Source organism: Faecalibacterium sp. Marseille-P9590, from assembly GCF_017377665.1.
Classification (GTDB): Bacteria; Bacillota; Clostridia; order Oscillospirales; family Ruminococcaceae; genus Faecalibacterium.
Window position 1 is genome coordinate 1 of sequence record NZ_JAFREF010000004.1, and the last position, 230686, is coordinate 230686.

Annotated in this window: 200 protein-coding genes, 5 tRNA genes and 3 pseudogenes (1 of these 208 cut by a window edge); 110 read left to right on the forward strand and 98 right to left on the reverse strand. The window is 57.4% G+C overall.

The genetic code is table 11. The annotated features are described in order from the left end of the window. Nucleotides 1-162: 162 nt before the first annotated feature. From J3349_RS06215 to J3349_RS06235, 5 genes are read left to right on the forward strand one after another with little or no spacing between them, the layout of a single operon-like run. On the forward strand, nucleotides 163-3492 hold the full coding sequence (locus J3349_RS06215; protein ID WP_207676805.1) for a DEAD/DEAH box helicase: 3330 nt from the start codon (nucleotides 163-165) through the stop codon (nucleotides 3490-3492). Beyond that, nucleotides 3489-4484, forward strand: a complete 996-nt coding sequence (locus J3349_RS06220; protein WP_207676806.1) for a C40 family peptidase — start codon at nucleotides 3489-3491, stop codon at nucleotides 4482-4484. The genes J3349_RS06215 and J3349_RS06220 overlap by 4 nt, the downstream gene beginning before the upstream one ends. Before the next feature lie 12 nt (nucleotides 4485-4496). Continuing rightward, nucleotides 4497-5498, forward strand: coding sequence for a dipeptidase (locus J3349_RS06225; protein WP_207676807.1), 1002 nt, complete (start codon nucleotides 4497-4499; stop codon nucleotides 5496-5498). A 31-nt stretch (nucleotides 5499-5529) separates the two neighbouring features. Beyond that, nucleotides 5530-6378: a serine hydrolase gene (locus tag J3349_RS06230; RefSeq protein WP_207676808.1), complete on the forward strand. Its 849-nt coding sequence runs from the start codon at nucleotides 5530-5532 to the stop codon at nucleotides 6376-6378. Nucleotides 6379-6418: 40 nt separating this feature from the next. After that, nucleotides 6419-7189, forward strand: a complete 771-nt coding sequence (locus J3349_RS06235; RefSeq protein WP_207676809.1) for a TSUP family transporter — start codon at nucleotides 6419-6421, stop codon at nucleotides 7187-7189. Nucleotides 7190-7245: 56 nt separating this feature from the next. Here J3349_RS06235 and J3349_RS06240 read toward each other — a convergent pair whose 3' ends face one another. Continuing rightward, entirely contained in the window at nucleotides 7246-8103 is an 858-nt protein-coding gene (locus tag J3349_RS06240; RefSeq protein WP_207676810.1) for a DegV family protein, read from the reverse strand. A gap of 196 nt (nucleotides 8104-8299) precedes the next feature. On the opposite strand from J3349_RS06240, the gene J3349_RS14185 reads away from it, so the two are divergent. From J3349_RS14185 to J3349_RS06265, 5 genes are all read left to right on the forward strand, one after another. After that, nucleotides 8300-8749 carry a CPBP family intramembrane glutamic endopeptidase gene (locus J3349_RS14185; protein ID WP_347564980.1) on the forward strand — a complete coding sequence of 150 codons (450 nt, stop codon included), beginning with the start codon at nucleotides 8300-8302 and terminating at the stop codon, nucleotides 8747-8749. After that, nucleotides 8746-9234 (forward strand): nucleoside deaminase, encoded by a 489-nt coding sequence (locus tag J3349_RS06250; RefSeq protein ID WP_149793515.1) that lies wholly within the window; start codon nucleotides 8746-8748, stop codon nucleotides 9232-9234. Before J3349_RS14185 ends, J3349_RS06250 begins: the two co-directional genes overlap by 4 nt. 260 nt (nucleotides 9235-9494) lie before the next feature. Then, nucleotides 9495-10445, forward strand: coding sequence for a 3-oxoacyl-ACP reductase FabG (gene fabG / locus J3349_RS06255; RefSeq protein ID WP_207676811.1), 951 nt, complete (start codon nucleotides 9495-9497; stop codon nucleotides 10443-10445). Between the two features lie 72 nt (nucleotides 10446-10517). Continuing rightward, nucleotides 10518-11903, forward strand: a complete 1386-nt coding sequence (locus tag J3349_RS06260; protein WP_158396036.1) for an RNA polymerase sigma factor — start codon at nucleotides 10518-10520, stop codon at nucleotides 11901-11903. A 146-nt stretch (nucleotides 11904-12049) separates the two neighbouring features. Beyond that, nucleotides 12050-12125: transfer RNA gene (locus J3349_RS06265), tRNA-Thr, on the forward strand. A 483-nt stretch (nucleotides 12126-12608) separates the two neighbouring features. Here J3349_RS06265 and J3349_RS06270 read toward each other — a convergent pair. The 3 genes from J3349_RS06270 to J3349_RS06280 all read right to left on the reverse strand — a co-directional run bounded on the left by J3349_RS06270 (nucleotide 12609) and on the right by J3349_RS06280 (nucleotide 13016). Beyond that, nucleotides 12609-12684: transfer RNA gene (locus tag J3349_RS06270), tRNA-Thr, on the reverse strand. A gap of 3 nt (nucleotides 12685-12687) precedes the next feature. Next, nucleotides 12688-12764 (reverse strand) — tRNA-Asp (locus J3349_RS06275). A gap of 176 nt (nucleotides 12765-12940) precedes the next feature. Beyond that, nucleotides 12941-13016 (reverse strand) — tRNA-Trp (locus J3349_RS06280). A 241-nt stretch (nucleotides 13017-13257) separates the two neighbouring features. Here J3349_RS06280 and J3349_RS06285 point away from each other — a divergent pair. Genes J3349_RS06285 through J3349_RS06305 form a run of 5 tightly spaced genes read left to right on the forward strand, consistent with a single transcriptional unit; the run spans nucleotide 13258 to nucleotide 19490 of the window. Next, nucleotides 13258-14916, forward strand: a complete 1659-nt coding sequence (locus tag J3349_RS06285) for a glutamine--tRNA ligase/YqeY domain fusion protein (protein WP_207676812.1) — start codon at nucleotides 13258-13260, stop codon at nucleotides 14914-14916. 42 nt (nucleotides 14917-14958) lie between these two features. Then, nucleotides 14959-15351: an FMN-binding protein gene (locus tag J3349_RS06290; protein ID WP_207676813.1), complete on the forward strand. Its 393-nt coding sequence runs from the start codon at nucleotides 14959-14961 to the stop codon at nucleotides 15349-15351. A 51-nt stretch (nucleotides 15352-15402) separates the two neighbouring features. Continuing rightward, complete coding sequence (locus J3349_RS06295; protein WP_347564981.1) at nucleotides 15403-16500, forward strand: leucine-rich repeat protein; 1098 nt, start codon at nucleotides 15403-15405, stop codon at nucleotides 16498-16500. Continuing rightward, a complete protein-coding gene (locus J3349_RS06300; protein ID WP_158400280.1) occupies nucleotides 16484-17926 on the forward strand; it encodes a VWA-like domain-containing protein in 1443 nt (480 codons plus the stop codon). The genes J3349_RS06295 and J3349_RS06300 overlap by 17 nt, the downstream gene beginning before the upstream one ends. Before the next feature lie 16 nt (nucleotides 17927-17942). Beyond that, nucleotides 17943-19490, forward strand: a complete 1548-nt coding sequence (locus tag J3349_RS06305; RefSeq protein WP_207676814.1) for an AAA family ATPase — start codon at nucleotides 17943-17945, stop codon at nucleotides 19488-19490. Nucleotides 19491-19585: 95 nt separating this feature from the next. Here the strand turns inward: J3349_RS06305 and J3349_RS06310 are convergent. From J3349_RS06310 to J3349_RS06335, 6 genes are all read right to left on the reverse strand, one after another. Further along, nucleotides 19586-19662: transfer RNA gene (locus J3349_RS06310), tRNA-Met, on the reverse strand. Between the two features lie 162 nt (nucleotides 19663-19824). Then, complete coding sequence (locus J3349_RS06315; protein WP_207676815.1) at nucleotides 19825-20898, reverse strand: DUF4349 domain-containing protein; 1074 nt, start codon at nucleotides 20896-20898, stop codon at nucleotides 19825-19827. After that, nucleotides 20885-21376: a sigma-70 family RNA polymerase sigma factor gene (locus J3349_RS06320; RefSeq protein WP_149793524.1), complete on the reverse strand. Its 492-nt coding sequence runs from the start codon at nucleotides 21374-21376 to the stop codon at nucleotides 20885-20887. The genes J3349_RS06315 and J3349_RS06320 overlap by 14 nt, the downstream gene beginning before the upstream one ends. 241 nt (nucleotides 21377-21617) lie before the next feature. After that, entirely contained in the window at nucleotides 21618-22154 is a 537-nt protein-coding gene (locus J3349_RS06325; RefSeq protein ID WP_242699551.1) for a hypothetical protein, read from the reverse strand. Nucleotides 22155-22189: 35 nt separating this feature from the next. After that, entirely contained in the window at nucleotides 22190-23185 is a 996-nt protein-coding gene (argF, locus tag J3349_RS06330) for an ornithine carbamoyltransferase (protein WP_207676817.1), read from the reverse strand. 160 nt (nucleotides 23186-23345) lie between these two features. Continuing rightward, entirely contained in the window at nucleotides 23346-23825 is a 480-nt protein-coding gene (locus tag J3349_RS06335; protein WP_207676818.1) for a dCMP deaminase family protein, read from the reverse strand. Between the two features lie 254 nt (nucleotides 23826-24079). On the opposite strand from J3349_RS06335, the gene J3349_RS06340 reads away from it, so the two are divergent. The 6 genes from J3349_RS06340 (at nucleotide 24080) to J3349_RS06365 (ending at nucleotide 34196) form a co-directional block, all read left to right on the forward strand. Next, nucleotides 24080-26161: an elongation factor G gene (locus tag J3349_RS06340; protein ID WP_207676819.1), complete on the forward strand. Its 2082-nt coding sequence runs from the start codon at nucleotides 24080-24082 to the stop codon at nucleotides 26159-26161. Between the two features lie 202 nt (nucleotides 26162-26363). Continuing rightward, nucleotides 26364-26849 (forward strand): transcription elongation factor GreA, encoded by a 486-nt coding sequence (gene greA / locus J3349_RS06345; RefSeq protein ID WP_149793528.1) that lies wholly within the window; start codon nucleotides 26364-26366, stop codon nucleotides 26847-26849. Nucleotides 26850-26867: 18 nt separating this feature from the next. Continuing rightward, entirely contained in the window at nucleotides 26868-28379 is a 1512-nt protein-coding gene (gene lysS, locus J3349_RS06350) for a lysine--tRNA ligase (protein ID WP_015565337.1), read from the forward strand. A 371-nt stretch (nucleotides 28380-28750) separates the two neighbouring features. Next, nucleotides 28751-31129 (forward strand): DEAD/DEAH box helicase family protein, encoded by a 2379-nt coding sequence (locus tag J3349_RS06355; RefSeq protein ID WP_207676820.1) that lies wholly within the window; start codon nucleotides 28751-28753, stop codon nucleotides 31127-31129. 2 nt (nucleotides 31130-31131) lie between these two features. Continuing rightward, nucleotides 31132-32622, forward strand: coding sequence for a class I SAM-dependent DNA methyltransferase (locus tag J3349_RS06360; protein WP_156060202.1), 1491 nt, complete (start codon nucleotides 31132-31134; stop codon nucleotides 32620-32622). Nucleotides 32623-32645: 23 nt separating this feature from the next. Then, nucleotides 32646-34196, forward strand: a complete 1551-nt coding sequence (locus J3349_RS06365) for a restriction endonuclease subunit S (protein ID WP_207676821.1) — start codon at nucleotides 32646-32648, stop codon at nucleotides 34194-34196. A 76-nt stretch (nucleotides 34197-34272) separates the two neighbouring features. Here J3349_RS06365 and J3349_RS06370 read toward each other — a convergent pair whose 3' ends face one another. From J3349_RS06370 to J3349_RS06400, 7 genes are all read right to left on the reverse strand, one after another. Then, the gene (locus J3349_RS06370; protein ID WP_046438251.1) at nucleotides 34273-35955 is read right to left on the reverse strand and encodes a recombinase family protein; all 1683 of its coding nucleotides are present in this window, start codon (nucleotides 35953-35955) and stop codon (nucleotides 34273-34275) included. Nucleotides 35956-36073: 118 nt separating this feature from the next. Beyond that, on the reverse strand, nucleotides 36074-36340 hold the full coding sequence (locus J3349_RS06375) for a DUF6870 family protein (protein WP_007884026.1): 267 nt from the start codon (nucleotides 36338-36340) through the stop codon (nucleotides 36074-36076). Between the two features lie 469 nt (nucleotides 36341-36809). Further along, a complete protein-coding gene (locus J3349_RS06380; RefSeq protein ID WP_014080198.1) occupies nucleotides 36810-37220 on the reverse strand; it encodes a sigma-70 family RNA polymerase sigma factor in 411 nt (136 codons plus the stop codon). 580 nt (nucleotides 37221-37800) lie between these two features. Further along, nucleotides 37801-40311: an ABC transporter permease gene (locus tag J3349_RS06385; RefSeq protein ID WP_117536013.1), complete on the reverse strand. Its 2511-nt coding sequence runs from the start codon at nucleotides 40309-40311 to the stop codon at nucleotides 37801-37803. 15 nt (nucleotides 40312-40326) lie between these two features. Beyond that, a complete protein-coding gene (locus J3349_RS06390; RefSeq protein ID WP_005335790.1) occupies nucleotides 40327-40992 on the reverse strand; it encodes an ABC transporter ATP-binding protein in 666 nt (221 codons plus the stop codon). A 141-nt stretch (nucleotides 40993-41133) separates the two neighbouring features. Next, nucleotides 41134-42165, reverse strand: coding sequence for a HAMP domain-containing sensor histidine kinase (locus tag J3349_RS06395; RefSeq protein ID WP_207676822.1), 1032 nt, complete (start codon nucleotides 42163-42165; stop codon nucleotides 41134-41136). Continuing rightward, complete coding sequence (locus J3349_RS06400) at nucleotides 42162-42845, reverse strand: response regulator transcription factor (protein ID WP_117461330.1); 684 nt, start codon at nucleotides 42843-42845, stop codon at nucleotides 42162-42164. Before J3349_RS06400 ends, J3349_RS06395 begins: the two co-directional genes overlap by 4 nt. A 246-nt stretch (nucleotides 42846-43091) precedes the next feature. On the opposite strand from J3349_RS06400, the gene J3349_RS06405 reads away from it, so the two are divergent. Then, nucleotides 43092-43451, forward strand: a complete 360-nt coding sequence (locus J3349_RS06405) for a helix-turn-helix domain-containing protein (protein WP_054754179.1) — start codon at nucleotides 43092-43094, stop codon at nucleotides 43449-43451. A 201-nt stretch (nucleotides 43452-43652) separates the two neighbouring features. Here J3349_RS06405 and J3349_RS06410 read toward each other — a convergent pair whose 3' ends face one another. The 24 genes from J3349_RS06410 to J3349_RS06525 form a co-directional block, all read right to left on the reverse strand. After that, nucleotides 43653-44999 carry a relaxase/mobilization nuclease domain-containing protein gene (locus tag J3349_RS06410; protein ID WP_207676823.1) on the reverse strand — a complete coding sequence of 449 codons (1347 nt, stop codon included), beginning with the start codon at nucleotides 44997-44999 and terminating at the stop codon, nucleotides 43653-43655. Between the two features lie 158 nt (nucleotides 45000-45157). Further along, the gene (locus tag J3349_RS06415; RefSeq protein WP_014080206.1) at nucleotides 45158-45505 is read right to left on the reverse strand and encodes a plasmid mobilization relaxosome protein MobC; all 348 of its coding nucleotides are present in this window, start codon (nucleotides 45503-45505) and stop codon (nucleotides 45158-45160) included. After that, nucleotides 45502-45666 carry a hypothetical protein gene (locus J3349_RS06420; protein ID WP_207676824.1) on the reverse strand — a complete coding sequence of 55 codons (165 nt, stop codon included), beginning with the start codon at nucleotides 45664-45666 and terminating at the stop codon, nucleotides 45502-45504. The genes J3349_RS06415 and J3349_RS06420 overlap by 4 nt, the downstream gene beginning before the upstream one ends. 12 nt (nucleotides 45667-45678) lie before the next feature. After that, complete coding sequence (locus J3349_RS06425; RefSeq protein WP_207676825.1) at nucleotides 45679-46263, reverse strand: hypothetical protein; 585 nt, start codon at nucleotides 46261-46263, stop codon at nucleotides 45679-45681. A 13-nt stretch (nucleotides 46264-46276) separates the two neighbouring features. Then, entirely contained in the window at nucleotides 46277-47236 is a 960-nt protein-coding gene (locus J3349_RS06430) for a hypothetical protein (protein WP_207676826.1), read from the reverse strand. A 179-nt stretch (nucleotides 47237-47415) separates the two neighbouring features. Continuing rightward, nucleotides 47416-47769: a cysteine-rich VLP domain-containing protein gene (locus tag J3349_RS06435; protein WP_207676827.1), complete on the reverse strand. Its 354-nt coding sequence runs from the start codon at nucleotides 47767-47769 to the stop codon at nucleotides 47416-47418. Nucleotides 47770-47773: 4 nt separating this feature from the next. Continuing rightward, on the reverse strand, nucleotides 47774-47950 hold the full coding sequence (locus tag J3349_RS06440; RefSeq protein ID WP_014080211.1) for a hypothetical protein: 177 nt from the start codon (nucleotides 47948-47950) through the stop codon (nucleotides 47774-47776). Beyond that, nucleotides 47947-48696 carry a DUF4366 domain-containing protein gene (locus J3349_RS06445; RefSeq protein WP_207676828.1) on the reverse strand — a complete coding sequence of 250 codons (750 nt, stop codon included), beginning with the start codon at nucleotides 48694-48696 and terminating at the stop codon, nucleotides 47947-47949. The genes J3349_RS06440 and J3349_RS06445 overlap by 4 nt, the downstream gene beginning before the upstream one ends. Before the next feature lie 2 nt (nucleotides 48697-48698). Then, nucleotides 48699-48953 (reverse strand): DUF4315 family protein, encoded by a 255-nt coding sequence (locus J3349_RS06450; protein ID WP_014080213.1) that lies wholly within the window; start codon nucleotides 48951-48953, stop codon nucleotides 48699-48701. A 14-nt stretch (nucleotides 48954-48967) separates the two neighbouring features. Beyond that, the gene (locus J3349_RS06455) at nucleotides 48968-50686 is read right to left on the reverse strand and encodes a C40 family peptidase (RefSeq protein WP_207676829.1); all 1719 of its coding nucleotides are present in this window, start codon (nucleotides 50684-50686) and stop codon (nucleotides 48968-48970) included. Beyond that, nucleotides 50667-52937 (reverse strand): VirB4-like conjugal transfer ATPase, CD1110 family, encoded by a 2271-nt coding sequence (locus tag J3349_RS06460; RefSeq protein ID WP_110104229.1) that lies wholly within the window; start codon nucleotides 52935-52937, stop codon nucleotides 50667-50669. Before J3349_RS06460 ends, J3349_RS06455 begins: the two co-directional genes overlap by 20 nt. Nucleotides 52938-52983: 46 nt before the next feature. Continuing rightward, complete coding sequence (locus tag J3349_RS06465) at nucleotides 52984-53373, reverse strand: PrgI family protein (protein ID WP_015563852.1); 390 nt, start codon at nucleotides 53371-53373, stop codon at nucleotides 52984-52986. 3 nt (nucleotides 53374-53376) lie between these two features. Then, nucleotides 53377-53931: an MT-A70 family methyltransferase gene (locus tag J3349_RS06470; protein WP_118685249.1), complete on the reverse strand. Its 555-nt coding sequence runs from the start codon at nucleotides 53929-53931 to the stop codon at nucleotides 53377-53379. 17 nt (nucleotides 53932-53948) lie between these two features. Beyond that, nucleotides 53949-54728, reverse strand: coding sequence for a site-specific DNA-methyltransferase (locus J3349_RS06475; protein WP_207676830.1), 780 nt, complete (start codon nucleotides 54726-54728; stop codon nucleotides 53949-53951). Continuing rightward, complete coding sequence (locus J3349_RS06480) at nucleotides 54718-55449, reverse strand: septation protein SpoVG family protein (RefSeq protein ID WP_207676831.1); 732 nt, start codon at nucleotides 55447-55449, stop codon at nucleotides 54718-54720. The genes J3349_RS06475 and J3349_RS06480 overlap by 11 nt, the downstream gene beginning before the upstream one ends. Before the next feature lie 15 nt (nucleotides 55450-55464). Then, complete coding sequence (locus tag J3349_RS06485; RefSeq protein ID WP_207676832.1) at nucleotides 55465-56331, reverse strand: VirB6/TrbL-like conjugal transfer protein, CD1112 family; 867 nt, start codon at nucleotides 56329-56331, stop codon at nucleotides 55465-55467. An 11-nt stretch (nucleotides 56332-56342) separates the two neighbouring features. Continuing rightward, nucleotides 56343-56555: a Maff2 family mobile element protein gene (locus tag J3349_RS06490; RefSeq protein ID WP_044963257.1), complete on the reverse strand. Its 213-nt coding sequence runs from the start codon at nucleotides 56553-56555 to the stop codon at nucleotides 56343-56345. A 95-nt stretch (nucleotides 56556-56650) separates the two neighbouring features. Beyond that, nucleotides 56651-58486, reverse strand: coding sequence for a VirD4-like conjugal transfer protein, CD1115 family (locus tag J3349_RS06495; protein ID WP_207676833.1), 1836 nt, complete (start codon nucleotides 58484-58486; stop codon nucleotides 56651-56653). Then, nucleotides 58473-58871 (reverse strand): PcfB family protein, encoded by a 399-nt coding sequence (locus tag J3349_RS06500; protein WP_081445593.1) that lies wholly within the window; start codon nucleotides 58869-58871, stop codon nucleotides 58473-58475. Before J3349_RS06500 ends, J3349_RS06495 begins: the two co-directional genes overlap by 14 nt. Before the next feature lie 124 nt (nucleotides 58872-58995). After that, nucleotides 58996-59709: an antirestriction protein ArdA gene (locus J3349_RS06505; RefSeq protein ID WP_014080243.1), complete on the reverse strand. Its 714-nt coding sequence runs from the start codon at nucleotides 59707-59709 to the stop codon at nucleotides 58996-58998. Then, entirely contained in the window at nucleotides 59709-60050 is a 342-nt protein-coding gene (locus J3349_RS06510; RefSeq protein WP_097786385.1) for a hypothetical protein, read from the reverse strand. Before J3349_RS06510 ends, J3349_RS06505 begins: the two co-directional genes overlap by 1 nt. Nucleotides 60051-60332: 282 nt before the next feature. After that, nucleotides 60333-61781 carry a ParB/RepB/Spo0J family partition protein gene (locus J3349_RS06515; protein WP_118627572.1) on the reverse strand — a complete coding sequence of 483 codons (1449 nt, stop codon included), beginning with the start codon at nucleotides 61779-61781 and terminating at the stop codon, nucleotides 60333-60335. A gap of 239 nt (nucleotides 61782-62020) precedes the next feature. Further along, the gene (locus J3349_RS06520) at nucleotides 62021-62824 is read right to left on the reverse strand and encodes a tyrosine-type recombinase/integrase (RefSeq protein ID WP_242699552.1); all 804 of its coding nucleotides are present in this window, start codon (nucleotides 62822-62824) and stop codon (nucleotides 62021-62023) included. A gap of 41 nt (nucleotides 62825-62865) precedes the next feature. After that, complete coding sequence (locus J3349_RS06525; RefSeq protein ID WP_207676834.1) at nucleotides 62866-64257, reverse strand: restriction endonuclease subunit S; 1392 nt, start codon at nucleotides 64255-64257, stop codon at nucleotides 62866-62868. A 775-nt stretch (nucleotides 64258-65032) separates the two neighbouring features. On the opposite strand from J3349_RS06525, the gene J3349_RS06530 reads away from it, so the two are divergent. The 24 genes from J3349_RS06530 to J3349_RS06645 all read left to right on the forward strand — a co-directional run bounded on the left by J3349_RS06530 (nucleotide 65033) and on the right by J3349_RS06645 (nucleotide 88314). Beyond that, nucleotides 65033-65428: a plasmid mobilization relaxosome protein MobC gene (locus J3349_RS06530; RefSeq protein ID WP_207676835.1), complete on the forward strand. Its 396-nt coding sequence runs from the start codon at nucleotides 65033-65035 to the stop codon at nucleotides 65426-65428. Further along, nucleotides 65316-67061 (forward strand): relaxase/mobilization nuclease domain-containing protein, encoded by a 1746-nt coding sequence (locus J3349_RS06535; protein WP_207676836.1) that lies wholly within the window; start codon nucleotides 65316-65318, stop codon nucleotides 67059-67061. Before J3349_RS06530 ends, J3349_RS06535 begins: the two co-directional genes overlap by 113 nt. A 40-nt stretch (nucleotides 67062-67101) precedes the next feature. After that, nucleotides 67102-67734 carry a CHC2 zinc finger domain-containing protein gene (locus J3349_RS06540; protein WP_207676837.1) on the forward strand — a complete coding sequence of 211 codons (633 nt, stop codon included), beginning with the start codon at nucleotides 67102-67104 and terminating at the stop codon, nucleotides 67732-67734. Continuing rightward, a complete protein-coding gene (locus tag J3349_RS06545) occupies nucleotides 67718-69010 on the forward strand; it encodes a virulence-associated E family protein (protein WP_207676955.1) in 1293 nt (430 codons plus the stop codon). The genes J3349_RS06540 and J3349_RS06545 overlap by 17 nt, the downstream gene beginning before the upstream one ends. Nucleotides 69011-69289: 279 nt before the next feature. Continuing rightward, nucleotides 69290-69511 (forward strand): excisionase, encoded by a 222-nt coding sequence (locus J3349_RS06550; RefSeq protein WP_242699565.1) that lies wholly within the window; start codon nucleotides 69290-69292, stop codon nucleotides 69509-69511. A 92-nt stretch (nucleotides 69512-69603) separates the two neighbouring features. Then, entirely contained in the window at nucleotides 69604-70872 is a 1269-nt protein-coding gene (locus J3349_RS06555) for a site-specific integrase (RefSeq protein ID WP_207676838.1), read from the forward strand. Beyond that, nucleotides 70872-71918 (forward strand): PDDEXK nuclease domain-containing protein, encoded by a 1047-nt coding sequence (locus J3349_RS06560; protein ID WP_207676839.1) that lies wholly within the window; start codon nucleotides 70872-70874, stop codon nucleotides 71916-71918. The genes J3349_RS06555 and J3349_RS06560 overlap by 1 nt, the downstream gene beginning before the upstream one ends. Nucleotides 71919-72398: 480 nt before the next feature. Then, nucleotides 72399-72707: a metalloregulator ArsR/SmtB family transcription factor gene (locus J3349_RS06565; protein ID WP_207676840.1), complete on the forward strand. Its 309-nt coding sequence runs from the start codon at nucleotides 72399-72401 to the stop codon at nucleotides 72705-72707. Next, on the forward strand, nucleotides 72707-73702 hold the full coding sequence (locus J3349_RS06570) for a permease (protein WP_207676841.1): 996 nt from the start codon (nucleotides 72707-72709) through the stop codon (nucleotides 73700-73702). Before J3349_RS06565 ends, J3349_RS06570 begins: the two co-directional genes overlap by 1 nt. 15 nt (nucleotides 73703-73717) lie before the next feature. Next, nucleotides 73718-74071 (forward strand): thioredoxin family protein, encoded by a 354-nt coding sequence (locus tag J3349_RS06575; protein ID WP_113621413.1) that lies wholly within the window; start codon nucleotides 73718-73720, stop codon nucleotides 74069-74071. Further along, nucleotides 74068-75114, forward strand: a complete 1047-nt coding sequence (arsB, locus tag J3349_RS06580; RefSeq protein WP_207676842.1) for an ACR3 family arsenite efflux transporter — start codon at nucleotides 74068-74070, stop codon at nucleotides 75112-75114. The genes J3349_RS06575 and arsB overlap by 4 nt, the downstream gene beginning before the upstream one ends. Beyond that, complete coding sequence (locus J3349_RS06585; RefSeq protein WP_113621411.1) at nucleotides 75111-75512, forward strand: arsenate reductase ArsC; 402 nt, start codon at nucleotides 75111-75113, stop codon at nucleotides 75510-75512. The genes arsB and J3349_RS06585 overlap by 4 nt, the downstream gene beginning before the upstream one ends. A gap of 508 nt (nucleotides 75513-76020) precedes the next feature. Then, nucleotides 76021-77340, forward strand: coding sequence for a phage/plasmid primase, P4 family (locus J3349_RS06590; RefSeq protein ID WP_207676843.1), 1320 nt, complete (start codon nucleotides 76021-76023; stop codon nucleotides 77338-77340). A gap of 374 nt (nucleotides 77341-77714) precedes the next feature. Then, complete coding sequence (locus J3349_RS06595; protein WP_207676844.1) at nucleotides 77715-79055, forward strand: hypothetical protein; 1341 nt, start codon at nucleotides 77715-77717, stop codon at nucleotides 79053-79055. Nucleotides 79056-79126: 71 nt separating this feature from the next. Then, nucleotides 79127-79327, forward strand: a complete 201-nt coding sequence (locus tag J3349_RS06600) for an excisionase (protein ID WP_097773837.1) — start codon at nucleotides 79127-79129, stop codon at nucleotides 79325-79327. Nucleotides 79328-79434: 107 nt separating this feature from the next. Continuing rightward, nucleotides 79435-80667: a tyrosine-type recombinase/integrase gene (locus J3349_RS06605; RefSeq protein WP_242699553.1), complete on the forward strand. Its 1233-nt coding sequence runs from the start codon at nucleotides 79435-79437 to the stop codon at nucleotides 80665-80667. A 484-nt stretch (nucleotides 80668-81151) separates the two neighbouring features. Continuing rightward, nucleotides 81152-81367 carry a DUF6061 family protein gene (locus J3349_RS06610; protein WP_207676846.1) on the forward strand — a complete coding sequence of 72 codons (216 nt, stop codon included), beginning with the start codon at nucleotides 81152-81154 and terminating at the stop codon, nucleotides 81365-81367. Nucleotides 81368-81602: 235 nt separating this feature from the next. After that, a complete protein-coding gene (locus J3349_RS06615; RefSeq protein WP_177801592.1) occupies nucleotides 81603-82181 on the forward strand; it encodes a GntR family transcriptional regulator in 579 nt (192 codons plus the stop codon). Then, nucleotides 82159-82803, forward strand: coding sequence for a GntR family transcriptional regulator (locus J3349_RS06620; RefSeq protein ID WP_177801593.1), 645 nt, complete (start codon nucleotides 82159-82161; stop codon nucleotides 82801-82803). Before J3349_RS06615 ends, J3349_RS06620 begins: the two co-directional genes overlap by 23 nt. Nucleotides 82804-82822: 19 nt before the next feature. Continuing rightward, entirely contained in the window at nucleotides 82823-83443 is a 621-nt protein-coding gene (locus J3349_RS06625; protein WP_112144378.1) for a DUF1847 domain-containing protein, read from the forward strand. A gap of 428 nt (nucleotides 83444-83871) precedes the next feature. Continuing rightward, a complete protein-coding gene (locus J3349_RS06630; protein ID WP_207676847.1) occupies nucleotides 83872-85140 on the forward strand; it encodes an SLC13 family permease in 1269 nt (422 codons plus the stop codon). Nucleotides 85141-85208: 68 nt separating this feature from the next. Continuing rightward, the gene (gene ttdA, locus J3349_RS06635) at nucleotides 85209-86108 is read left to right on the forward strand and encodes a L(+)-tartrate dehydratase subunit alpha (RefSeq protein ID WP_149794483.1); all 900 of its coding nucleotides are present in this window, start codon (nucleotides 85209-85211) and stop codon (nucleotides 86106-86108) included. Then, nucleotides 86108-86734 carry a L(+)-tartrate dehydratase subunit beta gene (ttdB, locus tag J3349_RS06640; protein ID WP_207676848.1) on the forward strand — a complete coding sequence of 209 codons (627 nt, stop codon included), beginning with the start codon at nucleotides 86108-86110 and terminating at the stop codon, nucleotides 86732-86734. Before ttdA ends, ttdB begins: the two co-directional genes overlap by 1 nt. A gap of 305 nt (nucleotides 86735-87039) precedes the next feature. Further along, the gene (locus J3349_RS06645) at nucleotides 87040-88314 is read left to right on the forward strand and encodes an SLC13 family permease (protein WP_207676849.1); all 1275 of its coding nucleotides are present in this window, start codon (nucleotides 87040-87042) and stop codon (nucleotides 88312-88314) included. Between the two features lie 198 nt (nucleotides 88315-88512). Here the strand turns inward: J3349_RS06645 and yiaK are convergent, their stop codons facing one another. Both yiaK and J3349_RS06655 read right to left on the reverse strand, forming a co-directional pair. Then, a complete protein-coding gene (yiaK, locus tag J3349_RS06650; protein WP_207676850.1) occupies nucleotides 88513-89517 on the reverse strand; it encodes a 3-dehydro-L-gulonate 2-dehydrogenase in 1005 nt (334 codons plus the stop codon). Nucleotides 89518-89670: 153 nt separating this feature from the next. Continuing rightward, nucleotides 89671-90657 (reverse strand): LacI family DNA-binding transcriptional regulator, encoded by a 987-nt coding sequence (locus tag J3349_RS06655; RefSeq protein WP_207676851.1) that lies wholly within the window; start codon nucleotides 90655-90657, stop codon nucleotides 89671-89673. Between the two features lie 166 nt (nucleotides 90658-90823). Here J3349_RS06655 and J3349_RS06660 point away from each other — a divergent pair, with 166 nt between their 5' ends. The 9 genes from J3349_RS06660 to J3349_RS06700 all read left to right on the forward strand — a co-directional run bounded on the left by J3349_RS06660 (nucleotide 90824) and on the right by J3349_RS06700 (nucleotide 99820). After that, on the forward strand, nucleotides 90824-91789 hold the full coding sequence (locus J3349_RS06660; RefSeq protein ID WP_207676852.1) for a sugar ABC transporter substrate-binding protein: 966 nt from the start codon (nucleotides 90824-90826) through the stop codon (nucleotides 91787-91789). Next, nucleotides 91786-93120 (forward strand): sensor histidine kinase, encoded by a 1335-nt coding sequence (locus J3349_RS06665; RefSeq protein ID WP_207676853.1) that lies wholly within the window; start codon nucleotides 91786-91788, stop codon nucleotides 93118-93120. Before J3349_RS06660 ends, J3349_RS06665 begins: the two co-directional genes overlap by 4 nt. Beyond that, entirely contained in the window at nucleotides 93117-93788 is a 672-nt protein-coding gene (locus J3349_RS06670) for a response regulator transcription factor (RefSeq protein WP_207676854.1), read from the forward strand. Before J3349_RS06665 ends, J3349_RS06670 begins: the two co-directional genes overlap by 4 nt. Next, the gene (locus J3349_RS06675; RefSeq protein ID WP_207676855.1) at nucleotides 93785-95083 is read left to right on the forward strand and encodes an extracellular solute-binding protein; all 1299 of its coding nucleotides are present in this window, start codon (nucleotides 93785-93787) and stop codon (nucleotides 95081-95083) included. The genes J3349_RS06670 and J3349_RS06675 overlap by 4 nt, the downstream gene beginning before the upstream one ends. Before the next feature lie 253 nt (nucleotides 95084-95336). Continuing rightward, nucleotides 95337-96389 (forward strand): C4-dicarboxylate TRAP transporter substrate-binding protein, encoded by a 1053-nt coding sequence (locus J3349_RS06680; protein WP_207676856.1) that lies wholly within the window; start codon nucleotides 95337-95339, stop codon nucleotides 96387-96389. A gap of 91 nt (nucleotides 96390-96480) precedes the next feature. Continuing rightward, nucleotides 96481-96984: a TRAP transporter small permease gene (locus tag J3349_RS06685; RefSeq protein WP_015565356.1), complete on the forward strand. Its 504-nt coding sequence runs from the start codon at nucleotides 96481-96483 to the stop codon at nucleotides 96982-96984. After that, entirely contained in the window at nucleotides 96984-98264 is a 1281-nt protein-coding gene (locus J3349_RS06690) for a TRAP transporter large permease (protein ID WP_207676857.1), read from the forward strand. Before J3349_RS06685 ends, J3349_RS06690 begins: the two co-directional genes overlap by 1 nt. Nucleotides 98265-98461: 197 nt before the next feature. After that, nucleotides 98462-99547: a class I mannose-6-phosphate isomerase gene (locus tag J3349_RS06695; RefSeq protein WP_207676858.1), complete on the forward strand. Its 1086-nt coding sequence runs from the start codon at nucleotides 98462-98464 to the stop codon at nucleotides 99545-99547. 57 nt (nucleotides 99548-99604) lie between these two features. Next, nucleotides 99605-99820, forward strand: a complete 216-nt coding sequence (locus J3349_RS06700) for a DUF6061 family protein (protein ID WP_242699554.1) — start codon at nucleotides 99605-99607, stop codon at nucleotides 99818-99820. Between the two features lie 84 nt (nucleotides 99821-99904). Here J3349_RS06700 and J3349_RS06705 read toward each other — a convergent pair whose 3' ends face one another. The 4 genes from J3349_RS06705 to J3349_RS06720 all read right to left on the reverse strand — a co-directional run bounded on the left by J3349_RS06705 (nucleotide 99905) and on the right by J3349_RS06720 (nucleotide 105020). Continuing rightward, on the reverse strand, nucleotides 99905-101380 hold the full coding sequence (locus J3349_RS06705) for a glycoside hydrolase family 32 protein (protein WP_207676859.1): 1476 nt from the start codon (nucleotides 101378-101380) through the stop codon (nucleotides 99905-99907). 24 nt (nucleotides 101381-101404) lie between these two features. Next, nucleotides 101405-103078: an extracellular solute-binding protein gene (locus tag J3349_RS06710; protein ID WP_207676860.1), complete on the reverse strand. Its 1674-nt coding sequence runs from the start codon at nucleotides 103076-103078 to the stop codon at nucleotides 101405-101407. Nucleotides 103079-103153: 75 nt separating this feature from the next. Continuing rightward, complete coding sequence (locus tag J3349_RS06715; protein WP_174235885.1) at nucleotides 103154-104059, reverse strand: carbohydrate ABC transporter permease; 906 nt, start codon at nucleotides 104057-104059, stop codon at nucleotides 103154-103156. 13 nt (nucleotides 104060-104072) lie between these two features. Further along, nucleotides 104073-105020, reverse strand: a complete 948-nt coding sequence (locus J3349_RS06720; protein WP_112114530.1) for an ABC transporter permease subunit — start codon at nucleotides 105018-105020, stop codon at nucleotides 104073-104075. A gap of 357 nt (nucleotides 105021-105377) precedes the next feature. On the opposite strand from J3349_RS06720, the gene J3349_RS06725 reads away from it, so the two are divergent. Genes J3349_RS06725 through J3349_RS06745 form a run of 5 tightly spaced genes read left to right on the forward strand, consistent with a single transcriptional unit; the run spans nucleotide 105378 to nucleotide 110507 of the window. Then, entirely contained in the window at nucleotides 105378-106433 is a 1056-nt protein-coding gene (locus tag J3349_RS06725; protein ID WP_158396118.1) for a LacI family DNA-binding transcriptional regulator, read from the forward strand. Further along, on the forward strand, nucleotides 106430-107101 hold the full coding sequence (locus tag J3349_RS06730) for a DUF624 domain-containing protein (protein ID WP_242699555.1): 672 nt from the start codon (nucleotides 106430-106432) through the stop codon (nucleotides 107099-107101). Before J3349_RS06725 ends, J3349_RS06730 begins: the two co-directional genes overlap by 4 nt. Continuing rightward, nucleotides 107088-107705 carry a hypothetical protein gene (locus J3349_RS06735; protein WP_015564179.1) on the forward strand — a complete coding sequence of 206 codons (618 nt, stop codon included), beginning with the start codon at nucleotides 107088-107090 and terminating at the stop codon, nucleotides 107703-107705. Before J3349_RS06730 ends, J3349_RS06735 begins: the two co-directional genes overlap by 14 nt. A 36-nt stretch (nucleotides 107706-107741) precedes the next feature. After that, a complete protein-coding gene (locus J3349_RS06740; protein WP_207676861.1) occupies nucleotides 107742-108674 on the forward strand; it encodes a carbohydrate kinase in 933 nt (310 codons plus the stop codon). A gap of 3 nt (nucleotides 108675-108677) precedes the next feature. Next, nucleotides 108678-110507, forward strand: a complete 1830-nt coding sequence (locus J3349_RS06745) for an alpha-amylase family protein (protein ID WP_207676862.1) — start codon at nucleotides 108678-108680, stop codon at nucleotides 110505-110507. Nucleotides 110508-110636: 129 nt separating this feature from the next. Here the strand turns inward: J3349_RS06745 and J3349_RS06750 are convergent, their stop codons facing one another. Together J3349_RS06750 and J3349_RS06755 are read right to left on the reverse strand one after the other, a co-directional pair. Then, nucleotides 110637-111782, reverse strand: coding sequence for a glycoside hydrolase family 88 protein (locus J3349_RS06750; RefSeq protein ID WP_207676863.1), 1146 nt, complete (start codon nucleotides 111780-111782; stop codon nucleotides 110637-110639). 3 nt (nucleotides 111783-111785) lie between these two features. Then, nucleotides 111786-113342: a glycoside hydrolase family 28 protein gene (locus J3349_RS06755; RefSeq protein WP_158396128.1), complete on the reverse strand. Its 1557-nt coding sequence runs from the start codon at nucleotides 113340-113342 to the stop codon at nucleotides 111786-111788. Between the two features lie 130 nt (nucleotides 113343-113472). Between J3349_RS06755 and J3349_RS06760 the strand changes: the two genes are divergently transcribed. Further along, nucleotides 113473-114282, forward strand: a complete 810-nt coding sequence (locus tag J3349_RS06760; protein WP_207676864.1) for an AraC family transcriptional regulator — start codon at nucleotides 113473-113475, stop codon at nucleotides 114280-114282. A 102-nt stretch (nucleotides 114283-114384) separates the two neighbouring features. Here J3349_RS06760 and J3349_RS06765 read toward each other — a convergent pair whose 3' ends face one another. The 5 genes from J3349_RS06765 to J3349_RS06785 form a co-directional block, all read right to left on the reverse strand. Next, nucleotides 114385-115242, reverse strand: coding sequence for a carbohydrate ABC transporter permease (locus J3349_RS06765; protein WP_149793547.1), 858 nt, complete (start codon nucleotides 115240-115242; stop codon nucleotides 114385-114387). A gap of 11 nt (nucleotides 115243-115253) precedes the next feature. Beyond that, a complete protein-coding gene (locus J3349_RS06770) occupies nucleotides 115254-116180 on the reverse strand; it encodes a sugar ABC transporter permease (protein WP_207676865.1) in 927 nt (308 codons plus the stop codon). Between the two features lie 207 nt (nucleotides 116181-116387). Then, nucleotides 116388-117764: an ABC transporter substrate-binding protein gene (locus J3349_RS06775; protein ID WP_207676866.1), complete on the reverse strand. Its 1377-nt coding sequence runs from the start codon at nucleotides 117762-117764 to the stop codon at nucleotides 116388-116390. 478 nt (nucleotides 117765-118242) lie between these two features. Continuing rightward, nucleotides 118243-118845 (reverse strand): thymidine kinase, encoded by a 603-nt coding sequence (locus tag J3349_RS06780; protein ID WP_015565365.1) that lies wholly within the window; start codon nucleotides 118843-118845, stop codon nucleotides 118243-118245. 78 nt (nucleotides 118846-118923) lie between these two features. Then, the gene (locus tag J3349_RS06785; protein WP_149793550.1) at nucleotides 118924-119565 is read right to left on the reverse strand and encodes a redox-sensing transcriptional repressor Rex; all 642 of its coding nucleotides are present in this window, start codon (nucleotides 119563-119565) and stop codon (nucleotides 118924-118926) included. A 263-nt stretch (nucleotides 119566-119828) separates the two neighbouring features. Here J3349_RS06785 and J3349_RS06790 point away from each other — a divergent pair, with 263 nt between their 5' ends. From J3349_RS06790 to J3349_RS06805, 4 genes are all read left to right on the forward strand, one after another. Beyond that, nucleotides 119829-120515 carry an ATP-dependent Clp protease proteolytic subunit gene (locus J3349_RS06790; protein ID WP_149793551.1) on the forward strand — a complete coding sequence of 229 codons (687 nt, stop codon included), beginning with the start codon at nucleotides 119829-119831 and terminating at the stop codon, nucleotides 120513-120515. Between the two features lie 132 nt (nucleotides 120516-120647). Then, a complete protein-coding gene (locus tag J3349_RS06795) occupies nucleotides 120648-123545 on the forward strand; it encodes a DNA translocase FtsK (protein ID WP_207676867.1) in 2898 nt (965 codons plus the stop codon). A gap of 155 nt (nucleotides 123546-123700) precedes the next feature. Then, the gene (locus tag J3349_RS06800) at nucleotides 123701-125752 is read left to right on the forward strand and encodes a YgiQ family radical SAM protein (protein WP_207676868.1); all 2052 of its coding nucleotides are present in this window, start codon (nucleotides 123701-123703) and stop codon (nucleotides 125750-125752) included. Then, nucleotides 125725-126873 (forward strand): MBL fold metallo-hydrolase, encoded by a 1149-nt coding sequence (locus J3349_RS06805; protein WP_207676869.1) that lies wholly within the window; start codon nucleotides 125725-125727, stop codon nucleotides 126871-126873. The genes J3349_RS06800 and J3349_RS06805 overlap by 28 nt, the downstream gene beginning before the upstream one ends. A 56-nt stretch (nucleotides 126874-126929) precedes the next feature. Here J3349_RS06805 and J3349_RS06810 read toward each other — a convergent pair whose 3' ends face one another. The 7 genes from J3349_RS06810 to J3349_RS06840 all read right to left on the reverse strand — a co-directional run bounded on the left by J3349_RS06810 (nucleotide 126930) and on the right by J3349_RS06840 (nucleotide 132998). After that, complete coding sequence (locus tag J3349_RS06810) at nucleotides 126930-127961, reverse strand: TPM domain-containing protein (RefSeq protein WP_207676870.1); 1032 nt, start codon at nucleotides 127959-127961, stop codon at nucleotides 126930-126932. Then, the gene (locus tag J3349_RS06815; protein WP_207676871.1) at nucleotides 127958-128716 is read right to left on the reverse strand and encodes a LemA; all 759 of its coding nucleotides are present in this window, start codon (nucleotides 128714-128716) and stop codon (nucleotides 127958-127960) included. The genes J3349_RS06810 and J3349_RS06815 overlap by 4 nt, the downstream gene beginning before the upstream one ends. Nucleotide 128717: 1 nt before the next feature. After that, nucleotides 128718-129869: a toxic anion resistance protein gene (locus J3349_RS06820; RefSeq protein ID WP_207676872.1), complete on the reverse strand. Its 1152-nt coding sequence runs from the start codon at nucleotides 129867-129869 to the stop codon at nucleotides 128718-128720. 30 nt (nucleotides 129870-129899) lie between these two features. Continuing rightward, nucleotides 129900-130526, reverse strand: coding sequence for a 5-bromo-4-chloroindolyl phosphate hydrolysis family protein (locus J3349_RS06825; protein WP_207676873.1), 627 nt, complete (start codon nucleotides 130524-130526; stop codon nucleotides 129900-129902). 93 nt (nucleotides 130527-130619) lie between these two features. Then, entirely contained in the window at nucleotides 130620-131117 is a 498-nt protein-coding gene (locus J3349_RS06830) for a DNA-deoxyinosine glycosylase (RefSeq protein ID WP_158396150.1), read from the reverse strand. Continuing rightward, complete coding sequence (locus J3349_RS06835; RefSeq protein WP_207676874.1) at nucleotides 131114-131992, reverse strand: HAD family hydrolase; 879 nt, start codon at nucleotides 131990-131992, stop codon at nucleotides 131114-131116. The genes J3349_RS06830 and J3349_RS06835 overlap by 4 nt, the downstream gene beginning before the upstream one ends. Nucleotides 131993-132110: 118 nt before the next feature. Beyond that, a complete protein-coding gene (locus J3349_RS06840; protein WP_207676875.1) occupies nucleotides 132111-132998 on the reverse strand; it encodes a putative manganese transporter in 888 nt (295 codons plus the stop codon). 1153 nt (nucleotides 132999-134151) lie between these two features. Here J3349_RS06840 and J3349_RS06845 point away from each other — a divergent pair. Then, nucleotides 134152-135441: an O-acetylhomoserine aminocarboxypropyltransferase/cysteine synthase family protein gene (locus J3349_RS06845; RefSeq protein ID WP_207676876.1), complete on the forward strand. Its 1290-nt coding sequence runs from the start codon at nucleotides 134152-134154 to the stop codon at nucleotides 135439-135441. Between the two features lie 220 nt (nucleotides 135442-135661). Here J3349_RS06845 and J3349_RS06850 read toward each other — a convergent pair. Next, a pseudogene (locus J3349_RS06850) lies at nucleotides 135662-135835 on the reverse strand (TrpB-like pyridoxal-phosphate dependent enzyme); the annotation flags it as partial. Nucleotides 135836-136163: 328 nt separating this feature from the next. On the opposite strand from J3349_RS06850, the gene J3349_RS06855 reads away from it, so the two are divergent. The 4 genes from J3349_RS06855 to J3349_RS06870 all read left to right on the forward strand — a co-directional run bounded on the left by J3349_RS06855 (nucleotide 136164) and on the right by J3349_RS06870 (nucleotide 140303). Further along, nucleotides 136164-137099 carry a ribonuclease Z gene (locus J3349_RS06855; RefSeq protein WP_207676877.1) on the forward strand — a complete coding sequence of 312 codons (936 nt, stop codon included), beginning with the start codon at nucleotides 136164-136166 and terminating at the stop codon, nucleotides 137097-137099. After that, entirely contained in the window at nucleotides 137096-138307 is a 1212-nt protein-coding gene (locus J3349_RS06860) for a CCA tRNA nucleotidyltransferase (protein ID WP_207676878.1), read from the forward strand. The genes J3349_RS06855 and J3349_RS06860 overlap by 4 nt, the downstream gene beginning before the upstream one ends. Before the next feature lie 66 nt (nucleotides 138308-138373). Continuing rightward, entirely contained in the window at nucleotides 138374-139486 is a 1113-nt protein-coding gene (mnmA, locus tag J3349_RS06865; protein WP_158396161.1) for a tRNA 2-thiouridine(34) synthase MnmA, read from the forward strand. Between the two features lie 46 nt (nucleotides 139487-139532). Beyond that, on the forward strand, nucleotides 139533-140303 hold the full coding sequence (locus J3349_RS06870) for a tRNA threonylcarbamoyladenosine dehydratase (protein ID WP_207676879.1): 771 nt from the start codon (nucleotides 139533-139535) through the stop codon (nucleotides 140301-140303). Between the two features lie 65 nt (nucleotides 140304-140368). On the opposite strand, the gene J3349_RS06875 is transcribed toward J3349_RS06870, so the two are convergent. From J3349_RS06875 to J3349_RS06895, 5 genes are all read right to left on the reverse strand, one after another. Then, a complete protein-coding gene (locus tag J3349_RS06875) occupies nucleotides 140369-140563 on the reverse strand; it encodes a hypothetical protein (RefSeq protein ID WP_242699556.1) in 195 nt (64 codons plus the stop codon). 4 nt (nucleotides 140564-140567) lie between these two features. Continuing rightward, nucleotides 140568-141590, reverse strand: coding sequence for a lysylphosphatidylglycerol synthase transmembrane domain-containing protein (locus J3349_RS06880; RefSeq protein ID WP_158396163.1), 1023 nt, complete (start codon nucleotides 141588-141590; stop codon nucleotides 140568-140570). 140 nt (nucleotides 141591-141730) lie between these two features. Beyond that, nucleotides 141731-143329, reverse strand: coding sequence for a glycosyltransferase (locus J3349_RS06885; protein WP_207676880.1), 1599 nt, complete (start codon nucleotides 143327-143329; stop codon nucleotides 141731-141733). A 25-nt stretch (nucleotides 143330-143354) separates the two neighbouring features. Then, complete coding sequence (locus tag J3349_RS06890) at nucleotides 143355-144176, reverse strand: hypothetical protein (protein WP_207676881.1); 822 nt, start codon at nucleotides 144174-144176, stop codon at nucleotides 143355-143357. Nucleotides 144177-144289: 113 nt separating this feature from the next. Then, nucleotides 144290-145423, reverse strand: coding sequence for an acyltransferase (locus tag J3349_RS06895; protein ID WP_207676882.1), 1134 nt, complete (start codon nucleotides 145421-145423; stop codon nucleotides 144290-144292). Between the two features lie 439 nt (nucleotides 145424-145862). Here J3349_RS06895 and J3349_RS06900 point away from each other — a divergent pair, with 439 nt between their 5' ends. The 6 genes from J3349_RS06900 to J3349_RS06925 all read left to right on the forward strand — a co-directional run bounded on the left by J3349_RS06900 (nucleotide 145863) and on the right by J3349_RS06925 (nucleotide 153828). Next, on the forward strand, nucleotides 145863-147344 hold the full coding sequence (locus J3349_RS06900; protein ID WP_207676883.1) for a class I adenylate-forming enzyme family protein: 1482 nt from the start codon (nucleotides 145863-145865) through the stop codon (nucleotides 147342-147344). A gap of 138 nt (nucleotides 147345-147482) precedes the next feature. Further along, the gene (locus tag J3349_RS06905; RefSeq protein ID WP_207676884.1) at nucleotides 147483-148955 is read left to right on the forward strand and encodes a class I adenylate-forming enzyme family protein; all 1473 of its coding nucleotides are present in this window, start codon (nucleotides 147483-147485) and stop codon (nucleotides 148953-148955) included. Nucleotides 148956-149035: 80 nt separating this feature from the next. Next, nucleotides 149036-149281 carry an acyl carrier protein gene (locus J3349_RS06910; protein WP_158402670.1) on the forward strand — a complete coding sequence of 82 codons (246 nt, stop codon included), beginning with the start codon at nucleotides 149036-149038 and terminating at the stop codon, nucleotides 149279-149281. A gap of 3 nt (nucleotides 149282-149284) precedes the next feature. After that, a complete protein-coding gene (locus J3349_RS06915; RefSeq protein ID WP_207676885.1) occupies nucleotides 149285-150490 on the forward strand; it encodes a hypothetical protein in 1206 nt (401 codons plus the stop codon). Between the two features lie 211 nt (nucleotides 150491-150701). After that, a complete protein-coding gene (locus J3349_RS06920; protein WP_207676886.1) occupies nucleotides 150702-152048 on the forward strand; it encodes a dicarboxylate/amino acid:cation symporter in 1347 nt (448 codons plus the stop codon). A 229-nt stretch (nucleotides 152049-152277) separates the two neighbouring features. Further along, nucleotides 152278-153828: an alkaline phosphatase gene (locus tag J3349_RS06925; protein WP_242699557.1), complete on the forward strand. Its 1551-nt coding sequence runs from the start codon at nucleotides 152278-152280 to the stop codon at nucleotides 153826-153828. A gap of 71 nt (nucleotides 153829-153899) precedes the next feature. Here J3349_RS06925 and J3349_RS06930 read toward each other — a convergent pair whose 3' ends face one another. Genes J3349_RS06930 through J3349_RS06945 form a run of 4 tightly spaced genes read right to left on the reverse strand, consistent with a single transcriptional unit; the run spans nucleotide 153900 to nucleotide 155899 of the window. Beyond that, a complete protein-coding gene (locus tag J3349_RS06930) occupies nucleotides 153900-154229 on the reverse strand; it encodes a hypothetical protein (protein ID WP_207676888.1) in 330 nt (109 codons plus the stop codon). Beyond that, nucleotides 154201-154863 (reverse strand): hypothetical protein, encoded by a 663-nt coding sequence (locus J3349_RS06935; RefSeq protein ID WP_207676889.1) that lies wholly within the window; start codon nucleotides 154861-154863, stop codon nucleotides 154201-154203. Before J3349_RS06935 ends, J3349_RS06930 begins: the two co-directional genes overlap by 29 nt. A gap of 15 nt (nucleotides 154864-154878) precedes the next feature. Continuing rightward, nucleotides 154879-155379, reverse strand: coding sequence for a hypothetical protein (locus tag J3349_RS06940; RefSeq protein ID WP_207676890.1), 501 nt, complete (start codon nucleotides 155377-155379; stop codon nucleotides 154879-154881). Nucleotide 155380: 1 nt separating this feature from the next. After that, complete coding sequence (locus J3349_RS06945; protein WP_242699558.1) at nucleotides 155381-155899, reverse strand: RNA polymerase sigma factor; 519 nt, start codon at nucleotides 155897-155899, stop codon at nucleotides 155381-155383. 148 nt (nucleotides 155900-156047) lie between these two features. Between J3349_RS06945 and J3349_RS06950 the strand changes: the two genes are divergently transcribed. Beyond that, the gene (locus tag J3349_RS06950) at nucleotides 156048-157016 is read left to right on the forward strand and encodes a biotin--[acetyl-CoA-carboxylase] ligase (RefSeq protein ID WP_207676891.1); all 969 of its coding nucleotides are present in this window, start codon (nucleotides 156048-156050) and stop codon (nucleotides 157014-157016) included. A gap of 492 nt (nucleotides 157017-157508) precedes the next feature. On the opposite strand, the gene J3349_RS06955 is transcribed toward J3349_RS06950, so the two are convergent. From J3349_RS06955 to J3349_RS06970, 4 genes are all read right to left on the reverse strand, one after another. Beyond that, on the reverse strand, nucleotides 157509-158060 hold the full coding sequence (locus J3349_RS06955; protein ID WP_207676892.1) for a chromate transporter: 552 nt from the start codon (nucleotides 158058-158060) through the stop codon (nucleotides 157509-157511). Continuing rightward, the gene (locus J3349_RS06960) at nucleotides 158047-158637 is read right to left on the reverse strand and encodes a chromate transporter (RefSeq protein ID WP_158396190.1); all 591 of its coding nucleotides are present in this window, start codon (nucleotides 158635-158637) and stop codon (nucleotides 158047-158049) included. The genes J3349_RS06955 and J3349_RS06960 overlap by 14 nt, the downstream gene beginning before the upstream one ends. 100 nt (nucleotides 158638-158737) lie before the next feature. Next, complete coding sequence (locus tag J3349_RS06965) at nucleotides 158738-160102, reverse strand: MATE family efflux transporter (RefSeq protein ID WP_207676893.1); 1365 nt, start codon at nucleotides 160100-160102, stop codon at nucleotides 158738-158740. Between the two features lie 492 nt (nucleotides 160103-160594). Continuing rightward, complete coding sequence (locus J3349_RS06970; protein WP_158396194.1) at nucleotides 160595-161122, reverse strand: YcxB family protein; 528 nt, start codon at nucleotides 161120-161122, stop codon at nucleotides 160595-160597. Nucleotides 161123-161313: 191 nt separating this feature from the next. Between J3349_RS06970 and J3349_RS06975 the strand changes: the two genes are divergently transcribed. The 6 genes from J3349_RS06975 to J3349_RS07000 all read left to right on the forward strand — a co-directional run bounded on the left by J3349_RS06975 (nucleotide 161314) and on the right by J3349_RS07000 (nucleotide 167952). Further along, complete coding sequence (locus J3349_RS06975; RefSeq protein WP_347564984.1) at nucleotides 161314-162843, forward strand: histidine kinase; 1530 nt, start codon at nucleotides 161314-161316, stop codon at nucleotides 162841-162843. Continuing rightward, nucleotides 162818-163648: a response regulator gene (locus tag J3349_RS06980; RefSeq protein ID WP_207676894.1), complete on the forward strand. Its 831-nt coding sequence runs from the start codon at nucleotides 162818-162820 to the stop codon at nucleotides 163646-163648. The genes J3349_RS06975 and J3349_RS06980 overlap by 26 nt, the downstream gene beginning before the upstream one ends. Next, nucleotides 163645-164655, forward strand: coding sequence for a TRAP transporter substrate-binding protein (locus J3349_RS06985; RefSeq protein WP_347564985.1), 1011 nt, complete (start codon nucleotides 163645-163647; stop codon nucleotides 164653-164655). Before J3349_RS06980 ends, J3349_RS06985 begins: the two co-directional genes overlap by 4 nt. 243 nt (nucleotides 164656-164898) lie before the next feature. Next, entirely contained in the window at nucleotides 164899-165987 is a 1089-nt protein-coding gene (locus J3349_RS06990) for a TRAP transporter substrate-binding protein (protein WP_158396198.1), read from the forward strand. 101 nt (nucleotides 165988-166088) lie between these two features. Further along, entirely contained in the window at nucleotides 166089-166610 is a 522-nt protein-coding gene (locus tag J3349_RS06995) for a TRAP transporter small permease (RefSeq protein WP_158396199.1), read from the forward strand. A gap of 1 nt (nucleotide 166611) precedes the next feature. Next, nucleotides 166612-167952, forward strand: coding sequence for a TRAP transporter large permease (locus tag J3349_RS07000; RefSeq protein ID WP_158396201.1), 1341 nt, complete (start codon nucleotides 166612-166614; stop codon nucleotides 167950-167952). Between the two features lie 71 nt (nucleotides 167953-168023). On the opposite strand, the gene J3349_RS07005 is transcribed toward J3349_RS07000, so the two are convergent. Beyond that, entirely contained in the window at nucleotides 168024-168854 is an 831-nt protein-coding gene (locus J3349_RS07005; protein ID WP_207676895.1) for a PfkB family carbohydrate kinase, read from the reverse strand. A gap of 171 nt (nucleotides 168855-169025) precedes the next feature. Between J3349_RS07005 and J3349_RS07010 the strand changes: the two genes are divergently transcribed. Further along, nucleotides 169026-170315: an MATE family efflux transporter gene (locus J3349_RS07010; protein WP_207676896.1), complete on the forward strand. Its 1290-nt coding sequence runs from the start codon at nucleotides 169026-169028 to the stop codon at nucleotides 170313-170315. On the opposite strand, the gene J3349_RS07015 is transcribed toward J3349_RS07010, so the two are convergent. After that, nucleotides 170312-171157, reverse strand: coding sequence for an AraC family transcriptional regulator (locus J3349_RS07015; RefSeq protein WP_242699559.1), 846 nt, complete (start codon nucleotides 171155-171157; stop codon nucleotides 170312-170314). The two genes, J3349_RS07010 and J3349_RS07015, sit on opposite strands and share 4 nt — an antisense overlap. Before the next feature lie 130 nt (nucleotides 171158-171287). Between J3349_RS07015 and ugpC the strand changes: the two genes are divergently transcribed. Continuing rightward, nucleotides 171288-172403, forward strand: coding sequence for a sn-glycerol-3-phosphate ABC transporter ATP-binding protein UgpC (gene ugpC / locus J3349_RS07020; protein ID WP_207676897.1), 1116 nt, complete (start codon nucleotides 171288-171290; stop codon nucleotides 172401-172403). Between the two features lie 173 nt (nucleotides 172404-172576). Here ugpC and J3349_RS07025 read toward each other — a convergent pair whose 3' ends face one another. The 3 genes from J3349_RS07025 to eno all read right to left on the reverse strand — a co-directional run bounded on the left by J3349_RS07025 (nucleotide 172577) and on the right by eno (nucleotide 176789). Further along, nucleotides 172577-174163, reverse strand: a complete 1587-nt coding sequence (locus J3349_RS07025; RefSeq protein ID WP_207676898.1) for a mannitol dehydrogenase family protein — start codon at nucleotides 174161-174163, stop codon at nucleotides 172577-172579. 6 nt (nucleotides 174164-174169) lie between these two features. Further along, complete coding sequence (uxuA, locus tag J3349_RS07030; RefSeq protein WP_015565411.1) at nucleotides 174170-175270, reverse strand: mannonate dehydratase; 1101 nt, start codon at nucleotides 175268-175270, stop codon at nucleotides 174170-174172. Nucleotides 175271-175490: 220 nt separating this feature from the next. Beyond that, nucleotides 175491-176789 carry a phosphopyruvate hydratase gene (gene eno / locus J3349_RS07035; RefSeq protein WP_207676899.1) on the reverse strand — a complete coding sequence of 433 codons (1299 nt, stop codon included), beginning with the start codon at nucleotides 176787-176789 and terminating at the stop codon, nucleotides 175491-175493. A 468-nt stretch (nucleotides 176790-177257) separates the two neighbouring features. Here eno and J3349_RS07040 point away from each other — a divergent pair, with 468 nt between their 5' ends. The 5 genes from J3349_RS07040 (at nucleotide 177258) to J3349_RS07060 (ending at nucleotide 182132) form a co-directional block, all read left to right on the forward strand. Further along, nucleotides 177258-178478, forward strand: coding sequence for an ABC transporter substrate-binding protein (locus tag J3349_RS07040; protein WP_207676900.1), 1221 nt, complete (start codon nucleotides 177258-177260; stop codon nucleotides 178476-178478). Between the two features lie 181 nt (nucleotides 178479-178659). After that, nucleotides 178660-179538, forward strand: a complete 879-nt coding sequence (locus J3349_RS07045; RefSeq protein WP_207676901.1) for a branched-chain amino acid ABC transporter permease — start codon at nucleotides 178660-178662, stop codon at nucleotides 179536-179538. A 13-nt stretch (nucleotides 179539-179551) separates the two neighbouring features. Then, nucleotides 179552-180583 (forward strand): branched-chain amino acid ABC transporter permease, encoded by a 1032-nt coding sequence (locus J3349_RS07050; RefSeq protein ID WP_149793610.1) that lies wholly within the window; start codon nucleotides 179552-179554, stop codon nucleotides 180581-180583. Next, nucleotides 180576-181415 carry an ABC transporter ATP-binding protein gene (locus tag J3349_RS07055; protein ID WP_158396217.1) on the forward strand — a complete coding sequence of 280 codons (840 nt, stop codon included), beginning with the start codon at nucleotides 180576-180578 and terminating at the stop codon, nucleotides 181413-181415. The genes J3349_RS07050 and J3349_RS07055 overlap by 8 nt, the downstream gene beginning before the upstream one ends. Before the next feature lie 15 nt (nucleotides 181416-181430). Beyond that, complete coding sequence (locus J3349_RS07060; protein ID WP_320443547.1) at nucleotides 181431-182132, forward strand: ABC transporter ATP-binding protein; 702 nt, start codon at nucleotides 181431-181433, stop codon at nucleotides 182130-182132. Nucleotides 182133-182198: 66 nt separating this feature from the next. Here J3349_RS07060 and pflA read toward each other — a convergent pair whose 3' ends face one another. Together pflA and pflB are read right to left on the reverse strand one after the other, a co-directional pair. Next, on the reverse strand, nucleotides 182199-182951 hold the full coding sequence (pflA, locus tag J3349_RS07065; protein WP_207676902.1) for a pyruvate formate-lyase-activating protein: 753 nt from the start codon (nucleotides 182949-182951) through the stop codon (nucleotides 182199-182201). Next, entirely contained in the window at nucleotides 182938-185190 is a 2253-nt protein-coding gene (pflB, locus tag J3349_RS07070) for a formate C-acetyltransferase (protein ID WP_207676903.1), read from the reverse strand. Before pflB ends, pflA begins: the two co-directional genes overlap by 14 nt. 754 nt (nucleotides 185191-185944) lie before the next feature. On the opposite strand from pflB, the gene J3349_RS07075 reads away from it, so the two are divergent. Further along, nucleotides 185945-188029, forward strand: coding sequence for an MMPL family transporter (locus J3349_RS07075; RefSeq protein ID WP_207676904.1), 2085 nt, complete (start codon nucleotides 185945-185947; stop codon nucleotides 188027-188029). A 5-nt stretch (nucleotides 188030-188034) separates the two neighbouring features. Beyond that, complete coding sequence (locus J3349_RS07080) at nucleotides 188035-189924, forward strand: hypothetical protein (protein ID WP_207676905.1); 1890 nt, start codon at nucleotides 188035-188037, stop codon at nucleotides 189922-189924. Between the two features lie 91 nt (nucleotides 189925-190015). Here J3349_RS07080 and ilvD read toward each other — a convergent pair. From ilvD to J3349_RS07115, 7 genes and pseudogenes are all read right to left on the reverse strand, one after another. Further along, nucleotides 190016-191765, reverse strand: a pseudogene (ilvD, locus tag J3349_RS07085) (dihydroxy-acid dehydratase). 48 nt (nucleotides 191766-191813) lie between these two features. Then, nucleotides 191814-193223, reverse strand: coding sequence for an SLC13 family permease (locus J3349_RS07090; RefSeq protein WP_207676906.1), 1410 nt, complete (start codon nucleotides 193221-193223; stop codon nucleotides 191814-191816). Nucleotides 193224-193265: 42 nt separating this feature from the next. Next, complete coding sequence (locus J3349_RS07095; RefSeq protein ID WP_207676907.1) at nucleotides 193266-194126, reverse strand: sugar phosphate isomerase/epimerase family protein; 861 nt, start codon at nucleotides 194124-194126, stop codon at nucleotides 193266-193268. A gap of 27 nt (nucleotides 194127-194153) precedes the next feature. Next, on the reverse strand, nucleotides 194154-195233 hold the full coding sequence (locus J3349_RS07100; RefSeq protein WP_207676908.1) for a Gfo/Idh/MocA family oxidoreductase: 1080 nt from the start codon (nucleotides 195231-195233) through the stop codon (nucleotides 194154-194156). 291 nt (nucleotides 195234-195524) lie between these two features. Further along, on the reverse strand, nucleotides 195525-196250 hold the full coding sequence (locus J3349_RS07105) for a FadR/GntR family transcriptional regulator (RefSeq protein ID WP_158396241.1): 726 nt from the start codon (nucleotides 196248-196250) through the stop codon (nucleotides 195525-195527). Nucleotides 196251-196264: 14 nt separating this feature from the next. Beyond that, nucleotides 196265-197419 (reverse strand): 23S rRNA (uracil(1939)-C(5))-methyltransferase RlmD, encoded by a 1155-nt coding sequence (gene rlmD, locus J3349_RS07110; protein ID WP_207676909.1) that lies wholly within the window; start codon nucleotides 197417-197419, stop codon nucleotides 196265-196267. Nucleotides 197420-197556: 137 nt separating this feature from the next. Then, nucleotides 197557-197979, reverse strand: a complete 423-nt coding sequence (locus J3349_RS07115; RefSeq protein ID WP_207676910.1) for a BlaI/MecI/CopY family transcriptional regulator — start codon at nucleotides 197977-197979, stop codon at nucleotides 197557-197559. Nucleotides 197980-198303: 324 nt separating this feature from the next. Between J3349_RS07115 and serC the strand changes: the two genes are divergently transcribed. The 4 genes from serC (at nucleotide 198304) to J3349_RS07135 (ending at nucleotide 203211) form a co-directional block, all read left to right on the forward strand. After that, nucleotides 198304-199386: a 3-phosphoserine/phosphohydroxythreonine transaminase gene (gene serC / locus J3349_RS07120; RefSeq protein ID WP_158400180.1), complete on the forward strand. Its 1083-nt coding sequence runs from the start codon at nucleotides 198304-198306 to the stop codon at nucleotides 199384-199386. Nucleotides 199387-199413: 27 nt separating this feature from the next. Further along, on the forward strand, nucleotides 199414-200574 hold the full coding sequence (locus tag J3349_RS07125; protein WP_207676911.1) for a phosphoglycerate dehydrogenase: 1161 nt from the start codon (nucleotides 199414-199416) through the stop codon (nucleotides 200572-200574). Nucleotides 200575-200753: 179 nt separating this feature from the next. Then, nucleotides 200754-201692, forward strand: coding sequence for a hypothetical protein (locus J3349_RS07130; protein ID WP_207676912.1), 939 nt, complete (start codon nucleotides 200754-200756; stop codon nucleotides 201690-201692). A gap of 283 nt (nucleotides 201693-201975) precedes the next feature. Beyond that, entirely contained in the window at nucleotides 201976-203211 is a 1236-nt protein-coding gene (locus J3349_RS07135) for a hypothetical protein (protein ID WP_158396252.1), read from the forward strand. 44 nt (nucleotides 203212-203255) lie between these two features. On the opposite strand, the gene J3349_RS07140 is transcribed toward J3349_RS07135, so the two are convergent. The 5 genes from J3349_RS07140 to J3349_RS07160 all read right to left on the reverse strand — a co-directional run bounded on the left by J3349_RS07140 (nucleotide 203256) and on the right by J3349_RS07160 (nucleotide 208694). Next, nucleotides 203256-204011 carry a J domain-containing protein gene (locus tag J3349_RS07140; RefSeq protein ID WP_207676913.1) on the reverse strand — a complete coding sequence of 252 codons (756 nt, stop codon included), beginning with the start codon at nucleotides 204009-204011 and terminating at the stop codon, nucleotides 203256-203258. A 118-nt stretch (nucleotides 204012-204129) separates the two neighbouring features. Continuing rightward, entirely contained in the window at nucleotides 204130-204966 is an 837-nt protein-coding gene (locus J3349_RS07145; protein WP_207676914.1) for a DUF5685 family protein, read from the reverse strand. Between the two features lie 3 nt (nucleotides 204967-204969). Then, entirely contained in the window at nucleotides 204970-205365 is a 396-nt protein-coding gene (locus tag J3349_RS07150; protein WP_207676915.1) for a hypothetical protein, read from the reverse strand. Nucleotides 205366-205501: 136 nt separating this feature from the next. Further along, on the reverse strand, nucleotides 205502-207889 hold the full coding sequence (locus J3349_RS07155; RefSeq protein WP_207676916.1) for a glycoside hydrolase family 2 TIM barrel-domain containing protein: 2388 nt from the start codon (nucleotides 207887-207889) through the stop codon (nucleotides 205502-205504). 184 nt (nucleotides 207890-208073) lie between these two features. Further along, the gene (locus J3349_RS07160; protein WP_207676917.1) at nucleotides 208074-208694 is read right to left on the reverse strand and encodes a flavodoxin family protein; all 621 of its coding nucleotides are present in this window, start codon (nucleotides 208692-208694) and stop codon (nucleotides 208074-208076) included. A 155-nt stretch (nucleotides 208695-208849) separates the two neighbouring features. Between J3349_RS07160 and rsmD the strand changes: the two are divergent. From rsmD to J3349_RS07215, 11 genes and pseudogenes are all read left to right on the forward strand, one after another. Further along, a pseudogene (gene rsmD / locus J3349_RS07165) lies at nucleotides 208850-209434 on the forward strand (16S rRNA (guanine(966)-N(2))-methyltransferase RsmD); the annotation flags it as partial. Then, on the forward strand, nucleotides 209434-209895 hold the full coding sequence (locus J3349_RS07170; RefSeq protein ID WP_207676918.1) for an ATPase: 462 nt from the start codon (nucleotides 209434-209436) through the stop codon (nucleotides 209893-209895). The pseudogene rsmD and the gene J3349_RS07170, both read left to right, overlap by 1 nt. Before the next feature lie 240 nt (nucleotides 209896-210135). Next, entirely contained in the window at nucleotides 210136-211104 is a 969-nt protein-coding gene (rsmH, locus tag J3349_RS07175; protein WP_207676919.1) for a 16S rRNA (cytosine(1402)-N(4))-methyltransferase RsmH, read from the forward strand. Between the two features lie 42 nt (nucleotides 211105-211146). Then, nucleotides 211147-211638: a cell division protein FtsL gene (locus tag J3349_RS07180; RefSeq protein ID WP_149793630.1), complete on the forward strand. Its 492-nt coding sequence runs from the start codon at nucleotides 211147-211149 to the stop codon at nucleotides 211636-211638. A 60-nt stretch (nucleotides 211639-211698) separates the two neighbouring features. Beyond that, nucleotides 211699-214212 (forward strand): penicillin-binding transpeptidase domain-containing protein, encoded by a 2514-nt coding sequence (locus J3349_RS07185; RefSeq protein WP_207676920.1) that lies wholly within the window; start codon nucleotides 211699-211701, stop codon nucleotides 214210-214212. A gap of 11 nt (nucleotides 214213-214223) precedes the next feature. Further along, nucleotides 214224-215597: a UDP-N-acetylmuramoyl-tripeptide--D-alanyl-D-alanine ligase gene (gene murF, locus J3349_RS07190; RefSeq protein WP_207676921.1), complete on the forward strand. Its 1374-nt coding sequence runs from the start codon at nucleotides 214224-214226 to the stop codon at nucleotides 215595-215597. A 21-nt stretch (nucleotides 215598-215618) separates the two neighbouring features. Further along, entirely contained in the window at nucleotides 215619-216599 is a 981-nt protein-coding gene (locus tag J3349_RS07195; RefSeq protein WP_242699560.1) for a glycosyl transferase family 4, read from the forward strand. A 28-nt stretch (nucleotides 216600-216627) separates the two neighbouring features. After that, nucleotides 216628-217911: a putative peptidoglycan glycosyltransferase FtsW gene (locus tag J3349_RS07200; RefSeq protein WP_207676922.1), complete on the forward strand. Its 1284-nt coding sequence runs from the start codon at nucleotides 216628-216630 to the stop codon at nucleotides 217909-217911. Nucleotides 217912-217938: 27 nt separating this feature from the next. Next, nucleotides 217939-219066 (forward strand): undecaprenyldiphospho-muramoylpentapeptide beta-N-acetylglucosaminyltransferase, encoded by a 1128-nt coding sequence (murG, locus tag J3349_RS07205; protein WP_207676923.1) that lies wholly within the window; start codon nucleotides 217939-217941, stop codon nucleotides 219064-219066. 59 nt (nucleotides 219067-219125) lie between these two features. After that, a complete protein-coding gene (locus J3349_RS07210; RefSeq protein WP_207676924.1) occupies nucleotides 219126-220622 on the forward strand; it encodes an FtsQ-type POTRA domain-containing protein in 1497 nt (498 codons plus the stop codon). A 14-nt stretch (nucleotides 220623-220636) separates the two neighbouring features. Further along, the gene (locus tag J3349_RS07215) at nucleotides 220637-222115 is read left to right on the forward strand and encodes a UDP-N-acetylmuramoyl-L-alanyl-D-glutamate--2,6-diaminopimelate ligase (protein ID WP_158396276.1); all 1479 of its coding nucleotides are present in this window, start codon (nucleotides 220637-220639) and stop codon (nucleotides 222113-222115) included. A 65-nt stretch (nucleotides 222116-222180) separates the two neighbouring features. Here the strand turns inward: J3349_RS07215 and J3349_RS07220 are convergent, their stop codons facing one another. Further along, complete coding sequence (locus J3349_RS07220; RefSeq protein ID WP_207676925.1) at nucleotides 222181-224292, reverse strand: heavy metal translocating P-type ATPase; 2112 nt, start codon at nucleotides 224290-224292, stop codon at nucleotides 222181-222183. A gap of 75 nt (nucleotides 224293-224367) precedes the next feature. After that, nucleotides 224368-224652, reverse strand: a complete 285-nt coding sequence (locus J3349_RS07225) for a DUF6110 family protein (RefSeq protein WP_207676926.1) — start codon at nucleotides 224650-224652, stop codon at nucleotides 224368-224370. A 337-nt stretch (nucleotides 224653-224989) separates the two neighbouring features. Here J3349_RS07225 and J3349_RS07230 point away from each other — a divergent pair, with 337 nt between their 5' ends. From J3349_RS07230 to J3349_RS07240, 3 genes are all read left to right on the forward strand, one after another. Further along, entirely contained in the window at nucleotides 224990-225808 is an 819-nt protein-coding gene (locus J3349_RS07230) for a Cof-type HAD-IIB family hydrolase (protein WP_207676927.1), read from the forward strand. Nucleotides 225809-225852: 44 nt separating this feature from the next. Beyond that, nucleotides 225853-226839 (forward strand): 3'-5' exonuclease, encoded by a 987-nt coding sequence (locus tag J3349_RS07235; RefSeq protein WP_242699561.1) that lies wholly within the window; start codon nucleotides 225853-225855, stop codon nucleotides 226837-226839. 169 nt (nucleotides 226840-227008) lie between these two features. Further along, nucleotides 227009-227611, forward strand: a complete 603-nt coding sequence (locus tag J3349_RS07240; protein ID WP_207676929.1) for a VTT domain-containing protein — start codon at nucleotides 227009-227011, stop codon at nucleotides 227609-227611. 53 nt (nucleotides 227612-227664) lie between these two features. Here the strand turns inward: J3349_RS07240 and J3349_RS07245 are convergent, their stop codons facing one another. Both J3349_RS07245 and J3349_RS07250 read right to left on the reverse strand, forming a co-directional pair. Beyond that, nucleotides 227665-229593: an ABC transporter ATP-binding protein gene (locus J3349_RS07245; protein WP_158402617.1), complete on the reverse strand. Its 1929-nt coding sequence runs from the start codon at nucleotides 229591-229593 to the stop codon at nucleotides 227665-227667. Then, nucleotides 229593-230686, reverse strand: the 3' portion of a protein-coding gene (locus J3349_RS07250; RefSeq protein WP_207676930.1) for an ABC transporter ATP-binding protein. Its footprint extends 658 nt past the window's final position; the window shows 1094 of its 1752 coding nt (coding positions 659-1752); the start codon falls outside the window, past its right edge; the stop codon is at nucleotides 229593-229595. The genes J3349_RS07245 and J3349_RS07250 overlap by 1 nt, the downstream gene beginning before the upstream one ends.

Below are 230686 nucleotides of genomic sequence, written 5' to 3' on the forward strand. Positions count from 1 at the left end.
GAAACGGCTTGTGAAAATAGGTAGCCGCCGACTTGATCAAAACGCTCTAAGAGAAGTCTTGGAGCGTTTTCTTTTTGCTTTTTTCATCCAAAGCTCTTGCATCTGGTCGGCGGGTGCGGTATGCTTAACCAATAGGACGCTTGGGAGAGGGAGGGCAGAGACATGGACAGAGAAGAGATCCGCTATCTGCTGGGCAGCACGATTTATGCACGGGCCAAGGCATATGAGAACAGGGTGCAGGATCTGGAATGTGAGACGGCGGAGAACGGCGTGCGCCATCTGAGCGCCGATGTGCGGGGCAGCGGCCGGAACCTCTACCGGACCCAGGCGTGGCTGCGCCAGAACGGCAGTTTCGTCAGCGCCAGCTGTACCTGCCCTTTCAATGAAAACGGCGAAGGTCCCTGCTGCAAGCACATCGGTGCGCTGCTGCTGCATGAGGTGGATGAGCCGGAAGAAAAGATGGAACCAAAGCCAGAGAAAAAGGCACTGCTGGACATCCCGGGCGTGCAGCGTGGGACAGAATTTGCTAAAGAAGCCGCAGCCCGGAAGGATAGCTACGTCTCCGGTCTCGAGATGCTGTTCGGCAGGAAATGGCGAGGCGATGAACCTGTCTCGGATGTGCAGGCGCAGGAACTTCTTCGAGCTTATCAGGAGGACGCGCTGGCCGAGGTGGAGAGTCTGACGGCCTCGGACGGCCAGCAGCGAGGCTTCGCGGAACTGGAACCGGAGCTCATCCTGGACTACTCCGGACAGCCGCCGCTGCTGCGCCTCCGCATTTCGGACGGCGGGCGGCAGTATGTCGTCAAAAGCATCCCGGAACTGCTGACGGCCATCGAGAAAGAGCGGAGCGTCAGCTACGGCAAAACGCTGGCCTTTGTCCACCGCTGGGACGCCTTTACCACCGAGGCACAGAAAATTCTGACGCTGCTCCGCCGCCAGCAGGACACGGTAAAGAGCGTGGAAGCCGCCACAGGCCGCCCGACCCGCAGCATCGCAAATGGCCCCGCTGGAAGTGTGCCGCTGTCGGGTGAGCTGCTGGATGAACTGGTGGCTTTATATGAGCCGAGGGGCGAGGTGGGCGGTTACGCCTTGCGAAAGGGTCTGCCCGCGCTGACGCTGCGGGTCGAGAAGAAGAGGGGCGGCGTACACATCGTGGTGGAGCCCAGTCTGTACACATTGCAGGGCCTTGACTACAGCTACCTTTATAATGAAGACACCATCTGGAAGCTGGAACGAGCCGAAGCGGCCCGTCTGCTGCCTGCGTTGAACGCCCTCTGTGGCAGCGGACTCTTTTTCACCAGCAAGGATGCCGTGTCGTTTTGCAGCTTCGTGCTGCCGGAGCTGGGCCGGAAGATCACCATCGACGACCCTGACCGGCTGCTTTTGAATCAGATACCGCTGGAGCCGGTGGTGCAGTTTTATCTGGATGCGCCCCACATGGGGGCCGTCCGCGCCCACCCGGAATTTTTGTATGGGGAAGACCGGGTGACGCCTTTTGCGGCCCCGACCGATTTATTGAGGGACGCCCGCGCAGAGCGTCGGGCCGGGCGGCTGCTCCAAACTTATCTGACCCAGCAGACCGACACCAGCCCCGCCGAATATGGCACAGACGACGAGGATACCCTTGTTACTTTCCTTGAAGAGGGTGTGCCTGCCCTGCTGGCGGAGGGCGAAGTCTACCTCAGCGATGCATTCCGCGACTTGCAGGCTGCGCCGCCGAAGATCTCAGTGGGTGTGTCGGTACAGGGCAGTGTGCTTGATTTGGAGGTGGACACCGGCGAATTCCCGGTGAGCGAGCTGAAAGCTCTGCTCAAGTCGCTCCATCAGAAAAAGCGCTACCACCGCCTGCGGGATGGCCGATTGCTGCGGCTGGATGACTCGCTGGAAGTGCTGGACGAACTGAACGAAACGCTGGAACTCTCCGGCGCAAAGCTGGGCCAGAATCATGCGCAGCTTCCGCTTTACCGTGCGCCCAGCCTCGACTGGGCGCTGTCGGGCCAGACCGGTGTGCGCTTCAACCGGGATGACGCCTTCCGGCGCATCAGCCGGAGCTTCCACGCCGTCAAGGACAGCGAGTATGCCCCGCCTGTCTCCCTGCAAAAGACCCTGCGCAAATATCAACGGGACGGCTACCGCTGGCTGCGGACGCTGGACGGTTACGGCATGGGCGGCATCCTCGCCGACGATATGGGCCTGGGCAAGACGGTGCAGGTGCTGAGCTACCTGCTGGCCATGAAGCAGAACGGCCAGACTCTGCCCAGCCTTATCGTCTGCCCGGCCTCGCTGGTGCTGAACTGGGCCGAGGAGTGTCAGAAATTCACGCCCGAACTCTCCTGCGTGGTGGTGGATGGCGACGCCGCCCACCGCGCCGAGCTGGCTGAGAGCTGGCCCGCCGCCGACCTCGTGGTGACCAGCTACGATTTGCTGCGGCGTGACGAGGCGCTTTACGAGGGGCAGGAGTTTTACGCCTGCATCCTCGACGAGGCGCAGGCCATCAAGAACCACACCACCCAGAAATACAAGGCCGTCTGCAAAGTGCGCAGCCGGGTGCGGTTCGCCCTCACCGGTACGCCGGTGGAGAACCGGCTGGGTGAGCTGTGGAGCATCTTCTCCTTCCTGATGCCGGGCTATCTGCCGCCCTACAAGAGCTTTTGCAGCCGGTTCGAGAAGCCCATCGTGCAGGAGGAAGACCAGACCGCCGTGCGGCGTCTCAATCAGCTGACCGGCCCCTTCATCCTCCGCCGCATGAAGTCGGATGTGCTCAAGGAGCTGCCGCCCAAGACCGAGAATGTTTACCGCATCGAGCTGGAAGAGGAGCAGCGCAAGCTCTATCTGGCCGCTGTGGTGGACGCCCGGGAGAAGCTGCAGGCCGCAAAGCCCGAGGACAAGATGGCGGTGTTCGCCGTCCTCATGCGGCTGCGGGAGATCTGCTGCGACCCGCGCCTTATCGCAGACAACTGGGAGGGCGGTAGCGCCAAGCTGGACGCCTGCGTGGAGCTGGTCTCCAGCGCCGTGGAGGGCGGCCACCGCATCCTGCTGTTCAGCCAGTTCACCTCGATGCTCGAGCTGCTGGCAAAGCGTCTGGACGCCGAGGGCATCAGCCACTTTACGCTGCAGGGCTCGACGCCGAAGCCCGTCCGGGCGGAGCTGGTCCGGCGGTTCAACGGGGGAGAGGTGAGCGTTTTCCTCATCTCGTTGCGGGCCGGCGGCACCGGCCTTAACCTGACGGCGGCGGACATCGTCATCCACTACGACCCGTGGTGGAACGTCGCCGCCCAGAATCAGGCCACCGACCGCGCCTACCGCATCGGCCAACAGAACCCGGTGCAGGTGTATAAGCTCATTGCACAGGATACCATTGAAGAAAAAATCGTGGAATTGCAGCAGGCCAAGCAGTCGCTGGCCGACACCGTGACCGGCACCGCCGATGGTGCCATCCTCTCGATGCGGCCGGATGAGCTGCTGCAGCTGCTGGAAGGGAGCGAACCATGAAATACGCATTGTTTTCGGTGCCGGTAGGCACCATTTACGACCTGCCCCAGACCATCAAAGAGAGCGAGGCGGGTCTTGTCTCCACCATCGGAGATGAGGGCCTGTATGGGCAGGCCTGTCAGGTGCGGACTGCACCCGGCGGCGTGACCGCTGCGGGCGTCCAGCTTCCGCCCGATGTGGCCGAAGTGGTCAGCTTTTACGGTTACCATGGCTATGTGAATCAGCGGGAATTGCAGTTTGTCCGCGAGGAGGAGCTGTGGGAGTATCTGGGGGCAGACCTCGTTCTCGTGGGCCGCGCTACGGATGTCCTCAGCCTGCCCAAGGTGCAGGGCGTCCGGATGATGGAATTGGAGCGGGGAGGCGTTCTCCGCCGCCAGCCTGAGACCGCCGAAGAGGTCGAGGCCCACAAGGGCTGGGCGAAAGTTCTGCTGACGGATGGCCGGACGGGCTATGTCCGGGATGTGGCGCTGGAGCCGGTGAAATATGAGATGACGGCGGTCTTCTCCCAGAGAGAGGGCCTTGCCTTCAATGACGCGCTGGCCGAGACGCTGGACACGACGGCAGACAAGCTCGTGCCGGAAGCTGTAGCACGCTGGTACGGCGGCAGCGAAGAAGCCTTCCGCGCCGCTGTCTGTGAGCAGGCGAAGAGGTATATGGGTACCGAGTACCGCTGGGGCGGCAAGTCGGGCCGGGGCATCGACTGCTCGGGCCTCGTCAGCAGCGCCTATATGCAGTGCGGTGTGCTCATCTACCGCGACGCAAAGATCATCGAGGGCTGGCCGATGCATGAGGTGGCCTTCGAGAACAAAAAGCCCGGCGATGCGCTCTTCTTCCCCGGCCATGTGGCGCTTTATCTGGGCGAAGGACGGTATATCCACTCCACCGGTGCCGCCGCCAGCGGCGGTGTGGTCATCAACAGCCTTGAGCCGAGCGACCCGCTGTATCGGGAGGATCTGGTGAAGTGTTTGTATGCGGTGGGGAGTATTTTCTAAAAGGAGATAACCATGAAAGTCTTTGATCTACATTGTGACACCCTGAGTGAGCTGCGCTACGCCGAAAAGGCGGGTACGCCCAAGAGCTTTGCGCAGAATGATCTGCACATCGACTTGCAGAAACTGAAAAAGGGCGACTATATGCTGCAGTGCTTCGCCGCCTTTGTCAATCTGGGCGACAAGACCCCCGGGGCCGACCCGCTGGTGACGGCGCTGGAAGAAATCGACGTCTTCAAACGCATCATGGAAAAATACCCGGAGGATATTGCACCGGTATATCAACCCTCTGACATCCGCAAGAACGCCGCCGAGGGAAAGATCAGCGGAATGCTCACCATCGAAGAGGGCGGCTGCTGCAAGGGCAGCATCGGCGTGCTGCGCCGGATGTACGAGCTGGGCGTCCGCATGATGACTCTGACCTGGAACCACGAGAACGAGCTTGCCAGCCCCAACGTCGTCCCCGGCGGGGGCCACAATATCTGGCCCTGCGCCCCCAACACCGAGACGGGCTTGAAAGAAAAGGGCTTCGAGTTCCTGGCTGAGATGGAGCGTCTGCACATCATCGCAGACGTGAGCCACCTGTCCGACAAGGGCTTCTGGGACATTGTGGAGCACTCCACCCGCCCCTTTGCGGCCAGCCACTCCAACTGCCGCGCCCTCGCACCCCACTGCCGCAACCTCACCGACGAGATGATCCGCGCCCTCGCCAACAAGGGCGGCCTCGTGGGTCTGAACTACTGCAGCGGCTTCCTCGACAACCAGCCCGAAGAAAAGCTCTGCCGCAGCACCACGGCCCTGATGGCAAAGCACGCGGCCCACTTCAAGCAGGTGGGCGGCATTGAGATCATCGGTCTGGGCAGTGACTTCGACGGCATCGGCGGCAAGCTGGAAATGGACGACTGTTCCAAGCTCCCGCTGCTGGCCGACGCACTCCGCCGCGAGGGCTTCACCGAGGACGAGGTGGAGGCCATCTTCTACCGCAACGCCCGGCGGTTCTTCGAAGAAAACCTCTAAATAATGTATAAAACGACAGGGAGATTCCAAAATGGATAAAAACATGACGCTGGAAAAGCGTATTGCCGCCGAGCTGTATTCCTATCAGGGCAAGATGAGCGTCTTTGTGGACGACCTGCACGGCCACACGGTCGAAATCGGCGCTGACGAGGAATTTGAGACGGCTTCCACCATCAAGGCATATATCCTCGCAGCCCTGTATCTGCAGGCCAGCCGGGGCAAAGCCGGCCTCGAGGAAAAAATCACCTACAAGCCCGAGCACTTTGTGGACGGTTCCGGTATGCTCCGGGCGCTGGGCGTGGGCGCAAGTCTGAAAGTTAAAGACGCCGCCACCATGATGATCATCTGCTCCGACAACATCGCCACCAACATGGTCATCGACTATCTGGGGCTGGACACCATCAACGCCTGTATCCGGGAGATGGGCTTTGCCCACACCGTCCTGCACAACCCGCTCCACTTTGATATTTACAACGACCTCGGCACCACGACGCCCCGGGACTACGCCTCGCTGTTTGCGCAGGTGGCAAAGGGAACGCTCGTCAGCGCTGAGGCCAGCGCTGAGATGCTGGCCATCTTCCGTCAGCAGCACTACAATACCATGCTGACCCACGACTTCCCTCAGTTCTATCTCGACTGCGAGGAGACCGGCGAGCCGGAACTCATCTGGGTGGCCAGCAAGAGCGGCAGCATGAACGCCTGCCGCAATGACGGCGGCATCGTCCACACCCCCTACGGCGAGTATGTCATCGTCCTGATGAACAAGGACTTCCACGACATCATCGAGTACAATGACCATCCCTCCATGGTCTACGGCGCCCGGGTGTCCCGGATGATACTCGACCAGATTTTGGCCTGCGAGGGTGAGCTGTACAAGTAAAATCGTGGAAAAAATAGGAATATTAAGGGGAATCATAACAATGGGTATTCAAATCAGCCTGCCGATGATGGCATTTCTGGTGTTCATGACCGGCTTTGCGGGCTTTGTCGATTCGGCAGCGGGCGGCGGCGGACTCATCAGTCTGCCGGCCTATCTCTTCGCGGGCCTGCCGCCTCACTATACTTACGCCACCAACAAATTCAGCGCCGCCTGCGGCACGACGTTCGCCACGGCCAGTTTCTTCAAGAACGGTGCGATGAACCTCAAGGTCGGCATCCTCGCCGCCATCGGAAGCTTTGCGGGCAGTGCCTTGGGCGCACACATCGTCCTGATGCTCAGTGATGAGGTGCTGCAGATGATGATGTTCATCATCCTGCCCATCGCGGCAGTCGTCATCCTGTGGCGTCGCAATCTCCCGGACGAGAACCGGGACGACGGCACCCTGAATTTGAAAAAGGCCCTGCTGGCCCTGGGTATCGGCCTCGGCATCGGTCTGTACGACGGCATGATGGGGCCTGGCACCGGGACCTTTGCCATCATCGCTTTCACCAGCCTGATGGGCTTTGACCTGCGCACCGCCAACGGCAACGCCAAGGTGCTCAACCTCGCCAGCAACTACGCCAGCCTCTTCACCTATTTGAGCAGCGGGCTGGTGGTCTTTCCGGTGGGCATCCCCTGCGCCATCAGCAACATCGTCGGCAACATCATCGGCTCCCACTTCGCCCTGAGAAAGGGCGCAAAGTTCATCCGCCCCATGATGCTCGTGGTGCTGGTGCTTTTGCTGGGCAAGCTCATCACGGATATGCTGTAAGTAAAAACGAAAAGAGGCTGCCGTGCAGATGCACAGCAGCCTCTTCCTATATACTCTTAGTCGATGACCAGCCCGTTATCGAAGAAGGCCAGACCAAATGCACCGGGACCGGCGTGGGTGCCGATGACGCAGCCGATCTGGCGCACCAGCGGCTCGGGAAGGCCGAGATTGTCCACCAGATAGGTCTGGATAGGGTTCACCTCGCGGGTGCTGATGGTGTAACCGGCCAGAGAGGGGAAACGGGGATTGACGCCGCCCAGCTCCTCTATCTTCTTGAAGAGGGCGACGTATGCGCCGGGCAGACCCCGGGCCTTGCCGGCCATGGCGACTTTGCCCTCCTTGATGGTGATGAGGGGCTTGATGCCCAGCATCCCGCCGGCCACGGCGACGGCGGCGGGCAGACGGCCGCCCTTGCGCAGATACTTCAGGTCGTCGATGGCGGCGACGAGGTGCAGGTGCTCCTTGGCGTGCTCGAGAGTGGCGGCGATCTGGACGGCAGACTTGCCTTCATCCCGCAGGTGTGCGGCCAGACGCACCAGCAGACCCTCGCCGAGGCAGACATTGGTGCTGTCCACGAAGAGGACGTTGTCCACATTGGCCAGGTCTGCGGCCAGCTTCGCACACTGATAGGTGCCGGACAGCTCGTGGGACAGGAAGATGCCCACGACCTCGTCTCCGGCGGCAGCGGCCTCGGCGTAGAACTTTTCGAACAGCTCAGGGCTGGGCTGGCTGGTGGTGGGCAGCTTTTTGCAGCCGGCCATGTGCTCGTAGTACTCGCTGGGAGTCAGGTCCACACCGTCCCGGATGACGGTGCCGTCCTCGAGGGTGACGTTGAGGGGGATGACGTCCACACCCAGCTGCGCGGCCTCGGCGGGCAGGATGTCGGATGCGGAATCGGTAAGAATGCGTATCATATAGCTCGTACCTCCATGGGTGCGTTCATCGTGTGTCTTTGGTAAAACGACAAATCTATAAAAAAGTCGTACAAAGTATACCAGAACGCCGGGCGGAATGTCAATCTTTTGAGTGAAATTTCTTCGAATGAACGAAGAACTGCTTGCAAAACGGGGCGGCAGTATGGTACAATGTCCGCCGACAGGAGGGTGCGCCGTGAAAAGACTGATAAGGGAACCGGAAAAGCCGTCTTTTCCGGCTCAGTGCCGGGTCCTGGCCGAGGCGGCAGTGCTCTGGGCGCTGCTGGCGGCGGGAGCACAGCTGCTGCTCCCGGCGGAAAAGACGGCTCTGCCCGAGGGCGCGGCCCTCGCGTGGGCTGCGCTGCGCATCTGCCTTGTGACCCCTCTGGCAGAAGAGCTTGCCTTCCGGGGCGGGGCGCTCTATCTTTTGCAGCCGCTGGGCGGCGCGGGGGCTGTGGTAGTGCAGGCGGTGATTTTTGCGGCTCTGCACGGCAGCTGGACGGCCCGGGCCTATGCGCTGGGCATGGGGCTCATCTTCGGCTGGGCTGCCCAGAAAGCGAAGAGCGTGTGGCCCGGCAGCGCGTTACATATTATAAATAACTGCCTCGTGTTTGCCGCACGGCTGGCAGAAAGGGGAATGGGATGACCGATTTTGAGCTGATGGGTGCGGCGCTGGAAGAGGCCCGAAAGGCCGCTGCGCTGGGCGAAGTGCCGGTGGGCGCGGTAGTGGCGAAGGACGGAGAGATCATCTCTGCCGCCCACAACACCCGCGAGACGGAGAAAAACGCCCTCCACCACGCTGAGCTGCTGGCCATCGACGCGGCCTGCAAAAAGCTGGGCGGCTGGCGGCTGTGGCAGTGTGAGCTGTTCGTGACGCTGGAACCCTGCCCCATGTGCAGCGGCGCCATCATCAACAGCCGCATCAAGCGGGTGGTGTACGGTGCCGCCGACGTCAAGGCGGGCTGCTGCGGCTCGGTGACAGACCTCTTCGCCCAGCCCTTCAACCATCACCCCGTCATCGAGAAGGGACTGCGGGCCGATGAGGCACAGCAGCTTTTGCAGGAATTTTTCGTTTCACTGCGGGCCAGGCGGGCCGCAAAGCCCCGCTGGAAGCCGCCCGTGAACCCCTGAATCTGTGAAAAAAGTGGGAACTGCGTGAAAAAATCACCGGTGACCACTTTATTTTTTCGCCCGATTGTGCTATATTATTCAATGGAAACTTGTCGAAACCACACAAATGCCGCCGGGCGCGCCGCAGAGCCGGCCTAGACCGGAAAAAGTGAGCAGAGCGCAGCTCCGGCGGGGTGGGGAAGTTGTTTCCTTTCCCGCCGCAGAGGCTTTGACACGAAGAGGCGCTGCGGCCGAAAATAGTGGACAGGAGGGTTTGACTCTTGTACAACGACGAATTTGAGCTGACATTTGACCTTGCAGACGCCGGGCCGAAGAAAGAACAGCGCAGGCCGACCCTGCCCGAGCCGGAAGAAGCGGCTGTGGCCGCACCGCCGGTGCAGGAAACGAGGGAAACGCCGGTCAGCGCTGCGCCGGAGAACACGCCGGCATCGGAGCCGGAACGCGAGCCGGAACCTGCGGCAGAGCCCCAGAGCACTGCCCCGGCGGCGAAGGACCGCACCGTCCTCATCTCGGGCGGTGACCGGGGCATCGGCGCAGCAGCAGCCCGCGCATTCTATGCGGCGGGCTACCGGGTGGCAGTGTTCTACCACACCAACGCCGAGGCCGCCGCAGCCCTGCAAAAAGAGCTGCCGGGCGTACTGGCCGTCCAGTGTGACGTGGCCAGCCGGGCCAGCTGTGAGCTGGCCTTCCGCGCCGCCGAGCAGGCGCTGGGCCGGGTGGATGTGCTGGTGAGCAACGCGGGTATCGCCCAGCAGAAGCTGTTCACCGACATCACGCCGGAAGAGTGGCAGCGGATGCTGGACGTCAACCTGACCGGTGCGTTCAACCTCTGCCAGCTGGCCCTGCCCGGGATGATACGCCGCAAAGCGGGCCGTATCCTCACCGTGAGCAGCATGTGGGGCCAGACCGGCGGCAGCTGCGAGGTACACTATTCCGCCGCCAAAGCGGGCCTCATCGGCCTGACCAAGGCACTGGCAAAAGAAGAAGGTCCCAGCGGCATCACCGTGAACTGCGTGGCCCCCGGCGTCATCGACACCGATATGATGGCCTCGTTCACTGCTGAGGACAAAGCGGCATTGGCCGAAGAGACCCCTGTGGGCCGTCTCGGCACCGCCGAAGAGGTGGCAAAGCTTCTGCTGTACCTCGCCGGAGAAGACGCCGGCTACATCACCGGCCAGGTGTTCGGCGTCAACGGAGGTCTTGTGATTTAAGAAGCAAGGCCGAAACTATGAGACAAGTTCACTTGCGGGGCGCTTCCCCCGCAGTGAGAAGGAGAGAGCGAAATGGGCATGACTTTGAAGGAACTGTTGACGAAAGGCGAAGGCACCCTGTCGGCACAGGAGGCCAAAACTTTGGCTGCACAGTGCAGGATGGATGTGGAAACGCTCTATACGCTCCTTGAAGAGCGCGGCATCAAGATCATCGAGGATGAGGCCGACGCCGATGTGAATCTGGACGTGGACAGCATCATCGCCGAGGTGGAGAACGCCGAGAACAACAGCGACGAGCTGGGTCTGGGCGGCGACGACGAGGAAGAGGCCGCCGAGGAGAACCCTGCCGACCTGAAGGCTGCGATGGATGAGCTGCTGGACGACCCCGTCAAGAACTACCTCAAGCAGATCGGTCAGATCCCTCTGCTGAGCGCGGAACAGGAAGTTGATCTGAGCAAGCGCATCCACGCCGGTGCCGAGGCTGCCCACATCCTGCAGGCCGACCGCCAGAAGTACGGTGCGACCGAGTACATCAAGAAGAACAGCGCCCGCTTCTCGTTCGAGGAGGATGAGAACAGCCGCAGCTACACCGAGGACATCGACGAAGAGGGCAGTGAGAAGCCCAGCGAGGACGCCGAGGAAAAGGCTGCTGAGGAAGAGGCCATGGAGGCTGTGGAGAACGGCCCCCTGACCGAGGAGCGCCGTCAGGAGCTGCTGAAGATCCGCCGCGACGGCCTGAACGCCCGCCGCAGCCTGAGCGAAGCGAACCTCCGTCTGGTGGTCTCCATCGCCAAGAAGCATGTGGGCCACAATCTGGCCTTCCTCGACCTCATCCAGGAGGGCAACATCGGCCTCATCAAGGCGGCTGAGAAGTTCGACTGCGACCGCGGCTTCCGCTTCTCCACCTATGCGACCTGGTGGATCCGTCAGGCCATCACCCGCGCCATCGCCGACCAGGCCCGTACCATCCGTATCCCGGTGCATATGGTCGAGACCATCAACCGGATGCGTCAGGCCACCAACCAGCTGGTCTACCAGAACGGCCACGAGCCCACCCCGGAAGAGCTGGCAAAGGCCATGGACATGAGCGTCGAGCGTGTGCGTGAGATCCAGCGCATGGCACAGGAGCCCGCCAGCCTTGAGAGCCCCGTGGGCGAGGAAGAGGATTCCTCTCTGGGCGATTTCGTTGCCGACGAGAACGCCGAGGCTCCCGGCAAGGCTGCTGACCGTGCCATGGTGGCCCAGCAGATCAATCAGGCTCTCAAGAGCCTGACTCCCCGTGAAGAGAAGGTCATCCGTCTCCGCTTTGGTCTGGACGATGGCCGTCCCCGCACGCTGGAAGAGGTGGGCCGCGACTTCGGAGTCACCCGTGAGCGCGTCCGCCAGATCGAGGCAAAGGCCATCCGCAAGCTGCACAGCCGCAAGTGTCTGGCCCTGCTGAACGGCCTTATCGAGTGATATTTTCAACAATGCAGACGGCTGCCGTGGAAAACGGCAGCCGTTTTTCTGCATCCGGGCAGAAAAAATGCAAAATGCCAGATTTTTTTGCAAAAAACTCTTGCAATGCGGCAGAGTTTATGGTATTATAATTGAGCTGTGATTGTGCTGCTATAGCTCAGTTGGTAGAGCGCATCCTTGGTAAGGATGAGGTCTCCAGTTCGAATCTGGATAGCAGCTCCAGCTCAGAACACCTTGAGGTTGAAAAACTTCAGGGTGTTTTTTTGTTGTAATTTGTGATTTTGCCTACCTGGGTTGATTTTTTGCGCTGAATGAAGTATACTATCTCTATAATCCAGACGGGATTTAACCAATTATTATTTACGAGAACTATTTCCTCCAATAGATAAACCGCGCCGCAGGTTCGAACATTACCTGCGGCGCGGTTTTTGTTAGTATTTGTTGAATTACTTTTGCGTCTCTGTTATACGATAGCAGTTTGCGGTTTTAATGCACAGGCAACATCCGCAAACTGCATATCGCAAATATGCAGTTTTGATAGGCACTATTTTTGAAAATTGCGATAAATAACGAGAGCACTGTCCATATGGTCTGGCGGTCCGTCATCTTCTGCTATGTGCGGGGGAGGCGAGTTTTCTATTTGCAACTGTCGATGCAAACAAAAAAACCACCTGAATCTCAAGGATTCAAGTGGTTTTCTCTCGATGGAGCTGCTATCCAGATTCGAACTGGAGACCTCATCCTTACCAAGGATGCGCTCTACCAACTGAGCTATAGCAGCAAATGGCGACCCGGATCGGGCTCGAACCGACGACCCCCAGCGTGACAGGCTGGTGCTCTAACCAACTGAGCTACCGGGCCATGATCGCTCAAGTGCATCGTTTCTGGCGGTTGACCGCCGGAACGTGTGTTATTATACCTGAGAAACGCGCTGTTGTCAAGCATGAATTTCAGAAAATGTCAAAAAAGTTTGGGAAAGTCCGACATTCAGGGAAAAATACAAAAACAAAACGCACAGAGTACTCTCTGTGCGCTTGTGGCAGGGGTAGTAAGTCTCGAACTCACGGCACGCGGTTTTGGAGACCGCTGCTCTACCAACTGAGCTATACCCCTATCTATCTGTCGCATTCGCTGAATGCTTGATTATTATATAAGATTCTGTGCGGAATGTCAAGCATGAATTTCGCCTTTTTTGCAAAAAGCGGGAGACAGGGAAAGCTTTTTCGCAAAACGACGCCGAAAACAGGTGGAACTTCGGCTTTCCACCTTGAAGGAAAGAGGGAAATAGTGTATTATAAGGGGTATCAAAAGTGTAATTCCGGGCTTGCTATGCCCTGACAGGGGGAACGCCACTATGGCAGATAAAAACTTTTTGACTGAGATCATTGACGCCGACCTCGCCGAAGGCAAAATCAGCGAGATCCATACCCGCTTCCCGCCGGAGCCCAATGGCTACCTGCACATCGGCAGCGCCAAGGCAATCTATATCAACTGGTCCATCGCAAACCAGTACGGCGGCAAGTTCAACCTCCGCCTCGACGACACCAACCCCGCCCGTGAAGGTGAGGAGTATGTCAACAGCATCATCGAGGACCTGCACTGGCTGGGTGCCGACCCCAACGGCGGCATCTTCTACGGCAGCGACTACTTCGACAAGTGCTATGAGTACGCCGAAAAGCTCATCCTCGAGGGCAAGGCATATGTCGATGACCTGACCCGCGACGAGATGCGCGAGTACCGCGGCAGCGACGCAGGCAAGCCCTCCCGTCCCTCTCCGTGGCGCGACCGCACCCCGGAAGAGAACCTCGACCTCTTCCGCCGGATGCGTGCAGGCGAGTTCAAGGAGGGCGAAAAGACCCTCCGCGCTAAAATCGACCTCGCCAGCCCCAACATGAATATGCGTGACCCGGCCATCTACCGTATCAAGTACGCCGAGCATCACCGTCAGGGCAATAAGTGGTGCATCTACCCGATGTACGACTTTGCCCACCCCATCCAGGACGCCATCGAGGGCATCACCCACAGCATGTGCAGCCTCGAGTTCGAGAACCACCGCCCGCTGTACAACTGGGTCATCGAGAACATTTTTGGCACCGAGTTCCCCAAGCAGCGTGAGTTCGCCCGCCTGAACATGACCAACACCGTCATGAGCAAGCGCTATCTGCGTGAGCTGGTGGAGATGGGCATCGTGGACGGCTGGGATGACCCCCGTATGCCCACCCTGTGCGGCCTGCGCCGCCGCGGCTACACCGCTTCCTCCATCTTCACCTTCGTGCGTGAGGCCGGCATCTCCAAGTCCGACAACCTCATTGATATGCGCCAGCTGGAAGCCTGCATCCGCAGCGAGCTGGACCTGACCGCACAGCGCCGCATCGCCGTGCTGGACCCCGTCAAGCTGGTGGTGGACAACTACCCCGCCGACAAGACCGAGTATTTCGACATCGCCAACAACCCCAACCGTGAAGCCAACGACACCACTACCCGCAAGGTCGCCTTCACCAAGGAGCTGTGGATCGAGAATGAGGACTTCGCCGAGGTGCCGCCTCCGAAGTTCAAGCGCCTGACTGTCGGCGGCGAAGTCCGTCTGATGGGCGGCTATATCGTCAAGTGCGAGAGCGTCGAGAAGAACCCCGACGGCAGCATCGCTGTCATCCACTGCACCGCCGACCTCGAGACCGGCAACGGCAACCCTGCCGATGGCCGCAAGGTCAAGGGTACCATCCACTGGGTGAGCGCCGCCCACGCCGTGGATGCCGAGGTACGCCTGTACGACAAGCTCTTCACCGAGGCGAACATGAATGCCATCCCCGAGGGCAGCGACTACAAGGATTATCTGAATCCCGACAGCGTTGTCGTCCGCAAGGGCTGCAAGCTGGAAGAGGCTCTGGCCGACGCAAAGCCCGGCGATAAGTTCCAGTTCGTGCGCACCGGTTTCTTCACTCCCGACTCGAAGAACCCCGGCGTGTACAATCGTGTCGTGACCCTGCGCGACAGCTTCAAGCCCGCAAAGTAACGAGCGGACCCCAAACATCGCAAAAGGAGCACTTCACAGACCATGAAAAAACACATGACCCGCAACATTATCCTCATGCTGGTGCTGGACGTCATCCTCGGCATCGTGCTGGCCCTTTATATCTCGAGCACCGGCACCGTGCCTGCTGCCGATAACGCCGACACCTACACCGACGGCACCTACACCGCCAGTGCGCAGGGCTGTCTGAGCGAGGTGGGCGTTACCGTGACCATCACCGGCGGCAAGGTGACGAATGTTGTGATAGACGCTTCCGGCGAGACGCCGGAGCTGGGCGGCAAGGCGGCAGAGACGCTGTCGGCCTCCCTGCTGGCGGCTGGCTCGACCGTCGGAGTGGATGCTGTCTCCGGCAGCACCATGACCAGCGACGCGGTATTTGCGGCAATGAACGATTGCCTTGCACAGGCCGCACAGTGATGAAGTTTTGAACGGAGCTGCTGCACGGCGTGTCTGTGCGGCAGCTTTTTTGTGAGCGAGGTTCTTATGATACTGGATATTCTGCCGCTGGCGGGCGGCACGGCCCGCCTTGTGCGGGTGTACGGCGGCGAGCCCTGCGTAAAGCTGCCCGGGGCTGTTCCTGCGCCGGAAGGGGAGGGCCAGTGGCCCATCACCGAACTGGGAGATTACTGCTTTTCCGAAAAGCCCCGGGGTCTGCCCGGACCGGAAAAGATCTGCCGCTATGAGCTGGCCGAGGACGGCAAGCTCTGTCTGACCCGTGCTTTTGGCCGGGATGTGAGCGGCAAAGAGCGGTACAGCTTCGACTTCGACGCCCCCGCCGCCCCGGCGCAGGACGACGAGCTCCACCCCATCTGCGGGAACTTCCTCGAAGAAGTCACCCTGCCGGATAGTCTGCGGGTCATCGGCAGCTGCACATTCTACAACTGCCGCAGGCTGCGCCGCCTGACTGCCGGGACAGGAGAGCTGACCATGGGCAGCGATGTCTTCCTCAACTGCTTTGCGCTGGAAGACCTCATCATCCGCGCCACGCCCGAGCAGGCCACCGGCCTGTTCGCCCTCGTGGGCAGCATCACCGAGGCCGTGCGGGCGCTGTTCTGGCCGGTGGGGGAGGCCGCACCCCGGGCGGGGCTGTGGTATCCCGCCTACTGGGAGGACATCGAGGAGACGCCCGCCCACATCCTGCTCCACACCTTTTCGGGGCAGGGCTACCACTACCGGCAGTGCTTTCTCGAAAATAAGCTTCTCCCGGCGGAGTACGACGCCATCTTCCCGCAGGGCCACGACGCCGACGACGCTTCCGTGATGGCGATGCTCTGCTTCGACCGCCTGCGCTGGCCGTGGCAGCTGAGCGATGCCGCCCGGGATGCATACCGGGACTTCCTCAAGACCAACACCGGGCGGGTGCTGACCCGTCTGCTCAAGGCGCAGGACACCGAGGGCATCAAAGCCCTGCTGGCGCTGGATGTGATGGATACGGATGCCTTTGCCGAGGGTGCTGCCCTCGCGGCCAAGGCCGACAATGCCGAAGCTGCCGCCCTGCTGGCCGACGCAGAGCACAAAAAGCGTGCCGCTGCGCCCCAAAAGAAGAGGTATGATTTTGATTTCTGAGAAGGAAAAGTTTTTTGACCCCCGCAAGCCCTTCCAGTCGGCCCGGCCCGAGACTCACGAAGAGTGGCAGGCCCGGATGGGCGGCGAGGTGCTGGCCGTGGTGCGCAGCGGGCTGTATCTGGATTTCCGCTTTTTAGACCAGGCCCTCTCGGCCCTGACGCCCACCGCCGACGAGCGGTGCGGTGTGCTGGCGACGGATGGAACCATCCTTTGCTACCAGCCCAGCGCTCTGCTGCGGCTCTACCAGAAGAACCCCAAATATCTCAACCGGCTCTACCTCCACACGGTGTTCCACTGCATCTTCCGCCATCTCTGGCTGCGCGGCAAGCGGGACAAACGCCTGTGGGACCTTGCGTGTGACATTGCGGTGGAGAACGTCATCGACGGTCTTGGCCGCAAGAGCGTCCAGCGCCCCCTGACGTGGGTGCGCCAACACGCCTATGAGGAGATCATCGCGCAGGAAAAAGTGGCTGCTGCAGCTCCCATCTACCGCTGGCTGGTGCGGCAGACTCCCGGCGTTCTCCGCCAGCTGGAAAAAGAATTCTACACCGACGACCACCGCCTCTGGCCCAAAGATGCCCCCGAACAGCCCCAGCAGATGCCTGCGCCGCTGCCCCAGAAGACGTGGCAAAAAATCGGCGAGCGGATGCAGACAGAGCTGGAACTCCGGGACAAAGAGGCCGGTGAGGGCGCGGATGCCATGCGGGAGCAGATCAAAGCCGCAAACCGCAGCCGCCGCAGCTACGGCGACTTCCTGCGCCGGTTCTGTGTCACCCGGGAGGAAGTCCACCTCGACCCGGACGAGTTCGATTTGAACTTTTACACCTATGGCCTGTCGGTCTACGGCAACCTGCCCCTCATCGAGCCGCTGGAGACCCGGGAGAGCAAGAAGATAGAAGAGCTGGCCCTCGTCATCGACACCAGCTACTCCACCTCGGGTGAGCTGGTGCGGGCTTTTCTGGCCGAGACGTACACTCTGCTGAAGGGCAGGGAGAATTTCTTCCATCGGATGAATCTCCACCTCATCCAGGCCGACAACGCGGTGCGGCAGGATATTCCCGTCAAAAACGAAGACGACCTCATCCGTGCCATGAACCATTTCGAGCTGCGGGGCGGCGGCGGCACCGATTTCCGGCCCGCCTTCGAGTACGTCAGCCAGCTCTGCGCCGAGAAGAAGTTCTCGAACCTCCGGGGTCTGCTCTATTTTACCGACGGTATGGGTACTTACCCGGCCCGACGCCCGGCTTACGACACGGCATTTCTATTTCTGGGCGACCGCTTCGACGACGCCAATGTGCCGCCCTGGGCGATGAAAGTAGTGCTGGACGAAGAAGAATTTACCGGTGAGGCAGCCCGCAGCGCCTCGGCCCTGTCCGAAGCGCTGGCGGAGGAAGACGACCTCTACCGTGACCTCAACAATTCGTGATAACGAGGGAAAGAATATGAACATCAAACGAGCCAAAGAAGAGATCGAGCATACCGTCAAAGCGTACCTCGCCAAAGATGCTCTGGGCGAATACGCCATCCCGGCCATCCGCCAGCGCCCTATCCTGCTGATGGGGCCTCCGGGCATCGGCAAGACCCAGGTCATGGAGCAGGCGGCGCGGGAGTGCGGCGTGGCGCTGGTGGCCTATACCATCACCCATCACACCCGCCAGAGCGCCGTGGGCCTGCCCTTCATCCGTCAGCGCAACTACGGCGGCCGGGACGTCTCTGTGACGGAGTACACCATGAGCGAGATCATCGCCAGTGTCTACGCCAAGATGGAGGCCACCGGCCTGAAAGAGGGCATCCTCTTCATCGACGAGATCAACTGTGTCTCCGAGACGCTGGCCCCCACCATGCTGCAGTTTTTGCAGTGCAAGACCTTCGGCAATCAGGCCGTGCCTGCGGGCTGGGTCATCGTGGCGGCAGGCAACCCGCCGGAGTACAATAAATCTGTCCGCGATTTCGATATTGTCACCCTCGACCGCGTCCGCCGGATGGACATTGAGCCGGATCTGCCGGTCTGGAAGGACTACGCCCGTGCAGCCCACATCCACAGTGCTATCCTGAGCTATCTCGAACTGCACCCCCAGAACTTCTACCAGATAAACGCCGACGTGGACGGCACCCAGTTCGTCACCGCCCGCGGTTGGGAAGACCTCTCCAACCTGCTCAATACCTATGAGTCGCTGGGCCTGCAGGCCGATGAAGAGCTCATCCGCCAGTATATCCAGCACCAGAAGATCGCCGAGGACTTCTCGGCCTACCTCGACCTCTACTACAAGTACCGTGACGACTACGGCGTGGAGGACATTCTGGCCGGTCAGGCCAAGCCTGCCGCTTTTGCGCGGCTGCTGCAGGCCCCCTTCGACGAGAAGCTGAGCCTCGTGAACCTTATCCTGTCCGGCCTCGAGACGCGCTTCTCTGCCTCCCGGCGGGCAGACGCTGTGGCCGACAGCTGCTATGCCTTCCTGCGGGAGACGAAGAAAGCCTTTGCCGAGATGCCCGCAGAGCTGGCACAGGAGCCGAACTGCTGGGCGCAGCTCTTTGACCAGATGACCGCCGACTACGAGGCTGAGACCCAGAAAAAGCGCACCGCCGGTCTGCTGGATAAGCCCACGCTGGAAGCCCGCTTGCAGACTGCCAAGACCCTGCGCAGCTGGGAGAAAGAGCTTCTGCGCGCCGCCGCGCCGGACGCGGACGCCGCCTTCAAGGTGCTGCGCACCCAGTTCGGCACCCTGTCGGATGCCCGGGACACTGCCCAGCAGGCGGCCAGCGCCGCGCTGGAAGCGGCCTTCGACTTTATGGAGCAGGCATTCGCCGAAAGTCAGGAGATGGTGGTCTTCGTCACCGAACTGACCCTCTCGCCCGCCGCCCATGCGTTCATTGCCGAAAACGGCTGTGAGCGGTATTTCCAGTACAACAAAGACCTCCTGCTCGACCACCGCAAGGCGGCCCTGAATCAGGAGCTGGAAGCCGAACAGCGTCGGCACGGGATGCTGTAAAAGATATAAACGCAAACGAGAGGCCGCACAGCTGTGCGGTCTCTCGTTTTGTGTGCAAAAAAGAAAAAGCATCTTGATAAAATCAAGATGCTTGGTGGTTGCGGGGGCCGGATTTGAACCAACGACCTTCGGGTTATGAGCCCGACGAGCTACCAGACTGCTCCACCCCGCGATATTTACTTTTTGCTGTCGGCCTCTCGCTGACTGCTCAAGTATAATACCACAAGGCGGGGGACTTGTCAAGCGTTTTTTCAAAAAGAATATGACTTTTTCGAAAAGGCCGATGCCGGAAACAAAAAGCGCCCCATTCCGGGGCGCTTCGACAGAGCGAATATCACTTGCGGGTGCGGCGGCGCACGAAGCGGACGACGAGGGCGGCTGCGGCCAGAACGACCAGCACGGGCCAGACGCCCACGACCCAGACCGTCAGCTGCTGGATGCCGGAGACGAAGCCCGTCCAGCCATTGCGGAGGGCGCTGGACAACTGGGAGAGGTAGGATTCCTCGGTGGGGGTGTATTCCTTCACCTCGTCCAGCGAGAGGTAGACCGTGGAGCAGGACACCTGCTGGCTGTACCAGTCCAGCTGCGACTGCCAGCTCTCGATCTGGTACTGGACGTCGCTGAGGGAAGATTCGATCTCCAGCAGGTCGGCGAGGTTTTCGGCGCTGGCCTGAAGCTCCTGCAAACGTGTGCGCTGGGCCGTCAGGTTGGAGAGCCGGGCCTCGATGTCCATATACTGGGTGGTGACGTCCTGCACCTGCTCGCTCTTGTCCACGAGGTTGCCCGCCTGCGCGGCGGCTTCGAGGAAGCTCGCGTAGTTGTCCTGCGGGACGCGGATGGTGAGGGAGAGGGTGCGGCTCGAGCCGGTGTAAGAGGATTCGTTGCTGGATTCCAGATAGCCCCCGGCGGCGCTCACGGCGTCGGTGAGGGCGGTGCGGGCGGCGTCAAAGTCCTTGCTCTCGATGGTGAGGTTGGCCGTGTAGATGAGCTTTGTGCTCGTCTGCGCGGCCTCGGCGCTGAGGGTGCCGGTGCCGCCTGCATCGCGGTCACTCATGGCATCGGCGCTTCCACCGGCCGGGACGGCCATCTTGGGTGCGGCAAGGGCGCTGTTCACGTCGTCCATCGAGTAGGCGGCGGCGTAGGAGGCCGTCTCAGGGGCAGAGCTGAGGGCCGCGCCGCCCGCAGGCAGCAGGCTGAAGGGGGAGTGGACTGCCGCATACAGACCAACGCCGCAGAGCAGGCCGCAGGCGGCGATGCTCAGAGTCTTGCGGGGAAAGTGGATGGCTTTTTTCGGTTTCTTGGCGGGTTTCGGTGCCTCTTCTGCCGGCTGCATGGCGAGGAGCTTTGCTTTCAGGTCGTCCGAAGCGTGAAGGTCGTCTACCTCCATCTTGTACTCATACCACCTCATCTTCGATCTCCTCCTTCAGCATCGTATGTAACTGTGCGCGGGCGCGGCGAAGCCAGCTGAGCACCGTGTTGGTGGGTGCGCCCAGCATCCGGCCCACCTCGGCGGCGGTGTACCCCTCGTAGTAGTGGAGGTAGACCGCGTTGCGGTAGTTCTCGGGCAGGGCGCGCACGGCATCCAGTACACTGCCGTCTTCCATCTGGTCCGGAGCAGGAAGATTCTCGTCCAGCTCGGTGTCCTTCTGGCGGGCGGCGCGGGTCAGGTCGTGGCAGCGGTTGATGGTCACACGCAGCAGCCAGGCTTTCAGGTGTTCCTCGCTCTCGAAGCGGCCATTGTAGCACAGCAGCTTTTCGAAAACATCCTGCACCACATCTTCCGCATCGGCGGTGCAGCTGCAGTTGTGCATGGCAGCTCGGAACACCGTGTCACTGTATCGCTGCACGGCCAGCGCAAAAATCTCGTTTTTGGTCAGCTGTCCCATAGTTCTATGCTCCTTTGATGTCCTGTGTACAGCAGGACCCGGTGGAAAAATTATCTTTTATTGGGGACATTCACCCTGTATACGGATGAGCGGCCCCGATTATTGCAGTTTATGGTGCAGAGCGGAAAAATCTTCCGCCCGGCATCGCACAAGGTACCCAAAGTATAACATGAATACGCCAAAAACAAAAGGGCCATTTGCCGCCATGTTTTGGCAAATGACCCTGAGAGCTTCTGTTCAGTTATCGGTAGAGCCGCTGGAAGAGGGCTACCCGCTCGGAGAGATAGGTCTCGGCCCGGGGGTGGTGGAGCCAGCGCTTGCCCGCCTTGTCGCAGGCGAGACGGTGGCCCAGCGCGGCGGGGCAGGCGTCTATCTCTTCCACGTCCCGCATGGTGAGGGTGAGGCTCAGCGCCGCCGGAGCGTCCGGCAGGGGCGGGAGCGGGTCTTCCCAGACGAAGGGCGGCAGCAGCTGGACAGCGTATACCGTCCGGGTGCATTCTTCGGTGAGCAGCAGCGCGGCGGGCGCACCATCCGGCATGACATGCAGAGAGGAATAGAGCAGCTGCAGCTGCGCCGGAGCCAGCAGACGGGCAGAACCTGCCTCTTCGTCGGGGGAGAGGGTGAGAAAATCCGCCGCCTCGTCGGCGTAGATGCGCCGGGCCGGAGCGCGGAACTGCGCATACAGCGCGGGCAGGGCAAACACGCCCTCCCGGTCTAAGGCTCGCTGCAACAGGCAGTAAAACTCCGTCAGCGGGTGGGCCGGGTCAGGCTGCGGCATCCCGAAATCGGGGCGCGAAACGTGTCCTCCGCCCATCAGCCGTTATAGCCCAGCGTGGCCGCCATGACGGCCTTGATGGTGTGCATCCGATTCTCGGCCTCGTCGAAGACGATGCTCTGGGGGCCTTCGAAGACTTCGTCGGTGACCTCCATCGCGTCGCGGCCAAAGCGCTCGCCCATCTCCCTGCCCACGGTGGTCTTGTGGTCGTGGTAGGCGGGCAGGCAGTGCATGAACACGGCCTTGGGGCCGGCAATGTCCATCAGGTCCTGGTTGATTTGATATGCGGCCAGGTCGTTGATGCGCTCGGCCCAGACCTCGACCGGCTCGCCCATGGACACCCAGACGTCGGTGTAGAGGACGTCTGCGCCCTTTGCGGCTTTGGCGGGGTCTTCCTCGAAGGAGATGGCCGCACCCGTCTCGGCGGCGATGGCCTTGCACTGCTCCACCAGTGCAGCGTTCGGCTGGTACTTCTTGGGGGCGCAGGCGGTGAAGTTGAGGCCCATCTTGGCGCAGCCCACCATCAGGCTGTTGCCCATGTTGTAGCGGGCGTCGCCGAAGTAAACGAAGTTGATGCCCTTGAGGTGGCCGAAGTGCTCCCGGATGGTGAGGAAGTCGGCGAGGATCTGAGTGGGGTGAAACTCGTTGGTCAGGCCGTTCCACACCGGCACACCGGCGTAGTGGGCCAGATCTTCCACGATGCTCTGGCCGTAGCCGCGGTACTCGATGCCATCGAACATCCGGCCCAGCACCCGGGCGGTGTCGGCGATGGACTCCTTCTTGCCGATCTGGCTGCCCGACGGGTCGAGGTAGGTGACTTCCATGCCCAGGTCGTGGGCGGCGACCTCGAAGCTGCAACGGGTGCGGGTGGAGGTCTTTTCGAAGATAAGGGCAATATTCTTGCCGCGCAGAGCATCGTGGCGGATGCCGGCCTTTTTCTTTGCCTTCAGGTCGGCGGCGAGGTCAAGCAGACCTTCGATCTCTTCGGGAGTGTAATCGAGAAGCTTCAAAAAGCTGTGGTTCGTAAGATTCATTGTATATATTCCTCTCTATGCGCCAAAATTTGAATATTTATACTTTCACAGACCCTATTATAATACAGAGCAAAGATGGGGTCAAGAGGAAGCACTTGACGCACCTGTCAAAATTGCGATCCAATGCAAAAATCAAGGCGCTATGAAAAAATTTAACATCTTACAACTCCAGCTCCATCTTCCGCCCGGTGGGCTGATAGGGGGTGAGCCGGACGCCGGCCTTTTTGAACATGAACCGCGCAGCTACGCTGGAATCGGTGTCGTGGTACTTGTCGCTGTAGTAGACGACCTCGGCGATGCCGGACTGGATGATGGCCTTGGTACACTCGTTGCAGGGGAAGAGGGTGACGTACACCCGCGCGCCCTTGAGGTTGTTGTGGGCGCTGTTGAGGATGGCGTTCAGCTCGGCGTGGCAGACGTACATATATTTCGTATTCAGCGGCTCACCCTCCCGCTCCCACGGCATGGCGTCGTCGTCGCAGCCGATGGGCATACCGTTGTAGCCCAGAGAGAGGATCTTGTTTTCCGGGCTGACGATGCAGGCGCCCACCTGACTGCTGGGGTCCTTGGAGCGCATGGCCGTGAGCAGGGCAATGCCCATGAAGTATTCGTCCCAGTTGATGTAATCCGTGCGTTTCATCGTGTGGTGCTCCTTGTTCTGCATAAAAATTGGGTTCGGTGGCCCTATTATAGCGTGCTACGGCAGCTTTTACAATAAAATATTTGCCCTCAAGGCAAAATGCACAAAACAAAGCCGGGAAGTTTGGCAGGGTAAAAGCCGGAAATTTCAAATGAAATATTCAAAAAACGTTTGAAGTGTGGTATTATCTTTGTAAAATATGCCACAAAAACAGAGAGAATGCTCTGTGCGGCGGAAATGAGGGAAAAACCGATATGAAATACGCAAGCAACAACATCCGTAATATCTTGATCGCAGGCCATGCCGGCAGCGGCAAAACGACGCTGACCGAGGCATTGGTCTATTTTTCGGGCGCTGCCGAGCGTATGGGCCGGGTCGAGGACGGCACCACGATTTCGGACTTTGACCCCGAGGAAGCAAAGCGGAAGGCCAGTCTGTCGGCATCGGTCGTGCCGGTGGAGTATGAGGGCATCAAGTACAACCTCATCGACGCTCCGGGCCTGTTCGACTTTGAGGCAGGCGAGTACGAGGGCATCCGGGCGGCCGAGAGTGTGCTGGTGTGCGTGTCGGGCCGCAGCGGCGTGACCGTCGGTGCGGAAAAAGCGTTCCAGCTGGCCCGCAAGAACGGCAAGGCAACGATGGTCTTCGTCTCGAAGTGCGATTTGGAGAACGCGAACTACTTCAAGATCCTCGAGGACATGAAGATCAAGTTCGGCTCCACTGTCTGCCCCTGCGTCGTCCCGGCGAAGCTCGACGACGGCACCCCCGTGTACATCAATCTGTTCAGCCAGAAGGCCTTCAAGTATGAGGGCGGCAAGCAGGTGCAGGTCGATCTGCCCGACATCGGCCACCGCTTCCAGGGCCTGATCGAGGCTATGAGCGAGGCCATCGCCGAGACCGACGACGAGCTGATGGAGAAGTTCTTCGGCGGCGAGGCATTCACCACCGAAGAGATCGTCGATGGTATGCGCAAGGGCGTCAAGGATGGCCTCATCACCCCTGTGTTCTGCGGCAGCGCTGTCAACCAGCAGGCTCTGGATATGCTGCTGTACAATATGCATAAGCTGCTGCCCAGCCCGGAGCACAACAGCGTTCTGGCTGAGGATGCCAACGGCGAACCCGTCGAGCTGACCTGTGCAGAGAGCGAGCCTACCGCTGCCTACGTCTTCAAGACTGTGGCCGACCCCTTCGTGGGCAAGCTGAGCTATCTGCGCGTCGTCAGCGGCAAGATCACCGCAGGCGCTTCTCTCATCAACGCCCGCACCGGTGAGACCGAGAAGATGGGCAAGCCCCTCACTGTTATGGGCAAGAAGCAGACTGAGGCCGAGAGCATCGGTGCCGGTGACATCGGCGCTGTGGCAAAGCTGGTCAGCGCAAAGACCGGCGACACCCTCTGCGACGCTTCCCGCGTGGTCAAGCTGCCCGCACCCGTCTTCCCGAAGCCCAGCCTGTTCATGGCTGTCACCGTCGCCAAGAAGGGCGACGAGGGCAAGATCAGCAGCGCTTTGGCCCGTCTGATGGAAGAAGACCCCACCCTGAGCTACGTCAACAACGCCGAGACCCATCAGCAGATCATCGGCGGTCTGGGCGAGCAGCACCTCGACGTGGTCAAGGCCAAGCTGAAGAATAAGTTCGGCGTGGAAATTGGCCTCGAGGCTCCGCGTATCGCTTACCGCGAGTCCATCCGCAAGGCCTGCCAGAAGCAGGGCCGTCATAAGAAGCAGACCGGCGGCCACGGCCAGTTCGGCGATGTCGTCATCAACTTCGAGCCCTGCGACAGCGAGCAGGTCGTCTTCGAAGAGAAGGTGTTCGGCGGCAGCGTGCCGAAGAACTTCTTCCCGGCTGTTGAAAAGGGCGTCCGCCTTGCCGCTGAGAAGGGCGTGCTGGCCGGCTATCCTGTGGTCGGCCTGAAAGCCACCCTGCTGGACGGCAGCTACCACCCCGTGGACAGCTCCGAAATGGCCTTTATCATGGCTGCAAAGCTGGCTTATAAGGCCGCAATGCCCGAGGCCGGCCCTGTCATCCTCGAGCCTATCCACACCCTGAAAGCTCATGTTCCCAACGACAATACCGGCGACATCATGGGCGACGTCACCAAGCGCCGCGGCCGCGTGTTGGGCATGGAGCCCGACGAGGACGGCCTGCAGACCATCATCGCCGAAGTGCCTCTGGCTGAGCTGGCCAACTTCACCACCTTCATCCGTCAGACCACCCAGGGCCGCGGCTGGTTCACTACCGAGTTCGCCCGCTACGAGATCCTGCCTGAGATGCTGGTTCCCGCCGTGGTCGAACAGGCCAGGAAGCTGGGCAATCTGGATGAGTCCGCAGACGACTAAATAAGACATTTTCCAAGCCCTGTCGGCACTTCCCTCTGTCGGCGGGGCTTTTTTGCGGCCTTTTTGGCCCGCAGGGCGGCAGTTTTTATTGACAAGGCCGCGGCTTACTATTATAATGAATAAGTCAAAATGGCATTCGTGTGCGGTTTTATGTTTTATGACACTCTGCCGTACCCCAAAAAATAGATAAGGAGATTTCCAAATGGCACAAGAGATCAAGATGTCCGCTGCTGGCCTGAAGGCAATGCAGGAGGAACTGGAATACCTGAAGACTGTCCGCCGCAAGGAGCTGGCAGAAGAGATCAAGGAAGCCCGCAGCCACGGCGACCTGTCCGAGAACAGCGAGTACGATGAGGCCAAGAACACCCAGGGTCTGGTCGAGAACCGCATCACCGAGCTGGAGCAGATGGTCAAGAACGCTGTCGTCATCGACGAGAGCGAACTGAGCGTTGAGAACGTCTCTGTCGGTACCCACGTCACCATCCAGATGGAGGGTGAGGACGAGGTCGAGGAGTACGACATCGTGGGCCGCACCGAGGCTGACCCCCTGAACGGCAAGATCAGCGACGAGAGCCCCGTGGGCCACGCCCTGCTGGAGAAGGCTGTCGGCGACACCGCCGAAGTCCTGCTGCCCACCGGCCATACCGTCAACTACAAGGTGCTGGGCATCACCCACTCTGCAAACTGAGCCAAGCGGGAGGAAATTATGGAAGAACAGAAGAAGAACCCCGCACAGGGCCTGTCTGAGAGCGAGCAGGTGCAGGTGCGCCGCCAGAAGCTGGCAGACCTGCAGGCTGCAGGCCGCGACCCCTTTACCCTGACCAAGTTCCCTCAGGATGCGTACTCTGCTGACCTGAAGGAAGAGTTCAAGGATCTGCCCAACGAGACCGACAGCGGTAAGAAGGTCGCACTGGCCGGCCGTCTGATGTCCAAGCGCGTCATGGGCAAGGCAAGCTTTGCCCATCTGCGCGACGATAAGGGCGACATCCAGCTCTACGTCCGCCGTGACGAGCTGGGCGACGACGCTTACGCTGCTTTCAAGAAGCTGGACGTGGGCGACATCATCGGCGTCAAGGGTGAGGTGTTCCGCACCAAGACCGGTGAGCTGAGCGCCCGTGCCGAGGAGATCACTCTGCTGGCCAAGAGCCTGCGCCCCCTGCCCGAGAAGTTCCACGGCCTGACCGATACCGAGATGCGTTATCGTCAGCGCTATGTTGACCTCATCGCAAATCCCGAGGTCAAGGAGACCTTTGTTAAGCGCAGCAAGATCCTGAAGGAGATTCGTGCTTATCTGGACGAGAAGGGCTTCCTGGAGGTCGATACCCCCATCCTGACTCCGTTCGAGATCGGTGCATCCGCACGTCCCTTCTACACCCATCACAACACCCTGAACATGGACATGGTGCTCCGCATCGAGACGGAGCTGTACCTGAAGCGCCTCATCGTGGGCGGCATGGACCGCGTCTATGAGGTGGGCCGCATCTTCCGCAATGAGGGCATGGACCCCAAGCACAACCCCGAGTTCACCACCATCGAGCTGTATCAGGCATTCACTGATTTCCACGGTATGATGGACCTGGTGGAGGAGCTGTATAAGCGCCTCGCTCAGAAGATCTGCGGCAGCCTGGTCATCCCCTATCAGGGTAAGCAGATCGACATGGGCCACTGGGAGCGTCTGACCATGATCGAGGCCGTCAAGAAGTATTCCGGCGTTGACTTCAACGACTGGAAGACCGATGAGGACGCCATCGCCGCTGCCAAGGAGCACCATGTGGAGCTGCCCGAGGTTCCCACCAAGGGCGCCATCCTGGCCGAGTTCTTCGACGCCTTCGTCGAGGACAAGCTCATCCAGCCCACCTTCATCTATGATTACCCCGTCGAGATCAGCCCGCTGGCCAAGCGCAAGCCGGATGATCCCGCTTTCACCGAGCGTTTTGAGTACTTCATCGACTGCACCGAGTACGGCAACGCTTTCAGCGAGCTGAACGACCCCATCGACCAGAAGGGCCGCTTCGAGCGTCAGGTCGCCGAGCGCAAGGCCATCGAGCCCGACTGCAAGGCACAGGTCGATTACGACTACGTCAACGCTCTGGAGTACGGTCTGCCTCCCACGGGCGGCCTCGGCTTCGGTGTTGACCGTCTGGTCATGCTGCTGACGGACAGCGCTTCTATCCGTGACGTGCTGCTGTTCCCCACGATGAAGCCGATTGAACAGTAAAATGCAAAAATTGGCTTTGCTTCGTTTGAAATCGTGGCGTTCGATACTGGAGCAATGTGAATTTACCACCAACTTACCACCAAATTTGATAATTTGCATCAGTAAAACAGAAAGCAGCCTACAATAAACGCAAGCACCCCTGTCAATGAAATGTGTGATAACACATGGATTGGCAGGGGTGCTTTTCATGTTTGGAAGATATTAAGAGTATTTCGGAAAAATACTGGTATTGTCTTGTTGCCCACCGAATCAAGTCGTGGTATAGTAATAATTGGAGTAGTTTAACCTTAAAGGTCGTTGCGGCATACAACTTCCGATAATATTGATTATCTGGAAGTTTTCGGGATTCTACAATGCAGGAGGTTGTCTGTATGGCGGTGCTTTCAAAGAGTCAAATGTCCGAAGAAGATATTAAGTTTCACTACATCACACCCGCAATCACGGCAAAGTGGAACAACCAGCACATCACGCTGGAAACAAAAATCACAGATGGCCGTATCAATCTCAAAGGTAACATTGTGGCCCGTGAAAAGCCGAAACGTGCAGACTATGTGCTTTACCTGAGCGCGAATAATCCGATTGCCATTGTTGAAGCAAAAGACAACAATCATACGGTTTCCCACGGATTGCAACAGGCCATGACCTATGCGCAGATGTTGGATGTTCCGTTTGCCTTTAGCTCAAATGGGGATGGCTTTGCAGAACATGACTTCTTGACGGGCAAAGAACGCACCTTTGGCCTTGACGAATTCCCAACAGAAGAAGAACTGGTTGAACGGTACAAAGCCAGTGTAAACAATGGAGCTGGTTTGACGGATGTACAGGAGAAAATGATTGCACAGCCGTATTATAGCAGCCAGAAAACTTACCCACCGCGCTATTACCAGCGCATTGCCATCAATCGTACATTGGACGCGATTGCAAAAGGGCAAAATCGGCTTTTGCTGGTAATGGCAACTGGTACAGGTAAAACTTATACGGCATTTCAAATTGTGTATCGGCTGCTCAAAAGTGGCTTAAAGAAAAAGATTCTTTATCTTGCAGACCGCAACAATCTTGTTGACCAGTCTATCCAACAGGACTTTGCGCCGCTGGAAAAGGTCATTCATAAGGTGAATTTTTCTAAGGACGACCCTCGCACAATTACTTCTTATGAGGTCTATTTTTCTCTCTATCAGCAGCTTGCAGGAAAGAACGAAGAACAGGATGAGAACGCCGAAAATGCACTCGATAAGCTGTCACAGCTCTTTAGCCCGGATTTCTTTGACCTGATTATTGTCGATGAGTGTCACCGAGGCTCTGCGAAGAAAGAAAGTAATTGGCGCAAAATTCTGGAATATTTTGCCTCTGCTACGCAAATCGGCATGACTGCTACGCCTAAAGAAACCAAATATGTTTCAAACATCGACTATTTTGGCGAACCCATCTATACTTACAGCCTGAAAGAAGGAATTGAGGACGGTTTTCTTGCGCCTTTTAAAGTAATCAATGTTATGACGGACATTGGTGAGGGATGGCGTCCTCGCAAGGGCCAGCGCGATATTTACGGAAACGAAATCGAAGATCGCATTTATACAAATAGCGATTACGACTACAACATCATTATAGAAGATCGTATCAATCAAGTTGCTGCTGAAATCACGCGGTACTTGAAAAGTACCGACCGTATGGCCAAAACCATCGTGTTCTGCCCAACCGAAGAAGCGGCAGAGCGTATGCGGATGGCTTTGGCAAACCAGAACGCTGACATGGTGAAGCAGAATCCCGATTATGTTGTCCGCATTACAGGCAGCGATACTTATGGAAAGAGTAAGCTGGATTATTTTATCTCTGTTGGCTCGAAATATCCTGTTATTGCGACTACCTCCAAGCTGCTCTCCACGGGTTCGGATTGCAAGATGACAAAGCTGATTGTTTTGGATGAAATGATTGGCTCTATGACTGAATTCAAGCAGATCATTGGCCGCGGAACCCGTCTGCGCGAAAAAGAAGGCAAGACCCATTTTGTTGTGATGGATTTCCGAAATGTGAGCCGACTTTTTGCGGACCCGGATTGGGATGGTCCGATTGAAATGAACGAGGACTTCGATTCCGAAAAAGAGAACGATAAGCCCGTACCGAAAAAAGGCTCAGGAACATCTGACCCTCCCACGCCGCCAGACCCCAAGAAACCCAAACCAATCGTTGATAAAGACGGCTGTCGGGTGGAGATCATCTACAAAACGGCTTCTATTTATGATGCAGGCGGGAAACTGCTCCGGCAGGAAAGCATTATTGACTACACGAAAGAAAATATCCGTGGCTCGTACGCTTCACTGGACAATTTTATCCGTCAATGGTCTGCTGAAGAAAAGAAAGAAAAAATCCGGGAGCTTCTTTTGGAGCATGGTATTGACCTTGAAGCACTAAAGGCCGACCAGAACATGACGGATGTGGACGACTTTGACTTTATCTGCCATGTTGCGTTTGATAAAAAGCCTTTGACGCGCAGAGAACGAGCAGAAAATGTCAAAAAACGCGACTTTCTAAGCAAATACAGCGGTGCAGCAAGAGATGTTCTGGAGGCACTTCTGGACAAGTATATGAATACTGGCATTTATGAAATTGAGAAAACGGAAATTCTGCGGCTTGACCCGTTCTTGAAAATGGGCAAGCCCCAAAAGATTGCCTCCTACTTTGGTGGGAAAGACGGGTATCTGAAAGCTGTTAAGGAACTGGAACAGGCAATCTATGAAGGAGAAATTGCATAACAATGGGAAATTTATCGAATTTTGTGAAGCGTGTCCGCGATATTATGCGGAACGATGCAGGCATCAATGGTGATGCACAGCGCATTGAGCAGATTGCATGGATGCTCTTTCTGAAAGTATATGATTCTAAAGAAGATGAGTGGAATACGACTTTTGACAGCAAGGAATCATATCAATCCATAATTCCCGAGTCTTGCCGCTGGCGCAACTGGGCGCACGCTAAAAACGGGAAAGGTATGACGGGCGATACTCTCTTGGAATTTGTCAACAATACGCTGTTCCCCACCTTGAAAAAGCTGCCTGTGGACGCTTCCACGCCCATCAAAAAAGCAATCGTGCAGACTACCTTTGCAGATGCAAACAACTATATGAAAGATGGCGTTTTGCTTCGACAAATCATAAATGAAATTGATGATATCAAATTTGACGAATATGAAGAAAGTCGAGTATTTGCTGGAATCTATGAAACAATTTTAAGGGAGTTACAAAGTGCCGGTTCTGCTGGCGAATTCTATACGCCACGCGCTGTTACTGATTTTATGGCGCAGATGATCGACCCGCAAATCGGTGAAAAGATGGCCGATTTTGCCTGCGGCACAGGTGGCTTTCTTACCAGCTGGCTGAAAGTTTTGCGTCAAAAAATTCAAACAACAACTGACGAGAACCTGTGTAATAATTCCATTTACGGAGTTGAAAAGAAACAGTTTCCGTATATTCTTTGCATCACTAATATGCTGCTGCATGATGTGGATGTGCCGCAGGTGTTCCATGATAACACACTTCTCCGAGATGTTCTGGACTATACCGAGGACGATCAGGTAGACGTTATCTTGATGAATCCTCCCTATGGTGGGTCGGAAAAGCCGGAAATTAAGAACCATTTTCCGGCTGACCTTGCCAGCAGCGAAACGGCTGACCTGTTCATGTCCGTTATTATGTATCGACTGAAGGAAAATGGCCGCGCAGCTGTCATTCTGCCGGATGGCTTCCTGTTTGGCACAGACAATGCCAAAGTAGCAATCAAGACGAAGCTGTTCTCTGAGTTCAATGTCCATACCATCATCCGTATGCCGGGTAGTGTGTTCTCCCCATATACATCGATTACGACCAACATTTTGTTCTTTGACCATACTGGCCCGACAGAGGAAACCTGGTTCTATCGTCTGGATATGCCGAAAGGCTACAAGCATTTCAGCAAGACCAAGCCTATGAAGTTGGAACACTTTGCCCCTGCGGTAGAATGGTGGAGAGACCGCAAAGAAATTCAGTTGGACGGGTTTGACAAGGCCAAAAAGTATACCGTGCAGGAAATCAAAGACCGCAACTACAATATTGATTTGTGTGGCTATCCGCATGAGGAAGAGGAAATCTTACCGCCCAAGGAGCTGATTCAGCAGTATCAGGAGAAGCGCGCCAGCCTGAACGCAGACATTGACCGAATCCTTGCTCAGATCACGGAGATTCTGGGCATTGACCTTGATGCACAGGACTGAGCCACATAGATAAGGAAGAAAAAATGACAGGACAGCAACTGAAAAATTCCATTCTGCAAATGGCAGTGCAGGGCAAACTTGTTCCGCAAGACCCCAATGACGAGCCTGCTTCTGTGCTGCTGGAACGCATTCGTGCAGAGAAAGAACAGCTTATCAAAGAGGGCAAAATCAAAAAGGAAAAGAATCCATCTGTGATTTTCCGTGGAGCCGATAATTTGCCTTATGAGAAGGTCGGCAAAAATGAGCCTGTCTGCATTGCAGATGAAGTGCCGTTTGACATCCCGGAGAGCTGGGAGTGGGTACGATTAGGCGAGATTTTTCAGCATAATACAGGTAAAGCGTTAAACTCATCGAACAAATCGGGTGTATTGTTGGAATATATCACAACATCCAACTTATACTGGGATAGATTTGAACTTGAAAATCTTAGGTCGATGTACTTTACTGAAAATGAAATAGAAAAATGTCAGGTATCAAAAGGTGATCTTTTAGTTTGTGAAGGTGGCGATATTGGACGTGCTGCTATTTGGTTAAAAGACTATAAAATTTGCATTCAAAATCATATTCATAGGTTGCGTTCATATGTTCCGCTTTGCACAAGATTTTACTACTATGTGTTTTTTCTCTATAAATATGCTGGTTGGATTGGAGGAAAAGGAATTGGAATCCAAGGATTATCGTCTAATGCGCTCCATTCTCTGTTAGTTCCAGTTCCACCGATAGCTGAGCAAGAAAGAATTGTAAAACGGCTCGAAATAATAAAACCGCTTTCTGATAAGTATTCTGAAGCTTCTGAACAAATCCAAGAACTAAATAATCTGTTTCCTGAACATCTTAAAAAATCCATTCTTCAATATGCCGTTCAGGGCAAACTTGTTCCCCAAGACCCTGCCGATGAGCCTGCCTCTGTTCTGTTAGAACGTATTCGCACAGAAAAGGAGAAGCTCATTAAAGCCGGAAGAATTAAGCGTGATAAGCATGAATCGGTCATTTTCAGACGGGATAATTCTTATTATGAGAAGGTCGATGGAATTGAACGTTGCATCGATGATGAGTTGCCATTTGAGATTCCCGATTCGTGGGAATGGACAACCATTGGCACAACTTGCATAAACATTCAGTATGGCTCGTCACGAAAATCTGAGTCTACGGGAACAATGGCTGTTTTAAGAATGGGAAATATTCAGAATGGTCGAATCGACACTCAAAAACTTGTGTACACATCAGATAAAGAGGAAATTGCCCACTATCCTCTTGAATATAATGATTTGCTCTTTAACCGTACAAACAGTAAAGAACTTGTAGGAAAAACCGCCATCTACAAAAGTGAAGTTCCTGCAATCTATGCTGGCTATCTAATACGTATAACACCACTAATAGACAGCGACTATCTCAATTATGTTATGCAAACGCAGTTTTACTGGGTTTACTGTCAAAATGTTCGTAGCGATGCAATCGGCCAGTCAAATATTAACGCTGAAAAATTGAAGAATTTCATTTATCCGCTGCCACCGCTCCATGAACAGAAAAGAATTGCAAAAAAACTCAATAGTATTTTCACCAAAATTAAATAAAGAACGAGGGCATACCTTCTGCATATGATTAGCGCCTATTAGGAAAACACACTGTCAAAGGGGTTTGTAGCGGGGGTTAGCCCGCTACTGCGGTATCTTCCGTAGTGTTGATTTCAATGTACTCGGCAATCTTGCGGAGCTCGTCAGCAAATTTGAATTTCACGCTGATATTGCCGTTTTCATAGACCTTGATATAGTCCACAAGTTCAACCAAGATTTCACGGTTGAGGGCTTCAATGTTCTGATACTTCATAAAGGCTACCAGTGCAGGATGCTCATTGTCCACACCGTTTGCCAGTTCTGCGCGTTCAGCGTTCAGCCGGGTAAGCACCGCGGAAATATCAGAAGTCTGCCGTTCATAGTCAGCCTTCATATCCCGGTATTCCTGCTGGGTGATTTCACCGTCTTTCCAGTCCTGATAAAGAGATTGCTTGTAGCGTGTTATCTTTATCAGTTCCCGCTCTTTTGCAGCTATCAGATCGTCCAGTCGGTAAGACTGGCTTTTTTTGATTGGAGCGGAATTGATCTGCGTTACGATTTCTGAGTAGGAAACAGCTAAATGTACCTGATGCTGTACGGCGAACAGAACAGCAGCCTCCAGCCGTTCATGCTTGATTGAGTGCATGGTGCAGGCTGTCCGGGAACGGTTCTTGTAGGTTGAGCAAGAATAATATACATTGTTGTTCTTGCTAACGCATCGGGTAATGGCCCGCCCGCAATCGGCACATTTCAGAAAGCCGCTGAATAAATGTACCTCACGGCCTTTCGGGGAAGTACGGGTATCACGCTGTAAGAGAGCCTGTACCTTATCGAAAGTTTCATAGTCGATAATGGCCTCATGTGTTCCAGCCACTTCCACCCATTCCTCGCGGGGAACAGCTTCAATCTGGTGTACCTTGTAGCTTTTCACCCGGCTCCGGCCTTGGGCTAAGTCCCCGGTGTAGGTCGGATTGGTAAGAATGGAGTGGATCATGCGGGCTCCCCACATAGGATCGTCATACCCTCTTGTCGAAACAGGCAAGCCCTTTTGTACCTTGTAAGCCGAGGGGCTCGGTACGCCGTGTTCGTTCAGGTACAACGCGATAGCACGTTTTGATGACCCTTGAATAAGCATTGTGAAAATGAGTTTGACATTTTCAGCAGCATCGGGATCAACAATCAGCCTGTGCTTGTCCTTTGGGTGCTTTACATAGCCGTAAGGAGCAAATGCTCCGATATACTGGCCGTTGCGCCGTTTGTAATCAAATACCTGCCGGATCTTTTTGGAAGTCTGATAGCAGTAATTATCGTTCATCACGTTTGTAATGGGAACGATGATATTTGAAACGCTGTCGGGGTTCTTGTAGCTGTCCACATTCTCAGCAAGGCTGATAAAGCGAACACCCATTTGAACAAACAGGTTGTCGATCAAACTTCCGGCATCGCTATAATTTCGTGCGAAGCGGGACAGGTCTTTTACTATAACGCAGTTGATTTTACCACTCATGACATCCGCCAAGAGCCGTTGAAAATCTTCACGGTTAGCGTCCGTTCCAGTATGTCCGTCATCTACATATTCCGTGATACTTTCAAACTCGTCAATGTTGCGTCGGTAAAAATCGTTCAGTAGGTCACGCTGGTTCTTTACGCTGTTGCTATCGTCTTTTCCTTTTTTCAAATCTTCCTTTGAAAGCCGGATATAGATGCCCAGCCGCCAGCGGCGGATTGTGTAAGAGGGAGAGAAACTCTGCTGATACCCTCTGTTTTTTGCTCGTGCCATTGTTCCTCCTTCCCTATCACATTACACTTATATTATAACTCTGTCCGGGGAGGACAACAAGGATGCCTCCGCTTCGGGACACTTTGTCTCGAAGAAGCAAAACGAGCTGTAACCGAAGTTACAGCCCGCTTCTTTGCCGCAGCAGGAAATCCGTCAGCTTATCTTGGAGAGATGGCCCGCTTTCAGCAAATTCAATTTTCACGCCAACACCACCGATGCAAAAGCAGTATGGATTTTTGACAGTCTGCAAAAATCGAGAGATGCGCTCCTTTCGGGAAAGCGCATTGTCAAAGGTCATACCGCTCACATCAGGCAGGGACTCGGCAGCCACCGCGCCAATGTCAACGCTTCTCATTTGTTCAAGTTCCTGTGTAGTTAATTTCACGGTAAACCTCCTTCGCAGATTGATAGAACGCCTCCCGCTGTTTGGTGGGGAAACGCAACAGGCCAGCACCACCGGGATGCTGGCCTGTTGCCTTACTCCACCTTGGGACACTTTGTCTCGAGGTTTATTATAGTTTTTGAATATTAGAGAGCGCCGCACATATTTACTTGGCCTGTCCAAAGACAATCGTTATTTTCTGTGCGGCGCTCTCAACGCAAGTAAAGCGACAAGCCCGGAGGAACAGGCAGCCAACCTGTTCAGCGCCGGATCATGGCCTTGGGATGGCCGGGCCCATTTACAGTGTTGGTGTTGTTCGCTCAATCTCTTTTGGGAAATGTCACCGCGCACCCACCGTCTGGCTCCACGTACTTACTCAGGGTTGCCGTTATTCCCTCGCGTTAGGAAGAAAACCTCCTCTCATAAACCGAGACATTTTTTCATCAATTCCAAGTGGGTTAAGAAGAAAAAATCAAAAAGTTTTTTTCATGCGTTCAAGGCCACGCTTGATCGACTGGCGAATAGACTCCTCATGTACGCCCTCGGCCTCGGCAATTTCCTTAATCGACTTGCCAAGAATGATATGTGCGTCAATTCTGCGGCCCTGGATCTCCGGCAGAGAATTGAGAGCGTTCCACAGACGAAGAAAGGTTTCCATCCGTTCAAGGAGCTCCTGCGGGGTCGGCTCATGCAGGCAAGCGGAATATTCAATCCCGTCATCGCAGTCCAGAGAATACTGCGCCTTGTGCCGGGAGAGCCGCCGCTGGTAGGCCATTTCATAGCGGGCATCGGCCTTGAATACCTCGGCCACCTCGTCAGAAACTTCGATAAGCTGATCCTGCGTGTACCAATAATAAAAATCTTTCAAATTGATAGTAGTCATCGTAAAATCCTCCATTTCAGTTTGTTCGGGGTTGGTCGGAAACGAAATGGAGCAACGGCGGAGAACGGCACCGCACCTCGGGACACTTTGTCTCGAAGTCTGGAAAGCAAAATGCGCCTGTGCGACACAAGGCCGCACAAGCGCACGAAAAAGTATTATCGGTTATGTACTGTTTAATTTCATGTTCAAAACCGGACTGCTCCGACGGAGGGGCTACGCTTTTTTTAGCTGGTGCAGATCACGCGAACAATGAAATAATAAAATGAACACGGCAAAATAACCTCCCATCGGCTACCGTGTCCCTACAAGTCGTCATTGGTTTGTGTAGACGCAAAGAAACGGCGGCTCTGAAAATCAAAGCCGCCGTTTCAAATGGGCGTGTTGATAGGCTGCTGTACGACGGCTTTTTTTCTTTTGCCGTCGTGCGGCAGCTTGTTCCTTTTGCGCTTATCTTAACAAGCAATCCTCACAGAAATGTCACTGACACACGCTGTTTCGACAGAATAATGGGCTGAAATCTCACGAACCTGTGAGATTTGAAAAACCGGGAGAATAATCTCCCGGTTTTCATCGCAAATATTTAATTCTGCCGCAGTCTCTCTACAACGCTTTGCTTAACATTTTGCATGAAAGTTATGACGGGGGTTGCCAAGCAGACCAGCAAAACAATAGCTGCGACAACCAACAGAGAAATTACAGGATAGTGAAAAGCTGCATAAGGAACCATTCTTCTAAAGGCTGAGTATATTGGAATATATATCGCTGTTCCCAATGTGGCAAGCAGTAGGAAAGAAATACTCCAATAATACCCGCCTTCCCAAAGCAATACATTTCTAATTTGCTTTTTCGTCATTCCTATACTTTCAAGTGTTGCAAATTCATGTTTCCGAGTATTTACACTAACAACCATTGTGTTAATGAAATTCATAATTCCTATCAGCAAAAATACAGCGGACAACCCTGCGGCTATAATCCTTGAGGTCAGCAAATATCCGGCCATTTCTTGCTGCTTTTCATATCGTGACAGAATCGTAATGCCCGGTGACGAAGCAGTAATGGATTGAAGCTGCTCCATAATCCCTTTGTCATAACTGCTATCAATCGTATCAAAAGCAATCCGAAAGATTTTGGTTTCTCCAGACAACTTCTCTATTGCCTGCTCACTGATATACAAATCAGGGGCAGTACCTCTCTCATTTCCTCGACCACTCTGAAAATCAGCGTCCAGAAAGCCAGTTGCCACTGTAAAGACCTGTTCCCCGGACTCACCGACAACGGTGATTGCTTGCCCTGGCTGAATCAATAGGTTTCCCTCATCATCCGTCATAGCGGACAAAACCACCAACTCTCCCTTTTCAAAGGCGGTTAAGTCAATAGGCTTATCAAGCGTTTTATTAAGTTCTTCGATATATCTGGAATCTATTCCGTAAACGCCGCTCCAAAAATTATCTGTATAGTTTTTTCGTGTTTCCGCATTTGAAAAATCAAGACCTGATACGCCATCCAAGGAATCAATATATTTCCCGAATACATTTTCGTCGTAAATGACATCCATAGTGGGCCACGGTGAAGCAGAATAAGTGACGCGCAGATTTTCAATTCCCTGCATTGTTTCAATTTGCTGCAACATTTCATCAGAGAGCAGGTTTCCTTCTTCGGAAATGCTGTAAGTCAATGCGAAATCACTTTCTCCCCATTGATTTACAAAATTGTCGGGACTTAGGCTTGATAGTAGACCAGCAGAAACCAAAAACAATATTAAGCCTAAAAATAAGGACGCAAAAGTAAGGAAAGCGCTTTTAGGGTTTCTAAAAATATTATCTCGTGCCATCCGAGATAATTTTGTTCTATGGCTCTTATGATCTCGGTAACTCCTTGTATTTGCCTCTGTATAGCGTGAAGCCGCAACAGGAGAAATACTTGCAGCTATTTTCGCTGGTTTCATGCTGCCGATGATTGCAGTAAAAAATGTGAAGATTGCGGCACCCGCAAAAATAATGGGGGAAAAGGACACTATCTCCCCAAGGTCTGTATCGCTTGAGTACATCATATTCATGGCAAACGGAACAAGTCCAAGCGAAACAATACCACCGACAATCAGGCCGCTGGGAATACCGATCACCGCCGTTCTGAATATTTGAGAACGCACGATCCGCTTGATTTGTCTTTTTGTCGTGCCTATCGTTTTAAGCTGTCCATAGAATTGTGTATCTCTTGAAATTGAGATATACAGAATGTTATAAATCAGCAAATAGCCGCTGATAATGATAAAGACGATAATAGCAGCCAGTGGAAGAACAATGGTGGTGGAATTGCTCTGAGCAATAGGTACAATTTCAAAGGACTGACTTTCTGTAAACGAAATCTTCCGTTTTAGTTTTTCACAGGATCGCAGCGCATTACTGTCATCAGAAAAAGAAATCATTGCGGTAGACACACTATCAAAGGGAAGCCCTGTTTGTGTTGCAAAAAGCTCCGAAACATAAGCGGCACCACGGTTGCCTGCACGTGAAGCCGAATAATCTGTGTAATAGCCCGACAAAACAAATTCATCGGAGATATATTGATAATCTGTTCCGAGTTGATAGGAAAGGGAAATATTCATCCCTATCTGTGGATCATCAATCCCCATTGCACGCAAAGCCCATGTAGGGAGCATAATTTCATTTTTTGCTTGCGGATAATCTCCGTGTATATCCGAAATTGTTGGTACACGGTGTTCTTGCCATTCTGTTTCGTCTATCCAAGTAATACTCAGCAGGGCATCGTCCATTCCAGATGTATCAATGCTGCCCAATCTCTGACTGACACCAACTACGGATACCAAGCTGGATCGGCTCAATTCTTCATATTGTTCTTCTGAGAGGCTTGTAATTGCCACATCCGCAGTCGTGCCCATCGCACGAATTTGCTGCATTTGATAGGTTTCAAAATAACTGCACCCCAAACTAAATACAGATGTAATCATAAAGGCGGTCAAGAATAATGCGATGGTAACGAAAACATTTCTCTGCTTATTAGCGCGGTAGCTTCTTTTGGCAAGACGATTGATTGTTGCCTGATTATTGTTCCCAAATAAAATATCATCCATCAATGTCACCCCCTGTCACTGTGCGATTTTTCCGTCCTCAATACGGATAATTCGGTCGGCAAGCTGGGCAATTTCATTGTTATGGGTAATCATTACAAGCGTTTGATGGAACTTCTGACTTGTAACTTTCAGCAAACCAAGAACATCACTACTTGTCCGGCTATCCAAATTGCCTGTCGGTTCATCTGCAAGTATAATAGCTGGTTTGGAAACAAGGGCGCGGGCAATCGCTACACGCTGCTGCTGGCCGCCGGACAGATTGTTAGGCATACTGTTCAGCTTCCCATCGAGAGCCAACATTTTCACGACTTCATCCATAAACCGCTTGTCCACGGTATCACCATCCAGCTCCACCGGCAGGACAATATTTTCATAGACATTCAGCACAGGAACAAGATTGTAATTCTGAAAGATAAACCCGATGTTACGTCTGCGGAAGATGGTAAGCTGTTCATCCTTGAGTTTCGATAATTCTTTCCCTTTTACTTTAATACTGCCGGAAGTTGGCGTATCTAACCCGCCCATCATGTTCAGCAAAGTAGACTTACCGCTGCCGGAAGTACCAACAATGGCAACAAATTCACCTTCCTCAATGGATAGGGTCACGCCATCCAATGCTTTTGTAATGTTCGGTTCGGTGCCGTAATATTTCTTCAAATCTGTCGTTTGTAATATGTTCATATAGAACACCACCCTTTCTTTTTGATGGCTCTATCATAAAAGGTAAACCTCACAGAAATGTCACGGGAAACAAAATACCTCTGTTTAATTAAATCTCAAATGTCATAGGCCTGTGACATTTTGTTTTTTAGCGTACTTATTTTATTGTCGAGGCAGAAAGACGGAAAAAGTTGAACCCCTCCCAACCTCGGATGTTACCCGGATATAACCGCCTTGCAAGGTTACGATCTCACGAGCCAGATATAGACCAATACCAATTCCATCTACATCATGTACGATGTCCTCTCGATAGAAACGCTTGAAAATTGCTCCCTGATGCTGTTCTGAAATGCCAATGCCTGTATCTGCAATGTCGATTTTCACATACATTTCCCAACTTTCAACCGAAACACGGATTTGACCGCCCTCCGGCGTATATTTCACTGCATTGTCCAAAATATTGAACAGTGCTTCGCTTGTCCATTTTCTGTCATGGGAAACGACCAAGTTCTCCGGGCAGTCCACTTGAACATTGATCTGTTTTTTCTCGGCGTTCAGAAGAATACCTCCCAATGCGGCGGCAAGCGTGTCATAAAGCGGCTGGCTTTTCTTTTCCAGAGAAATAACACCTGTTTCCAAACGAGAGGTTTTAATCATAGCCTGCATGAGAAAATCCAGTTTATCAAGCTGGCTGGCCTGTGCCGTTAGAAACTCTTTTTGTTTTTGCACAGGGACTTCATTTTCAAGCAGAGTGCTGTTAATCATTTTCAAGTTCGCAATCGGGGTCTTGACCTGATGGGAGATGTCGGAAATCAGTTCTTGCAGGTCAGCCCGTTCTTGTGCAATGCCGTTCTTGTTTTCCTGCATGACTTCATATAAACGGTTCAGCCGATATTCAATTTTATAGAAAAGACTTTCTTCTTCCACAGTCTGTTTCGGCTGCATATTCCCGGATAACATATCATCCATTAAACTGCAAAAAGCATCGGAGAACATTGCCAGTTTGCGGCGAACCAGCACCATAAAACAAACAGCGCAAACCAGCACAAAAATGCCGAACAATAATACATACCAGACAGCGGTTATATTTTGGGTCAGCCCATACAAAGCTGCTGAAACCATCCCCATTGCCACCAGCAGGAGAACAGCAAAAAAGATACAGGCTTTGTTGACGGAAAGTTTTCGCACATTCATTTCAGCACTCCTCCGATCCACATATAGCCCATACCATATACCGTTTTGATATACTGACGGTCAGGTGTTTCGATTTTGTTTCGTACCCGGCTGATCGCCGCAGTCAGAGCGTGTTCATCCACAAAATTTCCGTCTGCGTCCCACAGCTTTTCCAACAAGACTTGCCGGGTCAAAACAATCTGCGGATTTTTCATCAGGATTTTCAAAAGTCGATATTCCAGTGGGGTGAATGTAAGTGGCTTTCCTGATAGAGTAGCACTCATTTCTGAAAAATTGATGGTCAGTGTGCCATCCTCATAAGTATCACCACCATATTGTTTTGTCAGCCTACCCAGCACTACCGCTAATTTCTTTTGAAAGACGCTCATAGGGAAAGGTTTTGTCACATAATCCTCTGCGCCCAGTTCATACCCTTTGAGCATATCGCTTTCCATATCATTTGCGGTCAGAAAAATAATAACGGTATCAGGGCGACGCTCTTTTATTTCCCGGCAGAAGTCAAAACCGTTCCCGTCCGGCAAATTTACATCCAGCACAATCAGGTCATAGTCCTGCTTTGTCAAGAAACTACTGGCCACTGATTTTGTCAGTGCAGAATCAACCGTATAGCCCGCAGTATTCAAGTTATAGCATAAAGTATTATTCAAAAGCCGATCATCCTCGACTACTAAAATTCGCATGGTATCACACTCCTTCATTTTCAGTATAGCACCCAAATGTCACAGAAACCTCACAATATTTCTGATTTTATTTTAGATACCAACCTCTGATCTTCGGGACAAATTGTCCCAAAGTTATAGGTATATTGTACCTCACATTTCCGCGATCATCAATTTTGCGTATGTGAAATTAAATAGTCAGTAGTATGAAATACAAAGTCGTTCAAATAATATCACATGAAATGTAAAATCATATCAGGTGATGTTATGAAGATAGAACGAGATGAAAGACGCTTTGATTTTCACGATATAGGGCTCGCCATCAAGCGTGCAAGAGAAGCCAGCGGCATGACACAGGAGCAACTGGCCTATATTGTTGACCGCGCTCCGCGTACCATTATGTATAATGAAAATGATGGTCAGCATCCAAGCTTCAACACCTTTTATCAGATGGTTACAATGTTTGATATATCGGTGGATCAATACTTTTACCCGTCCCAGAATAGCGGGAGCGAGTGCAGGAAGCGGATTGATGCCATGTTGAACGCCTTGGACGAAAGAGAATTGAAAATCGTTGAAGCTACAATCCAAGCGATGAAAGCATCGAAAGAAACGGAGGAAACGTAAAAGAAAGCGTAACCTCCGTTTTTTGCGCCATGTTGCGGGTTGCGCGTTTTGGCAAGCAATTCGGGTGTGGCCACACTCCGAAATTTTTGCAGGGCGCAGGACCCGCAAAAATGCTTGTTGGGGAGCTCCCCAAACCCGCTGTACTTCGGGACAAATTGTCCCAAAGTCCCGGTGCGTTGCACCGTAGTCTGCGGCCCGTCACTATCGTTCCTGGGCCTTATTTTCCCGCCCGTCCGTCACGCCGAGCAGATGATCAATGTTCGCCTTGATTGCCACAGCCTGCCGCATATCCGCCTGGGCCTTGCGATATTCCGCATAAAGCTCTTTCTTTTGTCCCGCCAGCTCACGGCGGGATTTTTTTAGTGCTTCTATTTTAGGGAGCTTTGCGCCGTTCAGTCTGGTGTTCATGGTATCCTTTGCCGCCCGGTAAGTGGCAAGCTCCGCTTCATGCTGGGCCAGATACTTTTTGCTGTACCGTGCAGCCTTGTACCCGTCGAACACCGGGCGGGTCTTGGCATAGTCCACCGTGGCAGCCATCAGCTCCGAGGTTTTGGAAAGAGCCTCCTCCGTTGTGCGGAGCTCGTCAGACAGCTTGTGAAAGTGCTCCACCGCAGCCTCGGTGCTGACCGTCAGCGCCGCATAGTCTGTCAGATGATGCTCCTGCAAATACTGGAGCGCAGCCGCCATCTGCTTTAAGTTGTAGACCTTGGCCCATCGTTCATAGGCCGGGCCTTTGCCCTGGGCCATACGCTCTTGAATGTCGATGATGAGATTAACTCGCCGTGGCGGAACCGTGGGCTCCTCTGGCAGCTCAGGGAGCGGACGTTCCCCGGCAATTACTGCCTTGATGTCCTCCGGGTCAAATCCGGCTCCCAGTGTAGAAGCCCGGAGCCGAGTCGTTTTTTCCTGCCCGGGCGCAAGGAATGAGATGACACCGCCTCGTCCCTGTTTCACCGAAAAGCCGGACTCCTCCATGAGCCGAAGAAAGTCGGCAAAGTCTGTGGGCTTTTTCTCCAAAGCGGCGAGAATAGCCAGCCGTACCCGCTGCTTGGCAGAGGGTGGCTTTTCTCCGATCCACTGGCCATAGTGGAGAAAACGGCCCTTGCTGTGCTGGCACGGATTTTGGATAACAGACAGTTCATGTTCGATGCACACGCGGTCAGAGAGCCGCCGCAGGGCAAAGGACGAACCAATGAAATTATGAAATTTCCGGGAGCGATCAAAGGCCGTCGCATTGAAATAAATATGATTGTGGATATGGGCCTTGTCGGTATGCGTACAGACGAAGAACTGATACTTTCCCTTTGTCCAGCGCATCGCCGTTTCATAACCAATACGGTTTGCTTCTTCCGCTGTAACCTCCCCGGGCAGGAACGCCTGCCGGATCTGAAAGAACAGGGCCCCGCGAGATACGGCCCGGCCTGTCTCTGCAAGGTATTGACTTTTTACCAGAAGAAACTCGGCGGGAGCCGTGTTCGGGTCGCAGAGATAGGAAGATACGGCTCCCAGCTTTTCCGGGTTCAGGCCATAGGTAAAACGATCCTCCATCGTTTGAATTGCACTTTTTCCCGCCGCTGTTTTATAAGGGCGGATGTAGGTGGTCGCCGTAGAAATCCCTCCTTCCGGCAAATAGTATTTTTACTTTGGGACACTTTGTCCCGAAGTAGAAAAAGCCGGGGAGCGGTATCAACCACTCCCCGGATTGGTCAGAGTTCTACCAGCGCGGAGAGCTGTTTCAAAAGATCAGACAGCGGCCCCCACAACGCGGCATAGTCCCGCTGTAAGGCTGCGAGTTCTTCGGGATAAATTGCGCCGTAGGTGTTGGCCTGAATTGCCACTTGGTTCAGATTGTTGGAGCATCGCCGCTGAAGCGAAACCAGCTCGCGAACCGGCGAAAGGTCAACATGAAGCACATACCCACTCAGGGCCATTTTCCGCATATAGGCTCCCATGTTACGGATGCCAGCCTCCGCCATACGTTCTTGAATCAGGGCCTGCTCCTCCTCCGACACCATCACATGAAGATGGATCGGACGGCGGCGTTTCTTTGTCATCGTTCCTCACGCTCCCGGCTGCGGCAGGCGCGGGGCGGCTCCTTTACCTTATCCAGCGGCTTTTCCTGTTCGTCTACCGGAATAGGGCGCGGCAAATGAAATTCACGGTGCAGGCGCAGCACCTCCAGTACAGACAATTCCTTTTCATGTTTCTTTTTCATATACGCACCTCCTTATCTATCGCCACGGTCAGGCTGCCTGCGCTGGGGAGCCGGAGCCTCCGAGCCGCGATCTGCCTCCGCCAACTTTGCCGCGTTTTTCATCTGCTCGGCAATCGGACGGGGCCTGTCGGGATTATCAGGCGCAGGACGCAGCTCATAGTCGGATGCCTGTTTTTCCGTTAGCGGGCGGGTATAGGTAAGATAGCCCCAAGCCAAGAACGAGCCATTTTCCACCGGGACGCGCTGATCGTAATTGAAAATTTCATCCGGCTTGTTATAGGGCGGCTTCGGGAATGTCCCGATGTCCACAGGCCGCTGGGTCGAATAATACTTGTAAAGACCGGGAGCCTCGGTCTGCCTGATCCCCACGTTATAAATACGCTGATAGTCCTGCACCCGGTCTGCAAAATCCTGTTCCATCGCGGCACGGTCATTTCCATAGTGACCCCATTCGTACTGCCGCTGGCCGTCCTTGCCATCATAGCAGGCCCATGTGACATAGCGGGATGGCGCGGTGGGATGTTCGCCCAATGCAAATCCACGTCCATTTTCCAGCATAACAGCCTTCAGAATCGAATAGCCTTGATTTTTGTCCATAGTACACCTCCCATCATCGAGACATTTCTTTGTTTTCTCTTTTCACAAACGGCTGGAGCTGATAGGGGCTTGTACCGTCCTCGGGCCGCAGAAAGTCTATCCGGGCCGCAGCACGGATGGCGTTCTGGTTAAGCTGCCGCTGCCATGCCCCTTGGCTGGGAGCCCACTTAAAGCCGTTGCTTTTCAGTTCCTGCCGCTGATCGGCATCGGGCTTTTCCTCAAAAATAAGCTGCAAACGGTTTTCAGCCTCGTTGATTTTGGCCTCACCTCCGGGGAATGTCCAGCCAGCAAACTCGGAGCGGCTGCTCAGTTCCTCAATGCGCTGGCGTACACGGCGGATGTTGGCGTTGTTGTTGGAAAGCAGATAGGCGGGGTACGGCTTGCTTTTATCCAAGTGCCATGACTGCGCCATATCTGCTTTGAGCTTTTCGGCCTGCTCCGGCGTAAGCTCCGGGCAGCCGTCCAGCGTTTTATGTTTCCGAAAATACGCATTGACCGCCTTCATGGTGGCCTGCTGGGACTCCAGCCCCTCCAGCTTTTTTGTCAGCTTTTCCACGGCCAGATCATCGTCTGCGCTGATCCCGTCCATACCAACAGAGCGGATTTTATCAAGCAGCTTTGAAATCTCCGCATACTCTCCATAGTTGCGATCCCGGGCGGCGTTCTGCTTGTGCTTTTTTGCCACAGGGAAATTACCGCCCCCGGAGATCAGAATAGAGGGCACCCGGGCATCAATCACATTGCGTTCATTCAGATTTTCCGCAAGTTTCCGGGCATAGCGATCCACCAGCGCGTCAATCTTATCATGGTACATTGGATCGACACGCGCTTTCTGGCGTTCCGCCGCTGCATACGCTTCATCGACCATTGCCCGGTAGCCCGCCGTAGCGGAGCCCGGCTGATAGTCGGAAAAGCTGTTCATATCTTTTGCCCGCTTTGCGGCTTCTTCGTTGATCGGATAATATTTCGGCATAGTACCTCCTTCCACAAAAGCCGGAACTTTGGGACAAATTGTCCCAAAGCCCCGGCAGCTAAAATGTTGACAGCATCTCACAGAAACAGGGGCGGACATAGAAACATACGCCTCCCGCAGAAAAGAGCCTTAAAAAGCCTTGTCACAGGCGGGTTTGGGGTGTCCTAATTGTCAACACATCAGCCCCGCTTTTTTCGCATATATTCCCGCTGCTGTCTGCGGTGTGCCGCCTTTGCACAGGCCGCCGAACAATAGGTTTGCCGTCCATCAGGAGCCACGGCTCTGCCGCATACCGGGCAAGCCTTGAAATTCGGCCTTGGCCCTTCTGCCAGCAGCGCAGCCTCCAGCGCCGGATCAAGGGGCAGAACTGCCTCGCGGAAGTAGCGGCAATAAGCCCCCGTCCAGCATTTCCCAAACATATAGCACTCGCAATCCAGCGGCAGGCAGCCGCAGTCCCGGTCATAGTTGGCACACCATTTTGATACCAGCCTGCGGATTGCCGTTTTTTCTGTCCGGGTCAGTTCTCGGCTCACAGCATCACCTCCCGTTGCCCGGTGGTTTGAGTTGCTCCCGGTAGCAGAACACGCAGCCGATCCCGCGCCAGTAAGGGCAGCCGTCACAACGGGAGCCCTTCGGCGGCAGGCTGGGCGGCACACCCTTAAAGTAGCTTTTTTCTTTCATAAATCCCTCATAGGGGTTGTTGGTAAATCTCATTCATTATCCTCGCTTTCGGTATCGTCCTCGTCCCAAGGCGGCCCATCGTCCTCGGGATCGTCATAATCAGCCAGTTCCTCGCTGTAATCCTCTTCGGGTACAGCAGCTTTTTCATGCTTCGGGCGGTAAATTTTGAAGTACCAGCCTGCACCGCTGCCCAGAACAGCCACAGCCAAAATCAGCAGAAGCGTCCCGGTATTGCTTTTCTGCTGGGGCTCGGGTTCCGGCTCCTCCGCAGGTTCTGTTACCGGGGCGGGTTCAGGAGCCGTGCCAGCACACTCGGTCATGTTGACCGCGCAGACCTCGCAATCCGTATGGATGGCTCCGGACGCACATTTTTCTGTGCAGGAGCAGGCCGGAAGCTCTCCTCCAGCGGCCTCCAGTGCCGCCAGCAGATCGGCTTCATCCACCATGTTCAGAAAGTAGGTGTGATACTGTTCGCCGTCCTCATCCACAGGCTTGTCATAGTCAATGACAATGTAAAAGGTGTTGCCGCCGCTGGTTTCCACCGTGATGAACTGTTTGTTGGTTGCAGCATCGTAGAGCAGATCGCGGGTCACAAGGTTTCCATCCTCCGAAAAGCCCTCGCCCGGGGTAATGGTAGATGCAGGCTCCGGGGGCGGAGTTTCTTCCACAACAGGCGGTTCCTCATTGCCACTGTCCGAATAGGCATAGGCCGGAATCGCAAAGCCGCATAAAAGAACGGCGGAGCAAAGCCCCGCCGCCAACATACGAAAGTGTTTCATATTCAGTTTTCCTCCTTCTTTTCTTCTTCGGACTTCGGGACACTTTGTCCCAAAGTGCCGCCGTCCTTCAGCTTTTCAAACAGCAACGGGAGCTCCGTAAGGGAGATGCTCATACCGCGCACAATGTCCACGATCTCACTGTTTTCTGCCTCCAGCTTTTTCTGCTCCAGCTCCTTGAGCCGGGCCTGCTGTTCACTGATTTTAGCCTTGACCTTATCAATCTCGGCCTGAATTTTCATGCTTTTGGTAGTTGCCATTTCAAAACCTCCTGTCACGGTAAACGCCCGTAGGCGTAAAAATGAGATTGCCAGTAGCTTGTATTCAAATTTGCGTAGCCGATGGGATCTCCGCAATGCAGCATTTTTCCGTCACCGACATAAATCCCGCAATGGCTTACGCCCGGCGTGTCATAGGTGCCTTTGAAGAACACCAGATCACCGGGTTTGGGAGAGCTTGTTGGCGTACAGATGTTATAGAGCCCCTGGGCTCCCAGCCTGCCCATATTCCAGCCGGAGTGATTGATGACCCACGAAACGTAGCCCGAGCAATCAAAGGAAGTGGCGGGAGAACTGCCGCCCCACACATAGGGATAGCCGATATATTTCTGCGCCTCGGCAAGCATCGCGGCAAAGGTTTCATCGTCCAGATATTCTCCGGGCACTTCGTAATCACCGGGTTTCCCGGTAATGTACTTGTTCACATAGGGAGAATCCGGGAACAGATCGGGGCGGTTTCCCAGCGTTGCCATATAGATGGCATACCGTGAAAGCTGCTCCTCGCCCATGACATATACGGGCACATGGGATAAATCAAAGTTCTCCAGTGTGACCGTACAGATGTAATAGTCGTAAGGCACCTGATAGGTGTCCGTATGGGAGTTGCCGTCCTCGTCCGTCCATGTGTCGGTTTCCGTGCGATACCGGGTTTCCACCACTACATCCTCCGTGAGAATGTACTGGCGGTCAAACAGCATTTGCAGCGTTACCTGTACCTCGTCTATTGTCCATTGCCCCTCATGGAGCGCACACAAAAGAGAAAGCAGCACATAGGGGTCATGTTCGATTTCGTCCAGATCGAAGTGGTATTCGTCATAGTCATGGGTGCTTTCATAGGTGTCCAGATAATGCTGCAAATCATCTTCCAGCGCACAGTAGGCAGCTTCGGCGGCCAGCATATCCCGATCCTCGCAAGGATAGGTGCTGGCCCCTAATGCACCGGCCCCGGCGTTCCCCAGCATAAGCATGGTAGAGGAACAGGACTGCATAGCAAACAGGAGTAACACACAGAGCACCGCAACCACGGCACCTGCGGGATGACTTTTGACAAATTCCACTGCCCGGGCGGTCAGGCGTTCTGTGGCTGTGGCAGTTTTCCCAGCCGCAGCCGCGCCCTGCTTTGCAGCCTCCTTTGCCTGCTTGCGGTATTGCCTGCGAAGCCGTTGCTTTTGCCAGTAGCGGGTAAGGGTATTTTTCGTCAGCTCCGGGTGCTCCTGTGCAGCGGTGTGAAAATGGTAGTCCGCCGTGTATTTGGTATAGCGGGCCTCGGCCTTGCGTACCACTTTTGCCGGATGTTCCCGGACTTTACGGCGCACAAAGCGGGAGCCGTGCCGCAGCGCGGTTTCTCCCACAAGCTCAGAACGGTGTGCGCCTTCTGTGCCGACATTTTCCTGTTCCACTTCAAAAATCTTGCCATGCACGAAGCTGTGAACGGAACCACTGGCAACACGGCCTATGCGTTTTACCGGGCCGGGCTTTTTCGGCGGCTTTTGTTTTGCCAGCTTCTCCCGGGCCTGTTCCAGCTTTTCGCCTTGGGACTCCATACGGAGCTTTGCCGCCGCAGCCTGTTCCTGCTGGCTCTTTTTGCGGAACTTGGACTTTGGGACACTTTGTCCCGAAGTGTCGGAAGCCTCCGGCTCGGGCTGCTCCCCATTAGGGGCGTGGGCGGTCTGCGACCAAGCCTCCTCCTTGGTCTTATTCGTTTTTCGTTTCATTCTTCATATCCTCCGGGCGGGTAGTCAGCAGGTCATAGATTTCTCCGCGAGGGAACCGATCCACAAACGGAATGGTTACATTTCCATAGAACAACAGCCCCTCGCCGGAATTGCTGTGTGTGATATAGGAAAGCTGATGCTCGGAAATACCGAGCTGTTTTGCCAGAATGGTACGGTCACTCTGCGCCTGCGAAAGCAGAATCATAAAATCCGTGTTGTCCAGAATGTTCTCGATTTCCCGGCTGGCCAAAAGGTCTTTGACGTTCTGCGTCAAAGCAGACGGCACACATCCTTTTTTACGCAGCATTTTCCAGACCGCTACAAAGTAGCTGGCCGTCAGCGGATCGCGGAGCAGAATATGAAACTCGTCAAAGTAGCACCAAGTCGCCGCGCCCTCGTGGAAGTTCTGATCCACCGCCTGCGAAACGAACTCATTTGTGATGTGCATTGCAATCTTTCTAAGGTTTTCGCCCATGTTTTTCAGAACGATGCACACCACACGGCTGTCCGTCTTGACGTTGGTAGGATGGTTAAAGAGATTGAGGGAGCCTGTGCAATAAAGCTCTAAGGCAGTTGCCACGCGCCGGGCTTCGGGCTCCGGCTGGCGTAAGAGCTCTTCGTACAAATCCTGCAACAGCGGTGTTTTTGCAGTTTCCAGTCCGAGCGCCTGTTCCCGGTACACCAAACGCACACAGCGGTCAATGACCGTCTTTTCAATGGGCTGCAAGCCTTCCTTGCCGCCGACCACCAGCTCGCACAGGGACAAAAGAAAATCCGCCTTCATGGAAAGCGGGCTTTCTCCGGCGGCCATATTGAGCTCCACATCCATCGGATTGAGGTGGTGCGGGCTGTCCGGGGCAATCTCGATCACCTGGCCGCCCAGCCTTCGCACCAGCGGAGCGTATTCGCCCATCGGGTCAACCACGATGATCCGATCCTGCGGGATGGTGAGAAACACATTCAAGAGCTCGCGCTTTGCAGCAAAGCTCTTGCCGGAGCCCGTAGAACCCAAATACATCCCGTTTGCCGACTTCAGCTTTTTGCGGTCAGCCATGATGACATTGTGAGAAAGTGCGTTCATGCCATAGTAGAGGGCCTGCCCCGCCATGCGGAGCTCCCTTGTCATAAAAGGGATAAAGATGGCTGTGGAGCTGGTTGTCATACCGCGCTGGATTTCTACCTCGTTGTAACCAAGGGCCAGCGAAGAAACAAATCCCTGTTCCTGTTGCCAGTCCAGACGGCGCAGAGCGCAGTTGTATTTCTGCGCGATGCCGCCCACGGTAAACACATCGTTTTCCAGCCGCTGGCGAGTAGGGGCAAGGTTTACCACCGTAAAGGTCAGCAGAAACATTCGCTCATTGCGGGATTGCAAATCAGCCAAAAGCTCCGCTGCGTCCTTGCTGAATGTGATCAGGTCAGGGGGAAGAATATCCGGGTCATAGCCGGAGCGCACAGCCTTTCTCTGTTCCTCTACTTTCATTTTTCCGATGTCCGAGATTTTCCCCTTGATGGTCTTGATTGCCTTGAGCTGATCCACGGTCTGAATGTGCATGGTCACGGTCATTTCCGCATCCAGCTCCAAGATTTCCGCCAACAACTTATCCGAAAGCTCCGATGCCATAATCTGCAAATAGGACACCGCGCCCCAATACTGGCCGATACGGAATGTTCGGGACTGGCGGAAGTCGAGACTGTCCGGGGCAATAAAGTCTTTTGTGCCGAGCCCGGTCTGCGGGATGTCTTTCCACGAAAAGCGGAACGCCTCGCGGCTCCCCGGGTGCATCTGGCTATGAAGCAGCGCAAGGCGGGCCCGCCCGTCCATAGGCTCCGAGGGAACGCCCAGCCGCTTAAAGTTTCCCATGACATCAGCCTCCACACGCTCCAGACGGGGCCGTGCCTCCGCAATCCCCTCGGCGGGTATGCCAAAGGTGATGTATTTTGAGCGTTCAATGCCGTTATTGCTTTTGGCAATCTGATTTTTCAGCATCCCGGTAAACTCGTCCCGGACGCTGTTATAGTTGTCATCCGCTTTCGGGATATTGACCTGATAGCGGCTGCGGGAATGAGAACGGCGGTTGATAAAGGAAAGCTGGAACGGCAGCGAACTGTCAAAGTAGTTGAGGAATGAGCTCCATCCGCTGAATATGGCGGTCTGATCCTCGGTGGATGCCACGGAGTAATTGATGTCCTCATATTCCACGGTTTTTGTATAGAGCCCGCCCGGGAGCTTGCACACACCGTCCGGGTGCATGGACAGATACGGGATTGTCTGCTGAGCAGACAGGGTCGCCCGGCCTTTACCCTTGGCGGCGGCTCCGTTTTTCTTCTTTGTGTTTTTCAATCACATCCTCCTTTCCAGCGCCCGGCCCGGCAAAGGGCGCATAAATGTTTTCGGTTCGGTAGGCCCTGATCCCCGGCCTTAGAAACTTGGCCCGGATGATGTTTCGCACAACCTTTTCAAAGGGCAAGCCGTCCTTTTCATACATCGCCAGCAGGAACGCCGGGAGCATAATTCCCAGCATGAGAAACATCGCCCCGGTATTGCCGAGGGTGCCACGGGTCAGCAAATAGGCCGGAATCCCCACCGCGCCCGCGCTGCCGAAGCAGACAAGCTGGCGTTTGGTGAGGTTGAAAGCCATCTTTGTTTTGATTTTGGATAAATCGTTTGGTACGTTTACATAGGGCATAGATCACACTCCTTTCTGCACTTCGGGACAATGTGTCCCAAAGTCCGGGATGGTTGGCGTTACTTCATTCCCCCATACAGCCCAACCGGGCGGGGTCTGCCTGGCAAAGAGCTCCACGCGGGGCAGATCGCCCATCAGGGAAATAATTTTGTCGCGGGCCTCGTCCGGCTTTTTGCTGTGGGCCTCAATCGGGGAAACGATAAATTGATGGATGTTGGCAGCCTGCCGCTTCGGGTGGCCCTTGGTTGCCAGCAGGCAAATTTCTGCATTGCCTCTTGTCCAGAAGCCAAGGCCGTAAAACCAGCTATCCGCCTTCTTGTTCTTTTTCAGCCAGACAAAAGCAACGGATTTATAGTTGAAGCCCCAAGCCTCGATCAGCCGGAGCGCCTCCGGGAGCTGCGGGAAAGTGGCCCATAAAAAGAGTGCGCTGTCCGGGGCTGCAAGATCAGCCACAGGCAACGCACATAACTCCTCAATGCTCATAGTGGGATAATGGTTTTCCGCCGCGCCCTGTACTTTCTTAGCCGAGTAGCGCCAAGGGGGATCGGCGTAAATGATAGAATACTGCTGGATAATTACACTCCTTTCTCGCCAGAACTTTTTACTGCCTGCGCCGCACGAATACGCTCACTGGCTGCGGCATAAAAGGCCGGGGCCGTTTCAAAGCATACAAAGCGACGTTCTGTGTTGATAGCTGCAATCGCGGTTGTGCCGGAGCCAACGCAAATGTCCGCGACCAGTTCGCCGGGGCGGGTATAGGTGCGGATCAGGTACTCACAAAGCTCCACAGGCTTCTGTGTAGGATGGATGCCGCCGGACACCGTAGGCACAAATAGTACATTTCCGGGATAGCGGCGGCCATCGTTGGACTCCGATCCCTGCCGTTCAAATTTCCCATAGTTGGAGCTTGTACCGCTTCGGGAATGTACGCGGGCATAAGGCTTGCCATAAGTAAACTGCGGATTGTAGACCGGGGACTTCTGGTAAAACACCAAGATATTCTCGGACTTTTTCAGTGGAGCCCGGTTTGCATTGAGAAAGCCCGTTCCGCGCTCCTTGTACCAAATCCACTCATAGCGGAGCATGGCGAGGTTGGATGCGCCCAGCACCTTGTCAAAGGGGCACTGTGCGAAAAACAGCACTGCGCCATTCGGCTTGACCGCCCATTTCACCGCCTCCCACAGCTCCGGGAGCGGCAGGGGCACATCCCAATAATTCCGGGTTGTGCCGTAGGGCGGATCAGTCAGCAGCATATCCACGCTATGTTTTGGCAAAGAACGCAGACCCTCAATGCCATCCATGAGAAATAAGCCCTCCTTCGAGACACTTTGTCCCAAAGTGCGGCTATCGGTCATTGCGGGCCTCCTTTTCCTTGGCAGGCGCAGGCCGGGCGGCGTTTTCTTTTCCTGCCTGCTTTGCGGCCTCGGCCATCTGCTCCTTGATCGGGGCAGGCCGTACCGCCTGGGCCCGTGCAACAAGCTGTTCCACCGCCGCATGATACGCCTCCACACCAGCCGCATTGATCCGTTCCTGTATGGCACGGTCAGGAATCCGAACCGTAGCCCGGTATCCCGTCCGGCTGGCAGGATCGGGCTTAGAGGGAGCACCGAGGAAAATCCCGTTTTTCCCATCCACAACCTTAAAATCGTCGATGACCACACCGCCAAAGTTGACGCTGGCGAAGCCGATCAGTTTACCCTGCGGCTCAATCGGGCGGACAGATACTGTGATCGGAACAACCGCCTCTTGCAAGACGGCATCCGTCCGCATTTTTACCGCCTCGTCAATACTAACGCCCTTGACTTCCGCAAGCTCCGCGATGGGAGCATCAAATAGCCAGCGCCGCTCCTCCGCAGCAATCTGCTCCGGGGTCAGCAATACATCGTCGTTCTTACTCAGATAAAATTCCTCCTTTCCGCTTGCCGGAGCAGGCTGGGCGGGGTCGTCCATCAGCTCTTTTCTTTGCAGGACGGCCTCCGTTTCCGCCATAAAGCGGTAAGCGTCCGCTTCAGTAAACTCCTCCGGCGTTTTTCCATTCCATAAGCGCGTTCCATCCGCCCCGTATCTTCTCGGCATAAGCACCACCTCCTGTTAATGAGCGCCAAAGATACGCTGGGCAATGCTCCCGGTCTTAAAGAGCATGAAGCAAAGCAGAACCGTGTAGCCCACAGTTCCCCAAATCGCCCCGATGGGATCGCCGCTTGTTGCGATGCCTTGAATGAGCACCGCGTAAATTGCAACACATACGAGGATCAGCAGCCCTTGAAAGCCTACGGCAAACAGGGACTTGATGTAGTTCTGCCCGGTGCCGCCAAGCTCCCGGTTGGAAAGCGTAGCAACGGGGATAGGGGCCAGACTGGTCAGCAGATAGATTTCCAACATCCTGCCATACACCAAAACGAAAATGATAATCCCCATTGCTTTCATCGTGAAGCCGATGAGCGCAGATTGCAGCCAAAGCCCCAAAAGCGGCCCCAAGTCCATCGCCTCCAGCGAGGTTTCCAGTTCGGCAAGCATATCCGCCGAAACATCGGTAGAGCCTTGAATCAGCCCGCCTGCCTGCGCGATGACGCTCTGCGAGACATCGAACACGGCCATGACGATATTGAATGTGTTTGACAGGATCAGGATTGCACAGGCTGTTTTGAACATCCATTTATAGAGGTTCGCAACGTCAACCTCGTGCATATTGTTCTTTTCCAAAAGCATCTGTATGAGCTCATAAGTGGCAACAAAGGTCAGCACCATTCCGGCAATCGGCAGGATCACCGTTTCGGAAAGCTGTCGGATCAGGGAGAAAACCCCGGCGTGCCACGCCGCCGGGGTAGTCCCTACCTGTTCCGCAATCTCTCCGACTTGGGTATTGACGGTATCAAAAAGACCTTCGAGGTTCCCTATGATCCCGCCAATCAGAAGCTCTTTGAGCCAGTTTGTGAGCCAGTCGGTGAGAAAATCCATAAGCGCCTACCTTAAAACAGGCCAGACAGCAGAGGGATCAGTGTGGTGCCAATGACGATGATGCCGCCGCCCGCCATGAGCTGCTTCATGCCCTGGGACTTGGAGCCCGGGTTATCCGAGCCGTAGCCCTCCAGCAGATTAACCACGCCCCACACGCCAAGGCCAGCACCGAGAGCAATAACGAGGGTCTGTAAAGTGTCGATTGCAGATGAGAAAAATGCCATATAAGCCTCCATTTCTCCGGGATTTTCCCGGTAACAAAAAAGCCGCCCTTGCAGGCGGCAGGTTACAAACTTCGGGACACTTTGTCTCGAAGCGTTTATGCAAAGGCGTCTGGATCGTCGATGTCATCATAGTTGAGGATGTCCTCGTCCTCTTCTGTGAGCGCATCGTCCGGCACAGTCACCTCATACATCGTACACGCCTCGTTCAGACCGGGCCGCCTGCGGCGGTTAATGAGCCTGTCGAGGTCAAAAGCGTTTTTCTGTTTATCGGCCTCCGCCGTATAACGGTAGTTCGGATGCCGTTTCAGATCATACTTGGGAGAGAAGAACGGGGGCAGGCCCCGAAGCTGCAAAATACATTTATCTCCCGGCATGGTTGCAAGTTCGGCTGGGGTCATCAGTTCCCGGCCCAGCCGCTGGGTATTTTGACTGTAGCTTTCCGACTGACCACGGGAGCGGCTGTCAGTCTGCATACTGATTGTGGCTTTTCCCAGCCAGTTCTCGGATATTTCCTTGATGGTGCTGGCTTCGCGACCACCGAGGAACACCACGCTGTCCATGTTGCCGAGGATTGTCTCGGCGTGTTTATCGTAAATGGCCTTGCACTGTGCCAACTGTTGATACAGCAGGCAAAGACTCACCTCGCGGGAGCGGATAACCGCGACCAGCTTTTCGAGCTGGGGCACCTGTCCCGTGTTGGCTGCCTCGTCCCACAGCACTCGTACATGGTGCGGCAGGCGGCCACCGTGAACATTGTCCGCCCGTTCACACAGGAGGTTGAACATCTGCGAAAAAGCAAGCGCCACTAAAAAGTTGTAGGTCTGCGTGGTATCGGAAATGATGAAGAATACCGCTGTTTTCCGATCTCCGATGCGGTCAAGCTCCAATTCGTCATAGGCCATGACTTCACGAAGCTGCGGGATGTCAAAGGGAGCCAGCCGCGCACCGCAGGAAATTAAAATGCTTTTTGCCGTCTTGCCGCTGGCCAATTTGTACTTTTTATACTGTTTGACCGCGAAGCAATCCGGCTTGCGCTTTTCAAGCCCGACAAACATATAGTCCACCGCGTTCATAAAGTCCTCGTCATCCTCCTTGACCTCCATGCCGGAAATCATATCCACAAGGGTATTCATGTTCCGATCCTCGGCAGGCCCCTCGAAAATAATGTAGGCAATCAGGGCGCAGTATAAAAGCGTTTCCGATTTCGTCCAGAATGGATCGCCTTCCTTGCCTTCGCCCTTTGTGTTGGAAATCAGGGCATCCACGAATTTCAGAATATCGGCCTCGTTGCGGATATACGCCAGCGGGTTATAGTGCATGGATTTTGAAAAATCTATGCTGTTGAATATCTTGATTTTGTACCCGCGTTTTTGCAGGAAAGCTCCGACCTGTCCCAGCACACCGCCTTTGGGATCGACCACCACATAAGAGGAATGAGCCTGTAAAAGCTGGGGCGTGAGCCAGAAGCGGGTTTTGCCGGAGCCGGACGAGCCGATAATGCAGCAATTCAGGTTTCGGGCATTTGCGGGGATTTTCGGGCGGGTGTTCATCGTGAGAAACTCCGTCCCGGTCAAAATCACGTTGTTTTCAAATTTCGGATCGACAAACGGTTTGATGTCTTTTTCCGTTCCCCACCGGGCGCTGCCGTATTCTGCATCCCGCCGGAACTTCTTAGCGTTCTTGCTTTTGAAATAGATCAGCAGCCGGAAACCAACTGCGCCTACAATACCAACAAGCCAATCCAGCGGGGCAAGACCGGGTGCAAAGTCAGCAAAGGCCGGGCCAATCGTCTGGCCCAGCCCGATGAGCTTATGTGCAAAATCGTTCCCCGCCGCCAGCCGGTAGGCCGTTCCCAGCTTGAGGAACGCCCACAGGATGAACAGATAGGGAATGTTCGGAATGAGATATTTTCTGATCTTATCTGTCCTCATGGGCCACCTCCTTTGCACGTTCTTTCTGCTTCGGCTTTTCTTTGGAAAGCTGATCTGCCGCCTGTTGCAGTTGTTCCCGGATGGGAACACGGTTCGATTTTGCTTTGCTTAACACCTTACGGGAATACTCAGAAAAGCAGGCGGTCATTGCGTCTGCCTGTCCAGCCTTGAAAAACAGCAGGTATTTGTCCGGCCCGGTTTTATAGAACGCATAGTCTACATTCCATTTCCGGGCCACGCGGTCAAAGGACTTGGCATCCCCGGATAGCTCAATGCTGTTGGTGGCTGTACCGTGGGCCATGAGCTTTCGCACACTTTGTTTTCCGTGCGGTACTTGCCGCCCACGGTATGCCTTGCGGATCTTCCGGCCCACCATGCCCAGCACATACGCCAGTCCCCGCGCCGTCAGCTTGGTTGTTTTTACGGATATGGCTATCGTGCGCCGGGAAATATCTTCATCAATCAGTTACACCGCCTCCTTCCTTGGGACAATTTGTCTCGAAGTGCCATCACCGATCCCCACGGTCTTTTTTCTGCATTTGACGGTAGCCCTCCAAAGAAGAACCGTCTATGATTTCCTGATAAGCGGCCATTTGCTCCCGGATAGAGAGCTTCGGGAAAGAGAATACCTTATGCTCCTTGGGAATATCCTGCAAGCCGTGATACACTTCCACGAAATGATCGCTTTCTTTGACAACATAGCCGCCCGGGGCAAAATGGCCGTTTTCGTGGATGCAGGCGTCCCGGCCATACGCCTCATAATCGAAATACGGTTTTACCTGATCCGGCACATCCAACATTTCCAGATCGTCCACATAAATACGCCCCAGCGTTTCCTCATCGGATACGCCGGGGTAAAAGCCGTAACAGTCCAGATTTTGTGTCAGATTGATGATGTCCCGCACCGAGGAACAGTGATCGCCGCTGTCGAGGACGGCCTCCAGTGTTTCCAGCTCCGATGAGGTAAGCTCGGAAAGCAGGCAGGCCAGATGATTAAGCTCGTCCAGATTTTCATACTCGCTCAAATGATCATAGAGCCCCAGCACATCCCCATCGAAAGAGGTAATAAAAATTTCCTGATAGCGGACGCCATCCACGCCGATCCGTTTCAAGAGAGCCTCCACCTCCTGGGCGGTTGTGGGAAATTTCAGTGTTTCACCCACAAGCTGGCCCTCGCTGTACTTTCCGGCGTTGGTAACATAGGCTTCAAACAGGGTTGCCATTAGCGGCGGCCCTGTCCCTTGACGGTCAGGATGCCCTCAAGGGTTGTTGCCGTAATTCCCAGCCGCTGGGCCACGGCAATATCATTTTTCATGGCTTCGGTCATACTGTGCCCGCAAACAACCAGCACATGAGAACGGCGGAGCAGGTCACGGCTCATGTCGATGCCGCTTTTATGCTCCTCGGGAACAGCATCATTGAGAAACAGGGGCAAGTACAGGGGCGGGCAAATAGGAGAAAAGCCTGCTTCATACACGGTGCGGCAATACTGCGCCGCCAGTTCTGCGTTTTCGCTATCGCCGCAGAGCCATGCAGCGGTGATATAAGCAAGGGGTCGTTTCATCGTTCATACCTCCGATATTTTAATAAGAAAGTTCAACCCAAACCCCACGCCCTTTCCCAGTCTTGGGAAAGGGGCGGCTCTGGAGGATATACCCCCGCCGCTTGCCGGGGAAATAGCACAGCCGGGGCAAACCGTCAAGGGCGAGCCGCCGAAAACGGCGGTGCGCTGCACCCTTGACGGCCCACTCCCGGCTGTACTAAAAAACAGGCGGCGACGGGGGATATATACCACCAGAGCCTCTGCGCGAGGGCGGGGCCCTCGGGACAAAGTGTCTCGAAGTTGTTACTTGTCAAGTTCCTGCTTTTTCGGGGCTTTTGCCTGCTCCGGCGGCTGTTTTTCTTTCCAGTCATCCAGCAGGGACATAATCTGTTCTTTCATTTTGGCGGGAGTGACCTCCTTGCCAAAATACTTTTCCAGTTCCGCAGTAGAAATAATCACGCCTCGATCCTCCTTTTTCTGTTCTGATAAGATACCGTCAATGACATCGCCGTTAAGCTTACCTTCCTTATCCAGCTCCCGGAGCCGTTTAGCCTGGGCCAGCGAGGGCGAAGCCTGCTCCCCGTCAATGGAAACAGCAATAAGCCTCTGATTTTTCGGTTTGATGTAGGAAAGCTCCACGGCAGGCATGAAGCCCATCTTTTTATCGTCTACCTTATCCAGAAGCTCCGGCACAAGGGAGTTGAGCCGCAAGTAGCGCATGACCTTTTTATAGTTCATTTCATGCGCCTCGCCTACAATCTCAACCGAGCGTTTCCCGACATCGCCTTCCGCAACACCTTTCAGCCGCCCGCCCTGATGCTTGATGTCCTCAACCTCGAGTTCCAGCAGCGCGGCCAATTCGCTGGGGAGCATCCCGTCACGCTGCTTGTTGCTGTCCTTCATGGCCTGTACCGCTTCGTGGTCGGTCATTTCACGGACGATAAAGGGCATTTCCTCCAGTCCAGCCAGCTCACTGCCGTGGGTACGGCGATGGCCCGCTACAATTTCATAGCCGTTTCCATCTTTCTCCGGGCGGGCAAGACCGGGAACCATTACACCGTTTACGCGGATAGAAGCAACGATTTCCTGCATCTTCGCATCGTCCCGTACCTTAAAGGGGTGCGGACGGAATGTGTGAAACGGATGAACCTCGGAAAGTTTCAGATAAACCAGCTTGCCTTCCTCAACCGGGCGGGGCGGTGTAGTCGGCTCGGGAGCCGTCTGTTCCACAGCGGCAGTTTCCTTCAGTGCCGTATCCTGTGCGGGCTTAATGGGCTCCTTGGCATCCGGGGCCTTTCCATCGCTTCGGGACACTTTGTCTCGTTTGGACGGCTTGGGCTTGTCAGGGGCCGCCTTATCCGCCTTGGGTGGGCGGCCCTTGCGGGCCCCAGCCGATTTCTCCGCTTTCTGATTTTCAGTCGCAGCCTTTTCCGCTTTCGGCGGACGGCCACGGCGCGGCTTTTTCGGTTCCTCCGTATTGGCGGGCTGCGGTGTTTCTCCGGGGGCTGCCGCCTCCGGCGTTTCGGGGGTTTCCGCCTTTTCGACTTCGGCGCGGGCGTTCTGCCTCTTTTCCGCCATAAGTTCATTGATTTTGTCAAAGGACACAACCACATCGCCGGACTCAGGTATGGCAGGCCCGGTCTGTTCCTGCTGGGGCTCAGACGCTGCGGCCTGTTCGGGTGTAATGATAGGCTCGGCGGCCTCCGGGGAAATATTCTCCGCAGGGCCAGTATTCAATTTTTCATCGGCCATTTACGATCCTCCTTTTCGTTAAAGTTGCACAAATTTGAACGCTAAAATTTTGTAGTTATTTTTGCGCCTCCTTTCCGTCTATCCACGCAAAAAAGCCGCCCGTTTTTCATGCCGGACGGCTTTTTGCGTAATGTGATAGATCAAATATTATTTTTTCTGGTTTGTAGGCTCCGAAAAGCCTTGTATTTACAGTGTTCCTAATAGGAAGTAATCATAGTTGGAGTGTATGCCCTCATTTTTTACCAGTCTATGATATTATCTACCAAAGTCCTCTGTTCGGTTGCAGTTTTACGCAAATAAATTCGCGTCGTTTCAATGCTTTCATGCCCCATCAGGTCTGCAAGGAATGCAATGTCGCTGCACCGCTCCAAAAAGCTTTTTGCAAACCGATGCCTGAAAGAGTGGGGATAGACCACCGCAGGGTCAATGCCATACTTTAACGCCAGCTTTTTCAGCTGTCCAGAAATACCTCTTGTGGTGATTCGTTCGTCGAAACGATTCAAAAAGATAAAGCCGCTGTCCTGCTGTTTTTCTTCCAACCAGACAATGGCTTCATCTTGCAATGATTTAGGAATGTAGATGCGGCGCAGCTTCCCACCTTTAGAATAAAGGTCGAGGTGTCCAATCCTAATGTGCTCAACTTTGATTTGCACCAGCTCGCTGACGCGCGCACCCGTAGCAGCCAAAAAGCGGATGACAAAATACCAAAGCATATTGTCATCGCGCTTCAGGCAGTTTTTGAAGTAGATGTAGTCTGCTTCGCTAATGACATTTTCGAGAAAGGCTTTCTGCTGCACCTTGACGGATGACAATTTCCATGAATCCTTTCCGATGCTTTCGAGGTAGCAGTTGATAGCGCGGATTCGTAGATTAACTGTTTTGGGCTTGTACTGCTCAATCAGCCAGGCTTTGTGCTCTTTCAAATTGCGTTTAGTGACGGCATCATGCCGTTCCCCAAACTGCTGCACAGCAAACAAGTAGGACGTTACAGTGTTTTCTGAGAGGTTTGTTCCTCTCAAGTGTCTTTCAAATTCTTCAATCATAGTGAAAGACCTCCTTTCACCATGATTGTATTCTCTATGTGTTAGAATTCCATAAAAGAGCGCATAATACTGTCCATTCTGTCGAGAATACGGTCTTGTTCTTCAATAGGCGGAATCGGAAGCAACAAGTTTTTTAGAGAAGATAATCCAACTGTCTTTTGAGCCGTTCCCGTTGCCACAGTACGGCACTGGTTGAAAGCAAGCGGACTTTTTAGTGCAAGTTCCAAGTAATTCGTGTATAACACGAGAGGCTTTAGCAATGCCATATGGCGCTGAAAGCAAAATTTTCTTTCTTCCAACACTGGAATCACAATTCCGTATGAACCAGTGACTGTAAACAACAAGTCACCTACGCATGGCATTCGTGTATCAGCTAATTGCATATAGTATTCAATAGGAACAAATCGTGTATTTGAAAAATCAATTTTTCCCGATGATACATCTGATATTACTAAAAAGGGAATTCCGTGTGAAACTTGTGGTGGTGGTTGATGATCTCCGTCCGCTATACTTGAGCAAATATTTGTCAGTCTTGTCCATGCCCACGAAGCGGGAATCTCAAACGGTAACTTATCATCGATGCAACGTTCAATTCCATCGACCTTCTCATAATAAGAATTATCCCGTCTGAAAATGACCGATTCATGCTTGTCACGTTTGATTTTTCCGGCTTTAATGAGCTTCTCCTTTTCTGTGCGAATACGTTCTAACAGAACAGAGGCAGGCTCATCGGCAGGGTCTTGGGGAACGAGCTTGCCTTGTACTGCATATTGAAGAATTGATTTCTTCAAGTCATCAGGGAAAGCCAAATTCAGATTTGACAGTGTAGTTTCAACTGAACCATACTTTTTAAGATACGGCGTAAGCTGTTTGATTTTTTCTACGATGCGCCTTTGTTCAGCAAGTGGCGGCAAAGGAAAGTAAATAGAGTTAAGTGAATTCTGAACGAGATGTTTTATAGTCATTCCTTTGCTATAATTGTCCAATATTTTTGCGCCCTTATAGCTTTCCATCAGTAACTGGAAGAAGCGTGGCTCGATATTACCGTAAAAGCGGACACGATGAAGTGCATTCTGATAATACATTTCTTCATCTCTATCCCATACAGCAGAACGGCCAACATCACCGCCTTCACAGATAAGCAAGTCTCCCTTGTTCAGCTGGTACTTCGATAATTCAGAATCTCCAAAACGAGCCTGTTTTACGGTTGATAAATCAATACCTGTCCAATAAACATTGATGCTGCATAGATACGGGCGATATTCACCAATGTTTTTTGATTTATCTAGTGTTTTACCTAGCGCGGTAACAGCTATCTGCTTTAAAGTAACCCACTCCCAGCTCTCCGGGATGTCAAACGGCACTTCATCTGCAATGCAGACAGGCTCATTTTTGCCGACCTTCTCATAAGGCAAATTATCGGAAAAGCCCAAGACAGTAATTTATGCGTATCGCGCTATCGACACAAAACGGTAAAGTGGATTTTATCTGCTTTGCCGTTTTTTCTTAAATTGTGAAATTTTCAAAACTGTATTCCAAAACAGCTCTGCGGATTCCTATTAGTGTAGGGGTTTTCAAAATCTTTTGTGAAACGGCTTTCCTCTAGTTTTATGAGTGGAAAATAAACAAAATCCATATTCTAAAATTAGTCAGTTCAACAAAATTTGAAAATCTGGTTGCCAAACAGCCATTTTAGATTGTTATAGGTAGAGGGGAACGTTGGAAAAATGAATTTTCTTTGAATTTTCAAAAGACCCGGTTTAAAAACACCCCTCAAAGTTTGTATAAGGTATAGGAAGTGTTTTCAAAAGTAAGCCAATTCGCTACGGCATCACTTCTGAAAATTCCTGATTCCTTACAAAGTCACATCGCACCTTGAAAATTTCATGAGCCACCCCAGCAGGATAACTCTGGTACTGAATGTGCATTCTGCACGTCTTACCGGAAAATACGCCGGAGAAAATCGGGCAGGAACGGGCCGGGACAGAGTGGACGGTAGTTAAGAGCAAGATTCGCCTTCGTATACGAAATCGCTCCTACGGGCGGTTTCTCCACAGCGGCATCTTGATGGGGATTGCACTCCCCATACCCTCACATCGTGCAAAATCACATAATTTTGCCTGTTGGTGGCCTGCCGCAGCAGGTCACAGCCGGAGTGCAGATGCACTGCCGGGAAAATCAAACTTTTGATTTTGGAAAGGAGACCCCATGCCACGAACGAAGAAAAAAGTGAAATCTATCGTAAAGACAAAAGTAATCTCCGCACGAGTTACAGAAACAACACATGAACTTTTACACCAGCAGGCAGAAGATGCAGGAATGACCCTCTCTGAGTTTGCAGCGCAGATGCTGATGAAAGGCCGCGTGAATACCTCGTATGTGTTCTACGTCCACCCGGACGAGATCGAAGCAATCACACGGGAGTTTGCCGCCATCGGAAACAACCTGAACCAGATCGCGGCATTCTTCAACAGCGGCGGTATCCAGTCCCGTGCGATGCACGAAAACATCAACCATGCGATTGCCTGTATTTTTGAGATGCGGGAACAAGTCGCAGAAATGGCAGGAAAGAACTATGGCAATCTTAAAGCACATCGCAAGTAAGAGTTCCAACTATGGTGCTGCGCTGGAGTATTTGATTTTCAAGCATGACGAACTTCGGAAAACTCCAATCCTTGACCAGAACGGAAATCGTATCATGCGAGATGAGTTTTATCTGGACGGTCTGAACTGTGAACCATATTCTTTCGATGTAGCCTGCCAGCAGTTGAACCGCGAGTACCAGAAGAACAAAAACAAGAATGAAATCAAAAGCCACCATTACATCATCAGCTTTGATCCACGGGACAGCGCAGAAAATTGCTTGACGGGGAAGCGGGCACAGGAGCTTGGGCTGGAATACGCAAAAGCAAATTTTCCGGGGCATCAGGCATTGGTCTGTACGCACATGGACGGTCACAATGGCAGCGGAAACATTCATGTCCATATCGTAATCAACAGTCTGCGAAAACTGGATGTGCCTCAGCAACCCTTTATGGAACGGCCCATTGATAGCAAGGCTGGCTACAAGCACCATGTGACGAACGAGTACCTGAAACACCTGCAGAAATCCCTCATGGATTTGTGCCGCCGCGAATTTCTGCATCAGGTCGATTTACTGTCACCATCCAGAACGGGTGTGACCGAAGCGGAGTATTGGGCGCAGCGGCGGCTGGATGAGAAAAAACAAGAAATCGAAAAGGAAGGATTTACGCCCAACTCGACAAAGTTTCAAACACAGAAACAGCTTATCCGGGATGCCGTTGCCGCTGCTTGTGAGAGAGCAATCTCGTATGAGGACTTTCAAAATATCTTGCAGGATGAATATGACGTTTTCGTCAAAACACAACGTGGACGTTACAGCTATCTGCCGCCGGAACGGAACAAGTTTATATCGGAGCGTTCCTTGGGGGACAGCTGCAAAAGAGAATGTCTGGAAGGATTCTTTGTTCAGAACACCGAGAAGAATCTGCGGTACAAGGAAGACCCCATACTGATCTTTATGACCAGAACCAGGCTGCGGCTCGTTGTGGACCTGCAGGAGAATGTTAAGGCACAGGAAAATCTGGCCTATGCACTAAAGGTCAAAATCAGCAATTTGCAGAAAATGGCTGAAACGCTGGTATGGGTGCAGGAAAACAACATCAACGACCTGACGGAACTGAACGATCTGTGTAAGACAGCACAGGCCAATGCACAGGCCGCGTATGAACGGCTGTCGCAGGCAGAGGATGAACTGCAGAAAACCAATGAGCAGATTCATTATGCGGGACAGTACCTTTCTACCAAAGAGGTTCAGCAGCAATTTGCGAAGGCGATTTTTAAGAAAAAATTCCGTGCAGAGCATTCCAAGGAATTGGATGCCTATGCAGAATCTGTGAAATATTTCCGGGAAGAGAACGATGGAAAGCTGCCATCGCTGAAATCCTTGAAAATACGGAAAGAAGAACTGACCAAAGAAATCGCGGAGAGGAAAAAGGCATATGCTCCCCTAAAAGAAGAATCCCGGTGTCTGGAAATTGCATCGGATAATGTGTACAGCATCTTCCGAAAAACCAATGAGATGAAATCCGACCTTGCATGGAAACGCGAGTGGGAGGCCAAAGTCCGCGAAAAGTCAAGGCAGGAGCAGGCTCGACAGGAACAGCGCGAGCGTCAACCGAAACGCAAGAAGCGCAGCTATGATATGAGCCTGTAAGCAGCAGGGTCTTCCACCCCGCACCCCGGAACCCTGCCGGATGCGTAAGCCCGTGCAGGGCTTTCCCATTCGGCAGGGACTTTTGAAAATAAGAAGGAGGTCAATTTTCAAGAACAACAATTTATTTGAAATCGTAAAACGGAATATCACTACTCGACAGGCTGCAGAAGCCTATGGTTTTCGTCCAAACCGCAGCAGCATGATTTGCTGTCCATTCCATGCAGACCGCAATCCCAGCATGAAAGTGGATTTTCGATTTCACTGTTTTGGCTGTGGCGCGGATGGCGATGCAATCGACTTCACCGCAAAAATGTTTCAACTGTCCTTACGACAGGCGGCGGAAAAGCTGGCCGCAGACTTTGGACTTTCTGCAACGGAAAATTTCCCACGGCAGCACTTGAAAATCGTGGAATACAAAGACCCAATCCAAATATTGTACGAGTGCCGTGCAATCCTAGCTGACTGGCGCATACGATTTGTACCAAAATTATCGGAGGAAGAACTGCATCCATGTTTTGTTGCCAGCCTGCATTATACGGATTACATCCAATATCTGATAGAGAATCGACATTTTCTCACCGAACATCGGAAGGAGGTTCAACAGATTGCCCAACGAATCCGAAAATACCAGACCGACCATTTCCAACATCCGCAAAATGCTCTCGCAGGCTGAAAAAGGTGGTGTTCAGAACACGATTCAAAACTGTGTGACTGTTTTGCAGAACGACCCGATTCTTGCTGATTCCATCCGGCTGAATCTGCTGAGTGAACGCATTGATATTGTAAAGCCGATGGGCTGGCAGCGTTCTGGCCCTACGCTGACCGACACCGATATGATGTACATTCTGCGCCGAATGGAAAAATACGGCCTGTACAGCGAAAAACGGGTGTCTGCAGCAATTCGCATTGTTGCCAACGAAAATCATTATCACCCTATCCGGGACTACTTGAATGACTTGAAGTGGGATGGCACAGAGCGGATAAGCCACGCTTTGCATCGCTTTCTCGGTGCGGCAGAAGATGAGCTTACCACAGAAGCGTTGAAAATTTTTCTGCTTGGAGCGATCAAACGGGTGTTTCATCCCGGCTGCAAGTTTGAAATGATGCTTTGCTTGGTCGGTGGGCAGGGTGCAGGAAAATCCTCTTTCTTCCGGCTGCTTGCTATCAAAGATGAATGGTTCTCGGATGATTTACGGCGACTGGACGATGATAACGTGTTCCGCAAGCTGCAAGGCCACTGGATCATGGAAATGTCGGAAATGATTGCGACTGCCAATGCCAAAAGCATTGAAGAAATCAAGAGCTTTCTCAGCAAGCAGAAAGAAACCTACAAAATACCGTATGAAACGCACCCGGCAGACCGTTTGCGGCAATGTGTCTTTGCAGGTACGACCAACCGACAGGATTTTCTCCCCCGTGACCGTACAGGAAACCGACGCTTTATCCCCATCCCGGTGGATGCAGCACAGGCCGAAGTACATATTCTGGATAACGAAGCGGAATCCCGTGCCTATATCGACCAGCTTTGGGCAGAAGCCATGACGATTTACAACAGCGGTGATTATAAGCTGACATTCAGCCCTGCCATGCAGGAGGCCTTGCAGATTTGCCAGAAAGATTTCATGCAGGAAGATACGCAGGCTGGTATGATCTATGCGTTTCTGGAAGATTACACGGGTGATCGGGTATGTTCCAAGCAGCTTTACGCCGAAGCACTGGGTAATCTGAATCTTCCTGCGGAGTGGGAAACCCGTGCCATCTGTGAGATCATGACTGCAGGAATTGCGAATGGCGAAATAAAGGGGTGGACACCCCACAAAGCGGCCAAACGCTATCCAAAGTATGGCGTTCAGAAAGGCTGGGAACGTGTAACCGTCGCAAAAGCTGATGCAGAGGGATTCGTAGAACTCACAGACGAAGAGGCCCAGCAAATGGGATTTCCGTTTTGAAGGGCCATTTTACACAGTTGGTTACAGGTTTGGTTACACCCTGTATCTGCCAAAAAGCAGCATCATTCCACGTGATTTTCCTATCTGTAACCATGTAACCTGTAACCGATAAGAAAAATAAATACAGAAAATTGCCAGCATACCACCGTAGAAAAAGTTTTCTGTGGCGGTTACAGTCTGCTGGTTACAAACAAAAATACGGAGGTTTTGCCTATGAAAGAAGTTCGCGTTTGCGAAGCAATGAAGTCCCCGGTGGGAACTTTAAGCGACGGAACGGTCTTGCATCAGCAAGATGGAGGGACCAAGTCCCGACAAGTTCCAATCTGGGAGAAAAGCAATCTGACGCTGGAAGAAGCCGCAGCCTATTCCGGCATTGGTATCAACAAACTGCGCGAAATGAGCGATTCCAAGGACTGTACCTTTGTTCTCTGGAATGGTACGAAGCGGCTGCTGAAACGCCGCAGGCTGGATGAACACCTTGACCGATTATTTTCGATTTGACAATAAAAATGAAGTCGGCAGTTGAAAGCACCTCGGCGGTATGGTATGATTAAGCTGTAGGTTGCTTTCTGCCAACAATGGAGGACATAACGATGGCAGAAAGAAGAAAAGACTCAAAGAAGCGTGTTCTAAAGGAAGGTGAATATCAGCGCAGTAACGGAACGTATGAGTACCGCTGGCGCAGTGAAAACGGCAAGCGCAACAATGTGTACGCCAAAAGTCTGGAAGAACTTCGTGAGAAAGAAGCAGAGATTCAGCGTGACCGCAGTGATGGCATTCGTTCGGAAGCGCGGAACGCGACCATCAATGACATTCACGAGCAGTGGCTGCAACTGAAAAAGGGGCTGAAAGCCAACACACTGGTCAATTACGAGTATATGTACAAGATGTACGTATTCCCGGAGTTTGGAAAGCGGAAGGTCGGAAGCCTGAAAAAGTCGGATGTGCGGCGGTTTTACAATGGCCTTGTGGATTCGCAGCGTCTGAAAGTGGCAACGGTGGAGAACATCCATACAGTGCTGCATCAGGTGCTGGATTTTGCGGTTGAGGACGAGTATCTCCGCATCAATCCATCCGATAATGCGTTGAAAGAGTTGAAGCAGACGCACAATCTGGACAGTGAACGCCGCAAGGCTCTGACCGTAGGCCAGCAGAAGCTGTTGATGAACTTCTTGAAAAACAGCGAGAAGTACAATCACTGGCTTCCCATCATTACCGTGATGGTGGAATGTGGTCTCCGTGCTGGTGAGGCGACGGGTTTGCGTTGGGAGGACATCAACCTTGATACGGGTGAAATCAGTGTAAATCACACGTTGATTTATTACAGCCACCGGGAGAAAGGGTGTCTGTACGGAATCAATACACCCAAAACGGAAGCTGGAAACCGAATTGTGCCTATGACTCCGGAAGTCAAGGCTGCTTTTGTACAAGAGCGAGAGTATCAGAAGAAAACTGGAATTTCCTGCAAGGTGACGATTGATGGCTATACGGATTTTATTTTTGTAAACCGTTTTGGCGAGTGCCAGCATCACAGCACCATCAATAAAGGCATTGACCGTATCATCCGCGACTGCAACGAGGAACAGTTGGCAAAATGCGAAAGCGGTACAATCAAGCCGAAAAACCTTGTTCTGCTTCCGAAGTTTAGCTGTCATTCCCTGCGTCACACCTGTGCTACCCGGCTTTGCGAGGCCGGAATCAACATGAAGGTCATTCAAGACGTACTGGGCCACGCCGATATTACCACTACCATGAACATCTACACTGAGGCCACAAAAAATCTCAAGAAAAAGGAAATCGACAAGTTTGCAGAGTTCTTATCTGCAACCACGACATTTGAAGGAAAGGAGGAAAATGACTGATGGAAAATAAATCTGTAACCCTCGCAGCGCAGGTTCTTGCCCCGGCAGTGAGCGAGATTCGTTCTCTGCTGGAAGCTTCCCGTAAAAATGTAGCACAGCAGGTCAATCAGGAACTGCTGTCAACTTATTGGAAGATTGGTGAGATCGTTGTTCGTTGTGAACAAAATGACAGCATCCGTGCTGCATATGGTGAAAAGACCTTATCGCAGCTTTCCAGGGCGTTGACAAAGGAGCTTGGCAAGGGCTTTTCGCGCTCGAATGTTTACAATATGCGGCAGTTCTATCTCAGCTATCCAATTTTCCAGACAGTGTCTGGAAAATTGAGTTGGTCGCACTACTGTGAGCTGTTATCCATTTCCGATAAGGAGAAGCGCAGCTTCTACGAAAAGGAAGCGGTCAATTCTGGCTGGTCTGTCCGTGAAATGAAACGTCAGGTTGAAAGTTCCCTGTTTGAACGGCTGCTCTTGTCTCGTGGGGATGCCAACAAGGAACAAGTTTTAGCATTGGCTGAAAAAGGTGTGGACTACACTAAGCCGGAGGACATTATCAAGGACCCGTATGTATTCGAGTTTTTGGGGCTGCCGGAAGAAAAGCCGTTCCTTGAAAGCGATTTGGAAGCAGCACTGGTGCGACAAATCGAAGATTTCTTGCTGGAACTTGGCCGGGGCTTTATGTTTGTCGGCACACAGCAGCGTGTCACAGTGAACAACACCCACTACTATGTGGATATGGTGTTCTACAATAAGATTTTACACGCCTATGTGCTGATCGAGTTGAAAACCACCAAGCTCACGCCCGAAGCCGCCGGACAAATCAATATGTATCTGAACTACTACGCCGCAGAGGTCAACGACCCGGAAGATAATCCTCCTATCGGCATCATCCTCTGCACCGACAAGGACAGCGTAGCAGCCGAGTATGCGCTGGGCGGTTTGTCAAACCAGATTTTTGCATCCCGGTACGTCTTATATATGCCGAACAAGGAGCAGCTTATTAGGCAGGTGGAAGAAGTCCTGAAGCGTTGGCACTCTCACGAGGACGAATAAGTTTACCACCAGCCTTACCACTGACTTACCACCAATTTGAGAATAGCTGTAAACAGTTGCGTAGAGTTGCGAAAAATAAGACCTTTTTATCTTGCACAAACAAAGGCTTATGAACACTTGTAAACAGCTATAAATCACCACCAGTCAAGCTCCCCACGATGAAGCCGATTGAGCAGTAAAACGCAAAATTGAAACGCAGATGCGATGAAATTTTGAACGGATTTCAAGCGACATCTGCGGTACTACACCACAACTACACCAATTTTGGGACGTTTTCCCGAAAAGGAGCCTTACAAAGCGGTGTGGTGTAACAAGTGAATAGGTGGATTGGTGTAGTAGCCAAACTACCCACAATATGATGAAAAGCAGGTACACTGTAGAAATGCGGTGTACCTGCTTTTATTTGCACAGATGCATTGACATTTATCTATGCATTTGCTATACTGTTCACATAGACAAATATCAATGCGAGGTGCTTTCATGAACGCTATAGATGTGGCTTTGATCTGCAAGGCTTTGGGGGATGCGAACCGGCTGGAAATTGTGAAGATGCTGTCGGATGGAGAAAAGTGCGGCTGTAAGCTGCTGGAACGGTTTGAAATTACCCAGCCGACCCTCTCTCACCACATGAAGATTCTGGTGGAGTGCGGACTAGTGAATGCCCGCAAGGATGGCAAGTGGCAGCACTACTCCCTGAACTGCGAAACCCTGACCCAGTTCAAAGAATTTATAGAGGGACTGACCTGCTGCGGCTGCGGCTCTAATAGCGAAGGGGGGTGCTGTTCCTGATGGGCAAGTTTATCACCGATCAAATCCTCGGCATGAAGTGGCTGAATACGCTGATTGGAAATCTACTCGGCACATTGGGATTGGACGCAACAAGCCGAATCGGTGGGAGCATTCAGTTCTTCCTCTATGATGTGATTAAGATTACCGTGCTGCTCTGTGTGCTGATTTATCTGATCTCCTACATTCAGAGTTATTTTCCGCCGGAACGCAGTAAGAAAATTATGGGGCGGTTTCACGGTATCTGGGCAAACTGCATCGCAGCCCTGCTCGGCACGGTAACACCGTTCTGCTCCTGCTCGTCCATTCCACTGTTTATCGGATTTACCAGTGCCGGACTGCCGCTGGGTGTGACCTTCTCGTTCCTGATTTCATCGCCTATGGTGGACTTGGGAAGTCTTGTTCTTCTGATGAGTATTTTCGGGGCAAAGGTTGCGATTCTCTATGTGGTGCTGGGACTTGTGATTGCTGTGGCTGGCGGTACGCTGATTGAAAAGCTGCACATGGAAAATCAGGTGGAGGAATTTATCCGCAGGGCATCTGCCGTGGACATTGCCTCCCCAACACTGACGCAGATGGAACGGCTAGTTTATGCCAAGGATCAGGTAGCGGAAACCTTCAAGAAGGTCTTTCCGTACATTCTCATCGGCGTAGGCATCGGGGCTGTCATTCACAACTGGATTCCCGAAAGCTGGGTTGTGGCGGTTCTCGGCAGCCATAACCCCTTCGGCGTAATATTAGCAACCATCATCGGCATTCCCATGTATGCCGATATTTTCGGCACGATTCCCATTGCTGAGGCTTTGCTTGGAAAAGGCGCACAGCTTGGTACGGTGCTTGCCTTTATGATGGGCGTCACTACGCTGTCCCTGCCGTCAATGATCATGCTGCGCAAGGCAGTTAAGCCGAAGCTGCTGGGTGTTTTTATCGCTATCTGCGCTTTGGGCATTATCGTTGTAGGCTACTTATTCAACCTGTTTCAGGGGTTCATTTTATAATTGGAGGGTATCAAAATGTCAATTTTCGGATTTGGTAAGAAAAAAGAAGAACAAAAGCAGCCTTGCTGCTGCGGCGGGAGCTGTACGCCGGAAGCAATGCAGGCGGCAGAAGCTGAAAAGAAGGAGTCCGGGATCAAAATTCTTGGGGGCGGCTGTGCCAAGTGTAATGCGCTGGAAGCGGCAACTGTAGACGCACTGCGGGAGCTTGGGATGGATACGACCATTGACCATGTGCGGGACTTTGAAAAGATCGCCGCCTATGGAGTGATGACAACACCTGCGCTGGTGGTAGATGGTCAGGTGGTGTCCTATGGCAAGGTGCTGAAAAAGGATGAAGTCATCGTTATTTTGAAGAAGGTAAGAGCATGAACGAGCGTGACGCTTCTCCCATTGGATTTTTTCAAAAGTATCTGACCGTATGGGTCATTCTCTGCATGGCGGTGGGGATCTGCGTCGGCAAATTTCTGCCGCAGATTCCGGAATTTCTGAACCGGTTTGAGTATGCACGGGTGTCGATTCCCATGGCAATCCTCATCTGGGTGATGATCTATCCCATGATGATGAAGGTGGACTTCCGTAGCATCAAAAATGTGGGCAAGAACCCCAAGGGGCTGTTCGTCACTTGGATCGTCAACTGGCTCATCAAGCCTTTTACTATGTACGGCATGGCAAGTCTGTTCTTCTTTGTGGTGTTTAAGGCGTTTATTACACCGGAGCTTGCGACGGAATACCTCGCCGGAGCGGTGCTGCTGGGCGCTGCGCCCTGCACGGCGATGGTCTTTGTGTGGAGCGCTCTGACAAAGGGCGACCCGGCATACACAGTGGTGCAGGTGGCGACCAATGACCTCATTATCCTTGTGGCATTCGTCCCCATTGTGAAGTTCCTACTGGGCGTTTCGAATGTGTCCGTGCCGTGGGATACGCTAATTTTGTCGGTGGTGCTGTTCGTGGTCATTCCCCTTTCAGGTGGTATGCTGACACGGTATTTTGTGACCCAGAAAAAGGGAAAAGAGTATTTTGAGAATACCTTTGTCAAGAAATTTGACGGCATTACGACGGTTGGACTTCTGCTGACGCTGGTACTGATCTTCGCCTTTCAGGGGCAGGTCATTCTGGAAAATCCCCTACACATCGTGTTGATTGCCATACCGTTGGTTTTGCAGACTTTTTTGATTTTCAGCATTGCCTATGGTGTCTGCTGGCTGCTCAAGCTGCCACACCGCATTGCCGCACCTGCCGGAATGATTGGTGCATCCAACTTCTTTGAATTGGCGGTTGCGGTAGCTGTCGCTCTATTCGGAACGACTTCTCCTGCCGCACTTGCCACAACGGTTGGTGTATTGACCGAAGTGCCTGTGATGCTTTTCCTCGTAAAAATCGCAAACAAAACGAAAGGCAGGTTTCCCGCATGACCAAACCAAAAGTTGCATTTATCTGTGTCCATAACTCCTGCCGCAGCCAGATTGCGGAGGCATTGGGCAAAGCACTGGCGTCCGACGTGTTTGAAAGCTATTCTGCCGGAACGGAAACCAAGCCGCAAATCAATCAGGATGCCGTGCGGTTGATGAAGAAGCTTTATGGCATCGACATGGAGCAGACGCAGTATTCTAAGCTGATTTCGGATATTCCAGAACCGGATATCGCCATCTCCATGGGCTGCAATGTGGGATGTCCTTTTATTGGTAGACCATTTGATGATAACTGGGGATTGGAAGACCCGACTGGAAAAGATGATGCTGCGTTTAAGGATGTGATCATGCAGATCCATCAAAATATCATAGCATTGAAAAATCGCCTTCAAACTATATAAATCTGCTTGTCAAGAGGGCTGGCACTGTCCAGCCCTCTCTCTTTTTGCCAAAGTTTCCCTCGTTTTTTCTTGCACACTGCCGAAAGTGACGTGTTCTTAAAACTTTTTGTTGACACGGCTCGATTTTTGTGGTAATCTATCCCAACAATTGAATATAACATATTTTTACATATTCGTTCTGGCCCTGCGGGGCTGAACATTTTGGCTTTCAGCCGTTACATAACCGACTAGCATGACCTTCCAGAAAAAGCGAAGGCAGGGCTGGTCTGTTTTGTGACGGCTTTTTTGTTGCCGTTTTGCCCGTTGCACCTTGAAAACCACATGACCGTCTGCATGGGATACCCGGCGATGACCCTGAGAAGGAGAGCCGGAAAACGCCGCCGGAAGGGGGGCAGGAAAGCCATGCAGGGAGAACGGCAGGACGTTGATTTCCCAGTTGCGGAGTAAAACGATGTGATCAAAATGATCACATCGTTTTTCCGTAACGCCAAGAAAGGACGGAATGCCTATGAGTAATTTTACCCCTGCATGGTTCAAGAAAGTTTTTTTCAACGAATCCCTGTTCTGTGACGATTTTCTGAGTACCCACCAGCTGCTTTACTCGAATGGCGCATTTTTCACCCCGGATGGCCGCATGACCGATACCATGCCCCTGCGCTGCGAGATTTTCGAGATGATGCGTGAATATGTCGGGGCAAACCTTGCCAAGAAGGTCACCAATGTGGTGGATGTGCTGAAACTGGCGGCACAGGTGGAGGACTTTCCACCTGTCACCGACCGCATTGCGCTGGCAAACGGAACCCTGTATCTGGACGGCACCTTTCAGGAGGGCAAGCCGGAGATCGTGCGCAACCGCCTGCCTGTCAAGTATGACCCGAAAGCTGCACAGCCCACCCATTGGCTGCGGTTCCTGTCCGACCTGCTCTACCCGGAGGACGTTCCCACGGTGCAGGAGTTCATCGGCTACTGCCTGATCCCCAGCAACAAGGGTCAGCGCATGATGGTCATCAAGGGCAGCGGCGGTGAGGGCAAGTCGCAGATCGGCGTGGTGCTGTCCCGGCTGTTCGGCTGCAACATGAAGGATGGCAGCATCGGCAAGATCTCGGAGAACCGCTTTGCCCGTGCCGACCTCGAACACACCCTGCTCTGCGTGGACGATGATATGCGGATGGAAGCCCTGCGCCAGACCAACTATGTCAAGTCCATCGTGACCGCACAGGGGCAGATGGATTTGGAGCGCAAGGGCAAGCAGAGCTATCAGGGCTGGATGTACGCTCGCCTGCTGGCGTTCAGCAACGGCGACCTGCAGGCTCTGTATGATCGCTCGGACGGTTTCTATCGCCGTCAGCTCATCCTGACCACCAAGGACAAGCCCCTCTCCCGTGTGGATGACCCGGACATTGCCGAGAAGATGGCGGCAGAGGTCGATGGCATCCTGCTGTGGGCATTTGAGGGCTTGCAGCGGCTGGTGAAGAATGGCTTCCAGTTCACCGAGAGTGACCGTGCCAAGCGCAACCGGGAACTGGTGAAGCGGGACAACAACAATGTGTTCGATTTCCTCGAATCCGAGGGCTACATCCGCCTGAAGGCGGATGCCTGCACCAGCTCGAAAGAGCTGTATGAGGTCTACAAGATGTGGTGCGAGGAGAACAGCCTGAATGCGATCAAGGCACGAGGGTTCAGCGATGCGCTGATCGCCAACCAGCGCAGGTATAATCTGGAATCCACCAACAACATCGTCAACTCGTCCGGGCGGCGTGTCCGGGGCTTTGTGGGCATCGAAGCCCTTGTGCAGCCCGACCTCACCCCCAATAGCTGGCGGGCATGACCCGCTTTTGATCCCCCTATATGGTGCGTTTTCGGTCTTTCGCTGCGTACGTGCGTACAAAGAAAGCCGCCTGTTGCGTACGCACGTACGCAGCAAAACGCCAAAGTTCTCCTTTATAGGGGGGTCTTGGCAAAGTGTCAGGTTGACAGTTTGCCAAAATCAGTGGGTCAAAATGACCCACTGAAAAAGCCGGACGAGCTGCGGGCAGGGATTCGCAAATCGTTGCCTGTCAGCTTGCCCGGCGCAAGAGTGCAGAGGGGTGCGGGTCGCCTGCGGCGACCTCAAAAGGCCACCGGCCTTTTGAAGCACCGACCGAGCCGACAGGCGAGACCAGCTCTTTGCAAGGGTCAAGGGTGAAACCCTTGCCCAGTGATATGATGCTGTGCGTCATATCCTACTGGGTATTATCTGGCGCAAAACGGCGGCAGATCCAGCAGCTCCGCTGCTGCGTTCTCCCCGCCAAGCTGTTGAAACGGAGGGATGTCTATCTGAAACTGACACGACACAACGGACGAGCCGGAGCACACGGCACTTACAACCCCAAGCACAATGACCGCAGTTTCAACCTTGCTAACAGTGAGCACATCGACCCGGAACGAGCCAAGGGCAACATCTACTGGGACTGCTTCCACGGCTTCCATTCGGCTCTCGCTCCACCCGACCCGGATGATCTGGCAGCGACCTTCTCAGATGTGGAACGGCAATTCTATGAGACCCACTACACGGCCTTTATCGAAAGCCAGAACGAACGCAACGCCAAGATCCGGCACACGGAACGCAACCGCTCCATTCCTGACCTGCTGTCCAGCCGCAAGACCTGCCCGGAAGAGACTATTTATCAACTGGGAACGCTAGATGAACACGCCTCCGCAGAGGACTTGCTGAACATCGTCACAGAGTTCATCGAGGAGTTCAAAGCCAAGTATGGCGACCATGTTCATGTGCTGGACTGGGCGTTGCATCTGGATGAAAGCACTCCTCACATCCACGAACGTCATGTGTTCGACTGCGAGAACAAGTACGGTGAGGTGGCACCCCAGCAGGAAAAGGCACTGGAAGCGTTGGGCATCGAGCTGCCCGACCCGGACAAGCCTCTCAGCCGCCGCAATAACCGCAAGATTGCCTTTGATGCCGCCTGTCGGAAGATGCTGTTTGAGATTGCAAAACGGCATGGGCTGGAATTGGAGGAAGAAGCGGAGTACGGCAGCCGCAAATATCTGGAAAAGCAGGACTTCATCCTTGCCAAGCAGAAGGAGCAGCTTGCCGCCCAGCAGAGCAAGCTGGACGAACTGACCCTCAAGGTCAACGACATGGAAAACCTGCTGGAAGATGTTTCGGCAGCAGCCTACGACAAGGCGGTGGAGATCGTGACGGACGCAGTGCGCACCGAGACCCGCAAGGAAGATATGCGGATGATCGAGGACACGAAAAAGTGGGTGTTGTCCCCGGAACGCAAGGCTCCGCAGGCCACGAGAGAATATGCAGCGCACCGTTTGGACGATGTGCTGAACAAATTTCTCAAGACCATGCAGACCACCGCCACCCGCTTGCAGGAGAAGCTCCTGAAGCCGGAGGCCCGGCAGAAAGGCAAGGAACAGGTCAAGGAGAAAGCACGGGATTCCGTTCTGCAACTGCTGAGCCGCTTGCAGGCAGAACAGGCGCAAAACAAACCATCGGCACAACCCCACACACAAGAGGGGCACTCGGAAATCTGAACCTCATCGGGAACGTCCGGGGCAGAAAGCTGGCACTATCTGCCCCGGCACCCGGTTACAAGGAAGTGGAGGTGCAAGTGAAGGAAGTTCCGATTTGGCAAAAAAGCAATCTGACCCTAGAGGAAGCGGCTGCTTACTCTGGGATTGGTATCAATAAACTGCGGTCAATGACCGATAGCGATGAATGCAAGTTCGTTCTTTGGAACGGAACCAAACGGCTGATCAAACGCCGTAAGCTGGACGAATATCTGGACAAGGCATTCTCGATCTGATGCGGTTCAAAAATTGACCGTTTGATGTTGCAGGGAGTCTTGCGTCATGGTATACTCATGGCGTAAGGCTCCTTTTCAACATTCTGTAAATGAAAAGGAGAGTTTATATGCAAAGACGCAAAGACAATAAAGGCCGTGTTCTGAAGGATGGCGAGGTCTACCGCAAGAGTGACAGGCTGTATATGTACCGTTGGACTGCGAAAAACGGAAAACGCCATACCATTTATGATGCAACTTTGGAGGGGCTGCGCGAAAAGGAAGAGAAGATCCAGCACGATTTGGCAGATGGCATCCGCATCCCGGAGTGCAGTCTGACCCTGAACGACCTGTTTGAACTGTGGCGAAAGAACAAGGTGGGCTTGAAAGAGCATACCTTCGCCAATTACGTTTATATGTACAATCGGTTTGTTCGGGATGAGATCGGCATGATGAAGCTCAAGGACATTCGCAAGTCGGATATCCGCAGCTACTACAATGGCATCGTCCGCAACGGCAAGATGGCATTGAACACGCTGGAAACCATCCAGAATGTTCTTCATCAGGTCTTTGCGGTGGCGGTGGACGATGAGTACATCCGTGTGAATCCCACGGATGGTGTCCTGACGGCTATAAAAGCCGCCCACCAGTACGAAACGCCCAAACGACACGCTCTGACCCTGCCCCAGCAGCAGGCGTTTCTGAATTTCATCAAGAAAACGCCGAAGTTCCAGCACTGGCTCCCGATGTTTACCTTCATGCTGGGTACCGGATGCCGCATCTCGGAAACGGTTGGTCTGTGCTGGGGCGACATCGACTTTGAGAGTGGGTTTATCACCATCCAGCACAATCTGGTGTACCATGACCACGAGGTGGGCGGCTGCTACTTCACTATGTCCACACCCAAGACTGCCGCAGGTAAGCGGGCAATTCCGATCTTGCCCGAAGTGCGGAAGGCACTGGAACAGGAACGCGCCAACCAGCAGGAGCTGGAACTGGTATGCGAATACGAAATCGACGGAATCTCAGACTTCGTATTCCTGAACCGCTTCGGCCAGCCGCAGAACCCGCAGACGGTCAACCGCGCCATCAAGCGCATCAGCGTGGCATACAACGAAGCCGAACTGGAAAAGGCCGAAAAGGAAAAACGGGAGCCGCAGCTGCTGCCGCCTTTCTCCTGCCATAATCTCCGGCACACGTTCTGCACCCGGCTGTGTGAAAATGAAACCAACCTGAAGATCATTCAGGACATCATGGGACACCGGGACATCAGCACCACGATGGAGATTTACGCAGAAGCCACCAAGGAAGCCAAAGCCCATTCCTTTGCAAATCTGAACGGTAAACTGGGCATTTCGGTCTGAAATCCACTACACCAACTACTACACCACTTTTACACCAAATTGCCGGTAAGTTGTGGAGAGTTGCGTAGGGTGACGTACGGGAGCAGGAAAAAGGAAGCCGCATGGATAGGCTTATAAAGGAAAATAAAGCCATTTGTGAGCCTTCTTTGACCTGTCCCCACCATGAAGCCAATCGAGCAGTAAATTTCCAATTTAAGCAAAACAAGGCCTGAAACTTCTTGATGTACCGAGAAGCTTCAGGCTTTTTCTTTTGGCGAATTTCCAGCAAAAACTACGCCATACGCCAATTTTACGCCAAACGATGTAGGATTTTGTGCAGAGCAAAAAGAGCGTTGTTCGCATTTAGCGTAAAATTGGAGCGTGTGGTGGATGGGTGCAGACCTGCAAAGGGCTGCATCAAAAAGCGGATTTATGAATCTGCAAACGGACAGCCGGAACTTTCCACCGCAAAAGAAGCAACTGTGAAGAATATGGAGGTTTTCTTATGAACAAACTGCTTTCCTGCCACTATAACATGGACACCAACCGGGTGGAAGCCCGGTTCGAGGATGGAGCCATTCTTTCCATCGACTGCATCGCCATTGAGGACGAATACGGCAACACCCCGGCACAGCGGGCAGAGCTGGACTGGCTGCTGTACAATAAACCGCTGGAGTATGCACAGCTTGTGCTGAGAGGGGAGATTGAGCACTACCTGTAACTTGGCTGTGACCATGGAAGAATGGAAGATTGATTGACAAGGTTCCATAACAGTTAACACAGCTTGCATTTGCCCTGCAATTTTTCAGAATGGAACGCCCCAAGGGCATCCGGTCTATATCCGGCAGATTTTTCATAAAGAATCTGCCGGGTATTTTTGTTTGTCATAAAGGAAGTCTTGCTTTTTATTGTAAAATTGGATACAATATAAAAAAGACATTTGCACGGAGGGTTCTATGGAATATATCGGCATCCAGAAGAAAAACGGCGGTGTAGTGGAAGCCCTGCAGCAGGCCATTTTATCTGGGCAGATCCCGGCGGGCACTGAAATGACCCAGAACGAACTGGCAGAGAGTCTCGGTGTCTCTCGGATGCCGGTGCGGGAGGCCTTGATGATCCTTGAATATCAGGGTCTTATCATCCGCCTGCCCAACAACCATGTAAAAGCTGCTGATTTGAACGAAGATGCATTGCGGCAGATTTTGGCGTTAGGTGCACAACTGGAACGGCAGGCGATGCGTGCGCTGCCGCAGGATGCGATGTTGGCAGGAGACGAGATGCTGCAGCACCGTACCCTGCGGACCGTCCTGCCCTATCCGCTGCACCGCAAGCTGCTGGAGAGCATTCAGGAGACCTACATTGCCTTTGCCGTGAGCGCACGTCCTGCGCCGGTGAACGACCGGCTGTCCCGCCTGCTGATGCTGGACCGTCAGGGTTCCCCTGATGTGCTGGATGCATGGAACACCTATGAAGAAGAACTGCTGCATCTGATTTTAACGATAAGGAGTCAATATGCTGGGACTGAAACCCATTAAGCTGCTACCTGCCCGCGAGCGGGTAGCTTCCGCTTTGCGGAAAGCCATTATCTCAAAAAGCATCCCGGAGGGCGCAGAACTCACGCTGGAAAACACCGCACAGGAACTGGGCGTGTCGGTCACGCCGGTGCGGGAGGCCTTTCAGATCCTTGCCCGTGACGGTCTGCTGGAAGTCAAGCAGAACAAGTGCGCCATTGTGTTGGGCGTAACGGAAAAAACGATTCGGGAGCACTACCAGCTGCGCGCTGCGCTGGAAGGCACCGCCTGTATGCTCTGCTGCCAGAACAATGCCGACCTGTCCAAGATCAAAAACTGCGTGGATACTGCAGAGGAGGCTCTTTCTCATCAGCAGGCCGGAAATTATACTGACTACAACCAGTCCTTCCATTTTGAGATCTGGGAAGCTTCCGGCAATGAAAAAATGCGCAATCTTCTCTCGGAGCTGTGGAACGGCCTGTCCATTGGTGTGGAAATGAGCGAGTTGGACTATGCCCTCAACTCCCAGAGCGAGCATAAAAAGATCTATGCGGCGCTGGAAGCACGGGATGCGATGGCCGCACGGGCTGAAATGGAAAAGCACATCCTGCGCAGCATGGACGATGCGCTGACCTATTATTTATAAGATCAAGGAGGACAAGACAGTGTATACCTGTGCGAACTGTACGGTTCTGGCCTGCGCCAACAACGAGCCGGAAAAGATGCCCAAAAACTGCCCTATGCGGAATGCTTCGGTGATGGAGGCCGCCCGCGCCGGCTATGATTTGCCTGAGAATCACGATTTCTACGTCAACTGTTCGGCCATTGAGGGGCTTGGCTACTGCCAGTGGCCCCGCCTGAAGGAGACGGTGGAGTTCTGCAAGCGGATGGGCTACCACAAGCTGGGTCTTGCATTCTGCAAAGGTCTGCGGAAGGAAGCCCGCATCGTGGCCGACCTGCTCCGTGCGCAGGGGTTTGAGGTGGTGTCGGTCATCTGCAAGACCGGTGGTATCTCCAAAGAAGAGGTGGGCATCCCGGAAGAGGTCAAGATCCACCCCGGCGAATTTGAGGCCATGTGCAACCCCATCGCACAGGCAAAGCTTCTGAACGAACAGCACACCGAGTTCAACATTGAGGTCGGACTTTGTGTGGGACACGACTCGATGTTTTATAAGTATTCGGACGCCATGGTCACAACGCTGGTGGCCAAGGATCGCGTTCTGGCGCATAATCCCTGTGGTGCCATTTACTGTGCCGAGGGGTATTTCAAAAAGCGGCTGGAATAAAAGAAGGATAAAACGTACGTTCTCCAAAGCAGATGGAGAGCGCGCGTTTTTTTTGCAGAAAGCGGTAGAGTGGGGTCTTCTTGTATCCTACTGTTTGTCTGGCGTGCACAAAAATTGGTACATAATCCGTGCAATGCGACAAAACTCGAAAAAAGGGATTGACAAATCTCTGTTTCGGGTGTATTCTCGTGTCGTCAAGTGGATACATTATCAAAGATTAGATATAAAAATTTTAAAAAAAGGCTGCCGAGATTCCCGGAATTCTAAGGTTCCGGGCAGATCCTTCCAGAACGAAAAAGGGCTGTGAGGGCACAGCACGGCGGCAAAGACTCTGCACAACGAGGTGCAGCTGGGGCGTTCCGAAAGTCAGGGCTGTTTTGCTCTGATGAAATGGATACATTATATTTCATTAAAGGAGGATCCCCAGTATGTCAGCAGCAACCATCACCCTACTCTTTCTTCTCTTCGCGGTCGTCATGTTCGTGTTTGAGAAGATCCCCCTCGGCGTAACGTCCATGATCGTCTGTATCGGTCTGGTCGTCACCGGCGTGCTGGACATCAAGACTGCTTTTGCAGGCTTCATCGACAGCAACGTCATCCTCTTTGTCGCCATGTTCATCGTCGGCGGTGCACTGTTTGAAACAGGCATGGCCAACAAGATCGGCGGCATCGTTACCCACTTTGCCAGATCCGAGCGCAGCCTCATCGTGGCCATCATGGTCATCGTTGGCCTGATGAGCGGCGTGCTCTCCAACACCGGCACCGCCGCCGTCCTGATCCCCGTGGTCATCGGCATTGCGGCAAAGTCCGGCTATGCCCGCTCCAAGCTGCTGATGCCGCTGGTATTTGCAGCTGCCATGGGCGGCAACCTTTCCCTCATCGGCGCACCGGGCAACCTCATCGCCCAGAGTGCTCTGGGTGAGATCGGGATGTCCTTCGGCTTCTTCGAGTACGCTATCGTGGGCCTGCCCATCCTCGCCGCCGGCATCCTCTTCTATGCTACCCTTGGCATGAAGCTGCTGCCCAACCACCCCGTCTCCGATGATGACTCCTTCGGCGGCGAGCAGGACTTCAGCAATGTTCCCAAGTGGAAACAGGTGCTCTCCCTCGTCATCCTCGTGCTCACCCTGCTGGGCATGATTTTTGAAAAGCAGATCGGCATCAAGCTCAACATCACCGGCTGTATCGGTGCGCTGGCTCTGATCCTCACCGGTGTCATCTCCGAGAAAGACGCCCTGAAGTCCATCGACCTCAAGACCATCTTCCTCTTCGGTGGTACGCTGTCTCTGGCCTCTGCACTGGATAAGACCGGGGCAGGCGCAGAGATTGCAAACATCGTCATTGGTGCTCTGGGCGAGAATCCCTCTCCCTACGTCCTGACTCTGGTGGTCTTCCTGCTCTGCTGCGTCATGACCAACTTCATGTCCAACACCGCAACCACCGCTCTGATGGTTCCCATCTGCCTGAGCATCGCACAGGGCATGGGTGCCGACCCCCGCGCAGTCCTGATGGCTTGTGTCATCGGCGGCTCCTGCGCTTACGCAACGCCCATCGGTATGCCCGCCAACACCATGGTGGTTTCCGCCGGCGGTTACACCTTCAAGGATTATGCCAAGGCTGGCCTGCCCCTCATCCTCATCGCAACGGTTGTCAGCATGGTGATCCTTCCCATCGCATTTCCGTTCTTCCCGCAGTAAAGCGGGCAGGAACGTTGAATATGAGTGAACCAACGCGCAAAATGTACCAAAGCTAAGGAGGCATTGGAATGAACAAACAGGAACAGGTGCAGCAGATGACGACCTATATGGCAAACTTTGTGAGCCATATCGCCAAGGTGCTGCCGGACGACATCATTGCCAAGCTCGATGAGCTGGGCGCACAGGAGGACGCACCGCTGTCCAAGGTCATTTATGAGACCATGAAGCGGAACCAGAAGCTGGCCAAGGAGCTGAACCGCCCCAGCTGTCAGGATACTGGTGTGCTCCAGTTCTGGGTAAAGTGCGGCGTGGACTTCCCCCTCATCGGTGAGGTAGAGGGTCTGCTGAAGGAGGCTGTGGTCAAGTCCACCTTCGAAGCACCCCTGCGCCACAACAGTGTTGAAACCTTCGATGAGTTCAATACCGGCCGCAACGTCGGCAAAGGCACTCCCACCGTGTGGTGGGACATCATCCCGAACAGCGACAAGTGTGAGATCTACGCTTATATGGCAGGCGGCGGCTGCACCCTGCCGGGCAAGGCCATGGTTCTGATGCCCGGTGCAGGTTACGAAGGTGTGACCAAGTTCGTCATGGATGTCATGACCAGCTACGGCATCAATGCCTGCCCCCCGCTGCTGGTGGGCGTGGGCGTTGCCACCTCTGTTGAGACCGCCGCTCTGCTGTCCAAGAAGGCTCTGATGCGTCCTCTGGGCAGCCACAACGAGAACGAGCGCGCAGCCTATATGGAGAAGCTGCTGGAGGACGGCATCAACTCCATCGGCCTTGGTCCTCAGGGCATGGGCGGCAAGTACTCCGTCATGGGCGTGCACATTGAGAACACTGCCCGCCATCCTTCTGCCATCGGCGTTGCCGTCAACGTGGGCTGCTGGAGCCATCGCCGCGGCCACATCATTTTTGATAAAGATCTGAACTACACCATTGATACTCATTCGGGGGTGACTTTGTAATGCTGACCATCAAAGACAGAAAGAAAATTCTCACGACTCCGGTCTCCGCAGAAGACCTGAAGGACATCCATATCGGTGATGTCGTTTACCTGAACGGCGACCTGACCACCTGCCGTGACGTGGCGCACCGCCGCCTCGTGGAAGAGGGCCGCCCGCTGCCTGTGGACGTCAAGGATGCTGCCATCTTCCACGCCGGCCCCATCATTCGCCCTCTGGAGGACGACAAGTTCGAGATGGTGTCTGTGGGCCCCACCACCTCCATGCGTATGGAGAAGTTCGAGTATGAGTTCGTGCAGAAGTCCGGTGTCCGCGTCATCGTGGGCAAGGGCGGCATGGGCCCCAACACCGAGCGCGCCTGCAAGGAGTTCGGTGCCATCCACTGTGTTTTCCCTGCCGGTAACGCCGTTGTGGCTGCCACCGAGGTGGAGGAGATCGTCGAGGCCCAGTGGCGTGACCTCGGTATGCCGGAAACTCTGTGGCACTGCCACGTTAAAGAGTTTGGCCCCCTGATCGTTTCCATCGACGCTGAGGGCCGCAACCTGTTCGAAGAGAACAAGGTCATCTTCAATCAGCGCAAGGATAAAGCTGTCGAGGAAATTTGCAAGCACGTTGGCTTCATCAAATAAGATCCAACTGCGAAGCCAGCGTTGCCTATACCCTGCGGAGAGCAACCATCCATCAAAAGCTTCTTCTCCTAAAATGAACTCACTATCACGTTAATTCTAACAACCATATTTGCTTTCACCGATCCAACAGACTTCTTATCATTTACTTCTATCTTCATTACCCTGTTTATCCTGCTTCTCCGCAAAACACCCCGGATGCTGTCTGTAATATCGGCATCCGGGGTGTTGCTATTTGCGGTCAAATATAAACATTCAAGTGCCTTTGCATCTGCAAGGCGGAAGTAATCCACAGGAGGACAACCCAAATGAGCCCATTGGAGATCACACTGGTCATCCTGCTTGTAACGATCATCGCCTTTGTATCCGGTAAAGTCCCGTTCTCGGTCATTTCTACCGGCATCATTCTGGCGCTGATCCTCACCAGCATCAAGACCCCTGCCGAGGCCTTTGGCGGCTTCATCAACACGAACGTGGTCATGTTCGTAGCCATGTTCGTCATCGGTGCAGGGCTGACCAAAACACCCCTGATTGACAAAGCCCAGAGTCTGGTCATCCGCTACAAGGACAATATGCGGATGCTGATCTTTCTTTCCTGCGTGGCAGGTGCGTTTCTGGGCGCCATCACCAGTGCCACCGCAACTGCCGCTATCATGATCCCTCTGCTGGTAGGCATTGCGAACGACATCGGCGTGAGCCGCAGCAAGCTGCTGTATCCTTCTATGGCCTGTGCCAACATTGCCACTCAGATGACCTTTCTCGGTCAGGGTGCTTCCAACATGGCATGGAACGATGTCATGATGCAGGCCGGCGCACCGACACCGCTGCACATCTGGGATTTCACCATTGCGCGCATCCCGATGCTGACCATTGCCATCCTGTACATGACCTTTGTTGGCTATAAGCTGATGCCGGATATTCCCAACGAGCAGTTTTCAGATGCAGCACATACGGCTTCTGAGAGCGAAAAACTCAGCCCCTTTAAGCGCAAACTGGCTGTCCTGATCGTTCTGGTCTCCATTGCAATGATGCTGCTGGAAAATGTCATTGGTGTCAAGATGTATCTCACTTCCTGCATCGGCGCTGCCGCTCTGGTGCTGACGGGTGTGCTGACCGAGAAGGAAGCCCTCAACTCCATCCACCAGCCGACCATTTTCCTGTTTGCCGGTGTGCTGGCTCTGTCGGACGCCATCCAGACCACCGGTGCAGGCGATGTGGTGGCAGACTGGATGATCCGCCTGCTGGGCGATACTACCAATCCGTACATCATTATGCTGGTGTTCTTCCTTGTTCCCTTCATTCTGACACAGGTCATGTCCAATCTGGCTACCCTGACCATCTTCATCCCACTGGTCACTTCCGCCTGTATTCGCATGGGCGTAGACCCCCGTGCTGCCGTGGTCGGCGTGATCACAGCCAGCTGTGTGTCCATCATGACCCCCATGGCAGCTCCCTGCCAGATCATGATCATCGAGCCGGGCGGATACACCTTGAAGGATTATCTCAAGTGTGGTACCCCGCTGGCGCTCATCCTCATTGTCGTGTCCGTATTTTTCCTGCCGACACTTTATCCTTTTGCCTGATTCTATTTTCCCACCGCAGTAGTATGCGCAAACTGCATATCGTAAATATGCCGTTCTGTTCGGCGCTATTTTTGAAAACCGCAATAAAAGCAGCAGAAATTTTTGAGCATCTCATAATTCTGTCAAGAGGGCTGGCACCGTCCGGCCCTCTCTCTTTTTGCTGGAGAAAAACGATGTACTCAAAATGAGCATATCGTTTTACATCTTCAAAACCGACTCCCAGATCTCCTCGACCACCGGAACACCAAGCTCGCGGTTTTCTTTGATGGTGCGCAGCATTCCTTCGCCGGGCCAGCGGACTTCGCCATCCGGTCTGGCCGGGGTGCTGGCCTTGATGTCCGCAAGGATGGCGTCGATGACGGCGTCGTTTTCCTCGACGGTGCCAAATTTAGTGGGGTCGATCGCGATCATGATTTGGGTCAGACCGATCTCGTCGCCGAAGGTCCCGATGGTGTGGACGGCATTGCCGCCGGAAAGGAGGGTGGCGATCAAATCCAGCAGGATGGAGAGGCCGCTGCCCTTCCAGTAGCCGATGGGCAGTGCGCGGCCGCTCTTTTCGATGGCGGCGGGGTCTGTCGTGAGCTGGCCGTCCTCGTCGCAGCCGCCGGGTACGGGCAGCTGCCTGCCAGCCAGACGGGTACTCTCCAGCTTGCCGTAGCTGAACTGGCTCAAGGCGCAGTCCACCATGACGTGCTGACCGTCGGAGCGGGGGACAGCGAGGATGAGCGGGTTATTGCCGATGCGGCAGTCTTTGGCGCCCCAAGCAGGCATATTGGGGGCGGTGTTCGACCAGCAGATGCCGATGCAGCCTTTTTCGGCGGCCAGCCAGCCGTAGGTGCCGCCGCGCATCCAGTGGTTGTTGTTGCCCAATGCCACGATGCCGACGCCGTTCTCTTTGGCGAGGGCGCAGGCACGCTCCATTGCGCGCTGTGCGTTCAGCGGGCCGAAGCCGCGGTGGCCGCCCCAGCGCTCCATACTGCCCATGCGGGAGATGCACTCGGCGCGGGCAAGTGGGTCGATCTCGCCCTTTTCGAGGTAGCTCACCACGCGCGGAAAGCGATTCAGACCGTGGCTATACACGCCGGAAAGGCTGTTCTGGGCGAAAATCACAGCGGCGTCTTTGGCGTCCGCCGGGGTGAAGCCGTGCTTTTCCAGCACGCGGGTGAACTGAGCGACCATTTCTTCGTAGGCGACACGTTTCATGAAAATCTCCTCCTGAGCAGTGTTTGAAAAGAATAATGTAAGCGCTTTCTTGACTTGATTATAGCATAACAAAAGCAAAAATCAAGCGATTTTGCAAAATTCGCGTAACCGCTTACATTTCGAGGAAGACACACTCTCCTAAGATTTTACACTTTAACTGCTCTGCCTCTGAACGAGTTCCGGCTGCAAGGTGACAGAAGAATAGTCCTCGCCGTGCTCAATGCGGCTCTGCAGCAGCTGGACGCAGAGCAAGGCCACCTGCTCCGGTTTGTTGTCCACGGAAGTCAATTCCGGCTCGCACAGGCGGGCATAGGTGGAATTATCATAGCCCACCACGGCGGTCTCCTCGGGGACGCGGATGCCCGCCCGGAGCAGGGCTTTCAGCACACCGGCAGCGGTCAGATCCTCACCGCAGAGAATGCCGTCCGGGCGGATGCCCTCGGCCAAAAGCTGCTGCACCACGCGGATGCCGTCCTCCAGCGTCTCGCCGGTTTCGAGAACATGCCCGTCTGCGTCCAGACCGGCAGCGGTCATCCCGGAGAGGAAGCCCTTCGCTTTGGCGGCGGCGCTGTCGGTGGACTTATCCTTGATATAGTAGAGGTTCCGGCGTCCGGTCTTCACCAGATGCTCCACGGCCATCTCGACGCCCCGGCAGTCATCGACCATGACCGAATAGGCGTCCGGCAGAGCCAGCGTGCCGTTGGCAAGGACGACGGGCATTTTGCGCAGAAGGTTCTCCATCTCTGCCCCCTGACAGATGGTGTTGAAAATCGAGCCGACCAGGATGAGGCCGTCCACCTGCTTTTGCGCCACAGCCTGCAGGGTGCGCAGCGTCTCCGCCCTGTCGCCGCCGGTGTTGCAGAGGATGACCTCGTACCCTCTGCGGCCAAACTCGCGCTCGATGGTGTAGGCTGTGCGGGCATAGTGGGAATCCCGGATGTCCACTGTGAGCACGGCCACCGTGTGCAGGCTCTTGCTGACCATGCCCTGTGCAATGGCACTGGGAGCGTAGTTGCAGCGTTTGAGCACCTTTTCCACCTTGGCGCGGGTGTCGGCGCGGACAGTATCTTTGTGGTTGAGCACGCGGGAGACGGTGGCGATCGAGACTCCGGCTTCCCGTGCAATATCGTAAATATTCATAGACCCTCTTGTAAAATCAGATGTGGTTGGATGGTTAAAGCATACCCTGCCGCCGTGTGGTTGTCAAGATGAAGAGGAAGACGGTGTACCGAAAAACTTGCCCTTGTTCCCGGATGGAAACTGGGCTATAATAAAACCACTCATTAGCCGGAAGGAGGGGATGCAGATGGAGCTGTTTCGGCGGACATTGGCGGGGATGCTGATGCTGGTGGTTGCGGTGTCAGTGGGCATCTGGGTGCAGGGAAGGTTTATCGACGCGGTGCGTCTGCCGACTCATACGCGGATGATCGGGGCGACGTATACGACCCTGAGTGATCCGTTTTATGAGACCATCAACGATGAGATCCAAATGCAGATCAAGAGCAACGGCGATCTGCTCTTGGTGCGTGACCCGGGGCAAGATCAAGAGCGGCAGAATCAGGAGATCGAGGATATGCTCAATAAGGGCATTGAGCTGCTCATCGTGAACCCGGTGGATTATGTGGGCGTGACGCCTGCGCTGGAAAAGGCGAGGGAAAAGGGCGTGCCGGTCATCCTCATCGACTCCAAGGTGGACGACCCGGAGCTTGTCACCTGCACCATCACCTCCAACAACTACGGCGCCGGTCTGCTGGACGCCCGTCACCTCATCAGCCAGACCAAGAGCGCCCGCATCGTGCTGCTGTCCAACTCGGATTCGTTCTCCAGCTGGGACAGACTTTCAGGTTTCTGCCAGACCCTGACCAAAAGCGGCAACGACTACCAGATTCTGGAGCTGCGGGACTGCGGCGGCGAGCTGAACCGCGCCATGCGCGCGATGGTGCAGCTGTTGGAGACGTTCCCGCGCATTGACGTCGTGATGGCCGTCAACGAGCAGGCGGCCCTGGACGCAATGGCGGCGCTGGAAGAAAAGGGCGTGCTCTCGTCAACTTTGGTCTACAGCGTGGACGGTTCACCGGAGGCGAAAGCCCTGATCTCCGAAGGGCTGATGACGGCCACCTCGGCACAGTCGCCCCTCCGCATCGGCCGGATGGCGGCAGAGGTGGTGTACGAGATCTTGGAGGGCAAGCCGTACCTGACCAACATCGTGGTGCCGGTAAATCAAATCACGCAGGAGGATATTCTGCGCTACGGCACGGAGGGCTGGCAATGAAAACTGAAAATTTGTCCATTGGCCTCCGGGTGCTCTACCATGCCATTGAGTGGCTGACGGTATTTCTGATCCTGCTCATCTTTGCGGTGCAGATCATCACGCCGCTCTACGCGGTGAGAGTTGGCCGTGCGGATACATTTTTGCAGCAGCTGCAATGGCTGCCGTACCGCCCCGGTGTGCTTGCCCTGGGCGTGATGCTGGCAGCGGTGGGCACCATCCTGAGCAAGTGCTCCCATGAGGTGGACAGCGGCTTTCTCTCCCGCAGCAGCTGGCAGTTATATTTATTGGAGGGCGTACTGTACAGTGCCTCGGCGCTGATCTTCCAGCAGAACTGCGACAAAATCGCTCTGTTTGCGATCGTGGATATGGTGGACGACCCGCGCGCTCTCCGGCAGAAGCGCTTTCTGAGCGCCATGATCGTGGTGTACCTTTTCTGCAACATGGACGCCGCCACCAGCGCTCTCCATGCCGTGACGCTGAAACAATACTTGGCTTTTTACAGCCTGCACACCCGCAGCGTCCTGCAGCTGGTGATCGAGAGCCTGTCGGCGCTGGAAATGATACTCTTCATCCTGTACATGGTGCTGTTCATCAGCCAGCAGACCAGCGAGAAACAGGAGATTTTGAACCTGAACCAGCAGCTGCAGCAGGCCAACGAGCAGCTGCGCATCTACGCCGAGGAGAGCGCCCACACCGCACAGGTGCAGGAACGCAACCGCCTTGCGCGCGAGATCCACGACACGTTAGGCCATGTGCTCACGGGCATCACAGCGGGCGCAGACGCCTGCATCCAGATGATGGACGACTCGCCCGAGATGGCACGGCACCAGATGGAGCTGATAGCCGACACCGCCCGCAACGGCATGAACGATGTCCGGCGCTCGGTCAAGGCACTGCGGCCGGACTCGCTGGAAAAAGAAAACCTCTCGGGTGCGCTCAACAAGATGTGTACCAGCATGGCGCAGAGCAGCGGCGCGCAGATCCAGCTGGAAGAGTCGCTGGCCGGGCTGACGCTCTCGCAGGATGAGGAAGACTGCGTCTACCGCACCGTGCAGGAGGGCATCACCAACGCCATCCGCCACGGCCACGCCACCCGGGTCCAGGTGCGGTGCCATATCGAGGACGGCGTGCTGGAAGTGTCGGTGAGGGACAACGGCATCGGCTGCAAGAGCGTGACGCCGGGCTTTGGCTTGCAGCATATGCAGGAGCGGATGCTCATGCTGGGCGGCACGTTCTGGTATGAGAACAGCGACGGGTTCTGCATCCGGGCAGAGATCCCTCTGCGCAAGACCCCGGGCAGTGAAAAGAGGAAACAGGAGGAAACGGTATGATAAAGGTGCTTCTGGCCGACGACCAGGAACTGATCCGTCAGAGCCTCAGCTTTGTGATGAGCAAGCAGGAAGACATTGAGATGGTGGGTACAGCCGCCAATGGCTGTGAAGCGCTGGAACTCGTAGAGGAAAAGCAGCCCGACGTGGTGCTGCTGGACATTCGGATGCCCGAGATGGACGGCGTGGAGTGTACCCGCCGCATCAAGCAGGAGTTTCCGGGCATCAAGGTCATCATCCTGACCACCTTTGACGATGACGATTATGTGTTTGACGCTCTGCGGTACGGCGCTTCCGGCTACCTGCTCAAGGGCGTCTCGGTGGACGGCCTGACCAACGCCGTGCGGGAGGCCGCGCGCGGCGGCTCCATCATCGCCCCGGATGTGGCGTCCAAGGTCTTGCAGATGTTCTCCCGCATGGCACAGGGCGACGTGCAGGTGCGCGTGAATAAAAAGAATGCGCTGGAGCTGACCAAGATGGAGTGGCAGGTCATCCGCGAGGTGGGCTGCGGCCTCTCCAACAAGGAGATCGCGGGCAGACTCTATCTCTCCGAAGGCACGGTGCGCAACTACATCAGCAGCATCCTGCGCAAGCTGGAACTCCGTGACCGCACCCAGCTGGCCATCTGGGCGGTGCAGAACCAGAACAGCCAGCCGGAGGCAGACGCATGAGCCGGTACTGGAAAGCCGCGCTGCCCTTTCTGCTGGCGGCGGTCATCATTCTGGCGGCTGCCAGCCGTCCGGTGGTGCTGCACATCGGCTTCCCGTGTGACAGCTATTGGAATGTCCCGGGCGAGAACTACTATACCTTTATTGACGCCGCCATTGAAAAGTTTGAGGCAGAGCACCCCAACGTGAAAGTCGAGTACACCAGCGGCATCCGGGTCGAAGACTACACCGAATGGCTCAGCGGCCAGTACCTGCTGGGGCAGGAGCCGGATGTGATGGTGATTCTTCCCGAGGACTTTGTAATTTTCAGCGATACAGCTTCCCTGCGGGAGCTGGATCCGTTCATGAAGCAAGACCCGGAAGTGGATCTGAGCGGCTTTTACCCGGCGGCATTGCAGGCCGGAGCCGACAAGGGGAAACAGTATGCGCTGCCGCTGGAATGCGTGCCGCAGATGATGTTCATCAATAAGACACTGCTCCAAAAAGAGCACATCCGCATCCCGGATAACGACTGGACATGGGACGAGTTTTACAGCCTGTGTGAGCAGCTGACGAGAGACACGGACGGGGACGGCATCGTTGACCAGTTCGGCGTTTACGATTACGGCTGGGAAGAGGCGCTGGTGGCCAACGGCTGTTCGCTGTTCAGTGAGGACGGCCAGCACTGCCTGCTGAACCAGAGCGCGCAGGAGTCCGCCATGCAGTTTGCGCGGCAGATCTACCAGCTCAACGCCGGAACGGATCTGAGCGACAAGACCTTCGACGAGGGCAGAGTGGCGTTCCGCCCGATGCTGTTTTCCGAGTACCGCAGCTATGAGCCGTATCCGTGGCGCATCAAGCGCTCGTCGAACTTTGAGTGGGACTGCATCGCCATGCCCAGCGGCACAAGCGCCGGCGGCGGCAACTACTCCCGGCTGAGCACCCTCATGCTGGGCATCAGCCAGCGCACAAAGCATTCCCGGCTGTCGTGGGAGCTGCTGAAGACCATTGCCTGCACGGAGGAGATGCAGACGATGGTCTACACCGAGTTGAGCGGCGTGTCCGCCCTGCACAGTGTGACGGAATCTGATGAGGTCGCCCGGCTGCTTCAGCTGGACTCGCAGGACACCGCCTCCCGCGGAATGTCTACTCTGCCTGCCATCATGGAGGATACGCTTGCCATGCCCCGCTTTGCGCGGTATCATCAGGCGATGGAGAGCGCCGACCGCCTGATCACCGAGGCCATGTCGGCAGACAAGAACTTTGAATTGCAGCTGCTGCAAATTCAGCAGCAGCTCGACATCACATTGACAAGCTGACAAAAAATCCACGCAGAAAGCCCGCTTTTGTGCAAACTGCTGCATAAAAACGGGCTTTTATTCGACTGTTTGACGAAAGAAGTGACATTTGTCATGTTTTGTTTGGCAGAATGTCATATTCTGCTTGTGACATTCTACAGCTGTGAACAGGACATGAACATGGTATGATAAAGCCATGAAAATCAGATGGGCCTGCGCGAGGCTCATCCGAGAAGAGCAAGATCTGTTTGGAAAAATCAGGAGGAAAAATCACATGAAGAAGATTTCTCGTCGTTCGTTTCTCGCTGTCTGCGGCGCTATGGCTGCAACTGCTGCCCTGACCGCCTGCGGCGGTTCTTCCGCTTCTACCGCCGGCACCGCTGCTTCCGGCTCCACTGCCGGTTCTGCTGCATCCGGTGAGGTCTTTGAGCTGAAGCTCTCCACCACCCAGACCGATACTTCCATGATCTATCAGGGCCTGCAGGCTGCTGCCGACAAGGTCGCTGAGGACACCGACGGCCATGTGAAGGTCACCATCTATCCTTCCAGCCAGCTGGGCGGTGAGGAGGACATGATCGACCAGGCTCTGCAGGGCATGGGCATCGCCGTCCTGACCGACGCAGGCCGTCTGTCCAGCTACGTCAACGACATCGGCATCATGAACATGGCCTACATCGTGGACAACTACGAGGACGGCATGAAGCTGATGGCTACCGACACCTTCAAGGGCTGGGACGCTGACCTGGCCAACAACGGCATCTGCGGCCTGTGCTACAACTACTACGACGGTGCTCGTTCCTTCATGGGCCACAAGCCTTACAAAACCCCCGCCGATCTGAAGGGCGCTGTCATCCGCACCCCCGGTGCTGACCCGTACGTTGAGTCCATCTCCGCTATGGGCGCTACCCCGTACAACATCGCATGGTCTGAGGTCTACAACGGCATCCAGACCAAGTCCATCGACGGCTGCGAAGTCCAGTACACCTCTGCTGTTTCCAGCAAGATCTACGAGGTCTGCGAGTACGTCAGCAAGACCGAGCACATCAACCTGTTCAACATGGTCATCTGCGGTCAGGCATGGTTCGACAAGCTGCCCGCTGAGTATCAGGAAGTCATGAAGAAGGACTTCAACGACTGCGCATACAACAATGCTCAGGACATCATCGCTGCTCAGGCTGACATGGAGAAGACCCTGACCGACAACGGCATGACCATCGTCGAGGTCGATAAGGACGTCTTCCGTGAGGCTGTCAAGCCCGCATACGAGAAGCTGGGCTGGACCGAGCTGCGCGAGCAGCTGTACAAGGAAGCCGGCGTCGAGGCCTGAGCCCTTAAAAAGCTGAATCGACCGTAACGTAAATGTCCTCCTGCATGGCAGCTCGCTGTGCAGGAGGTGTTGTGAATAAGGACGACTTTCTATGAAGAAATTTTATGAAAAAGTCTGTAAGCTGGAAGAGCTGATCGCTCTGATCCTGGTTGCAGGCATTGCGGTCCTCGTCTTTGTTTCGGCGCTGATGCGTACCGTTGGCCATCCGCTGAACTGGGCACAGGACGTTGCACTGATCGCCTTCGCATGGCTGATCTTCCTCGGCAGCGATGTCGCAATGCGCGGCTCCGGTCTGATCGGCGTTGATCTGTTCGTCAAGAAGTTCCCCGCCGGTGTGCAGAAGGTTCTGGACATCCTGTTCAAGGTCATCATCGCAGCGTTCCTCTGCGTGCTGATCTACTACGGCTACGGCATGACCACCACCGGCTGGGCACGTCAGATCACTTCTCTGCACATCAGCTACAGCTGGGTCACGATGGCTGTGCCTGTCGGCTCCTTCTTTATGCTCATCTCCACCATCCTGAACATCATTGAGCGCGTCAAGACGCCCGCTGGTCAGGAAGTCAAACACGAAGCAGGGAGGGACGTCGGCTAATGTTTATTGCAATCGGTATCTTCTTTGTGTTTCTGCTGCTGGGTATGCCCGTGGCATTCTCCATCGGTCTGTCGGGCTTCTCGTTCTTTATGATTCGCGACCTGCCCATGACCGTTCTGGTGCAGAAATCCATTTCTACTTCTCAGAGCTTTACCATGCTGGCCATCCCCCTGTTCATTCTGGCCGGCAACCTGATGAACAGCTGCGGCATCACCAAGCGCCTGATGCGCTTTGCCAACGCCTGCACCGGCCATATGTACGGCAACATCGGTCAGGTCTCCTGCCTGATGTCCACCCTGATGGGCGGCGTCTCCGGTTCTGCGGTTGCAGATGCTTCGATGGAGTGCCGCATCCTCGGACCTGAGATGACCCGTCTGGGCTACGACCGCGGCTGGTCTGCCGCCATCAACGGCCTGTCCGGCCTGATCGTCGCCACCATTCCGCCGAGCATGGGCCTGATCATCTACGGCACCGTCGGCGAGGTCTCCATTGGCCGTCTGTTCATGGCTGGCTGGGTCCCCGGCATCCTGATGTGCGTGCTGCTGATGCTGGCCGTCACCTGGAGCGCCCGCCGCTTCGGCTACAAGCCCGAGCATGATCATCCGGCTCCGCTGTCTGAGATCCTGAAGGCTCTGCTGGATAGTATCTGGGCCATTCTGTTCCCTGTCCTGCTGATCGTCCTGATCCGCTTCGGCATCATGAGCCCCACCGAGTCCGGCTCCTTTGCCTGCGCATACGCCCTGCTGGTCGGCACCGTGTTCTACCACGAGCTGACTTGGGAGAGCCTGCTGCAGACCCTGCGCGACAGCGTGAAGGACATCACCGTCATCACCATCATTCTGGCGTTCTCCGGCGTGTTCGGCTACGGCATCGTGTTCGATAACATCACTGTCACCATTGCAAACGCTCTGCTGGGCATCACCAGCAACAGCGCGATCCTGCTGCTGCTGGTCGTCGTTTTCCTGCTGATCTGCGGTATGTTCATGGAGACCACCGTTATCGCCCTGATCCTGACCCCCATTCTGCTGCCCGTCATGCGCAGCATCGGCGTCAACGAAGTCGTGTTCGGCATGATCATGATGACCACCGTCACCTTCGGCGTCATGACTCCCCCTGTCGGCACCGCGCTGTATGCCGTGTCTGACATCATGGAGTGTCCCATTGAGGAGACCTTCAAGAAAGGCTGGCCCTTCTACCTCGCGATCGTGGGTGTCATCCTGTTCATGATATTCTTCCCGCAGGCGGTGCTCTTCCTGCCGAACCTCGTGTACGGCGCTTAAATCAAGCTTTCCACATCTCTCTGATTCTTCTATCTATAGCAGTTTGCGTTTTTAATGCACAAGCAACATCCGCAAACTGCATATCGCAAATATGCCGTTTCGATAGGCACTATTTTTGAAAATTGCGATAATAATAAAGCAGAGCCTGTCTTTCCTGCCTTGGAAAGGCAGGCTCTGTGCCTTTTATGGAGGGTTTTATGAAACCGACAACAGATTTTCCTTTCCTGCTGGACAACCCCCGGGCGTGGCGCACCTATCTGGGAGGCCGGATGCTGGACGCCCTGCACGGTGACTCCAACGGCGAGGACGGGCATTTCCCCGAAGAGTGGATACTTTCCACCGTCGCCGCCCGCAACGCCGGACGGGAGCAATTCCCCGAAGAGGGCATGAGCCACCTGCGCGGCACCGACGTCACCCTGAAATCGGTGCTGGAAAGCGATACGGAGGGCTATCTCGGCAAAGGTGCAGCGCAGCCCACCCTCGGCGTGCTGACCAAGCTCATCGACAGCGCCGAGCGCCTGACTCTGCAGGTGCATCCCGACAGGCCGACGGCCCTGCGGCTGTTCCAGAGCCAGTACGGCAAGACTGAGTGCTGGCACATCCTCAGCGGCCACCCCGTGAACGGCGAAGAACCTTGCATCTACTACGGCTTCCAGCCGGACATGACCCGCGCGCGGTGGGAAGCGCTGTTCCATGCACAGGATATTCCCGGGATGCTGGCCGGGATGCAGAAATACCCGGTGCATCCGGGCGACACCATCCTGATCGAGGGCGGTATGCCCCACGCCATCGGCGCGGGTTGCTTCCTCGTGGAGATCCAGGAGCCGACGGATTATACGATCCGGGTGGAGCGCACGACGCCCAGCGGCTTTGCCGTGGCCGACAGTATGTGCCATCAGGGGCTTGGCTTTGAAAAGATGTTCGAATGCTTCCACTATGAGCCGCACAGCCGCGAGGAGATCCACGACCGCTGGTTCATCGAACCGGAAACGGTGCTGAAAACGGCGGGCGGAAGCATCACGACGCTGGTGGGCTATCGCAATACGTCGCTCTTCCGTCTGGACGAAGTAAACGTCTCCGACACCCTGACGGTGGACTGCCCGCCGCGCGGCAGCGGCATCTATGTGCTGGAAGGCGCAGGAACCCTGAGCGCAAACGGCCGCAGCCTGCCTCTGAAAAAGACCGACCAGCTCTTTGTCCCCGCTGGAACGGGAAGATTTACACTGTATGCGGAGGCTCCGCTGAGGGTCCTGCATTTCTTTGGCCCTGAACAGAAAAAATAAATTCCAATGTAAAAAAGACCTCCGCAGCCCTGAAAGGCGGCGGAGGTCTTCTGCTATATGGAAGAGGTCACTTCCATGCTATCATCTCGGTATACAAACGATGCCATTATCAACAAAAAGATCGTCAGCCGCGTCCTTTTCATACATGGATCATCCTCTCGAGTTGTTTGTGGTTACAATAAGACGCTGGAGTATGCGCAGATGGTGTTGGGTGGGGAGATCGAGCATTATCTCTCCCTCAGCTGTGACCACGGCAGGCTGAAAGATCAATGACATAACAAACACAGCCCCGCTTTGGCGAAGGAGAAGCCAAAGCGGGGCTGTATTCAATGAAGGAGAAATGAAGGAAATATCAGATTACAGGTCCAGTTCAAACTGCTCCACCGTAACAGTTGCTTTGCCATCGGCAGCAAAGGTGATGCCGTCGGCAGACTGCGGGGTGTAGATCCATGCGGTCATGGTCTGCTCGCCATCGTTGGCGAAAACTTCGATGCTGTTTTTGTCCAGCAGGATGCGGAGCTTGAGCGCACCGTTCTGGCTGCGTACTTTGCAGCTGCGGCTGTGAACGATGTCTGCACGGGAACCGGCATGGCTGCGGTCCAGCGTCAGCTCGGAGGTGTAGGGGTCGTAGGTCAGGCTGGTGTGATGGTCTGCATCGGCGGCGAGCTTCAGGGTAAAGGAGCGGTATTCGCCGGGCTGCACCGTGACGGTCAGATCCGCCACACGGCCTTTGATGCCTTCCAGAGAAGTTTCGTTTTGCACCGTCACGTTTTCGTGCAGGGTGCGCTTACCGTGGACGGCATCCAGCTCCCGCACCGGGGTCTGAAAAATGCGCCCGTCCTTGATGTGCAGTTCGCGCGGGCAGATGGTCTGCCCGAACCACTTGCAGCCCTGAGGCTTATCTTCGGTATCCGACCATGTCTGCAGCCATGCGGTCATGAGCCGGCGGCCATCCGGGGCAAGGGTGGTCTGGGTGGCGTAGAAGTCGATGCCGCCATCCATCTGCTGCACATTTTCCCTGGTGAAGGTGTGGGTGGCTTCGTCGTAGCTGCCGATGAAGGCAATGACGTTGTGGCCGTTGTGGAACTCGCCCTTGGGCAGCATCTCCATGGGCCCCAGCATCAGGACCTGCTTGCCGTCCAGCGGGAAGAAGTCCGGGCACTCCCACATTTTGCCGTACTGATTGTTGCAGCGTTCCAGCACCGTGACAAAGTGCCAGTCGAAGCCGTCCTTGCTCTGGAACAGTGCCGCTGCGCCGCTGCCATCCTCGGCAAGGCAGACGGTGACGGCAGAGTAGGTGCCGTCGGTCTCACGCCAGATCTTGGGGTCCCGGAAGTCGAACTTGCTGAAGCCTTCCGGCAGGTCTTTCTGGGTCAGCACCGGGTTGCAGGCAGGCTTTTCGTAGTTCAGTCCATCACCGATGGCAATGCTCTGGGTCTGGATGTCCCGCATCTCCCCATTGGGCTGCTTTTCTGCCACCACACTGGTGTACATCAGCAGCTGCTTGCCGTCATCCATCTGGGTGGCAGAGCCGGAGAAACAGCCGGGGCCATTGTCTGCCGGGGAATCCGGTGCAAGCGCACAGGGCAGATACTCCCAGTGCAGCAGGTCGGTGCTGACGGCGTGACCCCAGTGCATGGGCGCCCACCGCACATCGTAGGGGTTATACTGATAGAACTGGTGATACTTCCCTTTATAATAAGAGAAGCCGTTGGGGTCGTTGAGCCAGCCCACATAAGGAGTCATGTGGTAAGCAGGGCGTTCCGCCGGGGAAATGGCAGCGCCGTGCTCGGCCTCGTAGGCACGGGCTTTTTGTAAAGTCAAATCGTTCATGGAATCCTCCAAAGGAAAGAATTCTTATGCGTAGTAAGCATCCAGATATTTCTGCATAATGCCCAGATAGTCGGACAGGCCGTAGGCTTCCAGCTTGCTCAGATATTCGTTCCACTCTGCATCCGTAGTGCCGTTCATGATCCAGTTGGCCTTCTGCGTATTCATGTAGGTCTGCAGATCTGCCTGCAGGTTAGAGACCTGCTCGGTGTCCTCGTTGCTCATAAAGACATTGGGATAGACATAATCGTTGTTCATATCCGGGGTGTAGATCTCCTTGATCCAGTCCAGACGATACTGTGCATCGTCCGGGCAGGTAACGTATACACCATAGTAATCATCCAGAACCGCCAGAGGTCCACTGACACACTGCGCTTCACGGACTTCCACGGGAGAAGCATCGCCCAGAGGAGCGTGCTTCAGCATGGGCTCGCCCTTATCGTTGGTGGACAGTTCAAAAATGTTAAAGCCTTCCGCATCGCCGTAAGTACCCCAGTTGTTCTGCGGAGACTGGAGGGGGGCGTACATCTGATCCAGCCATGCACAAACCAGTGCAGGATTAGCCGCCTTTGCGGTGACAACGCATCTGCCGCGGGCAAAGCCGCTGGTGAAAGAGCCGTTCTGCGGGGTGATATTGCGGGTATCGGCGGTCAGGGCAGGCAGCGGCTCCCAGTCGGTCAGGTTGTCGATGTTGGCAACATCCCAGCTGAAGCAGACACCATAGCGGCCAGCCTTGCCCTTGGAAACATAGGTGGACCACTCCTGCGTGAAGCACTCCGGGTCGATGAGCTTCTCGGCATACAGCTTGTGCAGCCAGTCCAGACCATCGCGGTAGCCCTGCTGGGTGGCGGCGCAGATGACTTTCCGGTCGTTGGTAACGGCAATATGACGGTCCTTGTCAGCGTCGCCGTAGCCTTCGCCAAAGCCATTGATGAGGATGCTGGGGTCCTGATCGCCGTTGTTGACGATGCAGGACATGGGGATGATGTCGCCGTCAATGCCATACTCTGCCTTGAGAGAAGCGGCGTTATCACGGAATGCCATCAGCACCTGCTCAAACTCGTCCACTGTGGTGGGCATCGACAGACCGAGGAAGTTCAGCCACTTGGTATTGATGAAGCTCATGTTGCCAATGGTCTGGATGGCGGTCTTTTCTGAGCCGAGCTGCTCGATCCAGGGCAGTGCCCAGATGTGGCCATCGCTGTCGGTGCACATGGTGCGGTACTCCGGGTACTGCTCAAAGACCTTCTGGAGATTAGGCATATTGTTGTCAATGTAGTCTTCCAGATTGAGGATGACACCCTGATCTGCGTAGCGCAGCAGATTGCTGTCGGTAAAATCAGCAGTAAAAACAAAATCCGTCAGGGTGTTGGGGTTGGACATATTCAGGGTGATCTTATCGCTCCACTGGTCGGACTGGATAGCGGTCCAGTCGATATGCACATTGGTCTGCTCTTCCAGACGCTTGAAGATGGTGCGGTTGTTCGGCTCGGGTTCGCTGCCCACAGGGAAGCTGGTCATACCGGTAAAGGTGACCTTTTCGGACAGCGGAAATGTAACGGCACCAGTCACATCCACAGCTGCGGCAGCAGAATTGTTGCTGCCGGTGGATTTGCCGCCGCCACAGGCAGACAGAGCAGCAGCAGAGCCCGCCAGAGCGCAGACCTTGAGGAAGTTGCGGCGAGAGATCAGCTTTTTCATGGTATTTCTCCTTTTTCATGTTTCTTTTTTCGTGTAACAGATGAGCATACCGGCTCATAAAATTCTGGAATATCCTCAGCCTTTAATGGAACCAGCCATGATGCCGGCATCAAAATACTTCTGGAAGAAGGGATACATCACCAGCAGCGGCAGACTGGAAATAATAATGGTTGCATATTTGAGCAGCTCGGCCATCTTCGCACGTTCGGCAGTACTTTGGATATCTGCGATCATGCCGGATTCCGGCTGGCTCTGGATCAGGATGGAACGCAGCACCAGCTGCAGCGGCTGCTTCGATGCGCTGTTCAGGTAGATCATGGCGTCAAAGTAGCTGTTCCACATTGCCACGAACTGCCACAGAGCCAGAACTGCCACCACCGGCATACAGACGGGCAGCAGGATCTTGAAGAAGTAAAGCATCTCGCTGGCTCCATCCACATCCGCAGCTTCACGCAGCTCACGCGGGATGCCTTGATAATAGGTACGGGCAATGATCATGTTCCACACGCTGAATGCTCCCGGCAGAATGACCGCCCACATGGAATCCAGCAGACCCAGATTGTTGATGAGCAGGTAGGTGGGGATCAGACCGCCGCTGAAAAACATCGTGATCACAAACAAGGCGTTGAAGATCTTTTTGCCTTTGAAGTCCGGCAGCGACATGGGATAAGCGGCAAGCATCGTCACAGCTACCGAGATGATGGTGAAGATGATCGAGTAAAGTATTGCGTTCTTGAAGCCGACCCAGATCTGCTTGTCCGAAACGACACGCTGGTAAGCATCCAGACTCCACTTGCTGAAATCAAAGGAGATGCCCTTGTTTTGCAGAGTGACCGGGTCCATAAAGGACGCGATGACGATGTAGATCATCGGAACGATGATCGCCAGCAGGAACAAGCCCAGAAGTGCGTAGCCGCAGTACAGGATGATCTTATCTTGTCTGGTGTAGAGGGCCATTTTTGATTTTTTCTGTTTTGCCATGGTAAACCCCTCCTTACAAGCCCTTGCCATCGTTCATTTTGGCAACGACCTTGTTCACTGCGATCAGCAGGATGACGTTGACAACGGTGTTGAACAGACCGACTGCCGTGGAAAAGCTGTAATCGCCGTCCAACAGGCCCTTTTTATAAACGTACGTTGCAATGATCTCGGCGGTGTTCAGGTTCAGGTCAGTTTGCAGGGCATAGGCTTTTTCAAAACCGATGCTCATGATGTTGCCTGCCTGCAGGATGAACTGAATAACGACCATATCCTTAATGGCGGGCCACTCCACCGTCATGATCTGCTGGATCAGGTTTGCACCGTCGATCATCGCAGCTTCCTTCAGATCTTTGCTGGCGTTAGAAAGGGATGCGGTGTACATGATGGATGCCCAGCCGGCACCCTGCCAGATGCCGCTGATGATGTAGATGGGGCGGAACGCTTCCGGCAGCGTCATGAAGTTGATGCTGGTGTGAAGCAGGCCGTTCACCGGACCGGTGACACTCAGCAGCACCCGGACGATACCGCACAGCACGATGACCGAGATGAAGTTGGGCATATACAGCACCAGCTGCACCTTCTGCTTGATCTTCTTGCTCTCGATACGGTTGAGCAGGAATGCCAGCAGGATGGGGATCGGGAAGCCCCACAGCAGACCATAGACGCTCAGCTTCAGGGTGTTGATCAGATAGCGCTGGAAGTCCGGCGAGGACATGAAGCGGGTAAAGTTTTTGAAGCCTACCCACTCGCTGCCCCAGATGCCCTTGAAGGGATTGTACTTCTGGAATGCGATCAGCACACCGCCCATGGGAGCGTACTTAAACACCAGCGTCAGCACCACGGCAGGCAGCAGGAACAACAGGTAAAGCTGCCAATGCCGTTTGATGTAGACCCATGTGTTGTGCAGCTTGCGTTCTGCTGTCAGCACAGCCGTTTCCGGCGAGGCCGTCTTTGCTTTCATGAATCATTCTCCTCCTTTTTGATTTGCTTGCCGCTTGATTTGCGTTTTACATTTGCACCTTTGAATTTTACGTTTTTCACTTTGATTGTGCAAATGTAAAACTCTGTAATTCATTTATATCACGCAAGCAAGCGAATGTCAACGATAATTCATGGTATATATCAAAAAATACTGTGGATTTGTACAGATGCACAAATTCGAAAGTGCGTAAATATGCAAAATGATGATTTGCATTTTTACATTTGACTAATTTGTGCATTTGCACTATACTGGAGTCACAAAGAATAAGATCCGTCACCAGACTTTATCTATAAAAAAGAACATCCGCTCCTGTATTATAAAGAAAGAGGATGACTTATGGCAACCAAGGTCACCATTCAGGATATTGCAAGCGAACTGCAGCTTTCCCGCAACACAGTTTCAAAGGCCATCAACAACACCGGTGTGCTGGCAGATGCCACACGGGAGAAGATCCTGCGCAAAGCCGCCGAAATGGGCTATAAGCAGTTTGCCTATCTGCCGCTGTTTCAGGAAGACGCTGCAAAAACAGCAGGGCCTTTCATTCTGCCGAGTGACAAACGGGAGATCGCCATGCTGACGACCCGTTTTCTGAACAACTCTCACTTTTCCTCCATGATGCTGGATCGTTTCCAGTCGGAAATCGACCATCTGCACAGCTGCATGACCATTCATCGCATTTCTCCCATAGAGCTGAAAGAGAAAAAACTTCCATCTTCTCTCAACATCCAGCACACAGCCGGCATCATCTGTTTTGAAGTATTCGACTATGACTACGCACAGATGCTGTGCGATCTGGATGTTCCGCTGCTGTTTGTAGACACCCCTGTGATGGATATGCGTCCTCCTCTTAAAGCCGACCGCCTTTATATGGAAAACCGCATTGAGATCCAGAATGCGGTGGTCCACATGGTCCAGCACGGCAAAAAACGCATCAGCTTTGCGGGGGATAAAAACCACTGTCAGTCCTTCTTTGAGCGTTATATGGCTTATAAGGATGCAGTGGAGCACTTTGGTCTGACAGAAGGCCTGAGCACCTGTGCGATGCCATCTGGACAGCAGAACTATCCGGTATCCCTGTACGAAACCATACGTCGGTTCAAAACGATGCCGGATGCTTTTGTCTGCGCCAATGACTTTGTTGCCATGGATCTGGTCAAGGCATTGAATGAGCTGGGGTATTCGGTTCCCGATGATATCTGGGTCTGCGGCTTCGATGACAGTCAGGAGGCTTCCTACTTTGTCCCCCGTCTGACTTCGATCCATATCCATGGACAGATCATGGGCTACACCGCTGCCAATCTGCTTATGACCCGCATCGAAGAGCCATCGCTGAACTATCGCACCGTCTATACGGAAACCAACCTGATCCTGCGCGAATCCACAGGAGATTGAGCGAAAGGAGAACCACCATGCGTGACCTGTGCAATACGGACAAGCCGCTGTTTGCTGTGCTGACGAAATTGACTTACAGTGCTTATCTGAACATCTTATGGCTCGTGTGCAGCCTGCCCATCGTTACCATAGGGGCTTCTACGACCGCATTGTTCTACGTCACACTCAAAATGGCGGAAGATCGGGACGATGGTCTGACCCGGATGTTTTTTAAGGCGTTCCGGGAAAATTTTAAGCCTGCCACAAAACTCTGGCTTATCCTGCTGGCAGTCGGCAGTTTCCTGGCTGCGGATGGCTTTGTGCTGCGCCGAATGTGGAGCGAAAACATTTTCTGGACACTGCTCACTGCAGTGCTTATTGGTGCGGCAGTTCTGTACGGCATCGTTCTGCTGTATGCCTTTCCTCTGCTGGCACGGTTTGAAAACACCACCTTCGGCATCCTGAAAACAGCGTTTCTCGTGGGTGTCCGGTATCTGTTTTGCACCCTGATGATGGCGGCGATCTATGGCATCATGGGGTACGTCATAGTGTTTGTGTTCACGCCTGCATTCCTGCTGGGCATGGGCTTCTGCGCCATGCTCTGCTCCTTTCTGATGCTTCGGATCCTCTATCTGATCGGTGGAGACCCTGATGCAGTACACGAGGAATACGACCATGACAAAAACTGACCGGGATACGCTCCGCTCCCTCCATGGGCGCAAAAAGTGGGAGCACATCTGGGCATATTACAAGCTGCCCATTGCGATCGTGCTCATCGTCGTCTATATCCTCGGGTATGCAGCCTACCGCCATGTGACGAAAAAAGAGGATGTGCTTTACCTTGGTCTGGTAAATATCACTGCCGGGTCTGATCTGACGGAACAGCTTACCACCGGCTTTGCCGAGGCGCAGGGTCTGACCAAAAAGCAACAGGTCGATCTGCTGTCCGGCTTGCTGCTCAGCGAAAGCGAACGCGCAGAGGAGCAGTATGTATATGCTTCGGAGATGAAGCTGCTGGGTGCAGTCAGTGCCCAGCGGTTAGATGTTGTTCTGATGGACGAATATGCACGGGATCGACTGTTGGCAGATGATTATTTTCTCGATCTGCGGACACTGGATGCGTCTTTCCATGCACTGTCGGGTTTGAACGCCGGTGGGACCGTGCTGGATATTTCGGACACACCGTTTGTCAGGCAGGCAGGTTTTTCTGGCAAGGTCTATCTTGGGGTAGTGCAGAATGCACCGCACCCGGAGCGTGCAGCCGCTTACATTCATTATCTGTTCCAGCGGTGATCGTTGGGTTTCACATCAAGAATAAGGAGAATTATCATGGACATTTTAACGATTGGTGAAGTTTTGATCGACCTGACCCAGACCGGCAAGGATGAGCGCGGCATCCCTCAGTTTGCCGCAAACCCCGGCGGTGCTCCGGCCAATCTGGCGGTGGCTGCCGCCCGGCTGGGCGCACAGACTGCCTTTATCGGCAAGGTGGGTGCAGATGCCTTTGGCCGCTACCTGAAAGAGGTTCTGGCAGAGAACAAGGTGGACGTTTCCGGCATGGCGGTGGATGCAGACCACCCCACCACCATGGCGGTGGTCTCGGTGGATGCTACCGGCGAGCGGGATTTCAGCTTCTACCGCAGCGCCAACGCTGACGTGATGCTGAGCAAAGAGGACATTTCGGAGGGCGCTCTGAAGGCTGCCAAAATCGTCCACTTCGGTTCTGTCAGCCTGACCGCCGACCCTTCCCGCACCGCCACACTGGATGCCGCCGCCCGTGCCAAAAAGATGGGTGCTGTCATTACTTATGACCCGAACTACCGTGCAAACCTCTGGAAGAACAAAGAGGAAGCCATTGCCCAGATGAAAGCTCCCCTGCCACTGGTGGATATTCTGAAAGTGTCCGATGAAGAGCTGCCTCTGCTCACCGGCACCACTGATTGCGAAAGCGGCACAGCACAGCTGGCACAGAATGGCATCCGGCTGATTTTCGTCACCTTGGGTGCAAATGGCGTGTTCTACCGCTTTGGGGACAAGACCGGCCATGTGGCTGGCGTTCCCTGCAAGGTAGGCGACACCAACGGCGCAGGCGACACCTTCTTTGGAGCGGCTCTGTCCAAGCTCTGCAAAGAGGATCTGAACAACCTCACCGTGGACAAGCTGGAAGGCATTCTGGCTTTTGCCAACAAAGCGGCCAGCATCACCACCAGCCGGCATGGTGCCATCCCTGCCATGCCCACCCTTGCAGAAGTGGAGGGCTGAACCATGGTAGCGAAACAGGAATTTGCGTCCCGGTTTGCCAAGCACAAGGACGAGCTGGAATGGCTGTTCATGGAACTGTACCACAACCGGGAAGGGCTGGAGGTTCTGGAGCGGGAGATGGCAGAAGCCTACAACGCCCGCAGTGCCGAGCTGAAAGCACTGGATAAGGCACGCTCTGCCGACCCGGACTGGTACAAGCGTGGCAATATGTTCGGCATGACCATGTACACCGACCTCTTTGCCGGGAACTTGAAAGAGCTGGCAAAGAAGTTGCCCTACCTCAAAGAGCAGAAGCTGACCTATCTGCACCTGATGCCCCTGCTGCAGATGCCCCATCCCCACAACGATGGCGGCTATGCGGTGGAGGATTTCGACACCGTAGACCCTGCCCTTGGCACCAACAAGGATCTGGAAGATCTGACCCGTGAACTGCGCAAGGCGGGCATCAGCCTGTGTCTGGATTTTGTCATGAACCACACCGCCAGCACCCACCGCTGGGCCATGGCGGCAAAAGCTGGCGACCCGTGGTTTCAGGCGTATTACCATCTCTATGACGACCGCACCATCCCCGACCAGTACGAGCAGACTGTGCCGCAGGTGTTCCCCAACACTGCCCCCGGCAACTTTACATGGTGTGAGGAGATGCACAAGTGGGTGCTGACCACCTTCCACGACTACCAGTGGGACCTGAACTATGCAAACCCGGCGGTGTTCGTGGACATGACCAAGAGCATCCTGCATCTTGCCAACCTCGGCGTAGAGGTGTTCCGCATTGATGCGGTACCTTATATCTGGAAGCAGCTGGGCACCACCTGCCGCAATCTGCCGCAGGTACACACCATCGTGCGGATGCTCCGTATGGTGCTGGAATGCGTCTGCCCGGCGGTCATCCTCAAGGGCGAGGTGGTCATGGCTCCCAAGGAGCTTGCCGCCTACTTCGGCACCCCGGAAAAGCCGGAATGCCATATGCTCTACAACGTGTCCACCATGGTCAACCTGTGGGGTGCCCTTGCCAGCCGGGACACCCGGCTGCTGAAAGCCCAGCTGGATGCCCTCCACGCTCTGCCAGACAACTGCTGGTTCGTGAACTATCTGCGCTGCCACGATGATATTGGCTGGGGTCTGGACGAGGCGGTGGAAAACCGGCTGGGCATGGACCCGCAGAAGCACAAGGAATATCTGTACCACTTCTACGAAGGCAATTTCCCCGGCAGCTGGGCAAAGGGCGAGCTGTACAACTACGACCCCGCCACCGGCGATGCCCGCAGCTGCGGCACCACCGCCAGCCTGTGCGGTATCGAACAGGCACTTGAGAAAAACGATAAAATTGCGCTGGATTATGCCGTGAAGCGCGACCTGCTGCTGCACACTGCTATGGCATTCTTGCAGGGCTTCCCCATGCTGAACTGCGGCGACGAGATCGCCCAGCGCAACGGCTGGGACTACAAAAACGACCCTGACCGTGTGGAGGACAGCCGCAATCTGCATCGCAGCAAATTCAACTGGGAGGACGCAAAGCAGCGCACCCAAAAAGGCACGCTGCAAAACCAGTTGTGGCAGGGCATGGAGCAGCTGCGCCAAATGCGGGCAGACCCCTGCTTTGCCCCGGATGCGTGGGTGACCACATGGGACAGCCACAACCCCGGCGTGTTGGCACTGGTACGCAAGCGCGGTGAGGAAACGCTGGTGGGGCTGTTCAACTTTACCGAGTACCCGGCAGGAGCCGGTCTGGACGCTCTGGGCGGCAAGTATCACACCGCAGATGGAGCTTCCGTCTGGCTGGCCGATGTGGAACTGAAGCCCTATCAGGCGCTGCTGGTAAAAAACAAATAAGCAAAACGAGCCATCCGGCCAATGCCGTTAAGTTAAGCGGCTAATAAAAAATGGACCTCATCAAAAAGCGCCCCGGCTCCCTCGTGCAGTGAGGGAGCCGGGGCGCTTTCTTGCGCGATACGGTCTTTCTTACTTCCGTGCTATCATCTCGGTATAGGCCAGCACCAGCGGGCCGACGCCCTTTGCGTCGTTGCAGACCACCGGCTCACTGAAATAGTAAGCCAGCGAGCCGTCGCGGTGGTCCTTGCCGCCGAGGCCGGCCACGAGGCAGATGCCATCCAGCTGCAGGCTGCCGTCCGGGTTCTTGCTCAGATACTTGTCACAGGTGCCGTAGAAGGCTTTCTCGGCCCATGCGGCCATCCGCTTGGGCAGGTAGCCGAGACGCACGCCCTTGAGCACGGCGTAGGCGAAGAGGGCCGTGCCGCTGGTCTCGAGGTAGTTGCCCTCGACGCCGGGGTGGTCCATCACCTGCCAGAACATGCCGGTCTCCTCGTCCTGGAACTTGTGGACGTCCTCAATGGTCTGCTTGAACATCGCCATGATGCCGCGGTACTCGTTGTACAGCTGCTCATCCATCCGCTCCAGCACGTCCACCATCGCCACCATGAACCAGCCCATGGCCCGCAGCCAGAAGTTGGGGCTGCAGCCGGTGACGGGGTCGGCCCAGTACATCTGGCGGCTCTCGTCGTAGCCGTGGTAGTACAGGCCGGTCTTCTCGTCCCGCATGTGCTTCTTGATGTTCATGAACTGCTTGTAGCTGTCAATGCAGCCCTGCATCTTGTTGTAGCGGGTCTCGTACTCCATATAGAAGGGCTGGGCCATGTAGGTGCCGTCCAGCCAGACCTGCCACGGATAAATGTCCTTGTGCCAGAAGTTGCCCTCCCTGGTGCGGGGCTGGGTGAGCAGCTGGCTGCGGATGGTGTCGATGGCCTTGCGGTACTTCTCGTCGCCGAAGATGTCGTAGAGGATGAACAGGTTTTTGCCCTGATTCACGTTGTCGAGGTTGTACTCCTTCGGGTCGTAGGTCTTGATGGAGCCGTCTTCCTGCACGAACCAGTCGATGAAATCCTTGGAAAATTTCAGATACTTTTCGTCGCCGGTAGTCTTATACAGGCTCAGGCAGGCGGTGATCATGCAGCCGTCGATGTAGTTCCACTTGTTGGGCTTGCCGCTGCGGACCTTCTCGATGTTCCACATGGGGGCCTCGGCGCTGGAATTGGCGATGAGGTAGTCCACATAATCGCCCAGCATGGACAAAATCTCTTCATGAGTCATGGCTTAGTCCTCCTCAAAATGGCCGACGTTGGCAAAGCGCAGGCGCTCGCCCTCGTAGCCCTCGATCTTGACGTTGTGCAGCTCGATGTTCTTGACGTTCTCGGCGTAGATGGCCAGCTTCTTGACCAGCGGGCGGTTGTCGGCCATGGCAGCCTGACCCTCCTTTGCGTCGGGGTCAAAGGTGATGGTGACGTTCTTCATGGAGACGCCCTCGATGGGCTGCTCGGGCAGGCCGTCAAAGTAGCAGCCCGCAAACTGTGCATCGGTGGCCACGATGTCTTCCATGGTCAGGGTGCCGAGCTTCGGGGTGTATTCGTCCACGGGCAGAGCCTCGCGGCACTGGACATAGGGGCTGTGGCCGTCCGGGTCGCAGAAGTAGAACATATTGATGACGAAGGGAGCCTTGACGCCCCGCATCTCCACGTTGCGGAACACCAGACCGTCGATGACGGCGGTGTTGCCGCGGCCGCGGCGGGTCTTGACGCGGAGGCCGCGGTCGGTGTGGTCCATGAGGCACTGGGTGACCACCATGTCCTTGACGCCGCCGCTCATCTCGCTGCCGATGACGATGCCGCCGTGGCCCTTGTCCAGCAGGCAGTTGCGGATGACGGTGTGCTCGCAGCTCTTCTTGAGCTTCATGCCGAGGAAGACCTTGCTGGCCTTCATGGCGATGCAGTCGTCACCGACGTGGATGTTCACGCCGATGATGCGGATGTACTCGCAGCTTTCGGGGTCGATGCCGTCGGTGTTGGGGGCGTTGTAGGGGTTGTTGATGTTGAAGTTCAGCAGGTCGAGGTGTTTGACGAAGATGGGGTGGATGGTCCAGGAGTAGCTGTTCTGCACGGTGATGCCGTGGAGGCAGACGTTCTCGCTGTCCACCATCGCCACGGCGCGGGGACGCCATGCGATGCGCTTGACCTTGGGATCGACCCACCAGTCGCCGTTCTGGGCGTCGCAGTCCAGTGTGCCTTCACCGGTGACGACGACATCATGCACCTGGGTGATGTTCAGCAGGCCCGCAAAGCTGTTCAGCGGGTTGCCCTCCCAGCCGGTGAGGTAGTATTCGTCCACTTCGTTCTCGCTGGGGATGACGCCGGGCAGGATGGGGTAGTGGGTGCGGTCATTGTCGCCCAGCAGCACAGCGCCCTTCTCGAGGTAGAGGGTGGTGCAGCTCTTCATGAAGAGGCTGGCGGTGCGGTAGCGGCCAGCGGGGACATATACCGTGCCGCCCCTGGGGCAGGTGGAAAGAGCAGCCTGCAGCCTGCCGGTGTTGTCGGTCTCGCCATCGGCGACGAGGCCATAGCGGGATGCGTCCACAAAGAAGCTCTCGGCCTCGGTGGTGAAATCCAGTTTCAGGTGCTCACCCTCGGTGTCTACCTCCACGGTGTAGGTGGTGGACGGAGTCAGGGAGAAGAGGGAGAACACGTTGGTGTTGCAGCTTTCGTAAATGGTCTTGCCGTTCAGAGCCACGGCGAAGGGGTGCTCCGGGCGGAAGCACTTGCCATTTTCCAGCTCGAAGACGGCGCTGCGGGTCATGGAACGGATGAGAGACAGATTCATTTTTACAGCCTCCTGAGTTATTTGCGTAGATTTGCGGCTTGCCCGCAGAGGGCGGGCATGGTACACTGGGGATAAGAATATCAGAGCACTGCCCCGGCGGGGCAGGCATAGCAAGAAGGGGGAAGGGCGGATGCGCGCCGAACGGGAAAAACTCAACGCGAAGATCACGGCGGGAGCGCTCAAGCTGTCCGGCGGGCGGCTCGAGCTGCCTGCCGAGATGTGCCATATCGTTCTGTTTTCAGGCGGCAGCTGCACGGTCCAGTGCGGGGACACGTCGCTCCTGGTCAGCCCCGGCTGCGCACTGCTGTTGGGGCCGGGGGCGTGGGTGGTATCGCAGGCAGGCCACACCCAGCCGGAAATGCTGGGGTGCGAGTTCCCGCTGGCAGTGCTCCACGAGATGAAGAACGCCACCGGCGAAGATTTCCTCCGCCTTTTTGCACCGGGAAGCCAGATGGCCCTTTACGGCAGCGTCCAGTGGGCCAGCCGTCTGCGGACGCTGCTGGAGATGATGCGGGGCGCCATGGGCGAGCCGGAGTATCCCGGCGGGCTGTATCTGGCACTGACGCTCCACTATGTGGAGCAGGAGCACCGGGCGCAGAGCGCCGCCGACGCCCGCCCCCGCAACGAGACGGTGGAGCAGATATGCGCCTACCTTGCGGCAAACTACCAGCAGAAGCTTTCCCTCACCGAGGTGGCAGCGCGGTTCTACATCTCGCCCTACTATCTGAGCCGGCTGTTCCGGCGGGTGACGGGGCAGTCCATCGTGGACTACATCAACGCCCGCCGCATCGAGGCGGCACAGAAGCTTCTGGAAACGACAGAGCTGAGCATCGGCAGCGTGGCCGAGCAGACCGGTTTCGCCTCTGCGGCCCACTTCCGCCGCGTTTTTCGGGAGACGATGGGCGTCGGGCCGCTGCAATACCGGAAGAGTAGAAAATAGAGAGCCTTTGACATTAGAAATGCCCCCTGCGTCCTCTCTACGGGAAGAGGCACAGGGGGCATTCATGTTTGTCGGGATTATCCGAGCGGCGGGGGCTTCAGCTTAGCCCTTGACAGCACCGGCGGAGATACCTTCGACGAACTGATCCTGTGCGCAGAAGAACACGATGAGCTGCGGCAGGATAGAGATCAGGGACAGGGCCAGAATACGGTTCCAGGCAAAGCCCGTATCACCGTCCATGGACAGCTTGACGAACAGGGACATGGGGTACTTTGCAGGGGTCTGAACGTAAAGCAGGGGACCCATGAAGTCGTTGCAGCTCCACATGAACTGGAACAGTGCGCAGGACACCAGAGCGGGCATCAGCATCGGGACGATGACCTTGTACAGGGTCTGGAAGGAGGAGCAGCCGTCAATGGCGGCAGCCTCGTCCAGGTCGCGGGGGACGTTGCGCATGAACTGCACCAGCTGGTAGACGAAGTAGGTCTCAGTTGCGAATGCGCAGTGGACCCAGATGGCCAGATAGAACGGGCTGTTGACCCAGCCGAACTTGGTGTACAGCAGGAACTGAGGCACGTTCAGGACGACCTGAGGCAGGAACAGGGTGGCCAGCATGATGCTGAACAGGATCTTCCGGCCCGGGAAGTCGAAGCGGCCAAAGCCGTAAGCTGCAATGCAGGAGGAGACCACGGTGCAGATGACCTTGGGCAGGACGTAGCTGTAAGTGTTCAGCATGGCCTGCAGGATGTTGATGGAACCGCCGAAGTTGTTCAGCGCGTTCTTGTAGCCCTCCAGAGTGGGGTTCTTGATCCACAGGCCGATGCCTGCAAAGATCTCGCTGTTGTCCTTAAAGGTGGCGCTGATCATCCACAGCAGGGGATAGATCATGATGAGGCCCACCAGGATCAGGACGAAGTACTTGAAAAACGTCGCGATGGCGTTAGAAGCTTTCATTCCCATACTGTCACACCTTACCTTTCATCCGAGTAGTAGACCCACTTCTTCTGGCTGGTGAAGGCGATGATCGTCAGGATGCAGACGATGACGAACATGATCCATGCCAGTGCGGAAGCCATGCCCATCTGGTTGGACTTGAATGCGTAGTTGTAGACCAGAATGGAGATGAGGGTGGTGGAACCGCGGGGACCGCCGTTGGTGATGATGAACGGGCCATTGAACTCCTGGAAAGCCTGGCAGATCTGAGTGACCAGGTTGTAGAAGATGATGGGGGTGATCATCGGGACGGTGATGGAGAAGAACTGTTTCCATTTGCCAGCGCCGTCGATGGTGGCGGCCTCGTACAGGTCGGCCGGCACGCCCTTCAGAGCGGCGAGGAACAGCACCATGGCGGAGCCGAACTGCCAGATACGCAGGAAGCAGATGATCCACAGTGCGTAGCTGGGGTCGCTCAGCCAGGAAGGACCCTGGAAGTGGCCGAAGGTCAGCATGCGGATGAGGGTGTTGACCAGACCGTCATCACGGAACACGGCCTTCCACAGCACGGCGATAGCAACAGAGCCGCCGAGGATGGAGGGAATGTAGTAGACGGTGCGGAACACGTTCACGCAGGCGATCTTGAAGTTCAGGATGTAGGCGATGAACAGTGCGAAGACCAGCTTCAGGGGCACAGTGATGAAGCTGTACTTGAAGGTGGTGATGAGCGCCTTGGTAATCTTGGGAGTGGTAAAGGCGTCCACATAGTTCATGATGCCATACTGATGGATGCCGTTAAAGAAGTCCATATCCGTAAAGCTGTAGTACAGAGACTGGCCGAACGGAATGGCCTTGAAGACGACGAAGCCGATGATCCAGGGGATCAGGTAGAACAGGCCCTGCCATTTGTCAAAAAACTTCTGGGCCGGGGTACGCCCGAGAGAGGGCGCTTTGCTTTCTTTCATCCGGGAATCCTCCTTTTATAAGGATATATCTCGTACGCCGCACAATCGTTTGGACACATTTTTGTCAAAAAAATGTCATCACCGTCTTGCAAAAAAGGGGCATCCGTCCGTAGGTGGAAGGGATGCCCCTTGCAAGACTCCTTTATGCGGGGCGGCCTGTGTCAACACCGCGCGTGTGCGGGCCGCGAAAGGTCTGTGAGGCGGAAATTAGACGGTGTAGCCGACAGACTCCATGCCGTCCAGCAGGGTATCGACCAGGTCAGCGCCGGAAGCATTGTCGTAATCCAGAGTGTCGAACACTTCCTGATAGATGCCGGTGCCGGTAGCCTTCAGGTCGTTGGACTCGAACAGGGGGTCGAGCTGGTTGGAAACGAAGGCCATGACCTTGCCGTTTGCCTCAGCGACCAGCTCCTTGACAGCGCCGGCGCTCTGAGCAGCAGCCAGACCAGCCTTGGAGGCGGGGATGCCGCACTCAGAACCCATGATGGAAGCGCCCTTCTCCTCGTTCAGCAGGAAGTTGATGAGGGTAGCTGCCTCTGCGGGATGCTCGCAGGTCTTGGTGATGGCCAGACCCATGGAGACCTTGGAGAAGCCGCCGTTGTAATCGCCGAACTTGATCTCCTCGCCGACGGTGAAGCCAGCCTTGTTCTCCTCGTCCAGAGCGTCAGCGTACTTGGTAGCGGAGGAGTCCCACTCGAAGCAGCCGGCCAGCTTGCCGGTGATCCACTCGGTGGACTGGTGAGCAGCGTTGTCGCCGTTGGAGCCGTAGTAGGTGGGCAGGCTCATGATGACGTGGCCCTCGACCAGGCTCTTGATGAAGTCGATGCCCTCAGCGATCTGGTCGGCATCGTAGTTCAGGGTAGAGGTGGTGGGGTCTGCCCAGTCCTTGCCGTACTTGGACTCGAGGTAGAAGACCATCAGGATCATACGGTCGTATGCGCCCAGGTGCAGGGGATAGTAGTCATCGCCCAGCTTCTCCTGGAAGGTCTTGCCGGCAGCCATCAGCTCGTCCAGAGTGGTGGGGAAGGCGATGCCGGCCTTGTCGAAGGTGGTCTTGTTCCAGTAGAAGATACGGCCGGTCATGGAGACAGGCACGCACTGCTGAGCGTTTGCCACGTTGCAGGCAGCCAGCTTGGCCTCATCCCACTGAGTCAGGTCCAGATAGTCGGAGACGCTGTTCAGGTCGATGAAGGTCTGGCCGTTCTTGGAGTAGTTGTACAGCCAGTTCCAGTTGATCTGGCAGACATCCTCAGCGACGCCGCCTGCGAACTTGGTGGACATGGTGTCCTCCCAGCCGGACCATGCAGCGAAGGTGGGGTTGACGGTGATGGTGCTGTGCTCAGCAGAGAAAGCCTTGATGGCCTCCTGGTAAGCGTTGTGACGGGACTCGCCGCCCCACCAGCTCATGGTCAGGGTGACGGGGTCAGAAGACAGACCAGCCACAGAAGCTGCTGCGGAAGAAGCAGCAGTGGAAGTGGCGGTAGAACCAGCATTGCTGGAGCCGCCGCAGGCGGCCAGCAGGCCGGCAGCACCCACAGCGCCAGAGACCTTCAGAAAGTCACGACGAGAAATTGCCTTGCTCATTTTCGTTCTCCTCCTATGTAGAAAACATCTTCTTGCACGGACGCCTCTGCAAAGCATCCGTTGTATACAAATATGATACCAAAGGCAAGAAAAAAAAGAAAGATGCAAATTGTAGTGATAGCGGCAGAAAACGTACAAATATTGCGCTTATTTTTTGCCCGGTTTTGACGTCATTGCCATAATGAATAAACTTGGACCGAAAAACTGTGCAACTTGTATACTTCAACGATTTGCATAGAAAACTGGGATGCAACAGGAGAAGATTGGCCTGAATTGCAAGAATTTTGTAGCCATGGCAGAATTTGTTGAAAGAGCGTTGTATACATCAAAAGCGACGATAACAGAAAGTTCCGGCCCTGAGCTGATATATCAATAGTGCAAAAAACGCGCGAATTGGGGCGCGACTGATATATCACGGATGCAGAAAAGATACAAAAATGCCGTCCGGCGTGCGGACGGCATAAAATCAGGAAAAGAGTCACCGGCGGGCGGCGTAGAAGGCGCTGCGCTCCCGGAAATAGCACTGGGGACACATGCTGACGTACTGGACGTCGTTCTCAAGGTCGATGGCTACCTGTTCGCCCTCAAAGACGAAGCGGCCGTTGACCTTGCGGCAGTTGCAGGTGGCCTTGCGGCCGCAGGTGCAGATGGTCTTCATCTCCTCGATGGTGTGGGCCAGCTCCAGAAGCCGGGTGGAGCCGGGGAAGCCCTTGAGGGAGAAGTCGGAGCGCAGGCCGTAGCAGATGACGGGGATGTTCAGCTCTACCGTCACCATGAACAGCTGCTCGGCCTGCTCGGCAGTGAGGAACTGGCTCTCGTCACAGAGCACACAGGCCAGAGGCCGGCCCTCGCTGCTGGCGGCCCGGACGGCCTCCACCAGGTCCATGTCCGGCGGCACCAGCAGGTCGGCAGGGCGGCGGACGCCCAGACGGCTCACGAGGTCGCCGCTGCCCTTGGTGTCCACCTTCGGCTTGAGGATGAGCACCCGCATCCCCTGCTCCTCGTAGTTGTGGGCCACCTGCATCAGCGCGGTGCTCTTGCCGCTGTTCATTGCGCCGTAACGGAAATAAAGCTTTGCCATATCGAAAAAGTCTCCTTATGAAAGGACCCTCTCAGCCAAAGCCTGACGGAGAGGGCCTGTATTATTGATAGTATGTGCTCAGTCCTGATTGCGCAGCCGGTAGCCCAGGCTCATCAGGCTGTCGCCGAGGTGGACGTTCTCCACCACCACGTCGGGGTAGGAGACAGACAGATCGTAGTGGGAGAAGTTCCAGAAGCCCTGAATGCCCAGAGCCACCAGACGGCCGCTGATCTCCTCTGCGCCGCTGCGGGGCAGACAGAGCACAGCCACCTCGGGGTGGTGCTCGGCGCAGAAAGCTTCCAGCTCATCAATGTGTAAAATCTGGATGCCGTTGATCTCTTTGCCCACCTCGTCGGGGGCGTTGTCGAAGGCGGCGATGAGCTTGTAGCCGTTGGTGTCGGTGGTGATGAAGCGGCTCACAGCCTTGCCCAGACGGCCGCAGCCAATAAGGATGGTGGGCAGGAGGTCGCCGTTGCCAAAGAGCAGATGCTCAAGGATGCTCAGCAGGTTCTCCACCGAGTAGCCGATGCCCTGACGGCCATTCACGTCGCCGATGCAGTTGAAGTCCTGCCGCACCTGAGAGGCAGTGGTACCCATCTGGGCGGCCAGCTCACGGGACGAGATGCTGGTGATGCCGTCGTTCTTCAGGGTGCGCAGGTAGCGATAGTATTTGGGCAGGCGCTTGATGACGGGCAGAGAAGCTTTGCCGGGAGTGTTCATAAGGGGGTCTCCTTTCTTTTTATCCGCAGCATTGCCGGGGAGAAGTGCGCAGCGGCAGGGTGCTCCGGCAAAAGATTTGTACTTTCTTGTACAATAATGATACATATTTGACAATCTTATCTCTAGTATAAAGTATACAGCACGAAGACAGAATGTCAAACCATTTGGCACATTTTTTTGAGAAAGAAAAGAAATCTTTGCCGAAGTATAACCGGCAGGAATGCCGGACAAGCTGAAATGAAGCAAAAAGGAGGATACGCAGAATGTCACAAGAAGAGAAGAACATCCCCGTGGAGCAGCAGCGGCTGGAAAAAGAGCAGATCGAGGATATGGGCAGCGTTTACCGCACCCGTGGAGCTCACGCCATCCACTGCCTGACTGTCATCGGGCAGGTGGAGGGCCATGTGGAAGCGCCCCAGGGACAGAAGACCACAAAATATGAGCATGTCATCCCCCAGCTGGTGGCCGTGCAGGAAGACCCCGCCATCGAGGGCCTGCTGGTCCTGCTCAACACCGTGGGCGGGGATGTGGAGGCGGGACTTGCGCTGGCGGAGCTCATCGCCAGCATCTCCAAGCCCAGTGCGGCGGTGGTGCTGGGCGGGGGCCACTCCATCGGCATCCCGCTGGCCGTCAGCGCCCAGCGGAGCTTCATCGTGCCTACTGCCACCATGACGGTCCACCCCGTCCGCCATTCCGGCATGATACTGGGCGTGCCGCAGACTATGCGCTGGTTCGAGCAGATGCAGGAGCGCATCACCGGCTTCGTGGCGTCCCACAGCGGCATCTCGGAGAAGCGTTATACTGAGCTGATGATGCGCACGGGCGAGCTGGTCATGGACGTCGGCACCGTGCTGGATGGCCGAAAAGCCGTGCGGGAAAAGCTTATCGACGAGCTGGGCGGGCTGTCGGATGCGCTGGCATGGCTCTACCGAGAAATCGAGGGGAAATAAATTGCCATTTGACTTTTCCCGTGGTACAATGAAAGAATCGAGTAGTATCGAAATTCTTCCATCGTCACCGACAGAGCCGCCCTGAGCGCGCCCTGCTTCATGATATAAAATAAGGAACGGGTTTTAGGAAACATGGCAAAGAGAAAACGCAAGACCTCCGGGCGCAGCACAGCCTCGCGCCGCAAGAACCGGACACAGGACCGGATGCCCGCGGGGCTCATCACCCTGTTTGCGGGGCTGGTGCTCATGGCGCTGGCTTTCGTGCCGGGCAGTTCGGCCTGGCGCACGATGCACGATGTCCTGTTCGGCGTGTTCGGCTGCGGAAGCTTCGTGCTGGGCGCAGCGCTGTGCTATCTGGCTATCCTCTACACCCGGGGCGAAGACCTGCTGCCCCATATCGCCAAGCTTGCGCTGGGGCTCATCTTCGCCAGCGGCACGGTCATCGTCTTTTCTGACATCCCCACCGACCAGACCGCCGCGCAGATGACCGCTGCCTGTTATCATAATGGTATGAGCGCATGGCTCTCGGGCGGTGCGCTGGGCGCTGTGCTGGGCGGGACGCTCCTGCTGCTCTGCGGCAGACCCGCCGCCAATCTGGTCATGGCGGCGCTGGCGGCCTGCGCCAGCCTGTACATTTTTGACGTTACGCCCGCCGAGTGCTGGCAGTGGCTCTGCAACGTGGGCGGCAGCGTCCACGAAAAGGGCCTTGCCGTCCACGAGCAGAATGCCGCCCGCCGGGCCGAGCGTCTGGCAGAACGCGCCGCCGAGGAGGCTGCGGCAGAGGAATACGAGGACTATGACGACGACCTGCCGGAAGACGAAGTGGGCGAGGACTGCTGCGGCGGCGAAGAGCCTGCCGCGCCCGCCTTCCATATCCAGCCTCCCGGCTGGCTGGCTGGCGTCTTCCACTGGGGCCATCAGGTGATGCAGGGCGGCGAACAGGCGGAGCCTGTCCCTGCGCCCGCACCGGAAGCGCAGACCCCGCCTCAGCCCGAGCCTGCCCCCGTACAGGTGGAAAAGTCCCGGCCTCGTGCGCCCTTTGATATTGATTTAGGCCCTGACCATACCACCGTCACCGAGGGCGGCAGTGAGCCTATCGAGCCCATCATCCTCGGCCCCGGCGGCACCTTCGGCATGGACCCGCTCCGCCGTGCGCCCATCCGCGCCACCGTGACGCCCATCGTCCCGGACGCTGTGGATACTGCCGCTGAGGACTTCTTCACGGCCCAGCCCGAGCCGACGGTGACACCTACCGTTACGCCCGCTGCCCCGGCAGAAGAGCCGGAACAGCAGCCTGCGCCTGAGCCGCCGCTCTCCTTCGGCATCCCGCTCTATGATCTGACCCCGACTCCGGAACCGGCCCCGCAGCCGGTCAGCGCCGAGAATGCTGTGGCGTTCCGCTCTGAGCCGGATGAGGACGGCTGGATCAGCATCACCAGCGACCCGGTGGAGGAAAAAGACCTCAACACACTGGTGGCAGCCGCCATGGAAAAGCCTGCTGTCTCCGAGGAGCAGGCCGCGAACGCCCCCGCCGAAGAGGCGGAGACGGAGGAGAGCTTCCAGTATCAGTACCCGCCCATCGAGCTGTTCGAGCGCGCCCCGGAGGAAAGCGACTCCGGCGCGGAAGACGAGCTGAAAGCCAACGCCCAGAAGCTGGTGGACACGCTGGAAAGTTTCGGCGTCCGCACCCGTGTGCTGGATATTTCCCGCGGCCCGTCGGTCACCCGGTATGAAGTCCAGCCCATGGCGGGCGTCAAGATAAGCCGCATCACTTCGCTGGCGGACGACATCGCCCTGAACCTGGCGGTGGCCGATGTCCGCATGGAGGCACCCATCCCAGGCAAGCCTGCCGTGGGCATCGAGGTGCCGAACCATAAGAAAACGCCGGTCTACATTCGCAGCGTCTTCGAGAGCCAGAGCTTTTTGCGGATGACCTCGCCGATGGGCATTGCGCTGGGCAAGGACATCGCCGGCGTGGCCCAGGTGGCCGACCTGTGCAAGATGCCTCATCTGCTCATCGCGGGCAGCACCGGCAGCGGTAAATCGGTCTGTGTCAACAGCATCATCATGAGCCTGCTGTTCCGCTCCAGCCCCGAGGACGTCAAGCTCCTGCTCATCGACCCCAAGGTCGTCGAGCTGGCTGAGTACAACGGCATCCCCCACCTGCTGATGCCCGTCGTCACCGAGCCCCGCAAGGCGGCCGGCGCACTGGGCGGCGCAGTGCAGGAGATGGAGCGCCGCTACCACCTCTTCGCGGAGAACAACGTCCGCGACATCAAGTCCTTCAATAAGCTGGCTGCAACGGACCCGAACCTCGAGAAGATGCCCTATATCGCCATCATCATCGACGAGCTGGCCGATTTGATGATGGTCGTCGGCAAGGATGTCGAAGACTCCATCTGCCGCATCGCCCAGAAGGCCCGCGCCGCCGGTATGCACCTCATCGTGGCGACCCAGCGCCCCAGCGTGGACGTCATCACCGGCCTCATCAAGGCCAACATCCCCAGCCGCATCGCCTTCGCCGTGTCCAGTCAGGTGGACAGCCGCACCATCCTCGACGGTGCCGGTGCCGAAAAGCTGCTGGGCATGGGCGATATGCTCTTCATGCCCGTGGGCGCACCCAAGCCCACCCGTATCCAGGGTACCTTCGTGCGGGATGAGGAGATCAGCCGTGTGCTGGACTTCATCAAGAAGAGCGCCACCGTCCAGTACGACGAGGCCATGATAGAGGCCATGGAAAAACACGCCATCCAGGACGGCAAGAAGGGCAGCAGTTCCGCCGACTCCGACGAGGAGGGCGGCAGTGACCCGATGCTCAAGCAGGCCGTGGAGGTGGTCATCGACGCCGGCCAGGCGTCCACCAGCCTGCTGCAGCGCCGTTGCAAGCTGGGTTATGCCCGCGCCGCCCGCATCATGGACGAGATGGAAGAAAAGGGCATCATCGGCCCCTACGAGGGCGCAAAGCCCCGCGCTGTCCTCATCAGCCGCCAGCAGTGGCTGGAAATGCAGATGAATCAACCGGATGAATAACCTCTCAGTCAAAGCCGGACGGCTTTGCCAGCTCCCCTACCAGGGAAGCCACTGGCGTACCGGACAGGCTCACGCTGGATGAATAGAATTTTTGATTTCGGAAGCAATAGAGCCCTGCTGTATAGGGCAGGCATAATGAAAGAAAAAGGATAACTATGGAACATTACACCGAATTTCTCCCCATCAGCCGGGCCGACATGGAGGCCCGGGGATGGGACCAGCTGGACTTCGTGGTGGTGGGCGGCGACGCCTATGTGGACCACCCCAGCTTTGGCACCGCCATCATCAGCCGCCTGCTGGAAGCCGAGGGCTACAAGGTGGGCGTGCTGGCCCAGCCCCGCTACACCGACTGCGAGGACTTCAAGCGGTTCGGAAAGCCGAAGTACGGCTTCTTCATCGGCGGCGGCAATGTGGATAGCATGGTGAGTCACTATTCCGTCGCAAAGATCCCCCGCGCGGAGGACGAGTATTCGCCCGGCGGCAAGGGCGGCGCACGGCCCGACCGCAGCGCCACCGTCTACACCAGACTTGCCAAGCAGGCATACCCTGACCTGCCCGTCATTCTGGGCGGTCTGGAAGCATCGCTCCGCCGCTTTGCCCACTATGACTACTGGCTGGACACCGTCCTGCCCAGCATCGCCGAGGACTCTGGCGCGGACATCATCAGCTTCGGCATGGGTGAACACCAGACCGTGGAAATTGCCCGCCGTCTGGCGGCAGGGGAGCCGGTGGAGAGCATCACCGATGTGGACGGCACCTGCTACCTGACCGACTTCGACCACCTGCCCGAGCGGTATGTGGAGTGCGCGGGCTTCAAGAAGGTCGCCTCCGATAAGGTGGCCTATGCGAAAGCCTGCCGCATCCAGATGGACAATCAGGACGTCGTCAGCGGCAATATCATCGTCCAGAAGCAGAGCGAGAAGTACCTCGTGCAGAACATCCCCGCAAAGCCCCTCGTCCGCTGGGAGCTGGATAAGGTCTACGCTCTGCCTTACACCCGCCGCTACCACCCCATCTACGAGGCCATGGGCGGTGTGCCTGCCATCCGCGAGGTGCAGTTCTCCATCATCCAGAACCGCGGCTGCTTCGGCGGCTGCAATTTCTGCGCCATCCAGCTGCATCAGGGCCGACGCGTCACCAGCCGCAGCGCCGACAGCATCGTGGCCGAAGCAGAGCGGATGACCCACGAGCCGGATTTCAAGGGCTACATCCACGACATCGGCGGCCCCACCGCCAACTTCCGTTTCCCATCCTGCCGCGAGCAGATGCTGCGGGGTATGTGCAACGGCGGCAAGCACTGCCTCGCCCCCACCACCTGTTCCCACATGATCGTGGACCACAGCGATTATTTGAAAATTCTCCGCCGCGTCCGGGAGCTGCCCGGCGTCAAGAAGGTGTTCATCCGCAGCGGCATCCGCTTCGATTACCTGATGGCCGACCCCGATGACACTTTCTTTAAGGAGCTGGTGGAGTACCACGTTTCCGGCCAGCTGAAAGTCGCGCCGGAGCACTGCGCCCCCAACACCCTCGCCTACATGGGCAAGCCGCCCATCGAGACCTTCAACAAGTTCAAGGATAAGTTCTACGAGCTGAGCAGGAAGGCAGGAAAAAAGCAGTACCTCGTGCCGTATCTCATGTCCAGCCACCCGGGCAGCACCCTCAAGGATGCTGTCTATCTGGCCGAATACCTCTACAAGAACCATATGCGCCCCGAGCAGGTGCAGGATTTTTATCCCACGCCCGGCACCGTGAGCACCTGTATGTTCTACACCGGCCTCGACCCCTATACTTTGAAGCCGGTGTTTGTGGAAAAGACCGCTGAGGGCAAGGCACTTCAGCGCGCCCTACTCCAGTATTATGAGCCCCGCAACGCCGAAAAGGTCATCAAAGCGCTGAAAATGACCCACCGCGAAGACCTCATCCCCCTGCTGGTTCCCGCCGAAGGCCGCATTGCGGTCCAGCGTTCGGCCCGCAGAGCCGAGGCCGCCGATGTGACCATCCACGGCGACGGCACCTACACCGTCCGGCCCAGAGGCAAGGGCGGCAAGCCGCAGAGCCGCTCCACCGCCCCGGCGGGCCGCAGCCCGGCAGGCCGTCAGCCCAGCCCCGGCGCACGTTTTGCGCCCCATTCGGCTCCTGCGCATAAACCGAAAAGTAATCAACAGAAAGAGAATACATCGTGGAAAACTTCAAAAAAGAAAAAGTGACCGCTCAAACGCTCATGAGCCGCCTCGCTGCGCTGGCGCTGGCCGCAGCCCTTGCGCTGGGCCTCGTGGGCTGTGATACCTCTTCCATCGTCCCGGGAGGCAGCGGCGACGTCATGCCGAACCCGGCAGCTTCTCAGACCGGAACGACACCTTCCGACGGGCAGGACGCCGCCTTCCAGATGCACTTCATCGACGTAGGGCAGGCGCTGAGCGTGCTGGTGGAGTGCGACGGACAATTCATGCTCTATGACGGCGGCAATGTGGACGACGGCAGTCTGGTAGTCTCCTACTTGCAGAGTCAGGGTGTCGAGCAGCTGGAGTATGTCTTCTGCTCCCATGCTCACGAAGACCATGTGGGCGGTCTGGCCGCTGCGCTGGCTTACTTTCCGGCCTACCACGTTTACAGCCCCGTGACGGAAGCCTCCACCAATTGCTTCAAGGATTTCGTCAAGTACACCCAGCAGCAGAACTTACAGGTCGAAGTACCTGCCGTAGGCACCCAGTGGGCGCTGGGCAGCGCCACTGTGACCATGCTTGGCCCTGTGGCGCAGTACGATGACACCAACGATACCTCCATCGTCCTGCGCATCGACTACGGTGCGACGAGCTTCCTGCTCACCGGTGATATGGAGGCCGACGCCGAGCGCGACCTCGTGAACAGCGGCGCGAACCTCAAGGTGGATGTCTTACAGGTGGGCCACCACGGCTCCAGCACCTCCACCAGCTACGTCTTCCTGAACGCTGTCCTGCCCGAGATGGGCATCATCTCCTGCGGCGTCAACAATAAGTACGGCCACCCCCACGAGGAGACCCTGAGCATCCTGCGCGACGCCGGTGTGGACGTCTACCGCACCGACCTGCTGGGGACGATCACCGTTTCCAGTGACGGCCAGAACTACACGGTGGCAACGGAACACTTCGCCACCGACGCTGAGCTGAACCCCACCGACCCGGCAGCATCCAGCACGGCCCAGCAGGCCTACATCGGCAATGTGAACAGCAAAAAGTTCCATCTGCCCAGCTGCGCCAACCTCCCGGCAGAGAAGAACCAGATTTTGTTCTCGAGCTATGATGAAGCTGTGGCCGCTGGCTACAGCCCCTGCTCGAGCTGCATCAAATAACAAATGGACAAAAGGGAAGCCCCATCGTCAGATGGGGCTTCCCTTTTGTCATAATATCAGCGTCCGCGGCCAGCTCCGCCGCCGTGGCTGCTGCCGCCGCCCATGCCGCCAAAGCTGCCGCCGCCGCGCCCGGCTCCGCCAAAACCGGAGCCGCCGCCCATACCGCCAAAGCCGCTTCCACCGAAGCCGCCGCCGCGGGGAGGACGAGGCCCACGGGGGCCTCTCGGGCCGCGAGGGCCGCCATAGAAACCACCGCCGGGGCCGAAGTCATCGTAAGGGCCGCGGGGAGGGCGCGGGCCTCTGTGCCGACGCCGTGCGCCGAACCAGCCAAACGGCCCCCAGAACCAGCCGAAGGAGTGGCCGAGAGGGGTGATAAAGATAAAGAAAACTGCGATGAACAGGATGATATAAGCAAGCATGGAGAAAATGCCGCCGATAAAGCTTTCCCAGATGGAGTAGTGCTTCTGGGGCGGAACAGGCTCGACAGAGGGCCGGGTGGTCTGGGTGTCAGAGCCGTCGGAATAGATGGTCCCGCCGCTCAGAGTGACCCCATACACCTCTGCGATGGTATTGGCCACATTGGTGGCGCAGGTAAGGACGGCGGCGTCGTACTTCTTGGCGGCGAAATCGTCCTCCATGGTCTGCACGAGGGAGCTTGCCTGGTCGGCCAGCATGGTGCTGCGGAAGCCGTCACCGTAGGTCAGATAGTAGTCACCGTCGGCGTACTGGTCCGACTGCATCACCAGCAGGATGAGTACGCCGTTGTTCTTGCTGGAACTGCCGATGCCCCAGGTGTTGAAGGCTTCAGTGGCGTAGTCCTCGGTGGTGGCGCTGCCGGTGTAGTCCACGGTCAGCACGCCGATCTGTGCGCCGTCGCAGCTGGAAGAGAGCTGTGCGTTGAGGGTCTCGAGCTCCGAGGTGGTGCTGTCGCTCAGCACACCGGCGGCGTCCACCACGCATTGATCTTTCGGCAGGCTGGGCAGCTGGATGCTGGAGGCCGAAGCCGCCGGTGCCAGCGCCGTGATGCCGACGGTCACGACAAGAAGCAGTGCCGCAATGCGGCGGGAGAATGTTTTCATCGTCTTCATGCGAAAAATTCCACCTCCTGTATGCCGAACAGTTTACCCAGCACGCTGGCCGGGAAGCCGCCGACGTCTTTTTGGTAGCTCTGGACTGCATCGTTATAATGCAGGTTGCTGATGATGGTCTGCGCACTGTTGAACTGGCTGTACTGTCCCTGCACTGCGCCCATCTTCATGGGGTCTGCGGCCTGCTCCTGCAATTTTGCGTAGAGCTGGCCGATGGCTGTGCCAAGCGTCTCGTTCGACTGGTAGAGCATATGCATCCTGCCGCCGGTGTAAACACTCAGAGAGTCCGGTGCGTGGATCTTGCCATCGGACTGCACCGCCCCGAGGCAGGCGGAAAAAGAGTCCAGCGCAGCCTGTGCCGTCTGCACTTCGGTGCTGTCTGTACCCAGTGTGTTGGACGCGGTGGTGATGATGTTGGCGGCCGTGTTGAGGCGTGTGGTCAACTCCTCATTCAGGGTATAGCCGCTGTCTGCGGCCACGCCAGTGGTGAACCCGTTCTTCACCGTGTCGTACTTTGCCCGGAGCTTCGCCCCGCCAAAGCCGACAAAGCACCCCAGAATCACCACGATGCAAAGCGCCACGGCCACGGCCTGCTTGCTCAGCGCGGCAGGCAGGGCCTTTTCGAGGCTTGCCAGCTTCTGCTGGAAGGGCGTCAGCCGCACTTCCTCCTCAGCGGGCGCTGCGGCGCGATAGCTGGAAGCGTCAAAGCCGCCGGTGGGTTGATTCTGTTGTCTGGAAAAATCTGCGTTTGCCATTTCAGCTCCGGATCTCCATCATCTTCTGTTTCAGCTCGTCTTCGATGCGGGTGAGCTCCTGCTCGGCAGCGGCACGCTTTGCGCGGCCCTCGCTCTGTATCTTGTTCAGCTCGTCCAGCGTCTCGATAAGGCTCTTGTTGGTCTGCTGCAGGGTCTCGATGTCCACAACACCGCGCTGAGACTCCTTGGCCGTCTCGATGGTACCCATCTTGAGGGCGTCGGCGTTCTTTTTCAGCAGCTCGTTGGTCATGTCGGTGACGGCACGTTCGGCCTGCATGGCTTGCTGGCTGTGGGCCAGACCCAGTGCCAGCACCATCTGGTTCTTCCACAGGGGGATGGTGTTGACGATGGTGGACTGTATCTTCTCGGCCATCATGGAGTTATTGTTCTGCAAAAGCCGGATCTGAGGACCCATCTGCAGGCTGATGGTGCGGGTCAGCTCAAGGTCGTAGAGCTTTTTCTCAAAGCGCTCGCACTGGTCGGCCAGATCGCGTGCGGCCTGTGCGTCCTCAGGCAGGCCGGAAGCCTTTGCCTTGTCCATCGCCTGCTGCAGCTCGTGGGCGCGGAAGTCGGCCAGCTTCTTCTTGCCCGCGAGGATATACATGCTCAGCTCTTTGAAATAGGCCATGTTCAGCTCATACATCTTGTCCAGCATCGCAATATCCTTGAGCAGCTGCACCTGATGCTTTTCGAGGGCGGACTGGATGGTCTCGACGTTCGTTTCCGCTTTGCTGTACTTGGTCTTCATGTTGTCGAGCTGGTTACTCTTTTTCTTGAAGAAGCCGAGGATGCCCTTTTCCTCTTCGGCGGCGTCAAAGTTCTTCAGCTCCCCGATAAGGTCGGTGATCATGCCGCCCACCTCGCCAAGGTCTTTGGTGGACACTTTGGAAAGTGCCGCCTCGGAGAAGTCGCCGATCTTCTTCTGGCAGGCGGAGCCGTACTGCAGCACCTGCTGGCTGTTGGTGATGTCGATCTTCTGAGCGAAGGCGTCCACCATCGCCTGCTCCTCGGGGCTGAGCTTGACCTGTTCGGCCTCGGGGGCCGTAGCGGGTTCGGGCTGCTTTTCCTCGGCGGCAGGTGCTTCCACCGGGTCGAGGGTCAGGGCGGGAACAGCGGGTGCGTCTAAGTCAAAATTGAACGTATTATCAGCCATGAGAGATTCCTTCCTTTCCAAATCAGGCGTTTAGCCTAAGCCTTGTCCTTTGAGCATATTCTGCAATACCGTCAGATCCGCCGAGAGGTCCATGCTTTCAGCGGCATACAGTGCATCCAGCTGGTTTTCGAATGCAGTGGCGATGGAAGCCGCGTTCCGCTCCACCTCTGCCCGAATCGAAGCGGCATTTTCGCCCCGCACGCCCTGGCGGGCGAGTTTTGCGTACTGCTCCAGTACGTTCACCGCGTCGGGCAGATAGTAGTTCGCAAAGCGGCGTACCTGCTTTGCCTTGGCGGGACTGGCCTCCACCGTCTCCACGATGGAGCGGCCTGCCTTTTCCATCCGGGTCATGGCGGCGGAAAGCTCCGGGTCGGGCAGGGCCTCGTTCAGCGCGTGGAGGGCATCCAGCTTCTGCTGGATGTCGGCCAGCATCTCGTCCACATCGCCGCTGCCGGTGTGGAAAGGCACTTCATGCTCCACCACCCGGGGCGGGCAGACCTTCTTTGCCACGCCGAACATCACGGCTGCGCCGCCCAGCGCTATCAGCAGCGCCCACAGCTTATATGCTGGCAGCGCCGCGCACAGCACCGCGAACACCAGCGCCGCCGCATACCACGGCAGGACGCTGGGCTTTTGGGTGCGGATAATTTTGCTCATGCATTTTCTCCTTTCCCGAAGAGGCGCACCGCCCCTTGTACTCTTCCATAATAAATCCTTTTATCCACAAAACGCAAGTGTTTCATGAATAATTTACAGGTTGGAAACGGTTATATAATCTTTGAGGGCCTCGCCCCAGACCTCGCGCAGGGTTTCGGGGCGGCAGGCGGCGTTGGCGGGGCTGGTGCTGGGCAGCTTGACCGCCGGGATGCCGGACACCGGCAGCAGATACTTTGTATAGATGCGGTAGGCCGTGGCCCCGTTGCAGAACACTGCCTCAATGGGTGCTTTTGCCAAAAGAGATGCAATGTCGTTCGGCACCACGTCCCGGATAGAGGCGTCCGACGCGCCGGTGATGGTGCAGCTTTCCAGCGTGTCCCACAGGGCGAGGCCATGGCGGAGGATGATGCCTTTTTTGGCCTCGATGTCCTCCCGGGCGGGGACAGGCTCGCCGGTGAGGGCTGCCATCATGGGCCAGAAACGGTTCTGCGGGTGGCCGTAGTAGAAGGCCATCTCCCGGCTTTTGGGGCTGGGCCATGTGCCGAGGATGAGGGCGCGGCTGTTTTCAGAGTAAACGGGTGCGAAGCTCATCGTTCCATCGTCTCCCATGCAGAGCCGAAGCTGCGGTCGGAGGGCTCCGCCTTTGGGCCGTCGAACCACAGCTCTTCAATAAGGGCAGCAAGTCCGTCTTCCCGCACATCGCCGATGACGCGGTCAGCGGCGGCTTTGGCTTCGTCGGTGCCGTTGGACATGCAGCAGCCGAGGCCGGCTGCTTTCAGCATCCCGACATCGTTGGCGGAGTCGCCTGCCGCCACGGCCTCGGCGAGGGAGAGGCCCATCTTTTCGCAAAGGTCTGCGAGGCCCGCGCCCTTGTCGATCCCGCTTCGCACGATGTCATAGAAGTGGGAGCCGTCGGGCAGCTGGCCGCCCACCTGCATGAAGTGAAGGCCGAGGTGGCCGTACTTTTCGTTGAACCGCTCCAACGCCCCCTCGGGGAAGAGGCATAACGCCGCGTGAGGCATATCGATGAGGTGGCGGTCCTGGTCTTCGCCGTCCACGCAGTCCAGACCGACGCTGTTCATCTGATCGTAGTGCTTGTGGAGGATGTCATACTCACAGTAAGCGTAGTATGCATCCTTGAAGTCAAATTGCAGGGGGTAGTTGTAGTCCTCACAGAAATCCACCAGCGCGTACATCTCTTCGTTGGTCATGGGGTGCTCTGCCACGATGGCACCGTTCTTGTCCACGACGCAGGCACCGTTGCAGGTGATGGCATAGTCGAACCGGATGCCGCCCAGCTGACCTTTCCGGTTGATGGCTGACCAGGATCGGCCTGTGCTGAGCACGAATTTTCCCCCGGCGGCCTGAAGCTTCTTCACAGCCTTGACCATGGCCGGACGGGGCTGGTTTTCCCCGAAGGGGACGAGGGTGTTGTCGTAATCGCTTGCGAGAATTTTATATTGCATGGTGTTCTCCTTATATCTATATATAAGCTGAGTATATCACAAAATAGAGGCTTTGTCTCCAAAATAAAAAGCACCTGCACGCTTCTCCGAAGAAAAGGTGCAGGTGCTTTGCAAATACTCAGGCGATAAATGCTACCACGATTTGGATGCCCACGCCCACAGCGGCGCCGCAGGCCCAGGTCAGGCCGGTGATGAAGAGGTTCTGCTTCCAGGAGGGATTCACCCGCCACAGCACGGCGAGGCCCACGCCCGCGCCGGTGCAGAGACCGGCCACGAGGCTCGAGAAGCGGAGTGCGCCCTCGACGTAGAGCTGGGTCATCAGGACACTGGCAGCACAGTTGGGGACAAGGCCCACCAGTGCGGCCACCACCGGCTGGAAGAAGCCCATCCGGCCCAGCACCGAGGCGAAGACATCCTCGCCGACGCCCTCGACGATGAGGCCGAACACAAGGCTGAACACGAAGATAAAGACAAAGATCTCGAGGGTGTGGCGGAGCGCGGCCTTCCAGATGGGCTGGGGATGGCCCTCTTCGTCGCTGTGCTCCTCGTGGCAGTCCACCTCGTCGGCGTGGCCGGTGTAGCCGCCGCGCAGGCTGCGGGGCAGGGCCTTGCGGAGGACGAAATCCAGCAGAAAGCCCACAAAGACAGCGTACACGACTTTGATGACCATCAGCAGGATCAGCTTATCCCAGTAGGCGGGCATGGACACCAGCAGGGGGATAGCCTCGTCGCTGGTGGCGAGATAGACGGCCATCAGCGTACCCAGCGTGATGACGCGGGAGGCGTAGAAGTTGGAGGCGATGGCCGAGAAGCCGCACTGCGGCACACAGCCCAGCACCGCGCCCGGCACCGCACCCCAGCGGCCGCCGCCCGCCAGCAGGGTCTCGATGCGCTCACCGTGGCGGGTCTCGACATATTCAATAAAGAGATAGGCTAAAAACAGGAAGGGGAGCATCTTGGCGGTGTCCACCAGAGTTTCGCTCAGTACATCCAGAAAAAGTTCCATTGTTTGATACCTCGTGATATAAAATAAAGTGAAGATAAAGTTTGCTCTCGCGCTGGTGGGCGCGGGGCAGAGCGCTCTTTCATTAAGGCTGATCATTCTCTTTTGATGTCAAAAGAGAACCAGAAAACCACCAGCGATTTCGACGCGCTGGATCCACGAGAAAGGGGCTGCTCGCCCCTTTCAGACCCCAAAGAAGAAGTCGAAGTGGAAAAATGCTAGCCGCTTCGCTAAACGCATTTTTCTCACTTCTCCGATTTGCTGCTTCGCAGCTGGTGTTACCTCTCTGCTGACGGTAAAGTTCTGCGAAAGCCTGAAATCTTCGGCGAAGCCGTAAAACGGCGGAGAGCTAAAATGCGGTTAAGAGATCTTCACGCCGAATGGCGTGAATCTCCAGCATTTTTGCTTGGAGTCTACTTCTTTGGAATTGTTAAGGGCGAGAAGTCCTTAACTCGTTGCGGGGAGAGTGGAATCCAGAGGTAGGGAGGGGGGATTCGAAACACCCCTCCCTGCCTCTGGCCCGCGCGGAGCGCATTGCCATTTGACCGAAAAAGAGAACCAAATCCGCGCCACCAGCGCGCGCAGCCGCCACACCATTTTACGTCTTCACCCAAAATAAACGGAGGGACGAAAAGTGCTTTAGTTGCCTAAATTGCAATCTGATTGCAATTTAGGCGCAGGGAAGAGTATACACGGATTCTGCGTGAAATGCAAGACCAAAATGCAATCTTTTTGCATTTTTCTCAAAAGAATGACTCTTAAAAAACTTTTTTGGAAGAAATTCGATTAAACCTATTGACAATATGGGTATGAGGGAATATAATGCAGACAATAAAACCACACGCCTTGTAGGTAAGTGGGAATTTCGGAAAGGAGGGTACTCAAATGACGCTGATTTGGAAAAGTCTTCTGCACGCCAACTTCCGCTGTGGGCGAATGTACAGCGCCCGGGCCGAGAAACAAACTCTGAGCCATAGCTGTACGGTGCCCTCTATGCCGCGAATGTGCGAGCGAATGTGACGCCCGAGACAGACAAAAGGCTCTGAGCTGAGAACGATTTCTTTGCCCGGCAGACGAAAGGTGAAACTCCCCACGCTGCCGGGCATTTTTATGAGTAAAAATAATACTTTGAGTACAGATAGAGAGGAAAAATACTATGTCTAACTATAAATTTGAGACCCTGCAGCTTCACGTTGGCCAGGAGCAGGCCGATCCCGCTACCGATTCCCGTGCTGTGCCTATCTATCAGACCACTTCCTATGTCTTCCGCAACAGCCAGCACGCCGCTGACCGCTTTGGTCTGGCCGATGCCGGCAACATCTATGGCCGTCTGACCAACTCCACCCAGGATGTGTTCGAGAAGCGCATTGCCGCTCTGGAAGGCGGCGTGGCTGCTCTGGCTACTGCTTCCGGTGCAGCTGCCATCACCTACACCATCGAGGCACTGGCTCAGGCCGGCGACCACATCGTAGCTCAGAAGACCATCTACGGCGGTAGTTACAATCTGCTGGAGCACACCCTGACCCAGTTCGGCGTCACCACCACCTTCGTGGACGCTCACGATCTGGAAGAGGTCGAGAACGCGATCCAGCCCAACACCAAGGCTGTCTACCTCGAGACTCTGGGCAACCCCAACAGTGATATTCCTGATATTGATGCCATCGCAGCCATCGCTCACAAGCATGGCCTGCCGCTGGTCATTGATAACACCTTCGGCACCCCGTACCTGATCCGTCCCATCGAGCATGGCGCTGACATCGTCGTCCACTCCGCTACCAAGTTCATCGGCGGCCACGGAACCACGCTGGGCGGCATCATCGTGGATAGCGGCAAGTTCGACTGGAAGGCCAGCGGCAAGTACGGCAACATCGCCGCTCCCAACCCCAGCTACCACGGCGTGTCCTTCGCTGACGCAGCCGGCCCCGCCGCTTTCGTCACCTACATCCGCGCCATCCTGCTGCGTGATACCGGCGCTACCATCTCTCCGTTCAACGCCTTCCTGCTGCTGCAGGGTACCGAGACTCTGAGCCTGCGCATTGAGCGCCATGTGGAGAACACCAAGGAGGTCGTCGAGTTTCTGGCCAACCATCCCCAGGTCGAGAAGGTCAACCATCCCTCTCTGCCGGATCACCCCGACCACGCCCTGTATGAGAAGTACTTCCCCAACGGCGGCGCTTCCATCTTCACCTTCAATATCAAGGGCGGCCGTGAGGAAGCATTCAAGTTCATCGACAACCTGAAGGTCTTCTCTCTGCTGGCAAATGTGGCCGACGTCAAGAGTCTGGTCATCCATCCGGCTTCCACCACTCACAGCCAGCTGACCGATGAGGAACTGGCCGAGCAGCAGATCTACCAGAACACCATCCGCCTGTCCATCGGCACCGAGCACATCGACGACATCATCGCCGACCTCGAGGCTGGCTTCGCAGCCGTCCGCGGCGAGTGATTCTCCGGCACTTCCGTCCCCCGGAAGCATAAAAACGCTATTCTCTCATCCATTCTCCTGAATTGCATAATAGAAGCAGCCAGCCGCCCTGTTACCTTGCAGGGCGGCTGGTTTGCTGTTTGCGGAATGACCGTCTGGCTCAGTGCTCTGCCGCCTCAAAGACGCTGGTCTGCTCCACGCTGGTGGCCTCCATCAGGCCGTCGTGGTAGAGCTGGCTGAGGATGTAGGCCGTGGTGTCGTCCAGTTCCTGCTGTACCAGCTCATCGCAGAAAACGCCGTCCAGCTCCCTGGCCGTCATGGGCTTGAGGGTGCCGGGGTTCAGCAGGGGAGCGGGCTTGTTTTTCATATCGGCCCGCACATTGTACCATGCGGTGGGCAGCTCCGATTCTTCCAGATAAAAGCGGAAAAAGCGAAGTCGTACTACTGCCTGAAACCTGTGCGAGAGGGATGAACACCAGCCGCCCTCGGGGGCTGTACGCCGCCCCGGCCACGCAGCCGTAGAGAAAAAAGAGCATCACCGCCACTGCCGCCGCCAGAAGCAGCAGCCCCCGGTGGTGGAACGACAAAATGCGATGCCCGGGCCGCTGACGCTGCATACAAGACCCCTCCTTTTGTGGTTTGGGCCATCTTATGCCTGTCAGGGTGCGGCTGTGCGATTGTGCCGGGCCGAAGAGTGTGGTACACTATAGCCATCGAGATTTTTTGTGATACGGAGAAACTTTATGCTGACCATTACACTGCTGGGTACAGCGGCCACCATGCCCCTGCCCGACCGCGCCCTCACAGCGGCGGTGGCCGAATGCGGAGGACACAGCCTCCTGTTCGACTGCGGCGAGGGGACCCAGACTGCCGCCCGCCGGGCCGGAGTCAACCTGATGAAGATGGACGCCGTCTGCCTGACCCATTACCACGGCGACCACATCTTCGGCCTGCCGGGGCTGCTGCAGACGCTGGGCTGTCAGGGCCGCACCCGCCCGCTGGCGCTGTACGGGCCGAAGGGGCTCGGCGAAGTCTGGACGGCACTGCGGGTGCTGACGGGGCCTCTGCCGTACCCGGTTTATGCTGAGGTGCTGGACGCCCCGGCGGCGCTCTGCGAAAAATTCGGCGGCTGGCCCCAGGGCGCGAAACTCACGCCGGTGCCGACCCGCCACCGTGTCGTCAGTCAGGGTTACCGACTCGATCTGCCCCGGGCCGGACGGTTCTCACCCGAACAGGCGCGGGCATTGGGCGTACCGGTAAAGCAGTGGAAGACGCTCCAGCACGGCGAGAGCATCACGCTGGACGGTGGACGTGTCATCCAGCCGGAAGCCGTCCTCGGCCCGGCCCGGCAGGGGCTGAGCTTTGTCTTCTCGGGCGACACCGCCCCCTGTCCGGCATTGGAAAAGGCCGCAGCGGGTGCGGACCTTCTGCTCTGCGATTCCACCTATGCTCTGCCGGAGCAGGCCGCGCAGGCCAAACAGTACGGCCACAGCACCTTCGGGCAGAGCGCAGCCCTCGCCGCCAAAGCGGGCGCGAAGCGGCTCTGGCTCGTCCACTATTCGCCCATGATCACCGACCCGGAAGAAGAGCTGGCCCAGGCGCAGAGCCTCTTCCCGGCGGCAGAGTGCGGCTATGACGGCAAGAGCATCACCCTGCAATATGAGGAGGCCGAAGAATGAACATCGTCCTGGAACCCGGCGCCTCCGCCCTGCTGGACGCGCTGCACCGGGCAGGTTTTGCGGCCTACGTTGTGGGCGGCTGTGTCCGGGACAGTCTGCTGGGCCTTGCGCCCCACGACTGGGACCTCTGCACCGCCGCCCGTCCGGAGCAGGTGATGGAGCTGTTCGGAGAAAAGCAGTGCATCCCCACCGGATTGCAGCATGGTACCGTGACCGTGAAGCGGGACGGCAGGCTCTACGAGATCACCACCTTCCGCACCGAGGGCAGTTATTCCGATGGCCGCCACCCCGACAGCGTGGCCTTTGTACCCGACGTCCGGGAGGACCTGGCCCGGCGGGACTTCACCATCAACGCTATGGCCTACAGCGCCGAAGAGGGCTTGTGCGACTCCTTTGGCGGGCAGGAAGATCTGGCCCGGGGCGTGGTGCGGGCCGTCGGTGAGCCGCTGCGCCGCTTTGAAGAAGACGCTCTGCGCATCCTGCGTCTCTACCGCTTTGCGGCCCGGTTCGGCTTTGTGATCGACGAGGCCACCGAAGCGGCGGCGAAGCAGCTGGCCGCCCACCTCGACTGCGTGTCGGTGGAGCGCATCGAAGAAGAGCTGAACAAGCTTCTGTCTGCCCCGAAGCCGGGGGCGTATCTGGAGCCGGAAGTGCTGGCCTTCGTCCTGCCAGAACTGCCGCTCGACGATCTGTCGGAAGCCCGTGAGATCATAGATGCCCTTCCGGCAGGAGCAGAGGAAGTGACCACCCGTTGGGCGGCGCTGCTTCTGCCGCTGGGGGAGGATGGAACACGAAAGGCGTTGAAACGCTTGAAATGCTCCAATGCTGTGATAGATGGAGTATCAACACTTGTGAAGGAGAAAGCTCCCCGTACTCCTACGCTGTCGCTTCAAGCCAAACGACTTCTTGGCAAATACGACCTCCACACCGTGCAGCAGTTGACTGCCCTTTGGAGCGCTCTTCAACCGGAAAGAAAAGATGAATTTACCGCCCTGCAAAAAGAGGCCGAGACGCTGACCGCCCAAAGCGCCTGCTGCCGCGTCTCCCAGCTGGCCGTGAATGGCCGCGATCTGATGGCGGCGGGCGTCGCGCCCGGGCCGGGCCTGCGCCGCGCACTGGAAGCGCTGCTGGAAGAGGTCATCACCGGGCGGCTGCCCAACGAAAAAGCAGAACTTCTGGCCTTTGCGGCCAAATTTTCTGCGTCTTGACAAGAGAAAGAAGCTGCGGTAGTATTATACTACTGTTTTAGTATGTTATAACAGAAGAGGAACAGAATGACAGAAACACAGAACACTTCCCGCCGCCCCGGGGCGCTCATCGCCATGAGCGGCGGTGTAGACAGCTCGGTGGCGGCATGGCTCATGCAGAGGGACGGTTTCGACTGCACCGGCGTCACCATGCGCCTCACCCGCAACGAGGCCGTGAACACCGAGGGTCTGCACACCTGCTGCTCGGAGCGGGACATTGAGGACGCCGCCGAGGTGGCCTATGCGATGGATATTCCCTACGAGGTGCTGGATTTTACGGCAGACTTTCAGGAAAAGATCATCGACAAATTCATCCGGGTCTACGAGGCCGGCGGTACGCCCAATCCCTGCATCGACTGCAACAGATATATGAAGTTCGATCACCTGCTTCGCTGGGCAGAAGCGCACGGACTGGATCATGTGGTCACGGGCCATTATGCCCGGGTGGAGCAGGACGAGGCCACGGGCCGTTGGCTGCTCAAAAAGGGTCTGGACGAGAACAAAGACCAGAGCTATGTGCTCTACAACCTCACGCAGGAGCAGCTGGCTCATGTCCGCCTGCCGCTGGGTGGTCTGCACAAGAGCGAAGTGCGCGCCATCGCCGAGCAGCAGCACTTCGTGAACGCCCGCAAGCATGACAGTCAGGACATCTGCTTCGTGCCGGACGGCGACTACGCCCGCTTTATGGAGGATTTCACCGGCAAGCACTACCCGGCGGGCGATTTCCTCGACGTCGGCGGCAAAAAGGTAGGCACCCACAGCGGCGCTGTGCGGTACACCATCGGCCAGCGGAAGGGCCTGGGCCTCGCCATGGGCGCACCGGTCTACGTCTGCGCCAAGGATATGCAGGCCAACACCGTCACGGTCGGCCCGGAGTCGGAGCTGTTCGATACCATCGTCTATGCGAACGAAGTGAACTGGATCGCCATCCCGGAGCTGAAAGGCCCCCTGCGGGTGACGGCCCGCACCCGTTATCATCAGACCGAACAGCCTGCCACCGTCTACCCGGCAGGGCCGGACAGCTTCCGTCTGGAATTTGACCAGCCTCAGCGCGCCCCCACCCCGGGGCAGGCCGTCGTGCTGTATCAGGGCGATGTCGTCCTCGGAGGCGGCACCATTACACAGGTGGCGAAGGGATAAGGGCAAGCCCGTGAATGTAAAAAGCAGAACCTAAAGGAGAAATGATATGCAAGACCAGTATTCCCGCACCCAGCTGCTGCTGGGCGCGGAAGCAATGACCAAACTGCACGATTCCCGCGTAGCCGTGTTCGGCGTGGGCGGCGTGGGCGGCTACACCGTCGAGGCGCTGGCCCGCAGCGGCGTGGGGGCTCTCGACCTGATCGACGACGACAAAGTCTGCCTCACCAACCTGAACCGCCAGATCATCGCCACCCACAAGACGGTGGGCAGGTTCAAGGTGGATGTGGCCGAAGAGCGCGTCCACGACATCGACCCTAACATCAAGGTCACCACCTACAAGACCTTCTTTGGCCCTGAGACGCAGGACAGCTTCGATTTCAGCCAGTTCGACTACGTGGTGGACGCCATCGACACTGTCACCGGTAAAATTGCGCTGGTCATGAAGTGCAAGGAGGCTGGCGTCCCCATCATCTGCTCCATGGGTGCAGGCAACAAGATGGACCCTACCCGCTTCGAGGTCACGGATATTTATAAGACTTCCGTCTGCCCGCTGGCCAAGGTCATGCGCACCGAGTGCCGCAAGCGCCGCATCAAGCACCTGAAAGTCGTTTACTCCAGGGAGCCTGTCATGACTCCCATCGAGGATGACTCCATCAGCTGCAAACACCACTGCATCTGCCCTCCGGGTACCCAGCGCAAGTGTACCATCCGCCGCTCTGTTCCCGGCTCGAACGCCTTTGTCCCGTCGGTCGTGGGCCTCATCATCGGCGGCGAGGTGGTGAAGGACCTCGTGGGCTTTGTCCCCATGAAGGGCTGAATTTGATAGAATAAGAAAACGGCAGGTTCAATGAACCTGCCGTTTTCTTCGTTATGAGCTGATTTTTACTGCTCAGGAGCAGCGAATGCGATGGGGGTAGCGCCAGCAGCTGCGTCCACGCTCTTCAGAAAGATGGGAGTGGTCTCGTAGTGCAGGGTCTCGAAGCTCTGGGTGCTGCCGTCCTCGGTGGTGAACTCGAGAACATAGGTCATGTCGCCCTGCTTGTCGGCCTCGACATCGCGGGTGATGACGACATTCACAAAGTCATCCGCGGTTCAGCCGCCGCTGCGCCAGCGCAAAGCCGACGGCGCTTGCCGCAAAGACGGCGTAATAGCTGGCCAGCCGGTAGAACATCAGCAGGCTCATGGACGAAGCATTGGGGAGGAAGCTGCTGTACACCAGCAGGAAGGCCGTCTCCACCGAACCCATGCCCGCCACGTTGGGCAGGGCGTTGGAGACAAAGAGGGTCAGCGACGTCAGGAGCTGCACCTGCCAGAAGGTGAGTCCGGTGTCCAGCCCCATGAACCGCAGCCCCATCCACGGCAGGCAGAAGAGCAGGAACAGCTTTACGAGATGCACGCCCAGAATGGCGGCACAGCGGGGCTTGTCTGCCAGCAGATGGCGGCTCTCGGTGCTCAGGGTGTCCAGCTGCTCCAGCCAGCTTTCCCGGCGCTCGGCCCAGCGGCCCGTGTCGGGCAGAAAATGCAGCAGCCAGCGGGCCAGACGCTGCACCACCGGCAGGGCGCAGAGGGCGATGAGCCCCACGATGACGCCCGCCACGACAGCGTAGGCCCCGGGCAGATACCGCAGCACACCGTCGGAGTGGGCCGCTATCCAGGGGCGGCCTGCCAGAAGCAACACGGTGGCGTAAAGCAGGACGGCTGTCTTGTGGAAGACGTATTGCAGGGTCATCAGCCCCACGCCGGGGCCAACGTCCAGCCCGCGCCGGTGGAGATACCACGTCTGAAATGGCACCGACCCTGCGCCGAGGCCCACCACATTGCCGAAGGTCCCCATCCATGCATTGTCGATACCCTGCCGCAGCGGGAAATAGGGCAGGCGGCTGCGGACGATGAGCCAGCTGGATACGCCCTCGAGAAGCGGGTAGCTCAGGCCCACGGCCAGCGCCAGCAGCCCCTGTCCGAGGGTGAGCCGGCTCAGCGCCTCGGAGATCTCGGCCCAGTGCTCCCGGAAGATGAACACCACGATGCCGGTCAGCAGAGCCAGAACGCCCAGCGAGAGCAGGGTCTTTCGGCGCGAAGGGGCGGGGGAGGCGGACGAACTCATGCGGGGACTCCTTTCAAATTTCAACAAAAAACGGACTGGGATAAACTCTTAGGAGAGTATATCACAGTCCGGAGGGGTGTTTGTGAACAACTGCCAAATTTTTTGCCTCAGTTTCGGCAGAGTGATAAAGAACGGGGAGCTTATTCGCCGGTGAGCTCCTTTACAGCCTGTTGTAAACTGTCGGAAAACGCCTGCTTGGAGTAATGGCTCTCGTAAAGCTCACGGCAGGCGGGGCGCATGGCAGCCAGCTTTTCCGGGTGCTCGATGGCCCAGGCCAGCCGCTCGGCCAGCTTTTCGGGGTCGTCGTCCTCGTAGACGAAACCGTCCACGCCCTCGGTGATGAGCCCGGCGGTGCCGGTGTGCTCCGACACGATGGCGGGCTTGCCGAAGATGAGGCCCTCAGTGACGAAAGTAGGCATGGGGTCGTCGCGGGAGGCGCAGACGAGGCAGGTACACTGGGCCATCAAGCTCTTGATCTCGTCGCGGGTGAGCCGCTTGACGTAAAAGACGTTGTCGGGGCAGTCAGCGGTCAGGCTCCGCACGGCGTCCATCATCTCAGCCTCTGCGGCCTTGCCCACGAAGAGGAAGGATGCTTTCTTCATGGTCTCAGGCGGCAGCAGCCGGATGGCTTTGCAGAAGATGTCCTGACCTTTCCGGTTCTCAAAGGAACCCACGGTGGCGAACAGAGGCCGCCCGCCCGCATAGCTCAAATCGTAGTGGGAGAACTTCTCGGCGGCGTAGTCCGGCAGGCCGTAGATGAGGGGCCGGATGTTGAACTCCGGCCGCACCGAGTGCATGGCGTTGGCGGCGTGGCTGCCGACGGAGTAGAGCCGGATATTTTCGCCCAGCTCTCTGGGGATCTGGTGGGCGATGTGGGGGTAGCCTGCAAAGGCATCGTGGAGCCACCAGAGCACCGGAACCCGCGCACCGCTCAGGGCGCGGACGGCCCGGGCCTCCACGACGGTGTTGGCCAGAACGAGGTCGGCGCAAAGGGCCAGCCCCCAGAGCAGGGGAGACTGAACACAGCCCTTGCGGGTGATGACGGTAGCTCCCGCCTCGAGGAAAAGCGGCATGGAGCCGCCGTCCTCAGGGCCGAGGACGACCACTTCGTAGCCCATGCTGCGCAGCACCGGCACGGCGCTCACCAGCACGATGGGCGCACCGGTCATGTCCAGCAGGTGGCTCATGATAAAGACGCGCTTCCCCTTTACAGACCAGACGTCTTCGGCGCAGATGTCCCGCTCATAGTGGGCCAGCGCCAGCGGGAGGCAGACGTGGCTGCGGCTGAGCTTCGCCGCCAGCGTCAGCAGTTCGACGGGATTTTCCGGGTCGCGGGCTTCCGCCTGACAGCGGCGCAGCAGCTCCCGGGAGACGAGGGCGCAGCCCGGGCAGGCTGCAAAGCCCTGACTGTGGTAGAGGGTGGTGACGCCTGAGTAGCCGAAGACGGCGTCGCTGGTGACGTAGTCTGCGCCGCTGCGCAGTGCGTCCGCAAAGCAGGAAAGGGCCGTGGACATCAGGAAAAGGTCTTCCCTGACCAGAAGCACACCGGCGGCGCTGCCGAGGGCTTCGGAGCGGAGGCTGTCCGTCAATAAAAATTTGCGGTGGAGCTGGTCCTGCAGGGAAGCTTTCAGGGCGGCGTTCCGCCCCGGCGCATAGACGCCGAGAAAAACTTCCTGGGTGTCGAGATATTCCTGTTTGGCGAGCTGAGCCCGCTGCAGAGTGGTATAACTGCTGTACATCGTATCCTCCTCTCCGCAGGCAGGCTCAATGGCTGCGATGGAACAGCCCCAGCAGGCGGCGCAGGGGCAGCGTGAGTTTCCAGCTGCTGGAAGAGAGGATGTTTTCCAGCGAGCTCTCGTAGGCTTTGCTCCGGGCGCTCAGCTCGGCGTTGGCCTGATGCAGCTCGGAGAGATTCTTCTGCAGGGCCTCGATGGTCTGCTTCTGGTCAGCCGTAGTCTTTTCCAGCTGGTCGAGGTGCTTCTGCTCGCAGACGCGGGTCTTCTGGAAATACTGTACGCCCTCGAGAACGGCGGCGAACAATGGGTCGTCAGCCAGCGGCTCCAGCGGGAAGTAGCAGTAGCTCACGCCCAGCTTCATCCCGGCGGGGAAACGGTTCAGACCTTCCAGCATGAAATTCGGGTCGTTGTTGAGGAACAGGATGCCGTCGCCGTGGAGCGGCACACCGTTCACCGGGCGGCAGAGGATGCGGTCATCCGAGAAGACGAAATCGGTGATGCAGCAAGGCAGTTCACCGGGGTCGAGACGGAGATTGAACGCGGTCTCCGGCAGCTCGAAGGTCGCTGTCACCATGCCGTTCAGCTCGTCGTATTCGTAGTCCGGGGCTTTAACGGTGTCTTTCTGGGAAAAGCCGAATCCGGCATCATAGTAAAGCAGCGGCTGCACCAGAGCAGGCGAGTCGGTCTGCCTCTCTCTCTGGGGGTGGGCAGCATAGAAGGTCTGCAGCTGCTTTTCCAGCTCAAGGCAGCGCTGGGCCAGCCGCGAAGTGCCTTCGTCTGCAAGTTTGAGCTGTTGTTCAAGGTCCGCAATGCGGCTGCGCAGAGCCGCTTCAGGAGTTTCGTTCATCATTACCGGGGCCTCCTCCGATTTATCGCAAGGCGTACAACCCGCGCTGCAAGCCTATGCATCAAAAGTAACTATAGTCTGCCCTCAAAATGGCTGGATACCAAAGCGCAGGAATTTCAGTGTTTTGCCGCATAGCGGCGGGTCTTGCTCCGCTGCCGGGGCTTGTCCGCAGGATTGCCGCCCCGAAGCTTCCGGCCAAGCTCTTTGCGGCGCATCAGAAGTTCGGTGACGGCGAAGATGGACACAAGCGAGAACACGAACTGCAGCAGCATCCCCTGCACCGGATGGTCAGCATACTTTGCAGCCATCAGATACCACGGGATGGCCGTCAGCTCCACAGTGTGGATGCAGAAGATGAAGAGCGAGCGCCGGCCCACCCACTCGATGGCATGGGAGATGGGGCCGTCCACTCGGCGCTGCCATTTCAAAAAGAGCCGGATGATGCCGTAGCCCACTGCGCCATCCAGCAGGATGCTCAGCGGCCCCATCGTCCACTCACCCAGCGAAACGCAGTCGGTGCTCTGGGTCAGCAAAACGCCCGCGACGACGCCCAGCGCAGCCGCGATGAGGCCGGCCTTGGCTCTGCCGGAAAGGGGAGTTTCGAAAAGGCGGCGCTTCTTGGCCAGATAGCCGATGTAAAGGTAGGGCAGCGACACCATGCCCTGTGCGATGCAGAAAGGAGCCTCCCACACCAGCGTGACGCCCCAGCCAAGCAGGGTGACGCCGACGACTGCGGGGGTTATGTACCGCTCGGGGAAGATCTCGAGCAGCACGTCCAGCAGCACCCACGCCAGCATCAGAGCCACTAAGTACCACATGGGTCCGCAGGAGAAAAACTGATGCCCGAAGTAAGTGGCCGTGTGGGGCAGGCCTAACAGGAAACCGCCTAAGACTTTGGCCGATTCTGAGATGGCAGCATCCCACGAGCCGAAAGCTGCGTGGTGAATGAAAGCGTGGAGCACCGTGGTGGCCAGTGCAGTATAAACGTAAGGCTTGAGCAGGGTCTTGAGCTGCTGCTCGATGCATTTGTGGATGGAGCGCTTGCGGAAGCCGTAGCCGCTGGCAATAAAAAAGGCGGCCATCAGCGCTTCGCGGTAAGCGAACAGCGCGAACGCGAAAGGGGTGACGTCGTTGGTGCCGAGGGGGTAAAGCTCTGCCGTGTGGGCAAAGACAATGGCCAGCATTCCGATGCCTTTCAGCAGGTCGAACATGCCAAGGCTGCTTACAGTGCGGGGCTTGGTGCCTTCCATGAAAAGGGTCCTCCTTGTGCGCCATTCGTCCCGGAGGCCCCGGAAGGCCGTGTTTTAGGCGCGATAAATAAAAATATGAAGCTCGGCGGGGAGCTTTTTTGCTAAATGATATAAACAGTATAATGCTTTTTGGGCTTGCTGTCAATTTGATAAGGACTCGATCTCCGGGCGAAGTTTCGTCCTGACGAAAAAAGTGTATCACAGCTTTTTGCATATCGCAACAAAAGGAAAGAATTACATCTGCCTGCACAAATTGAATGCAAGTTAAAGTTGCATATTTGTGCAATTAAATCTTGCGTTTACGCTCTGCTTGCGGTATACTGTTGCCATAAGGAGCCGTGCCAAAGTTTTCCTCGAACTGCCAGAGATTCGGAATGACTCTGGAAAGTGAATGAAAAAAGTGCTGAGCTGAAAATTTGACAAAAAAGGAGAAAAACCGATGGCTGAATACATCAAAGTACCCGCAGGCGTATACGACATGGTGACCCGCTGCATGGAGCAGGAGTTTCCTGATCATGTGGCCATCCGCTATGTGGCCGAGGACGGCAAGACCGTCGTGGAGAAGAAGTATCGCGAGTATGCGCAGGACATCCGCCGGATGGTGGCCTATCTCAAGGCCGAAGTGCCGGACATCAAGGGCCAGCGCATCGTTCTGCTGAGCCGGAACTGCTATGAATTCTGCGTGGCGTCCTACGGCATCATCCTCGCCGGCGGCGTTCTCGTGACCCTGAACCAGAAAAAGACCTGGGAGGAGCTGGAATATGAGCTGGGCCTCGTGGAGCCTGCCCTCATCCTGAACGACGGCATCGACTACGGCTGCCGCGCCGAGCTGGAAGCCGCCTACGGCCCGAAGCTCCGCCCCATGGACTGCTATAAAGAGACTGCCCCCGGCGAGCTGACCAACTGCGTGGGCCACGATGATTTGATGATGCTGATGTTCACCTCCGGCACCACCGGACGCAGCAAGGGCGTCATGCTCTCGGAGCGGAATATGTGCGCCAGCCTGCACACCTATTCGGAGGTGGCAGAGAACTGGATCACCAACCGCCTCCCGGCAGGCCAGAAGCTGCCGCTGAGCCATATGACCCTGCTGCCCCTCTTCCACATGGCCTGCTTCGTCTGCGTTATGTCCTACCCGCCTGCAGGATGGGCTCTGAACCTCTGCGGCGACATCCGCGACTTCTACCGCGACCTGGGCCTGATGCACAGCGACGTCATGGCCTCGGCCCCCATGCTGGTGGAGACCATCTACAATGACATGAAGCGTGGCCGCGTCAGCCGTCTGAACGGCCTGTGGGACCTGTGCTGCTCTTCCGCTGCCCTCGACCCCAAGATGCTGCTGGAGCTGGCCCAGAACGGCTTCGTCGTCAACCAGTGCTACGGTATGACCGAGACCTTCGGCGACGGCATCCTGAACTTTACGCAGGTCGAAAAGCACATGAGTGCCGTGGGCAAGCCCGACGACCACGTTCAGTATAAGCTGGACGAGACCGGAGAAATTTGCATCAAGGGCGACTGCGTGATGCTGGGCTACTACAAGGACCCCGAGGCCACGGAAGAGGTCATCGACGCCGACGGCTGGTTCCACACCGGCGACCTGGCCCGGATGGATGAGGAAGGCTTCTATTACATCACCGGCCGCAAGAAGAACCTTATCATCCTCGCCAGCGGCGAGAACGTCAGCCCCGAAGAGCTGGAAAAGAAGCTGGCCCTCTGCCCGACCATCACCGAGTGCATCGTGAAGGAGAAGGGCCAGAAAATTTGTGCCGTCATCTACTGCCCTGAGGATAAGCAGGAAGAGGTCAGAGCCTTCGTCATCGAGGTGAACCGCAGCCTGCCGCTGTATAAGCGCATCAGTACCGTGGAGTTTACCGTTGAGCCCCTGCCCCGCAACGCTCTGGGTAAGCTGCTGCGCAAGTAACAAGTAAGAAGAAACAGTGAAAAGGATACGCCGCGTAGTTGCATTTCTCTGCCGAAACAGGTATTATTACTCTGAGGCAGAATATGTCAAATGCCGGCGTTTCGCTGCAATAAAGAAAAACAGCAAGGAGCGACAAAAATGATAAATACTGTATATGAGCTCATCACGGACGTCATGGCGAAGCAGTACCCCGACCGGGTGGCTTTCCGCTATGTGGCCGCCGATGGCAAGACTGTGGTGGAAAAGACCTACGCCCAGTATGTGCAGGACATCCGCAGGGCCGTTACTTATTTTAAGGAGAATATCCCCGACATCAAGGGCAAGCGTGTCGGCATCATGAGCCGCAACTGCTATGAGTACGGTGTCAACAGCTTCGGCGCGATCCTTGCCGGGGCCGTCGTCGTGACCATCAACCAGAAAAAGACCTGGCCCGAGCTGGAATATGAGCTGGGCCTTGCCGAGCCTTCCCTCATCGTCAACGACGGCATCGACTATGGCTGCCGCCCCGACATCGAGGCCGCCTACGGCGATAAACTCCGCCCGATGGACGCCTTCAAGGACAGCGCGCCTGCAGAGCTTGCTGACTGCGTGGGCCATGATGATTTGATGGTGCTGATGTTCACTTCCGGCACCACCGGCCGCAGCAAGGCCGTCATGCTCTCAGAGCGCAACTTTTTTACCACTGTGGAGTGCCAGGTCAAATTCGGCGACGCCATGCTGGACTATAAGCACGAGCATATGCCCGAGGACAAAAACGACGTCCTGAGCAACTTCGCCATCCTGCCCCTGTTCCATCTGGGTACGTTCATCTGCCTCTTCGTTTGGGCCTGCAAGGGCTGGGCGCTGAACCTCTCCGCCGACATCCGCGACTTCTACCGCGACCTCGGCCTGATGCACAGCGATGCCATCGCTGTGGCTCCCATGCTGATGGAGGCCATCTATAAAGACGTCAAGCGGGGCCGCCGCGCCCGCCTGAACGGCGTCTGGAACCCCTGCGGCTCCTCTGCCATGTTTGACGGCGCCATGCTGGCCGAGCTGGCACAGCAGGGCATGATGATCACTCAGGTGTACGGCATGACCGAGACCTGCGGCGACGGCATCATCAACTACGAGCAGGACGAAAAGCACATCCGCGCCGTGGGCAAGCCCGACGACCACGCCGAGTACAAGCTGGACGAGACGGGCGAAATCTGCATCCGCGGCGGCTGCGTCATGCTGGGCTATTACAAAGACCCCGAGGCCACCGCAGAAGTCCTCGACGCCGACGGCTGGTTCCACACCGGAGACCTGGCCCGTGTGGACGAGGACGGCTTCTATTACATCACCGGACGCAAGAAGAATATCATCATCCTCGACAACGGTGAGAACGTCAGCCCCGAAGAACTGGAAAATCTGCTGTCCAAGTGCGAGGCCGTCAAGGAATGCATCGTCAGGGAGAAGGGCAAGAAAATCTGTGCCGTCATCTACTGCGGCGAGGCCGACCAGCAGACCGTCCGCGACTTCATCACTGAGACCAACCGCACCCTGCCGCTCTACAAGCGGATGAGCGCCGTGGAGTTCAGCACCGAGCCTCTGCCCCGCACCGGCACCGGCAAGCTGCTGCGCAAGTAAGAATAAACCGGGCAGGCTGCGGAATACTGGAAAAGAGCCGCAGCCGCCTTTAATGGAATTACGAAAGGAAGATTCAAACTATGGAAAGAACCGAGATCGTGTCCCAGATCCTTGCAATTCTGGAAGATGTTGCAGAAATTTCCCCCGATGATGTCAACGAGAACAGCGTCTTGATGGACGATCTGGACCTGTCGTCCATGGAGATCCTGACCGTCGTCGCCGACCTGGAGGAGACTTTCGGCCTGCGCATCCCCGAAAAGGAGCTGCGCAACTTCGTCACCGTCAGCGATTTGGCCGACTATCTGGCCGCACACGCGGGGGAATAAGGAATGGATGCCGAACAGCGCTCTGTTTTTCAGGGTATCGTTTACTATTACCGCGAAAACATGGTCAACTGCCGTTATCAGGTCACGCTGAAAGATGCCGTAGACGGTGCGCTTTTGCAGCAGGCTCTGGATGCGGCCCGGGCAAAGGCACCCTACTATTTCCAGAAGCCGGTGTGGGAGAAAAAGCTGCTCCACCTCGAGCCGTCGGACGCCCCCTGCCCGGTGCGGCAGGGCAGCGCAAAGCCCGAATTTCCGGACGAGAACGGCTTTACGGTTGCCCTGAGCTATGAGGGGAAAGTCGTCTACTTTGACTGGTTCCACTTTCTGGCCGATGGCCGGGGCGTAGCACCCTTCCTGACCATGGTGCTGCAGTTCTACTGCAACCTGCGGTACGGCACGGCTTTCGAGGGCCGGACCCTTGAGACGGACCCTGCCTACGACATCGAGGACATCCTTGCAAAGTACCCCGAGAGTCAGGTGGCCAACGATATGCAGCGCTCCGTGGTGCAGACCTTTGAAGAGACGCCCACCTGCTGCCGCATCCGGCTGGAAAAGGCGGGGCTTGTGGACGCCGCCCTCCGCTGCGGCGTCAAGCCTTTCAGTACCCTCATGGCCCTGCTCTGTAAGGCGGTGCAGGCGTATCTGGACAAGGGCGAGGTGCTCTACAGCTACTCGACAGACGCCCGCGACGCGCTGGGTGCGCCGAACGCCCTCTACAACTGTGTGGCATCCTTCCAGCGCAAGCTGCCGCTGACGGCAGATGCCCCGCTGGCCGAAGTGGCCGTGGGCGTGGACGCTGACCTGAAAGAGAACCTTTCCGCTGAGCGAAAACTGTTCCGTATTGCGGAGCAGATGGGCTGGGTCTACCGGGTCTACCAGCAGAAAGCCAGCCTCAGCATCAAAAAGCGCATCTTCCAGATGGGCGAGTACATCAGCGGCTTCCCGGCGGACTTCTGGGTGAGCTATCTGGGCGACCCCTTCGCCCCGTCCAGCCCGGAGCTGACCCGGTACATCGAGGACTTCCAGACCTGGGTGCCGGCGGACGGCGCTTCCATCGGTCTGGAATGCACCAGCCTGCATGGCATCATCACCCTCTGCGTCAAGAACAAGGTGCCGCGCCCCGGCTTTGCCGAGGCTCTGCGCGCCGCGTTCGAGGCCGAAGGCATCAAGGTGCTGGAAGCCGCAGAGCTGGGCGCAGACAATACATAAGATCAAACCTCTCCGTCACGCCGTAGGCGAGACGGAGAGGTTTCTTTTTATCCAAAACGTAATTTTTATATCAAATTTTCATGCGTCATACTTTTGCGAAAAAATCGCCTGAAAAGCCGATTTTTCCCTTGCGTCCAACAGTTTGCCGTGGTAGGATAGGTCGAATGTGACCGAAACACACTGGGAAATGGACAAAAGTGAGGAAAATCGTATGGAAAAAAATAAGAACAGCGGCTCGGCACTGGCAAGAAAGATGGCGGTGTCTCTGGTTTGCGGTCTGGCGGCAGGCTTTGCCTTTATGATGCTGCGCGAAAAGCTCGTGGCTTCCGGCAACAGCGGCATCTGGCAGACCATCAACGACCTGCTCTTCCAGGACATTACCGCAGAGGGCGCGGAACGTGCGCTCGGCCTCTTCTACATCATCGGCCAGCTCTTCATCAAAGCACTGCAGCTGGTCATCATCCCGATGGTCTTCACCTCCATCGCGCTGGCCATCGGCAGCATTGCCGATATCAGCACCATGGGCCGCATCTCGGCCAAGACTCTCTTCTGGTTCCTGCTCTGCTCCTTTATGGCGCTGGCACTGGCCGGATGCGTGGGCTACGCCACCTATTCCATGGGCCTCTTCAACGCTCACATCGAGGGCCTGACGGAAGCCGCCGGCTCCACCGGTTCCAACCCCCTGAACGTGGTGCTGAATGTCATCCCCTCCAACATCGTCACGGCTTTCGGCAGCAACAACGCTGTTCTTTCCTCCGTCTTCCTCGCGGTGGCTGTGGGCCTGAGCATGAATGTGCTGGGTGAGAGCCGTACTTCCACCCTCCGCCGCCTGCTGGGCGAGGTGAACGACGTGGTGGTGGTTTTCCTGAACTTCGTCGTCACAAACTTCGCACCCTTTGCAGTCTTCGTGCTGCTGACCCGCACCTTCGCCATCTATGGCATTGATTACCTCAAGCCCGCTCTGGTGTATGTGGTGGTCACGGTGGTCCTGCTCTTCGTCTTCCTGCTGGTGGCCTATCCTCTGGTGGTGGCGCTGGGCGCAAAGCAGAACCCCATCACCTTCATTAAGAAGATCGCCAACGTGGCCGTCTTCGGCTTCTCTACCTCTTCCAGCGCAGCCACTCTCCCCCTGAACATCAGGGTCTGCACCGAGGATTTCGGTGTCGATGAGTCCATCGCCTCCTTCGTCCTGCCTCTGGGCATGACCATCAACATGGACGGCACCGCCATCATGCAGGTGGTGGCCACCGTCTTCATCGCAGGCTGTGCCGGTTATACTGTCACCCCGGCCCAGCTGGTCGTGGTCGCTCTGCTGGCTCTGCTGGCCTCGGTGGGTACGCCTGCCGCCCCCGGCGCAGGAGCCGTCATCCTCTTCACCATCCTGTCCGGTGCGGGCTTCGTGAATGACAGCGCCCTGCTGGCCTACTCCCTCATCCTCGCCATCAACCGCCCCATCGAGATGCTCGTCACCTCCCTGAACGTGGTGGGCGACGCTGTGGCCAGCATCTGCGTGGCCAAGAGCGAGGGTCTGCTGGACGAGGAAAAGTTCAACGCATAATTGACCTGCAACATACAAAAGCGCCCCTCCGTTTTACCGGAGGGGCGCTTTTTGCGCAGCAGAAGTCTTCTTTTTTACAGACGGCCCAAAGCCGCCGCCGGGGTTTTACGCCGATTTTGCGTCCGCATGGTTTCGGGCCGGGCGGCTGCGGCGGTAGAATAAGGCCGTTCCCGATAAATCGAAAAAGAGAGAAGGAGCCATGAGGCTCATGGAAAGAGAGGACTTTCGCATGAAAGAGAATAAAATGTCCCGCCGCAGCTTTTTGAAGGTCGGTGCCGTTGCATCCGCCGCCGGTATGCTGGCCGCAGCGCCTGCCGCTGCCAACGCCGCTGCCCCCAATGCCGCCAACGCAGCAGAGGAAGAGAACGGACTGCTGGGCGTATTCGGCGGCAAACCCAAGTATGTTTTCCTCTTCATCGGCGACGGCATGGGTACGGCCCAGATACAGTCCGCCCGATTCTATAAGGGTACGGTGGAGAACAACGGCGCTGTCGTCGAGGGCGAGTTGAGCTTCACTCAGTTCCCCGAGGTGGGCAGCGTGACCACCTACGACAGCACTTCTTTCTGCCCCGACTCCGCTTCCACTGCCACTTCCATCGCCACCGGCCACAAGACTGAGAGCGGCGTCATCAATATGTGTCCGTGGACCCGCGATGTGCCGTATGAGACCATCGCCGAGAAACTCCACGCCCAGAAGAACTACAAGGTGGGCGTCGTCTCCTCTGTCAACATCGACCACGCCACCCCCGCTGCCTTCTATGCACATCAGAAGACCCGCAAGAACTACTACGCCATCGGCAAGGAGCTGGCCGCCTCTGGCTTCGAGTATTTCGCAGGCGGCGAGTTCCAGAAGGTAAACGGCGACGGCACCGGCCCCAACAACCACGAGATCGCCGCCCAGAACGGCTACAACGTCGTCACCCGTCAGGCAGACGCTGCCGCCCTCAAGGCTGGTGCAGGCAAGACCCTCATCATCGCCGAGGCACTGGCCGACGGCAAGGCCATGAACTACGCTATGGACGCCGCCGCAGGCGAGTGGCAGCTGACCGACTACGTCAGGAAGGGCATCGAGCTGCTGGACAACAAGAAGGGCTTCTTCCTGATGACCGAGTCCGGCAAGATCGACTGGGCCTGCCATGCCAACGATGCCGCCGCTTCCATCCACGATGTGCTTGAGATGAGCAACGCCGTGCAGGCCGCTGTGGACTTCTACAACGCCCACCCCAACGACACCCTCATCCTCGTCACCGCTGACCACGAGACGGGCGGCATGGCCATCGGCTACAAGACCACCAACTACGACACCTTCCTGACCAACCTCACCCACCAGAAGATGTCTTACGCCAAGTTCGACTCCACCTATGTGAAGGGCTACATCGCTAACAAGACTCCCTTCGAGGCCGCCATGGCCGACGTGAAGGCAAACTTCGGCCTGACCCTGCCCACCGACCCCGATGCTGCCAGTGCAGGCAAGCTGCTGCTGACCGACTACGAGGTGGAGAACCTGCGCAAAGCCTACGAGCGGACGCTGGAAGTCGGCGCTTCCTCCCAGAAGGAGATGAGCCAGCAGGATTATGAGCTGTACGGCACCTACATCCCCTTCAGCATGGCCATCTGCCACACCATCAACCACAAGTCCGGCATGGACCACACCACCTATGCCCACACCGGCGCGATGGTCAACATCTATGCGCTGGGCGCTGGTGCGGAGAAGTTCCGCGGCGTCTTCGACAACACTGAGATCTACCACAAGCTGGCTGAGCTGACCGGCGTACAGTAAGCCTCTCTCTTCAAACGAAAAAGCCTGTGCAGACGCTCCCGGGGCGGGAGGCTGCACAGGCTTTCTTGTGTTCACAGGTGGATGGTGCAGCCGCGGCCCAGCATCTGGGCCAGCAGCATAAGGGTCGAGACGCCGAAGCACCCACCCATCATCAGCAGGCAGAGCACCACCGAGCCGAAGTCGCACCGGCATGCGCCGGGCCGGGCCGAGTAGTAGAGTACCTCGCACCCCAGCAGGATGAGCCCCGCAGCCGGCATCACCTGCCAGATGACCAGCCACGGCAGGCCGGGCAGGAAGCGGGCCAGCAGGAAGAGTGTGCCCGCCGCGATGAGGCAGACGCCCAGCGTCAGGGTGCCGACTCGGCGGAGCGGCTTATTCGTCGTGTTCGTGGTCGAAGTCATCGTCCGTCACCTCGTTTTCATTCACCACAGGAGAGGAGAGCAGAGCGGCGTTGTCCGGCTCGTCGGCGTGATACTCGCAGAAATCGGCATCCTCGGGGACATCCTTGGAAGCATCCGGCTTTTTGGCCGGATGGGGGCCTTTCACCAGCCAGACGCCGCAGACGATGAGGACCACACAGACCACCACATCCGGCAGGCTGTCCATGACGAGATAGAGGGCGCGGAAAACGGGGGAGGAGTGGCCCCAGCGGTAAACGAGGTCGCCGAGAGTGTTCATGATGAGGTTCTGGTAGGCGATGAGCGCACCGAAGGCGATGAGCAGCCAGCCCACCAGCTTGTGGCTGTCCAGCAGAGCCCGGGCCAGCCGTCTGTCGCGGGGGTCGAAGTGGACGAGGTAGTCGTCCTCCGGCGCGGTGTCCGCGATGATCTGCGCCCGGAGGTTGAAGGTGTCAAAGAAGCTGTACATCCACACCACCACCAGCAGGAGCAGTACCGGGTTGAGCAGTGAGCTCACCATCCCGATGAGGCAGGCCGTGAGGATGAGGGAGAGGCCCCGCTTCATGTAACCCTGATACATCTGGCCTGCGCCGGGGATAAACGCACAGCAGAAGGTCAAAAATCCGTTTTTCAGCATAACGATCTCCTTGTTTTATGATTTTATGTTTTCTGCCGCGTTCAGCAGGCTTTCCAGCACAGAGGAAACGCGGGTATAGATGTTCTCGCCGGGGCGGGAAGTCACGGGCCTGCCCAGCTTTTCGGGCAGAATCTTCGGGGGCTGTTTTTCCGGCAGGGTGACCTGGACTGTGGGCAGGAGAGCCTGCAGGTCGCTGCCGTGGTCGGTGACGAAGGTCAGCGCTCCGGTACGCCACATGGTCAGCGCCAACACGGCGGCGACGCCCGCCACCGCAGCCCGGCCATAGGTGCTCTGCATCAGCCGCACCCAGATGGTGCTCATCACGGTACGGCGGACATCCCGGGGCGGGTCGGTGAGGGCGTCGGCGGTCAGAAGTGCGGTGTAACGGTCGGTGCATTTGTCGCAGTAGGCGAGATGTTCGGCGGCTTCCAGCCGTCCCAGCTCGTCCAGCTGCCCGGCGGTGAGGGCGTGCAGCCCTTCGTCGCTCAGACAGCCGTCTTCACGGAACAATTCCATCTTAAAAGCCCTCCTTTCCGGCGGCGCTCAGCTGCGCGGCCAGCATCTTTTTTGCCCGGAAGACCTGCGCCTCCACTGTTTTCTGGGGCCTGCCGCAGAGCCGGGCGGCTTCGGCGGCGGTGTGCTGTTCCAGCAGCATGAGGCGGCAGGGTGTCTTGTAGGGCTCCCGCAGAGCGAGGATGCGCTGCGTCAGCTCCTCTTCGCCCAGAGCTTCCAGCACCTGCGCTTCCGGCTCGCTGCCGGGCGGTGCGCCCTCAAGTGCAAGTACATCGTCGCCGGGGGTGTTCACCCGGCGCGCCCAGGCGCTGCGTAAGTAATCCTTGGCTTTGTTGGAGGCGATGCGGGCCAGCCATTGCTTTTCGTATCCGGCAGGACAGCGGTCCATGCTCCGCCATGCAGAGAGAAAAGTCTCCTGCGTCAGATCCTGCGCATAGCCCTCATCTGCCACCAGCTGACGGCAGATGGTGTAGACGAGGGGCTGGTACTTCTGTACCAGCCTGTCAAATTCCAGTGCATTCAATGGCTGCTCTCCGCCTCCTTTCTGCCCGGCATTTCAAGCGCTCTGTCTATCTATACGAATCAGTGGGGCCAAAACCTGCAAAATCGTGGGAAAAATTTTGAAAATATGGTAGAATGGCCTTATCAAACCTCACAAAGGAGAAAACACGATGGCCTCTGCCACAAAACAGGCACTTCTGGCGGCGCTCTCCGCCGCCCAGGGCGAATGCATCTCCGGCCAGCAGCTGGCGCAGCAGCTGGGTGTGAGCCGCGCTGCTGTCCATAAGGCTGCGGCTGCACTGGCGGCTCAGGGCTATGCACTGGAAGCCGCCCCCCGGCGGGGCTATCGGCTGGCGGGCGGCGACCCCTTCTGCGCCGAGGCGGTGGGGGAGTACGACGCCCCCATCTACCTCTACGACAAGCTGGAAAGTTCCAACCGCACGGCCAAGACGCTGGCCCTCGAAGGTACGCCCCACGGCACGATGGTGCTGACAAGTCAGCAGACGGCGGGCCGGGGCCGGCTGGGGCGGCGGTTCGAGAGCCCGGCGGGGAAAGGCATTTATCTCTCGCTGGTGCTGCGGCCCGGCCTGCCCATGACCGAGGCGCAGGCCGTCACCGTCAGCGCGGCGGTGGCCGTCTGCCGGGCTGTGAAGCGGCTCTGCGGGCTGGACTTGGGCATCAAGTGGGTCAACGACCTCTATTATAACGGCAAGAAGGTCTGCGGTATCCTGACGGAAGCCGGGGCCGACATCGAGAGCGGCCAGCTGGAATGGCTGGTGGTGGGCATCGGCCTGAACCTGACCTCCCGCCCGGAGGACTGGCCCGAGGAGCTGCGGCCCATCGCGGGCAGTCTCTACCCCGGCGGGCCTGCACCGGTGGGCCGGGCGGCACTGGCCGGGGCCATCGCCCGGGAACTGCTGGGTCTCTGCCCGGCCTTCGACTGTCTGGACGAGTACCGCGCCCGGTGCTTTGTGCCGGGCCACTGGGTCACGGTCTGCACCGGGACGGAGAGCTACGCCGCAAAGGCGGTGGCCATCGACGACGCCGGGCGGCTCATCGTGCAGCGGGAAGGGGGCCGCACCGAGGCGCTCTGCCACGGAGAAGTGAGTATAAGGCCGTCGCCGCTGGCGGTAAAATAATAAACCTCTCCGTCATCGCTGGCGCGATGCCACCTCCCCTATCGAGGGGAGGCTTTGGCAGGCCGGGCCGCTTTGTACTGACTGCTGAAAGCTGAATATGGCGCAAAATACCGTGCCCTGCTTGCGGGGGCAGCGGCTGCTGGACAAGTTATCTCGTCAAGCCGCTGCTGCCCGCTGTAGCAGGGCACTATTGCTTCTGAAAGATTGAGCTTTGCTCGTTTATAGCAATTCAACTTTTTAATGCAACAGCAACAGCGTTGAATTGCATATCGCAAATATGCTGTTATCATATTGCGTTATTTTCTTGACTTGCGATAGAATGGATTTGACCGACACGCCAGAGGCTCCCCTACTAGGGGCAACGGCGACGACCGCCGCCAGTGGCGGAAACAGGGAGGAGATGTTGGGGCAGCGGCCAGCAAGACGCAAGCAAAGCGCAGCGGATGCTGGGTGCCGCAACCCGGCCCTGTCGAGCGGAGCGAGACTGAGAGGTTAAAACACCCCGAAGCACACCAGCCCCAGCACCGCCGCGATGCCGATGACCTTCGGCACACTGAGCTTGAATTTCTGGAGCAGCACAAAGCAGAGGATGCCGATGGCGATGCCCGGCAGGCTGATGCCTCCTGCCTCGGTGATGCAGGTCTGGCGGCAGAGGCCCACCAGAACACCCAGCACCATGCCGATGCAGACAGGCTTGACGATTTTCATGATGTAGCTCATGACCTTGCTGGTGCGGAACTTCTGGAAGAACGCCGCCGCCAGAAGCGTCAGCGTCAGGGTGGGGCTGAGGACGCCCAGGACCGCGAAGACGCCGCCCGGCATCCCGGCGGTCTTGGTGCCTGCAAAGGTGGCGGCATTGACGCCCAGAGAGCCGGGTGTCATCTCGGCGATGGCGATGAGGTTCGTCAAATCGGCGTCCGTCATCCAGCCATGGGAGGACATTTCATCCATGATGAGGGGGATCATGGAGGTGCCGCCGAAGCTGGTGAAGCCGATCTTCGCAAACGCGGCGAAGAGCTGAACGAGGGTCTCAAACATGGCCATGTTCGCTCACCCCCATCCAGACCAGCGCGATGACCACACCGGCCACCACCAGCGTCAGATTGCTGATGGACGTAAAGTAACAGAGCACAAAGGCGACGGCACAGATGATGATGGGCATCGCGCTGGTCAGAGCATCTTTGCCGAGAGAGATGGCCGCGCCGCCGATGATGGGGGCCACGGCGCACTGGACGCCCTTGAGGGCCGACCAGACCCAGTAGTTATCTTTAATGGCGTCGTAGATGGCCGTCACGATGGTAAGGGTGACGACGGCGGGGATGCACAGGCCGATGGCCGCGCAGATGCCGCCCAGCACCCCGGCCATCTGATAGCCGAAGAGCAGAGTGATGTTCGCCACCATGATGCCGGGCAGGCTCTTGCCCACGGCGATGAGCTCCAGAAGATCGCTCTTGGTCATCCAGCCGCGCTCGTCCACGAACTCCCGCTCCATCTGGGCAATGATGCTCCATCCGCTGCCAAAGGTGAACGCGCCGATCTTGATAAAGTAAAGAAGCATCAGCAGGGCCATTCGTGCGCCGGTGGGGCGCTGCTGTGCGGTTTCGGGTTTTGTTGTCTGCATGAATCCTCCTGAGATACCGGGTTTGCGGTTCTTTTACCTATAAGATACCACAGACGTCCCCAAAAGGCGAATGGAAAAATGGAATGGTTCCCGGTTCCTGTCAGGAATGCTCGTAAGTCATCCAGCTGCCTTTCCATGCGTAGAGGGCCATCAGCACGGCACCCAGCGCCCACGACACCGGGTAGAGGACGAACACGCCCTCGATGCCCGCAAAGAAGGGGAGGACGAACTGGATCCACACCACACGGAAGAGGCAGAGCGAGATGAGCAGCACCACCATCGGCGGTACGCTGCGGCCAGTGCCGCGCACTGCGCCCGCCATGCCGTGGAGGATGGCCAGCAGGAAGTAGAAGGGGCAGAAGTAGTGCATGGCGCTGCACCCGAAGGCCACCACCGTCTCGTCGGAGGTGAACAGGTGCATGATGGGATTCTGGAACGCCAGCAGCAGAGCACCGGTGCAGAGGGTGTAGAGCACGCCCATGCCCAGCGTGACCCACATGCCATTCTTCACTCGTTTGAGGTTGCCTGCGCCATAGTTCTGGCCCACGAAGGTCGTCGCCGCCATGCTGAAACTGGTGACGGGCAGGATGTTGAAGCCGTCGATTTTCATATAGGCCGCAAAGCCTGCCATGGCGGCGGCACCGTAGCTGTTGACGCTGGACTGCACCAGCACGTTCGAGAAAGAGATGACCATGTTCTGGATGCCGGTGGGAAGGCCGATGCGGATGATGCGGGAGGTCATCCGCTGATCGGGCCGGATGGCGGAAAGCTCCACCTTGTAGTCGGCGTCCACCTTCATCAGAAAGCGGAGGCTCAGCACACAGGAGACGAGCTGGCTGATGTCGGTGGCGATGGCCGCACCCGCCACACCCATCTTCAGCCCGGCGATGAGCACGAGGTCGAGGATGATGTTGGTGATGGAAGCGCAGGCGAGGTAGATGACCGAGCGGCGGGAGTTGCCCGCCGCGTTGAGGATGCCGGCTGCCATGTTGTAGACGACGCTGAACAGCACACCGCCGAAGTAGAGCTTCATGTAAGTCACGGCGTCGCCGAGGACTTCTTCGGGGGTGTTCATCCAGACCAGCAGACTGCGGCTGACGGCGATGCCGCCCACCGTCAGGATGAGGCCGAGGATGACCGCGATGGCCAGCGAGGTGTGGACGGCGATGCGCGTTTCCTTTTTATCTTTTGCGCCGAGGTACTGGCTCACGACGACGCCGGCGCCGACGGCCACGCCCTGACTGAAACCGATGAGCAGGTAGATGGGTGAGCCGCTGGAACCCACAGCGGCCAGAGCGTTGCTGCCCAGAAAGTTGCCGACGATGATGGAGTCGGCGGTGTTGTAAAGCTGCTGGAGCAGGTTGCCCAGGATGAGCGGCACCGAGAAGAGCAGGATGCTTTTCCAGATGCTGCCCTCGGTCATGAGCAGGGTCTTTTCCTGCTGCGGCTGTGCCGTTGCGGCCATAGTGTCTCCTCCCTCAAAAATGCAGGAATTTCATAGGTATTTCACAATAAACTTAACAATACATCGTTCTGTGCCGAATGTCAAGCAGAACGGAAAAGAAAGTCCTCCGACTTTCCACATCTTGTTTGCAGATTGTTCAAAACTAACTCAAAGAAACTCCATTTTTATCCGGTACAATAAAGGTGCAGTCGGGAAGACAAGAACGAGATCCCCCATCTCCGGCTTTTGACTTTCCATAAATGCCATGCAGGCAGGATTCATGCGCAGCCCCGCAGCGGGTGCCGCGCCCCTAAAAAATACTGTCCCCCACCTATGCGAGGCAATAGCCACGGCGGCGGACAGACTACCAACAACCTCCTAGCAGCCGCAAATGTTTAGGAGTTCTCATACACAGGCAGCGCCGCTTTCTCCTCCTTTCCACGGCGCTGTCTGTTTTTGTTTGCTGACGCAAAAAAGCCCATCGCACAGCTGCGCGATGGGCTTTTGACGTTCTTATCGCATATCATGCAGGCGCTCTGCCGGGAGGGAGGCTTGCAGCAGGCTCCATGCGGCGTCGAGGCTGTCGTTCAGCAGATAGGCCTGATTCTGCTGGACATAGAGGTAAATGGCGTTGGGGGTGCGGTAGGCCAGATGCATATCGTGCCACGCATACTTGCGGCTCGCCTCAGGCTTGTCCTGCTCGCCGGCCATCCAGACCGACAGTCCTTCGTCGTCCAGCAGCAGCCGGTAGAAGGGGCGGGGCAGGCCCATCTTTTTGATTTGGAGGCTCAGGGAGTGGAAGAATGTCCAGAAGTAGACGGCCGGCACGCCCAGCGCCACCACGGCCAGCACCACCGTGAGCAGGGCTGCGCCGTCTTTCTGGCCCACCTGCGACAGGCAGAAGCCGGCAGACACCAGCAAAATGGCCGTGAACACCAGAGGCCGGTGCCACGCCTTGCGGTGGCGCAGCAGGTCAAAGGCGGCAAAATCGTGGAAGGATGCAGCATCCATCTGGACGGAAACGGAGATCGGCTGAGACATAAAAATACCCTCCTTTTTGGTCATAGTACCATATTATTTTCCAACAATCAAGGATGATATTGCGCAGATGCCCTAAAATGTGCTAAAATAGGACGAAAAAGAAAGTTTATGGAGCTTTCGCTCTGACGGCAGACAGGCCGGATAAGGCGGAAGATGCGCGGCAGAATATCACAGAGAAGGAGGATGGGTGCGTGGGGCGCAGGATGACCCTGAAAGGGCAGATCAGTCTTTGCCTGGCAGCGTTTTTTCTGGCGCTGGCGGGGCAGATATTCTTGAGCTTTTACCAGTCCGGCACCGTGCTGCGGGAACTGGACGACCAGATGGGCAACTTCAACGCCATCAGCCGCTTCCAGAACGGCGTGGAGCGGAGCCTTTCGGCCATGGAAGATTACCGCTGGGAGTACGGCGATGCCAAAGCGCTGACAGAGGAGCTCCACAGCGCCTTTTCCGTCACCAACGCATGGCTCTGGCGCATCGAGAGCGACCTTGGCACTGTGAGTGAGGAGCAGTATCTGCTCTACAATGCCGTTTCCACTACCTACGACAGCTACACCGCACTGGTGGACCAGCTGGAAGAAGCGGTGGCCGCCGGTCAGGACACGAAAGCCGCCCAGCTCTACTATAATAAAATCGTACCCTGCGGCGGCTATCTGCGCCAGTACACCCAGCAGCTGCTGAACACGGCCATCACCGACGCTCAGGGGACTTACACCACCGTGTCGGCCCTCAGCGACCGGGTGAAATGGGTGCAGACCGTCGTGGTGGCGCTCTGCCTTGCGCTGGGCTGCGTCATGGCCTTCTCGGTGCTGACGTTGCTGACCCCGGTGCAGCAGATGATCGGCGCCTCCCGGGAGGTCACCCGGGGCGAGTTCGACTCGCCCGACCTGCCTGCGCCCCGTCAGCCGGAAATGGCCCAGCTGACCGAAGCCTTCAACCACATGAAGCATTCGATGGCGGAGCAGGTGACCACCCTGCGGGAGAAAAACGAGATGGAGCGGGAACTCCACCGCCAGAAGACGGAAGCTCTGGAATTACAGAACCGGATGGAGCGCAGCCGTTTGCAGCAGCTGCGCAGCCAGATCGACCCCCATTTCCTTTTCAACACCCTGAACGTCATTTTACAGACTGCCGGACAGGAAAAAGCCTACCGCACTCAGGCCCTCATCACGGCTCTGTCGCACCTGCTGCGCTACAGCCTGATGAGCAACGACGAGCAGGTGCCGCTGGCCCGGGAAGTGCGCATCGTGGACGAGTATTACTCCATTTATCACGTCCGCTTCGGCGACCGGGTGAAGATGGTGTGGCGTATCTCCGACTCCCTCGATTTGACGGAGACGATGGTGCCGTCCTTCATCTTGCAGCCCATTGTGGAGAATGCCTTCAAGCACGGCATCTCGCCCAAGGAAGAGGGCGGCGTGGTGCGCATCCGCATCAACCCGCTGCGGGATAAGGGGCTGCTCTATATCAGCGTCTGCGACAACGGCGTGGGCATCCAGCCCGAACAGCTGGCCCAGCTGAAAGCCGCGCTGGCCCAGCCCGGGGAGCGCTGGGAGCATATCGGCGTCTATAACGTGGCCGCACGGCTGCGGCTTCTGGATAAACGGGGGCGGCTGGTCATCCGCTCTCACCCGGGCCGGGGGACGGCCATCAGTATGTACCTGCCCCTTGTAGAACTTTTGGAGGAGGATTTGGACGATGATACGCTTGTTGATCGCGGATGACGAAAAGCTGGAGCGGGAGGCGCTTGCAGAGCTGGTCCAGCGCCGTTTTGAGCGGGAAGTGGTCCTGGAGGTGGCGGAAAATGGCCGCAAAGCTGCCGACACGGCGGTGCTGTGGGGCGCGGACCTCATCCTGATGGATATTGAGATGCCGGGCATGAGTGGTCTCGACGCTGCCCGCGCCGTGCTGGCCCAGCGGCCTTCCTGCCGGGTCATCTTCGTCACGGCCTACAGCCTGTTCCAGTATGCCCATGAGGCGGTGCATCTGGGGGCCTGCGACTATCTGCTCAAGCCGGTGGACCCCGACGAGCTGGAAGCCTCGGTGCGTCGGGCTATGCGGCAGATCGAGACGGAGCGGAAGCTGGAAGAGCTGGCCGCCGCCCAGCCCCAGCAGGAGCAGACGGAGACCGAAGAAGAGGCGGAAGACGCCCCCGAGGAGGGTGAGAACAGCCAGACGGCCCTTGTTATGGCCCATGTCCGCCGCTACCTCGAGGATAATTATATGTTCGATCTGTCGCTGGACAGCGTGGGCGAGATCCTGCACATCAGCCCGGCCTATCTGTCGGCGCAGTTCAAGAAATACCAGAAGATGAACTTCCTCGACTGCCTCACCGAGCTGCGCATCAACGCGGCAAAGGAATTGCTGGCCGACCCCTTCCGCTCCTCGGCAGAGGTGGCGTCGATGGTGGGCTACGAGGACGCCAGCTACTTCGCCCGGGCGTTCAAGAAACGCACCGGCATGACTCCCACCCAGTACCGCCGTCAGGCCGGCCAGAAGGCAAAGGCCGACCCGGAGGCCGGGCTGTGAGCGGGCGGATGATTTCCCGCCGCAGTGTGCTGGCGCTGGCCGCCTGTACGGCGCTGGGCGCTGTGGGCTGCAGCAAGACGGAAGAGTACACCGGCCCGGAGCTCATCCTGCGCTACGCCGAGAACCAGCCCGGGGACTATCCCACCACTCAGGCCGCTCTGGCCTTCGCCGACCTCGTGGCCGAGCGGACGGAGGGGAGGGTCAAAGTCGTGGTCTACAGCGGCGGGGAGCTGGGGGCCGAACAGAGCGTCATCGAGCAGATGCAGTACGGCGGCATCGACTTTGCCCGCGTCTCCCTGAGTCAGCTGGCCGAGTATCAGCCGGCCCTGAGCGTATTGCAGCTGCCTTTTCTCTATACCGACGCGCCCCAGATGTGGCGGGTGCTGGACGGTGAGATCGGCGATGAATTCCTCTCCGGCCTCGGCGCGATGGACCTCGTGGGCCTGTCGTGGTTCGACGCCGGTGTCCGCAGCTTCTACACCCGCGAAAAGGTGGAGACGCTGGCGGACCTCGCGGGGCTGACGCTCCGGGTGCAGGAGTCGGACATGATGAGCGAGATGATACTGGACCTCGGCGCAAAGCCCGCGCAGGTGGTCTACAGCCGGGTCTATGCAGCCCTGCACAACGCCGAGATAGACGGCGCGGAAAACAACTGGCCCAGCTATGAGGCCATGGGCCACTACGAGGTGGCCCCCTATTTCTTAAAGGATGAGCATGCCCGCGTGCCGGAGCTGCAGCTGGCCAGCGAGGCTGCGATGGAAAAGCTGGCAGAGCTGGACGAGCGCTTCCCGGACATCATCCGCACCTGCGGAAAGGAGAGCGCTCTGGCCGAACGCCGCCTCTGGGCGGAGCGGGAGGCCAGCGCCGAGAAGCATATGCGGGAATGGGGCGTGGAGGTGACGACCCTCTCCGCTGTCGAGAAAGCCCGCTTCCGGGCGGCAGTCGAGCCTATGTACGCGGCTTTTGAGGAGCAGAGCCGCCTCATCCAGCGCATTCGCGAAGCCTGAAAAGTACCAGAGATATTACATTGTATTCATCTCGTTGGGCAGTGTGCTGAATAAACTGCACCGTGGTTTGTAAGGAATGCACAAAAGTGTTTCTCACATTTTTTTGAAAAACAGGACATTTTTCATAAGCTCTTGTTCTGACTAAAAATTTTTGCTAAAGTGTGTACAGTAAATGAACGGACGGTGTGCGACCCGTGCAGAGCGCACCGCCCTGAATGAGGAAAATCTAAGGAGGATTTTATCATGAAGAAGATTTCTCGTCGCAGCTTTCTGGCAGCAGCCGGTGTTTCCGCCGCTGCTCTGGCACTGACCGCCTGTGGTGGCTCCAGCAACAGCACTGCTGCTTCTACCGCTACCTCTGCTGCAGCTTCCACCGCTCCCGCCGGTGATGCCGCAGCTGCTGCTTCCGATCCGAAGGTGACTCTGGTCTACGCCGAGGTCAACCCGCTGGATACCATCGTCGGCCAGACCGGTTCTCACTTCAAGGAGAAGGTCGAGGAGCTGACCGGCGGCTCCGTCGTCGTCGATGTGCAGGCTTCCGGCGTTCTGGGCTCTGAGAACGACGTTCTGGACGCTATCCTCGGCGGCTCCACCTCCATCGACATCAGCCGTATCTCCGCTTTCGCACTGACCAGCTACGGCTGCAACAAGTCCAAGCTGCTGTCCATCCCCTTCACCTTCGAGAACCGCGCACACTTCTGGAACTTCGCCAACAGCGAGCTGGCACCTGAGTTCCTGAACGAGCCCCAGGAGCTGGGCCTGCCCGTTCGTGGTATCTTCTACGGCGAAGAGGGCTTCCGTCACTTCTTCACTGTCAAGCCCGTTTCCGGCATCGCTGATTTCAAGGGCCTGAAGCTGCGTGTGTCCAACGACCCCGTCATGAACGGCATGGTCGAGGGCCTGGGCGCTAACCCCACCGTCGTTTCCTTCGGCGAGCTGTACAGCGCACTGCAGACCGGCGTTGTCGATGGCGCTGAGCAGCCCATCGCAAACTACAAGTCCAACGCCTTCCCCGAGGTCGCTAACAACCTGATCCTCGACGGCCATACTTTGGGCGCTGTGCAGGCTGTCATCACCGACAACGCCTGGAACAAGCTGACCGAGAACCAGCAGGCTGCCGTCATGGAGGCTGCTGCGGATACGCAGGCCTTCAACGCTGACCTGTCCGAGACCGCTGAGAACAAGGTCCTCGACGAGCTGAAGTCTTCCGGCTGCAACGTCGTCGATGTCCCCGATAAGACTCCCTGGCAGGAGGCTTGCGCTAAGGTCATCAGCGAGAACACCTCTGATCAGGCTGAGCTGTATCAGCAGCTGCTGGATATGAAGGCCTGATAAAAGCGCCTTTATCCTGAAGTAGTACATAGCCCGGCGGGGGACTACGGGATACGCCCGCAGACCCGCCGGGCTTTTTATAAGAGTATGGAGGAGATCCTATGCCGAAAATCTTTACCACTCTGGATAAGATCAAGCCGGCGTACGACGTCACCTACAAAGTGGTCCTGTTTATCTGCAAGATTCTGCTGATCGTGGATATTCTCATCACCACCATGTCGGTCATTGGTCGTTACGTCCCGTTCATCCCGGACCCCGCATGGTCTGAAGAAGTCGTTCTGACCTGCATGAGCTACATGGCCGTGCTGAGTGCTGCTCTGGCCATCCGCCGCGGCGCACACATCCGCATGACCGCATTTGACGTCTATCTGCCCAAGATCGCCGTCAAGGTGCTGGACATCCTCGCCGATCTGGCGGTCTGCATCCTCGGCCTCATCATGCTGGTTGTGGGCTGGAACTACGCCACCACCCTGGGCGGCCGCGGCTTCTATGTCTCGATGCCCTGGCTGAGCCGTTTCTGGATGTACTTCCCCGTGCCTCTGGCCGGTGTCGCCATGATCATCTTCGAGATCGAGGCACTGTACAACCACATCAAGAGCATTTTTGTAAAGGAGGAGAACTAATATGACAGTCCAGACACTGGCAATCGTTGTCCTTCTTGTCAGCTTCTTCGTCATGATTTTCCTGCGCTTCCCCATCGCATACGCCGTTGGTCTGTCCAGCGTGCTGTGCATGATGGTGCAGGGTCAGGCACTGACCGATGTCTGCCGCCTGATGGTCAAGGGCATCTCGTCTTTCAGCCTGATGGCCGTCCCGTTCTTCATCACCATGGGCGTCCTCATGGGCAGCGGCGGCATTTCCGAAAAGCTGATCGCTCTGGCTGATGCCTGCGTCGGCTGGATGCGCGGCGGCATGGCAATGGTCAACATCGTTGCTTCCTACTTCTTCGGCGGCATTTCCGGTTCTGCTTCTGCAGATACCGCTTCCATCGGCTCCATCATGATCCCCATGATGGTCGATCAGGGCTACGACGCCGACTTCTCCACCGCTGTCACCATCACCTCCTCCTGCGAGGGCCTGCTGGTTCCTCCGAGCCATAACATGGTCATCTACGCCACCACCGCCGGCGGCATCTCCGTGGGCAGCCTGTTCTTGGCTGGCTACCTGCCCGGCGCTCTGCTGGCCATCGTCCTGATGATCGGCTCCTACATCATCTCTGTCAAGGAGAATTACCCCAAGGGCTCTCCCTTCACCATCAAGGGCTTCATCAAGCAGCTGGGTACCTCCATCTGGGCTCTGGCCGCAGTCGTCATCGTCGTGTTCGGCGTTGTCGGCGGTGTGTTCACCGCTACCGAGTCCGCTGCTATCGCAGTTATCTACTCTCTGCTGGTCTCCGTCTTCGTCTACAAGGGCCTTGACTGGAAGGGCGTCTGGCACGCTCTGGATGAGTGCGTCAACACTCTGTCCATCGTCCTCATCCTGATCGCCACCTCTGCTGTGTTCGGCAACTGCCTGACCATGCTGCACGTGCCTGATCTGGCTGCAAACGCCATCACCAGCGTCACCAGCAACCCCTACATCATCGCACTGCTCATCGACCTCATCATCCTGGTGCTGGGCATGATCATGGATATGGCTCCCATCATCCTGATCGCTACCCCCATCCTGCTGCCCATCGCAACCTCCATCGGCATCGACCCCATCCAGTTCGGTATCATCATGGTCCTGAACTGCGGTATCGGCCTGCTGACTCCCCCTGTCGGCGCGGTTCTGTTCATCGGCTCTGCCGTTGCGAAGCGCCCCATGGAGAAGGTCGTCAAGGCTACTCTCCCGTTCTATCTGTGCATGTTCATCGCTCTGCTGCTGCTGACCTTCGTGCCTGACATCAGCCTCGCTATTCCGAAGCTGCTGGGCGGCTACGTCAGCCCCATCACCAACCCGCTTGGCCCGGTGTTCATTCACTGATCAGCTCATTCTCCTCCGGATGACAGAATAAACGGAAAGCCCCCGCCTGCAAAGGCGGGGGCTTTCCGGCGTTATAGAAGTGTCTGAAGTGCCGGAGCACTGCATTTCATGAGCTTTTTCAGGGTCAGCTCCTGCTGAGAGATTTGATACAGCAGCCGTGCGGCCAGCTCTTCGGGCGGGGCGGAAAACTCGGGCAGGAATGCGTGTACTGCCCGGGTAAAGGCGTGGACGCCCTCTTCTGTCTCAAGCACCACCAGCTGGGTATGCCCCCGCAGCAGGGCAAACAGTCCGACCTGATACTCCCGGGTGTCCAGCAGAAGCTCCATCTCGTCGGCGGTGAGGAGGAGGATGTCCGCGAAGGGGAGAAACTGCATCACCGTGTCCCGCAGGGTCTTCTCGCTGGGCCAGAGAGCCGGGCGGAGAGAGGGGACAAAGCAGACCGGCACGCCGGCGGTGCGGGCGGTGTCCAGCGCGGCAAGATGGGTGTAGCGGCAGGGACTGTCCACGAGGCAGGCGCTGGAAAAGGCCAGCATTTCAGCATCCGCGGCCCAGCCAGCGCCCAGCTGTTCGGGTGCATAGAGCAGCTCCGAAGAACGGGTGCGGCAGGCCAGCGTCTCGCCGCCGCCGTCGAACAGCAGCGGCGTGGGGGCGCGGGAGGTGAAGCAGACCCGGCTGATGTCCACACCGGCAGTAGATAAAGCGTCTGTGATGCGGTGTCCGAAAGCATCCTCGCCAAGCTGCGTTAAAAGAGAGGTTCTGCCGCCTTGTGCGGCATAAGCCAGTGCCAGCGAGGCGGCGCTTCCACCCATGCGGGGAGAAAACGTCTTTGCCGCCGCCAGCGGTGCGGTGCTGTTCAATTCCAGCCACGCTTCGCCCAGACAGTATAAAGTCTTGCCCGGCATGATGCACCCTCCCTTCTGCCTGTTTTCAAAAACAAACTACAGTATACACCCATCCGGGCGTTTGTGCAAATGGAGAGCTTGACAGCTTCGGTCGGATTGTGATAAACTGACGCAATATGGCAGTATATCTATAATTTGAATGATAAAAATGTGACATTTGACGAGGAGAACATGAGCCTTACCAAACAGTATTTCAAATACGTCAGCCAGAACATCTTCGGTCTGCTGGGGACGTCCTGCTACATCCTGGCCGATACCTACTTCATCTCGCAGGCGGCAGGCACCAGCGGCGTGGCTCTGCTGAACCTTTGTCTGCCCATCTACAACTTCATCTTCGCCATCGGCTCCATGCTGGGCCTCGGTGCGGCCACCCGCTACGCCATCCTCCGGGCGCAGGGCGACGAGCGGTCGGAGCACTATTTCTCCAACGCCCTGCTTTGGGCGCTGGTGTTCGCCCTGCCCTTCATGCTGGCGGGCATCTTCTGCCCCGAGGTGCTGCTGCGGTTCATGGGCGGCGACGCGGAGATCGTTGCACTGGGCGTGGGGTACGCCCGCATCTTTCTGCTGTTCACGCCCTTCTTCATGTGCAACTACATCGTCTCAGCCTTTGTCCGGAACGATGGTGATCCCTCACTGGCCATGGTGGCGACCCTCTGCGGAAGCCTCTTCAACGTGGTGTTCGATTACATCTTCATGTTCCCCATGGGCCTCGGCCTGCCCGGCGCGGCGTTGGCGACGGCAGTCTCGCCGGTGTTGAGCATTGCGATCTGCAGCCGCCACTTCTTCAAAAAGAGCAGCACCGTCCGCCTTGTGCGGCAGCTGCCCTCGCCGAAGCTGCTGGCCCAGAGCTGCCAGCTGGGCGTCTCGGGCTTCGTGGGAGAGATGTCCTCCGGCGTGACCACCACCGTCTTCAACCTGCTGCTCCTGCGTTTGGCGGGCAATGTGGCCGTGGCGGCTTACGGCGTCGTGGCGAACTACGCGCTGGTGGCGACGGCTATCTTCAACGGTGTGGCCCAGGGCGCACAGCCGCTGGTCAGCAGGTGCTACGGCAAAAACGATGCCGCCGGTACCCGCAAGCTCCTGCTGCTGGGCAGCGGAACAGCGCTTGCGCTGGCGGCGGCACTGTATGCAGTTCTGTTCGGGTTCACCGGGCCGATCGTCGCGGTCTTCAACAGTGAGAACTCGGCCCTCATGGCGCAGTATGCCTTCAGCGGGATGCGCATCTACTTCCTCGGCTATTTCTTCGCGGGCTTCAATATCGTGGCCGCCGGCTATCTGGGCGCGGTGGACCGCCCCGCAGAGGCTTCTGCGACGTCGCTTTCCCGCGGCATCGTGGCCATCGTGGCTTGCTCTCTGGTGCTGAGCGCCCTCTTCGGGATGAACGGCGTCTGGGCCGCGTTCCCGGCCTCTGAGGCCATCACGGCCTGCCTGACCCTCTTCCTGCTGAAGCGGAAAAATTAAATAAACAATTCCTGTTCCAACCGCTGCTGCTCGGGCGAAAGCTCGGGCAGTGCGCTCCGACCGGCCATCGCCCGCCACTGCGTGGGAGATTGGCCGGTCGTTTTTTTGAAGACGCGGCAGAGGTAGTTGGCCCCCGAGAAACCGCAGAGACTGGCGATGACATCCAGCGTGTACTCCCGGTGGAGCAGCAGACGCATGGCGGCTTCTATGCGGACGTTGGTGAGGTACCGCCCTGGCGAGACGCCCAGCGCTGCCGTAAAGGCCCGGACGAGGTGGCTCTTGGAGACACCCAGCCGCTCGCTCAGCTCTTCCACGCCGTAGAGCCCGGCGTAGTTCCTGCGGATGTCCTCGATGGCGGCGGCCACCAGCGGGGGCAAGGCAGGGGCGGCGCTGTCGGCGTCTGAGAGCTCGCACAGCAGCGCGAAGGCCAGCTGACTGCGCACCCGCTCCGAGGCGTCCCGCTCTTCGGCAAGGCGCCCCATCAGCTCTGCCGCCGCCGGGCAGGTCTCGCCCCGGGCAAGGAAGGGCATTTCGGAAAGCCCTGCGAGGAACTGTTCCGCTGCCTGCCCGGTGAGCTGGACGCAGAGCAGATGGCACTCGTTTTCCGGCGCGAGGGTCAGCGGCCCCCGGCTCAGCACGAGATGGCCCGCTGCGGCATTCTGGGGTGGCAGCAACAGGGCAGAACCTGCCGGCATCAGTTCGAGATCGGACAGCGAGACGACACATTTTCCGCTGGAAATGAGGCAGACCCAGAGCCCTTCGCCCCGCAGGGTGAGGGGCTCTTCCGGCTGGGCATCCTCCACGATGCCGAGGGCGGCAGTCGTGCTGGGAGAGTAAATCAATATCTGACACCTCAAATCAATAAAATGCTATTTTATAACACAAAATAATCTGCTATTATAATAGCAATGAAACGGCTCATCGTCAAGCTGAGCCTTTGAGTGCAACAACATCAATGGAGGAAAAAGCTTTATGGCTTCTATCAGCTGCCAGCATATCTACAAGATCTACCCCGGTGCTACGGCTCCTTCCGTCACCGATTTCAACCTGGAGATCCAGGACAAGGAATTCATCATCTTCGTCGGCCCCTCTGGCTGTGGTAAGTCCACCACCCTGCGCATGATCGCCGGTCTGGAGGAGATCTCCAAGGGCGAGATGTACATCGGCGGCCGCCTCATCAACGACGTTCCCCCGAAGGACCGCGACATCGCCATGGTCTTCCAGAGCTACGCTCTGTACCCCCACATGACCGTCTACAAGAACATCGCTTTCGGTCTGGAACTGCGCAAGACCCCGAAGGACGAGATCGACCGCCGCGTCCACGAGGCTGCTAAGATCCTGGAGATCGAGCACCTGCTGGACCGTAAGCCCAAGGCTCTGTCCGGTGGTCAGCGCCAGCGTGTCGCTCTGGGCCGTGCAATGGTCCGTAACCCGGCAGTCTTCCTGCTGGACGAGCCTCTGTCCAACCTGGACGCTAAGCTGCGTACCTCCATGCGCACCGAGATCATCAAGCTGCACAAGAAGCTGGCTACCACCTTCATCTACGTTACCCACGACCAGACCGAGGCTATGACCATGGGCGACCGTATCGTTGTCATGAAGGACGGCATCATCCAGCAGGTCGATACCCCGCAGAACCTGTACGATATGCCCTGCAACATGTTCGTCGCAGGCTTCATCGGCAGCCCCCAGATGAACTTCCTGGACGGCACCATCGTCAAGAAGGGCGACCAGTACAGCGTCGATCTGGGCGGCGACCTCATCCCCCTGCCCAAGGAGAAGACCGCTGACAGCAAGCTGGATTCCTACGTCGGCAAGAAGGTCAAGATGGGCATCCGTCCCGAGGACATCGACGATGAGCCCGAGTTCATGGCAAAGCACACCGACTGCCAGCTGGATGCTAAGGTCGATGTCTCTGAGATGATGGGCGCTGAGATCTACCTGTACCTGGAGTACAAGGGCAACAAGATGACCGCCCGCGTCGCTCCCACCTCCAAGGCCCGCAACGGAGACACCGTCCGCGTTGCCTTCGATCCCCACAAGGTCCACCTGTTCGACGTCGAGACCGAGCAGACCATCCTGAACTGAATAAGATAGTCTACGATCATTTTTGATCCTCCTATCATAAGAAAAGCCGTCGGGCCGCAAGGCCCGGCGGCTTTTCCTGTGCCGGAAAAAAGACATAATAAAAACCCATGCTGCGGCAAAGCAAAACGCAGCATGGGTGCGGAAATGGCTTATGAAGTCAGGGGACGCTTAGATCAGCGGGCCTTGACGTACTTGTGCAGGGTAGCGCGGACAGCGCCGGGGCCTGCGAACAGCTCCTTGGCCATGGACTCGATCTTCTCGCCCAGACCGACGGCGTACAGGTCCACGCCGAAGACATCGGTGCGGCTGTACAGAGCCTTCAGGCAGGAGAAGTCCTGCTCGCCGGCTTCCACCTTCAGGGGAGCCACGATGGCCTGCAGCTCAGCCAGCAGCGGGTCAGTGGAGATCTCGAAGGGCTGGCCGTTGTCGTCGATGCCCTTCAGGTAGCGGGCATAGCCTGCCAGCACCAGCGGGATCAGCACGAGGTTGGACTTGTCCAGACCGCGCGCTTCGTAAGCCTTGATGGTCTCGCCGAAACGGATCGCCAGCTTCTGGGAGGTATCGGTGGCGATACGCTGAGGAGCGTCGGGCATGAAGGGGTTGGGCAGACGGCGGTTGATGACAGCGCCGATGAACTCGTAGGGATTCAGAACGCCGGGGTCAACGACGACGGGCATCGCCTCGATGTAGCCGATCTTCTGGATGAAGCTGCGCAAATCCTCGTCTGCCATCTCGGCAGAGATGAGGGTGTAGCCCAGCATGCAGCCGTAGATGGACATGGCGGTGTGCAGGGGGTTGAGGCAGGTGCAGACCTTCATCTTCTCGATCTTATCGACGGTCTCGCGGTCGCAGTAGAGGACACCGCCCAGCTCCAGCGGAGGACGGCCATTGGTGTAGTGGTCCTCGATGCAGAGGTACTGGGTCTCCTCGGCGTTGACGAAGGGAGCGGTGAAGGTGTGCTTCTCGGTGACGATGGTGTAGTTGTCCTCAAAACCGTCGTCAGCCAGCATCTTCTGGACCTTGGCATCCGGGCGGGGAGTGATCTTGTCGATCATGCTCCAGGGGAAGGTGATCTTGGTCTCGTCCTTGACGTAGGCCAGGAACTCGGCGGGGACCAGGCCCTGCTCGACCCACTTGGAAGCGTAGGCGAAGACTGCGGCCTTGACCTTATCGCCGTTGTGAGAGCAGTTGTCCATGCTCTGGACGGTCAGGGGCAGCTTGCCGGCCTTGAAGCGCTCGTACAGCAGAGCAGTGACCTTGCCCATGGCCAGAACGGGGGTCAGGCCGCGCTCGAGGTCAGCAGGAGCGACGCCGTAGCCCTTCTCGGTGATGGTGAAGGAGATCATCTGCAGGCTGGGTGCCTGGAAGATCTCGACCAGACGTGCCCAGTCAGCGCCGAAGGAGTAGTCAGCCTTCAGGCTCTCGGTGACGGAGGCGATGACCTTCTTCTCGATGTCGCCGGTGGACTTCAGGCAGACCAGCAGGCTCAGGTTGTCGTAGGGCCGATAAGCCTTGTCGATGATCTCGTAGTCGAAGCTCTCGGCCACGATGACGCCGCGGTCATACTTGCCGCTGTTCAGGGCGTCGTTCAGGATGGCAGCCGGGAATGCGCGGAAGATGTTGCCGGCACCGAAGTGGACCCAGGTGGGTTCTGCGTGGGTCTTGGCCTTGACGGCCTCAACGTCGAACTTGGGCAGCTCGTAGCCCTTTTCTGCCCACTCGGCGGACAGATTGCCGTTCTTAATATCAGTCAGCTTCATGATATATCAGCCCTTCTTCTTCTCTTCGTCCAGACGGTCCAGCAGGTCCCAGACGCCCAGCATATACTGGATGCCCAGCGCACGGTCATACTTGCCGTAGCCGGGGCGGCAGCTGCCAGGGCCTTCCTCCCACAGCTGACGGCCATGGTCGGGGCGGATGTAGCCCTCGAAGCCGCAGTCATGGTAGGCGCGCAGGATCTCGATGATGCCGGTCTCGCCGCAGCAGTCGCGGTGGGCAGCCTCGGAGAAGTCGCCGTTGGGGAAGTGATGGATGTTGCGGATGTGTGCGAATGCGATGCGGTCGCAGTGCTTGCGGACGATCTCAGCCACATTGTTGTTGGGGTTGGCGTTCAGGCTGCCGGAGCAGAGGGTCAGGCAGTTGTACTCGTCGTCCACCATGCTCAGGAAGCGGTCGATGCTCTCGGCATCCACCAGCAGGCGGGGCAGGCCGAAGATGTCCCAAGGGGGGTCGTCCATGTGGATGGCCATCTTGATGTCGCACTCGCGGCAGGTGGGCATCAGGGCTTCGAGGAAGTACTTCAGGTTCTCCCAGAGCTTTTCCTTGGTGACAGGGGCGTAGGCCTTGAACAGCTCGTCCAGCTTTGCCATGCGCTCCGGCTCCCAGCCGGGGAAGGTCATGTTGTACTTCTCAGTGAAGGACATGATGTACTCGGCCATGGACTTGTAGTCGCCCTTGATCTTGTCCTTCTCGTAGAACAGTGCGGTGGAGCCGTCGCCGACGGGGTGGAACAGGTCGGTGCGGGTCCAGTCGAAGATGGGCATGAAGTTGTAGCAGATGACCTTGACACCGAACTTGGACAGGTTGCGGATGCACTGCTTGTAGTTCTCGATGTACTTATCGCGGGTGGGCAGGCCGATCTTGATGTCGTCGTGGACGTTGACAGACTCGACAACGTCCATGTCGAAGCCGTAAGCGTGGATCTGGTCTGCGACCTTCTGGATCTCGTCGATCTCCCAGATCTCGCCGGGCATCTTGTTGTGCAGCGCCCAGACGATGCTGGTCACGCCGGGGATCTGCTTGATGTCGCTGAGGGTGACGGGGTCGTTGCCCTCGCCATACCAGCGCCAACCCATTTTCATAGGCATAGTGGATGTCCTCCGTTAATATTGCTTTGCGTTTATGCGCGGCAGGAGTGCCTCGCTCTCTCACTTACATTCTAATATATCAGTTGAGAATTAGCAATAGTCGATTTGCTGAGTTTTAATGTTTTTTCTTGTATACTTTAGACAAATTGACATGGAAATGACAAAAAAGAGCGCCAGCTCCGGCAAAGCCGGGACTGGCGCTCCTGTCGCAGAGTCTGAGTTAACGCTTCACGTTGAAAGCAGCCATGCCGGGGTAGACGGCGCTGCCGCCCAGCTGCTCCTCGATGCGCAGCAGCTGGTTGTACTTTGCCACACGCTCGGTGCGGCTGGGGGCGCCGGTCTTGATCTGGCAGGTGTTCAGGGCCACGGCCAGGTCGGCGATGGTGGTGTCCTCAGTCTCGCCGGAGCGGTGAGAGCTGATGGCGGTATAGCCGGCCTTGTGAGCCATCTTGATGGCTTCCAGAGTCTCAGATACGGAGCCGATCTGGTTCAGCTTGATGAGGATGGCGTTGCCGGCACCCAGCTGGATGCCCTTGGCCAGACGCTCGGTGTTGGTGACGAACAGGTCGTCGCCCACCAGCTGGACCTTGCCGCCCAGCTCGCGGGTCATCTCCTGCCAGCCTTCCCAGTCCTCTTCGTCCAGACCGTCCTCGATGGAGATGATGGGGTACTTCTCCACCAGCTTCTTCCAGTGTGCGATGAGCTCACTGGAGGTGAACTCGGTGCCGGCCTTAGGCAGCTTGTAGAAGCCCTTGCCCTTGGGGCTCTTCCACTCGGAAGAGGCAGCGTCCATGGCCAGCATGAAGTCCTTGCCGGGAAGATAACCGGCCTTCTCGATGGCGGCCAGAATGGTCTCAATGGTCTCCTCGTCGCTGGACAGGTTGGGAGCGAAGCCGCCCTCGTCGCCCACGGAGGTAGCCAGACCCTTTGCCTTCAGGATGGAAGCCAGAGCGTGGAAGACCTCAGCGCACCAGCGCAGGCCCTCCTTAAAGGAAGGTGCGCCCACGGGCATGATCATGAACTCCTGGGTGTCCACGGTGTTGGTGGCGTGTGCGCCACCGTTCAGGATGTTCATCATGGGGACGGGCAGGCGGTTGCCGTTCACGCCGCCGAGGAAGCGGTAGAGGGGCATGTCTAGCGAAGTGGCAGCAGCGCGGCAGGCAGCGATGGAAACGGCCAGAATGGCGTTTGCGCCCAGCTTGGACTTGTCCTTGGTGCCGTCGGCGTCGATCATAGCCTTGTCGATGGCGTAGATGTCGGAAGCATCCATGCCGATGACGGCATCAGCGATGACGGTGTTGATGCTCTCCACAGCCTTGGTGACGCCCTTGCCCAGATAGCGGCCCTTGTCACCGTCGCGCAGCTCCAGGGCTTCGAACTCGCCGGTGGATGCGCCGGACGGTGCGCAGCCCCGGGCCACGGTGCCGTCGGCGAGGGTGATCTCAGCCTCAACAGTGGGATTGCCGCGGGAGTCCAAGATCTCACGGCCCTGAACGTCTACGATCTCAAGATAGTTCATGATTTGTACCTCCATATATAATAGGAATGGATGCGCTGTTCTCATTTGGATAGTATATGCTAACTAACCGACATTATCCTACCATGATTCGGCCCGGGATGCAAGAGGATGCAGTGATGTTAGCAGTAGCAAACTTCAGGAGAGGAAAGTTGTGTCATCTTTTTGTTACTCATGAATTGCTTTCATGTTCTGTTTTTCTCAGGTGAACAATTTGAAAAAGTAACCAAAAAGCGACGCTTGATTTTGTGAAAAATAGCGAGTTTTACCCGAAACCCCTCCAAAACTATGGACGATTTGTGAATTGCGGACTTGCACCGAAGTGCTTATAATAAGACTCAAGGAAGCAGAGCTGCTTTGAGGGAAGGGAGCACTGCTTCCTTAACAGCTTTTCGGGACACTGGCTCATGGGCCGCGCGCGATGGCTGCAAATAACACGAACGCTTCCAAATATCAGGAGGATATAGACTTATGAAAAACATGATCTCTCGTCGTAACTTTCTGGCTGCTGCCGGTGTCGTGGCTGCTGCCGGTGTTCTGACTGCCTGCGGCGGCTCTTCCAGCACCGCAGCTTCCACTGCTGCCGCTTCCGGTTCTACCGCAGCAGCTGCTTCCGGCGACACCATCAAGGTCGGCGTTATGGGTCCCCTGAGCGGCAACGTCTCCGTTTACGGTCAGGCTGTTGTCAACGGTGCTACCCTGTACCTGAAGCAGGTCAACGCCAACGGCGGCATCAACGGCAAGCAGATCGAGATCCTCACCGAGGACGAGCAGGGCGACGCTACGCAGGCTGTCAACTGCTTCACCAAGATGGTGGACGAGGGCATGACCGCTCTGATCGGCGACGTTACCACCACCCCGACTCTGGCAGTCGTTGCTGAGAGCGCAGACTACAATATGCCCATGGTCACCGCTTCCGCTACCGCTGAGGCTGTCACCTACGATGCCGAGACCGATACCGTGAACGCAAACGTCTTCCGTGCCACCTTCACCGACCCGTTCCAGGGCATCAAGATGGCTGACTACGCATACAAGAAGCTGGGCTACACCAAGGCAGCCGTCATCTTCAAGAAGGGTGCTGACTACAACGAGGGCCTGGCAGAGAACTTCGTCAACGAGTTCGAATCTCTGGGCGGCACCATCGTCGATCAGGAGAGCTACTCTGAGGGCGACGTGGACTTCAAGACTCAGCTGACCACCATCCTCGGCAAGGACCCCGAGACTGTCTTCTGCCCCAACTACTACGAGGAAGTGGGCCAGATTCTGTCTCAGGCTGAGAGCGTCGGCCTGACCGTTCCGTTCTTGGGCGGCGACGGCTGGGATGGTCTGGAAGGCTACGCCTCCAACGATCAGCTGAAGGACACTTACTTCTGCGCCAACTACGCAAAGGGCTCCAACGCCGAGTTTGAGGATGCCTACAAGGCAGAGTACGGTCAGGAGTACCCCAACGGCTTCTCTCCTCTGGGCTACGATGCAGCAAAGACCATCGTCTACGGCCTGCAGGCTGCTGAGGATGCCGGTCTCGAGGCTGGCACCGACGATTACAAGCAGGCTGTCATCGATGCCATTGCCTCCGGCACCATCGACGGCATCACCGGCACCTTCACCTTCGACGAGCATCACGACCCCGTCAAGCAGACTGCTATCCTGACCTATGTGGACGGCAAGCCGGTGCTGAAGGAAATGTTCTGATCCCAGCTTTCTTCCATCGACCGGTGATGGAAGCGCCGCTGAGATCCGAATGATCGTAAATTGACCCGACTGCGGAGAACGCCGGAACAGTATTGCCCCGGTGATCTCCGCTTTTTTGGTAAAAAAGTGTATCCCCACATAAGGCGTGCAACAGCGCCGGAAAGAAAGGAAGTATCCATCCATGACAGTGTTTTTCAGCCAGCTCATCAATGGCCTGTCCCTTGGCAGCATCTATGCACTGATCGCACTGGGCTACAGCATGGTGTACGGCATCATCCTGCTGCTGAACTTTGCCCACGGCGACGTCATCATGGTGGGCGCATACATGTCCTGGTTCGTCATGAACCAGCTGGGCCTCGGCCCGGTCACGGCGGTCTGTGCCACCATCTTCACCTGTACGCTGCTGGGCGTGGTCATCGAAAAGATCGCCTACACCCCGCTGCGCAGCGCACCCCGTATCTCTCTGCTCATCACGGCCATCGGCGTGTCGTTCTTTCTCGAGTACACGGCTGAGCTGGTCATGGGCTCGGGCGCAAAGGTCATCCCGTCTTACTACGACAACAAGACCTTCTATCTGGGCAAGGTGCCTCTGGGCCTGACCTCCATCATCACGCTGGCGGTCACCGTGCTGTCCATGCTGGTGCTGACCTTCCTCGTCCAGAAGACCAAGCTTGGCAAGGCCATGCGCGCCGTCTCTGAGGATATGGACGCTGCCCGCCTGATGGGCATCAACGTCAACAGCACCATCTCCTTTACCTTTGCGGTCGGCTCTGCACTGGCCGGCATCGGCTCGGTGCTGTACTGCTGCTCCTACCCGCAGGCTACCCCCACCATGGGCTCCATGCTGGGCCTGAAAGCCTTCGTCGCCGCCGTTCTGGGCGGCATCGGCTCCATCCCGGGCGCAATGGTCGGTGGCATCGTCATCGGCCTGTGCGAGTGCTTCGTCTCCGCCATCGGCCTGTCTGCCTGGAAGGACGCCGTCACGTTCGCCATCCTCATCATCGTGCTGCTGTTCAAGCCCACGGGCTTCCTCGGCCGCAAGGTGCAGGAAAAGGTGTAAGGAGGGCATGAAGATGAACAAGAATCGCAAAACGCTCAAAATGCCCGTGCGCTACCTCATGAACGCCGTGCTGGTGGTGCTGTTGTTCCTGGCCCTTTCCTACATGACCGGCAACATGCTCTCCACTTACCAGAACAAGGTGCTCATGACCGTGGGCATCAACATCATCCTGGCCGTGTCCCTGAACGTGGCCACCGGCTATCTGGGCCAGCTGCCGCTGGGCCACGCCGGTTTCATGGCCGTGGGTGCTTACACCTGCGCCCTCTTCACCAAGTACAGCCCTCTGCCCGATGGCGTTTCCTTTGCCATCGGCCTTGCACTGGGCGCTGTGATGGCCGGCCTGTTTGGCGTCCTCATCGGCGTCCCGGCCCTTCGTCTGACCGGTGACTATCTGGCCATCCTGACCCTGGGCTTCGGCGAGATCATCCGCATCACCCTGAACAACATCGACGATGTGCTGGGCTACAGCCTGTTCTACGGCTCCAAGGGCCTCAAGAACATCCCCAAGTACTCCAACTTTGCCAATGTCTTCCTCTGTGTGGTCATCACCTGCTTCCTCATCCATGCCATGATGAAGAGCCGCCATGGCCGTGCCGTCCTCGCCATCCGCGACAACGAGATCGCTGCCGAGAGCTGCGGCATCCAGACTACTTATTATAAGGTCATGGCCTTCGCTTTCTCTGCTGCCTTTGCCGGTCTGGCCGGTGGTCTGTACGCCTGCTACATCGGCGTTCTGAACCCCTCCACCTTCGGCTTCATGAAGTCCATCGAGATCCTGGTCATGGTGGTTCTGGGCGGCATGGGCTCCATGCTGGGTTCCATCCTCTCCGCTACCGTCCTGACCATCCTGCCCGAGGCTACCCGCAGCTTCGACAGCTACCGCATGGTCATCTACTCGCTGGTGCTCGTCCTGATGATGATCTTCCGTCCGGGCGGACTGCTGGGCAGCTACGATTTCTCCATGAGCCGCATCGTGGAAAAGGTCATGAACGGCGAGCTGTTCCACAAGAAGAATGCTGACAAGGAGGGCGCAGACCATGAGTGAGTTCCAGACTAAGTTACACAGCGTCCCTTCCGGCGGCTTCCTGACCGACCGCGACAAGGATAAGAAGCCCATCCTCGACGTCCGTGAACTGGGCATCGACTTCGGCGGCCTGACCGCCGTGGACGGCTTCAACCTGATGATCGGCCGCAACGAGATCACCGGCCTCATCGGCCCCAACGGCGCCGGTAAGACCACCGTCTTCAACCTGCTGACCAACGTCTACCAGCCCACCCGCGGCTCCATCCTCATCGATGGGATGCCCACCGCCGGCAAAAAGACCTATCAGGTCAACCGGATGGGCGTGGCCCGTACGTTCCAGAATATCCGCCTGTTCAAGGACCTGTCCGTCATCGACAACATCAAGGTGGGTCTCCACGAGTCCATGAAGTACAATCTGGGCTCCTCTCTCATCCGCCTGCCCAACTACTGGAAGGAAGAGAAGCGCTGCACCGAACGTGCCTTCGAGCTGCTGGACATCTTCCATATGGCCGACCTCGCCGATGCACAGGCCGGCAGCCTGCCCTACGGCGCACAGCGCCGTCTGGAGATCATGCGCGCGCTGGCTACCAGCCCGAAGCTGCTGCTTCTGGACGAGCCGGCCGCTGGCATGAACCCCTCCGAGACCGCAGAGCTGACGGAGACCATCCGCCGCATCCGCGACGAGTTCAACATCGCCGTCCTGCTCATCGAGCATGATATGAGCCTCGTTATGGGCATCTGCGAGGGCATCGCCGTGCTGAACTTTGGCCGCATCATCGCCAAGGGTACGCCGGACGAGATCCGCAACAATCCCCAGGTCATCGAAGCCTACCTGGGCAAGAAGGAGGGCTGAACGATGGCACAGACTTTGCTGAAAGTTGATAATATCAACGTCTTTTATGGCAACATCCACGCAGTCAAGGACGTCTCCTTCGAGGTGAACGAGGGCGAGATCGTCACCCTCATCGGTGCCAACGGTGCCGGTAAGTCCACCACCCTGAAGACCATCTCCGGCCTGCTCCACCCGAAGACCGGCGACGTCCTCTACAAGGGCAAGAGCATCAAGGGCGTCCGCGCTCATAAAATCGTCGAGGCCGGTCTGGCACAGGTGCCGGAAGGCCGTCATGTCTTCCTGCATATGACCGTGGAAGAGAATCTGGATATGGGCGCTTATACCCAGCCTGCTTCCACCATCGCTCCCAACAAGGAGAAGGTCTTTGAGCTGTTCCCCCGCCTGAAGGAGCGCCGCAAGCAGCTGGCCGGCACCATGTCCGGCGGCGAGCAGCAGATGCTGGCCATGGGCCGTGCTCTGATGAGCAACGCCTCCATGCTGATGCTGGACGAGCCCTCCATGGGTCTGTCGCCCCTGCTGGTGCAGGAAATCTTCGACATCATCCAGAACATCCACAAAGAGGGCATGACCATCCTGCTGGTCGAGCAGAACGCACAGATGGCCCTTTCCGTGGCAGACCGCGCCTACGTCCTCGAGACGGGCCGCGTGGTCATGGATGGCACCGGTGCTGAGCTGCTGACCAACGAGCGTGTCCGCAGCGCATATCTGGGCGGTTAAATTACAAAAAGTAAAAGAGGCGTGACCTTGCGGCCACGCCTCTTTGTTTTATATCAGCTGATTTTGTCAGCCTGTATATTTGCTGACTTCCAGCAGCTCCTCGGCCCGCTTGGCCTGTTCCGCCGTGGGCGGGACAGCATCGGGCAGGGGATAAGGGATGCCGAGCTTCTGCCACTTGAAGAGGCCCAGCGTGTGGTAGGGCAGTACCTCTACCCGCTGCACCGTCTTGAGAGACGAGATGAACTCTGCGGTCTTCCGCAGGCCGTCTTCGTCGTCCGTCAGACCGGGGACGAGGACATGGCGTATCCAGAGCGGTACGCCGAGGTCGGAGATGTGGCGCGCCATCGCAAGGATATTCGCGTTGTCCCTGCCGGTGAGCCTGCGGTGCTTCTCCGGGTCGATTTCCTTCAAATCGAGGATGACGAGGCTGGTGGACTTCATCAGCCGGTCAAAATCGGCCAGATACGCTGCATCGTCGGGGCGGAAGGGCTGACCGGCGGTGTCCAGAGCCGTATGCACGCCCTTGGAGCGTGCCAGCTCGAAGAACGCCGTCAGGAACTCCATCTGGCGCAGCGGCTCGCCGCCGCTGACCGTGATGCCGCCCTTTTTGCCCCAGTAGTTGCGGTAGCGCCACACCCGCTGGAAGAGCTTGTCCACCGTCCATTCCTCGCCGCCCTCAGTCCATGTCTCCGGGTTGTGGCAGTATTTGCACCGCAGGGCGCACCCCTGCAAAAAGACGACGAAGCGGACGCCGGGGCCGTCCACAGAACCGAAAGTCTCCAGCGAGTGGACGTATCCGATGGGGTTACAGAGCTGCATGGCAGGTACGGGAGATGACGTCCATCTGCTGCTCGCGGGTCAGGTCGATGAACTTGACGGCGTAGCCGGAGACACGGATGGTGAAGTTTGCGTACTCCTCCTTCTCGGGGTGCTCCATAGCGTCGATGAGCTTCTCTTTGCCGAAGACATTGACGTTCAGGTGGTGTGCGCCCTGGTCGAAGTAGCCGTCCATGACCTGCACCAGATTCTCAATGCGCTCGCCCTCGCTGTGGCCCAGAGCGTCGGGGTTGATGGTCTGGGTGTTGGAGATGCCGTCCAGAGCCCAGTGGTAGGGCAGCTTGGCCACGGAGTTCAGAGAGGCCAGCAGGCCGTTCTGCTCTGCGCCGTAGCTGGGGTTGGCACCGGGTGCGAACGGGGTGAATGCGGCACGGCCATCGGGCAGAGCGCCGGTGTACTTGCCGTAGACCACGTTGGAGGTGATGGTCAGGATGGAGGTGGTAGCCTCGGAGTTGCGGTAGGTGTGGCGCTTCTTGATCATCTCAAGGAAGGTGCGCAGCAGCCAGACGCCGATCTCGTCGGCACGGTCATCGTCGTTGCCGTACTTCGGGAAGTCGCCCTCGACCTCGAAGCCGGTGGCAAGACCCATCTCGTCACGCACGACCTTGACCTTGGCGTACTTGATGGCGCTCAGGGAGTCGATGACGTGGGAGAAGCCGGCGATACCGGTGGCGAAGGTGCGGCGGACATCGGTGTCGATGAGGGCCATCTCAGCCTCTTCGTAGTAGTACTTGTCGTGCATATACTGGATGAGGTTCAGCACGTTGACGTACAGGCCGGCCAGCCAGTCCAGCATCTGGACGTACTTGGGCAGCACCTCGTCGTAGTTCAGGTACTCGCCGGTGATGGGGGCGTAGTTGGGGCCGCACTGCTCGTGGCTCTTCTCATCCACACCGCCGTTGATGGCGTAGAGCAGGCACTTTGCCAGGTTGGCACGTGCGCCGAAGAACTGCATCTCCTTGCCGGTCTGGGTAGCAGACACGCAGCAGCAGATGGAGTAATCGTCGCCCCAGACGGGCTTCATGACGTCGTCGTTCTCGTACTGGACGGAACTGGTGTTGATGGACACCTTGGCGGCGTACTTCTTGAAGTTCTCAGGCAGAGCAGAGGAGTACAGAACGGTCAGGTTCGGCTCCGGTGCAGGGCCCATGTTCTCGAGGGTATGCAGGAAGCGATAGCAGTTCTTGGTGACCATGCTGCGGCCGTCCATGCCGATGCCGCCCACTTCCAGCGTTGCCCAGACGGGGTCGCCGGAGAACAGCTGGTTGTAGCTGGGGATGCGGGCGAACTTGACCATGCGGAACTTCATGACCATGTGGTCGATGAGCTCCTGAGCCTCGCTCTCGGTCAGGATGCCCTTGTCCAGATCACGCTGGATATAAATATCGAGGAAGGTGGAGATGCGGCCCACGCTCATAGCGGCGCCGTTCTGGGTCTTGATGGCGGCCAGATAGCCGAAGTACAGCCACTGGCAGGCTTCCTTGGCGGTCTTAGCGGGCTGAGAGATGTCGTAGCCGTAAGCCTCGGCCATCTTCTTCATGCCCTTCAGGGCGTTGATCTGGCGTGCGATCTCTTCGCGCAGGCGGATGACGTCATCGGTCATGGTGCCGTCGCCGCAGTTGGCGAAGTCTTCCTGCTTGAACTTGATGAGGGCGTCGATGCCGTACAGTGCCACACGGCGGTAGTCACCGACGATACGGCCACGGCCATAGGTGTCGGGCAGGCCGGTGATGATGTGGGTGTGGCGGGCGGTCTTCATCTCGGGGGTATAGGCATCGAACACAGCCTGATTGTGGGTGCGGGTGTAGTCGGTGAAGATCTTGTGCAGCTCTTCAGAGGGCTGGTAGCCGTAGGTAGTGCAGGCCTGCTCCGCCATCTTGATGCCGCCGTAGGGCATGAATGCACGCTTCAGGGGCTTGTCGGTCTGCAGGCCGACGATCTGCTCAAACTCTTTCAGGCTCTCGTCGATGTAGCCGGGGCCGTACGCGGTCAGACCGCTGACGACCTCGGTCTCCATATCCAGCACGCCGCCCTTGGCACGCTCGGCCTTCTGCAGCTTCTGCAGTGCGCCCCAGAGCTTATCGGTGGCCTCGGTGGGGCCAGCCAGGAAAGACTCGTCGCCGTCATAAGGGGTGTAGTTCTTCTGGATAAAGTCGCGGACGTTGACTTCCTCTTTCCAGATGCGGCCCTCAAAGCCTTCCCACTGTTCAAAATCGATCATTGGAACCTCCTTGCTCCGTTCCTGACGCTCCGACCAATCTGCTTTGCAATAATTAGTTAGAGCAGTCTAACTGTTCCGTCTTAAAAAAGCCGCCGATTGCGGTTTCTGAAAGACAGGGTGGTACAGGGCGCAGAGGTATTTGGATGGCAACCCCTGCGCTGTTTATGAGCCGCTGCAGACAGGCAATCGAGTCCGACTGCAACGGCCTGACAATATAATAACAGTGATTCTCAGAAAAAGCAAGAGGGAACCTGTGGATTTTCTACAAGAGATGGCGGTTTTTGTTATGAAAAATGCTCATGGAGGCCGCCGGAGAAAAATTTTTTGAAAATTTGAAAAACAGGCTTGACAGTCATGACAAACTATGGTATCCTGTTGTCACGGCGAGGTTAGTTAAACCTAACCAAAACTCCTCCGATTCACTGCAAAGGGATGCCTGCAACTCTCTTTGAGGCGATTCGGTTCCTCCATTCCATTCTCCTATTTATTAAAAAGAGAAAGCGGCTTATGGTTTGCTCCGCTTTCCCTGCGCGCAGCGCGGGGCGCTCTGGTACGGCGGCCTGTGCAAAAAAGTACAAAATGCGGGACACACAGACTTGACCACCTGTGCGCCCCGCTTTTTGTTTTGCAAAGGGAGAGGCAGAACGTCGGCAGAGCTGTCTCTTGACACCCCGGGTGAGTGTACTATAATAATGTGTGTCGGAAAAACGAGAAAAGTTGTTTTTCTTCGGAACGATAAAATGGGAGGAAATGAATGAAAAAATTAGCGAGGGCCATCGTGAAGATGCGCAGGCTCATCCTCATCGTGGCGGTCCTGCTGCTCATCCCGGCGGCAGTGGGAGCCATCGCCACGCCCATCAACTATGACATCCTTTCTTACCTGCCTCAGGAGCTGGACTCCCGCGTGGGTCAGCTGCTGCTGGAAACGGATTACCATCTGGCGTCCACCAACATGATAACTGTGGAGGGGATGCCCACCAACGAGTTGCTGGCCATGAAGGCCGAGATCGACGAGGTGCCGGACGTGCTGAACACCTTCTGGCTCAGCGACGTGCTGGACCCGGCGGTGCCGACGGAGATGCTGCCGGCGGATGTCCAGCAGTTTATGTTCGGCAAGAACGACTCCACCATCCTCATCGTCCAGCTGGGCGGCTCCAGCGTCAGCGAAGAGACGATGCAGGCCGTGGCCCAAATCAAGAAGATACTCCGGAAGAATTGCTTCTTCGGCGGCATCAGCGTCATCCTGAGCGACACCAAAGAGCTGGTCATGGGCGAGATGCCCTGGTATGTGCTCTGCGCCGTGGGCGGTTGTCTGCTGGTGCTGTTCCTCTCGCTGGAAAGCTGGCTCACGCCGTTTTTGTTCATGCTGGGGCTGCTCTTCCCGCTGGTCTATAACTTTGGCACGAATATTTTCCTCGGTCAGGTCTGCTTTATCACCGCGTCGCTGGCGGCTGTTCTGCAGCTGGGCGTGACGATGGACTTCTCCATCTTCCTGCTCCACCGCTACGACGAGGAAAAGAAGCTCTGTGCCTCCAACGAAGAGGCCATGGAGAACGCCATCTGTAAGACCATGAGCTCCATCACGGCGTCCAGCCTGACGACCATCGCGGGCTTTCTGGCCCTCTGCGCCATGCAGCTGACGCTGGGCGCAGACCTCGGCATCGTCATGGCAAAGGGCGTGGCGCTGGGCGTCATCTGTACCATCGTTATCCTGCCCTCGCTCATTCTATTCTTCGATAAGTGGGTGGAAAAATACCGCCACCGCACCTTTATGCCCAAGCTCACCCACCTGAGCCATTTTGTCTCGAAGCACCCGATGCCCGTCGTGGTGGTGTTCATCCTGCTGATGATCCCCTTCGGGCTGGCCCAGAGCAAGACCGATATTTACTACAACATTTTTGCCGCTCTTCCGCAGGATATGCCCGGCATCGTGGGTACGAACAAGCTTGGCGAAGACTTCGGCATGATGACCAACCACTTCATCCTCGTGCGGGAGGAGCTGACTGCCTCTCAGGTGTCCACCCTCTGCGATGAGATAAAGGCGGTGGACGGCATCACGCAGGTGGTGAGCCTCGACTCCATCACCGGCCCGGGCTTTGAGACGGAACTTCTGCCCGACGAGCTGATGAACATCGTCCAGAACGGCGGTTACAAGCTCATCCTTGCCAATGGCCGTTATAAGTCGGGCAGCGACGCGCTGAACGCGCAGGTGGACGAGCTGGTCCGCCTCGTCAAGGAGGCAGACCCCGAGGGCCTCGTCACCGGCGAGGGTGCCATGATGAAAGACCTCGTGGAGATCGCCGACGAGGATTTCAAAAATGTCAACATCTGGTCCATCGCGGCGGTGCTGGTCATCATCGCGCTGTCCTTCCGCAGCCTGTCGGTGCCGGTGCTGCTGGTGGCCAGCATCGAAGCGGCCATTGCCATCAACATGGGCATCCCGTACTTTATCGACGACTCGCTGCCCTTCATCGCCAGCATCGTCATCGGCACCATCCAGCTGGGCGCGACGGTGGACTACTCCATCCTCATGACCACCCGCTACCGCGAAGAGCGGCTGGCCCTCCGCTCGCCCAAGGCGGCGGCACAGCAGGCCCTCGAGCACTGCAGCCAGAGCATCCTGACAAGCGGCCTGACCTTCTTCGCGGCCACTTTCGGCGTCGCGGCCATCAGCAAGGTGGAACTGCTGGAAAGTATCTGTATGCTCATCTCCCGCGGTGCGCTCATCAGTATGGTGGTTATCCTGCTGGTGCTGCCCGCCGGCCTGATGCTGCTGGACGGCCTCATCTGCCGCACCACCTACCACTGGCTCAACGCCCCCAACGCTGCAAAGGAGTGAATGCTATGAGAAAAACTCAGAATTTTCTGCGCCGCGCTGGCTCTGCGGCGCTTGCCCTGACCCTGACGGTCAGCCTCTGTCAGCCCGCCTTTGCGGCGACCAAGGCGCCCTTCTCGAAGGATGAGACGGTGTATGCCGTCATGGCAGCGGACGGCTCTGTCACCAAGACCACCGTCAGCGAGCATCTTTACAATGCCGACGGCCTCGCCGGTGTGGAGGACAGGACCACCCTGAAAAATATCGTGAACACCGAGAGCTTCGCCGAGTACACTCAGAACGGTGATACCCTCGTTTGGAATACCGACGACACCGATGTTTACTACAAGGGCGACACGGACCGTCAGCTGCCCATCTCTGCCAAAGTGACCTACACGCTGGACGGCAAGACCGCCCCGCTCAGCGAGCTTCTGGGCCAGAGCGGCCACCTCGTGCTCACCATCGACCTGACCAACAATGAGACCGGCAAGGTGACCGTGAACGGCAAAGAGCGCACCATCGTCACCCCGCTGGTCACGGCGGTGGGCGTCGTGCTGGGCGATGACGCCAGCAACGTCAACGCTGTGAACGGCCTGCTGGAAAGTGCGGCCAAGAGCAGCGTCGCGGCCTTCGTCACCCTGCCGGGCGTGAAAGATTCCCTCGACGGCCTGCTTCCCGAACAGGTGAACGGTGTGGCCGAGTACTTACAGGACAGCGTGACCGTGGAGGCCGATGTGGAGTCGCTGACGGCACCCCAGATTTTACTGGCCTGCGCGACGAGCGCCGAGGCACTGGGGCAGGGGGATGAGGTCTTCGACCTCGACAGCCTCAACGATTTGACCGACGGCATCGCGGCGCTGAATGATGCCATGAACCAGCTGCTGGACGGTGCGTCGCAGCTGAAAGTGGGTGCGGCACAGCTTGCCGCCGGTTCGCTGGCTCTGCTGGATGGGGTCAACCAGCTGGACAGCGGCCTCGGACAGCTGACGGAAGGGCTGGACACCCTGACGTCCAACAACGCCGCCCTGACTTCCGGCGCACAGCAGGTGGCCGACGGCGTGCTGGACTCCGCCAACCAGACCCTCATGGAGAACGGCCTCATCGACACCCCCATGACGTGGGATACGTATGAAGCCGTCATTGACGACATCCTCTCGCTGGGCGACAAGACGCTGGCGGCAGGTCGCAAAAAGATGGTGCGCACCATCTGGGAGCAGGCTCCGCAGTTCAAGGCCAGCCAGCTGGACATCGCACTCTACCTCGCGGCCACCAGGACCGACCACGACCTTGAGGCCGCTCTGCGCCTGATGCAGAGCTTTTCGCCCGATTTCATCATGGGCTGGCTGAAAAAACTCACCGACAGCGACGCCCAGCAGAAGATCCACGACGAGCTGGTCTATCAGACCGCCAACAGCGAGGATATGGCCAGCGTCCGCGCCCTGAAGGAAAATCTGGGCCAGATCCGGCTCTTCGTGTCCAGCGTCGGCCAGTACGCCGACGGCGTGGCTGCAGCCGCTGACGGCGCACACACCGCCAAGGACGGAAGCGCTCAGCTGGCCGGCGGCGCATCCGCCCTGTATGACGGTGTGCTCCAGCTCCAGAACGGCACCGACCAGCTCAGCGGCGGCCTCGTGCAGTTCAATGAGGAGGGCATTTCTCAGCTCACCGGTGCGCTGGACGCCGACCAGCTCCACGCCCTGCAGACCGTGGTGGAAGAGATGACCAGCCGCCTCGCCGACTACACCAGCTTTGCCGGTGTACCCGAGGGTGCGTCCAGCCGGGTGAAGTTCCTCTACAAGACCGCCGAGACGCCCACCGAAACGGCTCCGGTGGAGACGACGGCAGACAACGCTTCGGAGGGCAATTTCTTCCTCCGCCTGTGGCACCGCCTGCTGGCCCTGTTCGGGCTGCAAGAATAAAAGAATATAAAATGAAAACCGCCCGGACGCTCATCGTCCGGGCGGTTTTCTGCAAAGCAGAGGATGGAGGTTTTGAGAATGAGAAAATAGCTTAGTCGTTATACTCGAGGTAGGCGCCCTTCATGGGGCTGGCGGCGTGCTCACTGAACAGCCGCAGTGTGCCGCGCTTGTAACGGCGGGGCTTCGGCTTCCATGCAGCGCGGCGCTGAGCCAGCACGGCGTCGATCTCTTCGGGGGACTTGCGCTCCCCCTTGATGCCGATGATGTTCAGCTTGCGGGCGGGGATGTCGATTTCGATGAGGTCGCCCTCTTCCACCAGAGCGATGGGGCCGCCGGTCTGGGCCTCAGGGCTGCAGTGGCCGATGACGGGGCCGGTGGATGCACCGGAGAAGCGGCCATCCGTGATGAGGGCGATGCTGCGGCCCAGCTCCTTGTCCGAGCTGATGGCCTCGCTGGTGTAGAACATCTCCGGCATGCCGCTGCCCTGAGGGCCTTCGTAGCGGATGAAGACGGCGTCGCCCTTTTCCACCTTGTGGTGGAGCACGGCGTCCAGACACTCTTCTTCGCTGTCGAAGGGGCGAGCGCGGAGCACAGCCTGGAACATCTCCTTAGGGCAGGCGGTGTGTTTGATGACCGCGCCCTCCGGGGCAAGGTTGCCCTTCAGGATGGCGATGCTGCCGTCGGTGCCGATGGGGTCGGAAGCCGGGCGGATGATGTCGGCGCGGGTCAGCTTGATGCCGCAGCGGGCATTCGCCTCGTCCAGCAGTTGCTGGCAGTGCTCGTAGAAGCCGTTCGCCTTCAGCTCGTCCAGATTCTCGCCCAGCGTCTTGCCGGTGATGGTCATGGCGTCGAGATGGAGCACATCCCGGATCTCCTCCATGATGGCAGGCACGCCGCCGGCATAGTAGAAGAACTCTGCGGGCCAGCGGCCGGCCGGGCGGATGTCCAGCAGGTACTTTGCGCCGCGGTGGAGACGGTCAAAGGTGTCGCCGTCGATGGAGATGCCAAATTCATGGGCGATAGCAGGCAGATGGAGCAGGGCGTTAGTGGAGCCGGAGATGGCCGCGTGGACCATGATAGCGTTCTCGAAACTGTCCATCGTCACGACGTCGCTAGGGCGCAGGCCCTGTTTGGCGAGGACGACGGCCTGATAGCCGGCCCGGCGGGCGTACTCCACCAGGTCGGGGCTGGTGGCCGGCAGCAGGGCGCTGCCCGGCAGGGCCAGACCCAGAGCCTCAGCCATGATCTGCATGGTGGAGGCGGTGCCGATGAAGCTGCAGGCACCGCAGCTGGGGGCAGGCGTTCTGCTTGGCCCAGTTGAGCTTTGCTTCGTCGATCTCGCCGCGCTCATACTTTGCGCTGTACATACCCAGCTGCTCCAGCGTCAGCAGCTCCGGGCCTGCGTGCATGGTGCCGCCGGTGACCACCACCGAGGGGATGTTCACCCGGGCCAGCCCCATGAGGTTCGCGGGCATACCCTTGTCGCAGCTGGAAATATAGACGCCGCCGTCAAAAGGGGTCGCGTTGGCGTGGATCTCGATCATATTGGCGATCATCTCGCGGCTGGCGAGGCTGAAGTTGATGCCGTCGGTACCCTGACTCTCGCCGTCGCAGATGTCGGTGGCAAAGTACCGGGCGCCGTGGCCGCCGGCCTCGGCTGCGCCCTTGCAGGCGGCGTTGACCAGCTTGTCCAGATGGCCGCTGCCGGGGTGGCTGTCGCCAAAGGTGCTTTCTACGATGATCTGAGGCTTGGAAAGTTCATCCGGCGTCCAGCCGGTACCCAGACGGAGCGGGTCCAGCTCGGGAGCCAGCTTGCGCATTTTTTGACTAGTGAGTTCCATAACAAATCCCTGTATCTTCCATGATATTTGGTGTGTGCGAATGATATTTTAGACGAGGCCGACTGCGTGGATGATGACCAGCACGATGAAGGCCACGATGCCGCCGAGGGCGTTGGTGGTGGTGAAGTACTTCAGGCCCTGCTTGGTGTCAAAGCCGTACAGGGAGGTGAAGATCCAGAAGCCGCTGTTGTTGACGTGCCAGCCGACCATGGAGCCGGCGCCGATGGCCAGAGTGGTCAGGACGGGGTCGAGGCCCAGAACGGTCATCAGGCCGCCCATCAGACCTGCAGCAGTCATGGCGGCGGTGGTCATGGAACCGCAGACGGTCATGAGGATGGCTGCCATGATAAAGGGCACCAGAACGGCGGGGAAGCTGCTCTCGGCGATCATGCCGCCGATGGTGGCGATGGCTTCGTTCTCGCGGAGGATGCCGCCCATGGCACCGCCCATAGCGGTGATGAGCAGAGCGCCGATGGCGATCTGGAGGGCGCGGCCCACCCAGTTGTTCATGACGATCTCAAACCAGGAGCTCTTCTCGGTCAGCTTGCAGCCGGTGCCGTCAGCATTGGCTTTCTTGACGACCTTGTCCTTGCGGCCGCAGATCAGGCAGCCGACAGCAATGATGCCCATGAACAGAGCCAGAACGGTGTTGCCGAAGGTGTTGAAGAAGTTGTAGGCGGCAGAGCCTTCTGCGGTGAACAGCTTGCCGATGGAGCCGATGGCGATCATCACGGCAGGCAGAAGCAGGGGCAGGAAGGAAGCGCCGGCGCTGGGGGTGTTGTCCTCCTTGATGAGCAGGGCGTTTACATCGTTGGTGTCTTCCACAGCCTCGATGCCCTCGGTGTACTGGGGCAGGGGAGCGACGTACTCGCCCTTGGCGTAGACAGGACGCAGGCCGAGGTAGCAGACAACGAAGGAGATGACGGAGCAGATGAGGCCGATGATAATGACAGTGCCGATGTCAGCGCCCAGCAGGATGGAGACAGCCAGGATGCCGGGGGTGGGAGGCACCAGACCGTGGGTCAGAGTCAGGCCGAGGTTAACGAAGGGAGCGACCTGCTGCATACCCAGCTTCTTGCGCTTGGCAAGTATGGCGGAGATGGGGGCGTTCAGGATGATGGCGATGTCGCCGAAGACGGGGATGCTCATGATGAAGCCGGTCAGGGACGGTGCCAGCTCAAGGCACTTGCCCTTGAACTTCTTGATGAAGAAGTTGACCATGCTGGTGGCAGCGCCGGTGTCATTGATGCCCGATGCAATGACTGCACCAAAAATAATCATAACACCAATGGAGCCTAAGGTCGAGCCGAAGTATTTGGTAATGGCAGCAAAGGTGTCTACAAGGGTCTTGCCGGAGGCTAGACCGCAGAAGGTGGCGGTAAGGAACAGCACCATAACCGGGTGCATCTTGAATTTCAGTGTCAGAACGGTCAGGATGATGATCGCGATGATCAGCATGATCACAAAATGTAGAGGTGACATAATGTACTCCTTTTAAGCTTACAGGCACTGGTTCTTTTCCAGTGCGGCATAGGTCGTACGATAGGCGTTCTCGATGACCCACTCAGGGGTCTTGGCCCAGTATTCGGGGCGGAAGGTCTCTACCGAGACCATGCCGTCGTAGCCGCAGCATTTCAGGGTCTGCAAAAAGCTGTCGGTGTCCACGACGCCGGTGCCGGCAAAGCAGCGCTTGTCCTGCCCCATCTCGCTTTCGGGGACGTCGTCGGCGCTCATCAGGTGGACGGCAAAGATCTTTTCGGGCTGCACGTTTTTGATGGCGCTGAAATCGTTGCAGTGACCGTTGAGGTGGATGTTGTAGGAATCGAACACGAAGCCTGCGTTGTCCTCGTCCACGGCCCGCACAATGCGGTCGGCGGCCTCGATGCTGCGCACACAGCTCTTGCGCAGGCCAACCAGCTCGAAGCAGAGCTTCATGCCGTAGGGCCGGGCCAGCGCCGAGAGCTTTTTCAGGATGCGGATGCACTCCTGCTCTGCAGCGGCTACATCACCGGTGAACACCCCGCTGGGGTCGAGGGGCGGCACGATGATGACGTAGCCGCTGCCGATGGCGCTGCCCACCTCACAGGCCAGCTTGAAGTCCTGCATGGCGGGGTCATCCCAGTCGGGCGTTTCGTCCGGCAGCATCCCCTGATGCAGATAGACGGCGTTGATGGCGTGGGGCTTGAGCCGATGCGTTTCGAAAAATTCCTTGAGCTGCTCTACCGTGTGCTCCTTGAGCCAGCCCCGGAGCAGATCAAGTCGTATTTCGATGTAATCGAAGCCGGCTTTCTCACAGAGGGCGAGATCCTTTTCCAGAGTAGAGCAGTCGCGGGCGCAGGCTTCATTATAAGAGGTCTTCATAAGCAGCAGCACTCCTTTTTGCCCATCTCAGCGGATGGGGAATTTGATGACGGAGTTGGTCTGGGTGCTGCGGTAGATGGCCTCGAACAGCTCCACGGTCTTGCGGCCGTCGCGGGCGTCCACCAAGGGCTTAGTGTGGGTCTCCACGGCGTGGAGGAAGTCCTTGATCTGCTCCTGATGGTAGTAGTACATGGAGTCCACGCTGTTGAAGAAGTCGCAGTCGCCCTTCTTCCAGTCCTCCAGCTTGTCGGCCTCGCCCTCAACAGTCCACAGGTCGTTGTAGGGCGGCTCGGTGATGGTGGACATGCCGGCGATGAACATTGCGCCGCCGTCGGTCTGGACGCCCACGCCTGCACCGTTCTCGCCGAAGACGTGTACCTTGCCGTAGAGGGCGGGGTTCTGGCTGTTGCTGACCACGATGTTGCCCACGGCGCCGCTCTTGAATTTGACGACGGCCACGGCGGTATCTTCCACTTCGATATAGGGGTGGTTCAGATTCTTCCAGACGCCGTATACTTCATCGACGTCGCCCATGTACCACAGCAGCAGGTCGAGCTGATGGGGTGCCTGGTTGACCAGAACGCCGCCGCCTTCGCCCTTCCAGGTGCCGCGCCATGCGTCGCTGTCGTAGTAGGCCTTATCACGCCAGCCCAGCATGGTGACCATGCCCAGCACCGGCTTGCCGATCTTGCCGGCCTCGATGGCCTCGTGGATGCGCATACAGGGGCGGTAGAAGCGGCGCTGCACCATCGTGCCGATGGTGACGTGGTTCTTGTCGCCTGCCTCGATGATGCGGTCGCAGTCAGCGAGGCTGGAAGCCAGAGGCTTCTCGATGAGGACGTTGCAGCCGTTCTCCGCTGCGGTCACAGCGGGGTCGCAGTGGATGGGGTGCGGGGTGCAGACGCTGACGACGTTCAGATGTTCTTTCTGGATCATCTCCGCAATGTCCGAGTAGGCGTGGACATTGTATCGCTCTGCGAAGGCTTTTGCACGCTCCAGATTGGCGTCACACACGGCAGTGAACTCGCTGTTCTCCAGCTGGGCGTATGCCTTTGCATGGAAATCGCCGACCTTTCCGCAGCCGATGATACCGGTTTTCAACTTCATTGTTCTCTCCCTTTCTTGATGCTCTGAACAGGAAAATTGTCGCACGACTTTTTCTGGCTTCATGATACCACTTCCGGATTTTCACAGCAAGTTGTTTCCGGAAGCTTCTACTTTTCCCACATTATGCGATTTTTTGATTGTGCATTTTGCTCAAAAATGAAGGAAAATTTCGTCGTGTGAACGAATTGAATCGAAAATGTAAACTTTTTTGCAAAATCAGTCAGACAACTTTTGCCGCGAAACAGCAGCCTGAAAATCAAAAAAGAGGTGCCGTAGCACCTCTTTGCAGTGTCATTGTTCCTGATTTTCCAGCTCCCGATTCCGTGCATCGTAGATCTCTTTGATGGCGGCCCGGTTATAGGAAATGTGCATCGTCATGGCGCTGCGCGCCCCTACGGGGTCGTGCTCGGCGATGGATTTTGTGATGGCGCGGTGGGTGATGATGGTCTCCTGCCGCAGGCGGCGGTGGGTCAGGTTCACGAACATCAGCACCGCCGTCTCGATGATGGAGATGATCTGCTCCACCACCTTGTTCTTGCTGCACCGGGCGATGTAGGTGTGGAAATCGATGTCGTCCTGGATGTAATAGAGGTCATGCTCTATCTTATATTCCACAGCGTCGCACAGGTCTTTCAGATGTTCGATCTCTTCGTCGGTGGCGTTGTAGGCTGCCAGCTCGGCGATGCCCGGCTCCAGGATGAGGCGCAGGTCCACCAGATTCATGGCCAGTGTGACCTTATCTTCTACGTTGCGCAGATTCAAAGGGTCGAGGTCAGTGGGGACGAGGTCTTTTACATAGGTGCCGGAGCCGCGCCGCGTCTCGAGGACGTTCCGGGAGACCAGGAGCTTTACGGCTTCCCGCACTGTGCTGCGGCCTACCCCGAACATCTCCGCCAGCTTGAATTCGTTGGGCAGTTTGTCGCCTGCCTTCAGGGGCAGCTTTGTGATGTACTCGTACAGCTGCTCTTCCACCTGCTCGGCCAGCAGGGTGTTCTTGATACCAGAAAACGATGCCATATCTTTTTCCTCTTTTATTTTACACGAACCAGCGACCCGACCACTTCACAATGTGCGCTGTGGGGGAACATATCCACCGGCGTGAAGCCCTCGGCGCGGTAGCCTTTCTGGGTCAGGAGAGCGAGGTCGCGGGCCATCGTCTCGGGGTTGCAGCTGACGTAGACCACCCGCTTCGGGGCCATGCGGGCCACGCTCTCGATGAAGGCGGGCGTCGAACCCTCCCGGGGCGGGTCCATGAAGACGACGTCGGCCTTCTGGCCCGCGTCGGCGGCTTCCCGTATCCATGCGGTGGCGTCAGCGGCAAAGAAGCGGGCGTTTTTTACGCCGTTGTGCTTCGCGTTGCCGATGGCGTCCCGGACGGCGTCCCGGTTCACTTCCACGCCCACCACCTGCCGGGCCTTGTCAGAGGCCGTCAGGCCGATGGTGCCGATGCCGCAGTAGGCGTCGAGGACGACTTCTTTGCCGGTGAGGTGGGCGGCATCGACGGCCAGCCCGTAGAGCACGGCGGTCTGGACGGGGTTCACCTGATAGAAGCTGCGGGGGCTGAGGGCGTAGGTCTTGCCGCAGAGGGTGTCGAGGATGAAGCCCTTGCCGTAGAGGACTTTTTCGTCCTCGCCCAAAACGACGCTGGTGCGGCGGGGATTGTAGTTCTGTACGACGGTGGTGACGGGGACGCCCCGCTTTTCGGCCTCGGCCAGCAGGGCTTTCACGAAGTTCTTTGCGCCGGGCAGCACGGGCTGGGCCGTGACCAGCACCACCATCACCTGACCGGTGGCGACGCCCCGGCGGAGCAGGCAGTGGCGGAGCAGGCCGGTGCCTTTGTCCTCGTTGAAGGGCTGGTAGCGGCAGGCGTTGGCGGCGGCGCGGACGGCCAGCATCACCTTGTCCAGTACCTCGTCCTGCAAAAGGCAGCTCTCCACCGGCAGCACCTTGTGGGTGCGAGCCGCGTAGATGCCGGAGGTGAGTTTTCCACCGGCAGCGGGGGCAAAGGTGGAAATCACTTTATTGCGGTAGTGGTAGGGCGTTTCCATCCCCCGGATGGGGGAGACGGGGCCGTATTTGCCCAGCAGGGCGCGGACGTCGGCCTCTTTCTTTTTGAGCTGTGCGGCGTATTCGGTGGCCAGCATCGGGCAGCCGCCGCAGTTTTTGGCGCGAAGTTTGCAATCCATTATCATATCCTCCTGAAACCAGACCGCAGGGTCTATTGCCTTACGGATGGCAGTGCATTTTTATCCAGTACGAGTTGAGCGGCCTGACAAGGGCTCCCCTAACAGGGAAGCCGGCGAGCGCGGCAAGACTGAGAGGTTTAACCGTACGGGTCATACAGGTCATATTCTTCCGATTCTGCGTGCTTTTCGTTCAGCACAGCGATGGCCTGTTCCAGCTCGCTCTGGGAGCAGCCGCTCTCGCTCACCAGCGCCCGCACAGCCTGTGCGAGGTCGCCGCCAAAGACGGTGTCCAGACGCTGGCGCATGGTGTAGACGCCGTAGGCCCGGCGGGTGACGGTGGGGGCGTAGAGGTTGTGGTTCTGCTCTTTGGTGCAGGTGACCCAGCCCTTCTCTTCCAGCCGGTATAAAAAGTTCAGCACAGTGGCGGCGGCCCAGCCTTTTTCGGCCAGACGCGCACCGATGTCCCGCCGCGACACGGGCGGTTTGCAGTCCCACAGGGCCAGAAGCACCTGTTCCTCCGCCGCCGAAAGGGCTTTCAGCCTGTCCGGAATGCCATACATGGGGGCGATCTCTCCTTTATGAGTAAAAAAACTTGATTTTACATTTGTCTTAGATGCTGCGATTATACCAAAAATCAGGAAAAAGGACAAAAGCAGAAAACCCAGCAGCCATGCGGTTATCCACTAGCTATTTTACAAATGTCTCTGAAAATGTCCTCTGCACGAGGACGTTTGTGCGCTTCGTGCGCCCGCCCGGGCTTTGACGGCTCAACTTTGTGCAAAGATGCTCTTGTTTTGCACCCCTCAAAACCATTATACTACGGACAAATCCAGAGCACAACGCCCGAACGGGCCGTCAGATAGAGGAAAAGGAGAGAATCCGTCATGGCACGAGTTTATAATTTCAGCGCAGGTCCCAGCATGTTGCCCGAAAAGGTGCTCAAGCAGGCTCAGGCAGAGCTGCTCGAATACGGCGGCAGCGGCCAGAGCGTGATGGAGATGAGCCACCGCAGCAAGTGGTTCGACGCCATCATCACCGACACCGAAGCCACCCTGCGCCGGGTGATGAACATTCCCGATCATTATAAGGTCGGCTTCTTCCAGGGCGGCGCGACCCAGCAGTTCGCCATGGTGCCGCTGAACTTCATGACCACCGGCAAGGCCGACTACATCGTCACCGGCAACTTCTCCAACCTGGCCGCAAAGGAAGCTGCAAAGTTCGGCGAGGCCAAAATCGTCGCGTCCAGCAAGGATAAGAACTTCACCTACATCCCGGACGTAAACGCCATCGACTACGACAAGGATGCAAGCTACATCCACATCTGCCAGAACAACACCATCTTCGGCACCCAGTATGTCGAGGTGCCTCAGGTGGAGGGTGTGCCGCTGGTGGCGGATATGAGCTCCATGATCCTCTCCAAGCCCGTGGACGTCACCAAGTACGGCTGCATCTACTTCGGCGTCCAGAAGAACGTCGCCCCCGCCGGTATGGCCATCGCCATCGTCCGGGACGACCTGCTGGGTCACGCCGCCGACAATGTACCCACCATGATGAACTACACCACCCTGCTGGCCAAGGACAGTATGTACAATACGCCGCCCTGCTGGTGCATCTACATGACCGGTCTGGTGCTCAAGTATCTGGAAAACGACATCGGCGGTCTTGCCAATATGCAGAAGATCAACGAGGCCAAGGCTAAAGTCCTGTACGACTACCTCGATGGTCAGGACTTCTTCAACAATCCCGTGGAGCACCGCTACCGCAGCACCATGAACGTCACCTTCACCAGCCCTGACCCTGACCTCGACAAGAAGTTCTGCGCCGAGGCCGCAGACGCCGGTTTCGTCAACCTGAAGGGCCACCGCCTCGTGGGCGGTATGCGCGCCTCCATCTACAACGCAATGCCAGCCGAGGGCATCGACAAGCTGGTAGACTTCATGGAGAAGTTCCGCAAAGAGAATGCATGAGTTTTTGTGTATAGGAGATAGGAAAGTATGTTCACCATCAAAACCCTGAACGCCATCAGCCCGGTGGGTCTGGCAAAGCTGAACAAAAACCTGTTCGATGTCTCGGTGGACACCGACGCCCCTGATGGCATCCTTGTCCGCAGCGCCGACCTGCTGAACACCACCTTCGATGACAACCTGCTGGCCATTGCCCGCGCCGGTGCCGGTGTCAACAATATTCCTCTCGACCGGTGCAGTGAGCAGGGCATCGTGGTGTTCAACACGCCCGGTGCAAACGCCAACGCTGTGGCGGAACTGGTCATCGGTATGCTCATCGCAGGCAGCCGCAATGTGGCTGCTGCCGCCCAGTGGACTCAGGGTCTTGCCGGCGACCCCGCCATGGCAAAGAGCGTGGAGAAGGGCAAAAAGCAGTTCGTGGGCAACGAGATCAAGGGCAAGACCCTCGGCGTCATCGGCCTGGGTGCCATCGGTTCCCGCGTTGCCAACTGCGCCATCGAGCTGGGCATGGAAGTCTACGGCTATGACCCCTATATCTCCATTGATGCTGCGTGGAACCTGAGCAGTCAGGTCCACCACTGCGTCAACCTGAATGATATGCTGCCCCTCTGCGACTACATCACCATCCATGTGCCGTATCTGCCCACCACCAAGGACACCATCAATGCCCAGACGCTGGCCCTCTGCAAGGACGGTGTCAAGCTGCTGAACTACGCCCGCGGTGAGCTGGTGAACACCGACGCCCTGCTGGAAGCCCTTGACACCGGCAAAGTGTCCGGCTATATGACCGACTTCCCCACGGAAGCTCTGCTGGGCCGTCCGGGCGTCATCTGCACGCCTCATCTGGGCGCTTCTACCCCGGAGGCCGAGGACAACTGCGCGGTCATGGCCGCCCAGGAGCTCAACGACTACCTCAAGAACGGCAACATCACCCACTCGGTGAACATGCCCGAGGTGCATCAGCCCCGCGCCGGCGGCAAGCGCATCTGCATCATCCACAAGAACGAGCCGGGCATGATCAGCCAGATCACCGCCCTGACCACGGAGGCGGGCCTGAACATCGAGAACATGGTGAACAAGAGCAAGAAGAACATGGCCTACACCATGCTGGACGCCACCGGTGCCGTGAATGATACACTGGCCGCGAAGCTCTCGGCCATCCCCGCCGTCGTCCGGGTGCGCATCCTGTGATGCTGCGATAAAATTTTCTGAGGCCGCTGCCCTGCCGGGGCAGCGGTCTTTTCGTGAGCGGATACACTTGAATCCCGTCATTGACCACAGCAGGGATTTGCGGTAAAATCATACTAGCCGGAGTGTCAGCCTGTGCGGCCCGCCCGGCTGAAGATGATGAATACAGGAGGTTTGTCCATATGAAGGCCAAAAGAATGCTTTCGCTGCTTCTCACAGCAGCCCTCATGCTGAGCATGGTGACCCCGGTGCTGGCCGCCTCGGCAGAGACCGAATTGCCCCGCGCCTCTCAGACCCGGCTGGAAGAGACGAATGAAGTCGTCTCCATTCGTCTGCAGGCTGCCGGAAAGCTGGTCTATGGCTCCCCGTTCGAGCTGTCGGTGGTCACCCGCCCGGCGGACGCGCAGTATATCGGCGTGGTGCTGGGCGTTAAGGGCGAAGCCAAGGGCTACGTCACTCTCGTGCTCTCCGATAAGCTCCGCACCCTGCTCAAGATGATACCCCTGCCCCGCAAGATGTCCAAGACCCCTGATCAGGTAGAAGAGTTCAATGTCTACGCCTATGTCAAACAGCTCATCGACGGCAACGACGTCAGTGTGCTGCTGGGCGTGGCCGATGAGGTCGTCAAGGTGATGGATACCCTGAAATTCTATATCCCCACCCTGAAGGATATGTCCATGGGCCTGAAGCTCTCTCTCGAGCTCATCCGCCGCTACCTTCCCGAGGGCGCGTTCAGCCGCATCTATCTGGATGAACAGCCCGTGGATTCGGGCAGCTATGTTGCGGGTGCCGTGGCGCTGGAATCCGGCGATTTGAACACCGCCGGTGTGGCCATGTTCAAGATAAAGCCCAAGACCGAGGGCGTCCGCCTCTACTGGGCCGAAGACCTGCCCGCCGGGATGACGCTGGCCGAGGCGGAGGCACACAATGTCGGCGCTCTGCTGGAGTCGGACGGCGTGGTGGTCGATAATGCCAAGGTCACCTGTACTTATAAAAAGAAGGGCCTGTTCAGCAGCAAGTCCACGGAGTTCCCGACGCAGCCGGGGATCTACACCCAGACGGCAACAGTCTCCGGCAACTATTCCTGTGAGAAGATCACACGGACCATCGTCATCAGCTAAAGGGTGCTGTTCTGAAAAAAGTAAAATGAAATGAGAGTGCCGCTGCACGAGGAATCGTGCGGTGGCACTCTTTTTTGCGTGTACACACGAAAACAAATTTTGGAAAAAACACACGCAATCTGTTATGTATACTAGTTTATTTCAAATAAAATTGTGCATGATGTATATATAAGAAAAATATCCACGAAAAGATTATGGTAAAAACTACAAAAAACCCTTGAAATGTGTCGGGAAAATGTTTATTATAGAATCACGGACGAAAAAATAAAAAGGGGGAATGAAGATGCTGGGGATGATGATGGATTTCCTTCGTGATTCTATAGATCCGGTGTTTGCAAAAGGAATGCTTACGATCTATAACTCTACAACATCGGTGATCATGGGGATTGCTGCAGTCGTGGCAATCGCTCAGCTCTTTCAGGAGAATAAGGATTCGGAGAATGATAAGGAGGAAGAGAAGCCTCTGAAGCGGTGTGCAGGAGAACTGTTTTTGGTAGTTGCAATTATCTTTTTTTGTTACGGAGAATACTGCAAGCTTCACTATTACGAGGTGCCAAACATCAATTTCTACGATAGTTATGAAAAGGTGGAAAATGAGATCTCCGCGCCCGGCAGTATAGCGGACATCGTATATGACGAGGCGGCGAACCAAAGAGAAAATGAGGACGTAGAGGAGAGTGATGGGGAATTCAAGGTGTACGGCATCAACTATGTGCCGGGAAGCCTTATTTATCATCGGATGGGGGAAAAGGTGGACATCATTCTCTATGTAACGTGGGACAAGGGTCGGAAACCCATACCGAAAGCTGAAAAGCTGGACTTCGAATTTGATAGAGAGAAGATCCAACCGTGTGCTGAGGACAAATTCAAGATAACCGCATCCCCCTTTTTGTTTTGCTCCAAGGCAAAATACTTGGGTGACAGCAGCGATATGGTGCTGTATAACTACTATGACCTTAGCAAGCATCAGGTAATCATATCGCTTCTGGATGCCGAAACGCGGAAAATTGTACAGATGAAACGAGGGCAGTTATCGAAACCGATGGTGTTTGAAAAATTGCAGCCCGGGATATACTACTATGCGGTAGAAGCGGACGGTTACAGTCCCTATGTTTCACCCTACTCCCTTCAAGTTGTAGCCGGAGGAAAAAAGGACGGATGGGAAGGAGCTTATGTTTCCATGCGGGAGACAAAAGAAGAGTCGGAGGACGAGGAATTCCGGGTGCTCGTATGGGCGGGAGACGATTATCCTCTGCCGAATACAAAGCTGAAAGCCTACATAGAGCACCCAAATGAACTGGAGGAAGAAAAGGAAAATTTCTATAAAATGGCCACAGATGAAAATGGATTTTTGTTTTTTGAAGAGGACCTCATGAACGGAGCAAGGCCGATAGAGAGGAGATACCAACTTTATTGGAACAGGTGGATGCTGCTTAGCTATGAAGATGAATCTCGGGATTCTGCTGTTGAGGTCGAAGTGAAGGATGGCCTCGGAATTGCGAGACTGGCCGAACGCTAAAAAACGAAGGAGCACTGCATTAGCAATGCTCCTTCGTTTTTTAGTTACATCCGGAACCGCCAGCCCCAGCCGCCGCCACAGCAGCAGTTGCAGAGCAGATTGAGCAAAATCATGCTCCAGCACCAGCGCATCAGCCCGCCGGGCTGGGCGTAGGTGGTCTGGGTGCGGTAGGTCTGGCCGGGGTTCTGCATCCGGCGCAGGTGAATCTGGTACTCGGTGTTGTTGGGGTCCAGCTGAACGGCGCGGCGGGCGTCCTGCAGCGCATCGATGCTGTTGCCGAGGCCCTGATTGGCCAGCGAGGAGAGGTAGTACCACCGCGCTGAGCGGCTGTTCATGCTGTCCAGCACCCGGCGGGCCTCAGCGTAGCGGCCATTGGCCACAAAGTTGCGGGCCGCCTGCATCTCGGGGCTGTCAGAGCCGGAGTAGCTGGCCCCGCTCTGCTGCTGGTAGCCGCCAAAGCCGAATCCGAAACCAAACGGGTCGAACCCGAAGCCGAAATCGTCCTGCTGCCAGCCGTTCTGGCTGTAGCCCGGATCGTATCCCTGCTGGTAGCCGCCCTGATAATAACCCTGCTGGCCGTAGCCGTAACCGCCGCCGGGCTGTCCGCCCATCTGGGGGCCGGTGTCGCCCTTGGTGATGGCGTCGTAAGCTGCCTGCACCTCTTTGAAGTGCTCTTCGGCGGTGGGGTCGTTGGGGTTCAGGTCGGGGTGCCAGCGCTTGCACTTGGCACGGTAGGCTTTCTTTATCTCGTCGTCGGTTGCGCCGCGCTGGATGCCCAGCACCTCATAGGGATCTCTCATGGGTCTACTTCCTCACGTCTCTCAGGCCATGCGCGGCCTTTTCGTTCCATACAATATTACAGTCTACAGGACAGTGCCTGCAAAATCAAGACAAAATCCGCCTTTTGGGCGGAATTGGTTACTTTTTCTGGGTCTCTTTGGCCTGCTTGCAGTTGTATTTGAGCCACACGCCGGAATACAGGATGTTCCGCAGAAGGTCCGCGTCCTCCACGCAGGGCAGACGCTCGAAGCTTCTGGCGCACCGGGCTAACAGCAGCTCGAAGATGTCCCGCATCTCTTCCTCGTAGCCGGGCTGACGGCTGAGGGAGCGCAGCGGATTGTATGCGCCCTTTTTCTCGTCCCGTGCCAGGTCATCGTAGGCGTCCAGCAGGTAGATGAATTTGCCCAGATGGAAGCCGATGCTCCGCAGCTCCGGCGACCAGTGGTCCTGCTTGTAGTCGAACAGCTCGGCCATCAGCTCGCCGAAGCAGCCCGACACAGCGTCAAGGTCCTCGCTGCCCTCGGCTTCCAGCTGAGTCAGCCGGTCGAGGCAGGTGCGGATGGCATTGCACTGTCGGGGCCAGCGCTGTGCGACGGTCTGAGCAGGGGAGTCCAGCAGCTTTTCGAAGCCGAGGCCCAGCAGGCTGTGGTCGTCGTTCCATTTATCGGCGGCGTTGTAGTAGTGGAGCGCCACGCTCATATCGGCGCAGTAGTCGGTGGGGCCGCTGTGCCGCCAATTTATCTTCCGGATGGGGTGGATGGGGCAGTGGCCGCTGCCGGTGACGCACTCGCTCTCACCCTCGTAGAGGCTGGAAAGCAGCAGATCCAAGAACGTCAGATCGTAACTCAGCGTCAGACGGCCCCGCAGGCCGTGGAGCGCACCGATGCGGCGGCAGAGGCCGCAGTAGGCCGTGCGGTAGCGGGCCTTGGCCTCGTCGTCCAGCGCGGCCTGATTCGGGATGACATATCCAAACATACGTTAGCTCTTCTTGATGAACTGAGTGCCGCAGCGGGGGCAGGAGATCTGGATGCGGCCCCGGCCCCGGGGAACGCGCAGCTTCTGGCGGCACTGAGGGCAGCGGTAATAGTGGTATAGCCTGCGGTTGTCCCACTGGTCCTTCAGGCCGCTGAACTTATTGCGGATGCGGTCCTTCACGGCGTAGTATTTATAATTTTCTTCGGTGCGCTTGGAGATGTTGCGGCTGAACATCCGGTAGTAGCAGAAGCCCAGCAGCACCACGCCAACGTACAGCAGCAGCGGCAGACGGGTGAGGATATAGACCAGGATCAGCACGAGAGAGGCGATGTTCAAAAACTGGTTCAGACCATCGGTGCCGTAGCGGCCTATCATGAACTGGCGGATCTTTTCTTTCATAAACGTCCTTCCTCATAAAAGAGGGGCGGATGCGCCGCCCCTTCTGTATTTTTCTGCTCTCAGGATACCATGCAACCATGAGAAAATTTTGAACAGAGTGCAAACCTATCGTAAAGAGACGGCGTTTAAGTGCCGCTCACTCCTCCCGGCAGCGGATGGTGAGGGAAACTTCGGTGTCCAAGGCACCCTCCATCCGGCAGTGGAGCTTGGCCGGGCCGGCCTCGCCGGTGGTGGCGAGATAGGTGCCTGCCATGCCGCCCCGCAGAGGGACGACGCTGGGGCCAAGGATGCGCAGCGGCCCCTCTACGCTCAGCTGAACGGCCTCACCACAGTAGGGCAGGAGATTGCCGTTCTGGTCGATGGCCCGCAGGCTCACGGCGGCACAGTCCCAGGTGGGACCGTCGGTCAGGATGGGATTGTGGACGGTGCATTCCAGCCGGACGCTCTGCACCGGCTCCTTTACGACGGTGCGGACGGCCCGGCCATGCCACACGGCCTCGAAGCGGTAAACGGCGGCGGGGCTGCCCAGCACACCGATATATTTGTAATAAAGCTGCACCAGCTCGTTCCAGCTCAGGCGCAGTGAGTACATCCGCGCCCGGGACAGGGGCGAAAGCTCCATAGAGTCCCGGCGCATCTCGTTGAGGATGGCGGCTACCTGCGGCGCGGCAGTGCGGTCGATGCCCTCGTATTTTTCAAGCAGCAGGCCCACGAAATCGTGTATCTCGATGGGCGGGTGGGGCAGAGCCGCAAAACGGCCCCGGCGGTCGGGGGTGAACTCGGCTACGAAGTCGTTGTCCCGGTAGAGCCGCAGGCTCTCGGCGTTGGTGAACGCCCAGCACGCCCCCGCAAAGCCGCCCGGATGGTCGCCCAGCGCCATGCTGGATGAAATTTCGAGCACGATGTCGGAAGGGGAGCGGGGCGTCTTCTGGCTGGCGTAGACGGCGGCAGAAAGCTTCGGGTTGCGGAACATGTCCATCACACCCTGATAGCTGATGCGGTCGCCGCTGCCGAATTCGCGGTGGGTGTTGTAGTCGGTCATGCACCAGCCGAAGCTGCCCGCCACGCCCTGCTGAGCGATGGCGTCGTTGAGGACGGCGGCGTAGCGCAGGGCCTGCGCCAGGCGGTGGGGCTCGTCGTCGAAGGGCTTGGCCGGGAACTGGGCGCCCTCGAATTCGCTGATGAGATAGCCTTTCCGGGTGTCGGGTGTGACGGCGGTGCGGGCCTCGCACCCGACGCCGCGCCCGTGGTAGGAGTAGTCGGCATAGGCGTAAACATCTTCCAGAAGCTGGCTGCGGCGGGTGCTGCGGGTACCAGCCGTGGGGCGGGTGGGGTCGAGGCGGCGCACCGTCTCGTTGGTGCGCTTATAAAAGCTCTCGTCGTCGGCGCTGCCGCTGACCCGCACGCCCCACAAAAAGATGCTGGGGTGGCTGCGGCACTGGCAGACCATCTCGCGGCAGTTCTGCAGAGCCTGCGCTTTCCAGATGTCGTCGCCGACGTGCTGCCAGCCGGGCATCTCCACAAAGACCAAAAGGCCCAGCTCGTCGCAGGCATCGAGGAAGGCGGGGCTGGGAGGAGTGGTGAGGCGCACGGCGTTGCAGCCCAGCTGCTTTTTCAGGAGCTGAGCGTCCAGACGCTGGATGCTGTCGGGCATGGCATAGCCCTGATAGGCGTAGCTCTGGCGGCGGTTGAGGCCCCGCAGCTCCACCCGCTGGCCGTTGAGGTAGAGCCCGCCCGCCACGAACTGCAGAGTACGGAAGCCGAACCGGCAGCTTTTCTCGTCCAGGACCCGGTCGGGCAGGCCGCCGGTGCCGGGACGGATGAGCCGGACGGTCAGGGTGTAGAGGGTGGGGTGCTCGATGCTCCACGGATGGACGCTGTTCAGTGCGCCGGTGATGGGCAGCGACAGCTCGCCGGTGTAGAACGCCCGGCTGCCCGAGGGGCTGCGTATCTCGGCCTGTAACGTGCAGCCGACGGTCTCGCCCACGGTGGCCGTGTAGATGCGGAAATCGCCCTCGGCCTTCGTCTCGATGAAGATGTCCCGCAGGTAGGCGGGCTCTTTCACGTCGAGGCAGACGGCGCGGCAGATGCCGCCGTAGGTCAGAAAGTCCATCTGCCCGCCGAAGGGCGGGATGTTCAAATCTTCGCGGCTGTCGCAGCGGACAGCCACCACGTTCTTCTGACCCAGATGGAGAGCACTGGTCAAATCGACGGTAAAAGCGGTGTAGCCGCAGCTGTGGTGGAACACCCGCCGCCCGTTGCAGAACACCGTGGCGTCATGGGCCACGGCTCCGAAGGTGAGCAGAACGGTGCGGCCCTCCCATTCTTTGGGCGCAAAAAACTCCCGCCGGTAGCCCGAAAGCTTCTGGTAGTCGTTCTCGTTGCAGTAATTGTAGGGCAGGGCCTTGACCGTGTGGGGCAGGCGCACCGGCTCAAGGGTCAGCTCCGGGCATTCCGGCCGCACGATGGCGGGGTCAAAGACCGGGGTGAAAAGCCAGCCGTCGTTCCAATCGTAGTGTTCCATGGCAAATGTTCTCCGTGGCAAAGAATACTTTAGTTCCTATGCTACCACAAAGTTATGAACGAAAAAAGAATCCGCGCCGGATTTTATCGGTTTCTGAATAAAATTTCAGAAAGAAAGGGCCGCGTTCCCGGCGGAAACGCGGCCCTTTGGAGAAAACCTCTCCGTCAGGCTTTGACTGAGAGGTTTAACGTATAAAGTTGGTCATGGGTCTGCGGGGATTCTCCGGGTGCTGGATGCCCGCGGCTTTGCCGGCCTCGATGCACCGGAGCAGCCAGGCCATGTTGCGGCCCAGCTCCTGCATGACGGCGCAGCCCTCGGCGTCCTGCAATACCTGCTCGGGGTTCGAACCGTGGACCATGGGCCAGTAGGAGCCGCTCACCAGCGGCATATGGAAGAACTCGGGGTACTTCACCAGCTGATCGAGGGCGCTGGTGGTGCCGGCGCGGCGGGCCGAGCAGCAGATGGCGGCGGGCTTGTAGGCCAGATACCTGCCGCCCGCGTAGGCGAGACGGTCCATGAAGCTGGTCATGTTGCCGGAGGCGGAAGCGTAATGCACCGGCGTGCCGAAGACGAAGGCGTCGGCAGTCTTGGCTTTCTCGATGGCCTCGTTGACCACGCCGCCGAAGACGCAGCCCTTGCCGGCAGCACAGCCGCCGCAGCCGATGCAGCCGCCCACGGGCTTTGTGCCGACGTTCAAGATCTCCGTCTCGATGCCGGCGGCGTTCAGCTCCCCGGCGATGAGGCTCAGTGCGGTATAGGTGCAGCCCTTCTCGTGGGGGCTGCCGTTGATGAGCAGGACTTTCATGATAAATACTCTCCTTTTGTACGCCCGAAAAAGCGGCGTTCTGGTATGATTTTAGCACATTCATGACCGTAACGCAACGAATCATGACACTGCCCTTGACAAAGACCGGCGGTATGACGATAATATGAAGTTACGATAACAGGAAAGACCCGAAGGAGGCCAAAACCATGCGAGTCATTGCAGGAGAAGCCCGCGGCAGACGGCTGGAAGCGCTGCCCGGCACGGATATTACCCGCCCCACCCTCGATCAGGTGAAGGAGGCGATGTTCAGCATCGTCCAGTTCGACCTGCCCGGAGCCCGTGTGCTGGACCTGTACGCAGGCAGCGGCCAGCTGGGCATTGAGGCTCTGAGCCGGGGCGCTGCCCGGTGCGTGTTCCTGGACGAGAACCGCGAGGCTGTGAACATCGTTATGAAGAACTGCAAGAACTGCGGCGTCTTTGACCGCAGCCGCGTCAACATCGGCGAAGCGGCCCGCTTCCTCTCGGCCTGCCGGGAGCAGTTCGATCTGGTGCTGCTGGACCCGCCCTTCCACAACGGCACGCTGGAAAATATCCTCCCCATCGTGGATAAGTGCGTCGCCCCCGGCGGCATCGTCATCTGCGAGAGCGAGACGAAACTCGTCCTCCCCGCCGAAGTGGGCGGTTTACAGCTGAAGAAGCAGTATAAGTACGGCAAAGTCCTGCTCTGGAAATATGTGAGACCCATGGCAGACGCCGCAGAGGAAGAAGGAGAAGCGTGATGAACGTCAACGAGCTTTTGGATACCATCGAAGACCTGCTGGAAGAGAGCACCGGAATGCCCCTTTCGGGCGGCAAGCGCATCGTGGATGTGGAACAAATTCGGGACTATCTCGATGACATCCGCGCAAACCTCCCTGTGGAGCTGCGTCAGGCCCAGTCCATCGTCAGCGACCGCGCTCAGCTCATCGAGTCGGCCAACGCGCAGGCACAGGCCATCGTCAAGAAGGCAGAAGAGCGCGCCCGCATCCTCGTGAGCGAGGCCGAGATCGTCCGCGCCGCCCAGCAGCGTGCGTCCGAGATCGTCTCCGCTGCCCAGACCGAGGCCCGCACCGTCCGCCAGACGGTCACGGATTACTGCGATAATATGCTGAAAACCACCGAGGAGACGATGTCTGAGAACGCCGCCCAGGTGAAAAACGTCCGCGCGAACCTGCGCCAGACCCCCCGCCGCGGCGTGTGATGAGCCGCTCCTGACCTGAATACAGTCCCCTGCGAGTAAAAATGACGATTCGCAGGGGCTTTTTTTGTAACATTTTGTAGGAAAAAAGCGCAGGAAAAAACTTGCATTCAGCGTTTCGATTTGCTAAAATAAAATAGAGTCGTCAGGTATCTTGACAGAGCAGAAAACGGGACAAACTCCCCGGGAGATGTCCGGCGTATCGGACGGCTCGGAACACGAAACGAAAGGAGGCTGGGCGCGATGACTCAGACAGAAGATTTGGCACAGTTCGACCCGGCCTCGTTTGAGCATATCCCCGTGCTTCTGAACGAGTGCCTCGACGGACTGAACATCGACCCGGCAGGCACTTATCTCGACGGCACGGCGGGCGGCGCGGGACACTCCCGCCAGATCGCCCTCCGGCTGGACGGCGCAAAAGGCGGGCGGCTCGTCTCCCTCGACCAGGACCCCGACGCGGTGCAGACCGCCAGGGCGCGGCTGGCCGGGCTCCCGGCCACGGTGGTGCAGATAAATTTCCGCTACGCCGGACAAGCCCTCGAGAGCCACGGCATCGAGAAGATAAACGGTGCGCTGCTGGACCTCGGTGTTTCCAGCCATCAGCTGGACGACGCGGCCCGGGGCTTTTCGTACCGGGCAGACGCCCCGCTGGATATGCGGATGAGCCAGCAGGGCGAGACGGCGGCAGACCTCGTGAACACCGCCAGCCGGGAAGAGATCTCCCGCATCCTGCGGGACTACGGCGAAGAGCCCTATGCGTGGCAGATCGCCGGCCACATCGTGGAGGCCCGCGAGACGGCCCCCATCGAGACGACTTTGCAGCTGGCCGACATCGTGGCCAGCGCCATGCCGCCTGCGGAGCGGCGCAAGAACAAGAATCCTTCGCGGCGCACGTTTCAGGCGCTGCGTATCGCGGTCAACCACGAGCTGGACGCTCTGGAGGAAGGTCTGGATACCATTTTCGACCACCTTGCCCCGGGCGGAAGGCTGTGTGTGATCACCTTCCATTCGCTGGAAGACCGGCTGGTGAAAAACAAGTTCCGCCGCTGGTCCACTGCCTGCACCTGCCCGCCGGAGTTCCCGGTCTGCGTCTGCGGCGGCAAGGCGAAGGCAAAGCTCATTACTCGGAAGCCCATCGAGGCCGACAAGCAGGAACTGGAGGAGAACCGGCGCAGCCGTTCTGCTCATCTGCGCGTTTTGGAGAAACTCTGAGCCGGATAAGACGCCGCTCAGTGTAAGAGGAGGAGATCAACTATGGGTCAGCCAGCTTATGATATGTCGTCTGAGGTGCGTCGCAGAAAAGCGCCTCAGACCCAGCGCAAGGTCGCACTGCGGGTGGAAAAAGGCGGCAAACGCCGTCTCAGCCCGTTCCAGGCGGCCATGCAGCACGCACTTCAACTGATCTCGATGGCGCTGCTGGCAGGCTTTGCGGTAAGCCTGCTGTGGAGCGAGGCCCAGCTGGTGGAGGTCAACGACCAGATCCAGAAGGCCAAAGCGGAACTTGTGAGCGAGCAGAGCCAGTACACCTACTATAACAGTGTCCTCAACAGCAAGACCAATATCACCAGCGTGGAAGAAGTGGCCGGGCGGCTGGGCCTCATGAAGATGGACCAGAGCCAGCTCACCTACATCCGCCTCGACAGCGACAGCGTGCTGGTGCGCAGGGAGTCGGCTGTCCACCAGTGGACGGATTTCCTGCACGACGGTGCCATGACCATTCTGGCTTCCGTCCGCAGCGTAAAATAAGCAAACAGACAGAAAAGCGTGCGGCAGCGCACGCTTTTCTGGTTTCTGCAGGAGAATACCATGCAAAACAAGCCCTCCAACGACCAGCATAAGAACATCTACTACCGCCTCCGCCGCAGCGACCCGCACGAGCGCCTCAGTGCGCGGCTGCGGCATTTCAGCTTCGGCGCGGCGGTATTTTTTGTAGTGGCGGCTGCGGGCATCGTCACCCACAGCCTGTATAACATCCAGATAAAACAGGGCGCGACCTTCCGCCAGTATGCGGCCCAGCAGCAGCTGCTGGACAGCACCATCCAAGCCACCCGCGGCGAGATATACGACGCCTCCGGCATCACGCTGGCATCCACCAGCGTAGTATGGACCATCTGGGCCGACCCCAGCTACAGCACGGCCCTCTTCACCAGCCAGACCGTCGAGGAGACGGGTGAGGCTGTCAAGACCGTGGACGAGACGACGCTGGCCGATGTGAGCCGCCAGCTCACCCTGCGGCTGCTCTCCGGCGACGGCGAGAGTCTGGACAGCGTAGATACCTCTTCGGCAGAATATCAGACCCAGTACCAGACCGTCCACGACGCGCTGGCCAAGAACGGGTCGTCCTATCAGGTGCTGGCCACCAAGGTGAACAATGCCGTCAAGCTCTCCATCGAGAAATACATCAGCGAATATAATAAAAATCACGCCAAAGCCAAGACTCTGGAAGACGGCACCGTCATCAAGAAGGGCCGTGTCTCCGTCTCTTCGTCCAAGAGTTTCCAGCGCGATTACCCCTACGGCGCGTTCGCCGCATCGGTGCTGGGCTTCTGCAACGGCGACGGCGAGGGCTTCTACGGCCTCGAAAAATCCTACAATGACACCCTCGCGGGCGTCAATGGCCGCACGATCACCCTCCGCAATGCCTACGGCAACGCCATCGCCGACGCCAACGCCACCACTTACGCCGCCAAGGACGGCTCCAATCTGGTGCTGTCGCTGGACGTCAATGTGCAGGAGGTCGTGGAGCGCTACCTCAACGAGGCCATCTACGCCAACACGGTCGAGAACCGCGGCGCAGCCATCGTCATGAACGTCAAGACCGGTGCCATCCTTGCCATGGCCTCGAAGCCTGACTTCGACCCCAACGCTCCGCTGGATTTCAGCGAGAACCTGGCCTATCTGAATGAGCAGGTGAACGCCGAGCCGGAAATTTACACCATCTACAAGAAAGACGCCAACGGCAACTATCTCCGGGACGAGCAGGGCAAGAAGATACCGGAAGAAGACCCCGACTACACCGGAACCTACCGCGACATCCAGTGGAAGAACAAGACCATCACCGAGCTGTACTATCCCGGAAGCGTCTTCAAGGTCATCACGGCCGCCATGGGTGTGGACTCGGGCAAGGCTACCTATTACACCACCTTCAACTGCTCCGGTGCCTACGGCGTGGCAAAAGAGACGTACCACTGCGCCGGTAAGAAGGCCCACGGCGTCCAGAACCTCGCCGAGGCCCTCCGGAACAGCTGCAACATCTACTTCATCCAGCTGGGTCAGCGGCTGGGTTCCAGCGTCTTCTACGACTACTTCGACGCTTTCGGCTTCACCGAGCGCACCGGCGTGGACCTGCCCAACGAGACGGGCATGATGAAGTATTACACCAAGAGCCAGCTGGGCGAGGTCGAGCTTTCGTCTTCGTCCTTCGGTCAGGCAATGGCCGTGACCCCGCTGCAGGTCTGCACCGCCATCTCGGCAGCCGTCAACGGAGGCTACCTCGTCACCCCTCATGTGGTGGATAAGATAACCGACCAGAACGGCAACGTCGTCGAGGAGATCGGCGCGAACGTCCGCCGTCAGGTCATCAGCAAGAGCGCCAGCGAGACCATCCGCCAGATCATGGAGTATGAGGTGGGCGACGGCACCACCACCGGCGGCGGTTCCAACGCCTACGTCGCGGGTTACCGCATCGGCGGCAAATCCGGTACGTCCGAGCAGCTGAACATGGAGCGCCGCGCCGACGGCGACTACAAGAAGGTCGCCTCCTTTGCCGCCGTCCTGCCTGCCAACGACCCGGAAATTCTGGTCTACGTCATGCTGGACGACCCCAACAACGCCCACACCGACTATTCGTCCATTCTGGCTGCGCCTGTGGTCGGCAACATCATCAGTGAGATAGCCCCCTATCTGGGCATTGCCACCGACGGCATCGACCGCAGCCAGAATACCGTCAAGGTGCCGAACCTCGTGGGCAAGGAGTGGAGCAATGCGCAGGTCTCCCTGAATACCAAGGGCCTCAAGCATCAGCTCGTGGAGAGCGAGAGCGACCAGACCGCTGCCGTCGTCACCTACCAGTACCCCCACGCGGGCGCAACGGTGGCCAGCGGCACCACCATTTATCTTTACACCGATACCTATTCCGGCAGCCACACGGAAGTGCCGGATGTCAGCGGCAAGAGCGCCGACTTTGCCCGCCAGATGCTGACCGCCGCCGGCCTGAACTGTCAGGTGGCGGGCGACAGCGCCGGTACCGTGCAGAGCCAGAGCGAGGCCGCCGGCTCCAGCGTCCAGAAAGGCACCGTCGTCACCATCACTTGCGGATAAGGAGATTTATTATGGAAAAAATCGCAGCAGACCTGCTTTTGAAAGGCCTTGCCCCCGAGGGCTTCGCCGACAGCCAGCCCATCGGCCTCGTGACCACCGACAGCCGCGAGGTCTGCCCCGGCTGCATCTTTGTGGCTTTCCCCGGTGAGCGCTTCGACGGCCACGATTTCGCGGCCAAGGCGCTGGAAGAGGGCGCGGCCTATGTCGTCCTCAACCACCCGGTGGAGGGTGTCCCGGCTGAAAAGGCGGTTATCAGCCCCGACAGCTACCACGCCATGATGGTCATGGGCGCGAACTACCGCAGTCAGTTCCACCCGAAGGTGGTGGGCGTCACCGGCAGTGTGGGCAAGACCACCACCAAGCAGATGACCTACGCTGCCATCGCGGGCTTTGGCAATACCATCAAGACCGAGGGCAACCAGAACAATGAGCTGGGTCTGCCCCGCACTATGTTCCGCATCGGCAGGGATACGGAGTACGCTGTCGTCGAGATGGGCATGAGCCACGCCGGTGAGATCGAGCGTCTGGCAAAGTGCGCCCGCCCCGATGTGGGCATCATCACCTGCATCGGCGTGTCCCACATCGGCAATCTGGGCAGTCAGGAGAACATCTGCAAGGCGAAGCTGGAAATCTGCGCTGGCCTTGCCGAGGGTTCGCCCCTCGTGCTCAACGGCGACGACCCCTTCCTGCGCAAAGCCGCTCTGCCCACCCATGTCCGGCCCGTGTGGTTCAGCCTCGGCGACGAGAACGCCGACGTCTGCGCCCTCGATGTCCGGCAGGAGGGCGACGGCATGGCCTTCACCCTCTGCGATAAAAATGCAGGCCGCTATGAGGTGACGATTCCAGCGATGGGACGTCACAACGTGGCGAACGCGCTGGCTGCTTACGCCGCCGCCACCCGTCTGGGCCTCGCGCCCGAGGGCGTCATCGCGGGTCTGGCCGATTTCGAGCAGACCGGTATGCGCCAGAAGGTCGTCCACGCAGGCAGCATGGACATCATCGAGGACTGCTACAACGCCAACCCCGACAGCATGAAGGCTGCGCTGGCGATGTTCAAAGAGTACCCCTGCAAGCGCCGCTTCGCTCTGCTGGGCGATATGCTGGAACTGGGCGGGATGAGCGCGCCCGCTCATGAAGAGCTGGGCCGTCAGGCCGCAGAGGCCGGGCTGACCGCTCTTGTCACCTACGGCCCCGAGGCCGCACGGACGGCAAAGGCCGCAAAGGACGCGGGCCTCGCCGACGTCGTCCACGCTGAGGATTACCAGCAGGCCGCAGACGCTCTGCTGGCCCGGATGGCCCCGGGCGACGCTCTGCTGGTGAAGGCCAGCCGGGGCATGGCACTGGAAAAGGCACTGGCCCTGTTTTATCCCGTCTGCGCAAAGTAAAATACTTGGAGTATCGTTATTATGATTCGTTTTGCCTTGATCGTCGCCTCAACGCTGGGGTTCGTCCTCACGGCGGCGCTCGGGAATTTGATGACGCCGCTGCTGCGGGCGTTCCGTGTCCAGCAGGAGGAAAATGAGCCGCCCACGATGGGCGGGCTCTGCCTGATGGTGGGGACGCTGGCGGCGGTAGGCGTCGGCTGGACAGCGGCCTGTGTCGCCCAGCCGGAGCTGCTGGGGACCGAGAGCCTGCTGACCACTCGGCTGCTCATCGCCCTGTTCGGGGCGCTCTGCTTCGGGGCCGTGGGCCTCGCGGACGATCTGGTCCGGCTGCGGCATCGGTCGCCGCTGGGGCTGCGCCGCCCGGTGCGGCTGGCGCTGGAAGCGGCCTCCGGCACGCTGGTGCTGGCCCTGCTGGGGCTGAACCACTGCCTGCCCGACGGGCTGGCAGTGCCGGGCGTCGGCTACTGCACCCTCGGGCCGCTGGCCCCGGTGGTCTGGCTGGCGATTTTAGTGGCGCTGGCCGAGAGCGCCCGCACCGCCGACGGCATGGACGGCACGGTCTGCGGCTGTGCCTTCATCGCCATGCTGGGTCTCATGACGGCTATGACCCTCTTGGGCTGGTTCCCGCTGGGCGTCTTCCCGGCGGCGCTGGCCGGGGCATTGATGGCCTTCCTGCTCTGGAATTTCTACCCCGCAAAGCTCCGCCCCGGTGCAGTGGGATGCCAGTTTTTAGCCGGTGCGCTGGGCTGTGTGCCGCTGAGCGTCGGCTGGCCCGGGCTGACGCTCCCGCTGGCCCTGCCCTACTGGCTGGAAGGCGGCATGGTGGCTCTGCAGATCATCGTCTGGAAAGCCTCCGGCGGGCGGCGGCAGCTGTTCGGCACCGCGCCGCTCCACCGCTGGCTGGAAAAGCGGGGCTTTGACCCGGTGAATATCTTTTATATTTTTGGAGTCCTGGCAATGCTGGGCCTTGCGCTGACCTTGCAGGCGGCGCGGGCCAGCTGAGCCGGGACCCAATAAGGAGGGAATGCGGATGGCGACCATCCGGAGAAAAAAGTCTGAGTCCTTTGCCATCTTGTCGAGCCCCGGCCCCTGGCCGCAGGTGCTCATCAACTGGCTGGCGACGCTGGCAGTCATCATCGTGTTCGGACTCATCATGCTGTTCAGTGCCAGCTACACCACGGGCTACCTGCGGATGGGCGACAGCTTTTACTACATCAAGTCGCAGGTGTTCTGCCTGGGTCTGGGTCTCGCGGTCATGCTGCTCTTCTCCCGCATCGACCACCGCTTTCTGCGCAGGATGGTCGGGCCGGGCTATGTCGTCTGCATCGTGATGCTCATCGCAGTGCTGTTCAGTGCGCCCCTCAACGGCTGCCGCCGCTGGCTGCGCATCGGCTTTACCATTCAGGTATCGGAGATCGCAAAGTTCGAGATGATACTGCTCACGGCCCATCTGGCCGCGAAAGCGCCCCATCTGGAAAAGCTGGATCCCGCCTCCGGGCGGCGCGTCCCGGCAGGCCAGTGGCTCTATCAGCGCATCGTGCGGGAACTCATCGTCCCGCTGCTGCCCCTCATCCCGGTGGTCATCCTGCTCATGCTTGAGCCCCATATGTCCGGCATCGTCCTGACGACGGCCATCTGCGGCACCATCCTGTTGCTGGGCGGCAGCGGCGGCATCATCACCTGGGCGGGCGGCGCGTCTGCTGTGCTGCTGCTCCGCACCGTGCTGGAGCACATCGACTCCATCCCGTACTTACAGAGCCGTCTGGACGGCTGGACCCACGACCTGAGCAAGATGACCGACCAGACCCTGCAGAGCCTTTACGCCATCGGCTCCGGCGGTGTCACCGGCCTCGGCCTCGGCAACAGCATCGAAAAACAGCTCTGGCTCCCCGAGAGCACCAACGACTTCATCTTCAGCGTCGTGTGCGAGGAGCTGGGCTTCGTGGGTGCCGTCATCGTCATCCTGCTCTTCGTGCTCTTCCTCGTGCAGGGGCTGTGGCTGGCCTTCCACGCCGAGAACCGCTACTGCACACTGGTGGGCATCGGCATCATGGCCCAAATTGCGTGGCAGGTGTTCTGCAACATCGCGGTCGTCACCAACACCCTGCCCAACACCGGCATCTCGCTGCCCTTCTTCTCCTCCGGCGGCACCAGCCTCATCCTGCTGCTGGCCGAGATGGGCGTGATGATAAACATCGGCCGGGGCGGCGAGCGCGCCCGCCTCGAGCGGGAGAATCTCCGCGCCCTGCGGGAACAGCGGGAAAAAGAAAAGTCCAATAACACCATCCGGCTCGACCCCAACATGGGATATTGAGCATATCCAAATAAGGAGGAAATCACCATGCGTGTACTTATCGCAGCCGGCGGAACTGCCGGACATATCAACCCGGCTCTGGCCATCGCGGGAGCCATCAAAAAGGCCGACCCGTCCGCCGAGATACACTTTGCAGGCCGGAAAGAGGGCATGGAATACCGCCTTGTGACCCAGGCGGGCTACCCCTTCCACCACATCGAGATCACCGGTTTCCAGCGCAGGCTCTCCCTGAACAACATCAAGCGGAACATCATCACCCTCTGGAACCTGGCCCTCTCCGGCCCGAAAGCCCGAGCCATGATGAAGGAAGTGCAGCCCGACCTCGTCATCGGCTGCGGCGGCTACGTCTCCGGCCCGGTGGTGCGCTGCGCCGCCAAGAGGGGCATCAAGACCGCCATCCATGAGCAGAACGCTTTCCCCGGCGTGACCAACAAGCTGCTGGCCCCGGACGTGGACATCGTGTTCGCCGCCGTGTCTGCCGCTGTGGAAAAGCTGGGTGCGCCCGAAAAGACGCAGGTCGTGGGCAACCCGGTGCGGCCTGAAGTGTTCGAGAAGGCGGGGGAGCGGGACGCCATCCGCGCCCAGCTGGGTGCCGGTGACCGCACCGTCATCCTCTCCTTCGGCGGAAGCCTCGGCGCCCGCCGTGTCAACGAGGTGGTGGCCGACCTCTGCGCCTGGGAGCAGAAAGAGCACAAGCCTGTGCTCCACATCCATGCCACCGGACAGTACGGCGTGGAGCTGTTTCAAAATCTCGAAAAGGAAAAAGGCTTTGCTCCCGGCGAGAGCCTCGTGGTGAAGGAATATATCAACAATATGCCCGAGCTGCTGGCCGCTGCCGACCTCGTCATCAGCCGTGCCGGTGCGCTGACGCTGGCCGAACTGGAAGCCGAGGGCCGCGCCGCCATCCTCATCCCCAGCCCCAATGTGGCGGAGAACCACCAGTATTACAACGCCATGGAGCTGCAGAAGGCCGGTGCCGCTGTGGTCATCGAGGAAAAAGATCTGACCGGCGAGAAGCTGGTCTCTACCGTCTCCGGCCTGCTGGCCGAGCCGGGCAGGCTGGCCGCCATGGGCAAGAATGCCCGCACCCTCTCGGTGGACGACAGCCTCGACCGCATCGCCGACGCCCTGATGAAACTGGTCAAGACGCCGTGATTGATTCGGCAGCACTCTTGTGATAAAATAATCAGACGGAAAGGAGGCGACGCCGCACCATGCAGCAGGATCGGAACAACAGCCGACGCCCCAGCAGTTCGATCCAGCAGAACAGCGCCCGACGGCAGGGAAAGCCCCGCAAAGCCTACGACTGGACGCAGGACCGGCGTCCCTCGAATCAGGACCGCCGCCGGACGCAGGGCTATCAGGAGCAGACATTGGACTTCTCAGGCGGCAATGTGACGTTCGAAAACCACAGCTCGGGATATGCGGACAACAGCATCCAGTTCCCCCAGCAGACGGCGCGACGGCCCAATAACCAGAACCAGAGCCGCCGTCAGGGCCAGCAGAGAAGCCAGCGGCCCCGTCAGAACACGACCGCCTACCCCACAAATGGGAGACGCCCCCGCAATGGCCAGCGGCCTCAGAACGTCCAGAGCGCCCGGAGGCCCCAGAGCGGCGGGCGCTACCGCCCCACGGAGGCGAACCTCCGCAGCCCGGCCCGGCGGGAGGGCAGAAAGAAGCGCCGCCTGACTCGTGCCGCTGTCCGCCGCCGCAGGGCTATCCGCCGCCTGACGGCGCTGGCGCTGCTGCTCTGCGTCATCGGGGTGGGCGTCTACCTCACCGTGACCATGCTCTTCAAGATAAACACCTTAGAAGTGGCGGTTGATGGAGAGGCGGTGCAGGAGGTGGGCGGCTATTCCAGCGCTGAGATCCTGCAGGCGCTGGGCGTCCACGCGGAAGAGAACATCTTCAGCTTCGACCCCGCCGAAAAGGCCGCTGCGCTGGAAAAGCAGTTCCCGCTGCTGGAAAATATCCGGGTGGAGCGGGATTACCCTAACACCGTAGTGGTGCGGACCAACGCGGCCACTGCCGTCTACGCCATGCAGACGTCCAGCGGCTGGCTGAGCCTTTCTGCGGGGCTGAAGATACTGGATAAGGATTCGGCCCAGCCGGACCTTATCATCCTCTGCGGCGGCGAGCCGGTATCCACGACGCCGGGTACACAGCTGGAATTTGAGACAGGACCGTCCGGCGCGTCTTCGGGCAGCGCGGCGTCTGACAGCGCCGCATCCAGCGAGGCCGGACCGCCCACGGATAAGCGGCTCGAGTCCCTGAACACTCTGCTGACCGCACTGGACAGCAGTGAGCTGGGGGCGGATGTCACCCGCATCGAGTTCGAGGACCCGGAGCAGATGGCGTTTTTGTATCAGGGCCGCATCAGCGTGCTTCTGGGTACCCTGAATGAGCTGGACTACAAACTCCGGCTGGCAAAGTATGTCCTGCTCAACGAGGACGGCAAGGGCTGCTCGCCCACCGACACCGGTATGCTGGATCTGAGCCACCTGAGCGCCTCTTCCAGCCGCAAATTCCGCTTCGCACAGGGGGAGCCGACCCTGCCCTCGGGCTGGACGGCCCCGGAAGAGCCTGCCGCCCCGGCGGAGGCAGAAGCCGAGAACCAGCCGGAGGAAGCCTCCGGCACCGAACCCGATACTGAGGGCGCGGAAGCCGCGCCCGCCGAAGATCCTACCGCCGCAGCGGCAGAACAGCAATAAGGAGCATTTGAACGATGAAACTGGAACAACTGTTGGAGGGCGTGTCCTATACGCTGGTGCAGGGCAGCCTTGAACTTGACATCGAGGACATCATCTACGACAGCCGCAAGGCGGCCCCGGGCCGGCTTTTCGTCTGCATCGTGGGTACCCAGCGGGACAGCCACGACTACGCCGCCCAGTGCGTGGCCGACGGCGTGACGGCGCTGGTGGTCCAGCACGACATCGACCTTTCCACCGTCCCCGGCGCTGCCGTGCTGAAGGTGGAGAGCAGCCGCTATGCGCTGGCACTCATGAGCGGCAACCTGTTCGGCAACCCCTCCCGCCGGATGACCATGATCGGCGTCACCGGCACCAAGGGCAAGACCACCACCACCCACATGATAAAGAGCGTGCTGGAAGCCGCAGGCCGCAAGGTGGGCATGATCGGCACCAACGGCATCTACTTCCTCGGCCACCATCAGGAGACGGCCAACACCACCCCTGAGAGCTATGAGCTGCAGAAGACTTTCCGGGAGTTCCTGGACGCCGGCTGCGACACGGCGCTGATGGAGGTGTCCAGTCAGGGCCTCATGATGGACCGCGTGGCGGGCATCCACTACGACATCGGCGTCTTCACCAACCTCTCGCCCGACCACATCGGCCCCGGCGAGCACAAGACCTTTGAAGAATACCGCAGCTGGAAGGGTCAGCTTTTCAAGCGCTGCACCACCGGCGTCGTGAACATCGACGACGAGAACACCGAGGCCCTGCTGGAAGGCCACACCTGCAAGCTGGTGACCTACGGCTGCAGCGAGAAGGCCGACTACCGCGCCGGTACTTATCAGCTGCTCCGCACCCACGACTTCCTCGGCGTCCAGTTCCATGTCTCCGGCAAGGACGATATGGACGTCAAGGTGAATATGCCCGGCGAGTTCAGCGTCTACAATGCGCTGGCCGCTCTCACTGTGGGCAAGGTGCTGGGCCTGCCCGATGAGGCCATCCACGAAGGTTTGAGCCGCTGCGTGGTCAAGGGCCGCGTGGAGCTGGTCCCCATCAGCAAGAAGTTCACCATCCTGCTGGACTACGCCCACAACGAAGTCTCCACCGAGAGTCTGCTCACGACTCTGCGGGCCTACGACCCCCACCGCCTCGTGGTGGTGTTCGGCTGCGGCGGCAACCGCTCCAAGCTGCGCCGCTACGGCATGGGCGAAATTTGTGCCAAGATGGCCGATTTCTCCATCCTCACGGAGGACAACAACCGCTTTGAGAAGGTGGAAGACATCATCGCCGACATCCGCGTGGGCATGAACAAGGGCAACCCGGACGCAAAGTTCGTGGAGATCCCCGATCGCCTCGACGCCCTGCATTATGCTGTTGACCACGCACAGGAGGGCGACCTCATCGCCGTCATCGGCAAGGGCCATGAGACTTACCGTGACCGCGAGGGCGTCAAGACCCCCTTCCTCGAGCGGGAGCTGCTGGAAGAGTACGCCCAGCAGATCGGCCTTGAGTAATATCTGAACATAAAAATACCGGTTGTGTTGAATGCACAGCCGGTATTTTTGTATCTGGATGGGATTTAGTTCTTTTCTGCCAGAGCCTTCTGAGCCTTTTCCTCAGGGATGAGGTTGGTCATGCTCTTGAGGCTGATGCCGATGGTGGAGAGGTTGTGCAGCATAGCAGAGGACGCAGGCTGCAGGATGCCCATTGCCCCCAGCGCGATGAGGGCAGAGTTGAAGGTCAGCACAAAGCGGTAGTTGGCGCTGACACGGCGCTGCAGGGAGTTGGCGATGGTCTTGAGGACGACCAGCTCCTCGAGGCTGTCGGCCTTGATGGTCACGTCTGCGATCTCGCGGGCGATGGCAGCGCCGGAGTTGATGGCGATGCCGACGTCAGCGGCAGAGAGGGCGGGGGAGTCGTTGATGCCGTCGCCGATCATCACGACGGTGTGGCCCTCGCTCTTGGCCTTCTGGACGAAAGCAGCCTTGTCCTCGGGCAGGACTTCGGCGAAGAACTGGTCCACACCCACCTGCTTTGCGATGGCGGCGGCGGTGCGCTCGCTGTCACCGGTCATCATGACGGTGTTGGTGATGCCGAGGCCGCGCAGAGCGCGCAGCACGCGGGAAGCTTCCGGACGCAGCGGGTCGGCGATGCAGATGACGCCGGCCAGACGGCCCGAAGCGGCCAGATAGAGGTGAGAATACTCCGGCTCAAGGTTATCGAACTTCTCGCGCTCGTCCTCGGGGATGGTGCAGTGCTCGTCCTCAAAGACGAAGTGGTGGCTGCCGATGACGACCCGCTCACCGCTGACGCGGCTGGCGATGCCGTGGGCCACGATATACTCCACCTCGGAGTGCATCTCTTCGTGGGAGATGCCGCGCTCCCTGGCCTCCCGGACGACGGCGTTGGCCATCGAGTGGGGGAAGTGCTCCTCGAGGCAGGCGGCCAGCTGCAAAACTTCGCTCTCGCTGCAGCCGGAGAAGGGGACGACCTTGACCACCTTGGGGGTAGCGCGGGTCAGGGTGCCGGTCTTGTCGAAGACGATGGTGTCGGCCTTGGACAGGGTCTCGAGGTACTTGCCGCCCTTGACGGTGATATGGCTTGCGCCGCACTCGCGCATGGCAGAAAGAACGGCCAGCGGCATGGAGAGCTTGAGGGCGCAGGAGAAATCGACCATCAGGCAGGAGATGGCGCGGGTGGCGTTCCGGGTCAGGGCGTAGGTGACGACGGTAGCACCGAGGCACCAGGGGACCAGACGGTCGGCCAGAGCCAGCGCACGGTTCTCGGTGCTGGACTTCAGCTTCTCGGACTCCTCGATCATGGCCACGATCTTGTCGTAGCGGTTTGCGCCGCCCTCGGCTCTGGTGGTCAGGACGCATTCGCCCTCTTCCACCACAGTACCGGCGTAGACGGTGGCACCGATGGTCTTGCGCACCGGCATGGACTCGCCGGTCAGAGCGGACTGGTTGACCATGGCTTCGCCCTCGATGACGGTGCCGTCCAGCGGGATCATGTTGCCGGAGCGAACGACGATCTCATCGCCGGGATGGACCTTGGTGAGCGGCATGAGCACTTCGGTACCCTGTGCGCGGACCCAGACCTTATCGACATTCAGGGCCATGCTGCGGGCCAGGTCGTCGAGGCTCTTCTTGCGGGTCCACTCCTCCAGCAGGGAGCCGACGTTGAGCAGGAACATGACGGAGCCTGCGGTGGCGAAATCGCCCCGCAGGATGGAAACGCCGATGCTCAAAGCATCCAGCACCTCGACTTCCAGTTTGCGGCGCCACAGGCAGCACACACCATTCCAGAGGAACTTAATGGAGCGGAACACGGTGTAGGCGGCGTTGAGCGGGGCGGGCAGGAACAGCTCGCGCAGCACCCGGCCTGCCAAGAGGTTATACATCTTTTCCTGATATTCCTGATTGATGCGGCGGCTGTCGGCGCTGGTGACCAGTGCGTCCAGTTCGGGGTCATCGAAACGGTAGGTGCTCAGGGCGGCGACGGCGTCCTTGCGGGAGCCGGTGTAATACACCACCACATCGCCCGTCCGCTCGTAGACCCTGGCCTTGCTCACGGCGTCGTGGTGGTTCAGATAGGCTTCCAGCACATCGGCCCGGTGAAGGGTCATCCGCACATTGCAGACGTGTACCCGCAGGCGGCCGCGGCTCTCATGAAGAATAGTACATTTCATATCAGAATATCCTCTGCGTATTGCAAAAAATAACCATAAAAAGAGCCGCCCACAGGCGGCTCAGAGACTGCAAAATTACTCGTTGGTCTCGGTGGTCTCTGCCTCAGCAGCGTCCTCGATGACCTCAGCCTCAGCCTTGGCAGCGCGGGCCTCGTTGATGGCCTTTGCATCCTCGAGGATGTCACCGGCCTGCTCCTGGACCTTGCTGACGGTCTCCATGGTGGAGTCCTTCATGCGCAGGACAGCAGCGGTGGTCTGGGTGTAGACCTTCTTGGCATCGCTGCTGGACAGCAGCTTGAAACCAGCAGAACCGAACAGGGTGCCGGCAGCGAACAGAGCAATCTTCTTCATATCGACCATAGTAGTATACCTTCCTTTTTATCGTATTCCCTCATGTACCCCAAAGGGCATGGAATAAGTGTTTCTGCGGATATTATAGCGCAGATTTCGGAATTTGCAAGGTTTTTTGACGATGTTAAGACGTATTAACTTTTTACAGGAAGTAGTTTGAAATGTCTATCTTTACGTGTTTTTTGCCGCAAACTACAGTTTGTATTTTCAAACAAACTCCGAGGTGCCGAAGAAATATGACAAAGAGTCTTGCACTGAGTGGTGCATTCATTGTACAATAAAAAAGTATGCGATAAAATCGACAGGGCCGGGACGTTCCGGCCTGTAAAAATAAGTGAGGCTGGATATGGAAAAGAAAGATATTCGTGTGCTGGCGCTCGACCTCGACGGCACCCTGACCAATGACCAGAAGGTCGTCACCCCCGCCACCCGCGCAGCGCTGGATGCAGCTGCTGCCAAAGGTGTGACCATCGTGCTGGCCTCGGGCCGTCCCACGGCAGGTATCATGCCGCTGGCAAAGGAGCTGGGACTGGATAAAAAGGGCGGCTGCATCCTCTCGTATAACGGCGGTGCCATCATCGACTGTGCTACCGGCGAGACGCTCTACCGCAAGCAGCTGGATGCAAAGTATGTGCCGCAGCTCTGTGCCTTCGCCAGGGAGCAGGGCGTGGCCATCATTACCTATAATAAGCAGGGCGTCGTCACCGAAAGCCCCGAGGACGAGTGGGCGCTGAAGGAGTGCTTTACCTGCAAGCTGCCCATGCAGAAGGTGGAGGACCTTGCCGCCTATGTGGATTATCCCATCTGCAAGATGCTCATTACCCTCGACCCCGCCCGCCGCGACGAGGTGCTGGAAGCAGGCCGGAAACAGTTTGCGGGCGAGATCGACCTCTACCCGTCCAGCCCCTTCTTCATCGAGGCTGTGCCGCTGGGTGTCGCCAAGGACGTGAGCCTCGGTAGTCTGCTGGAAAGCAGGGGTCTGACCCGCGACAACCTCATGGCCTGCGGCGACGGCCTCAATGACCGCTCTATGATACGCTTTGCCGGCGTGGGTGTGGCCATGCAGAATGCAGAGACCCCCGTCAAGGAGGCAGCGGACTATGTAACTGTCGCCGACAACAACCATGACGGCGTGGCTGAGGCCATTGAAAAGTTCATTTTTTGAAAGGATACCAGACACAAATGCCGCGCAACTTAGTTTTATTCGATTTGGAGTGGAACATCGGCTATCAGCCGTTTATCTTTAATTATCACGGCGTCCAGCAGACGTTCCGGGGGGAGATCATTGAAATTGGCGCCGTCAAGATCGACGAGGACGCCAACGTGCTGGATACCTTCTCCATCCACCTGCGTCCCCGCATCTTCCGCTGCCTGCAGCACCACATCGCCAAAGTCACCGGTCTGACGCAGGAGGACCTCGACAAGGGTGAACCCATCATCCAGGGCCTCCGCCGTTTTATGAAGTGGTGCGGCCCGGACGCCGAGTTCGCCGAGTGGGGCATGGATGACGTGCCGGTGCTCAAGCAGAACCTTTTCCTCTGCAATCTCGACGAGAGCCGCCCGACGGTCTGGTACGACCTGCAGCAGCTCTTTCTGCGGGAGTACCCCCGCAAGGAAGGCGAGGGGATGAAGCTGGAAAATGTCGTCACCCGGATGGGCATCCCGCTGGAACGCCCCTTCCACGACGCTTTGTCCGACACCCTCTATACCGCCGACCTCTGCCGCCTGCTCGACCTGCGGGCCGGACTGGCCGCTTACCCCAGCGAGGAGGACACCCTGCGCCAGAGCCTTTGCCCCACGCCGGGCGACTACCGGGATTTCAGGGTCTTCCAAGGCTATCTGGACCAGTCTATGTGGAAGCTGGACCCCGTCATCGGCACGATGGCCTGCCCGGTCTGTGGCACGGCCCTGCAGCCGGATGACGTCTGGCTGAAAAAAGGGAGCAGCGGCTGGTACACGCTGTCCCAGTGTCCCGTCTGTAAGGGCCGGGGCGGTGAGGCCGGCCGGGGCGTGTTCCAGAAATACCGGATGTCGCGCCGGGACGGCCTGCACTGGGCCTTCGCCCGCTGCGTCCAGATGCCGGACGATGCAAGCCTGGTCCGCTGGAAAAAGCAGAAAGCCCAGTATCTGGAGCGTCAGCGCCTCAAGGCCGAACGGCAGGCCGCCGAAGCAGAGGCCGCCCGGCACATCTTCTGAGGCAGAAGAATAAAATATCGTGCAGGAAAGAACAACGCTGTTTCATATTGTAAGGAGAGACAGGAAGAAAAAGGCAAAAATGCTCAGATTTTGTTCATATCCCGGTCATAGATGCTGGATATACTAAGAAGAAACATCAGGCAGAAACGAAAGGGATGGTACGAGCACGATGGAAACGACGCTCATCGACTGGCTCCACCAGCTGGGTACGCTGGAATTCTGGGAGGCATTGTTAGAGGGCTTTGAAGGGCTGGGACCGTTGGTCCCTATCCTGCTGGCGATGCTGGAATCCATTTTTCCGCCGCTGCCCCTCATCGCCATCGTGGCCCTCAATATCGCGGCCCACGGCGGATTTCTTGGCTTCGTCTACAGCTGGCTCGGTGTGGCCGCAGGCGGCACGGTGGTGTTTTTATTCTGGCGGCGGGTGGTCAAACGCTTTTTCTGGAAGCTGGCCTCTCGCTCCGAACAGCTGAAAAAGGCCCAGCAGTGGGTCAGCCATGTGGACACGGCCAGCCTCTTCATGCTGGCCGTCCTGCCCTTCACGCCCACGTCGTTCCTGCATCTGGCCTTTGGTATCTCGGATTTTGACGAGAAGCGCTATCTGCTCACCCTTCTGGCGGGCAAGGCCGTTATGGTGGCCATGATGGCTCTCTTCGGCCAGTCGCTGGTCAGCTCGCTGAAAAATCCGGTGTATCTCATCCTCGCCCTCGCTATCTGGGCCGGGATGTACTGGGTGAGCAAGAAGTTCTGTAAGAAGCACGATTTGGATTGATATAACGCAAAGAGGCCCCGGCAGCTGCTGCCGGGGCCTCTTTGCGTTATTCTTTAGTTCTCGGCCAGATTACCGGTATAGAGCTGGTAATACTTGCCCTTCTTGGCGATGAGCTCGTCATGGCTGCCGCGCTCGATGATGCGGCCCTGCTCCAGGACCACGATGCAGTCTGCGTTGCGGACAGTGGAGAGGCGGTGGGCGATGACGAAGCTGGTGCGGCCGTACATCAGGCCGTCCATGCCGCGCTGCACCAGAGCCTCGGTGCGGGTGTCGATGGAGGAAGTAGCCTCATCGAGGATGAGCACCGGCGGGTCGGCGACGGCTGCACGGGCGATGGCCAGCAGCTGGCGCTGGCCCTGCGACAGGTTCGCACCGTCGCCGGTCAGCATGGTGTTGTAGCCCTCGGGCAGGCGCTTGATGAAGCCGTCGGCGTTGGCCAGACGGGCTGCGGCGATGCACTCTTCGTCGGTGGCCTCCAGACGGCCATAGCGGATGTTCTCCATGACCGTGCCGGTGAACAGGTGGGTATCCTGCAGCACGATGCCCAGAGAGCGGCGGAGGTCGGCTTTCCTGATTTTATGGATGTTGATGCCGTCGTACCGGATCTTGCCGTCCTGGATGTCGTAGAAGCGGTTGATAAGGTTGGTGATGGTGGTTTTGCCGGCGCCGGTGGAGCCGACGAAGGCAATCTTCTGGCCCGGACGGCCATAGAGGTTGATGTCGTGCAGGACGGTCTTGCCCGGCACATAGCCGAAATCGACGTCCGTAAAGGTGATGTCGCCTTCCAGCTTGTGGTAGGTGGTGGTACCGTCGTGGTGGGGGTGCTTCCAGGCCCAGATGCCGGTGCGCTCGTTGGTCTCCACGAGGTTGTCGTCCTTGTCGTACTTGGCGTTGATGAGGGTGACATAGCCCTCATCGGTCTCGCTGGGCTCATCCATCATCTTGAAGATGCGCTCTGCACCGGCCAGTGCCATGATGATGCTGTTGGCCTGCATGGACACCTGGCTGATGGGCATATTGAAGCTCTTGTTCAGGGACAGAAACGCCATGACAGTACCCAGCGTGACGCCGCCCATGCCGGTGACGGCCATGGCTGCACCCACCAGAGCGCAGATGGCGTAGCTGATATTGCCCAGCTGAGCGTTGACGGGCATCATGATGTTGGCGAAGCTGTTGGCCTGCTTGGCGCTGTCCTTGAGCTTGTCGTTCAGCTCGCGGAAGCCCTCGAGGGCCTTCTGCTCGTGGGTGAAGACTTTAACGACCTTCTGGCCTTCCATCATCTCTTCGATGTAGCCGTTCACTTTGCCGAGGTCGCGCTGCTGTGCGATGAAGTACTTGCCGCTCTGCTGGGTGATCTTCTTGGAGCAGAAGAGCATCAGGGCTACCATCAGCATGGTGACGATGGTGAGCTGCCAGCTCAGCATGCACATGCTGGCAAAGACGGAAACGATGGTGATGGCGCTGGACACCAGCTGCGGGATGCTCTGGCTGAGCATCTGGCGGAGGGTATCCACGTCGTTGGTGTAGACGGACATGATGTCGCCGTGCGGATGGGTGTCAAAGTAGCTGATGGGCAGGCTCTCCATGTGGGTAAAGAGCTGGGTGCGCAGGTTGCGCAGGGTACCCTGAGTGACGTTGACCATGATGCGGGCGTTGAGCCATGCAGCGAGGATGCCCACCACATAGATGCAGCCAACGCGCACCAGCGCACCGGCCAGCGGTGCAAAGCTGGGGTCCTGCTGCTGGGTCATGGGGATGATATAGTCGTCGATAAGGGTCTGCAGGAACAGGCTTGCCTGCACATTGGCCAGCGCGCTGACCACGATGCAGATGAGCACGAGGATGCAGTGAGGCAGATAGTGCTGGAACACCTCTGCCATGATGCGCTTGAGCAGCTTGCCCGGGTTCTCGACCTTCGGACGCGGGCCTCCCATGCCGCGGGGGCCGGGGCCATGGACGACTTTTGCTTTCTGTTCTGCCATTACTGCTCACCTCCCTGCTTGTCGAAGTCGCCGCCGCCCTGAGTCTGGCTGTTGTAGACTTCCTGATAGATCGCGTTGTTCTTCAGCAGTTCCTCGTGGGTGCCGAGGCCGTTGATCTGGCCGTTGTCCAGCACGAGGATGCGGTCGGCATCCTGCACCGAGGAAATGCGCTGTGCAATGATGATCTTGGTGGTGCCGGGGATCTCCTCACGGAACGCCTTCCGGATCTTTGCGTCGGTGGCGGTATCCACGGCACTGGTGGAGTCGTCGAGGATGAGGACCTTCGGCTTGCGCAGCAGGGCGCGGGCGATGGTCAGACGCTGTTTCTGGCCGCCGGACACGTTGGAGCCGCCCTGCTCGATCCAGGTGTTGTACTTGTCCGGGAAGCGCTCGATGAACTCATCGGCGCAGGCCAGCTTCGCCACACGGATGCACTCTTCCTCGCTGGCGTTCTCGCTGCCCCAGCGGAGGTTGTCGAGGATGGTGCCGGAGAACAGGACGTTCTTCTGGAGCACCATGGAGACCTCGTGGCGGAGGACGTCGAGATTGTAATCCCGGACATCCACGCCGCCCACGCTGACAGTGCCGGTCTCGGCGTCGTACAGGCGGGGGATGAGCTGCACCAGACTGGACTTTGCACTGCCGGTGCCGCCGATGATGCCCAGTGTCTCGCCGGGCTTGATGTCAAAGGTGATGTCGTTCAGGACAGGCTGGCCGGAGCCGTGCTTGTACTTGAAGGTGACGTGGTCGAAGCGGATGCTGCCGTCCTTGACTTCCTGCACGGGAGCCTTGGCGGGGGGCAGGTCGGTCTTCTCGTCCAGGACTTCCACGATACGCTTTGCGGAAGCGGCGGACATGGAGATCATGACGAAAGCCATGCTCAGCATCATCAGAGCCATCAGGATGTTCATGATGTAGCCGAACAGAGCATTCAGCTGGCCGGTGGTCAGCGCGCCGTGCAGGATGTACTTTGCGCCGAACCAGCTCAGGGCAATGTTGCAGCCGTAAATAGCCGTCAGCATGGCGGGGTTGTTGAAGCTCAGACGGCTCTCTGCGTTGACGAACTGCTGATACAGACCCTCGCAGGCTTTGG

Excerpts from the sequence above, each read along its gene's own strand:
- pflB (WP_207676903.1), bottom strand. The coding sequence starts at position 185,190 with ATGATCGATTTTGAACAGTGGGAAGGCTTTGAGGGCCGCATCTGGAAA.
- J3349_RS06995 (WP_158396199.1), top strand. The coding sequence starts at position 166,089 with ATGCCGAAAATCTTTACCACTCTGGATAAGATCAAGCCGGCGTACGAC.
- J3349_RS07130 (WP_207676912.1), top strand. The coding sequence starts at position 200,754 with ATGAAGGCCAAAAGAATGCTTTCGCTGCTTCTCACAGCAGCCCTCATG.
- J3349_RS06895 (WP_207676882.1), bottom strand. The coding sequence starts at position 145,423 with ATGGAAGGCACCAAGCCCCGCACTGTAAGCAGCCTTGGCATGTTCGAC.
- J3349_RS07230 (WP_207676927.1), top strand. The coding sequence starts at position 224,990 with ATGGAAAAGAAAGATATTCGTGTGCTGGCGCTCGACCTCGACGGCACC.
- J3349_RS06290 (WP_207676813.1), top strand. The coding sequence starts at position 14,959 with ATGAAAAAACACATGACCCGCAACATTATCCTCATGCTGGTGCTGGAC.
- J3349_RS06585 (WP_113621411.1), top strand. The coding sequence starts at position 75,111 with ATGACCAAACCAAAAGTTGCATTTATCTGTGTCCATAACTCCTGCCGC.
- J3349_RS07200 (WP_207676922.1), top strand. The coding sequence starts at position 216,628 with ATGGCGACCATCCGGAGAAAAAAGTCTGAGTCCTTTGCCATCTTGTCG.
- J3349_RS06555 (WP_207676838.1), top strand. The coding sequence starts at position 69,604 with ATGGCAGAAAGAAGAAAAGACTCAAAGAAGCGTGTTCTAAAGGAAGGT.
- J3349_RS06940 (WP_207676890.1), bottom strand. The coding sequence starts at position 155,379 with ATGGAATTGTTCCGTGAAGACGGCTGTCTGAGCGACGAAGGGCTGCAC.
- J3349_RS06675 (WP_207676855.1), top strand. The coding sequence starts at position 93,785 with ATGAGCCGGTACTGGAAAGCCGCGCTGCCCTTTCTGCTGGCGGCGGTC.
- J3349_RS06445 (WP_207676828.1), bottom strand. The coding sequence starts at position 48,696 with ATGAAACACTTTCGTATGTTGGCGGCGGGGCTTTGCTCCGCCGTTCTT.
- J3349_RS07050 (WP_149793610.1), top strand. The coding sequence starts at position 179,552 with ATGAACAAGAATCGCAAAACGCTCAAAATGCCCGTGCGCTACCTCATG.
- J3349_RS06955 (WP_207676892.1), bottom strand. The coding sequence starts at position 158,060 with ATGGCCATGTTTGAGACCCTCGTTCAGCTCTTCGCCGCGTTTGCGAAG.
- J3349_RS06560 (WP_207676839.1), top strand. The coding sequence starts at position 70,872 with ATGGAAAATAAATCTGTAACCCTCGCAGCGCAGGTTCTTGCCCCGGCA.
- J3349_RS06820 (WP_207676872.1), bottom strand. The coding sequence starts at position 129,869 with ATGGCTGATAATACGTTCAATTTTGACTTAGACGCACCCGCTGTTCCC.
- J3349_RS06670 (WP_207676854.1), top strand. The coding sequence starts at position 93,117 with ATGATAAAGGTGCTTCTGGCCGACGACCAGGAACTGATCCGTCAGAGC.
- J3349_RS06320 (WP_149793524.1), bottom strand. The coding sequence starts at position 21,376 with ATGGGACAGCTGACCAAAAACGAGATTTTTGCGCTGGCCGTGCAGCGA.
- J3349_RS06890 (WP_207676881.1), bottom strand. The coding sequence starts at position 144,176 with ATGATGAACGAAACTCCTGAAGCGGCTCTGCGCAGCCGCATTGCGGAC.
- J3349_RS06790 (WP_149793551.1), top strand. The coding sequence starts at position 119,829 with ATGTCACAAGAAGAGAAGAACATCCCCGTGGAGCAGCAGCGGCTGGAA.
- J3349_RS06950 (WP_207676891.1), top strand. The coding sequence starts at position 156,048 with ATGGCCTCTGCCACAAAACAGGCACTTCTGGCGGCGCTCTCCGCCGCC.
- J3349_RS07145 (WP_207676914.1), bottom strand. The coding sequence starts at position 204,966 with ATGTTTGGATATGTCATCCCGAATCAGGCCGCGCTGGACGACGAGGCC.
- J3349_RS06900 (WP_207676883.1), top strand. The coding sequence starts at position 145,863 with ATGGCTGAATACATCAAAGTACCCGCAGGCGTATACGACATGGTGACC.
- J3349_RS06870 (WP_207676879.1), top strand. The coding sequence starts at position 139,533 with ATGCAAGACCAGTATTCCCGCACCCAGCTGCTGCTGGGCGCGGAAGCA.
- J3349_RS07170 (WP_207676918.1), top strand. The coding sequence starts at position 209,434 with ATGAACGTCAACGAGCTTTTGGATACCATCGAAGACCTGCTGGAAGAG.
- J3349_RS07185 (WP_207676920.1), top strand. The coding sequence starts at position 211,699 with ATGCAAAACAAGCCCTCCAACGACCAGCATAAGAACATCTACTACCGC.
- J3349_RS06855 (WP_207676877.1), top strand. The coding sequence starts at position 136,164 with ATGCTGACCATTACACTGCTGGGTACAGCGGCCACCATGCCCCTGCCC.
- J3349_RS07220 (WP_207676925.1), bottom strand. The coding sequence starts at position 224,292 with ATGAAATGTACTATTCTTCATGAGAGCCGCGGCCGCCTGCGGGTACAC.
- J3349_RS06380 (WP_014080198.1), bottom strand. The coding sequence starts at position 37,220 with ATGACTACTATCAATTTGAAAGATTTTTATTATTGGTACACGCAGGAT.
- arsB (WP_207676842.1), top strand. The coding sequence starts at position 74,068 with ATGAACGAGCGTGACGCTTCTCCCATTGGATTTTTTCAAAAGTATCTG.
- J3349_RS06660 (WP_207676852.1), top strand. The coding sequence starts at position 90,824 with ATGGAGCTGTTTCGGCGGACATTGGCGGGGATGCTGATGCTGGTGGTT.
- J3349_RS06370 (WP_046438251.1), bottom strand. The coding sequence starts at position 35,955 with ATGGCACGAGCAAAAAACAGAGGGTATCAGCAGAGTTTCTCTCCCTCT.
- serC (WP_158400180.1), top strand. The coding sequence starts at position 198,304 with ATGGCACGAGTTTATAATTTCAGCGCAGGTCCCAGCATGTTGCCCGAA.
- J3349_RS06260 (WP_158396036.1), top strand. The coding sequence starts at position 10,518 with ATGGGCATGACTTTGAAGGAACTGTTGACGAAAGGCGAAGGCACCCTG.
- J3349_RS06300 (WP_158400280.1), top strand. The coding sequence starts at position 16,484 with ATGATTTTGATTTCTGAGAAGGAAAAGTTTTTTGACCCCCGCAAGCCC.
- J3349_RS06760 (WP_207676864.1), top strand. The coding sequence starts at position 113,473 with ATGCGCGCCGAACGGGAAAAACTCAACGCGAAGATCACGGCGGGAGCG.
- J3349_RS06880 (WP_158396163.1), bottom strand. The coding sequence starts at position 141,590 with ATGAGTTCGTCCGCCTCCCCCGCCCCTTCGCGCCGAAAGACCCTGCTC.
- J3349_RS06285 (WP_207676812.1), top strand. The coding sequence starts at position 13,258 with ATGGCAGATAAAAACTTTTTGACTGAGATCATTGACGCCGACCTCGCC.
- J3349_RS06700 (WP_242699554.1), top strand. The coding sequence starts at position 99,605 with ATGGAAGAGGTCACTTCCATGCTATCATCTCGGTATACAAACGATGCC.
- J3349_RS06840 (WP_207676875.1), bottom strand. The coding sequence starts at position 132,998 with ATGGAACTTTTTCTGGATGTACTGAGCGAAACTCTGGTGGACACCGCC.
- J3349_RS06405 (WP_054754179.1), top strand. The coding sequence starts at position 43,092 with ATGAAGATAGAACGAGATGAAAGACGCTTTGATTTTCACGATATAGGG.
- J3349_RS06340 (WP_207676819.1), top strand. The coding sequence starts at position 24,080 with ATGAAATACGCAAGCAACAACATCCGTAATATCTTGATCGCAGGCCAT.
- ttdA (WP_149794483.1), top strand. The coding sequence starts at position 85,209 with ATGAACAAACAGGAACAGGTGCAGCAGATGACGACCTATATGGCAAAC.
- J3349_RS06680 (WP_207676856.1), top strand. The coding sequence starts at position 95,337 with ATGAAGAAGATTTCTCGTCGTTCGTTTCTCGCTGTCTGCGGCGCTATG.
- J3349_RS07090 (WP_207676906.1), bottom strand. The coding sequence starts at position 193,223 with ATGCTGATCATCGCGATCATCATCCTGACCGTTCTGACACTGAAATTC.
- pflA (WP_207676902.1), bottom strand. The coding sequence starts at position 182,951 with ATGCAGCTCTGTAACCCCATCGGATACGTCCACTCGCTGGAGACTTTC.
- J3349_RS06630 (WP_207676847.1), top strand. The coding sequence starts at position 83,872 with ATGTCAGCAGCAACCATCACCCTACTCTTTCTTCTCTTCGCGGTCGTC.
- J3349_RS06750 (WP_207676863.1), bottom strand. The coding sequence starts at position 111,782 with ATGACTCATGAAGAGATTTTGTCCATGCTGGGCGATTATGTGGACTAC.
- J3349_RS06225 (WP_207676807.1), top strand. The coding sequence starts at position 4,497 with ATGAAAGTCTTTGATCTACATTGTGACACCCTGAGTGAGCTGCGCTAC.
- J3349_RS07215 (WP_158396276.1), top strand. The coding sequence starts at position 220,637 with ATGAAACTGGAACAACTGTTGGAGGGCGTGTCCTATACGCTGGTGCAG.
- J3349_RS07025 (WP_207676898.1), bottom strand. The coding sequence starts at position 174,163 with ATGAAGCTGACTGATATTAAGAACGGCAATCTGTCCGCCGAGTGGGCA.
- ugpC (WP_207676897.1), top strand. The coding sequence starts at position 171,288 with ATGGCTTCTATCAGCTGCCAGCATATCTACAAGATCTACCCCGGTGCT.
- J3349_RS06810 (WP_207676870.1), bottom strand. The coding sequence starts at position 127,961 with ATGAAGACGATGAAAACATTCTCCCGCCGCATTGCGGCACTGCTTCTT.
- J3349_RS07180 (WP_149793630.1), top strand. The coding sequence starts at position 211,147 with ATGGGTCAGCCAGCTTATGATATGTCGTCTGAGGTGCGTCGCAGAAAA.
- J3349_RS06220 (WP_207676806.1), top strand. The coding sequence starts at position 3,489 with ATGAAATACGCATTGTTTTCGGTGCCGGTAGGCACCATTTACGACCTG.
- J3349_RS07100 (WP_207676908.1), bottom strand. The coding sequence starts at position 195,233 with ATGAAGTTGAAAACCGGTATCATCGGCTGCGGAAAGGTCGGCGATTTC.
- lysS (WP_015565337.1), top strand. The coding sequence starts at position 26,868 with ATGGAAGAACAGAAGAAGAACCCCGCACAGGGCCTGTCTGAGAGCGAG.
- J3349_RS07245 (WP_158402617.1), bottom strand. The coding sequence starts at position 229,593 with ATGGCAGAACAGAAAGCAAAAGTCGTCCATGGCCCCGGCCCCCGCGGC.
- uxuA (WP_015565411.1), bottom strand. The coding sequence starts at position 175,270 with ATGCCTATGAAAATGGGTTGGCGCTGGTATGGCGAGGGCAACGACCCC.
- murF (WP_207676921.1), top strand. The coding sequence starts at position 214,224 with ATGGAAAAAATCGCAGCAGACCTGCTTTTGAAAGGCCTTGCCCCCGAG.
- J3349_RS06360 (WP_156060202.1), top strand. The coding sequence starts at position 31,132 with ATGGGAAATTTATCGAATTTTGTGAAGCGTGTCCGCGATATTATGCGG.
- J3349_RS07140 (WP_207676913.1), bottom strand. The coding sequence starts at position 204,011 with ATGAGAGATCCCTATGAGGTGCTGGGCATCCAGCGCGGCGCAACCGAC.
- J3349_RS06425 (WP_207676825.1), bottom strand. The coding sequence starts at position 46,263 with ATGGACAAAAATCAAGGCTATTCGATTCTGAAGGCTGTTATGCTGGAA.
- argF (WP_207676817.1), bottom strand. The coding sequence starts at position 23,185 with ATGAATCTTACGAACCACAGCTTTTTGAAGCTTCTCGATTACACTCCC.
- J3349_RS06400 (WP_117461330.1), bottom strand. The coding sequence starts at position 42,845 with ATGCGAATTTTAGTAGTCGAGGATGATCGGCTTTTGAATAATACTTTA.
- J3349_RS06965 (WP_207676893.1), bottom strand. The coding sequence starts at position 160,102 with ATGGCCGCAACGGCACAGCCGCAGCAGGAAAAGACCCTGCTCATGACC.
- J3349_RS06905 (WP_207676884.1), top strand. The coding sequence starts at position 147,483 with ATGATAAATACTGTATATGAGCTCATCACGGACGTCATGGCGAAGCAG.
- J3349_RS06590 (WP_207676843.1), top strand. The coding sequence starts at position 76,021 with ATGAGTAATTTTACCCCTGCATGGTTCAAGAAAGTTTTTTTCAACGAA.
- J3349_RS06845 (WP_207676876.1), top strand. The coding sequence starts at position 134,152 with ATGTCTAACTATAAATTTGAGACCCTGCAGCTTCACGTTGGCCAGGAG.
- J3349_RS06745 (WP_207676862.1), top strand. The coding sequence starts at position 108,678 with ATGGTAGCGAAACAGGAATTTGCGTCCCGGTTTGCCAAGCACAAGGAC.
- J3349_RS06695 (WP_207676858.1), top strand. The coding sequence starts at position 98,462 with ATGAAACCGACAACAGATTTTCCTTTCCTGCTGGACAACCCCCGGGCG.
- rsmH (WP_207676919.1), top strand. The coding sequence starts at position 210,136 with ATGACTCAGACAGAAGATTTGGCACAGTTCGACCCGGCCTCGTTTGAG.
- J3349_RS06610 (WP_207676846.1), top strand. The coding sequence starts at position 81,152 with ATGAACAAACTGCTTTCCTGCCACTATAACATGGACACCAACCGGGTG.
- J3349_RS06800 (WP_207676868.1), top strand. The coding sequence starts at position 123,701 with ATGGAACATTACACCGAATTTCTCCCCATCAGCCGGGCCGACATGGAG.
- J3349_RS06595 (WP_207676844.1), top strand. The coding sequence starts at position 77,715 with ATGATGCTGTGCGTCATATCCTACTGGGTATTATCTGGCGCAAAACGG.
- J3349_RS06830 (WP_158396150.1), bottom strand. The coding sequence starts at position 131,117 with ATGAGCTTCGCACCCGTTTACTCTGAAAACAGCCGCGCCCTCATCCTC.
- J3349_RS06715 (WP_174235885.1), bottom strand. The coding sequence starts at position 104,059 with ATGGCAAAACAGAAAAAATCAAAAATGGCCCTCTACACCAGACAAGAT.
- J3349_RS06655 (WP_207676851.1), bottom strand. The coding sequence starts at position 90,657 with ATGAATATTTACGATATTGCACGGGAAGCCGGAGTCTCGATCGCCACC.
- J3349_RS06540 (WP_207676837.1), top strand. The coding sequence starts at position 67,102 with ATGCGTAAGCCCGTGCAGGGCTTTCCCATTCGGCAGGGACTTTTGAAA.
- J3349_RS06410 (WP_207676823.1), bottom strand. The coding sequence starts at position 44,999 with ATGGAGGATCGTTTTACCTATGGCCTGAACCCGGAAAAGCTGGGAGCC.
- J3349_RS06615 (WP_177801592.1), top strand. The coding sequence starts at position 81,603 with ATGGAATATATCGGCATCCAGAAGAAAAACGGCGGTGTAGTGGAAGCC.
- J3349_RS06835 (WP_207676874.1), bottom strand. The coding sequence starts at position 131,992 with ATGCAATATAAAATTCTCGCAAGCGATTACGACAACACCCTCGTCCCC.
- J3349_RS06490 (WP_044963257.1), bottom strand. The coding sequence starts at position 56,555 with ATGGCATTTTTCTCATCTGCAATCGACACTTTACAGACCCTCGTTATT.
- J3349_RS06565 (WP_207676840.1), top strand. The coding sequence starts at position 72,399 with ATGAACGCTATAGATGTGGCTTTGATCTGCAAGGCTTTGGGGGATGCG.
- J3349_RS06780 (WP_015565365.1), bottom strand. The coding sequence starts at position 118,845 with ATGGCAAAGCTTTATTTCCGTTACGGCGCAATGAACAGCGGCAAGAGC.
- J3349_RS06930 (WP_207676888.1), bottom strand. The coding sequence starts at position 154,229 with ATGACTTCGACCACGAACACGACGAATAAGCCGCTCCGCCGAGTCGGC.
- J3349_RS06530 (WP_207676835.1), top strand. The coding sequence starts at position 65,033 with ATGCCACGAACGAAGAAAAAAGTGAAATCTATCGTAAAGACAAAAGTA.
- J3349_RS06785 (WP_149793550.1), bottom strand. The coding sequence starts at position 119,565 with ATGAACACTCCCGGCAAAGCTTCTCTGCCCGTCATCAAGCGCCTGCCC.
- rlmD (WP_207676909.1), bottom strand. The coding sequence starts at position 197,419 with ATGGATTGCAAACTTCGCGCCAAAAACTGCGGCGGCTGCCCGATGCTG.
- J3349_RS06915 (WP_207676885.1), top strand. The coding sequence starts at position 149,285 with ATGGATGCCGAACAGCGCTCTGTTTTTCAGGGTATCGTTTACTATTAC.
- J3349_RS06385 (WP_117536013.1), bottom strand. The coding sequence starts at position 40,311 with ATGGATGATATTTTATTTGGGAACAATAATCAGGCAACAATCAATCGT.
- greA (WP_149793528.1), top strand. The coding sequence starts at position 26,364 with ATGGCACAAGAGATCAAGATGTCCGCTGCTGGCCTGAAGGCAATGCAG.
- yiaK (WP_207676850.1), bottom strand. The coding sequence starts at position 89,517 with ATGAAACGTGTCGCCTACGAAGAAATGGTCGCTCAGTTCACCCGCGTG.
- J3349_RS06460 (WP_110104229.1), bottom strand. The coding sequence starts at position 52,937 with ATGCACCCGGACGGTGTGTGCAAGCTCCCGGGCGGGCTCTATACAAAA.
- J3349_RS06390 (WP_005335790.1), bottom strand. The coding sequence starts at position 40,992 with ATGAACATATTACAAACGACAGATTTGAAGAAATATTACGGCACCGAA.
- J3349_RS06725 (WP_158396118.1), top strand. The coding sequence starts at position 105,378 with ATGGCAACCAAGGTCACCATTCAGGATATTGCAAGCGAACTGCAGCTT.
- J3349_RS06765 (WP_149793547.1), bottom strand. The coding sequence starts at position 115,242 with ATGGGAATGAAAGCTTCTAACGCCATCGCGACGTTTTTCAAGTACTTC.
- J3349_RS07125 (WP_207676911.1), top strand. The coding sequence starts at position 199,414 with ATGTTCACCATCAAAACCCTGAACGCCATCAGCCCGGTGGGTCTGGCA.
- J3349_RS06770 (WP_207676865.1), bottom strand. The coding sequence starts at position 116,180 with ATGAAAGAAAGCAAAGCGCCCTCTCTCGGGCGTACCCCGGCCCAGAAG.
- J3349_RS07240 (WP_207676929.1), top strand. The coding sequence starts at position 227,009 with ATGGAAACGACGCTCATCGACTGGCTCCACCAGCTGGGTACGCTGGAA.
- J3349_RS06510 (WP_097786385.1), bottom strand. The coding sequence starts at position 60,050 with ATGAAACGACCCCTTGCTTATATCACCGCTGCATGGCTCTGCGGCGAT.
- J3349_RS06455 (WP_207676829.1), bottom strand. The coding sequence starts at position 50,686 with ATGAAACGAAAAACGAATAAGACCAAGGAGGAGGCTTGGTCGCAGACC.
- J3349_RS06570 (WP_207676841.1), top strand. The coding sequence starts at position 72,707 with ATGGGCAAGTTTATCACCGATCAAATCCTCGGCATGAAGTGGCTGAAT.
- J3349_RS06720 (WP_112114530.1), bottom strand. The coding sequence starts at position 105,020 with ATGAAAGCAAAGACGGCCTCGCCGGAAACGGCTGTGCTGACAGCAGAA.
- J3349_RS06240 (WP_207676810.1), bottom strand. The coding sequence starts at position 8,103 with ATGATACGCATTCTTACCGATTCCGCATCCGACATCCTGCCCGCCGAG.
- J3349_RS06910 (WP_158402670.1), top strand. The coding sequence starts at position 149,036 with ATGGAAAGAACCGAGATCGTGTCCCAGATCCTTGCAATTCTGGAAGAT.
- J3349_RS06365 (WP_207676821.1), top strand. The coding sequence starts at position 32,646 with ATGACAGGACAGCAACTGAAAAATTCCATTCTGCAAATGGCAGTGCAG.
- J3349_RS07115 (WP_207676910.1), bottom strand. The coding sequence starts at position 197,979 with ATGTATGGCATTCCGGACAGGCTGAAAGCCCTTTCGGCGGCGGAGGAA.
- J3349_RS07225 (WP_207676926.1), bottom strand. The coding sequence starts at position 224,652 with ATGGTCGATATGAAGAAGATTGCTCTGTTCGCTGCCGGCACCCTGTTC.
- J3349_RS06775 (WP_207676866.1), bottom strand. The coding sequence starts at position 117,764 with ATGAGCAAGGCAATTTCTCGTCGTGACTTTCTGAAGGTCTCTGGCGCT.
- J3349_RS06690 (WP_207676857.1), top strand. The coding sequence starts at position 96,984 with ATGTTTATTGCAATCGGTATCTTCTTTGTGTTTCTGCTGCTGGGTATG.
- J3349_RS06520 (WP_242699552.1), bottom strand. The coding sequence starts at position 62,824 with ATGATTGAAGAATTTGAAAGACACTTGAGAGGAACAAACCTCTCAGAA.
- J3349_RS07040 (WP_207676900.1), top strand. The coding sequence starts at position 177,258 with ATGAAAAACATGATCTCTCGTCGTAACTTTCTGGCTGCTGCCGGTGTC.
- J3349_RS06305 (WP_207676814.1), top strand. The coding sequence starts at position 17,943 with ATGAACATCAAACGAGCCAAAGAAGAGATCGAGCATACCGTCAAAGCG.
- J3349_RS06235 (WP_207676809.1), top strand. The coding sequence starts at position 6,419 with ATGGGTATTCAAATCAGCCTGCCGATGATGGCATTTCTGGTGTTCATG.
- J3349_RS07005 (WP_207676895.1), bottom strand. The coding sequence starts at position 168,854 with ATGCCGGGCAAGACTTTATACTGTCTGGGCGAAGCGTGGCTGGAATTG.
- J3349_RS06755 (WP_158396128.1), bottom strand. The coding sequence starts at position 113,342 with ATGAATCTGTCTCTCATCCGTTCCATGACCCGCAGCGCCGTCTTCGAG.
- J3349_RS06990 (WP_158396198.1), top strand. The coding sequence starts at position 164,899 with ATGAAGAAGATTTCTCGTCGCAGCTTTCTGGCAGCAGCCGGTGTTTCC.
- eno (WP_207676899.1), bottom strand. The coding sequence starts at position 176,789 with ATGAACTATCTTGAGATCGTAGACGTTCAGGGCCGTGAGATCTTGGAC.
- J3349_RS06970 (WP_158396194.1), bottom strand. The coding sequence starts at position 161,122 with ATGTCTCAGCCGATCTCCGTTTCCGTCCAGATGGATGCTGCATCCTTC.
- J3349_RS07075 (WP_207676904.1), top strand. The coding sequence starts at position 185,945 with ATGAAAAAATTAGCGAGGGCCATCGTGAAGATGCGCAGGCTCATCCTC.
- J3349_RS06515 (WP_118627572.1), bottom strand. The coding sequence starts at position 61,781 with ATGGCCGATGAAAAATTGAATACTGGCCCTGCGGAGAATATTTCCCCG.
- J3349_RS06315 (WP_207676815.1), bottom strand. The coding sequence starts at position 20,898 with ATGAGGTGGTATGAGTACAAGATGGAGGTAGACGACCTTCACGCTTCG.
- J3349_RS06645 (WP_207676849.1), top strand. The coding sequence starts at position 87,040 with ATGAGCCCATTGGAGATCACACTGGTCATCCTGCTTGTAACGATCATC.
- J3349_RS06485 (WP_207676832.1), bottom strand. The coding sequence starts at position 56,331 with ATGGATTTTCTCACCGACTGGCTCACAAACTGGCTCAAAGAGCTTCTG.
- J3349_RS06920 (WP_207676886.1), top strand. The coding sequence starts at position 150,702 with ATGGAAAAAAATAAGAACAGCGGCTCGGCACTGGCAAGAAAGATGGCG.
- J3349_RS07160 (WP_207676917.1), bottom strand. The coding sequence starts at position 208,694 with ATGAAAGTCCTGCTCATCAACGGCAGCCCCCACGAGAAGGGCTGCACC.
- J3349_RS06215 (WP_207676805.1), top strand. The coding sequence starts at position 163 with ATGGACAGAGAAGAGATCCGCTATCTGCTGGGCAGCACGATTTATGCA.
- J3349_RS06325 (WP_242699551.1), bottom strand. The coding sequence starts at position 22,154 with ATGCCGCAGCCTGACCCGGCCCACCCGCTGACGGAGTTTTACTGCCTG.
- J3349_RS06925 (WP_242699557.1), top strand. The coding sequence starts at position 152,278 with ATGAAAGAGAATAAAATGTCCCGCCGCAGCTTTTTGAAGGTCGGTGCC.
- J3349_RS06705 (WP_207676859.1), bottom strand. The coding sequence starts at position 101,380 with ATGAACGATTTGACTTTACAAAAAGCCCGTGCCTACGAGGCCGAGCAC.
- J3349_RS07105 (WP_158396241.1), bottom strand. The coding sequence starts at position 196,250 with ATGGCATCGTTTTCTGGTATCAAGAACACCCTGCTGGCCGAGCAGGTG.
- J3349_RS07195 (WP_242699560.1), top strand. The coding sequence starts at position 215,619 with ATGATTCGTTTTGCCTTGATCGTCGCCTCAACGCTGGGGTTCGTCCTC.
- J3349_RS07150 (WP_207676915.1), bottom strand. The coding sequence starts at position 205,365 with ATGAAAGAAAAGATCCGCCAGTTCATGATAGGCCGCTACGGCACCGAT.
- J3349_RS06430 (WP_207676826.1), bottom strand. The coding sequence starts at position 47,236 with ATGCCGAAATATTATCCGATCAACGAAGAAGCCGCAAAGCGGGCAAAA.
- J3349_RS07135 (WP_158396252.1), top strand. The coding sequence starts at position 201,976 with ATGCTGGGGATGATGATGGATTTCCTTCGTGATTCTATAGATCCGGTG.
- J3349_RS07045 (WP_207676901.1), top strand. The coding sequence starts at position 178,660 with ATGACAGTGTTTTTCAGCCAGCTCATCAATGGCCTGTCCCTTGGCAGC.
- J3349_RS06395 (WP_207676822.1), bottom strand. The coding sequence starts at position 42,165 with ATGAATGTGCGAAAACTTTCCGTCAACAAAGCCTGTATCTTTTTTGCT.
- ttdB (WP_207676848.1), top strand. The coding sequence starts at position 86,108 with ATGCTGACCATCAAAGACAGAAAGAAAATTCTCACGACTCCGGTCTCC.
- J3349_RS07055 (WP_158396217.1), top strand. The coding sequence starts at position 180,576 with ATGAGTGAGTTCCAGACTAAGTTACACAGCGTCCCTTCCGGCGGCTTC.
- J3349_RS06420 (WP_207676824.1), bottom strand. The coding sequence starts at position 45,666 with ATGAAAAAGAAACATGAAAAGGAATTGTCTGTACTGGAGGTGCTGCGC.
- J3349_RS07080 (WP_207676905.1), top strand. The coding sequence starts at position 188,035 with ATGAGAAAAACTCAGAATTTTCTGCGCCGCGCTGGCTCTGCGGCGCTT.
- J3349_RS06250 (WP_149793515.1), top strand. The coding sequence starts at position 8,746 with ATGACCGATTTTGAGCTGATGGGTGCGGCGCTGGAAGAGGCCCGAAAG.
- J3349_RS07210 (WP_207676924.1), top strand. The coding sequence starts at position 219,126 with ATGCAGCAGGATCGGAACAACAGCCGACGCCCCAGCAGTTCGATCCAG.
- J3349_RS06740 (WP_207676861.1), top strand. The coding sequence starts at position 107,742 with ATGGACATTTTAACGATTGGTGAAGTTTTGATCGACCTGACCCAGACC.
- J3349_RS06710 (WP_207676860.1), bottom strand. The coding sequence starts at position 103,078 with ATGAAAAAGCTGATCTCTCGCCGCAACTTCCTCAAGGTCTGCGCTCTG.
- J3349_RS06335 (WP_207676818.1), bottom strand. The coding sequence starts at position 23,825 with ATGAAACGCACGGATTACATCAACTGGGACGAATACTTCATGGGCATT.
- J3349_RS06735 (WP_015564179.1), top strand. The coding sequence starts at position 107,088 with ATGACAAAAACTGACCGGGATACGCTCCGCTCCCTCCATGGGCGCAAA.
- J3349_RS07155 (WP_207676916.1), bottom strand. The coding sequence starts at position 207,889 with ATGGAACACTACGATTGGAACGACGGCTGGCTTTTCACCCCGGTCTTT.
- J3349_RS06415 (WP_014080206.1), bottom strand. The coding sequence starts at position 45,505 with ATGACAAAGAAACGCCGCCGTCCGATCCATCTTCATGTGATGGTGTCG.
- mnmA (WP_158396161.1), top strand. The coding sequence starts at position 138,374 with ATGACAGAAACACAGAACACTTCCCGCCGCCCCGGGGCGCTCATCGCC.
- J3349_RS06860 (WP_207676878.1), top strand. The coding sequence starts at position 137,096 with ATGAACATCGTCCTGGAACCCGGCGCCTCCGCCCTGCTGGACGCGCTG.
- J3349_RS06475 (WP_207676830.1), bottom strand. The coding sequence starts at position 54,728 with ATGACCGATAGCCGCACTTTGGGACAAAGTGTCTCGAAGGAGGGCTTA.
- J3349_RS06450 (WP_014080213.1), bottom strand. The coding sequence starts at position 48,953 with ATGGCAACTACCAAAAGCATGAAAATTCAGGCCGAGATTGATAAGGTC.
- J3349_RS06960 (WP_158396190.1), bottom strand. The coding sequence starts at position 158,637 with ATGCAGACAACAAAACCCGAAACCGCACAGCAGCGCCCCACCGGCGCA.
- J3349_RS06545 (WP_207676955.1), top strand. The coding sequence starts at position 67,718 with ATGCTCTCGCAGGCTGAAAAAGGTGGTGTTCAGAACACGATTCAAAAC.
- J3349_RS06620 (WP_177801593.1), top strand. The coding sequence starts at position 82,159 with ATGCTGGGACTGAAACCCATTAAGCTGCTACCTGCCCGCGAGCGGGTA.
- J3349_RS07000 (WP_158396201.1), top strand. The coding sequence starts at position 166,612 with ATGACAGTCCAGACACTGGCAATCGTTGTCCTTCTTGTCAGCTTCTTC.
- J3349_RS06685 (WP_015565356.1), top strand. The coding sequence starts at position 96,481 with ATGAAGAAATTTTATGAAAAAGTCTGTAAGCTGGAAGAGCTGATCGCT.
- J3349_RS06815 (WP_207676871.1), bottom strand. The coding sequence starts at position 128,716 with ATGGCAAACGCAGATTTTTCCAGACAACAGAATCAACCCACCGGCGGC.
- J3349_RS06665 (WP_207676853.1), top strand. The coding sequence starts at position 91,786 with ATGAAAACTGAAAATTTGTCCATTGGCCTCCGGGTGCTCTACCATGCC.
- J3349_RS07095 (WP_207676907.1), bottom strand. The coding sequence starts at position 194,126 with ATGAAGACCTCTTATAATGAAGCCTGCGCCCGCGACTGCTCTACTCTG.
- J3349_RS06885 (WP_207676880.1), bottom strand. The coding sequence starts at position 143,329 with ATGTACAGCAGTTATACCACTCTGCAGCGGGCTCAGCTCGCCAAACAG.
- J3349_RS06935 (WP_207676889.1), bottom strand. The coding sequence starts at position 154,863 with ATGCTGAAAAACGGATTTTTGACCTTCTGCTGTGCGTTTATCCCCGGC.
- J3349_RS06355 (WP_207676820.1), top strand. The coding sequence starts at position 28,751 with ATGGCGGTGCTTTCAAAGAGTCAAATGTCCGAAGAAGATATTAAGTTT.
- J3349_RS06465 (WP_015563852.1), bottom strand. The coding sequence starts at position 53,373 with ATGCCCTATGTAAACGTACCAAACGATTTATCCAAAATCAAAACAAAG.
- J3349_RS06575 (WP_113621413.1), top strand. The coding sequence starts at position 73,718 with ATGTCAATTTTCGGATTTGGTAAGAAAAAAGAAGAACAAAAGCAGCCT.
- J3349_RS06605 (WP_242699553.1), top strand. The coding sequence starts at position 79,435 with ATGCAAAGACGCAAAGACAATAAAGGCCGTGTTCTGAAGGATGGCGAG.
- J3349_RS06980 (WP_207676894.1), top strand. The coding sequence starts at position 162,818 with ATGATACGCTTGTTGATCGCGGATGACGAAAAGCTGGAGCGGGAGGCG.
- murG (WP_207676923.1), top strand. The coding sequence starts at position 217,939 with ATGCGTGTACTTATCGCAGCCGGCGGAACTGCCGGACATATCAACCCG.
- J3349_RS06795 (WP_207676867.1), top strand. The coding sequence starts at position 120,648 with ATGGCAAAGAGAAAACGCAAGACCTCCGGGCGCAGCACAGCCTCGCGC.
- J3349_RS06825 (WP_207676873.1), bottom strand. The coding sequence starts at position 130,526 with ATGAGCAAAATTATCCGCACCCAAAAGCCCAGCGTCCTGCCGTGGTAT.
- J3349_RS07010 (WP_207676896.1), top strand. The coding sequence starts at position 169,026 with ATGAGCCTTACCAAACAGTATTTCAAATACGTCAGCCAGAACATCTTC.
- J3349_RS06230 (WP_207676808.1), top strand. The coding sequence starts at position 5,530 with ATGGATAAAAACATGACGCTGGAAAAGCGTATTGCCGCCGAGCTGTAT.
- J3349_RS06505 (WP_014080243.1), bottom strand. The coding sequence starts at position 59,709 with ATGGCAACCCTGTTTGAAGCCTATGTTACCAACGCCGGAAAGTACAGC.
- J3349_RS06495 (WP_207676833.1), bottom strand. The coding sequence starts at position 58,486 with ATGAGGACAGATAAGATCAGAAAATATCTCATTCCGAACATTCCCTAT.
- J3349_RS06480 (WP_207676831.1), bottom strand. The coding sequence starts at position 55,449 with ATGCCGAGAAGATACGGGGCGGATGGAACGCGCTTATGGAATGGAAAA.
- J3349_RS06440 (WP_014080211.1), bottom strand. The coding sequence starts at position 47,950 with ATGAGATTTACCAACAACCCCTATGAGGGATTTATGAAAGAAAAAAGC.